Origin of the sequence: Marinobacter fonticola (assembly GCF_008122265.1) — a bacterium.
GTDB lineage: Bacteria > Pseudomonadota > Gammaproteobacteria > Pseudomonadales > Oleiphilaceae > Marinobacter_A > Marinobacter_A fonticola.
Map to the genome: position 1 here is coordinate 2,010,522 of NZ_CP043042.1, position 230,686 is coordinate 2,241,207.

The 230,686-nt window shown below is 56.5% G+C and carries 195 protein-coding genes, 4 tRNA genes, 6 pseudogenes and 1 riboswitch (2 of these 206 only partly in view); of the genes and pseudogenes, 101 read left to right on the forward strand and 104 right to left on the reverse strand.

From position 1 onward, the window contains the following. The 12 genes from trpA to cysG form a co-directional block, all read left to right on the forward strand. Positions 1-297, forward strand: partial view of a tryptophan synthase subunit alpha gene (gene trpA, locus FXO11_RS08910; protein ID WP_148862651.1) — the 3' portion only. Its footprint begins 516 nt before the window's first position; 297 of the gene's 813 nt are visible here — the last part of the coding sequence; its start codon lies beyond the left edge, outside the window; its stop codon occupies positions 295-297. A gap of 42 nt (positions 298-339) precedes the next feature. After that, positions 340-1,278, forward strand: coding sequence for an acetyl-CoA carboxylase, carboxyltransferase subunit beta (accD, locus tag FXO11_RS08915; protein WP_148862652.1), 939 nt, complete (start codon positions 340-342; stop codon positions 1,276-1,278). Continuing rightward, a complete protein-coding gene (folC, locus tag FXO11_RS08920; protein WP_148862653.1) occupies positions 1,262-2,533 on the forward strand; it encodes a bifunctional tetrahydrofolate synthase/dihydrofolate synthase in 1,272 nt (423 codons plus the stop codon). Before accD ends, folC begins: the two co-directional genes overlap by 17 nt. A 113-nt stretch (positions 2,534-2,646) precedes the next feature. After that, complete coding sequence (locus tag FXO11_RS08925) at positions 2,647-3,336, forward strand: SPOR domain-containing protein (RefSeq protein WP_148862654.1); 690 nt, start codon at positions 2,647-2,649, stop codon at positions 3,334-3,336. 158 nt (positions 3,337-3,494) lie between these two features. Beyond that, on the forward strand, positions 3,495-4,073 hold the full coding sequence (locus FXO11_RS08930; protein ID WP_148862655.1) for a CvpA family protein: 579 nt from the start codon (positions 3,495-3,497) through the stop codon (positions 4,071-4,073). 286 nt (positions 4,074-4,359) lie between these two features. Further along, positions 4,360-5,883 (forward strand): amidophosphoribosyltransferase, encoded by a 1,524-nt coding sequence (gene purF, locus FXO11_RS08935; protein WP_148862656.1) that lies wholly within the window; start codon positions 4,360-4,362, stop codon positions 5,881-5,883. Between the two features lie 18 nt (positions 5,884-5,901). Continuing rightward, positions 5,902-7,125 (forward strand): O-succinylhomoserine sulfhydrylase, encoded by a 1,224-nt coding sequence (locus FXO11_RS08940; protein WP_148862657.1) that lies wholly within the window; start codon positions 5,902-5,904, stop codon positions 7,123-7,125. 67 nt (positions 7,126-7,192) lie between these two features. Next, positions 7,193-9,787, forward strand: coding sequence for a DNA translocase FtsK (locus tag FXO11_RS20555; RefSeq protein ID WP_148864856.1), 2,595 nt, complete (start codon positions 7,193-7,195; stop codon positions 9,785-9,787). A 15-nt stretch (positions 9,788-9,802) separates the two neighbouring features. Further along, a complete protein-coding gene (gene lolA / locus FXO11_RS08950; protein ID WP_148862658.1) occupies positions 9,803-10,444 on the forward strand; it encodes an outer membrane lipoprotein chaperone LolA in 642 nt (213 codons plus the stop codon). After that, the gene (locus tag FXO11_RS08955) at positions 10,444-11,814 is read left to right on the forward strand and encodes a replication-associated recombination protein A (RefSeq protein ID WP_148862659.1); all 1,371 of its coding nucleotides are present in this window, start codon (positions 10,444-10,446) and stop codon (positions 11,812-11,814) included. Before lolA ends, FXO11_RS08955 begins: the two co-directional genes overlap by 1 nt. A gap of 170 nt (positions 11,815-11,984) precedes the next feature. After that, complete coding sequence (gene serS / locus FXO11_RS08960) at positions 11,985-13,262, forward strand: serine--tRNA ligase (protein WP_148862660.1); 1,278 nt, start codon at positions 11,985-11,987, stop codon at positions 13,260-13,262. Positions 13,263-13,300: 38 nt separating this feature from the next. Continuing rightward, on the forward strand, positions 13,301-14,683 hold the full coding sequence (gene cysG, locus FXO11_RS08965) for a siroheme synthase CysG (RefSeq protein ID WP_148862661.1): 1,383 nt from the start codon (positions 13,301-13,303) through the stop codon (positions 14,681-14,683). 101 nt (positions 14,684-14,784) lie between these two features. Here the strand turns inward: cysG and FXO11_RS08970 are convergent, their stop codons facing one another. Continuing rightward, positions 14,785-15,864, reverse strand: a complete 1,080-nt coding sequence (locus tag FXO11_RS08970) for a 3-deoxy-7-phosphoheptulonate synthase (RefSeq protein WP_148862662.1) — start codon at positions 15,862-15,864, stop codon at positions 14,785-14,787. Positions 15,865-16,218: 354 nt separating this feature from the next. On the opposite strand from FXO11_RS08970, the gene FXO11_RS08975 reads away from it, so the two are divergent. Next, positions 16,219-18,042, forward strand: coding sequence for a DUF1631 family protein (locus tag FXO11_RS08975; protein ID WP_148862663.1), 1,824 nt, complete (start codon positions 16,219-16,221; stop codon positions 18,040-18,042). Next, positions 18,039-18,443, forward strand: coding sequence for a PilZ domain-containing protein (locus tag FXO11_RS08980; protein WP_148862664.1), 405 nt, complete (start codon positions 18,039-18,041; stop codon positions 18,441-18,443). The genes FXO11_RS08975 and FXO11_RS08980 overlap by 4 nt, the downstream gene beginning before the upstream one ends. A gap of 97 nt (positions 18,444-18,540) precedes the next feature. Here the strand turns inward: FXO11_RS08980 and FXO11_RS08985 are convergent, their stop codons facing one another. The 8 genes from FXO11_RS08985 to gloB all read right to left on the reverse strand — a co-directional run bounded on the left by FXO11_RS08985 (position 18,541) and on the right by gloB (position 28,865). Then, positions 18,541-19,578, reverse strand: a complete 1,038-nt coding sequence (locus FXO11_RS08985) for an alpha/beta fold hydrolase (protein WP_148862665.1) — start codon at positions 19,576-19,578, stop codon at positions 18,541-18,543. A 123-nt stretch (positions 19,579-19,701) separates the two neighbouring features. Further along, positions 19,702-20,487: an enoyl-ACP reductase FabI gene (locus FXO11_RS08990; RefSeq protein ID WP_148862666.1), complete on the reverse strand. Its 786-nt coding sequence runs from the start codon at positions 20,485-20,487 to the stop codon at positions 19,702-19,704. A 101-nt stretch (positions 20,488-20,588) separates the two neighbouring features. Further along, the gene (locus tag FXO11_RS08995) at positions 20,589-22,205 is read right to left on the reverse strand and encodes an ABC transporter ATP-binding protein (RefSeq protein ID WP_148862667.1); all 1,617 of its coding nucleotides are present in this window, start codon (positions 22,203-22,205) and stop codon (positions 20,589-20,591) included. 1 nt (position 22,206) lies between these two features. Next, complete coding sequence (locus FXO11_RS09000) at positions 22,207-23,235, reverse strand: ABC transporter permease (protein WP_148862668.1); 1,029 nt, start codon at positions 23,233-23,235, stop codon at positions 22,207-22,209. 2 nt (positions 23,236-23,237) lie between these two features. Further along, complete coding sequence (locus FXO11_RS09005) at positions 23,238-24,314, reverse strand: microcin C ABC transporter permease YejB (protein WP_148862669.1); 1,077 nt, start codon at positions 24,312-24,314, stop codon at positions 23,238-23,240. Positions 24,315-24,345: 31 nt separating this feature from the next. Next, positions 24,346-26,136 (reverse strand): extracellular solute-binding protein, encoded by a 1,791-nt coding sequence (locus FXO11_RS09010; protein ID WP_148862670.1) that lies wholly within the window; start codon positions 26,134-26,136, stop codon positions 24,346-24,348. Between the two features lie 53 nt (positions 26,137-26,189). After that, complete coding sequence (locus FXO11_RS09015) at positions 26,190-27,917, reverse strand: lytic transglycosylase (protein ID WP_148862671.1); 1,728 nt, start codon at positions 27,915-27,917, stop codon at positions 26,190-26,192. A 150-nt stretch (positions 27,918-28,067) separates the two neighbouring features. Beyond that, the gene (gloB, locus tag FXO11_RS09020; protein ID WP_148862672.1) at positions 28,068-28,865 is read right to left on the reverse strand and encodes a hydroxyacylglutathione hydrolase; all 798 of its coding nucleotides are present in this window, start codon (positions 28,863-28,865) and stop codon (positions 28,068-28,070) included. Positions 28,866-28,975: 110 nt separating this feature from the next. Here gloB and FXO11_RS09025 point away from each other — a divergent pair, with 110 nt between their 5' ends. From FXO11_RS09025 to FXO11_RS09045, 5 genes are all read left to right on the forward strand, one after another. After that, positions 28,976-29,776: a class I SAM-dependent methyltransferase gene (locus FXO11_RS09025; protein WP_148862673.1), complete on the forward strand. Its 801-nt coding sequence runs from the start codon at positions 28,976-28,978 to the stop codon at positions 29,774-29,776. A gap of 5 nt (positions 29,777-29,781) precedes the next feature. Continuing rightward, positions 29,782-30,228, forward strand: a complete 447-nt coding sequence (rnhA, locus tag FXO11_RS09030) for a ribonuclease HI (RefSeq protein WP_148862674.1) — start codon at positions 29,782-29,784, stop codon at positions 30,226-30,228. A 36-nt stretch (positions 30,229-30,264) separates the two neighbouring features. Further along, positions 30,265-30,990, forward strand: coding sequence for a DNA polymerase III subunit epsilon (gene dnaQ, locus FXO11_RS09035; protein WP_148862675.1), 726 nt, complete (start codon positions 30,265-30,267; stop codon positions 30,988-30,990). A 323-nt stretch (positions 30,991-31,313) separates the two neighbouring features. Further along, positions 31,314-33,020: a chemotaxis protein gene (locus FXO11_RS09040; RefSeq protein WP_148862676.1), complete on the forward strand. Its 1,707-nt coding sequence runs from the start codon at positions 31,314-31,316 to the stop codon at positions 33,018-33,020. Positions 33,021-33,183: 163 nt separating this feature from the next. Beyond that, positions 33,184-33,840: a multidrug transporter gene (locus tag FXO11_RS09045; RefSeq protein WP_148862677.1), complete on the forward strand. Its 657-nt coding sequence runs from the start codon at positions 33,184-33,186 to the stop codon at positions 33,838-33,840. 90 nt (positions 33,841-33,930) lie between these two features. On the opposite strand, the gene FXO11_RS09050 is transcribed toward FXO11_RS09045, so the two are convergent. After that, positions 33,931-34,245: an SCP2 sterol-binding domain-containing protein gene (locus tag FXO11_RS09050; RefSeq protein WP_148862678.1), complete on the reverse strand. Its 315-nt coding sequence runs from the start codon at positions 34,243-34,245 to the stop codon at positions 33,931-33,933. A gap of 479 nt (positions 34,246-34,724) precedes the next feature. Between FXO11_RS09050 and sohB the strand changes: the two genes are divergently transcribed. Continuing rightward, positions 34,725-35,786, forward strand: a complete 1,062-nt coding sequence (gene sohB / locus FXO11_RS09055; protein ID WP_148862679.1) for a protease SohB — start codon at positions 34,725-34,727, stop codon at positions 35,784-35,786. Between the two features lie 63 nt (positions 35,787-35,849). Further along, the gene (locus FXO11_RS09060) at positions 35,850-36,839 is read left to right on the forward strand and encodes a YhdH/YhfP family quinone oxidoreductase (RefSeq protein WP_148862680.1); all 990 of its coding nucleotides are present in this window, start codon (positions 35,850-35,852) and stop codon (positions 36,837-36,839) included. 122 nt (positions 36,840-36,961) lie between these two features. On the opposite strand, the gene FXO11_RS09065 is transcribed toward FXO11_RS09060, so the two are convergent. After that, positions 36,962-37,471 carry a DUF934 domain-containing protein gene (locus FXO11_RS09065; RefSeq protein ID WP_148862681.1) on the reverse strand — a complete coding sequence of 170 codons (510 nt, stop codon included), beginning with the start codon at positions 37,469-37,471 and terminating at the stop codon, positions 36,962-36,964. Continuing rightward, entirely contained in the window at positions 37,464-39,116 is a 1,653-nt protein-coding gene (locus FXO11_RS09070) for a nitrite/sulfite reductase (protein ID WP_148862682.1), read from the reverse strand. Before FXO11_RS09070 ends, FXO11_RS09065 begins: the two co-directional genes overlap by 8 nt. Positions 39,117-39,574: 458 nt before the next feature. Between FXO11_RS09070 and FXO11_RS09075 the strand changes: the two genes are divergently transcribed. Continuing rightward, positions 39,575-40,198 (forward strand): LysE family translocator, encoded by a 624-nt coding sequence (locus tag FXO11_RS09075; protein WP_148862683.1) that lies wholly within the window; start codon positions 39,575-39,577, stop codon positions 40,196-40,198. 36 nt (positions 40,199-40,234) lie between these two features. Here the strand turns inward: FXO11_RS09075 and FXO11_RS09080 are convergent, their stop codons facing one another. Together FXO11_RS09080 and metH are read right to left on the reverse strand one after the other, a co-directional pair. Further along, entirely contained in the window at positions 40,235-40,477 is a 243-nt protein-coding gene (locus FXO11_RS09080) for a DUF2970 domain-containing protein (RefSeq protein ID WP_148862684.1), read from the reverse strand. Positions 40,478-40,538: 61 nt separating this feature from the next. After that, on the reverse strand, positions 40,539-44,234 hold the full coding sequence (metH, locus tag FXO11_RS09085; protein WP_148862685.1) for a methionine synthase: 3,696 nt from the start codon (positions 44,232-44,234) through the stop codon (positions 40,539-40,541). Between the two features lie 214 nt (positions 44,235-44,448). On the opposite strand from metH, the gene nfuA reads away from it, so the two are divergent. The 3 genes from nfuA (at position 44,449) to FXO11_RS09100 (ending at position 47,006) form a co-directional block, all read left to right on the forward strand. Continuing rightward, the gene (nfuA, locus tag FXO11_RS09090; protein WP_148862686.1) at positions 44,449-45,036 is read left to right on the forward strand and encodes a Fe-S biogenesis protein NfuA; all 588 of its coding nucleotides are present in this window, start codon (positions 44,449-44,451) and stop codon (positions 45,034-45,036) included. A 334-nt stretch (positions 45,037-45,370) separates the two neighbouring features. After that, on the forward strand, positions 45,371-46,576 hold the full coding sequence (locus FXO11_RS09095; RefSeq protein WP_148862687.1) for a DUF445 domain-containing protein: 1,206 nt from the start codon (positions 45,371-45,373) through the stop codon (positions 46,574-46,576). A 70-nt stretch (positions 46,577-46,646) separates the two neighbouring features. Then, a complete protein-coding gene (locus tag FXO11_RS09100) occupies positions 46,647-47,006 on the forward strand; it encodes a hypothetical protein (RefSeq protein ID WP_148862688.1) in 360 nt (119 codons plus the stop codon). Here the strand turns inward: FXO11_RS09100 and FXO11_RS09105 are convergent. The 6 genes from FXO11_RS09105 to FXO11_RS09130 all read right to left on the reverse strand — a co-directional run bounded on the left by FXO11_RS09105 (position 46,974) and on the right by FXO11_RS09130 (position 50,247). Beyond that, positions 46,974-48,038, reverse strand: coding sequence for a glycosyl transferase family protein (locus FXO11_RS09105; RefSeq protein WP_148862689.1), 1,065 nt, complete (start codon positions 48,036-48,038; stop codon positions 46,974-46,976). The genes FXO11_RS09100 and FXO11_RS09105 overlap by 33 nt on opposite strands. A 9-nt stretch (positions 48,039-48,047) precedes the next feature. Beyond that, positions 48,048-48,362, reverse strand: a complete 315-nt coding sequence (locus tag FXO11_RS09110; protein ID WP_227546095.1) for a TusE/DsrC/DsvC family sulfur relay protein — start codon at positions 48,360-48,362, stop codon at positions 48,048-48,050. A gap of 11 nt (positions 48,363-48,373) precedes the next feature. Next, positions 48,374-48,658 carry a sulfurtransferase complex subunit TusB gene (gene tusB, locus FXO11_RS09115; RefSeq protein WP_148862691.1) on the reverse strand — a complete coding sequence of 95 codons (285 nt, stop codon included), beginning with the start codon at positions 48,656-48,658 and terminating at the stop codon, positions 48,374-48,376. Continuing rightward, a complete protein-coding gene (tusC, locus tag FXO11_RS09120; protein ID WP_148862692.1) occupies positions 48,658-49,011 on the reverse strand; it encodes a sulfurtransferase complex subunit TusC in 354 nt (117 codons plus the stop codon). Before tusC ends, tusB begins: the two co-directional genes overlap by 1 nt. 17 nt (positions 49,012-49,028) lie before the next feature. Continuing rightward, a complete protein-coding gene (gene tusD, locus FXO11_RS09125; RefSeq protein ID WP_148862693.1) occupies positions 49,029-49,442 on the reverse strand; it encodes a sulfurtransferase complex subunit TusD in 414 nt (137 codons plus the stop codon). Between the two features lie 79 nt (positions 49,443-49,521). After that, entirely contained in the window at positions 49,522-50,247 is a 726-nt protein-coding gene (locus tag FXO11_RS09130) for a Bax inhibitor-1/YccA family protein (RefSeq protein WP_148864857.1), read from the reverse strand. Positions 50,248-50,513: 266 nt separating this feature from the next. Between FXO11_RS09130 and FXO11_RS09135 the strand changes: the two genes are divergently transcribed. Continuing rightward, positions 50,514-50,604 (forward strand) — tRNA-Ser (locus FXO11_RS09135). Between the two features lie 175 nt (positions 50,605-50,779). On the opposite strand, the gene cobS is transcribed toward FXO11_RS09135, so the two are convergent. After that, the gene (gene cobS, locus FXO11_RS09140) at positions 50,780-51,550 is read right to left on the reverse strand and encodes an adenosylcobinamide-GDP ribazoletransferase (protein ID WP_227546097.1); all 771 of its coding nucleotides are present in this window, start codon (positions 51,548-51,550) and stop codon (positions 50,780-50,782) included. Positions 51,551-51,697: 147 nt separating this feature from the next. Here cobS and cobU point away from each other — a divergent pair, with 147 nt between their 5' ends. Further along, entirely contained in the window at positions 51,698-52,222 is a 525-nt protein-coding gene (gene cobU, locus FXO11_RS09145; RefSeq protein WP_148862695.1) for a bifunctional adenosylcobinamide kinase/adenosylcobinamide-phosphate guanylyltransferase, read from the forward strand. Positions 52,223-52,236: 14 nt separating this feature from the next. On the opposite strand, the gene FXO11_RS09150 is transcribed toward cobU, so the two are convergent. Both FXO11_RS09150 and cobT read right to left on the reverse strand, forming a co-directional pair. Then, a complete protein-coding gene (locus FXO11_RS09150; protein WP_148862696.1) occupies positions 52,237-52,857 on the reverse strand; it encodes a histidine phosphatase family protein in 621 nt (206 codons plus the stop codon). Continuing rightward, a complete protein-coding gene (gene cobT / locus FXO11_RS09155) occupies positions 52,854-53,924 on the reverse strand; it encodes a nicotinate-nucleotide--dimethylbenzimidazole phosphoribosyltransferase (protein WP_148862697.1) in 1,071 nt (356 codons plus the stop codon). The genes FXO11_RS09150 and cobT overlap by 4 nt, the downstream gene beginning before the upstream one ends. A 229-nt stretch (positions 53,925-54,153) precedes the next feature. On the opposite strand from cobT, the gene cbiB reads away from it, so the two are divergent. The 16 genes and pseudogenes from cbiB (at position 54,154) to cobJ (ending at position 71,600) form a co-directional block, all read left to right on the forward strand. Further along, positions 54,154-55,068, forward strand: a complete 915-nt coding sequence (cbiB, locus tag FXO11_RS09160) for an adenosylcobinamide-phosphate synthase CbiB (protein ID WP_148864858.1) — start codon at positions 54,154-54,156, stop codon at positions 55,066-55,068. A gap of 8 nt (positions 55,069-55,076) precedes the next feature. Then, a complete protein-coding gene (gene cobD, locus FXO11_RS09165; RefSeq protein WP_148862698.1) occupies positions 55,077-56,114 on the forward strand; it encodes a threonine-phosphate decarboxylase CobD in 1,038 nt (345 codons plus the stop codon). 15 nt (positions 56,115-56,129) lie between these two features. Further along, complete coding sequence (locus FXO11_RS09170) at positions 56,130-57,614, forward strand: cobyric acid synthase (protein ID WP_148862699.1); 1,485 nt, start codon at positions 56,130-56,132, stop codon at positions 57,612-57,614. Continuing rightward, positions 57,611-58,312, forward strand: coding sequence for a 5,6-dimethylbenzimidazole synthase (gene bluB / locus FXO11_RS09175; protein WP_148862700.1), 702 nt, complete (start codon positions 57,611-57,613; stop codon positions 58,310-58,312). The genes FXO11_RS09170 and bluB overlap by 4 nt, the downstream gene beginning before the upstream one ends. 38 nt (positions 58,313-58,350) lie before the next feature. Continuing rightward, positions 58,351-58,563: riboswitch (cobalamin riboswitch) on the forward strand. Positions 58,564-58,597: 34 nt separating this feature from the next. Beyond that, entirely contained in the window at positions 58,598-58,789 is a 192-nt protein-coding gene (locus FXO11_RS09180) for a CbtB domain-containing protein (protein WP_148862701.1), read from the forward strand. Positions 58,790-58,882: 93 nt separating this feature from the next. Beyond that, positions 58,883-59,710 carry a CbtA family protein gene (locus FXO11_RS09185; RefSeq protein ID WP_148862702.1) on the forward strand — a complete coding sequence of 276 codons (828 nt, stop codon included), beginning with the start codon at positions 58,883-58,885 and terminating at the stop codon, positions 59,708-59,710. Next, positions 59,694-60,734 (forward strand): annotated as a pseudogene (locus tag FXO11_RS20425) (ATP-binding protein); the annotation flags it as partial. The gene FXO11_RS09185 and the pseudogene FXO11_RS20425, both read left to right, overlap by 17 nt. Before the next feature lie 261 nt (positions 60,735-60,995). Continuing rightward, a pseudogene (locus FXO11_RS20430) lies at positions 60,996-61,406 on the forward strand (magnesium chelatase); the annotation flags it as partial. Further along, the gene (gene cobO / locus FXO11_RS09195) at positions 61,403-61,996 is read left to right on the forward strand and encodes a cob(I)yrinic acid a,c-diamide adenosyltransferase (RefSeq protein WP_148862704.1); all 594 of its coding nucleotides are present in this window, start codon (positions 61,403-61,405) and stop codon (positions 61,994-61,996) included. The pseudogene FXO11_RS20430 and the gene cobO, both read left to right, overlap by 4 nt. Further along, positions 61,996-63,378, forward strand: a complete 1,383-nt coding sequence (locus FXO11_RS09200; protein WP_148862705.1) for a cobyrinate a,c-diamide synthase — start codon at positions 61,996-61,998, stop codon at positions 63,376-63,378. Before cobO ends, FXO11_RS09200 begins: the two co-directional genes overlap by 1 nt. A 2-nt stretch (positions 63,379-63,380) precedes the next feature. Continuing rightward, complete coding sequence (gene cobW, locus FXO11_RS09205; protein ID WP_148862706.1) at positions 63,381-64,478, forward strand: cobalamin biosynthesis protein CobW; 1,098 nt, start codon at positions 63,381-63,383, stop codon at positions 64,476-64,478. Next, positions 64,478-68,377 (forward strand): cobaltochelatase subunit CobN, encoded by a 3,900-nt coding sequence (gene cobN, locus FXO11_RS09210; RefSeq protein ID WP_148862707.1) that lies wholly within the window; start codon positions 64,478-64,480, stop codon positions 68,375-68,377. The genes cobW and cobN overlap by 1 nt, the downstream gene beginning before the upstream one ends. Then, positions 68,331-69,503 (forward strand): hypothetical protein, encoded by a 1,173-nt coding sequence (locus FXO11_RS09215; RefSeq protein WP_227546098.1) that lies wholly within the window; start codon positions 68,331-68,333, stop codon positions 69,501-69,503. Before cobN ends, FXO11_RS09215 begins: the two co-directional genes overlap by 47 nt. After that, positions 69,503-70,132 (forward strand): precorrin-8X methylmutase, encoded by a 630-nt coding sequence (locus FXO11_RS09220; RefSeq protein WP_148862708.1) that lies wholly within the window; start codon positions 69,503-69,505, stop codon positions 70,130-70,132. The genes FXO11_RS09215 and FXO11_RS09220 overlap by 1 nt, the downstream gene beginning before the upstream one ends. Beyond that, positions 70,129-70,854: a precorrin-2 C(20)-methyltransferase gene (locus FXO11_RS09225; RefSeq protein ID WP_148862709.1), complete on the forward strand. Its 726-nt coding sequence runs from the start codon at positions 70,129-70,131 to the stop codon at positions 70,852-70,854. The genes FXO11_RS09220 and FXO11_RS09225 overlap by 4 nt, the downstream gene beginning before the upstream one ends. After that, positions 70,851-71,600 (forward strand): precorrin-3B C(17)-methyltransferase, encoded by a 750-nt coding sequence (cobJ, locus tag FXO11_RS09230; protein WP_148862710.1) that lies wholly within the window; start codon positions 70,851-70,853, stop codon positions 71,598-71,600. The genes FXO11_RS09225 and cobJ overlap by 4 nt, the downstream gene beginning before the upstream one ends. On the opposite strand, the gene FXO11_RS09235 is transcribed toward cobJ, so the two are convergent. Beyond that, on the reverse strand, positions 71,576-72,322 hold the full coding sequence (locus tag FXO11_RS09235) for a cobalt-precorrin-6A reductase (RefSeq protein ID WP_148862711.1): 747 nt from the start codon (positions 72,320-72,322) through the stop codon (positions 71,576-71,578). The genes cobJ and FXO11_RS09235 overlap by 25 nt on opposite strands. On the opposite strand from FXO11_RS09235, the gene cbiE reads away from it, so the two are divergent. From cbiE to cobF, 4 genes are read left to right on the forward strand one after another with little or no spacing between them, the layout of a single operon-like run. After that, a complete protein-coding gene (cbiE, locus tag FXO11_RS09240; protein WP_202980312.1) occupies positions 72,321-73,532 on the forward strand; it encodes a precorrin-6y C5,15-methyltransferase (decarboxylating) subunit CbiE in 1,212 nt (403 codons plus the stop codon). The genes FXO11_RS09235 and cbiE overlap by 2 nt on opposite strands. Then, positions 73,529-73,894: a cobalamin biosynthesis protein gene (locus tag FXO11_RS09245; protein ID WP_148862712.1), complete on the forward strand. Its 366-nt coding sequence runs from the start codon at positions 73,529-73,531 to the stop codon at positions 73,892-73,894. The genes cbiE and FXO11_RS09245 overlap by 4 nt, the downstream gene beginning before the upstream one ends. Then, the gene (cobM, locus tag FXO11_RS09250) at positions 73,891-74,685 is read left to right on the forward strand and encodes a precorrin-4 C(11)-methyltransferase (protein WP_148862713.1); all 795 of its coding nucleotides are present in this window, start codon (positions 73,891-73,893) and stop codon (positions 74,683-74,685) included. The genes FXO11_RS09245 and cobM overlap by 4 nt, the downstream gene beginning before the upstream one ends. After that, positions 74,682-75,443, forward strand: coding sequence for a precorrin-6A synthase (deacetylating) (cobF, locus tag FXO11_RS09255; protein ID WP_148862714.1), 762 nt, complete (start codon positions 74,682-74,684; stop codon positions 75,441-75,443). Before cobM ends, cobF begins: the two co-directional genes overlap by 4 nt. Positions 75,444-75,553: 110 nt before the next feature. Here the strand turns inward: cobF and FXO11_RS09260 are convergent, their stop codons facing one another. Both FXO11_RS09260 and FXO11_RS09265 read right to left on the reverse strand, forming a co-directional pair. Continuing rightward, positions 75,554-75,877, reverse strand: a complete 324-nt coding sequence (locus FXO11_RS09260) for a branched-chain amino acid transporter permease (RefSeq protein WP_148862715.1) — start codon at positions 75,875-75,877, stop codon at positions 75,554-75,556. Continuing rightward, on the reverse strand, positions 75,870-76,538 hold the full coding sequence (locus FXO11_RS09265; protein WP_148864861.1) for an AzlC family ABC transporter permease: 669 nt from the start codon (positions 76,536-76,538) through the stop codon (positions 75,870-75,872). The genes FXO11_RS09260 and FXO11_RS09265 overlap by 8 nt, the downstream gene beginning before the upstream one ends. A 222-nt stretch (positions 76,539-76,760) precedes the next feature. On the opposite strand from FXO11_RS09265, the gene FXO11_RS09270 reads away from it, so the two are divergent. The 6 genes from FXO11_RS09270 (at position 76,761) to FXO11_RS09295 (ending at position 80,587) form a co-directional block, all read left to right on the forward strand. Continuing rightward, the gene (locus tag FXO11_RS09270) at positions 76,761-77,012 is read left to right on the forward strand and encodes a hypothetical protein (RefSeq protein WP_148862716.1); all 252 of its coding nucleotides are present in this window, start codon (positions 76,761-76,763) and stop codon (positions 77,010-77,012) included. Between the two features lie 141 nt (positions 77,013-77,153). After that, complete coding sequence (gene uvrY, locus FXO11_RS09275; RefSeq protein ID WP_148862717.1) at positions 77,154-77,813, forward strand: UvrY/SirA/GacA family response regulator transcription factor; 660 nt, start codon at positions 77,154-77,156, stop codon at positions 77,811-77,813. Next, positions 77,797-79,647: an excinuclease ABC subunit UvrC gene (uvrC, locus tag FXO11_RS09280; RefSeq protein WP_148862718.1), complete on the forward strand. Its 1,851-nt coding sequence runs from the start codon at positions 77,797-77,799 to the stop codon at positions 79,645-79,647. The genes uvrY and uvrC overlap by 17 nt, the downstream gene beginning before the upstream one ends. A gap of 6 nt (positions 79,648-79,653) precedes the next feature. Beyond that, positions 79,654-80,211 (forward strand): CDP-diacylglycerol--glycerol-3-phosphate 3-phosphatidyltransferase, encoded by a 558-nt coding sequence (pgsA, locus tag FXO11_RS09285; protein WP_148862719.1) that lies wholly within the window; start codon positions 79,654-79,656, stop codon positions 80,209-80,211. Between the two features lie 139 nt (positions 80,212-80,350). Further along, positions 80,351-80,425, forward strand: a tRNA-Gly gene (locus FXO11_RS09290). A gap of 88 nt (positions 80,426-80,513) precedes the next feature. Further along, positions 80,514-80,587 (forward strand) — tRNA-Cys (locus FXO11_RS09295). 124 nt (positions 80,588-80,711) lie between these two features. Here the strand turns inward: FXO11_RS09295 and FXO11_RS09300 are convergent. The 9 genes from FXO11_RS09300 to FXO11_RS09340 form a co-directional block, all read right to left on the reverse strand. Further along, positions 80,712-80,933, reverse strand: a complete 222-nt coding sequence (locus FXO11_RS09300; RefSeq protein ID WP_148862720.1) for a type II toxin-antitoxin system RelE/ParE family toxin — start codon at positions 80,931-80,933, stop codon at positions 80,712-80,714. Next, positions 80,933-81,157: an addiction module protein gene (locus FXO11_RS09305; protein WP_148862721.1), complete on the reverse strand. Its 225-nt coding sequence runs from the start codon at positions 81,155-81,157 to the stop codon at positions 80,933-80,935. Before FXO11_RS09305 ends, FXO11_RS09300 begins: the two co-directional genes overlap by 1 nt. 62 nt (positions 81,158-81,219) lie before the next feature. Then, on the reverse strand, positions 81,220-81,489 hold the full coding sequence (locus FXO11_RS09310) for a type II toxin-antitoxin system Phd/YefM family antitoxin (RefSeq protein WP_319945911.1): 270 nt from the start codon (positions 81,487-81,489) through the stop codon (positions 81,220-81,222). Positions 81,490-81,565: 76 nt separating this feature from the next. After that, the gene (gene phnE / locus FXO11_RS09315; protein ID WP_148862723.1) at positions 81,566-82,366 is read right to left on the reverse strand and encodes a phosphonate ABC transporter, permease protein PhnE; all 801 of its coding nucleotides are present in this window, start codon (positions 82,364-82,366) and stop codon (positions 81,566-81,568) included. Then, positions 82,363-83,181 carry a phosphonate ABC transporter, permease protein PhnE gene (gene phnE / locus FXO11_RS09320; RefSeq protein ID WP_148862724.1) on the reverse strand — a complete coding sequence of 273 codons (819 nt, stop codon included), beginning with the start codon at positions 83,179-83,181 and terminating at the stop codon, positions 82,363-82,365. Before phnE (FXO11_RS09320) ends, phnE (FXO11_RS09315) begins: the two co-directional genes overlap by 4 nt. Continuing rightward, positions 83,178-83,969, reverse strand: a complete 792-nt coding sequence (gene phnC, locus FXO11_RS09325; RefSeq protein ID WP_148862725.1) for a phosphonate ABC transporter ATP-binding protein — start codon at positions 83,967-83,969, stop codon at positions 83,178-83,180. The genes phnE (FXO11_RS09320) and phnC overlap by 4 nt, the downstream gene beginning before the upstream one ends. A 79-nt stretch (positions 83,970-84,048) precedes the next feature. Beyond that, positions 84,049-85,050 (reverse strand): phosphate/phosphite/phosphonate ABC transporter substrate-binding protein, encoded by a 1,002-nt coding sequence (gene phnD, locus FXO11_RS09330; protein ID WP_148862726.1) that lies wholly within the window; start codon positions 85,048-85,050, stop codon positions 84,049-84,051. 440 nt (positions 85,051-85,490) lie between these two features. Continuing rightward, complete coding sequence (locus FXO11_RS09335) at positions 85,491-85,643, reverse strand: entericidin A/B family lipoprotein (RefSeq protein ID WP_148862727.1); 153 nt, start codon at positions 85,641-85,643, stop codon at positions 85,491-85,493. A 113-nt stretch (positions 85,644-85,756) separates the two neighbouring features. Then, on the reverse strand, positions 85,757-85,933 hold the full coding sequence (locus tag FXO11_RS09340; protein WP_148862728.1) for a DUF1328 domain-containing protein: 177 nt from the start codon (positions 85,931-85,933) through the stop codon (positions 85,757-85,759). Positions 85,934-86,458: 525 nt separating this feature from the next. On the opposite strand from FXO11_RS09340, the gene recC reads away from it, so the two are divergent. From recC to recD, 3 genes are read left to right on the forward strand one after another with little or no spacing between them, the layout of a single operon-like run. Continuing rightward, positions 86,459-89,950 (forward strand): exodeoxyribonuclease V subunit gamma, encoded by a 3,492-nt coding sequence (gene recC, locus FXO11_RS09345; protein WP_148862729.1) that lies wholly within the window; start codon positions 86,459-86,461, stop codon positions 89,948-89,950. Between the two features lie 20 nt (positions 89,951-89,970). Next, positions 89,971-93,705, forward strand: coding sequence for an exodeoxyribonuclease V subunit beta (gene recB / locus FXO11_RS09350; RefSeq protein ID WP_148862730.1), 3,735 nt, complete (start codon positions 89,971-89,973; stop codon positions 93,703-93,705). Continuing rightward, positions 93,702-95,888 carry an exodeoxyribonuclease V subunit alpha gene (recD, locus tag FXO11_RS09355; protein WP_148862731.1) on the forward strand — a complete coding sequence of 729 codons (2,187 nt, stop codon included), beginning with the start codon at positions 93,702-93,704 and terminating at the stop codon, positions 95,886-95,888. The genes recB and recD overlap by 4 nt, the downstream gene beginning before the upstream one ends. A gap of 56 nt (positions 95,889-95,944) precedes the next feature. Here the strand turns inward: recD and FXO11_RS09360 are convergent, their stop codons facing one another. The 3 genes from FXO11_RS09360 to FXO11_RS09370 form a co-directional block, all read right to left on the reverse strand. Continuing rightward, entirely contained in the window at positions 95,945-96,790 is an 846-nt protein-coding gene (locus FXO11_RS09360) for an ion transporter (protein ID WP_148862732.1), read from the reverse strand. 80 nt (positions 96,791-96,870) lie between these two features. Continuing rightward, the gene (locus tag FXO11_RS09365; RefSeq protein ID WP_148862733.1) at positions 96,871-97,314 is read right to left on the reverse strand and encodes a hypothetical protein; all 444 of its coding nucleotides are present in this window, start codon (positions 97,312-97,314) and stop codon (positions 96,871-96,873) included. Positions 97,315-97,332: 18 nt separating this feature from the next. After that, entirely contained in the window at positions 97,333-97,677 is a 345-nt protein-coding gene (locus tag FXO11_RS09370; RefSeq protein WP_148862734.1) for a hypothetical protein, read from the reverse strand. A gap of 177 nt (positions 97,678-97,854) precedes the next feature. Here FXO11_RS09370 and FXO11_RS09375 point away from each other — a divergent pair, with 177 nt between their 5' ends. The 3 genes from FXO11_RS09375 to FXO11_RS09385 all read left to right on the forward strand — a co-directional run bounded on the left by FXO11_RS09375 (position 97,855) and on the right by FXO11_RS09385 (position 100,403). Further along, on the forward strand, positions 97,855-98,640 hold the full coding sequence (locus FXO11_RS09375) for an SDR family NAD(P)-dependent oxidoreductase (protein WP_227546100.1): 786 nt from the start codon (positions 97,855-97,857) through the stop codon (positions 98,638-98,640). Between the two features lie 37 nt (positions 98,641-98,677). Further along, positions 98,678-99,085, forward strand: a complete 408-nt coding sequence (locus tag FXO11_RS09380) for a hypothetical protein (RefSeq protein WP_148862735.1) — start codon at positions 98,678-98,680, stop codon at positions 99,083-99,085. Between the two features lie 76 nt (positions 99,086-99,161). Next, the gene (locus tag FXO11_RS09385) at positions 99,162-100,403 is read left to right on the forward strand and encodes a saccharopine dehydrogenase family protein (RefSeq protein ID WP_148862736.1); all 1,242 of its coding nucleotides are present in this window, start codon (positions 99,162-99,164) and stop codon (positions 100,401-100,403) included. Positions 100,404-100,429: 26 nt separating this feature from the next. On the opposite strand, the gene cydC is transcribed toward FXO11_RS09385, so the two are convergent. The 4 genes from cydC to FXO11_RS09405 all read right to left on the reverse strand — a co-directional run bounded on the left by cydC (position 100,430) and on the right by FXO11_RS09405 (position 106,352). Beyond that, complete coding sequence (cydC, locus tag FXO11_RS09390; RefSeq protein ID WP_148862737.1) at positions 100,430-102,073, reverse strand: thiol reductant ABC exporter subunit CydC; 1,644 nt, start codon at positions 102,071-102,073, stop codon at positions 100,430-100,432. Further along, a complete protein-coding gene (cydD, locus tag FXO11_RS09395) occupies positions 102,066-103,772 on the reverse strand; it encodes a thiol reductant ABC exporter subunit CydD (protein WP_168203147.1) in 1,707 nt (568 codons plus the stop codon). Before cydD ends, cydC begins: the two co-directional genes overlap by 8 nt. Positions 103,773-103,848: 76 nt before the next feature. Beyond that, positions 103,849-104,850 carry a cytochrome d ubiquinol oxidase subunit II gene (cydB, locus tag FXO11_RS09400; protein ID WP_148862739.1) on the reverse strand — a complete coding sequence of 334 codons (1,002 nt, stop codon included), beginning with the start codon at positions 104,848-104,850 and terminating at the stop codon, positions 103,849-103,851. Positions 104,851-104,852: 2 nt separating this feature from the next. Continuing rightward, positions 104,853-106,352 (reverse strand): cytochrome ubiquinol oxidase subunit I, encoded by a 1,500-nt coding sequence (locus FXO11_RS09405; RefSeq protein WP_148862740.1) that lies wholly within the window; start codon positions 106,350-106,352, stop codon positions 104,853-104,855. Positions 106,353-106,646: 294 nt separating this feature from the next. On the opposite strand from FXO11_RS09405, the gene FXO11_RS09410 reads away from it, so the two are divergent. From FXO11_RS09410 to FXO11_RS09460, 10 genes and pseudogenes are all read left to right on the forward strand, one after another. Continuing rightward, the gene (locus FXO11_RS09410; RefSeq protein ID WP_148862741.1) at positions 106,647-107,270 is read left to right on the forward strand and encodes a class I SAM-dependent methyltransferase; all 624 of its coding nucleotides are present in this window, start codon (positions 106,647-106,649) and stop codon (positions 107,268-107,270) included. A 119-nt stretch (positions 107,271-107,389) separates the two neighbouring features. Further along, positions 107,390-107,476: transfer RNA gene (locus tag FXO11_RS09415), tRNA-Leu, on the forward strand. A 422-nt stretch (positions 107,477-107,898) separates the two neighbouring features. Then, positions 107,899-109,602 carry an ATP-dependent nuclease gene (locus tag FXO11_RS09420; protein WP_148862742.1) on the forward strand — a complete coding sequence of 568 codons (1,704 nt, stop codon included), beginning with the start codon at positions 107,899-107,901 and terminating at the stop codon, positions 109,600-109,602. Further along, positions 109,599-111,221 (forward strand): UvrD-helicase domain-containing protein, encoded by a 1,623-nt coding sequence (locus tag FXO11_RS09425; protein WP_148862743.1) that lies wholly within the window; start codon positions 109,599-109,601, stop codon positions 111,219-111,221. Before FXO11_RS09420 ends, FXO11_RS09425 begins: the two co-directional genes overlap by 4 nt. 477 nt (positions 111,222-111,698) lie before the next feature. Then, the gene (locus FXO11_RS09430) at positions 111,699-111,998 is read left to right on the forward strand and encodes a type VI secretion system PAAR protein (protein ID WP_148862744.1); all 300 of its coding nucleotides are present in this window, start codon (positions 111,699-111,701) and stop codon (positions 111,996-111,998) included. A 311-nt stretch (positions 111,999-112,309) separates the two neighbouring features. Continuing rightward, positions 112,310-113,842: a type VI secretion system PAAR protein gene (locus FXO11_RS09435; RefSeq protein WP_148862745.1), complete on the forward strand. Its 1,533-nt coding sequence runs from the start codon at positions 112,310-112,312 to the stop codon at positions 113,840-113,842. Next, positions 113,823-114,239: a hypothetical protein gene (locus FXO11_RS09440; protein WP_148862746.1), complete on the forward strand. Its 417-nt coding sequence runs from the start codon at positions 113,823-113,825 to the stop codon at positions 114,237-114,239. The genes FXO11_RS09435 and FXO11_RS09440 overlap by 20 nt, the downstream gene beginning before the upstream one ends. Before the next feature lie 148 nt (positions 114,240-114,387). Next, complete coding sequence (locus tag FXO11_RS09445; RefSeq protein ID WP_148862747.1) at positions 114,388-115,398, forward strand: hypothetical protein; 1,011 nt, start codon at positions 114,388-114,390, stop codon at positions 115,396-115,398. A gap of 270 nt (positions 115,399-115,668) precedes the next feature. Beyond that, entirely contained in the window at positions 115,669-116,100 is a 432-nt protein-coding gene (locus tag FXO11_RS09450; protein WP_148862748.1) for a hypothetical protein, read from the forward strand. A 131-nt stretch (positions 116,101-116,231) separates the two neighbouring features. Continuing rightward, positions 116,232-117,208, forward strand: a pseudogene (locus FXO11_RS09460) (IS3 family transposase); the annotation flags it as partial. A gap of 173 nt (positions 117,209-117,381) precedes the next feature. Here the strand turns inward: FXO11_RS09460 and FXO11_RS09465 are convergent. Then, positions 117,382-118,953 (reverse strand): IS1182 family transposase, encoded by a 1,572-nt coding sequence (locus FXO11_RS09465; protein ID WP_148862751.1) that lies wholly within the window; start codon positions 118,951-118,953, stop codon positions 117,382-117,384. A gap of 61 nt (positions 118,954-119,014) precedes the next feature. On the opposite strand from FXO11_RS09465, the pseudogene FXO11_RS09470 reads away from it, so the two are divergent. Then, positions 119,015-119,242: pseudogene (locus tag FXO11_RS09470) on the forward strand (integrase core domain-containing protein); the annotation flags it as partial. Positions 119,243-119,365: 123 nt separating this feature from the next. On the opposite strand, the gene FXO11_RS09475 reads toward FXO11_RS09470, so the two are convergent. The 3 genes from FXO11_RS09475 to FXO11_RS09485 form a co-directional block, all read right to left on the reverse strand. Beyond that, positions 119,366-119,881, reverse strand: coding sequence for a hypothetical protein (locus FXO11_RS09475; RefSeq protein WP_148862753.1), 516 nt, complete (start codon positions 119,879-119,881; stop codon positions 119,366-119,368). Next, positions 119,878-120,204: a hypothetical protein gene (locus tag FXO11_RS09480; protein WP_148862754.1), complete on the reverse strand. Its 327-nt coding sequence runs from the start codon at positions 120,202-120,204 to the stop codon at positions 119,878-119,880. The genes FXO11_RS09475 and FXO11_RS09480 overlap by 4 nt, the downstream gene beginning before the upstream one ends. 255 nt (positions 120,205-120,459) lie before the next feature. Next, positions 120,460-120,933, reverse strand: a complete 474-nt coding sequence (locus FXO11_RS09485) for a GatB/YqeY domain-containing protein (RefSeq protein ID WP_148862755.1) — start codon at positions 120,931-120,933, stop codon at positions 120,460-120,462. Positions 120,934-121,758: 825 nt separating this feature from the next. On the opposite strand from FXO11_RS09485, the gene FXO11_RS09490 reads away from it, so the two are divergent. The 3 genes from FXO11_RS09490 to FXO11_RS09500 all read left to right on the forward strand — a co-directional run bounded on the left by FXO11_RS09490 (position 121,759) and on the right by FXO11_RS09500 (position 123,785). Then, on the forward strand, positions 121,759-122,943 hold the full coding sequence (locus FXO11_RS09490) for a zinc-dependent alcohol dehydrogenase (RefSeq protein WP_148862756.1): 1,185 nt from the start codon (positions 121,759-121,761) through the stop codon (positions 122,941-122,943). 289 nt (positions 122,944-123,232) lie between these two features. Beyond that, the gene (locus FXO11_RS09495) at positions 123,233-123,442 is read left to right on the forward strand and encodes a hypothetical protein (protein ID WP_148862757.1); all 210 of its coding nucleotides are present in this window, start codon (positions 123,233-123,235) and stop codon (positions 123,440-123,442) included. A 133-nt stretch (positions 123,443-123,575) separates the two neighbouring features. Beyond that, positions 123,576-123,785 carry a hypothetical protein gene (locus FXO11_RS09500; protein ID WP_148862758.1) on the forward strand — a complete coding sequence of 70 codons (210 nt, stop codon included), beginning with the start codon at positions 123,576-123,578 and terminating at the stop codon, positions 123,783-123,785. Between the two features lie 235 nt (positions 123,786-124,020). Here the strand turns inward: FXO11_RS09500 and FXO11_RS09505 are convergent, their stop codons facing one another. After that, complete coding sequence (locus tag FXO11_RS09505) at positions 124,021-124,716, reverse strand: SRPBCC family protein (protein ID WP_148862759.1); 696 nt, start codon at positions 124,714-124,716, stop codon at positions 124,021-124,023. Between the two features lie 455 nt (positions 124,717-125,171). On the opposite strand from FXO11_RS09505, the gene FXO11_RS09510 reads away from it, so the two are divergent. Beyond that, positions 125,172-125,387, forward strand: a complete 216-nt coding sequence (locus tag FXO11_RS09510) for a hypothetical protein (protein WP_148862760.1) — start codon at positions 125,172-125,174, stop codon at positions 125,385-125,387. A 1-nt stretch (position 125,388) separates the two neighbouring features. Here FXO11_RS09510 and FXO11_RS09515 read toward each other — a convergent pair whose 3' ends face one another. The 3 genes from FXO11_RS09515 to FXO11_RS09525 are packed head-to-tail and all read right to left on the reverse strand — an operon-like array spanning position 125,389 to position 127,592. After that, positions 125,389-125,904, reverse strand: a complete 516-nt coding sequence (locus FXO11_RS09515; protein WP_148862761.1) for a DUF192 domain-containing protein — start codon at positions 125,902-125,904, stop codon at positions 125,389-125,391. A gap of 3 nt (positions 125,905-125,907) precedes the next feature. After that, positions 125,908-126,669 (reverse strand): ABC transporter permease, encoded by a 762-nt coding sequence (locus tag FXO11_RS09520; RefSeq protein WP_148862762.1) that lies wholly within the window; start codon positions 126,667-126,669, stop codon positions 125,908-125,910. Then, on the reverse strand, positions 126,669-127,592 hold the full coding sequence (locus tag FXO11_RS09525) for an ABC transporter ATP-binding protein (RefSeq protein WP_148862763.1): 924 nt from the start codon (positions 127,590-127,592) through the stop codon (positions 126,669-126,671). Before FXO11_RS09525 ends, FXO11_RS09520 begins: the two co-directional genes overlap by 1 nt. A gap of 339 nt (positions 127,593-127,931) precedes the next feature. Here FXO11_RS09525 and FXO11_RS09530 point away from each other — a divergent pair, with 339 nt between their 5' ends. The 5 genes from FXO11_RS09530 to FXO11_RS09550 all read left to right on the forward strand — a co-directional run bounded on the left by FXO11_RS09530 (position 127,932) and on the right by FXO11_RS09550 (position 130,654). Further along, positions 127,932-128,336: an MbcA/ParS/Xre antitoxin family protein gene (locus tag FXO11_RS09530; RefSeq protein ID WP_148862764.1), complete on the forward strand. Its 405-nt coding sequence runs from the start codon at positions 127,932-127,934 to the stop codon at positions 128,334-128,336. Continuing rightward, the gene (locus FXO11_RS09535; RefSeq protein WP_148862765.1) at positions 128,337-129,029 is read left to right on the forward strand and encodes an RES family NAD+ phosphorylase; all 693 of its coding nucleotides are present in this window, start codon (positions 128,337-128,339) and stop codon (positions 129,027-129,029) included. A gap of 220 nt (positions 129,030-129,249) precedes the next feature. Beyond that, positions 129,250-129,630, forward strand: coding sequence for a PilZ domain-containing protein (locus tag FXO11_RS09540; protein WP_148862766.1), 381 nt, complete (start codon positions 129,250-129,252; stop codon positions 129,628-129,630). Positions 129,631-129,698: 68 nt separating this feature from the next. Continuing rightward, on the forward strand, positions 129,699-130,196 hold the full coding sequence (locus tag FXO11_RS09545; RefSeq protein ID WP_148862767.1) for a hypothetical protein: 498 nt from the start codon (positions 129,699-129,701) through the stop codon (positions 130,194-130,196). A 128-nt stretch (positions 130,197-130,324) separates the two neighbouring features. Beyond that, the gene (locus FXO11_RS09550) at positions 130,325-130,654 is read left to right on the forward strand and encodes a hypothetical protein (RefSeq protein ID WP_227546101.1); all 330 of its coding nucleotides are present in this window, start codon (positions 130,325-130,327) and stop codon (positions 130,652-130,654) included. 54 nt (positions 130,655-130,708) lie between these two features. Here the strand turns inward: FXO11_RS09550 and FXO11_RS09555 are convergent, their stop codons facing one another. From FXO11_RS09555 to FXO11_RS09585, 7 genes are all read right to left on the reverse strand, one after another. Then, positions 130,709-131,308, reverse strand: coding sequence for a hypothetical protein (locus FXO11_RS09555; protein WP_148862768.1), 600 nt, complete (start codon positions 131,306-131,308; stop codon positions 130,709-130,711). A gap of 116 nt (positions 131,309-131,424) precedes the next feature. Further along, a complete protein-coding gene (locus tag FXO11_RS09560) occupies positions 131,425-132,900 on the reverse strand; it encodes a PhnE/PtxC family ABC transporter permease (RefSeq protein WP_148862769.1) in 1,476 nt (491 codons plus the stop codon). 10 nt (positions 132,901-132,910) lie between these two features. Beyond that, a complete protein-coding gene (locus FXO11_RS09565) occupies positions 132,911-133,561 on the reverse strand; it encodes a phosphonate ABC transporter ATP-binding protein (RefSeq protein ID WP_148862770.1) in 651 nt (216 codons plus the stop codon). Continuing rightward, a complete protein-coding gene (locus FXO11_RS09570) occupies positions 133,561-134,418 on the reverse strand; it encodes a putative selenate ABC transporter substrate-binding protein (protein ID WP_148862771.1) in 858 nt (285 codons plus the stop codon). The genes FXO11_RS09565 and FXO11_RS09570 overlap by 1 nt, the downstream gene beginning before the upstream one ends. Before the next feature lie 322 nt (positions 134,419-134,740). After that, positions 134,741-135,481, reverse strand: coding sequence for a helix-hairpin-helix domain-containing protein (locus FXO11_RS20560; protein ID WP_148862772.1), 741 nt, complete (start codon positions 135,479-135,481; stop codon positions 134,741-134,743). 195 nt (positions 135,482-135,676) lie between these two features. Next, complete coding sequence (locus tag FXO11_RS09580; protein ID WP_148862773.1) at positions 135,677-136,063, reverse strand: hypothetical protein; 387 nt, start codon at positions 136,061-136,063, stop codon at positions 135,677-135,679. 361 nt (positions 136,064-136,424) lie between these two features. Beyond that, positions 136,425-137,954, reverse strand: coding sequence for a GNAT family N-acetyltransferase (locus tag FXO11_RS09585; RefSeq protein WP_148862774.1), 1,530 nt, complete (start codon positions 137,952-137,954; stop codon positions 136,425-136,427). Between the two features lie 229 nt (positions 137,955-138,183). Between FXO11_RS09585 and FXO11_RS09590 the strand changes: the two genes are divergently transcribed. Together FXO11_RS09590 and FXO11_RS09595 are read left to right on the forward strand one after the other, a co-directional pair. After that, positions 138,184-140,073 carry a methyl-accepting chemotaxis protein gene (locus FXO11_RS09590; protein WP_148862775.1) on the forward strand — a complete coding sequence of 630 codons (1,890 nt, stop codon included), beginning with the start codon at positions 138,184-138,186 and terminating at the stop codon, positions 140,071-140,073. A gap of 151 nt (positions 140,074-140,224) precedes the next feature. Beyond that, entirely contained in the window at positions 140,225-140,785 is a 561-nt protein-coding gene (locus FXO11_RS09595; protein ID WP_148862776.1) for a DUF4442 domain-containing protein, read from the forward strand. A 92-nt stretch (positions 140,786-140,877) separates the two neighbouring features. Here the strand turns inward: FXO11_RS09595 and recQ are convergent, their stop codons facing one another. Beyond that, positions 140,878-142,743: a DNA helicase RecQ gene (recQ, locus tag FXO11_RS09600; protein ID WP_148862777.1), complete on the reverse strand. Its 1,866-nt coding sequence runs from the start codon at positions 142,741-142,743 to the stop codon at positions 140,878-140,880. Between the two features lie 217 nt (positions 142,744-142,960). Between recQ and FXO11_RS09605 the strand changes: the two genes are divergently transcribed. The 4 genes from FXO11_RS09605 to FXO11_RS09620 all read left to right on the forward strand — a co-directional run bounded on the left by FXO11_RS09605 (position 142,961) and on the right by FXO11_RS09620 (position 145,847). Continuing rightward, a complete protein-coding gene (locus tag FXO11_RS09605) occupies positions 142,961-144,154 on the forward strand; it encodes a lysophospholipid acyltransferase family protein (protein WP_148862778.1) in 1,194 nt (397 codons plus the stop codon). A 113-nt stretch (positions 144,155-144,267) separates the two neighbouring features. Beyond that, positions 144,268-144,909: an acyl carrier protein phosphodiesterase gene (locus FXO11_RS09610; protein WP_148862779.1), complete on the forward strand. Its 642-nt coding sequence runs from the start codon at positions 144,268-144,270 to the stop codon at positions 144,907-144,909. A 57-nt stretch (positions 144,910-144,966) separates the two neighbouring features. Next, the gene (locus FXO11_RS09615) at positions 144,967-145,632 is read left to right on the forward strand and encodes an alpha/beta hydrolase (protein ID WP_202980313.1); all 666 of its coding nucleotides are present in this window, start codon (positions 144,967-144,969) and stop codon (positions 145,630-145,632) included. A gap of 20 nt (positions 145,633-145,652) precedes the next feature. Further along, positions 145,653-145,847: a hypothetical protein gene (locus tag FXO11_RS09620; protein WP_148862781.1), complete on the forward strand. Its 195-nt coding sequence runs from the start codon at positions 145,653-145,655 to the stop codon at positions 145,845-145,847. On the opposite strand, the gene FXO11_RS09625 is transcribed toward FXO11_RS09620, so the two are convergent. From FXO11_RS09625 to FXO11_RS09640, 4 genes are all read right to left on the reverse strand, one after another. Further along, positions 145,800-147,242 carry a TrkH family potassium uptake protein gene (locus FXO11_RS09625; protein WP_227546102.1) on the reverse strand — a complete coding sequence of 481 codons (1,443 nt, stop codon included), beginning with the start codon at positions 147,240-147,242 and terminating at the stop codon, positions 145,800-145,802. The genes FXO11_RS09620 and FXO11_RS09625 overlap by 48 nt on opposite strands. A gap of 130 nt (positions 147,243-147,372) precedes the next feature. Continuing rightward, a complete protein-coding gene (locus FXO11_RS09630; RefSeq protein WP_148862782.1) occupies positions 147,373-147,906 on the reverse strand; it encodes a hypothetical protein in 534 nt (177 codons plus the stop codon). Between the two features lie 147 nt (positions 147,907-148,053). Further along, complete coding sequence (locus FXO11_RS09635) at positions 148,054-148,923, reverse strand: diacylglycerol/lipid kinase family protein (RefSeq protein WP_148862783.1); 870 nt, start codon at positions 148,921-148,923, stop codon at positions 148,054-148,056. 166 nt (positions 148,924-149,089) lie between these two features. Further along, positions 149,090-150,127, reverse strand: coding sequence for an adenosine deaminase (locus tag FXO11_RS09640; RefSeq protein ID WP_202980314.1), 1,038 nt, complete (start codon positions 150,125-150,127; stop codon positions 149,090-149,092). A 283-nt stretch (positions 150,128-150,410) separates the two neighbouring features. On the opposite strand from FXO11_RS09640, the gene FXO11_RS09645 reads away from it, so the two are divergent. Both FXO11_RS09645 and FXO11_RS09650 read left to right on the forward strand, forming a co-directional pair. Next, positions 150,411-152,033: a M28 family metallopeptidase gene (locus FXO11_RS09645; RefSeq protein ID WP_148862784.1), complete on the forward strand. Its 1,623-nt coding sequence runs from the start codon at positions 150,411-150,413 to the stop codon at positions 152,031-152,033. Between the two features lie 422 nt (positions 152,034-152,455). Continuing rightward, entirely contained in the window at positions 152,456-153,268 is an 813-nt protein-coding gene (locus FXO11_RS09650; RefSeq protein ID WP_148862785.1) for a hypothetical protein, read from the forward strand. A gap of 52 nt (positions 153,269-153,320) precedes the next feature. Here FXO11_RS09650 and FXO11_RS09655 read toward each other — a convergent pair whose 3' ends face one another. Beyond that, a complete protein-coding gene (locus tag FXO11_RS09655; protein ID WP_148862786.1) occupies positions 153,321-154,385 on the reverse strand; it encodes a DUF2914 domain-containing protein in 1,065 nt (354 codons plus the stop codon). Positions 154,386-154,750: 365 nt separating this feature from the next. Between FXO11_RS09655 and FXO11_RS09660 the strand changes: the two genes are divergently transcribed. The 6 genes from FXO11_RS09660 (at position 154,751) to FXO11_RS09685 (ending at position 162,373) form a co-directional block, all read left to right on the forward strand. Beyond that, positions 154,751-155,122 carry a DUF7673 family protein gene (locus FXO11_RS09660; protein ID WP_148862787.1) on the forward strand — a complete coding sequence of 124 codons (372 nt, stop codon included), beginning with the start codon at positions 154,751-154,753 and terminating at the stop codon, positions 155,120-155,122. 741 nt (positions 155,123-155,863) lie between these two features. Then, positions 155,864-156,391: a hypothetical protein gene (locus tag FXO11_RS09665; protein WP_148862788.1), complete on the forward strand. Its 528-nt coding sequence runs from the start codon at positions 155,864-155,866 to the stop codon at positions 156,389-156,391. Beyond that, positions 156,361-158,358 carry a LuxR C-terminal-related transcriptional regulator gene (locus FXO11_RS20265; protein ID WP_168203149.1) on the forward strand — a complete coding sequence of 666 codons (1,998 nt, stop codon included), beginning with the start codon at positions 156,361-156,363 and terminating at the stop codon, positions 158,356-158,358. Before FXO11_RS09665 ends, FXO11_RS20265 begins: the two co-directional genes overlap by 31 nt. A gap of 147 nt (positions 158,359-158,505) precedes the next feature. Next, the gene (locus tag FXO11_RS09675; RefSeq protein ID WP_148862789.1) at positions 158,506-160,908 is read left to right on the forward strand and encodes an arylsulfatase; all 2,403 of its coding nucleotides are present in this window, start codon (positions 158,506-158,508) and stop codon (positions 160,906-160,908) included. A 30-nt stretch (positions 160,909-160,938) separates the two neighbouring features. After that, the gene (locus FXO11_RS09680) at positions 160,939-161,205 is read left to right on the forward strand and encodes a hypothetical protein (RefSeq protein WP_148862790.1); all 267 of its coding nucleotides are present in this window, start codon (positions 160,939-160,941) and stop codon (positions 161,203-161,205) included. A 235-nt stretch (positions 161,206-161,440) separates the two neighbouring features. Beyond that, entirely contained in the window at positions 161,441-162,373 is a 933-nt protein-coding gene (locus tag FXO11_RS09685) for a TonB-dependent receptor (protein ID WP_148862791.1), read from the forward strand. A 237-nt stretch (positions 162,374-162,610) separates the two neighbouring features. On the opposite strand, the gene FXO11_RS09690 is transcribed toward FXO11_RS09685, so the two are convergent. The 3 genes and pseudogenes from FXO11_RS09690 to FXO11_RS09700 form a co-directional block, all read right to left on the reverse strand. After that, positions 162,611-164,320, reverse strand: a complete 1,710-nt coding sequence (locus FXO11_RS09690) for a protein adenylyltransferase SelO (protein ID WP_148862792.1) — start codon at positions 164,318-164,320, stop codon at positions 162,611-162,613. Positions 164,321-164,372: 52 nt separating this feature from the next. Beyond that, a complete protein-coding gene (locus FXO11_RS09695) occupies positions 164,373-164,783 on the reverse strand; it encodes an ACT domain-containing protein (RefSeq protein WP_148862793.1) in 411 nt (136 codons plus the stop codon). A 100-nt stretch (positions 164,784-164,883) separates the two neighbouring features. Continuing rightward, positions 164,884-165,051 (reverse strand): annotated as a pseudogene (locus FXO11_RS09700) (integrase core domain-containing protein); the annotation flags it as partial. 49 nt (positions 165,052-165,100) lie between these two features. On the opposite strand from FXO11_RS09700, the gene FXO11_RS09705 reads away from it, so the two are divergent. Beyond that, entirely contained in the window at positions 165,101-165,754 is a 654-nt protein-coding gene (locus FXO11_RS09705) for a hypothetical protein (protein WP_148862794.1), read from the forward strand. A gap of 74 nt (positions 165,755-165,828) precedes the next feature. Here FXO11_RS09705 and FXO11_RS09710 read toward each other — a convergent pair whose 3' ends face one another. From FXO11_RS09710 to FXO11_RS09735, 6 genes are all read right to left on the reverse strand, one after another. Further along, positions 165,829-167,292: a malate:quinone oxidoreductase gene (locus tag FXO11_RS09710; protein ID WP_148862795.1), complete on the reverse strand. Its 1,464-nt coding sequence runs from the start codon at positions 167,290-167,292 to the stop codon at positions 165,829-165,831. A gap of 118 nt (positions 167,293-167,410) precedes the next feature. Then, positions 167,411-168,556, reverse strand: coding sequence for a zinc-binding dehydrogenase (locus FXO11_RS09715; protein ID WP_148864867.1), 1,146 nt, complete (start codon positions 168,554-168,556; stop codon positions 167,411-167,413). Between the two features lie 147 nt (positions 168,557-168,703). Then, on the reverse strand, positions 168,704-170,869 hold the full coding sequence (locus tag FXO11_RS09720) for a CHASE domain-containing protein (RefSeq protein WP_148862796.1): 2,166 nt from the start codon (positions 170,867-170,869) through the stop codon (positions 168,704-168,706). A gap of 189 nt (positions 170,870-171,058) precedes the next feature. Further along, positions 171,059-172,492 (reverse strand): sigma-54-dependent transcriptional regulator, encoded by a 1,434-nt coding sequence (locus tag FXO11_RS09725; protein ID WP_148862797.1) that lies wholly within the window; start codon positions 172,490-172,492, stop codon positions 171,059-171,061. A gap of 24 nt (positions 172,493-172,516) precedes the next feature. Beyond that, a complete protein-coding gene (locus FXO11_RS09730; protein WP_148862798.1) occupies positions 172,517-175,906 on the reverse strand; it encodes an ATP-binding protein in 3,390 nt (1,129 codons plus the stop codon). A gap of 9 nt (positions 175,907-175,915) precedes the next feature. Next, positions 175,916-176,773, reverse strand: a complete 858-nt coding sequence (locus FXO11_RS09735) for a phosphate/phosphite/phosphonate ABC transporter substrate-binding protein (RefSeq protein ID WP_148862799.1) — start codon at positions 176,771-176,773, stop codon at positions 175,916-175,918. Between the two features lie 336 nt (positions 176,774-177,109). Here FXO11_RS09735 and FXO11_RS09740 point away from each other — a divergent pair, with 336 nt between their 5' ends. Next, positions 177,110-179,245 (forward strand): putative bifunctional diguanylate cyclase/phosphodiesterase, encoded by a 2,136-nt coding sequence (locus FXO11_RS09740; protein WP_148862800.1) that lies wholly within the window; start codon positions 177,110-177,112, stop codon positions 179,243-179,245. Between the two features lie 490 nt (positions 179,246-179,735). Here the strand turns inward: FXO11_RS09740 and FXO11_RS09745 are convergent, their stop codons facing one another. The 16 genes from FXO11_RS09745 to FXO11_RS09820 form a co-directional block, all read right to left on the reverse strand. Continuing rightward, positions 179,736-180,878, reverse strand: a complete 1,143-nt coding sequence (locus FXO11_RS09745; protein WP_148862801.1) for a type II secretion system protein — start codon at positions 180,876-180,878, stop codon at positions 179,736-179,738. A gap of 29 nt (positions 180,879-180,907) precedes the next feature. Beyond that, positions 180,908-181,744 carry a type II secretion system F family protein gene (locus tag FXO11_RS09750; RefSeq protein ID WP_148862802.1) on the reverse strand — a complete coding sequence of 279 codons (837 nt, stop codon included), beginning with the start codon at positions 181,742-181,744 and terminating at the stop codon, positions 180,908-180,910. Continuing rightward, a complete protein-coding gene (locus FXO11_RS09755) occupies positions 181,738-182,619 on the reverse strand; it encodes a type II secretion system F family protein (protein ID WP_148862803.1) in 882 nt (293 codons plus the stop codon). The genes FXO11_RS09750 and FXO11_RS09755 overlap by 7 nt, the downstream gene beginning before the upstream one ends. Continuing rightward, positions 182,616-183,869, reverse strand: a complete 1,254-nt coding sequence (locus FXO11_RS09760; RefSeq protein ID WP_168203150.1) for a CpaF family protein — start codon at positions 183,867-183,869, stop codon at positions 182,616-182,618. Before FXO11_RS09760 ends, FXO11_RS09755 begins: the two co-directional genes overlap by 4 nt. 65 nt (positions 183,870-183,934) lie before the next feature. Then, complete coding sequence (locus tag FXO11_RS09765) at positions 183,935-184,675, reverse strand: tetratricopeptide repeat protein (RefSeq protein ID WP_148862805.1); 741 nt, start codon at positions 184,673-184,675, stop codon at positions 183,935-183,937. Continuing rightward, positions 184,672-186,627, reverse strand: coding sequence for a pilus assembly protein N-terminal domain-containing protein (locus FXO11_RS09770; RefSeq protein ID WP_148862806.1), 1,956 nt, complete (start codon positions 186,625-186,627; stop codon positions 184,672-184,674). The genes FXO11_RS09765 and FXO11_RS09770 overlap by 4 nt, the downstream gene beginning before the upstream one ends. Continuing rightward, positions 186,624-187,400: an OmpA family protein gene (locus FXO11_RS09775; protein ID WP_148862807.1), complete on the reverse strand. Its 777-nt coding sequence runs from the start codon at positions 187,398-187,400 to the stop codon at positions 186,624-186,626. The genes FXO11_RS09770 and FXO11_RS09775 overlap by 4 nt, the downstream gene beginning before the upstream one ends. A 282-nt stretch (positions 187,401-187,682) precedes the next feature. Then, positions 187,683-188,453 carry a hypothetical protein gene (locus tag FXO11_RS09780; RefSeq protein WP_148862808.1) on the reverse strand — a complete coding sequence of 257 codons (771 nt, stop codon included), beginning with the start codon at positions 188,451-188,453 and terminating at the stop codon, positions 187,683-187,685. A 60-nt stretch (positions 188,454-188,513) separates the two neighbouring features. Next, a complete protein-coding gene (locus FXO11_RS09785) occupies positions 188,514-188,894 on the reverse strand; it encodes a hypothetical protein (RefSeq protein ID WP_148862809.1) in 381 nt (126 codons plus the stop codon). 263 nt (positions 188,895-189,157) lie between these two features. After that, a complete protein-coding gene (locus FXO11_RS09790) occupies positions 189,158-191,074 on the reverse strand; it encodes a hybrid sensor histidine kinase/response regulator (RefSeq protein ID WP_264766202.1) in 1,917 nt (638 codons plus the stop codon). A 103-nt stretch (positions 191,075-191,177) separates the two neighbouring features. Beyond that, a protein-coding gene (locus FXO11_RS09795; protein ID WP_148861248.1) for an IS3 family transposase occupies positions 191,178-192,265 on the reverse strand; the annotation gives its coding sequence in 2 pieces (ribosomal slippage) (positions 191,178-192,004 and positions 192,004-192,265; 1,089 coding nt in all). A gap of 50 nt (positions 192,266-192,315) precedes the next feature. Further along, entirely contained in the window at positions 192,316-193,908 is a 1,593-nt protein-coding gene (locus FXO11_RS09800) for a PAS domain S-box protein (RefSeq protein WP_148862811.1), read from the reverse strand. 137 nt (positions 193,909-194,045) lie between these two features. Further along, complete coding sequence (locus FXO11_RS09805) at positions 194,046-195,191, reverse strand: HlyD family efflux transporter periplasmic adaptor subunit (RefSeq protein WP_148862812.1); 1,146 nt, start codon at positions 195,189-195,191, stop codon at positions 194,046-194,048. A 5-nt stretch (positions 195,192-195,196) separates the two neighbouring features. After that, positions 195,197-197,314, reverse strand: a complete 2,118-nt coding sequence (locus FXO11_RS09810; RefSeq protein ID WP_148862813.1) for a type I secretion system permease/ATPase — start codon at positions 197,312-197,314, stop codon at positions 195,197-195,199. Next, entirely contained in the window at positions 197,311-198,603 is a 1,293-nt protein-coding gene (locus FXO11_RS09815) for a TolC family protein (RefSeq protein ID WP_148862814.1), read from the reverse strand. The genes FXO11_RS09810 and FXO11_RS09815 overlap by 4 nt, the downstream gene beginning before the upstream one ends. Positions 198,604-198,610: 7 nt before the next feature. Then, the gene (locus FXO11_RS09820; protein ID WP_168203151.1) at positions 198,611-204,682 is read right to left on the reverse strand and encodes an Ig-like domain-containing protein; all 6,072 of its coding nucleotides are present in this window, start codon (positions 204,680-204,682) and stop codon (positions 198,611-198,613) included. Between the two features lie 351 nt (positions 204,683-205,033). Between FXO11_RS09820 and selD the strand changes: the two genes are divergently transcribed. After that, the gene (gene selD, locus FXO11_RS09825) at positions 205,034-207,304 is read left to right on the forward strand and encodes a selenide, water dikinase SelD (protein ID WP_148862816.1); all 2,271 of its coding nucleotides are present in this window, start codon (positions 205,034-205,036) and stop codon (positions 207,302-207,304) included. Here the strand turns inward: selD and senB are convergent. The 13 genes from senB to FXO11_RS09890 all read right to left on the reverse strand — a co-directional run bounded on the left by senB (position 207,291) and on the right by FXO11_RS09890 (position 220,314). Beyond that, entirely contained in the window at positions 207,291-208,256 is a 966-nt protein-coding gene (senB, locus tag FXO11_RS09830) for a selenoneine biosynthesis selenosugar synthase SenB (protein ID WP_148862817.1), read from the reverse strand. The genes selD and senB overlap by 14 nt on opposite strands. 19 nt (positions 208,257-208,275) lie before the next feature. After that, the gene (locus FXO11_RS09835) at positions 208,276-209,034 is read right to left on the reverse strand and encodes a putative 4-mercaptohistidine N1-methyltransferase (RefSeq protein WP_148862818.1); all 759 of its coding nucleotides are present in this window, start codon (positions 209,032-209,034) and stop codon (positions 208,276-208,278) included. Beyond that, a complete protein-coding gene (senA, locus tag FXO11_RS09840; RefSeq protein ID WP_148862819.1) occupies positions 209,031-210,392 on the reverse strand; it encodes a selenoneine synthase SenA in 1,362 nt (453 codons plus the stop codon). Before senA ends, FXO11_RS09835 begins: the two co-directional genes overlap by 4 nt. A gap of 223 nt (positions 210,393-210,615) precedes the next feature. Further along, the gene (locus FXO11_RS09845) at positions 210,616-211,299 is read right to left on the reverse strand and encodes a TetR/AcrR family transcriptional regulator (protein ID WP_148862820.1); all 684 of its coding nucleotides are present in this window, start codon (positions 211,297-211,299) and stop codon (positions 210,616-210,618) included. 46 nt (positions 211,300-211,345) lie between these two features. Then, complete coding sequence (locus tag FXO11_RS09850) at positions 211,346-212,050, reverse strand: ABC transporter ATP-binding protein (RefSeq protein WP_148862821.1); 705 nt, start codon at positions 212,048-212,050, stop codon at positions 211,346-211,348. Then, a complete protein-coding gene (locus FXO11_RS09855; RefSeq protein WP_148862822.1) occupies positions 212,047-212,832 on the reverse strand; it encodes an ABC transporter ATP-binding protein in 786 nt (261 codons plus the stop codon). The genes FXO11_RS09850 and FXO11_RS09855 overlap by 4 nt, the downstream gene beginning before the upstream one ends. After that, positions 212,829-213,776: a branched-chain amino acid ABC transporter permease gene (locus tag FXO11_RS09860; protein WP_148862823.1), complete on the reverse strand. Its 948-nt coding sequence runs from the start codon at positions 213,774-213,776 to the stop codon at positions 212,829-212,831. Before FXO11_RS09860 ends, FXO11_RS09855 begins: the two co-directional genes overlap by 4 nt. Then, positions 213,773-214,642: a branched-chain amino acid ABC transporter permease gene (locus tag FXO11_RS09865; protein WP_148862824.1), complete on the reverse strand. Its 870-nt coding sequence runs from the start codon at positions 214,640-214,642 to the stop codon at positions 213,773-213,775. The genes FXO11_RS09860 and FXO11_RS09865 overlap by 4 nt, the downstream gene beginning before the upstream one ends. A gap of 76 nt (positions 214,643-214,718) precedes the next feature. Next, a complete protein-coding gene (locus FXO11_RS09870) occupies positions 214,719-215,942 on the reverse strand; it encodes an ABC transporter substrate-binding protein (protein ID WP_148862825.1) in 1,224 nt (407 codons plus the stop codon). Between the two features lie 128 nt (positions 215,943-216,070). Further along, positions 216,071-217,681: an AMP-binding protein gene (locus FXO11_RS09875; RefSeq protein ID WP_148862826.1), complete on the reverse strand. Its 1,611-nt coding sequence runs from the start codon at positions 217,679-217,681 to the stop codon at positions 216,071-216,073. A gap of 34 nt (positions 217,682-217,715) precedes the next feature. Continuing rightward, positions 217,716-218,087, reverse strand: coding sequence for a DUF6285 domain-containing protein (locus FXO11_RS09880; RefSeq protein ID WP_148862827.1), 372 nt, complete (start codon positions 218,085-218,087; stop codon positions 217,716-217,718). After that, a complete protein-coding gene (locus FXO11_RS09885; RefSeq protein WP_148862828.1) occupies positions 218,084-219,109 on the reverse strand; it encodes a phosphotransferase family protein in 1,026 nt (341 codons plus the stop codon). Before FXO11_RS09885 ends, FXO11_RS09880 begins: the two co-directional genes overlap by 4 nt. Continuing rightward, entirely contained in the window at positions 219,109-220,314 is a 1,206-nt protein-coding gene (locus tag FXO11_RS09890; RefSeq protein ID WP_148862829.1) for an acyl-CoA dehydrogenase family protein, read from the reverse strand. Before FXO11_RS09890 ends, FXO11_RS09885 begins: the two co-directional genes overlap by 1 nt. Positions 220,315-220,883: 569 nt before the next feature. On the opposite strand from FXO11_RS09890, the gene FXO11_RS09895 reads away from it, so the two are divergent. Beyond that, on the forward strand, positions 220,884-222,563 hold the full coding sequence (locus tag FXO11_RS09895) for a GMC oxidoreductase (protein WP_148862830.1): 1,680 nt from the start codon (positions 220,884-220,886) through the stop codon (positions 222,561-222,563). A gap of 7 nt (positions 222,564-222,570) precedes the next feature. On the opposite strand, the pseudogene FXO11_RS09900 reads toward FXO11_RS09895, so the two are convergent. The 3 genes and pseudogenes from FXO11_RS09900 to FXO11_RS09910 all read right to left on the reverse strand — a co-directional run. After that, positions 222,571-222,840, reverse strand: a pseudogene (locus tag FXO11_RS09900) (transposase); the annotation flags it as partial. Positions 222,841-223,336: 496 nt separating this feature from the next. Beyond that, positions 223,337-224,722, reverse strand: a complete 1,386-nt coding sequence (locus tag FXO11_RS09905; RefSeq protein ID WP_148862831.1) for a DUF5666 domain-containing protein — start codon at positions 224,720-224,722, stop codon at positions 223,337-223,339. A 416-nt stretch (positions 224,723-225,138) separates the two neighbouring features. Beyond that, positions 225,139-226,056, reverse strand: coding sequence for a LysR family transcriptional regulator (locus tag FXO11_RS09910; RefSeq protein WP_148862832.1), 918 nt, complete (start codon positions 226,054-226,056; stop codon positions 225,139-225,141). Positions 226,057-226,167: 111 nt separating this feature from the next. On the opposite strand from FXO11_RS09910, the gene FXO11_RS09915 reads away from it, so the two are divergent. The 4 genes from FXO11_RS09915 to FXO11_RS09930 form a co-directional block, all read left to right on the forward strand. Continuing rightward, entirely contained in the window at positions 226,168-227,631 is a 1,464-nt protein-coding gene (locus tag FXO11_RS09915; RefSeq protein ID WP_264766203.1) for an NAD-dependent succinate-semialdehyde dehydrogenase, read from the forward strand. Between the two features lie 27 nt (positions 227,632-227,658). Next, complete coding sequence (gene gabT, locus FXO11_RS09920; protein ID WP_148862833.1) at positions 227,659-228,936, forward strand: 4-aminobutyrate--2-oxoglutarate transaminase; 1,278 nt, start codon at positions 227,659-227,661, stop codon at positions 228,934-228,936. Between the two features lie 271 nt (positions 228,937-229,207). After that, complete coding sequence (locus FXO11_RS09925; RefSeq protein ID WP_148862834.1) at positions 229,208-230,491, forward strand: NAD(P)/FAD-dependent oxidoreductase; 1,284 nt, start codon at positions 229,208-229,210, stop codon at positions 230,489-230,491. Positions 230,492-230,614: 123 nt separating this feature from the next. Next, positions 230,615-230,686, forward strand: partial view of a Na+/H+ antiporter NhaC family protein gene (locus tag FXO11_RS09930; RefSeq protein ID WP_227546104.1) — the 5' portion only. 1,251 nt of this gene lie beyond the right edge of the window; the window shows 72 of its 1,323 coding nt (coding positions 1-72); the start codon lies at positions 230,615-230,617; its stop codon lies off the right edge, out of view.

Consider the following 230,686-nt stretch of genomic DNA (forward strand, 5'->3'; position numbering starts at 1 on the left):
TACGTCTACTATGTTTCATTCAAGGGTGTGACCGGCGCAGCGCGCATCGATGTCGACGACGTCGCCGAGAACGTGAAACGCATTCATTCCCTGACGGCCCTGCCGGTGGGCGTTGGTTTTGGCATTCGCGATGCGGAAACCGCCGCTGCGGTCGGCCGGGTATCCGATGGTGTAATTGTGGGCAGCGTTCTGGTCGATACAATTGCCAAAAATCAGGAGGATATCGAAGCGCTAAAAGCGGCGCTCGCCAAACTCCTGCGGCCGATGCGCGAAGCCTTGGACGAACTGGCCTCCTGACGTCCAACCGCGCCAGTAGACACATATGAATAGGATGACAGCATGAGTAACTGGCTGGATAAGATCATGCCGAGCATGATTCGCTCGGATTCCAAGCAGAGAACCAGCGTACCCGAGGGATTGTGGAAAAAGTGCCCTAAATGTGGCGGCTTCCTCTATAAGCCAGAGCTGGACAAGAACCTCGATGTCTGCCCGAAGTGCTCCCACCACTTACGGGTTACAGCGCGTCGTCGTCTCGATATTTTTCTCGACGCCGATGGCCGAGAGGAAATTGCGAATGACCTGGAGCCCTGGGACCGCCTGAAGTTCAAGGACAGCAAGCGATACAAAGACCGGCTGTCGCAGAATCAGAAGGCGACCGGAGAGAAGGACGCGCTGGTCGTAATGCGGGGGCGTACCCTGGATCTGCCGCTCGTGGCCTGCGCGTTCGAATTCAACTTCCTGGGCGGCTCCATGGGGCAGGTCGTGGGCGAGAAGTTCGTGCGCGCTGCCAATGTCGCCCTGGAGGAACGTATTCCGTTGGTTTGCTTTTCCGCCAGTGGCGGCGCCCGGATGCAGGAGGCTATTCTTTCGTTGATGCAGATGGCCAAAACGGCAGCGGCGCTGGAGCGCATGAAGCAAGCGGGCGTACCCTTTATCTCGGTGCTTACGGATCCGGTTTTCGGCGGTGTGTCCGCCAGTTTGGCGATGTTGGGCGACCTGAATATCGCCGAGCCTTATGCGCTAATCGGCTTCGCCGGTCCGCGTGTCATTGAGCAAACCGTGCGTGAAAAGCTGCCGGAAGGTTTCCAGCGTAGCGAGTTCCTGCTGGAGCACGGCGCCATCGACATGATTGTTCACAGGCACGATATGCGTTTCCGCATTGTCTCCCAGTTGGCCAAGTTCACTGGTCAGGACGCGCCGGCGCCGGAAGCGGCCATCGTGCTCGATTCCGAGGGCGAGGAAGAAGAAGCTCAAGCCCCCGATGCTACAGGCGCCTGAAACCGGAGCCACTGTCGATCAGTGGCTCGATTATCTTGAAGCGCTCCACCCGAAAGAGATCGACCTCGGACTCGATCGCGTGCTTATGGTACTGCGTCGGCTTTTTCCGAGGCATCCGGGGGCTCGAATCGTCACTGTCGGTGGTACCAACGGCAAGGGAACGACCGTAGCGGCGCTGGAGCAGCTTCTGCTGGCCAGTGATCGCGCTGTTGGCGCTTATACGTCTCCTCACCTTCAGCACTACAACGAGCGCATTCGTATCAACGGTGTGGATGTATCCGACAATGAGTTGGTTGCGGCTTTCGAAGCCGTAGAACATGCGCGAAAGTCGGTGAGCCTGACTTATTTCGAGTTTGGCACCCTAGCCGCTTTCGTGCTGTTCGACCGGGCGGGATTGGATGACTGGCTCCTTGAGGTCGGCCTGGGTGGACGGCTGGATGCCGTTAATGTACTGGATGCTGACCTGGCCATCATCACGTCTGTCGATCTGGACCATACGGCTTGGTTGGGTGAAGACCGTGACACCATTGGCTACGAAAAAGCGGGAATTCTCCGTCACGGCCAGAAAGCAGTCTACGGTGATTTGGAGCCGCCGCGTTCGGTACTTCAACAAATAGCCGCCCAGGGCGTTGATTGCTACCGGTTGGGCGAGCAGTATCGCCTGGTTGAAGGCGAGCAGGGCAGCCGCGTGGTAACCGATGCCGGGGGCCATTGGGCGTTCCGTTTGCCGGACAACGGCTTACCTGAACACAGTTTGGCGGCGGCCGTGCAAGCGTTTCGGTTGCTCCAGCCTGATGAGGCCGACTCGCGTATAGAACACACATTGACGCGGGTGCGGGTACCCGGGCGCTTTGAGCAAGTGGCCGACGCGCCCCGAATCATTATCGACGTGGGTCATAATCCGCATGCCGCTCAATGGTTGCGGCAACGTGTCGAAGCACTCGGGGTCGAGGGCCGCATAAAAGCGGTTTACGCATGTCTGGAGGACAAGGATTCCGGTGGCGTGCTGCGAGCGATGGCGCCGGTGGTGGACGACTGGTATCTCGCACCGCTGAGCGTGCCTCGTGGGTTGGATCGCGATAGCTTGCATCGGCGGGCCCAGGACGTATCGTCCGTTGCCGAGACCATGGTCATGGCGACGAGCGTAGCCGCGGCTTTGGCTCAAGCCCGTGCCGACGCCGATCCAAAAGATTGTATTCTGGTTTTCGGCTCGTTTTTTACGGTCTCGGAAGCGAGAAGCTCGCTTAATTGCTAGATACCCAACGCATTCTTAAAGTTCATTCATTGTGACTATGGGGCTTTGAGTTCCATAGCCGCTGACGTTAGTATCCGGTCAGAATCTCCCCCCAACGCAGAGGACAGTTTCCTGTGGATGGATTGAAACAGCGTATTGTTGGCGCCCTCGTGCTGATTTCACTCGCCGTCATCTTTGTTCCGATGTTGTTCGACGAACCGCATACCGAGCGTTCCACTCGCACCATCGAGTTGCCCGAAGAACCTGCTTTCCCATCCGTTGACGTCCCTGAGCCCGCTGATCAGCCGGCTCCGGTGGAAGAGCCACCCTCTTTTACGATGGAAGAACAGCCTGTAGCTGAACCCCCGCAAACCCTCAGTGAGCCGCAGCAAGCGCCAGCGGTTAACACGGAGTCGCGCGAGCCGGTGGCGGAACCGCAACCTAAACCTGCTCCGAAACCCGAACGCACCGCGGCTACACCCGAGCCGGCGCCAAAGCCCGCATCGGCGGCCAATCAGCCAAGGGTCACCGAGAGCCAGCCTGGTGGTTCAGAGGGTGACAACCCCGAGTATGCACGGGCCCTTGAGGGCGCCTGGCTGGTTCAGCTGGGAAGCTTCGGCAACGCCGACAATGCTCTCCGGCTGCGCAACAAGGTCCGCGAAAAGGGCTATGCGGCGTACACGCAAAGTATCGAACGCGGCGATATGACGCTGACTCGCGTGTTTTCCGGTCCTTTTGTCAGCGAGAACGAGGCGCTCTCTGCCAAGTCCCGGCTGGATAAGTCGTTTTCCCTGAACAGCTTGGTGATGGAAGGCGATCAGTAGCCCGCCCGCTTCCCATACCTGAGCTGCAGGGTGCCCCTATCGGTCCTGAGATGCGTAGATTGGTTCGATAGACGTGTAGTGGTTTTGTTCTGCAAGGTTTGGCGCGACCCTGTTTCCTGATAGAATTCGCGCTTCCGAATTTCCTTGTTGGGTCGACCATGAACGCGCTGATCTGGATTGACTGGGTCATCATTACCCTTATTGCTGTTTCGACCCTGATCAGCCTGAAGCGTGGGTTCGTCAGGGAGGCGCTTTCCCTGGTCACCTGGATCGGCGCCTTCATTATCGCGCGCGCTTTCCATCCGCAAATGCAATCCCTGCTCGAGAGTACGGTCGAGACCCCGCTGGTGCGTTTGATTGCTGCGTTTGCGATCCTGTTTTTTGGTACCCTCATCGTCGGCGCCGTCATCAATAATATGATTGGCCAATTGGTTAAGGCGACGGGCCTGTCCGCAACCGATCGTGTGTTGGGAATGGGCTTCGGCTTGTTGAGGGGCCTATTGGTGGTGATTGTCGCCATCGCATTTGTGCGTTATACGCCATTGTCCCAGGATACCTGGTGGCAGAAATCGGTGATGATTAGTCGCCTGGCGGTTGTCGAGCAGTGGTCCCGGCGCATGCTGGGCGACGAATTCGAGCGTTTTCTCGGCCCGGCGGACGCTGACTCAGCGACAGCGGGCCAGCTGCAGCCTCAGTCTGCAGTGGACGGCGTCAAGCTATCTGTACTGGAGAAGTAAATGGAACCTCTGATCAAGTCTATTGGCGATTCTGCACGCCTTGAGGGCCTTCCTGCTCTCATTTATCAGAACAGCGCGAATCGCTGGGAATGGCCCATGCCATCGCCAAGATTCGCAACGCCGTCCAGGAAGGCCCTCAAGGCTTGCCCGTAGGGGATCGTCCTGAAAGCCGGATTCCGCGTTGCGCCTTCTTGAAAGGCAACCAGCCTTCCTGCGAAGCCGCGCCTTGATTCCGGCTTTCAGGACGATCCAGAATCGCCAATAGACTTGATCAGAGGTTCCCTACATGTGTGGCATTGTCGGTATCGTAAGTACCTCAAACGTCAACCAGACGCTTTATGATGCGTTGACGGTCCTTCAACACCGGGGGCAGGATGCGGCCGGCATTGTAACTTTCCAGGATGAGCGCTTTAACCTGCGCAAAGATAATGGCTTGGTGCGGGATGTTTTTCGCACTCGCCACATGCGGCGTCTGGCAGGAAACGTGGGCATTGGCCATGTGCGCTATCCAACGGCCGGCAGTGCCAGTTCGGCTGAAGCGCAGCCGTTCTACGTGAATAGCCCTTACGGGATTACGCTGGCCCACAACGGCAATCTCACCAATGCCGATGAGCTCAGTCGAGACTTGTTCCGTACCGATCTGCGCCATATCAATACCAATTCCGACTCGGAAGTCCTGCTCAACGTGTTTGCCCACGAGTTGCAGAAGCTGGGCAAGTTGACACCGACCAAAGAAGAGATCTTTGCGGCGGTCAGTGCGGTCCATGCGCGTTGTCGCGGTGCTTATGCGGCGATTGCGATGATCACCGGCTACGGCATCGTCGGATTCCGCGATCCCAACGGTATCCGTCCGGCCTGTTATGGCGTACGCGAGACCGGCGCTGGGAAGGAATACATGATTGCGTCTGAAAGCGTGGCGTTGAGTGCTGCCGGTTTCAAACTGGTGCGGGATATCGCGCCGGGCGAGGCGGTCTACATTGAAACCGATGGCACGCTCTATACTCAGCAATGTGCGCCCAATCCACACCTGATCCCGTGTATTTTCGAGCACGTCTACTTTGCGCGACCGGATACCATCTTGGACAAGGTCTCCGTCTACAAGGCTCGCCTGCGTATGGGCGAAACGCTGGCCGATAAAGTGTTGCGGGAGTGTCCGGAGCACGATATCGACGTGGTCATGCCGATCCCGGATACTAGCCGTACATCGGCCATGCAGATGGCCCACCGGCTAGGGGTTAAATTCCGCGAAGGTTTTATCAAGAATCGTTATATCGGCCGGACGTTTATTATGCCGGGCCAAAAAATGCGCAAGAAGTCCGTGCGACAGAAACTGAACCCCATAGATCTGGAGTTCAAGGATAAAAATGTGATGCTCGTGGACGACTCCATTGTGCGCGGCACCACATGCGAGGAAATTGTGCAGATGGCTCGGGATGCCGGCGCGCGCAAAGTGTATTTTGCCTCGGCGGCGCCCCCGGTGCGTTATCCCAACGTTTATGGTATCGATATGCCCGCGGCCCGCGAGTTGATTGCCCATGGACGCACCGTTCAGGAAATTCAGGAGCTGATCGGGGCGGACTGGCTGATCTACCAGGATCTCGAAGATCTCATTACCTGCGTCAGTGACGTAAACCCGGAGATCGAAGCCTGGGAATGCTCCGTGTTCGATGGCAACTACATCACCGGCGACATCGATGCGACCTATCTGGCTAATCTGGAAGATCAGCGTAGCGAGAGCGGGAAGGCAAAGAAGAATCCCGGGATGTCCACGGACAATGGCATCATTGATCTGCATAATGACGAAGACTGAACGACAGGGCGGTAGCTGATGACCAAGATACGCGACGAGCACGTACGTATTCCCGAGTCTGATCTCGAAGGCGTGTCAGTCGATACACTGGCCGTGAGGGCAGGGCAGGTTCGTACCGAGCAGCTCGAACACAGTGATGCGATTTTCCCGACCTCCAGCTTCGTTTATGGCAGTGCCGCCCAGGCCGCGGCGCGGTTTAGTGGCGATGAGCCGGGCAATATCTATTCCCGTTTCACTAACCCCACGGTGCAGGCGTTCGAGGCACGGATTGCAGCCATGGAAGGTGGTGAGCGGGCGGTAGCGACCGCGTCCGGCATGGCGGCGATTCTTAGTACCTGTATGGCGCTGTTGCAAAGCGGCGACCATGTGGTCTGTTCCCGCGGCGTGTTCGGCACCACCAACGTGCTGTTTCAGAAGTATCTGGCCCGCTTCGGCGTCGACACCACCTTTGTGGGGCTCACCGATATCGACGCTTGGTCCGCTGCGATCCGGCCTGAAACCAAGCTGCTGTTCCTGGAGACGCCGTCTAACCCCCTTTGCGAGGTTGCGGATTTGCAGGCGCTGGCTGATCTGGCGCACCGCAACGATGCCTTATTCGTGGTGGACAACTGCTTTTGCACGCCGGTGCTTCAGCGCCCGTTTGAGCTGGGCGCGGATATTGTCATCCATTCCGCCACCAAATATCTGGATGGTCAGGGCCGCTGCATTGGCGGCGTAGTGATCGGGCCGGACAAACTGATGGAAGAGGTATATGGCTTCCTTCGCTCTGCGGGCCCGACACTGAGTCCATTCAATGCCTGGGTCTTCCTCAAGGGGCTGGAAACCTTACCAATCCGTATGCGAGCCCATTGTGCGAGTGCGCTAGAGTTGGCCCAGTGGCTGGAGCAGCACCCGTCGATCGAGAAGGTGTTCTACGCCGGGCTGGCGACTCATCCGCAGCATGCTCTGGCTAAGCGTCAACAGAAAGGTTTCGGTGGCGTCGTATCGTTCCAGGTGAACGGTGGTCGCGAAGCTGCCTGGCAAGTCATCGATGCAACACAAATCATCTCAATCACGGCAAACCTGGGGGATGTGAAAAGTACCATCACCCATCCGGCAACCACCACGCACGGCCGTCTTTCGCCAGAAGACAAGGAGCAGGCCGGTATTACGGAAAATCTGATTCGTGTATCAGTGGGACTTGAGGATATCGAGGATCTCAAGGCCGATTTATCCCGTGGGTTAGACGCACTGAGGCGGTAATAACCACGCGCTGAGGCGACAACAACCGAAAGGGGAAGCCTGCTCCGAGATGAGCCGTAGCCAGTCAATGTCCGAACGTAAGAAAGCTAATAAAGAAACTCAGCTGACAGAGAAGCAGCAGCGCTTCCGCAACTTGTTGGCCCAGGGTGGTCGTGAGGGCGCGCTCATTGCACTTGTGGCCCTGTGTATTTACCTGATGATGGCGTTGGTAACCTTTAGTCCAGCCGATCCAGGGTGGGTCAGCGTCAGCCATGGAGAGCAGGTCACCAATTACGCGGGCAGAACCGGTGCCTGGATTGCGAGTTTGCTCACCGAATTCTTTGGCCTGATGGGCTTCCTGTTTCCCGCCATGGTGGGATTCTATGCTTTTTTGCTGGTCAAGCACCGCAACGATCCGCTTGATCTTCATTGGCCGCTATTCGCCCTCCGTTTCGGCGGTTTCTTACTAATTTTGTTAAGTTCAACCAGCCTGTTGTCGATGTATTCCATCATGGGTCTGGATTCCAGTGCCGGCGGGGTGCTTGGCAGGGAAGTCTCCCAAGCCATGGTCGGTGCCTTCAATCTGCCTGCTGCGACGCTGCTATTGGTGGCCATCTTCCTGTTTGCCTTGACAGTTTTTATTGGACTGTCGTGGTTTCGTCTAATGGATATGCTAGGCAGCAGTACCTTGCAGCTGGCAGATTGGGTCAAAACCCAGTTTGATACGCGCGACGATGCCGGTGACCAGCCAAAAGCAGCGAAGCCAGAAGCTAAAGCACCCCCTGAGCCGCGCCGTGAACCCCCTGTCGTGAGTGAGAGGGCGCTTGGGGAAGATAAGCCTTCCTTGCTGACGCGTGTCAAAGGCCTTTTTCGGCGCACAGGGTCGCCGGATTTCGTGGCCGAACCCCTGCCGGCGCGTATCGAACCGAGTGTCGATGGCCTGGCTAACACCCAACATTTCGACACCCCCATCGATGGTGGATTTTCGGCAACGGAATCGGTTCACCGGCCAGCTGCGAAGCCCGAGAATAAGTCCGAGAGTAAGCCGGTAACTAAGCCCCAGAATACTGAGCCGGATACGCGTTCAGTGCGCATTTCGCCATTTAAACGCAAGGAAGAAGCGTCCAAGGCATCCGATAAGGATCGCCAGCCCTCGTTGTTCGACGATATCGATAGTCCGATTCCGCCTCTGACCTTGCTCGATCCACCGGATCCCAACAAAAAGAAGGGCTATTCCAAAGAGTCCCTGGAGCACATGTCGCAGTTGCTCGAGGAGAAACTGTCGGACTTCGGTGTCAGCGTCGAGGTCGTCGAGGTGAATCCCGGTCCGGTTATCACCCGGTTCGAGATCAAGCCTGCGCCCGGGGTTAAGGTCAGTCGTATCTCGAATCTAGCGAAGGACTTGGCGCGGTCACTGGCCGTGATCAGCGTGCGGGTTGTTGAAGTAATACCGGGCAAATCGGTGGTCGGTATCGAAATTCCCAACGAAGAACGGGAGATGGTGCGTCTGCGCGAAGTCCTCTCGTCGAAAACCTACGAAGAATCGTCTTCGCCGTTGACCCTGGCCCTGGGGAACGATATCGGCGGGAACCCGATGACGGCCAACTTGGCCAAGATGCCGCACCTGTTGGTGGCGGGGACGACCGGTTCCGGTAAGTCGGTGGGCGTCAACGCCATGATTCTGAGCATGTTGCTCAAAGCCACCCCGGACGAAGTGCGTTTCATTATGGTGGATCCCAAGATGCTTGAGCTCAGCATCTACGACGGGATCCCGCATTTGCTGGCACCGGTCGTGACGGACATGAAAGAGGCGGCCAACGGTTTGCGTTGGTGCGTGGCGGAAATGGAGCGTCGCTACCGCCTGATGGCGGCTCTCGGTGTACGTAACTTGGCGGGTTACAACCGCAAGGTCAAAGAGGCCGCTGAAGCCGGAGAACCCATCCTGGACCCGATTTGGAAGCCGGACGAGTATCTGAACAATGACGAGCAGGCTCGGCCAGAACTGGAAGCACTACCGTTTATCGTAGTCGTCATCGACGAATTCGCCGATATGATGATGATCGTCGGCAAAAAGGTGGAAGAGCTGATTGCACGGATCGCTCAGAAGGCGAGGGCGGCCGGCATCCACTTGATTCTGGCGACCCAGCGTCCCTCCGTCGACGTTATCACCGGTCTGATCAAAGCGAACATTCCCACGCGTATGTCGTTCTCGGTCCAGTCTAAAATCGACTCGCGTACCGTTCTCGACCAGGGCGGGGCGGAACAGCTTCTGGGTCACGGCGACATGCTGTATTTGCCGCCCGGCTCCGGCCTGCCGGTGCGTGTGCATGGCGCCTTCGTCGACGACGATGAGGTCCATCGTATCGTTAAAGCCTGGAAGGAACGTGGCGAGCCCATCTATGTCGACGATGTATTGAGTGGCGCCGAAGGCGAGAGCCTGCCCGGCGTCCCAAGCCTGTCCGAAGGCGGCGGCGATAGCGAGGGCGACGCCCTCTATGACGAAGCGGTGGCGTTCGTTACCGAAGGTCGCCGGGTATCGATTTCCTCGGTACAGCGTAAATTCAAGATTGGCTATAACCGGGCGGCCAATCTAGTCGAGGCGATGGAAGCCTCCGGCGTGGTCAGCCCGGCCGGCAACAACGGCGCCCGCGAAGTCTTGGCGCCACCCCCCCCGCGAGATTAGGAGTTGTCTGTGCGCATGAACAAGATTCTGAGCCGTTTTATCGGCGTGATAGCGTTGTCCTTTGCTCTGGCTTCGATGTCCTGGGCGGATACCGCTGCAACTCAGGCGTTGGCCGAGAAGCTTAAGCAATATCGCAGCTACCAGGCGGAATTCATTCAGGTGGTCGTCGATGGCTCGGGTAGCAAAGTGCAGGAATCCCGCGGGCAACTGAAGGCCAAGCGACCGGGCATGTTCTTTTGGAAATCGGAAAGCCCGTTTGCCCAAATCATCGTTGCCGATGGAGAGAAAGTCGAAGTCTATGACCCCGACCTAGAGCAGGTCACCGTCAAGCCGATGGATGAGCAGATGACCTCGACACCGGCGTTATTGCTCAGCGGTCAGGTCGATCACCTTGAAGAGGCTTATCGGGTGACGCGTCCGGACGGTGCTTCTATGGGTGAGGAATTCATTCTTGAACCGAAGAATCCGGACTCGCTGTTCCTGTCGCTGCGGTTACGTTTCCGCGATGGCGTATTGTCGGAAATGCGGCTGCGGGATTCTCTGGATCAGGTCAGTGTACTTAGTTTCCAAAGCGTGAAAGTCAACGAGCCGGTAGCGTCTGACGTGTTTGACATTGACTACCCGGACTCGGTGGACGTCATCACGAGCGGCCAGTAATGCAGAGCGGCCTGTTCGAAGAAGCCCGGGGCTTCCAACCCCTTGCCGCGCGGATGCGGCCGCTCACCTTGGCGCACTATGCCGGCCAGCAACACCTGGTTGGTCCCGGCAAGCCATTGCGCAGGGCGGTTGAGGACGGGCAACTGCACTCGATGATTCTCTGGGGGCCGCCGGGTGTCGGCAAAACCACGTTCGCCAAGCTCCTCGCCGACACCGCAGAGATTACATTCGAAAGCCTCTCCGCCGTTCTCAGCGGGGTTAAGGATATCCGGGAAGCGGTCGAGCGGGCTCGCCATCGAAAGCAGGTTGAAGGGCGGGACACCCTGCTGTTTGTCGACGAGGTCCACCGCTTCAACAAGAGCCAGCAAGACGCCTTCCTGCCCCATATCGAAGATGGCACTGTTATTTTTGTCGGCGCCACCACCGAGAACCCTTCCTTTGAGCTCAACAGTGCATTGCTATCTCGCACGCGAGTCTATGTGCTCAAGCACTTGCAACCGGATGAGCTTATCGGGTTGCTGCGGCGCGCCCTGGAGAGTGAGAGCGGTCTGAATGGCCAGCTTCGGGTGCCTGATCACTTGTTGGAAATGATCGCAGCGGCCGCCGATGGGGATGCCCGGCGCGCCCTGAATATCCTTGAGGTCGCATCCGATTTGGCCGAACCGGGTGCTGATGATGTGGCCGAATTGACCGAACAGGTGCTCGAGCAGGTCATGCAGTCCAGCCTGCGCCGCTTCGATAAAGGGGGCGACGTCTTTTACGACCAGATTTCCGCGTTGCACAAATCGGTAAGAGGCTCGGATCCGGATGGCTCCCTGTACTGGATGTGCCGCATGCTCGACGGCGGTTGCGACCCGGTTTATGTCGCACGCCGGCTGGTACGGATCGCCAGCGAAGATATCGGCAATGCTGATCCCCGAGCCCTCCGCCTGACCCTGGATGCCTGGGATACGCAGGAGCGTCTGGGCTCTCCGGAAGGCGAGCTGGCGTTGGCCCAGGCCGTCACCTATCTCGCCCTGGCGCCCAAAAGCAACGCCGTATACAACGCCTACAACCAGTGTATGGCCGATATCCGCAAACAGCCGGATTACGAGGTGCCGGTGCATCTGCGTAATGCACCGACATCGCTGCTCAAATCCATGGGCCACGGCAAGGAGTACCGTTACGCTCACGATGAGCCGGATGCTTTCGCCGCCGGTGAAGCCTATTTACCGGAAGCCCTTTCTAACGTACGTTATTACCGGCCAGTGCCGCGGGGCTTGGAGATCAAGCTGGGTGAGAAGCGGGACTGGCTCGACGCTCGCAACGAGGCGAGCAGCGACAAGCGTTACCCCTCCGACACGACGTCGTCTGGAAAACCTTTCTCCTGATGCCCGCCGGCCCGGCGCAGATTGGCTGTGCTGGTGGTACCTAAAAATCCTGACGGTATACTATGCGCAACGTTAGCGTCCTGTAGATCGGGTTGAGTCCGCAATCGGACCGTCCCCGGTAGGCATGGAAGCAGGCCGCATCCTATTCACCAGAAGTTAACAGGACGATCATGCTCGATCCCAAACGTGTTCGGAACCAGACTGACGATATTGCCCGCCGCCTTGCTGTGCGCAACTACACCTTCGACGTGGATGCTTTCCAAGCCATGGAATCCCGTCGCCGGTCACTCCAAGTCAGGACAGAAGAACTTCAGAGCGAGCAGAACAAACGGTCGAAGGCAATCGGCAAGGCCAAGGCTGCCGGTGAAGATATCCAGCCGCTTATGGATGCTGTTGAGGATCTAAAGCGCCAGCGAGGCGATGCAGAGGCCGAACTGCGGACGCTTCAGGAAGAGCTGAATGCGTTCCTCTCAGGAATACCGAATATTCCGGACGAAAGCGTGCCCGAAGGCAGGGACGAGGACGACAATGTCGAGCTACGGTGCTGGGGAACGCCGCCGGCATTCGATTTCGAGCCGAAGGACCATGTGGATCTGGGTCAAGACGTGGCCGGCCTGGACTTTGAAACCGCCGGGCGGTTGGCGCAATCCCGCTTCGCTGTCATGCGCGGACCGGTTGCCCGCCTGCATCGGGCGCTGGCGCAGTTTATGATCGACACCCATGCGGATGAGCATGGCTACACCGAAACGTATCTGCCGTATCTGGTCAATGCCAACACGCTTTACGGAACCGGTCAGTTGCCGAAATTCGAAGAAGACCTGTTCAAGATGGAAGGCGAACATCCGCTTTACCTGATCCCGACAGCAGAGGTACCGGCGACCAATCTGGTAAGCGACAGCATCCTCAAGACCGAGGAATTGCCTATACGTATGGTCTGCCATACGCCGTGCTTTCGTAGCGAAGCGGGCTCTTACGGCCGCGACACTCGGGGGATGATCCGTCAGCATCAGTTCGACAAGGTGGAGATGGTTCACATCGTACGCCCGGACGATTCCGAGGCCGCACTGGAAGAACTGACTTCCCATGCCGAGGCCATTCTGCAGAAGTTGAATTTGCCATACCGTGTGGTCGCGCTTTGCGGCGGCGACATCGGTTTCTCGGCCGCAAAAACCTACGATCTGGAAGTCTGGTTGCCGGGACAGGGCAAATACCGGGAAATCTCATCCTGCAGCAATACCCACGATTTCCAGGCCCGGCGTATGCAGGCGCGCTGGCGCAACCCGGAAACCGGTAAGCCGGAGTTCGTGCATACGCTGAACGGGTCCGGTCTGGCTGTGGGCCGGGCGCTGGTCGCCGTGATGGAAAACTATCAGCAGGCGGACGGCAGCATCCGCGTGCCTGAAGTCCTGCAGCCCTACATGGGCGGCGTTGACGTTATCACGCCCTGACCCGCAGTGGTTGGGGGAAGGGCCAGAAGGAGTTTGCTTTGACCCTCACGGTTTCCCTGAGAATTGATCATCCTGTTGTCGGCTGTATCGGTAGCGGCCCGCGCTTGTTGGCTAAGGCGCGGGCATGCGCCGAGCAGGGCGCGCGCATTGTTTGGCTCGGTCACGACGACCTGCCGAACGAAGCCCCCGCATCGAGTGTTCTTTCGACGCTACCTGAGCCTGGCAATTCGTTGCTGCGCGTTGATTACGGACTGTTGTTGATCGACACCGGCGTTGCCGAAGATGACACAGCCTGGATTGCGCGCGTCGAAGAGGGCGTGCCGGTATGGTCCCCAGCGGATCACCCAAGCGCACGCGTTCAGTTTCCCGCGACGCTCCAGCGCGGCCCGCTGCGGATAACCGTCGATACCGGCGGCCGTTGGCCGACGGTGGCAAGCTGGTTGCGACAGAAGCTGGATACGTTGCTGCCGGAGGGGTTGGGGGATTTGCTGCAGCAAATGATTCACAAGGGCGACCTGTCCGAACGTTTGACCACTCCCCACCAGCGTCGCAGTTTCTGGTATCGGCTGTTGGACGGCAACCTGGTGGCCCGGGCCCACCAGATGCCGAAAGCGGAACTGTCCGATGCACTGGAAAGTTCGATTCGTAAGGCCGCCTCAGGAACCGTAAAAGGGGAGGTCTTTCTGGTTGGGGCCGGACCGGGGGATCCCGACCTGTTAACGCTTAAAGCGTTACGCATCATCGCTCAAGCCGATGTGGTGTTGTATGACCGGCTGGTCTCCCGGGATATCCTTGCCCGGGTGCGTGCCGACGCCGAGATGATTCATGTCGGCAAACAGCGATCGAAACATACGCTGGCTCAGGACCAGATCAACCAGAGGCTGGTCGAGTTCGCCCAGGAAGGACGCACGGTCGTGCGCCTAAAAGGCGGTGATCCTTTCATCTTTGGTCGCGGTGGGGAAGAGATTGAAACCCTTGCCGAGGCGGGTGTGGCTTTTCAAGTGGTGCCGGGCATCACGGCAGCCTCGGGATGCGCGGCCTATGCCGGTATCCCGTTGACCCACCGAGACTATGCCCAATCCGTACGGTTTGTAACAGGCCACCTCAAGAACGACACCTGCGACCTGCCGTGGAAGGATTTCGTCCAGAACAATCAAACCCTGGTGTTCTATATGGGCCTTGTGGGCTTGCCGGTTATCGCCCGCGAATTGATTGCGCACGGCATGCCTGCGGATATGCCGGTGGCGCTGGTGTCCAAGGGTACGACGCCCGAACAGGTGGTGGTGACAGGCCGGATCGATTCCATTGTCGAGAATGTCGAGGCCAGCGAAGTAAAAGCGCCCACGTTGATTATTATTGGTGAGGTGGTCAAGCTGCGGGAGAAACTGGATTGGCTCGGGCAGTCGGTATCGTTGAATTGATGCTCAGCATGGTAGGTTGGGCTGACGCAGGAAGCCCAACGTAATGATTGGCGGTCGGGGTAGGTTGGGCTTCGCAAGCTCAGCCCAACCTACCGTCCTGCTTAACTACTGCCGACCCGCCCGGGAAGCACATCTTTCAGCTTGTCGTGCATTTCGCGTAGGGCTTTTTCGGTCGTGGGCCAGTCGATGCAGGCGTCCGTCACTGAAACGCCGTACTTCAGATCGGCCAGATTCTCCGGAATGGACTGGCTGCCCCAGTTCAGGTGACTCTCGACCATCAGGCCAAGTATGGACTGATTGCCTTCGACGATCTGATGCGCTACATCCTGCATGACCAACGGCTGAATTCCTGGATCCTTGTTGGAGTTGGCATGACTGCAATCGACCATCAGGGCCTTGCGCAGTCCGGCCTTTTCCAGCTCTTGCTCGCACAGTGCGACGCTGACCGAGTCGTAGTTGGGCTTGCCGCCGCCACCGCGCAACACTACGTGGCCATAAGAGTTGCCGCGGGTACGGATGATCGACACCTGACCTTTCTGGTCGATACCCAGGAAACTGTGGGGATGAGAGACAGACTTCATGGCGTTGATGGCCACGTCGAGGCTACCGTCAGTGCCGTTCTTGAAGCCGATGGCCATGGAAAGGCCGCTACTCATCTCACGGTGGGTCTGGGATTCCGTTGTCCGGGCGCCGATGGCGGACCAGGAAATGGTGTCCTGCAGATACTGGGGCGAAATGGGGTCCAGCGCTTCGGTAGCGGCCGGTAGACCGAGATCGGCAATATCCAGCAGCAGTCGGCGGCCGATATGAAGACCCTGTTCGATGTCGAAGGAATCGTTCAGGTGCGGATCGTTGATCAGGCCCTTCCAACCGATTGTCGTCCGAGGCTTCTCGAAATAGACCCGCATGACGATGTACAGCGTATCGCTGAGTTCATCGGCAAGCTGTTTCAGCTTGTGGGCGTACTCGTGCGCCGCCTCGACGTCATGAATAGAGCAAGGGCCGACAACGACGAAAATCCGGTGGTCTTTGCCGTCGAGGATATTGTTGATGGTTTCCCGGCCAGCGGCCACGGTTTCCGCAGCTTTGCCGAGAAGCGGCATCTCCTCTTTTAAGGCTTCCGGTGTGATCAGCGGCTCCTGGCTGGCCACGTTGATATTCTCGATCTGTTTGTCAGACATGTCGTTGACTTCTCCAGAAACAGCAGTTCACAGCACAGATTAACGTCGTGTGTTGCATTGTGGCAGGTGGTTGCTAACCTCTCAGCGGCGATTCAGGTTGCGCTCTGCCATCGACTGCTGACACATTGTTACCGTGTTACATAAAGGGGCAGTTATACTGCGATATAAGCGCGCCCAATGCAATTGATCCGAAAGGTGGTACAGCATTGTTTTGGCCTATTCCGATAATAAGTCTGCTGGACGACCTCTTTGCTGCTCGCTGCAATGGCCAGCTTTGTTTCCATCGGCTGTCGCGTCGTCAACGAGCGTTCATGCTCACCGTTTGGCAGCCGCCATACAGGACACGTCATTTCCATGGTTCACATAGGGACCACATCGGCGGGCGACGCCCAGCCCAACCTGGATATCATTCAGGCTATTCTCAAGGGCATTCGGGTGCCGGACCTGCCTTATCCCGTTACCCGGCCGAGTGACGAGGCGGTGTCGGACTGGGTTCCCTTGTTACATACCTGTTGGCAAGATCAGCGTGACGAGCGCGTCGTCGGCGTGCTGGGCACCGACACGCTGACTTGGTCCGTGCGCCAGGTCAATGCGGCCTATCTTGCCGACCGAATCATGGATGTCTTCCTGCAAAAGTCCGGTCTTCATAGTACTCTGGTCAAACGCACGGCCCGTTTGCGCTTTCTGCTCGCCTGGCAGATTCATGAACATGGCGCCGAAGCGTTGGGCGGGGCCAACAGCGTGCATAATTGGATCGATAGCCTGCATACCCTCAGGGGCTGGAGCGACTCCGGTGGCCGGGCGGCACGTCAACTGATGAGCTGGCTTGACACCTTGGTTCAGGTTGTCGACCAGTGTTTTGTCGATCGCAACCTGCAACCTTTCGAACGTTTTGCCGAGGATTGGCGTAAAGAGCAGGAACAGAAAGACGGCCGTATTGACCGTCTCAGGCAGCGGCTGCTGGAAACCGAACAGGGGGCCGCACGGCAACGTACTGCAGATAAGGTTGCCCGAGCTTTGGTCGGGCGAGCGCTCGGCAAACGGGAGCTGCCTCCCGCAGTCACCACGTTCATCGATACTTATTGGCTGCCCTTGTTGCGTCAAGCGGTCTGGGCCGAGGGGATGGGCAGCGATAATGCACGCCATGCGGCGAAACTGCTGGAGTGGATGATCTGGGTCTCCGACCCTAAGCTCTCCGATCAAGATCGGGACAAGCTCTATCACGTGGGAGAACAGTTGGGAGACAAGATCGGCGAGGTCTGGTCCCGTGTCAACAAAGAAGCCCTCCCCGAAAGCGCTCTGCAGGGCATCGAGGTGACCATGGTCGCCCGCTTGCGCGGCACCCCGGTGGATCTCGAACCGGTGAAAGGCTATAGCTATGACTCCGCTTGGCTTGACGCGAATACAGTGCCTGACAGCGAGATTCAGGCCTACCAAGGGCATTGGTTTGTGGAAGGAGAGGGGCAGCAGGAGCAGCGCCTTTATTTCTTTGCGCTTCTCTCGGATTCCAACGAGGTGCTCTGGACCAACGGAGAAGGCGTTAAGCTGGGACTGATGGATTGGATCGAATTTCGCACCGCATCGGACGAAGGCAGGCTCCGTAGTCTCCCGGAGCTCAATCACTTTGCAGACGTGGTCAGCGAAACGGTAAAGGCCATGGAGCACGTGTTGCGCTCCCAGATCGTGAAGCGGCGCGAAGCCCGGGAAAAGGCCGAAGCACAAGCCGCGAAAGTGCGTGCTGAGCGAGAAGCCGCTGAGAAGCGCCGTCAGGAAGAAGAGCAGCGCCGCGAAGCGGAGGCAGCCGAAGCGCGGGCCGCGGAGGAAGCAGCCGTTCGGGCTCAGGAAGTGGCCGAGCAGCAGCGTCTCGAGAAAGAGCGGTTGGCCGTTGCCCGCGCCCAAGTGGATGGCCTTAAGCTAGGTAGCTGGATTGCCGTGTCGGCCGATACGCCGGAGAACGGCGAGTCCGCCGAAGCGCGTAAACTGAAACTGGCCGTTCGTCTAAACGCGACCGGCAAACTGATTTTTGTCGACCGCTTGGGCTTGAACCGGACGGAAATGACTGTTGATAGCCTTATCGAGGCCATCGTTAAGGGCGAGGCCCGCGTGATGAGCAGCGAGGCCGAATTCGAGGATACGCTTTCGCGTGTGGTTGGACGAATCAGGGTGGGTCGATCATGACGGCCAACGATTATAGTTTTGGCAATGGACCGGAAACGGAAAGGGAGCAGCGTCGTGAGTTTCGGCTAACCGGCCGGGTCACGGTCGAACTGGAGCTGGAGTCTCCGGACCCGGAAGAGTCCGGGCAACCTCATGTTCTCACCTGTTATACGTCGGACTTGTCCGCTACGGGCATCCGGGTTGTGGCGAGGGAGCCGGCAACCGAAGGAGCCATTATTCCGGCCTACATCGAGCTCGAGCGTGCGGGTGAAAAAGCAGCCTACACCCTGATGGTCGAAGTGGTTTGGTGCCGGGCGCAAGACGACGGCTTGTGGCAGGTCGGCTTGCGGGTACTCGAGTCGGATGACACGGCCGTGCTGGAATGGCTGGAAACCATGGCGCAGGCTTTGGAAGACGATTAGCCGGTATTCCACGTAGCGTTACCTATAACGCGTAGCTGTCCTCGCAACACCACGCGCAGCTGTCCTCGTAACACCACGCGCAGCTGTCCTCGTAACACTAGTCGGCCTGCGCAATACCGTCTTTTTGCGCCGGAGCGTTGTCGGGAAAGGCCGCCAGACCCTTAGCGAGGAAGCGCCTCACGTCCTTGAGCGAGTCTTCCGGCACCTCTTCCATCGGTATATGCCCCACACCTTCATAGGTAACCAGGCGAGCGTTACCTATGTCATTGAGCCAGCGCGTCGCCAGCTCCACGGGCACCCAGCTGTCGTCTTCACCCCAAAGTAACAGTGTCGGCGCATTGATTCGAAAAAAGGGTAACGGGGCTTCGTTCTGGGCGCGTTCGTCTACAATTTCCAGGGTTTTCATGTAAATCGGCTTGGCTCCGGGGCGCTGGGACATATGCACGTAGCGATAAACGTCCTTATCGTGCATGCGGCGCGGATCGCCGTAGGCGTTGCGTAGGGACAGCGTCACGATGACAGGTGGCTGGACGTAGTTACCAAGGAAGTTCATGGGAAAAGCCGTGCCCAAGTCCAACAGCCAGGGCGTTTCTTGCGGGTAACCGAAAGGATTCAGGAGGATCAGCCGGTCCACTCGGTTCCCGTACTGGGCTGCGTAGCGGGCAGCGACGAAGCCACCCAGCGAATTGCCCGCGAGGGTGAAGTTCTCCAGATCCAGGCGTTCGACAAACTTGGCGAACGTATTGACGATGCTGTCTTCGTCGAAGTCTTCGGGGTTTTCCGGACCGCCGGTCATGCCGAAACCGGGCATATCCAGGGTAATGACGCGGTGCGAACGACTCAGCTCGGCGACCCAGCTATCCCAGGTTTGCAAGGATGAAAATATGCCATGCAGCAGGATAATCGTATCGCCCTGGCCTTGATCGCGGTAGTGGATGCGATAGCCATTAACCGTCATGAACGTTGATTCGTCATTGATATAGCGTTCTTCCAGGTAGGGCATCGGAATATCGGCAAAGCCAGTGGCATTGGCCAAGGATGGGCTGGCTTTCATGGCGGAGCCGATACTCGAGCAGCCCGACAACGCGGTGACGGCGAGAAAGGCGAGAGCGAGGAAACGAAACGTCGAACGCATGGGGTGAACTCCTGTCGGAACGTTCCGAGATTACTCAACTTTACAAACCGGAACAGTGACGAAGTTCGATAAAAAGGCAGGGAGCCTCCAGGTGCGGGGCTCCCTTCGGTATCGGAAAGGCGTCTATTCTTCCAGGGCGCCCATACCCGTGATGTTGAATCCGGCATCGACATAGAGGATTTCGCCGGTAATCCCACTGGCCATGTCCGAGCACAGGAAGGCTGCGGTATTGCCCACTTCTTCTTTGGTCACGTTGCGCTTGAGCGGGGCGCGATTGGCGTTCTCGGAGAGCATTTTGCGAAAGCTCTTGATGCCGGACGCGGCCAATGTCTTGATCGGACCTGCGGAAATACCGTTGACCCGAATACCGTCGGGCCCCAAACCGGAAGCCATATAACGTACGTTGGCTTCCAGGGAGGCCTTGGCCAGCCCCATGACGTTGTAGTTGGGCAGTACGCGCTCGGCGCCCAGGTAGGTTAATGTCAGCAGGGAGCCGTTATCGTTCAGCATGCCGCGTGCGCCTTTGGCCAGCGCGACAAAACTGTAAGAGCTGATATCGTGGGCGGTCTTGAAGCCTTCGCGGGTGGTGACGTCCACATAGTTGCCGTTCAACTCGTGGCCGGGGGCAAACCCGACAGCGTGGACGATAATATCGACCTTGTCCCAGTGCTTGCCCAGTTCCTTGAATACCTCGTCAATTTCCTCGTCGCTGGCGACGTCGCAAGGGAAGGTCAGTTCGCTACCCCATTCTTTGGCGAAACCCACGACCCGGGATTTGAGCTTTTCGTTCTGGTAGGTAAATGCCAGCTCAGCGCCTTGCTGATGGAAAACCTCGGCAATACCGTGCGCAATAGAATGTTTGCTGGCAACCCCGACGATCAGGGCCCTTTTTCCTTTGAGAATTCCCATGAATGATCTCCTGATTCACGTGTAGGACGCATTTTCACCGATCGGCGTACGTCGGATAAGTCGCTATTCGTCTAACGTTGGGCTTATGAGCGTGAGCGACTTCAAGACACCGGGCCGACTGAGTCGTCCGGTTTACCCTGGTAAAAGAACGCTGCGTCAAGCAGTTGCCGTGTGTAGTCTGCCTGGGGCGAACCGAGTACCTGCTCTGCGTCGCCATACTCCACCACCTTTCCCGACTTGAGCACAAGCACCCGGTGACTCAATGCGCGCACGACGGAAAGGTCATGACTGATAAAAAGATAGCTCAGTCCATAGCGTTGCTGTAGCGAGCGCAGCAACTCGATGACCTGCTTTTGTACGGTCCGGTCCAAAGCGGACGTAGGCTCGTCCAGCACAATCAGCTTCGGATGCAGTACCAGAGCCCGGGCGATGGCGATGCGCTGCCGCTGACCGCCGGAAAACTCGTGTGGATAGCGGTGTCGCGTTTCCGGATCGAGGCCGACATCCTTTAAGGCCTGAATGATCATGGCCTCATGGCGTTCCTTTTCGTCCTGGAAGTGAACGTTCAAACCCTCGCCGATGATTTCACCCACGGACATGCGTGGGCTCAGGCTGCCATAAGGATCTTGAAAAACGATCTGAAGATGTCGGCGTAAGGGTTTGAATTGTTTCTGACTTAGGTGACCTATCGTGCGGTCCTCAAAGCGAATATCGCCGTCACACCGGGTCAGCTTCAGCAGAGCCATACCCAAGGTCGTCTTGCCGCTGCCGCTCTCGCCGACGATACCCAGGGTTTCCCCCGTGCGCAGAGAAAGCCCGACGTCATTAACCGCGTGCAGGAACGTCTTGGGTCGTCCCAGGAAATCTTTGGTGACGGGGAAACGTACATTGACCTTCTCCATCGTTAGCAGCGGGGTTGCGTCGCCGGCGATCGATGGCGGAGCGTCGCCAGGATCCGCATTCAGCAACATGCGGGTGTAAGCCTGGCTGGGATTGTTGAAGACATCTTCCGTCGGACCGGCTTCCATCACGCGCCCGTGTTGCATGACCACGACATCGTCGGCGTAATGGCGAACAATCGACAAGTCATGGGTGATCAACAGCACGGCCATGCCCATTTTCGTCTGAAGGTCACGCAGCAGCTCCAGTACTTGACGCTGGACCGTGACATCTAACGCGGTGGTGGGTTCATCGGCAATCAGCAGATCCGGTTCGTTGGCCAGCGCCATGGCGATCATCACGCGCTGCTTTTGACCGCCGGAGAGTTGGTGCGGGTAATAACTCAAGCGTTGCTCGGGATCGGGAATACCGACCAGATCCAGCAGTTCCAACGTGCGACTGCGCGCCCGGTTGGGACGCATACCTTGATGCAGGGCCAGGGTCTCGCTGATCTGTTTTTCCACGGTATGGAGCGGGTTCAGGGACGTCATCGGTTCCTGAAAGATCATGCTGATGCGCTTGCCGCGGATCTGGCGCAGCCGCTGTGGCTTGGCTTTCAGCAGATTTTCGCCTTCCAGATGAATTTCGCCGGCCGGGTAGCTGGCATGGCGATCGTCCAACAGCCGAAGAATCGACAGAGCCGTCACGGACTTGCCTGAGCCGCTTTCGCCGACCAGTGCGAGTGTTCGGCCAACGGGTACCGAAAAGCTGACGTCGTCGACCACCTTCTTGCCGTGAAACGCAATCGACAAATGACGGACATCGAGAAAGTCGGCCATATCAGTTCTTCCTCGGGTCGAAGGCATCGCGTACCGCTTCACCGATGAACACGAGAAGCGTCAGCATGATCGCGAGGGTGATAAAGGCGGAGATACCCAGCCAGGGAGCGTGCAGGTTAGCTTTGCCCTGAGCAATAAGCTCCCCCAGGGACGGCGAGCCCGGCGGCAGCCCGAAGCCCAGGAAGTCCAGCGATGTAAGGCCGGTAATGGCGCCGGTCAAAATAAACGGTACGAAGGTAATGGTGGCCACCATGGCATTGGGCAGCATATGGCGAAACATGATCGTGCGATTATCCAGGCCCAACGCCCGGGCAGCCCGTACATACTCGAAATTGCGCGCCCTCAGGAACTCGGCTCGAACCACATCCACCAGTCCCATCCAACTGAACAGCAGCATGATACCGAGCAGCCACCAGAAGCTGGGCTGAACGATACTGGATAGAATGATCAACAGATAGAGCACTGGCAAACCCGACCAGATTTCGACGAAGCGCTGGCCAATCAGGTCGACCTTGCCGCCATAGAAACCCTGCAGAGCGCCGACGATCACCCCGACGATGCAGCTGAAAAAGGTCAGCGTCAGGGCAAACAACACCGATATACGGAAGCCGTAGATCAGCCGGGCCACAACATCCCGGCCTTGGTCATCGGTACCCAGCCAGTTCACCGAAGAGGGCGGCGCGGGCGAGGGCACCTTCAGGTTGTAGTTGATCGTATCGTAGCTGAAGCGAATCGGCGGCCAGAGCATCCAGCCGTTGGCCTTGATTTCATCCGCGATGAAGGGATCCCGGTAGTCGGCCTCGGTGGGCAGGAAGCCCCCGAAGGTTTCCTCGTTAACCTGCTCGACGATGGGGAAATAGAGGTCGTCCTGATAGCTGACGACCAAGGGTTTGTCGTTGGCAACCACTTCGGCAAAAAGTGTCACGAAGAAAAGGACCAGAAACAGCCAAAGTGAATAAAACCCGCGCCGGTTGTTGCGGAAATTATGCAGACGACGGCGTTGGATGGGCGAGAGCTCGAAGGACGCCATGCTCAGCCCTCCCTGCTTTCAAAGTCGATACGCGGGTCCACCAGTACGTAGGTGAGGTCGCTGATGAGCTTCAACACCAGGCCCATAAGCGTAAATATATAGAGCGTTCCGAAGATCACCGGATAGTCCCGGTTGAGCGCCGCTTCGAAGCCCAGCAACCCGAGGCCATCGAGTGAGAAGATCACCTCGATCAGTAGCGAACCGGTAAAGAATAGGGCGACGAGCAACCCCGGCAGGCTGGCGATGACAATCAGCATAGCGTTGCGGAACACATGGCCATAGAGGATACGGCGCTCCTCCAGACCTTTGGCGCGCGCGGTCACCACGTATTGCTTACCGATTTCATCCAGGAAGGAATTTTTTGTCAGCAAGGTCAGGGTAGCAAAACCGCCAATTACGTTGGCCGTAACCGGTAGCGCCAGATGCCAGAAATAATCGCCGATTTTCTGGTACCAAGTCAGTTCTTCAAAGTTCGGTGAAGTAAGACCTCTCAACGGGAACCAGTCCCAGTAACTGCCGCCGGCGAATAGCACAATGAGTAGAATAGCGAAAAGAAATCCGGGGATGGCATAGCCGACAATAATGACCGAGCTGGACCAGACGTCGAATCGTGTCCCGTCGGTGACCGCCTTCTTGATGCCCAGAGGTATTGAGATCAGATAGATAATGAGCGTCGACCAGAGCCCCAGCGAAATGGAAACGGGCAGCTTGTCGATGATCAGCTCGATGACCGTGCGGTCTCTGTAGAAACTCTCGCCGAAATCGAACGTGGCGTAGTCACCCAGCATCTTGAAGAAGCGCTCATGGGGTGGCTTATCGAAGCCGTAGAGTTGCTCCATTTCTTTCAGCAGTTCCGGCGGAAGTCCTTTGGCGCCTCGGGTTTGACCGCCTTCGCTGACCTCGGCGCCACCGCCGCCGGTGGCGCGGGCCAGGCTGCTGCCGCCCATGCCTTCCATTTCCGCGATCAGCTGTTCGACAGGGCCGCCGGGAGCCGCCTGCACAATCAGGAAATTGAGCAGCATAATGCCGATCAGAGTGGGGATAATCAGCAACAGTCGTCTGAGGATGTAGACACCCATCAGTCAGCAGTTCCTTCTCTGAAAGCGGTTGTCAGGGTTTGACCCACCAGCGGGACAGGTCGATGCCGGATTTGGGTGTTGCTTCCGGCCGTGCGAGATGGTGCCAGTACGCAATGCGATCGACAGCCAGGTGCCACTGAGGCACAACGTAGTGGCCCCACAACAGCACGCGATCGAGGGCGCGGGTGCGGGTGACCAGCGATTCCCGGTCTGGCGCCTGAATGATTTTGGCGACAAGCTCGTCGACAACCGGGTCGCTCACGCCGATGTAATTCCGGGAGCCGGCCGTACCGGCATTTGACGAGTGCCAGTAGTCCCGCTGCTCGTTGCCGGGCGAGTCGGACTGGGCCAGCCCGAGTACCACCATATCGAATTCGAAGTTACGTACACGCTGGACGTATTGATTGGTGTCGATCAGGCGCACCTCGACGTCGATACCCAGTTTCCCGAGGTTTTGCTTATAGGGCAGTACGACGCGTTCGAAGCTTTTTTGGCGAAGCAGAATCTCAAAGCGCAATGGTTTGCCACTGGCTGTTTCGACCATCTTGCCGTTCTTTATCGCGTAACCTGCTTGCTGGAAAATTTTCATGGCCGAGCGCAAATTATCGCGCAGGCTGCTTCCACCGGTGGTGGAGGGCGGCTGGTATTCCTGATTGAACACTTCCGGAGGCAGCTGGTCACGGTAGGGCTCAAGCAACGCCAGTTCGTCGCCTTCGGGAAGCCCGCCGGACGCCAGATCGCTGTTCTCGAAGTAACTGTCTGTGCGGGTGTATTGACCGTAGAACAGGTTTTCGTTGGCCCAGTCGAAATCAAACCCGTAGGCCAGCGCCTCGCGAACCTTGCGGTTGTCAAACGGATGTTTGCTCGAGTTCATGATAAACGCCTGCATACCGACCGGACGACCATGGTGCACGGCTTCTTTGATGATGCGCTCTTCTTTTAGAGCGTCGGAAGCGTAGGCTGTTGCCCAATTTTTGGCAGAAGACTCAAGGCGGAAGTCGTAAATGCCGGCCTTGAACGCTTCCAGTGCAACAGTATCGTCGGAGTAGTAATCGTAGCGCACGGTATCGACGTTATGCCGGCCAACGTTGACGGGAAGGTCTTTCCCCCAATAGTCGGTATTCCGCTTATATGTGACGGAACGGCCGGCCTCGAATCGATCGATCTGATAGGGGCCACTGCTGACCGGGATCGTCAGCCCGGACTCTTCGAAGTCGTTCTTTTCCCAGTAGTGTTGGGGCAGGATCGGCATTTGGCCCAGAATCAGCGGCAACTCCCGGTTCTGAGTCTCGCCAAAATCGAAACGCACGCGCCGCTCGCCTTCAACCGTCACACTCTTCACTTCCGAATAATAGTTGCGGTAGAAAGGGTGCCCCTTTTCCGTCAGCACGTTGAACGTATACGCCACGTCGTCCGCCGTAATCGGTTCGCCATCGGAAAAACGGGCTTCCGGACGGATATTGAATATGACGTAAGAGCGGTCTTCCGGCGTTTCCAGCGACTCAGCAATCAGGCCGTACATGGTAAACGGCTCGTCAGCGGAGGCGGTCAGGAGACTGTCGTAGGTATAGGTCTCGATGCCGGCAGCGGCCACGCCTTTCAGCAGGAACGGATTAAGAGAGTCGTAGCCATTGGCAACCACGCCTTGGCGTAAGGTTCCACCCTTGGGGGCGTCAGGATTGACGTAATCGAAATGCTCGAAGGCGGGACCGTACTTCGGATCCCCGTGCATGGCCAGGCCGTGGACGGCTTCGGTAGCCTGGAGGGACGAGGCCAATAGCAACACTAGGAGGGTGATGACGGTCTGAGAAAATCGGATCATGAACTCCGCTCTTTTTCTGGTGGCTGACCGTCACATCCATATTGTGTGTGCGATCAGGGGCTTCGGCGAATATCGACGTAGAGTACCAGACTTTGTCCAGGCTGGAGATAATTGTTGATATCCAGGCTGTTCCAGCTCGCGATATCCCTCACATTGACGTTAAAACGACCCGCAATACGCGCCAGGGAATCACCCTTGCGTACTCGGTAACCGACTTTCCGCACCATGTCGGAGGAGGCCCGGCTACTGGCTTTGGCCAGCTGTTGAGTACCGGCATCTTTAGACCAGATGACCAGCTTGGTGCCCGGCATCAGCGGATCGCCCGGGGCCATGCCGTTCCATTTGGCCAGCTGGCGAACGCCGACCTTGTGGTCCCTGGCGATGTCCCAGAACGTATCTCCCCTTTGAACGAGATGCTCGATGCGAGTTCCATCGCTGCGCCGGCCGGTGGCGGCCTGTTTGTCCTTAAGGCGTTCGCCGGCACTCAGGGCATAAGCCGTGGTGCCCCTGGCGGACGTGGGAATCAATAGGCGCTGATCGACCCGGATCAGGTTGGAGCGCATGTGATTGACTTGTTTGATGACGTCCGGCGTGGTGCCGAATTGACGGGCGATTTTGATCAAGCTGTCGCCGCTACGCACTTTGTAGTTCTTCCACGACACGCGCATGTCCGGATCAAGCGATGCCAGGCCCTGGCGGAATTTTTCGGCGTTCTTTACCGGCACCAGCAGACGATGCGGACCATCGGGCGAGGTGGCCCAGCGGTTGTAGGCCGGATTCAGCAGGTAGACTTCTTCGATGTCGACGCCCGCCAGTTCAGCGGCCTGGGCCAAGTCGATTTGAGAGCCGGTATCGACAACGTCGAAGTAGGGCTCGTCCGGAATCGGGGGCAGGGTAATACCGTAGGCTTCCGGGTTCTGGATGATCTTGGCGATGGCGATCAGCTTGGGGACATACTCGCGGGTTTCCCGCGGTAGGTCGAGTGACCAGTAGTCGGTCGGTAGGCTGCGGGCTTCGTTGCGGCGGATGGCACGGCCCACGGTCCCTGCGCCACTGTTGTAGGAGGCGAGGCCCAGCAGGTAGTTGCCGTCGAAACGGCTGCTCAAGGCGTCGAGGTATGCCAGCGCACCATCGGTAGCCGACATGACGTCGCGGCGTTGATCATGCCACCAGCTCTGATTGAGATCGTAGACTCGGCCGGTAGAGGGAATAAACTGCCATAGCCCGGCTGCACGGCCATGAGAATAGGCAAACGGATCGAACGCGCTTTCCACCACCGGGAGCAGGGCGAATTCGCCCGGCAGGTCACGCTCCTCCACCTCCGTAACGATGTAGTAAAGGTAGCGGCGAGCCCGCTTCGCCACTCGGTCGATGTAACGTGGATGGCTGGCATACCAGTTCAGCTGTTGCTCAATGCGTTCGTTGCTCAGCGTCAAGTCGAGGCCGAATTGCTCCCGTAGACGGCTCCATAGATCGTGCGCGACTTCATCTGCTTCAACGGTTTCTTCTGTGGGCTGCTCGAGACGCTCCCTGGCCCGGGCGGCCTGGGACTTGAGGGACGGTTCGATGGCGTCGTCAAGGACGGTGGTGTCGTCGGAGGGGGTCTCACCTTCAATGGCGGCTTTCAGTTCGTCGTCGCCGGCCGCAATAGAGACGCGTTCCGATTCGAGGAGTTCCCCTTCGCTGAGAGAACCGTTCTCCTCGTTCTGCCCGGAAAATGTCTGGCAACCGGCGAGCAGAATCGAGAGAAGAAGGGCAGATATCAGTCTTGCCAATGTCATAAACCGTCCGATATGTCCTGAGCTGCTGAGTGTGGGGCAGCGTGGCTTGGCGCTGCAACCCGCAGCAAAACTTCGCCGGATTCTATGGGAAGCCATTTTAGGGGGTCAAGAAAGCGTTTGTTACGTCCCGTATAGTTCAGAACGTAATAATTAGAATGTGTCTTTCGCGCGCCTTACTTGCGCAAAAACGCGGTCCTCGCCACTGAACTCGCCGTCCACGTCAACGCCGCGCTTGCCAACGGCCTGGGCCACCGCATCGTCGTCCCAGCGCAGGAACGGATTGAGCGCAAGCTCCTCTTCAAGCGTTGTCGGCAGGGTGGGTTCGCCGTTCTCGCGTTTCTGCTTACAGGCCGCCTCGAAGGCTTCGAGCCCATCGTCGTCGGGCAACAGGTCGCGGGAAAAGCGCAGGTTGGCCAGCGTATACTCGTGGGCACAATAAACCCGGGTATTGGGCGGCAGGCCGCGCAGTTTGGCCAGGGACTGACGCATCTGGACCGGAGTACCTTCGAACAGGCGCCCGCACCCGCAGGCAAAGAGCGTGTCGCCGCAAAACAGGGCCGGCGCGTCGTCGGTCACGTTCTGCTCGGAAATATAAGCGATGTGGTCAAGCGTATGTCCGGGCACTTCAAGTACGCTAAAGGTGATGTGCTGCCAGGTGACCGTATCGCCCTCTAGCAAAGGCTTGCTGATGCCATCGAAGGGAGAGTCCTTGGGGCCGTATATCTCTTTTGGGCGATACTTGCGCTCCAGGTCGGCTACGCCACCGACGTGATCGGGATGATGATGAGTGATCAGGATCACATCGAGTGTCAGGCCGTTTTCCGTAAGAAAGCGCTCGACCGGCTCTGACTGCCCGGGGTCGACGATGGCGGCAAGGTTGGTGTCGTGATCGATCAGGCACCAAATATAGTTGTCACTGAATGCGGGTATGGGAACGATAGAAAACATAATCACCGGCTGCGGTCAGCGAATGTAGACTGTTATCATAAAGGATTGCACGGGGCGGCCCAAGTTTCCGCGTATTCGTTCACCGTGATACTCGCTCTCAGAGGGAAGTCATGGCCAAATCCGGCACCATTAACTACAGTTCGCAGCGAGATGCCTTTGAAGGGTGGTTTCAGACGCCCCTTGGCCGGGCTTTGCTGGCGGATCAACGTGCGCAGATCGATGCGCAGCTCGCCAGGCATAGCGGCGCTCATCAACTACTGATTTCCGTGAGTCACCGCCTGCCACTGGCCAGGTCGACGGATTTCAGTATGCGCATGATGACGACGCCTCATTGGACGAGCCATCTTCCCGACGGTTTGGTGGTGTGCAACCCGGAGGAGCTGCCGTTTCCCAGCGAATCGGTCGATCTGGTTGTCATGCACCATACCCATGATTTTTCGGAGCGGCCGCATCAAGTGGTCAGGGAGGCTGCGCGCATTCTTCGCAGCTCAGGGCATTTGGTGATTATCGGCTTCAACCCTTTTAGCCTCTGGGGATTGCGTAAACTCATGGCCCGCCGGCAACAGCCGCCCTGGAGCGGTCGCTTTGCCACCGCCAACCGGCTGGAAGACTGGCTCAGTTTGCTCGAGTTTGAAATCGAAGCGTCGTCCAGCCACTTCTTTCGCCCGCCGCTAAAAGGCCAGCACGCACTTGACCGGCTGATTTCTCTGGAGAAATTTGGCCGCAGGTTGCATCTTCCCGCAGGCGCCTATTACTGTATCCGCGCCGAAAAGAGAGTGCTGGGCCGCACGACCAACCGCATCCGTTGGCGCAAGCCAAAGCCGGTTTCGATGCCCGTTGCCGGTGCCATGGGATCCTCGAGCGCGGCTCGCCGTGCCGCCGAGGACTCGCCTTCCAGATATCAGGATTAAGGGTTATGACAAAACGCGTTGTGCTTTACACCGATGGCGCCTGTAAAGGCAATCCGGGGCCCGGTGGTTGGGGTGCGGTGTTGAGCTACGGTGACGCCGAGCGGGAACTTCACGGGGGCGAACGGGAAACGACCAACAATAGAATGGAACTTATGGCTGCGATTCAGGGCCTGAAGGCGCTCAAGCGCTCCTGTCAGGTCGATGTCTACACGGACTCCCAGTACGTCCGCAAGGGCATTAGCGAGTGGATGCATAACTGGAAAAAGAATGGTTGGAAAACGGCCGCCAAGAAACCTGTGAAGAATGCCGACCTTTGGATGGCACTGGATGAGGAAGTCCGACGCCATGAGATTAACTGGCATTGGGTCAAAGGCCATGCCGGCGTACCCGGCAACGAGCGTGCGGACGCGCTGGCTAATAAGGGAGTTGAAGAACTCTCTGCATCTGCCTGATATTAAAGTATTAAAGAAGTAATTCCGGAGCGGACTATGCGACAAATTGTGCTCGACACCGAGACCACGGGTATTGACCCGGAACAGGGACACCGCATTATCGAAATTGGCTGTGTGGAGTTGATGGAGCGGCAGCTCACCGGTCGTCATTACCACGTCTACATCAACCCCGAGCGTGAGGTCGAGGCCGAGGCGATCCAGATCCACGGCATCACCAACGACTTCCTGGCAGATAAGCCGCTGTTCCGGGATATCGCGACCGAATTCTTTGAGTTCATCAAGGGTGCTGAGCTGGTCATTCACAACGCAGCGTTCGACGTGGGTTTCATGGACCACGAATTCCGCAAGCTGGGTACTGGCTGGAAGGTCGCAGAGCATTGCGGTGTGGTGGACTCATTGGCCATTGCCCGTAAGAGGCACCCTGGCCAGAAGAATAATCTCGACGCCCTGTGTAAGCGCTATGGTGTAGACAACAGCAACCGTGAGCTCCACGGCGCTTTGCTCGACGCCGAGATCCTTGCCGATGTCTTCCTCCTGCTAACCGGTGGGCAAACCGCCTTCTCATTGGATGCCGGCGCTGCGGATAGCGGTGACGCGGACGGTCGTATTCGCCGGCTATCGGCCGAGCGCCCTAAAACGCGGGTTATCCGCGCCAGCGATGAAGAAGTCCAGGCTCACGCCGAATTCCTCAAGGTCGTCGGTAAAGCCAGTGGCGAAGCGCTTTGGAACAAGCTGGAACCCGCGCCCCAAGCGGCCGAGTAAGTACCCGGTAATGCGTTGTAAAGAGCGGATAAATAAGTACACACAGCCGTTCTTGAGGTGCTTCAAATTTGTGTTATAAGTAGAGGTTAGTTCGACAATTTTCGGAACACGGCCGGCGCATAAGAACCTTCAATAACCGAAGTTTGACCGGCATTCTCGGTAAATGCCTCTGATAGCCGTCCCGGGATGGGACGCGCTTTTGCGCGTTAGCCAGCGTTTTAACGATAGCCACAGGTGGTGCCGGTCAGCCGGTCAGAGTCGTCATCTGAAAGCTCGGCAGGGGAAGCGGTGCTCTCCGCATTTTCTATGGGAAGCGTCATTATATGGTTCAATCGTCTTTAGCGACGAAGTCTCAGTCGTTTGATCTGGTCAAAAATGAAATCGAGCAGACCATCAAACACGCTGAGGCCAGCCTCGAGCGCTTTCAGGAAAACCGGGAGAGTGGAGAAGACCTGCAGAATTGCGTTGATTTCCTCAATCAGCTTCGCGGTATTTTCGTTCTGGTTGAACTGAGGGGAGGCACGCTGCTGTGCCAGGAAGCTGTCGCTGTCGCCAACGACGTGCCCGTCGGCGCGAATGACGATAAGAACCACCTGCTTACCGCGTTGAGCGGCGCTTTGTTTATTCTGCGGCGCTATGTCGAATACTATCAGCAGCAACGCGCCGACCACCCTGAACTGCTTCTGCCTATCACCAATGACTTGCGTGTTGCTCGGGGCGAGAAACCTTATCCCGAATCCTGCTTTTTCGAGATCGATTCGCGCAAAAGACCGAATTTTTGCGGCAACCTAGGCCTGAACCCACTCGGTGGCAACGAATCCGATTTCGAAATTCATGCCCGGCGTATGCGCCTGATGTACCAGATTGGCCTACTGGGCGTACTGCGTGAGCGCAATGAGCGAGTCAGCCACAAACTGCTCGCGAGAGCTTCCAAAGGTTTTGCGCGGCTTTGCGATGGTGCGCCGATGGGCCAGCTCTGGTGCCTAATGGGTATCGTTGCCGATACCATGCAGGACCGCGCCATGGGCTTTGGTAAGTCACGCAAGCGCCTACTGATGCGTATCGAGAAGTACACCCGGGAAATTGTTTATATCGGCAAAGTGGCGATTAACAAGGACGCGCCGGACTCGCTGTTCAAAGAGTTGGTCTACATTCTGTACCGTAGCGGCTCAGCCAACCCGGAAGTTTCGCAGATCCTGCAGGCTTACAACATAGTGCCGACGGAGTTCCCGGAAAATATTCTGGAATCCCATCGCAAGCGTCTTTATGGGCCGGGCACGGACGTGCTCAAGTCGTTGTCCACGGCGTTGCAAGAGGAGCTGAACCAGCTCAAAGACAAGGTCGATATCATCGAGCGTGGCATTGAGCCGGACCTCAACGAGCTATCCTCCATCGCTCACTCCCTGGAACAGCTTGCCAATACGTTGTCCGTGCTGGACCTGAACAAGCTGGCGGCTCTGGCCCGGAAGGAAGCCGCGCAATTGCGTAACTGGCATGCCGATAACCGGTTGCCGGGCGATGAAGAGCTTTACGATCTGGCCAACGCCGTGCTTAGTATCGAAGATGCTGCCATGCAAATGGTGACACGCGGTATTACCAGCGAAACCGATGCGCTGGCTATTGTCGAAGCTAATCGCGAAGAGTCTACCTATCTGAACGAAGCGCATATTGTGGTCGCCGACGAGGCCCGGGCAGCCTTGACGCTCGCAAAGCGCGCAATTACGGCGTTTATCGAATCGGATTACGACAAGCTGCACCTTGCTAATTTGCCAGCGACCCTACGCAGTATATGGGGTGGTTTCATGATGCTTGAAGATCGGGAGGGCGCGCAGGTGTTGGGGCGCGTCGCCGACGCGATTCAGAGCCGGTTGTTGGATGCGCGAGAGGCACCCCCGGCGACCGTGCTTGAGGCGCTGGCCGACGCGCTAACGTCGTTGGAATACTATATCGAAAGCATAGGGACCCGCGACGAACGCAATCAGGATCTGCTGAAATTGGCGGAGTCCTCATTGGCGGATGTCGGGCTTTAATTTCCTGTTCCGGGCTTATCCGCTGAGCCCCAGGCGTTAATCGACGGCTTCTTAACTTCGGCCGGGGTTGTGCCTTTATAGGTAAAGGCACGCGCTTTGCTCAAGCGATTCGGGAGTTATTCCGAGGCTTCCTGATAACAAAGAACCTAAAAGAGAGTTCCCTATGTCCCAGGACATTGCCCTCGTTGCGCTGGCTGCAGTCGGTGTCGTGCTTGCCTTGTTTGGACTCGCCTTTTTTATCCGGCCCCGATGGTTCTTTAGCTGGCTGAAAGGCACACTCGCTCTTTTCCTTATCGGCGCCGGGGCCTATGTCGCGTTGCTCGCCCTCGACCTACGCCATTATCAATCTCTCGACAGTATGCAGACGATTGCCACAATCGGCGTCTCCAAAACCGGCCCCCAGGCCTGGCGAGTGCGTTTGGAACGCACTGAGCAGCCACCGCTGGAGGTCGTGATTCGGGGTGACCAATGGCAGGTCGATGCGCGGATCATAAGGCTGGCAGGGCCGCTAAATTGGCTGGGAGTCAAGCCGGCCTATCGCCTTGAGCGCCTCAGCGGCCGTTACGTGAGTCTGGAGCAGGAGCGCTCGGGCCAACGCACGGTCCATCCTTTAGGTGAGGAGTCCTGGTTCGATACTTGGGTGCTCGACCAGAGTTTCGGCCTACCTTTTGTGGAAGCGGTCTATGGCAATGCGACGTTCATGCCCCTGAGAGACGGCGCCATCTTCGATGTGCGACTGTCCAGCACTGGGCTGGTAGCGTTGCCGGGCAACGAACAGGCCCGTGAAGCGATGGAAGAGTGGTTCCCGCAAGCGGGTTGAGAAGATCGGATTGAGGGTATAAGGAAGGTGTATAACGCTGGGCGTCGACGCGAGCCGCGTTCAATATGCGGCCCGCGAAAAGCCTCGGCCTTAGCCCATATTGAACAACTCGCCCAGCTTGGTTGCCAACATCATGTCGCCTTCGGCGCGCAGCTGGCCAGCCATGAAAGCCTGCATACCGTCGGTTTCGCCGGAGACGATACCCTGAAGGGTTTCGGAATTCATGATCAGAGTCACGGACGGATCATCGTGGGCGCCTTCATTCAACTTGCAGGTGCCGTCCTTGATGACCAAATGGTAGGTTTTGTCGTCTTCGATATCGAACTGGTAAACCAGATCCATGCCTGCGGCTGCGTCTGGATTGAAGTTCTGTTCCATTTTTTCGAAAATCTGTTGTACAGACATTATTCTTTCCTTTTTCTCGTGAGCGTCTAAAAGCGTATTGCCGAGATAGTGCCGGGAGCCGGCGGCAGTCGAATTACGGCGAAACCAGATCGACTTTAGGGGTAGGTCCAAACGCTGTCAAGCTTGATCGAACGCTTGTTTGAAAGTGATCAAGCAAAAGTATCTTCCAATTGTAGCCAAGTCGAAAATCGCCTCTAACGAACTTCGGGATGAGGCCCATCGAACCGCATCAAGCCGTTGTTCAGTACCCTTTCTTCTTTAGCCCGTTTTTAAGGGAGCCTCCGAAAGCCTGAAGCGATCCAGGAGTTATTCGGGGCCTCTTTGGGCGCGTTCGGCGATGCACTTGGGGAAATTTGCCCAATGGTCCTCGTGTGTGCCTGTAGCACTCGGTTACAATCGACCGGTTTAATCGTTATGCGCCGCTTAACCGTAAACGAAAGGTTCGCGGCGAAACTCTATCAGGCAAGTGGAGAGCGGATTTGGAATTTCTCACGGATTTTGGATTGTTCCTCGCCAAAACGGTTACGTTGGTTGTGGCCTTTCTCGTCGTGGTCACCGCCGTGGTTTCCGCCGCGCAGCGTAAACACGACAGCGAGGACATGGACGGCGAGCTTCATCTCAAGCGACTGAACGAGGGCTACAAGCGGCTGAAGGAAAACATTCACCAGAAGATGCTGGGCGAGTCCGACCGTAAGGCCTGGCTCAAGGCGCGCAAGAAAGAAAAGAAAGCCGACGCCAAGGCGCACAAGAAAGCGAAGTCCGAGGGCGAGGAAGAGAAGCCTAGCCCGCGCGTTTTCGTGATCGACTTCAATGGAGATATCAAGGCGAGCGATAACGACTCGCTACGCAAATCCATCACCGCAGTACTCAGCGTCGCTGAACCGGGTCGCGATGAGATCGTCGTGCGCCTCGAGAGTGGTGGAGGTCTGGTCCACGCCTATGGTCTGGCCGCCGCTCAGCTCGATCGCATTCGCAGCAAGGGCGTAACGTTAACGGCCTGTGTGGATAAGGTGGCCGCCAGTGGGGGTTATATGATGGCGTGCGTGGCGGACCGCATCGTGGCTTCGCCATTTGCGATCCTTGGCTCTATCGGCGTCGTGGCGCAGTTACCCAACTTTCATCGACTGCTGAAGAAGAACGATGTGGACTTTGAGGTATTGACGGCGGGCGAGCACAAGCGGACCCTGACTATCTTTGGCGAAAACACCGATAAAGGCCGGCAGAAATTCCTTGAGGATCTGGAGGACACGCACGGTCTGTTCAAGGAATATGTAAGCGAACGCCGGCCCTCGGTCGACATGACGCAAGTGGCCAACGGTGATATCTGGTTTGGCCGCCGTGCCTTGGACGTTCATCTCATTGACGAGCTGAAGACATCCGATGAGTATCTGATTGAGGCATGTGATCGGGCCGAGGTTGTCACCGTCAACTTCCGACGCAAGCGTACATTGCCGGAGAAGCTTGGTCTGGCCGCCAGTACCGCGCTTGAGCAGAGTATTTGGCGTGTTCTGAGCATACTGCGCAATCGCAACATCCAATAAGGGGCTGCTTCGGCGCTCCGGCATGAGATTCTAACATCCGATAACGCGATAGAAGGATTCGAGATGACCACCTATACAGCCTGGCGAGTACATGAAAAGGACGGCGAATACGTCGGTAGCACTGAGTCGGTGGATGCTGCAGATTTGCCGGATGGCGACATTCTTATCCGCGTCACTCATTCCTCGCTGAACTACAAGGACGCGCTATCGGCGTCGGGTAATAAGGGGGTTACCCGAAACTTTCCGCACACACCGGGTATCGATGCTGGCGGCGAAGTTGTCGAGAGCAACACGGACCAATTCACGGTTGGCCAGCCGGTCATTGTCACCGGTTACGATCTCGGCATGAACACCGATGGTGGGTTCGGGGAGTATATTCGTGTGCCGGCCAATTGGGTTGTCGCCATGCCGAAGGGCTGGGATGCTCATAAAGCCATGGTATATGGCACAGCCGGACTCACGGCGGGCTTGTGCGTGAACAAGCTACTGAAAATGGGCGCCAAGCCTGAGCAGGGTCCGGTTGTCGTTACCGGGGCGAGCGGTGCGGTCGGCACGGTCGCCGTTGAAATCCTGTCCGGACTTGGCTTCGAGGTTACTGCGGTCAGTGGCAAATCAGGACAGGCCGAGCATCTTCGCCAATTAGGCGCAAAAGAGTTGCTGGGTCGCGATAGTCTCGATCCGGAAAAGAAGCCGCTGCTTAAACCAAAGTTCGCTAACGCGGTGGATACCGTGGGTGGCGGACCGTTGGCAGAGCTGTTGAAGCAGATCATGCCCGGTGGTTCAGTGGCCTGTTGTGGGCTGGTGGCCGGCATAGAGGTGCCAACGACGGTTGTTCCCTTCATTCTGCGCGGAGTCAACTTGCTGGGCGTGGATTCGGTTGAGATTCCGTTGGCCGATAAGCGCGCGATCTGGGAAAAGCTGTCGGGGGAGTGGGCGTGTACCGTTGCTGAGAATTCGGCAAAGACCATTGGCAAGCCGGATTTGGACGATGCGCTTCAGGCTTTCCTGAAAGGGGCCTCAGCCGGGAAAGTGGTGTTGGATCATTCCATTTGACCGCCTTATGCGCTATCTAGGCTAACAACGGCCGATAGCCAAAAGTTATCAAAAAGCCAAAAAAAAGACGGCCTGCGAGCCGTCTTTTTTATAGCCTGTATCCCATCTGACATTCTGAACGATCAGGATGTCTCGGCTGCACGCCGACGGAACAGCGGCTCCTTGTCATCCACCGCAGCCTGATAGGTGTTGCTGAAGAAATTCAGGCAATGCTCGGCTTGGCTGATATCCTTGTCGGGGCGCAGGGCATAGGCATCGAAGCCACAGCGCTTCATGTAGAACAGCTGATCCAGCAGGACGTCGCCAACGGCACGCAGTTCGCCCTTGTAGCCATAACGCTCGCGCAGTAAGCGCCCGATGCTGTAGCCGCGGCCGTCGGTGAACTTGGGGAAGTTAACGGCGATCACCGGCAGGTCGTCGAGCACATCGGCGAAGGCTTCGGGCTCTTCATGGCTATCGAACCAGATGCCGATGTCGTTACGGCCGGCATACCGATCGCGATTTTCTTTCCATACCGTGGCTGGAAGCAAAGCCGGACCTTCCGGCAGCGCCAGCTCCTGACCTTCTTCCGGTGCGGATACCAACGTCCACTCATCGTCATGGACGCCGTCGTGGCGAATCAAATCAGGCATATACACGCTCCTTAAAAGGATCGATACCGATGCGTCGATAGGTGTCCAGGAAAGTTTCTTCCTCGGTCCGGTTGTCGACGAAAACATCGATGATCTTCTCGATAACCTGGGGCATGTCTTCTCTCGCGAAGGAGGGGCCCAGAATCTTACCCAGTGACGCATCCCGCTGGGACGAACCGCCCAGTGAAATCTGATAGAACTCTTGGCCTTTCTTGTCCACGCCGAGTACACCGATGTTGCCTACGTGATGGTGGCCACAGGCGTTCATACAGCCGGAAATGTTCAGGTCGATATCGCCCAAGTCGTAAACGTAATCCATATCGTCGAAACGCGTCTGGATCGCCTCGGCTACCGGAATGGACTTGGCATTGGCCAGGGCGCAGTAGTCGCCACCCGGGCAGCAGATAATATCGGTCAGCGTACCCAGATTGGCCGTAGCAAAGCCCATCGGTCGCATGGTTTGCCACAGCTCGAACAGCTGATCCTGGCGCACGTCTGCCAGTACAACATTCTGCTGGTGGGTGACGCGCAGTTCACCGAAGCTGTACTGCTCGGTTAGATCGGCGAGCTGCTCAAGCTGACGATCACTAACGTCGCCGGGCGGAACCCCGGTTTTCTTCAGGGTAAGCGTGGCGATACAGTAGCCCGGTTTCTTGTGCTTGCTGACGTTGCGCTTGACCCAGCTATCGAAAGCTTTGCTCTCAGCGCGTTGAGTCTGAAGACCATCCGGATTGTCATCAAGCGACTGGTAATCCGGCTCGGTGAAGAAACGCTTCACGTTATCGACGGCTTCGCGGGTAAGGCGCGTCGGAGAGTCTTTGATATGCGCCCACTCAGCTTCGACCTTTTCGGCGAAGACATCCGGGGTCATCGCTTTGACCAGAATCTTGATTCGCGCCTTAAATTTGTTGTCGCGGCGACCGTACCGGTTATACACCCTCAGAATCGCTTCCAGGTAGGTCAGCAGGTCCAGCTCCGGTAAAAATTCGCGGATTACCGGGCCAACGACCGGCGTGCGGCCCAGCCCACCGCCAACGTAGACGCGGAAACCGAACTCGCCCGCCTCGTTGTTCACCAATTCCAGGCCGATATCGTGAACCTGCACCGCGGCGCGGTCAGTGCCTTCCGATGCGTTGACCGCGATCTTGAACTTCCGCGGCAGGAACGCGAATTCCGGGTGATAGGTCGACCATTGACGGATCAGTTCGCAGTAAGGGCGTGGATCAGTGAGCTCTTCTGTCTGGACGCCGGCGAACTGGTCGGTTGTGGTATTACGAATGCAGTTGCCGCTGGTTTGGTTGGCGTGCATTTCGACTTCAGCCAGTTCGGCCAAAATGTCAGGCACGTCCGCAACAGCCGGCCAGTTAAACTGAACGTTTTGACGCGTGGTGAAGTGCGCATAGCCCTTGTCGTAGTCGCGGCTTATGCGGGCCAGGCGGCGGAGCTGGTTTGCGCGTAGCATGCCATAGGGAATGGCGATGCGAAGCATAGGCGCAAGGCGCTGCACATAAAGGCCGTTCTGCAAACGCAACGGCAAGAACTCGTCTTCGGCGAGTTCACCGGCGAGGGCACGATCCGTCTGATGCCGGAACTGCGCCACGCGCTCATTCAGGATCTGGCGATCGTATTCGTCGTAAACGTACATAAACCTGTTCCTGGGGACACTAATCCAATTTGGCGGTTAAGATATCAGCTTTGCCTTATGCACAAAATGATTATTTCTAAATATGCTAATAGCGTATTGGACTTAAAACATGGTGGAAGAGAAGCCTTTTCAAACATAGGCTTATATAAGTTTGTTGACCTGACAGAAGCCCGCTACTTCGGGATGAATGAGACGGTGAACGGACTCTGGGCTAAACGCCCCCAACCATGAGTTCCATGATAACAAAAAGTATTGGTGCGAGGAGTGTGAGCATGAGCAAAAAGTCTACCTACACCGACAGCCAAGTCGACGCCGTTGCTGCCGTTGTGCTGATCTTTCTGGCCGTAGGCGCCGCTGTTTTTTGGGTGAGTGGCCTTTAGCAAACCTACGTTAGCGTCATTGTAGCTTCGAGATCTCGGACTACCCCAACACTATCGGTCATCGGACATGGATGAGTTATGACTATTGAAACATGGATGGCCTTTATATCTGTCGTTTTCATATTTGCCATTATTCCTGGGCCCACAGTTATCTTAGTGGTCGGGCAGGCGATCAGTCACGGCAAAGCATCGGTAGCCCCATTGGTTACGGGGGTCCTACTTGGTGACTTGGTCGCGATGACGTTATCCCTCATAGGTTTAGGGGCGGTATTAGCGACTTCGGCGACATTATTCCTGGCGCTCAAGTGGCTTGGCGTCGGGTATTTATTTTATTTGGGTGTGAAGGCTTGGCGCGAGGAACCTAGGCCTAATTCGCCGTTGTTAGAGGAAACCTATACCTCCAAAGTCGGCATGTTCAAGTCCTCGTTTCTCGTGACGGCATTAAATCCCAAAGACATCATCTTTTTCGTGGCTTTTCTACCCCAGTTTGTCAGCACGGAATCGTCGGTCGTTCCTCAACTACTGATATTGATGACCACATTCCTGGGCGTGGTGTCGCTCACGATTACATCGTTTGCGGTTTTTGCGGGCTCCATCAGGCATAAGATTCAGAGTATTCAGGCACGGAAGAGGCTGAATAAGTTGGGAGGGGGAGCCTTAGTCGGCGCAGCTGCTTTCGCGTCAACGATGCAGCGTAGCTAATGCCGTGCTCGAATGGAGTCGCGTATAACGTCGGGTTCAGGAATGGGAGCTGATAACCCATTGAACGACTAGCGCCACGATCACGACGAATCCCAGCACAAAAACAATCCCGGCAACGATATAGGTCGCCGGGCTTCCGCTGCTGAAATCTTCCTCCCGGCGCCGGTTGGATTGAACGCCAAAGGCGCCAGCCAAGATGCTTTGTACGATCTTGAAGAAACCCGGCCGTTTGGCGCGTTCCGTTGGTTCTGACGGTTTGTGACGCTCCGGTTCGCTCATGCTTCGCCTCGATATATTTCCGGCGCCAGGCTCCCTAGCTGCCTTGGCAATCCTGCCAAGACTACTCGGCCGGATCGTAAGCCAGACTCGGGGCCAGCCAGCGCTCTGCTTCCGCTTTGGTTATACCTTTACGTCTAGCGTAGTCCTCTACCTGGTCACGTCCAATTTTACCTACGGAAAAATACTTGGCGTCCGGGTGGGCAAAATACCAGCCGGAAACAGCCGCCGCCGGAAACATCGCAAAGTGCTCGGTGAGATGCATGTCCGCGTTCGCCGGCGCGTCCAGCAACTCGAACAGCGCTTCTTTCTCGGTATGGTCCGGACAGGCTGGATAGCCCGGCGCAGGACGAATGCCGCGATAGCGCTCCTTGATAAGTGCCACGTTATCGAGGGTTTCGTCGGGATCGTACCCCCAGAACTCCTTGCGTACCCGCTCGTGCATGCGTTCAGCTAAAGCTTCTGCAAAGCGATCCGCCAACGCCTTAACCATGATGGCGTTGTAGTCGTCGTTGTTGTTCTTGAATTCATTAGAAAATTCTTCGGCACCGATACCGGCCGTTACCGCAAAGCCTCCCACGTAGTCGCAATCGCCGTTCTCGTCGACCAGATAGTCGGAGAGGGCGAGCATCGGCTTGCCCGGAGATTTTTCGTCCTGCTGACGCAGGTGGTGCAGGGTGGTTAGCACCTCGGTACGGCTTTCGTCTGTGAATACGAGGATGTCGTCGCCCTTGCGATTGGCTGGCCAAAAGCCAATGACGGCTTTGGCTGTGAGGCGCTTTTCCTCAAGGATACGTTTGAGGATGGCTTGGCCGTCCTCGAACAGTGAGCGTGCGGCTTCGCCACGTTTGGGGTCGTCAAAAATCGCCGGGTACTTGCCGGACATATCCCAGGAAATAAAGAAGGGCGTCCAGTCGATGTAGTCGACCAGTTCACTCAGATCATAGTCTTCGAACGTGCGCAGTCCGGTGAAAGTCGGGCGGATAGGTCGGTAATCGTCGAAGTTTATTCCGGTATCCCGGTTTCGCGCCTCGGACAGGTCGACCAGCTTGGTACGCTCGCCTCTGTTTTTGCGACGTTCCCGAATGGTGTCGTATTCGTCACGGGTCTTACTGACCAGCTTCTCTTTTGCCGTCTTGCTCAGCAATTGAGATGCGATGTTGACGCAACGGGACGCATCGGAAACGTAGAGCGCCAGGTCGTTTTTGTACTGGGGCTCGATCTTCACTGCCGTGTGTGCCTTGGAGGTTGTGGCACCGCCGATCATCAAAGGAACCTGGAAATCGAGACGCTGCATTTCACGGGCGACATGCACCATCTCGTCGAGAGACGGGGTAATCAGCCCGCTCAGACCGATGATATCCACGTTCTCTTTCCTGGCGGTGTCGAGAATCTTCTCGCAGGGCACCATGACGCCGAGGTCGATGACCTCGTAATTGTTGCACTGCAGCACTACGCCAACGATGTTTTTGCCGATGTCGTGGACATCGCCTTTCACCGTCGCCATGAGGATTTTGCCTTTGGCTTGCTGGCCCTCACTCTTTTCCGCTTCGATAAACGGAATCAGGTGCGCCACGGCCTGCTTCATGACTCGGGCGCTCTTGACCACCTGGGGCAGGAACATCTTGCCGTCACCGAACAGGTCACCAACGACGTTCATGCCGTCCATTAATGGGCCTTCGATGACCTCGATGGGGTGTTCGGCGTTCTGGCGACAGGCCTCGGTGTCTTCAATAATGTAGGTTGTGACGCCCTTGACCAGGGCGTGTTGCAGGCGCTTTTCCACCGGCCATTCGCGCCAGGCAAGGTCTTCCTCGCGAGATTTACCGACCTCGCCACGATAGCGCTCAGCCGCTTCGAGTAAGCGATCGGTGCCGTCATCGCGGCGATTTAGAACGACGTCGGTGACCAGTTCGCGCAGCTCCGCATCGATTTCGTCGTAGACCACCAATTGGCCGGGATTGACGATCCCCATATTCATGCCGGCTTTTACGGCGTGATAGAGAAAGACCGAGTGGATGGCTTCGCGGACCACGTCATTGCCGCGGAAGGAGAAGGAGACGTTGCTCACGCCACCGGAAATCGATGCGTGGGGTAGGTTCTCGCGAATCCAGCGGGTGGCGTTGATGAAATCGACCGCGTAGTTGTTGTGTTCCTCGATACCGGTGGCGATGGCAAAAATATTGGGATCGAAGATGATATCCGCCGGGTTAAAGCCGATGCCCACCAGCGTGTCATAGGAGCGCTTACAGATCTGGGTCTTACGCTCGAACGTGTCCGCCTGGCCTTGCTCATCGAAGGCCATAACGACAACCGCGGCGCCATAGCGCATGCAGCTGCGGGCGCGGGACAGGAATTCCTCTTCGCCTTCCTTGAGGCTGATGGAGTTCACCACCGCCTTGCCCTGGATACAGCGCAGGCCGGCTTCGATGACTTCCCACTTGGAGGAGTCGATCATAATCGGAACACGGGCGATATCCGGCTCGGAGCCCACGAGGTTGAGGAATTTCACCATCACCTCGCGGGATTCCAGCATCCCTTCGTCCATGTTGATATCGATAATTTGGGCGCCGTTCTCCACCTGATCCCGGGCGACACTCAGGGCCTCTTCGTACTGCTCTTCCTTGATCAGGCGCAGGAAGCGTTTGGAGCCGGTAACGTTGGTACGCTCGCCCACGTTGATGAACAGGGACGTCGCGTCACCGGTAAACGGTTCCAGGCCGGACAAGCGCAAGGCGGGCTCGATATCGGGAAGCTGACGCGGCGGATACTTGCTGACGGCGTTGGCCACTGCTTCAATGTGATCGGGGCGTGAACCGCAGCAGCCGCCGATAATATTGAGGAAACCATCTTTCGCGAAGCCCTCGATGATCTCGGCCATTTCCTCCGGCGTCTGGTCGTATTCGCCAAACTCATTGGGAAGGCCGGCGTTCGGGTGTGCACTGACATAGGCTTCGGCGCGATTGGAGAGATCTTCCACATAGGGGCGCAGCGCATCGGCGCCCAGGGCGCAGTTAAGGCCAACCGAGAGCGGTTTGGCGTGGGCAACGGAATTCCAGAAGGCTTCGGTCGTCTGGCCAGAGAGCGTGCGGCCCGAGGCATCGGTGATTGTCCCGGAAATCATGATCGGCAAGGCAAAACCGGCATCTTCGAAATACTGCTGGGTGGCGTAGATGGCGGCCTTGGCATTCAGCGTGTCGAAGATGGTTTCAATCAGGATCAGGTCGGAGCCGCCATCGGCCAGACCTTTGACGGCTTCGTAGTAGTTCTCGTAGAGGGTCTGGAAGTCAATGTTGCGATAGCCGGGATTGTTGACGTCCGGCGAAATGGAAGCCGTACGCGAGGTCGGTCCAACGGCGCCGGCCACGAACCGGGGCTTGTCCGGGTTGCGCCGGGAGAATTCGTCGGCAATCTGCCGCGCCAGGCGTGCGCCTTCCAGGTTCAACTCGTAGGCCAGCGAGTCCATCCCGTAGTCGCTCTGGGATAGCTGGGTGGAATTGAAGGTATTGGTCTCGATGATATCTGCGCCGGCATCCAGGTAATCCGCGTGGATGTTGCGGAGAAGGGCGGGCTGAGTCAGGTTCAGCAGGTCGTTGTTGCCTTGAACATCACGGTCGTAATCCTTGAATCGATCGCCGCGGAAGGCCTCTTCGTCCAGTTTGAGGTTCTGGATCATGGTGCCCATACCGCCATCGAGGATAATAATGCGCTGCTTTAGGGCTTCGTGCAGTTGGTGCAGACGGGTCTGGCGATCGTTCATAAGGACTTATCCGGGTTGCATTGATCTCATCGGGGCGCGGAATCATAGCAAAAATGCGCCTTTGCGTCGTCCGCGTGCTTGTAATTAGCGTGATCGATGTCATATCCATGGGCCGGACCGAGGAGGGTGATAAAAGACCGAGTAAAATACTAGGTCTTTAATGTTGCTCCGACGTGGCTTAAAATAGGCTCAAATTCTCAATTAGGTTAGAGAAATGGCATTGGTTACGGTTACTGATTCCGCACGCGACTATCTTGCGCAACTGATTGAAAAGCAGGACGTGGAAGGCATGGGCGTCCGCATCTTTGTGACCCAGCCAGGGACGAAGCATGCAGAGACGTGTCTGGCCTATTGTCCGCCCAATGAAATTGTGCCGACCGATGAGAAAGTCGATCTGGAGAGGTTCACGCTTTATCTGGATCACACCTCCGTACCCTTTTTGGAAGAGGCGTACGTCGATTACTCGACCGATCGCATGGGTGGCCAGTTAACGATAAAGGCCCCCAACGCCAAGGTGCCGAACATTGACGAGAATGCGCCCCTGCCGGATCGCATCAATTATATTCTGGCTTCGGAAATCAACCCGGGCCTTGCGGCGCACGGGGGTGAGGTGTCACTGGTCGAGGTGGCTGAAGAATCCGTCGCCGTACTTCGCTTCGGTGGTGGCTGCCAGGGCTGCAGTGCCGTGAGTCTCACGCTAAAACAAGGTGTAGAGAGCACGTTGACCGAGCGCATCCCCGAATTGACGGGCGTGCGTGACGTGACCGACCACACCTATACGGAGAATGCTTACTACCAGTAATCGGGTGTAAATCCTTCCTATCCGGCCCGCCACGACCGCATCGGCGAAGTGGCGGGCCCGCTCCACGTTTCCTTTAATTAAGTCCAGAGGACTATAGACATCCAGTCCAGAGGACTACAGGTATCAAGGTCAGAGGACTACAGGTATCAAGGTCAGAGGACTACAGGTATCAAGGCCAGAGGACATTACAGGCGATTTCGCCTCGGCTGGACGGCCAATGTCGTATGGTCTTAGCTCCAGCATTATGCGATCCATAATAAAGTGGCGGGGAAGACTTCCCGGCCAATGATGTATTGTTATGGCTCGGCATGCCGAATTTCTGACTGGGGTATCAATGTTCAGCGACACAGCGCTGTGGTCCATTCCGCTGATGGCGGCCTTCGTGGGTTGGTTTACCAACTGGCTGGCGATCCAGATGTCTTTCTACCCGGTACATTTTATCGGCGTCGGCTCATGGTTGGGCTGGCAAGGTGTTATCCCCCGCAAATCCGAGAAAATGGCGCATATCTGCATCGATCGCACGCTGAAGCAGTTTGGCGACCTCAGCTTGGTGTATGAGAAGCTCGACCCCGAACGCATCGTTCATCAGGTTGTTTCCCAGGTGACGCCCCGGCTGGATGAATACATCGACGAGATCATGTACGACGTTCAGCCCGTGCTCTGGGACAATATGCCCAATTTCCTGCGTAACCGTATCTACCACTGGGCTCGGGAACAATTGCCCCGCCGGATCGAGTCGCTGGTGGAGGATTTCGGAGACGATCTCAGCGAAATAGTTGATCTCAAGGCGCTGCTTAGTCGTGAGCTCAATGATCATCCTGACCTGATGAACCGGATATTCCAGCAAGCCGGGTCGGTGGAGCTGCGCTCAGTGATTAACAAGGGCGCTATCATCGGCGGGCTGCTTGGCGCGGCAATTCTGCCCGTATGGCTCAGCTTTCCATACCCCTGGCTACTGCCGGTAACCGGCTTTTTTGTCGGGTTCCTCACCAACTGGATAGCCATCAACCTGATTTTTCGTCCGCTCAATCCACGGCGCATCCTGGGCTGGAATGTTCAGGGTCTTTTCCTGCGTCGCCAGGCCGAGATCAGTGAAGTTTGGAGCAAGCTGGTTGCCGAGGAGTTGCTGACGGTGGGTAAAGTGGCGGATGCCATGATCCACGGGGAAGAGGGTGCTCGCACCCGGGCTATCATCCAGAAACATCTTCGGCCCTTGCTGGATCAATCTATCCTGATGAAGTTGGGCGCCCAGGTTAGTGTCGGGATGAGCGGCTATACGGAAATCAAGAAAGCCATGAACGAGAAAGCGGTTCTCGCGACCGGGCATGTCTTCTGTGACCCGGATTTCAACCGGGAGCGAGCGCCGATTGTCGCCGGTGTTCTAGCTCAGCAGATGAAGGCCTTGGCGCCAGCAGAGTTCCAAGACATCCTACGGCCGGCGTTTAAAGAAGAGGAGCTGCATCTCATGGTGGTGGGCGGCCTGTTTGGCGCTGTCGCCGGTGCCGCTCAATTAGGTTTCCTTTACTACTGGCCGCTGTAACACTCATTAGCGGCAGTCCTTCGGCAGGCAAGGGCTGTTAACAGAAAACGACTTCAAACAGGGAGTTCCCATGGCATTCTGGCAGGAACTGCTGCTTCAGCTAATGGCGACCGCCGTGACCGTGCTGGTTGTGCTGGCGATTTTTCACCGCTGGATCATCAAGCCTTATATCGATGCAAAGGTGGAGGCGCTGAACAGAACCAGCGAACAGGTTGAGGAGCGCGTGATACGGGGCGTACGCGAGGGCGTCAGACAAAGCATTGTCGACCTTCCCGAGAGTACGCTAAAAGAATCCACTCGCACCTTTCTGCGTTTCGGCACCGATCTGATGGAAAACGGCCTAAGCAGCTTTCTCGGAACGTACGACGATCCTCACCGTCGCCACACGAGCAATGATTCAGGCGCTGGGCCGCGTGACCGGGGCCGCTGATCCGAAGCGCGTACGGTCTCTCTGTTGCCAGAGTGTAGCGGCCATTTTCAGGGCATCTTCCTGACTGGCTGCCCGGCCCGCCTCGTGAAGTGCAAAGGCGGCCGTGGAAATCACCGCGGCCTCGCCGTATTCGTCCGCCCGCTCGCCGTGCCAAACGGCTAGCATATCCTTGGTATCGATCTGCTCGGGCTTCACATGGCGCTGGGGGAAGAGGGCGCTCCAGCTCTCTTCCTCGGTGACGAATCCTGCAGTATCCCGCCGGGACCGAAAGACCTTCATGGCGTTATCCGGGTTGCGTTCGATCTCGCCACCTTCTCCGCGAATCACGGCCACCCGCTCGTACTGCAGCAGTTCACCGGCGCCCTGATGAAGGCCGGCATACGGTGGATGGAAAATGCCTTGGAGCACCACCGGAGCCGATAAGGGATTTATAAGGCGCGACAATGAATGGACAGGCGAGCGCAGGCCTAAGATGGGGCGCAGCTCAATCATTTGGGCCAAGCGTGGGGCGATATCCCGCAGGTGCATGTACGCGAGGTTGGATGTATCCAACTGCTTGGCGGCCATCTCCCAATCTTGGGCTACCGGCAGACCGAAAGCGTCCATCACCGATGTCAGATAAATCCGTTCCGGCGTATGTCCCTCAGCGCCATGGATGAAAACGCGCAAACCGGCATCGGCTAGCAGCAACAAGGAGAAGAAAAACCAGGGCGCATGGCGGCGTTTGCCGGCGTAGGACGACCAGTCGACATCGATGGCCAGGTCCGCGGGTGCTTGGGCTTGATCGCGAACGGCATCGACAAAGCCCGCTAATTCTTCGGCCGACTCTTCCTTGACGCGCATGAGCATCAAAAAAGCGCCCAGCTGTACGTCTTCAACGTCGCCAGCCAGGATCATACCCATGGCGTGGCGGGCTTCTTCTCGGTTGAGCGACCGCGAACCCCGCTTGCCGCGCCCGAGAATGCGCACATAGGGCGCAAATGGATGTTCGCCGGGCTTGGTTTCCGGCAAGGCTGACGTTTTGCCTGACATAGTAGGGACCTAGAGACAGTTGGTCGGGCGCGGAAGACCGGCAATGCGGCACGCGACTTTCACGGCGCTGGTTCCCGGGAAGAGCTGCATCAAATAAATGCTATTGCCTTTTTCGTCGCCAAATTCTTGCTTAACAGCCTTAACGAAGAAGCGGGCGGCTGGCGGTGCCATCTCATGCTCGGCATAGAAATCCCGCAGCATATGGATGACTTCCCAATGGGCTTCGGTCAGCGCGATATCCGACTCGGAGGCGATCTGCTCGGCAACCGCCGGCGACCAGAGCATGGGGTCCTTCAGGAACCCCTCATTGTTACGGGAGGGCATGACCGACGGCATTACCAGCACACTACCTTTTCAGATTCTGTGGTCAAGGTGACAAACTCGGGATAGTTGACGCAGGCCCACCCGTTTTCTACGGCAAAATCCTTTAATCCACGGGCTTCAAGATCTTCCGTCAGAACATACGTTTCGATGTCCGTGGGCCAGCCAACAGCATTATCGGCTATGGCAACGACGGCATTTTCAATCAGCAAGAGGGCGTCGCCGCTGGTGAGATCCGCAAGACATGCCTCGGATCGTGGCTCGCCGGGTGCTTTGTTCAATATGTGCAAGCAGCGCATTATAGGCGCACCACGTCAGTGAATTGATTCTCGACCTCTCGAATCGAACCTATCGTGCTGATCTCAAGCGACGGCTCGCTCTGGGCCAGTTTGAAACGGTCGAGACTTGCCTGGTCGGCGTAAAGGGCCTCGATGCCGAAAAGCGACGCGGCAGAGAGATTGCGCGAGACGGTTTTCTGCTCGATAGCTGCCGGTTGCTGCTGGTCTCTTAGCCATTGCACGCCTGCACCGGTAAAGAGCAAAGCGACCGGCTGATCGAAAGCGGCTGCGGAGAAGGCCATGTCGAGGGCTTCGCGACCGCTCCAGTCACCGTAAGGCGCACGGTCGATGACGAATAGATATCGGCGCGTCATATCGGTGGCTCCCAATATCAGTGACTCCCATTGAAATATAGCGTTCGTGAGCTGGATTGGCTGGATTCAAGCCACTCTCCAAGGCCAGCAATGTTGTAGGGCTCAGAGACATTGAATGCTTCGCGCTCATAGCGCTTGGCTTCGGTCGCGTCGAGTAAACCGCGTCGCAACGCAGAAGCCACGCAGCAGGTGGCGGAGATCTGCCTGCTGCTCAGGAATTCGCGCCATTGGGCCGGCCAGTCAGCCTCGTCGCTGGGCGGGCAGGCGAGATTCGAGGCCAGATGCACGCCATCCCCATAGAGAAATACATGGTGGATCCGATGGCCGGCGTCCAGCGCCGCCTTGGCAAAATGAAGTGCGGTCTGCGGCGCCTGACTTGCGTACGGCGCACCGGTAATCACCAGTGTGAACGACTGGGCAGGTTTTTTCATGTCGGTCAGAATACTGTTGCTACGGGGATTAAAAAACCCCGGACATGCCGGGGTTTTAGGGTAGCTACTTCACGGCCTGTCAGTCGTCGCCACCAAAGGCGCCCAGCAGGTGAAGCAGGCTGACGAACAGGTTGTAAATGCTCAGATACAGCCCTGTAGTCGCCATGATGTAGTTGGTTTCGCCACCGTTAACGATGCGGCTGGTGTCATACAGAATGAAGCCAGACATCAGTAGAACGATGGCCGCGCTGATCGCCAGGCTGAACGCGCTGACATCCACGCCGAATAGGCCAGCCACGAGAGAGCCAACTGCGGCAATCACAACCACCAGCAGGCCAGCCATCAGCATGCCGCCCATGAAGCTGAAATCCTTCTTGGTGGTCAGTACATAACCTGACAGCCCCAGGAAGACGACCGCGGTTCCACCCAGTGCCTGCATGACGATCGCGCCGCCATTAGCCATGGCCAGGTAGTGGTTAAGAATGGGACCCAGCGACAGGCCCAGTAGGCCGGTGAAGGCAAAGACGACACCGATGCCTGCTGAACTGTTAGCCGTGCGCGGCAGCACCAGCCAAACCAAGGCCAGTGCGCCAAGGCTGCACATGAGGCTGACGCCTCGGCCCATCTCGATTGTCATGGATACGCCCGCCATAACAGCACTGAATAGTAGTGTCATGGCCAGCAATGTGTAAGTGTTTCGCAGTACGCGATGAGCGTCTGCACTAATGCCCGTTGTATGTCCCGCCTGGCTGGCTGCATAGGCGCCGCCCTGGCTGTTACGAACATCGAAACGTCTGTCGTCCATCATAATCTCCGGTTCAGATGATAGAACTATAGTTAGAGCTTACACTCATGATAAGGCCAAACGTGCAAGTTTCAACGTCTTATCTCGTTATTTTTACGGTTTCTTTGCGAGCTTTGACTGGTACCCGAGCTTTAGGTTCAGGGTTGTTTATGAAATTCAGGAAAGCTTTACCGAAGCGTTGACAGAACAATCGATTCCGGTATCATGCTCCCCGCTGTCGAACGGCAGCTTCGCAATTTTTTGCGACTTTCGCAGTTTGCGATCACGGTGGGCTGGCAGAGTGGCTGAATGCAGCGGTCTTGAAAACCGCCGAAGGTTAGTAGCCTTCCCGGGGTTCGAATCCCTGGCCCACCGCCATTTTCTCTTTCCCTTCAGTTGGTTGGCTGTCTATAAGCTGACTTCATAGGATTCCAGTCCTAGTCGTTAGCACCTCAATTAGTAGCCTTTCAATTAATAGCAGCTTCCGTAACTAGTAGCACCTAATTCTCTAGTCGTGTCCAGCCCTATACGGGTAAGCATCCAAATTGCCTGATTAAGCCAGTCCCACCAATACTATCAGCTCCGAAAGTACGACACAGGCACCCAACGTATCGCCGGTGTAGCCCCCTAGCTGTGTTTTGAGATAACCGCCCCAAAGACACGCGACGCCGAATGTCGCGATCACACTTGTGAGAAAAAGGTCTGGATCCCACCCGGCGGCAGCAATAACGACGACAAATGCAGTGAAGAGTATCGCCAGCAACAGCCGCTGAGTGGGAAAGCCGCTTGCGACAGGTTTGGTTTTACTGGTGTCGGGAGCGGTTATGTAGGGTAAGAACCGCATCAATAACAACGGTGTCAGTCTCGACACGCAAGGCGCAACCATCAGTGCCAGCCAGGTCAGGCGAGAATCGATCAGCAATGCCGCTTTTAAGGCAAGGGCCATGACCAACGCAATCGTGCCGTAGGCGCCGATGCGGCTATCCTTCATGATGCGGAGCTTGTCGTCCAGGGTGTAGCCACCGCCGAGCGCGTCCACGCTGTCCGCCAACCCGTCTTCGTGAAAGGCGCCGGTGAGCCAGAGATGAAGGACCATCACCAGGAGAACGGATACCAGTGGGCTGAAGGTGTAGGTGAGGAGGACGTAAGCCCCCGCGTAGATCAGCCCGAGCAGCAGGCCGACCAATGGAAAGTACATGCTACAGTTGTTCATCAACCGCTGGGAATAATCGATTTTGATCAGCATGGGGATGCGGGTCAGAAAGCTGATCGCCAGCCAGAACGTTTGCCATTCTTCCTGAATTCTAGATCTGCCGTCGCTCACAGCCACCCCTTTTAATCGATGCAAAGACCGCATTCTAAAGCCAATGGCGTTATTTAACAGGCAAAGCTGATATCGTTGCTCTCCAGCTCTTAGCGCAAGCGGCCAATAGTACAAGCGGCCAACAAACTGGTAGTGATGGAGTAAGCGATGGGTGAGAAGACGCTGGTCATTGGCGGGATACGTTCTGGCAAAACGGCTTTGGCAGAAAAGACGGCCGCCGATTCCGGCCTGTTCGTCGTCTATGTCGCGACTGCGACAGCCGGTGACGAGGAAATGGCCAGACGGATCGCGCGTCACCGTTCTTTGCGACCTTCGGACTGGGGCCTGGTAGAGGAGCCGATAGCGCTTGCAGGCGTGTTCGATAAGTATGCAAACGCTGAACGTCCGCCATGCCTGTTAATCGATTGCATGAGCTTGTGGCTGAGCAATCTGCTGTTTGCAGGCAACGAGGTATTTCAAACTGAGCGGAACGCCTTCCTGACGTCGCTCCAGCGCTATCTGGGTGCGGTGATCGTTGTCAGCAATGAGGTCGGCCTGGGGACCGTCGCTATGGATCCCCTGACACGCCAGTTTTGCGATGAGCTGGGATTACTCAATCAGGACTTGGGCCAGCAGTGTAATCGCGTTCTCATGAGTGTCGCCGGGCTGCCATTGACGTTAAAAGACGAGTAACAGTGTTCCGTTTGTCATTCGCCGGCGGGCAGCGGCGTGTGACTCAGCAGCGCATAGAATGTGCCATGCGGCGTACGATCCACGCGTATTCTGCTGCGGCAGGCAAAAGGGACTGCAAAACCCGCGAACGACCGTTCCAATGGAATGCCCAACACTTCAGCCAAGATCATCCGGATGATGCCGCCGTGACAGACGAGCAGGATTTTCTGCCCGTCATGCTTTTGCAGAATTTCTGACCAACTCTCGATCACTCGCTTGTGGAAGATACCCAAGGCCTCGCCGCCCGGTGGGGTATGGTCTACGGGATTGGCCCAGAAGTTCTTCAAGTGGTCGCCGTAGGCCTCAGCGACCGCGGCGCTCGTTTTGCCTTCCCATTCTCCAAAGCTGACTTCGCGGATGCCTTCTTCAATGGTCAGCGGCAGATTACGTTCGGCTGCGAGCTTCTCGGCAAATTCGCGGCAGCGTCTGAGCGGGGAGGCGATCACAGCATCCCACTGATTTTCCCCGCGCGTGGCCTGTGCCATGTGGTGCCAGCCCAAGTCGCTCAAAGGATCGTCCAGCGTCCCGCGAAACTTGGGGCCACCTTCCGGTTCGCCATGGCGGATTAGGTCGATAAGGGTGTGCTGCTGATTCATGGTTTAACTCCCATCAATGAACCGTCACTGACACCAGCGTCGGCAAAGCTGGCCATCTGGTTATGCAGAGCGCAGGCCTGTCGTAACAGGGGAACGGCGACGGCTGCACCGCTGGCCTCGCCGAGGCGCATGCTGAGATCGAGGAGAGGGGTGGCGTCGAGCGCTTCCAAAACGCGTTGGTGACCGCGCTCCGCAGAGCGGTGGCCAAAGTGCAGCCAATGAATCAGCTCAGGCTGCTGGCGCACCGCTATCAGGGCCGCAACGGTCGCTATGAAACCGTCCACAAGCACGGGAATGCGCCGGGACGCCGCGCCAAGGTAAGCGCCGGCCATTGCGGCAATCTCAAAGCCCCCCAAGGAGGACAAAACCTGCTCCGGATGACGGTCAGGGCCGTGGCGGGTGAGGGCGCGTTCCACCACGCGCGCCTTATGGGATACGCCCTCCGGCGCCAGTCCGGTGCCGGCCCCGACAAGCTCGGCGGCCGATGCATCCAGCAAGGCACAAGCCAGCGCTGCGGCGGTGGTCGTGTTGCCGATACCCATGTCACCGGCAATGTATAGCTCGGCGCCAGCATTGGCAGCGCGCTGTGCGGCTTGGTCGCCAGTGTTGAGCGCTTTTGCGAGTTGCTCGGGAGGCATTGCAGGTTCTGCCGCCAGGTTAGCAGTGCACGGTGCGATACGTGCGTCGATTACGCCGGATAAATGGGCGGGTAAATCGCCAACGGTGCCCAAATTGATCACCTCCAATTCGGCACCGAGTTGTTTGGCCAGTACGCTGATAGCGGCGCCTCCGGCTGCGAAATTGGCGATCATCTGGGCGGTAACCGCCTGGGGGAAGGCCGATATCCCTTCTTCACAGACCCCATGATCCGCGGCAAAGATGTTGATATGAACGCGATCGACGGCCGGCGCGTCACGTCCCTGCTGGCCGCACAAGGCAATCGCAACCTGTTCAAGCCGGCCCAAGGATCCAGGCGGCTTGGTCAGGATGCTTTGCCGGGCGCTGGCCCGTTCGATCATCGTCGCGTCAGGTTGGGGTAAAGGTGTGGTCCAACTGGCCGGTAGCATTAGGGTCGAGTCCTGGCGGATAAGCGGGCGAACGATGGTCTAATTCGGCCGGGGCGGTGTCAAGGGAGAGGGCGTCCAATCAAATGGGGTCAAGGCAGCGGGACCCAAGGCAAAAGGTGTCAAGGTTGAAGCTGTCCAGTAGACTGTGCGGCCTGTCGGGCGTATGCCCTGGATCAATCTTGGCTGAATTCGGTTGAGATGGAGACGCATTCGAGGTGGAAAAGCATTGATCGAAACGGCCGTTATCTGCCTGATCGCTGTATTGCTGGACCATGCGTTGGGCGAACCCCGTCGCTGGCACCCGGTGGTGGGCTTCGGCAATCTCGCAGCCCGTATTGAGCAGAGACTTAACCACCCACCGAGGCTGATGGCGAAGGGGATACTCGGGCTCTGCCTACTCACCGTTCCCTTCCTGACAATTGCGTGGTTGGCTATCCAGGGATTGCCCGATGTCTTGGTGTGGTTAGCGGAAGCGATCGTGCTTTGGTCGGCGATTTCTTTACGCGGGCTGGCCGAACATGGACGGGCTGTTGCGTCGCCCCTGGCCTCGGCTGACCTGGACGGCGCGCGGGAGGCTGTTGGCAGGATTGTCAGCCGGAACCCTTCAACGCTTTCCGATACCGAGGTCGCCACCGCCGCGACGGAATCCATGCTGGAAAATGGGGCCGATGCGGTTTTCGCAAGCCTGTTTTGGTTTGTTGTCGCCGGTCTTCCCGGCGTGCTATTGCATCGTATGGTTAATACGCTGGATGCCATGTGGGGCTATCGCAACGCGCGTTTCCTGTACTTTGGCCGCTTCGCCGCCCGGCTGGACGATGTTATGGGGTGGATTCCGGCCAGACTGACTGCCGCCACCTATGCGCTGGCGGGAAAGACAGCGTTGGCCTGGCGGTGCTGGCAAGCCCAGGGCCACCAATGGGAGAGTCCCAATGCCGGTCCCGTGATGGCGGCGGGTGCCGGTGCTCTGGGCGTTACTCTGGGTGGCCCGGCACCGTACAGCGAAGGCATGCGCCAACGGCCCGTGCTTGGCGAAGGGCCAGTAGCGACGCCGGTTTCGATTAACGCCGCGATCAAGCTGGTCTACAAGGGTGTTAGCTTGTGGTTGCTACTGCTTTTCATCATGGCTTTGCTTAGTGTGCTTTAGGAGATGCAATGGATTCCGGTCAACCTCTACACCACGGTGGACGGTTAGGCGAAGCAGCCCGGCAATGGGACATTCCGCGTGAGAAATGGCTCGATCTATCCACCGGGATCAACCCGGTAGGTTGGCCGGTCCCGACGATTCCCGATTCCATCTGGCAACGCTTGCCGGAAGACGACGACGGCCTCGTTGACACCGTACGGGCATGGTGCGACACCCCGCCCACAGCCGGATGTTTACCCGTCGCGGGGAGCCAGGCCGCCATACAAACCTTGCCACGGTTGCGAAAGCCTTGCCGGGTTGGGGTACCGTATCCAGCTTACGAAGAACATGCGCGTTGCTGGTCGCAGGCCGGCCATACCGTAGTTTCCATTGACCCGTTAACGGCAAGCGAGGAAGAGGACTGGCTGGAAGGGTTGGATGTGTTGGTTTGGATCAACCCCAATAATCCCACCGGTCGCCAGTGGGCACGCTCGCAACTACTGGGCTGGCACGAGCGGCTGCAGGCCCGGGGAGGGTGGCTCGTGGTCGACGAGGCTTTTCTGTTGCCCGATGATCGCGATGATAGCTTGACGCCGGTAAGTGATCGTCCTGGCTTGCTGGTCCTCAAATCCCTGGGCAAATTCTTTGGACTCGCCGGTGTCCGCGCCGGAGCGGTGCTGGGCGATAGCACTGTTACGACACGGCTTGCGGTTGAGCTTGGCCCCTGGTCTATCAGCCATCCTGCACGGTTCCTGATGAAGCAGGCCCTGGCAGATACCGCTTGGCAGACGAAGACTTGCGCGCGACTCCGTCGCGATGCGGCACGCCTCGACGCGCTCCTCCAAGCATTCGGAACGTCCGTCTCAGGAACGGCCTTGTTCCGTTACGTGGCTTTCGACGGCGCACATGCGGTGGCCGACCATCTGGCGCAGCAGGGTATTCTGGTTCGTCGGTTTTCCAATCCCGCTGCGTTACGCTTTGGTCTACCCGGCGACGAACCACAATGGCTGCGGTTGGAAGCCGCTTTGGCCCATGTTCCATGCCCACAAACGTCCTCATCACGCTAAAGAAAGATACGCCACATGACCACATTGATGATCCAGGGCACTACGTCCGATGCCGGTAAAAGCACCGTGGTGGCGGCCTTATGCCGCTGGCTGGCGCGCCAGGGTGTCTCGGTGGCGCCGTTCAAACCGCAGAATATGGCCCTGAACAGCGCCGTTACCGTTGATGGCGGCGAGATAGGGCGGTCCACGGCTTTGCAGGCGCTGGCCTGTGGTCTGGAACCCCACAGCGATATGAATCCTGTCTTGCTCAAACCCCAGAGTGACCGAGGCGCGCAGGTGATTCTTTGTGGCCGCGTTCACGGCAATATGGATGCGCTGGATTACCACGCCTTCAAAGCCGAAGCATCGAAATCGGTGATGGCCGCGTGGCAGTCACTGAGCCAACGCTATGACGTGATCATCGCCGAAGGCGCCGGGAGCCCGGCGGAAATCAACCTTCGCGCCAATGACATCGCCAATATGGGCTTTGCCGAAGCAGCCGATTGCCCGGTGTTGCTGGTGGGCGATATTGATCGCGGCGGTGTCTTCGCTCAGTTGGTGGGCACGCTGGAGCTGGTGTCGCCCAGCGAGCGCGACCGCATTGCAGGGTTTGTGATCAACCGGTTTCGCGGAGATCCGGCGCTACTGGAATCCGGGCTGCGCTGGCTGGAAGATCGAACGCATAAGCCCGTCGTCGGCGTGATGTCCTACCTCCAGGGGCTCTTGCTTGATGCCGAGGACAGTGTGGGTTTGACCGGGGTCAATGGCAAAGGGGGTCTCCGGATCGTCGTGCCATGCCTGCCGCGCATCAGCAACCACAACGACTTTGATCCTTTGCGGCTGCATCCAAATGTGGAGCTTTTGTTCGTTGCCGTAGGGCGTGACATTCCACCTGCGGACGTGATTATCCTGCCGGGCAGCAAGAACACGCGGCACGACCTGGAATGGCTCAAAGCCCAAGGCTGGCCTGCCGCGATTCAGCGCCATCTTCGATACGGCGGTCATGTTTTCGGTATTTGCGGCGGTTTCCAGATGCTGGGGGATACGGTCGCGGACCCGGACGGCCTGGAAAGCGCCCCGGGGGCGACGAAAGGATTGGCGCTGCTGTCGATGACAACCCGGATGGTCGCGGGCAAGCAGCTACGGAATGTGCAAGGGATGCTTCATTTGGATAATCGTGGCGTTGAAATGACCGGTTACGAAATGCACAACGGCGTTACCACCGGTTCCGCACTCCAGCGGCCGCTGATCGACCTGAATGGACGGGCCGATGGCGCGATCAGCGAAGATGGGCAGGTGATGGGCACCTACGTCCATGGGATTTTCGACCGGCCCGACGCGTGCAGCGCGCTGTTGACCGCCTGGGGCTTGAAAAACGCCGAATCGGTTGCGGTCGATTACCCGCAACACCGGCAAACCCAGCTGGATCGACTGGCCGACCATATCGAGCAAACACTGGATACAGCTTGGCTCCGTCGCGTACTGGGTCTGGAGGATAGGGTGGGTAGGACGAACACATGAGCAACGACAATCGGAATGCGTTCACCGAGCAGGAGAAACAAGGCCTGTATCGAGCCATCCACGAGCGCCGGGACGTCCGCTCCCAGTTCCTGCCGGATCCGATTCCGGCGGAGGTTCTGGCCCGGCTTCTGGAGGCCGCTCACCACGCGCCATCGGTGGGTTTCATGCAGCCCTGGGACTTCCTGGTGATCGACAGCGTGGAGGTGCGGCGCAGGGTACTCGGGATCTTCGAGCGGGAAAACGAACGGGCAGCGCAGAACTACCCGGGAGAGCGCGGTGAAACCTACCGTAGCCTCAAGCTTCAGGGCATCGTTGAAAGCCCCATGAACCTCTGTATCACCTGCGACCGAAGCCGTGGCGGTCCGAATGTGCTTGGGCGCAACACCATCGTGGAAACGGACCTGTTCAGCACGTGCCTGGCGGTGCAGAACCTGTGGCTTGCGGCCCGGGCGGAGGGCATCGGTGTGGGCTGGGTGAGCATTCTCGATCAACACGAACTGGCGCAGGTTCTGGAGCTTCCGCAAGACGTGTACCCGTTAGCCTACCTGTGTATGGGATACGTCAGCGAGTTCCTCGCCCAGCCAGAACTGCAGGCCAAAGGCTGGCGGAGCCGGCTACCTTTGAGCGAGCTGGTTCATCGCAATGTCTGGGGCAAGGCCCTGGAGCCGGGCGACGGCTTGGCGCCCTTGATCAAATAACATCGACAGCGTTGCTACCCTTCAATCAATGGATTAGGATGGCTTCGTTACGGACAGGTGCCCCTGAAGTCCAGGGGATAATCGGGAAGTATGGTGTGGCCTTAAGGCCGATTCCATCGCTGCCCCCGCATCGGTAATAAAGGCGTAGTCTGCGGATACCACTGGCGCAAGCCGGGAAGGTGTAGACGATGATTCAGCCCAGCGCTGAATCCCCTTTGAGCCCGAAGACCGGCCTGTTATTTCGTTCAATCCGATAACGGTGCGGCGGGCACCGAGGAGCAAAACATGTCTGTCATCAGTTCTCCCTCAAGCGAGCGGGCTTCCGTCTCGTCCTCCAAAGTTTCTTCCCTGGCCCCGCACGGCGCAGTGCTGCTATTCGGCGTTGTGATCCTGTTTGCAGTGGGCTTTTTGCCGATGAACGTGGCCCACAATGCGGCTCACGATACCCGGCATGGCTTCGTGTTTCCCTGCCACTAAAGTATTGATCGACTGACCATCGGGCCATGGCGCGTGTTGAATGCGCAATGGCGGTTGTCGCGGTTCCAATACACCGTATTCGGAGGGAAACCAATGTTCCGTTCCTTGATTCTCAGTGCCTGTTTAATTGGCGTTGCCCTGGGTCTGATCGTCACCGCCGTTCAGGCAGTCGGCGTTACCCCCATCCTGCTCGATGCAGAACAGTATGAGGTCGTCGAAGCATCTGCGCCCGACGCCGGCACTCATGGCGAGCAACCTGATCATCACCAGGCTGACTACCAGCATCACAGCCACCAGCATGACGACCATCAGCGCCACGAGAGCGCCACCGGTCACCACCATGGTGGCGACGATTGGGCACCCGCCGACGGCGCCGAACGCACCTTCTACACGGCGCTATCCAATATATTCGCCGGCATAGGCTTTGCGGCCGTAATGCTGGTGGTTATGGCGCAATTGCGCGAGCGGGGCAAGCTGGCCCTGACGCCCACGCGCGGTCTTTTGCTTGGGGGCCTTGGCTACCTGGCCGTCTTCGTGGCGCCATCGATCGGCCTGCCGCCGGAAATACCGGGAACCGCCGCCGCGCCGCTCGAAGCGCGTCAGCTTTGGTGGGCGTTTACGGTATCAATGGTGTTGGCCGGGTTTGCCCTGCTGTTCCTGGCGCGGGGTTGGATAAAGCTGGTAGGCGTGCCATGCCTCGTACTGCCTTATCTGGTGGTGCCCGCACACCCGGACGGTCCATTGTTCTCTCATCCGGACCCGGAAGCCGTTGCCGCGTTAAACGAGCTGCACCATGAATTCATCTGGGCATCCGGCATGACCAATTTGGTGTTCTGGCTAATGGCGGGTCTATTCTGCGTGCTGGCGTTGAAGCGCCTCTACGATGCATCTCCGGAGCAACGTGATGAAGTTGCAGCCTGAGTTTCCGTTTGCAGCCATTGTCGGGCTCGAATCGCTCAAGACAGCGCTGGTGCTGAACGCCATCAATCCGCGTATCGGCGGCGTCCTGATTTCCGGCCCGCGCGGCAGCGCCAAATCAACGCTGGCGCGGGGACTGGCCGACGTCCTCCCGGCTAGCAGTCAGGGTCAACGTCCACCCTTCGTCAATATGCCTCTGGGAACGAGTGAAGACAGGCTCGTGGGGAGCCTGAACCTGCAGCAGGTGCTGTCTGAACAGGAAGCCGTTTTCCAACCGGGATTGCTGGCCAACGCCGATGGTGGCGTGCTCTATGTCGACGAAGTCAACCTGTTGCCGGACAGCCTGGTGGACTTGCTGCTCGATGCCGCCGCCCGCGGGGTCAACGTGGTGGAGCGGGACGGGCTGAGCCATACCCACCCAGCCCGTTTCAGCTTGATTGGCACCATGAACCCGGACGAAGGCGAATTGCGCCCCCAGTTATTGGACCGTTTCGGCCTTTGTGTCGAGTTGGGTAAAACCATGCCGGCGTCCGAGCGCATCGCAGTGGTTCAGCAACGTGAGGCGTTTGAGCGGGATCCTCAGGGCTTCTGCGCCGACTACGACGAACGGCAGCGGGCGCTGACCGACCAAATCAGCGTCGCCGAAGCAGCGCTTTCGACGATATCGACCGCCCCATGGGTCTACGAGCATATTGCAACCGGGTGTGCGGCAGCCCAGGTTGAAGGCCTGCGGGCAGACGTGACCTGGCACCGTGCCGCTCAAGCCCATGCTGCCTGGCGGCAAGCGACAACCGTTGAGTTGGAAGACCTGGATGCCGTCGGGGAATGGGTGCTCGCTCATCGCCGGATGACACCTCCAGAACCACCGCAGAATTCGTCTCCGCCTGGAACTACGCCGCCGTCGGGAAACAGGAACCCGTCGGCCGAGGCCGGTGGCACGGGCTCAAGCGAATCCGCTCAAGGGCAGTGGGGTGCCATGCCACCGGCCAGCGAACGCAGCCAGCCGGTTGTGATGCCGTCAACGCCCGCTTTACAGCGTAATCCGGGGGAAGAGGCCGCTCAGGGCCGGACGCAGAGCCGTCGCAAAGGGCGCCAGTCCGGACGTCGCAGCCTTTGTGGCCTGTCCAGCAAGCCCGACTGGTTCGCCACGCTGGTTGCCAACCACGGGCGCTGGCCATGGCAGCAGCTAAAATTCCAGAAGGCGCGTGCGGGCCAGCCGATGCTGCATCTGGTATTGCTGGATACGTCAGGGTCGACCCTGGGTCGTCAGCTGTTCGGGCGTGCAAAAGGGCTGGTCCAGAATCTGGCGCGAAGGGCCTACGGTAGCCGCGACCAGATGGCGGTCATGGGATTCGGTAACGACCGCGTAACCAACATTCTGCCGCGTCGACGCGCGCCCAAGGACATGTTGACCCAACTGGATGCACTTCCCGGTGGCGGCGGTACCCCGTTGCGGGACGCGCTCATCAAGGCCAGTCGCGTCATTCGCCAATGGCAGCGCCGGGAGCCCGGCCTGAAGATCCGCACCTATCTCATCACCGACGGACGCATTCGCCATTCCGTAACCGACGTACCGCCTCTGGGAGACTGCATCGTGATCGATGCGGAACAGGGCGCGGTCAAGCGGGGACGCGCGAGCGTCATCGCACAACAGCTGGGCGCGGCCTACCGGACGCTACCCGCCATGGAGGCATCGTGAACGATAGCGCCCATCGAAACCGCATGCAGAAAAAGAAGGACGTGGTCGACGAACGCATCGCGAAAGCGTCCGAAGAGCGGGGCGTACTGATCCTGCTGAAGGGCAACGGTAAAGGCAAGAGCAGCTCGGCTTTCGGCACGCTCGCCCGTTCACTGGGGCATGGTTACCGTTGTGCGGTTATCCAGTTCATCAAAGGTCGTCGGGAAACCGGCGAATATCGGTTCTTCCGCGAACACCCGGCGCTGGATTGGCACATCATGGGCCATGGCTTCACCTGGGAAACCCAGGACCGGGAGAAAGACATCGAAGCCGCCCAGGCCGCCTGGGCCATAGCGGAAGGCCTGCTCAAGGACCCGCGCTACCAACTGATCGTGTTCGACGAAATGAGTTACATGCTCAAGTACGGCTATCTGGAACCGGAGCCTATCGTCGAGGCGCTGCAGCAGCGCCCGCATCACCAGAACGTGATCATTACCGGCCGCACCATGGCCCAGCCGCTGCAGGCCCTCGCCGATACCATCAGTACCGTGCAGGACGAACGCCATGCCTTCCGCGGTGGCGTTAAGGCCCAGGCGGGGATCGAGTTCTGATGGAGGGTTCAGCGACCAACCCGAGCACCAACCCAGGCCAAGCCCTTTGTCCGGCGGTGTTTATTGCGGCGCCGGCATCGGGACAGGGAAAAACGACCGTTACCGCAGCCCTGGCCCGTCTGTTGCGCAATCAGGGCAAGATCGTGCGGGTGTTCAAGACCGGTCCGGATTATCTGGACCCATTGGTTCTGGCCCAGGCTTCCGGCCAGCCGGTGGATCAGCTTGACCTGTGGATGGCTGGCGAAGCCTATTGCCGTCAGCGTCTGTTCGAAGCGGCGAGGGACGCGGACCTGATCATCGTCGAAGGCGCCATGGGGCTCTTCGACGGCGAACCGTCCAGCGCCGACCTGGCCGCGCGCTTCAACCTGCCCATGGTGATCGTGATGGACGTCAAGGGCATGGCGCAGACGGCTGCCGCACTGGTCACCGGTATGGCCAATTTCCGGGATGACGTCACCATCGCTGGCCTGATTGCCAACGCCTGCGCCTCCCAGCGCCACCGTGAACTGATTGAATCCGCGCTGCCCGATACTCTGCCGCTGCTGGCAACCCTGCCCAGAGATCCGGAGCTGGCCCTGCCGGAACGGCATTTGGGGCTGGTTCAGGCCGATGAAATCCGGGATGAATTAGAAGGGCGTTTCGAAGCCGGGGCACGAGTACTGCAAACCGCTGGCCTGGCCGAGAAACTGATGCAGTTACCACCGGTGACGTTCCTGGCGCCAGTCAATGAGACGACAAAACCGCCCAGGGCTCTTGATGGCGTCACCATCGGTGTTGCGCGGGATGCGGCCTTCAGTTTTATCTATCAGGCCAATCTGGACCTGTTGCAGACGATGGGTGCGGATCTGCGGTTTTTCTCTCCCGTCTACGATAGCGAGCTTCCCGCGTGTGAAGCCCTCTGGCTGCCCGGCGGCTATCCCGAACTTTACGGGTCTCAATTAGCGGCCAACCACCCGATGAAAGCGGCAATCCAGACATTCTTCGCAGCGGATAACCCCATACTGGCTGAATGCGGCGGACTGCTGTATTGCCTCGAGACCCTGACGGATTACGACGGCCAGACCCACGAAATGCTGGGGCTGCTGTCCGGGCAGGGCGCCATGAGAGGCCGGCGCGGCTGCCAGGGTATGCAGACCGCCCATCTGCCCGAAGGTCCCATTCGTGGCCATGCGCATCACCGCTCGGTCAGCCAGGGCACGCCGGACCCTATCGCCTACGGACAGCGCCAGCGGCATCCCGCGCCGGGCGAGGCTATCTTTCGTGAACGGCGTCTGACGGCGTCCTATCTCCACCTGTATTTCCCCAATAATCCCGCGGCCGTGGCCAAGCTATTTGTGAAAGAGCCCGCCGGGGCCGAGCGCCAACCGATTCAAGGAGCCTGACGATGCAACTGAAAAAGATACCCGCCACGGTGGTCACCGGCTTCCTGGGAAGTGGCAAAACCACACTGCTGGCCAGCATCCTGCGCCAGGTCACCGGCAAGCGCATTGCTGTGATCGTCAATGAATTCGGCGAGCAGGATATTGACTCGGACGTGCTGCGCAGCTGTTCCCTGGGGTGCGAGGAAGACACACCGGTCAAAGGCGAGGAAAGCGGCATCTACGAGCTGGCCAATGGCTGTATCTGCTGCACGGTTGAGGAAGAGTTCCTGCCGGTCATGAAGAAGCTGGTCGAGCGTCGCGATCAGATCGATCACATCCTGATCGAGACCAGCGGCCTGGCGCTGCCCAAGCCCTTGGTGCAGGCCTTCAACTGGCCGGACGTACGCCAGCACTGCACGGTCGATGCGATTATCACCGTGGTGGATGGCCCCGCCGTCGCCGCTGGACGCTACGCGGCGGATGTCGACAAGGTCGAAGCCCAGCGTCGGGCGGATGAAAACCTGGATCACGATCCCAGCCTGAAAGAACTGCTGGACGATCAACTGGGCGCGGCCGACCTGGTCATCGTCAGTAAGACCGACCTTCTGAGCGATGACGAGCGCAAGCGGGTTGAAGACGTGGTGCAGCAGCGCGTGCCGGCGTCGGTCAAGACGCTGTTTATCGACAAGCAGACTCTCGCCGAGGATACGGCTCAGTTGGAAGCCCTGATGGGCATCGCCGCCGCCAGCGAGAACACCATCGACGGGATCGACAATCACCACGACCGCTACCATGCCGAGGGCGCTCATCACGATCACGCCCATGACCATTTCGATTCCTGCGTGATTACGCTGGGCGAAGTCGACGGCGAGCGGCTCGCCACCACCCTGAAACAGCTCCTCAAGGACTACCAGATCTATCGCGCCAAGGGTTTCGCGGCGCTGCCGGGCAAGCCGATGCGTCAGGTTGTCCAGGCCGTCGGCCAGCGGCTCGATACGCATTTCGACCGGCTCTGGGGTAAAGAAGAGCAACGCCAGACGCAACTGGTCGTTATCGGCAAGGGGTTCGATGCCGCGAAGCTCAAGGATGCCCTGACCGCTGCGCAAACCACGGCGGCCTGATGCATCTGTTCGCGGCCAAACCCGGAGGCTTTGTCGACGACGAAGGCATTGTCGATCTGCAGCAGACCCCGGGCGATATCGTGATCCTCTCCGCCGCCGACAGCAGCCTGTCGGCCCTGTCGCAGGCGGTGGAACGGATGGATGACGGCTATCCCTCGGTACGGTTGGCGAACTGGATGAACCTGGTCAAGCCGGCAGCTTACGATCTCTACGAAGACCGGGTGCTGGACGACGCTCGGCTGGTGATCGTGTCGCTCATGGGCGGCACGTCCTATTGGCAATACGGCTACGAGCGTTTGCTGGCATGGGCATTGACATCGAGATCGACATCGGAGGCACGTCAGCTCATTGTTGTCCCCGGCTGCGATGCCCGTGACGACGAGCTGCTTAAGGCATCGACGGTGCCGTTCGATACGGCATGGCGTGTCTGGCGCTACCTGCGAGAGGGTGGTGCCGACAATGCCGAACAGTGCCTGCGGTTCGTGGGTGACCAGTGCCTTGAACGAGCTGATAAATGGCGCGAGCCAAGAGCCATTCCCGATGCCTTGCTATACGCACCCGCGGCAGCCACCGGCGGTCGCGAAATAACCCTGACTGAATGGCGGGCCAGCCAGACGCCGGATCGCCCCGTATGCCTGGTGGCCTTCTATCGCAGTCACCTGCAGGGCGCCAATACCCAGGTCATCGACGGGTTGGTGCAAGCCTTGAAGGGCAAGGGACTGAACCCATTGCCCGTCGCCGTGGCTTCCCTCAAAGAAGAGGCTTGCCTGGCGTACGTCAATCACCTGATCGATCAGACCGGTGCGATGCTGGTGGTTAATACTACCGGCTTCTCCGTCAATCGTGGCCCGGAGGATATTGACGCGCTAACGGGTACCGAAGCCGACGGCCTGTTTATCGGTCGTCCGGTCGTGCTACAGGCCATGCTATCCAGTAGCACAGAGGATGACTGGGAAGCCCAGACCGGGGGGTTGCGCAGCCGCGATGTGGCAATGCAAGTGGTCCTACCGGAGATGGATGGGCGGATCATTACCCGGGCAATTGGCTTCAAGGCGGAAGATCACTACAGCGAACGTTGCCAGTTGTCGGTGATCCGTCATGTGCTTCAGCCGGAGCGTGCAGTCTTCGTGGCCGAGCTGGCCCGGCGTTTCTGCGTGTTGCGCACCAAACCGAATGCCGATAAACGCCTGGCGCTTATCCTCGCCAATTATCCAAATAGGGACGGCCGCATCGGTAACGGTGTCGGTCTGGATACGCCGGCCTCCACGGTCAAGATTCTCAACGCCCTCCGAGCTGCCGGCTACCCGGTGCAGGATCTACCCGAAAACGGCGACGAACTGATTCAGGCCCTGCAGGGAGCCGTCACCAATGCTCACGGCAGCCTGGCCCAGCGGCCTTGCTGGCAAAGTATTTCGGTTGATGATTATCTTGCGTGGTTTCAAACGCTGCCGTTGTCTGCCCAACAAGCCATCTGGGCACGCTGGGGGCCTCCGCAGCAGGACCCCAAGTGCCGCTCCGGACGACTGATGATTGCGGGTATCCGTTTGGGCGAAACCTTTGTCGGTATCCAGCCCGAGCGGGATTTTATCGACGATCCTACCCAGAGCTATCACGATACCGATCTGGTGCCGCCCCACAGCTATCTGGCTTTTTATGTCTGGCTCCGTGAACACTACGGGGTCGATGCGGTCATTCATGTCGGCAAGCACGGCAACCTGGAATGGCTGCCGGGTAAGAGCACGGCGTTGTCCGCCCATTGCTGGCCGGATATTACCCTGGGCCCGCTGCCGCACTTCTATCCGTTTATCGTCAACGATCCGGGTGAGGGCGCCCAGGCCAAGCGACGCTCACAGGCCGTTATCGTCGACCACCTGATGCCGCCCATGGCCCGCGCCGAACTCTACGGCGCCATGGCAGAACTGGAATCCCTAACGGACGAGTACTACCAGGCACTGGGGATGGATCCGCGCCGGGAAGATCTGCTACGCAAGACGATCCTTGGTCACCTGCGCCAGACGGGCATCGATCGGGAGTTGAGTCACGCCACGGAGCCTTCCCAGTGTGGCGATGAAATGCTGCCCAAGTATGACGATGAAACGCTGCTGAACGATCTGGATACCTACCTCTGCGACATCAAGGAAGCCCAGATACGCCATGGTCTCCATATTCTTGGCACATTGCCGGATAGCGAAAAACTCACCAGTACGCTAGTCGCGCTACTGCGCCTGCCACGGGGCAGCGAGGTGGCGTATCGGGGCATCTTGCATAATCTGGTGGACGATCTGGTCCTTTCGCCGGACGGGGTATTTGATCCGCTGGCCGCCAATGCCGGGATTTGGCAAGGGCCGCGCCCAGAGGTGCTGAAGCAGCTCAGCGACGCGGCCTGGCGCACCGGGGCCGACACCCGAGAGCGCCTTGAGTTGCTCGCTCACCAGATCGTCGGCGATTTTGTTGTGGACGGCCAGCCACTGGACGAGCTTGCGGAGAATTACCCGTCAACCGCAAAACTCTGCGGTTACGCCCGGGACAGGGTGCTGGCGGCGATGAGCCGTGGCGCCGACATGGAAATCCAGTCGCTGCTAGACGGGCTCAGTGGCTACTTTGTCCCGCCGGGCCCCAGTGGCGCGCCGAGCCGGGGTCGTCTGGATACGCTGCCCACGGGGCGTAACTTTTTCACCGTCGATAATCGGGCCATTCCGTCGTCTGCGGCCTGGCAGCTGGGCGAGAAATCCGCCCAATCGTTCATTGAGCGTTACCTGCAGGATAATGGCGATTTCCCGCGCCGGCTGGGCCTGTCCATCTGGGGTACAGCCACCATGCGCACCGGCGGCGACGATATCGCCCAGGCACTGGCGCTAATGGGCGTGAAGCCGATCTGGTCGCTGGGCTCGCAACGGGTAATCGATGTCGAAGTGATTCCCACCATGCTGCTGCAGCGCCCCCGGGTCGACGTAACGCTACGGGTGTCGGGGTTTTTCCGTGACGCTTTCCCGAATGTCATCCGGCTGTTCGACGCTGCTGTCCAGGCGGTTGCCCGCTATGAGGAGCCGGGCGAGGACAACGTGATCCGCGATCAGATCCGCGCCCGTCAGGGGGAGCTTGAGTCCCAGGGATTCGGCCAGCTCGACGCCTTTCGTCAGGCCAGTTACCGCGTCTTCGGCAGCAAGCCCGGGAATTATGGCACCGGCCTCAATCGCCTGATCGACGGCCGTCATTGGGAGACCCCGGACGACCTGGCGGAAGCCTACATTGGCGCGGGCGCCTACGCCTACGGTCAGGCGTCGGAAACCGGTGTCGAGGCGCGAGCGGATTTCGAGTACCAACTTTCCGGGTTGCAAGCGGTACTGCAGAACCAGGATAACCGCGAGCATGACATTCTCGACTCCAACACCTATTACGCATTCCAGGGCGGCATGGCGAATGCCACCCGCAGTCTCAGCGGCGCATCGCCGTCGATCTACCATGCGGACCACGCCAATCCGGCGCAGCCCCGTATTCGCACCCTCAAGGAAGAGCTGAACCGGGTGATCCGCTCCCGGGTGCTGAATCCGAAGTGGATCGAGGCCATGCGCGAGCATGGCTATAAAGGCGGGTTCGAGATGGCGGCGACCGTCGACTACCTGTTCGCCTACGACGCGACCACCGATCTGGTGGCCGATTACCAGTACGCTCAAGTCACCGACGCACTGGTATTCGATCCACGGAACCAGCAATTCCTGCGCGAGCATAACGCCTCGGCGTTGGAAGAAATGGCAGAGCGGCTGCTCGAAGCCGTGCAGCGTGGCCTCTGGCGCGAGCCCGGAGACCATGCCGAAGCGCTTCAGGACCTGCTGCTGGCGTTGGACGAAGCCAATGAAGTGGCCGCAAGCGATGCAGGAGCTGTCAGCCATGGTCGCTAGAGCGCTGGTCAAGGGGTGGTGTCCGGGTGCCTGGCGCCCCATGCCGTCCGGTGACGGTTTGCTGGTGCGGGTCAGGCCCAACCACGCTGCGCTGGACCGGGAACAGGTTCTGGCACTCTGTGAGGCTGCGGAAACCTACGGCAACGGCATCATCCAGTTAACCAACCGCGCAAACCTGCAACTGCGCGGCGTGGCCGACAACGACTGGGCACCGCTGATGGACGCGCTGCTGGAAGCCCGTCTCGTCGATACCGATCCTGCTCTTGAAGGGCGTCGCAATATGCTGCTCGCTCCGGATTGGCAGGCCGGTGACGATACCGATCAACTGGCTCAACAGTTGCGCGAACGCTTGGCGGAGCTGCCGGAGCTACCCCCAAAAATGGGCTTCGCTATCGATGCTGGCAACGCGCCCGTCCTGGCAGAAGACTCGGCGGATTTCCGGGTCGAGCGGACGACTGGCGGTCAATTGCTGGTTCGCGCCGATGGCCGTGCCATGGGAACGGCTGTCGGATCCGGGCCACAAGCAATCGATCTGATGATCGACCTGGCTCACTGGTTCGTGGGGTCCGGCGGCGCTAATTCGGGCCGGATGCGGCAGCATAGAGAACCGCTGCCGGACTGGGCGCCTGCGACAGCGGTTCCGGCGGCTGGCCGTTCCATCTTGCCTCTGGGCCAACACCTGATGGGCGCCGTTTATGGACTGACGTTCGGTCAGGTTGACGCGGCAGCGCTGCGTGCCGTGGTTGCGACAGCGACGGTCACTGGCATTCGCGTAACGCCCTGGCGGCGGCTCCTCGTCGAAGGCGGGAAAATCCGTCGAGTTCCGGGTCTACTTGCCGACAGCAACGCGCCGCAGCTGGACACCGATGCTTGTCCCGGTGCGCCTTATTGCGAGCAGGCGTCGGTCGCAACGCGGGACCTGGCGGGCAAACTCAGCGGTCGCGTAGCAGGGCGCCTGCATGTTTCCGGCTGTACCAAGGGCTGCGCCCGGCGCCAAGCCGCCGATGTGTGCGTGGTCGGCGAGGGTGGCCGCTATCAGCTTGTTTTTCGCGGTCGTGCGGATGGGACACCGGATGTTGCCGATTTGACCGAATCTCAAGTTTTAACCTATTTCGGAGTGAATTGATGCCTCACGTCTATGAAACGGACGGACCGGCGATTTACCGGGAGTCGTTTTCCATTATCCGGCGTGAAGCCGCGCTCGAGCGCTTTTCACCCGACGAAGAGCCGGTGGCGGTGCGCATGATCCACGCCGCCGGGATGGTCGAGCTGGCCGCCCACATTCTGTTTCGCGACGATGTCGTTGTGACGGCCCGTTCGGCCTTGGAGCAGGGCGCGCCGATTCTCTGCGATGCGCGCATGATCTCGGAAGGGATCACCCGCGCCCGGCTGCCCGCAGGCAATCGCATCGTTTGCACGCTTTGGGATGAGGGCGTGCCGGACCTTGCCCGGGAGATGGGCAATACCCGTTCAGCCGCTGCCGTCGAACTCTGGCATCCGCATTTGGAGGGCGCGGTTGTGGCTATCGGTAATGCCCCGACGGCGCTGTTTCATCTACTGAACATGCTGGAAGATCCAGGCTGCCCGCGTCCCGCCGCGATTATCGGCTGCCCGGTCGGTTTCGTCGGCGCCGCCGAATCTAAAGAAGCGCTCTGGGAAAAAGAAGTGGCGCCCTGCTGCATCGTACGTGGGCGCCTCGGCGGCAGTGCCGTTACCGTCGCCGCAGTCAACGCAATCGCGGATCGAAAAGAATGAAGATGGGAAGAATTTACGGGGTGGGCCTAGGACCGGGCGCCCAGGATCTGATGAGTGTGCGGGCAGACCGGTTGATCCGCGACACGCGTCATGTTGCCTATTTTCGCAAAAAAGGCAGGACCGGCCATGCGCGGGGCATCGTCGAGGGCATGCTGGCGGATACGGCAGTCGAACTGCCGATGGAATATCCGGTCACCACGGAAATTCCTGTCAGCGATCCCCGTTACAACGAACTGTTGGCAGCGTTCTATGAAGCCAGCATCAGGCGTCTAGTCGAAATTGCGCAATCCGGGGAAGACGTTGTGGTGCTTTGCGAGGGCGATCCGTTTTTCTACGGTTCCTTCATGCATTTGTACACCCGGTTGAACGGACGGGTGGCAGTTTCCGTGGTTCCCGGAATCACGGGCATGTCCGCCGCCTGGACGGCTACGGGCAGGCCGGTGACCTGGGGCGACGATGTCATGACGGTGCTCATGGGCACCTTACCGGAGGCGGATTTGGCGGAGCGCATCGCCAGGACCGACGCCTTGGTGGTGATGAAGATCGGGCGCAATCTGGACAAGGTTCGCCGGGCACTGGAGCAGACTGGTCGCACCGACGAGGCTTGGCTGATCGAATACGCCGCCATGGCGGAAGAGCGGGTTGTCCCGTTCCGGGAGGCGGGCGAGACCGTACCTTATTTTTCGATCCTGCTTATTCATGGTAACGGGAGACGACCGTGAGCGGATCATTGGTTATAGCTGGCCTGGGGCCGGGCGACGAGGCTTTGGTGACACCGGAGGTCAGCCAGGTGCTGGCTGAGGCAACCGATATTGTCGGCTACACACCCTACGTCGAACGCGTTCCAGCGCGAGACGGCTTGGCCCGTCACAGTTCCGACAACCGTCAGGAAATCGAGCGGGCGGCCCATGCTTTGGAAATGGCAGCGGCAGGCCGAAAGGTGGTGGTTGTGTCATCGGGCGATCCGGGGGTGTTCGCCATGGCGGCGGCGATTTTCGAGGCGCTGGAATCGGGCGATTCTGCCTGGCGTCAGCTCGATATCCGGGTGTTGCCGGGCATTTCTGCCATGCTGGCGGCCAGCGCCCGTGTGGGTGCGCCGCTCGGACACGACTTCTGTTGCATCAACCTCTCGGACAACCTCAAGCCCTGGCCGTTGATCGAGAAACGACTGCGCCTGGCGGCTGAAGCGGATTTTGCCATGGCGTTCTATAATCCGCGCTCGAAGGCCCGGCCCGAAGGCTTTGCCAAGGCACTGAACAGCCTGCGTGATGCTTGCGGACCGGAGCGGGTCATCGTGTTCGCCCGCGCTGTATCCACTCCGGAGGCGTCGGTACGGGTTACCACGCTGGGGGATGCCCAGCCGGAGATGGCGGATATGCGGACACTGGTTATCGTAGGTTCCAGCCTGACCCGCGTCATCGAGCGCGACGGAGAGCCGTTCGTCTACACACCTAGATCCGCGCCGTGATCCAGCCAATGCAGTATCGCGCCGACATCGTGGACTTCGTGGCGTTCCGGCAACACCGGACGGTCGATCATCAGCACGGGCAACCCAAGCTGGCGAGCGGCAGTGAGTTTTGCCGCGGCCCCTTCGCCACCGGCGTTTTTGCACACGACGCGATCGATGCAATGTTCACGCAGCAAGGCCAGATCGCCGGCCACCGTGAATGGGCCTCGGTCGATGGTGACCGTGTAGTCGGGCAGGGGCAGAGGCGCATCCGGCTCGTCGACAAGCCGCAAGAGATAGTGATGCTGAGGCTGTGCCTGAAAGGCGTCCAGATGCATACGCCCGATAGCCAGCATGATTCGTTGGCCCGGGCCGGTCAACGAACTAACGGCTTTATCGATACCGCTGACAGGGTGCCAGCGGTCGCCGGGGACCGGTTGCCAGGGCGGTCGGGAGAGGGCGACGAGAGGCGTTCCCGTTCTCTCGGCCGCGAGCACCGCATGCCTGCTCATCTGCTCGGCAAAGGGATGGGTCGCGTCGACGATATGGGTGATAGCGCTATTTGCAAGGTAGGCGGCCAGGCCGTCGACGCCGCCGAAACCGCCCACACGCACCGGAACCGGTTGGCTTTTAGGGCTTGCGACACGGCCAGCGTAGCTAAAAATGGCGGGAATGGTGCGGGTCGCCAGGGCCTGCGCCAGTGCGCTGGCTTCGGTGGTGCCGCCCAGAATCAGGACTTTCATGATGGCTGACGTAGAGTACGCTCCCTGGCTGACTATCGTGGGCTGGGGGGAGAGTGGCATAAGCGGTCTCACTCCGGCAAGCAAAGACGCGCTGGAACAGGCGGAGATTGTCTTCGGCGCGAAGCGTCACCTGCAGTGGCTGCCTAAGATTGGTGGCGACATCCGCGAATGGCCGGTGCCGTTTGCCGAAGGTATTCCCTTGCTGCTGGCGGAACGGGGACGTCGTGTGGTGATGCTGGTCTCCGGGGATCCGTTCTGGTTTGGCGCGGGTACGGTACTGGCCCGCGAGCTTTCCTCCGACGAGTGGCAGGCACTCCCGGCAGCGTCCACATTCAGTCTGGCTGCGGCCCGTCTGGGCTGGGGACTGGAACGCACCCCGTGTCTCGGCTTGCATGCCGCGCCGCTAACGCGAATTCGCCCCTACCTCCAACCGGGTCGCCGGCTGCTGGTGCTGCTGCGTGACGGTGAAGCTGTGACTGAGCTGGTTGAGTTGCTCAACGCATACGGTTTCGGACGGTCGACGTTGCATATCCTCGAAGCCCTTGGGGGCGAACGGGAACGGATACGCTTCGTTGGGTCGGACGGCGCTCCGCCCGCCGATATACAGCACCCTGTCGCAGTAGGGCTTGAGGTATCCGGAAAAGGGCCGGCCATCCCGCTCACACCGGGCTTGCCGGATGATTTTTTTGAACACGACGGCCAGATCACCAAACAGCGGATTCGGGCGATGACCGTGTCCGCACTGGCCCCACGCGCCGGTGAGCGGCTGTGGGATATCGGCACCGGATCGGGCTCCGTGGCTATCGAGTGGCTGCTTAGACACCCGGATAACCAGGCTATCGGCTTCGAACGCTCAGGAGAAAGGGCGGCTCGAGCGACACGCAATGCGCGGGCCTTGGGCGTGGATTGGCTGCAGGTGGTCGAAGGCGCCGTTCCCGGTGCGCTGGAAAACCAGCCCTTGCCGGATGCGGTGTTCATTGGGGGCGGGTTGACGTCCGAGTTGCTCCAAGCGCTTTGGCAATACCTGCCAGAAGGTGTGCGCATTGTCGCGAATGCCGTGACCCTGGAATCCGAAGCCATACTGGCCCAGTGGCATGACTCGAAAGGCGGCGACCTTTGCCGTATCGAACTGGCGGAAGCGACGCCCATTGGCCGCCGTCGTGGCTGGAGTGCCAGTTATCCCATCGTCCAGTGGCGGGTAACCCGATGAAAATGGCCGGCTTCGGTTATCGCCGGGCGGCAAGCTTGGCCTCCCTGGCTGATGCTCTGGATTTGGCCATCCAAGCTTATGGCAATGTCGACTGTTTGGCGGCCAGTGCCGCAAAATCAGCGTGCGTAAAGGCATTGGGAAAGCATCGAAATCTGCCGGTGGAGATGGTCGACGAATCCGCGCTCTCGTCCGTCACCACCTTGACCCAATCCCAGGCCAGCCTGCGGGAAAAAGGCATCGGCAGTGTCGCCGAAGCTACGGCGTTGGCGGCGGCCGGGAGGGGCGCGCAATTGCTGGGGCCCCGAGTGATCTCGGCAGATCGGATGGCGACCTGTGCCGTGGCTGAAGGAAACGCGATATGACCGTACATTTCATTGGCGCCGGACCTGGCGCACCGGACCTGTTGACGCTGCGAGGCCGAGACCTGATTGCCGCGTGCCCGGTGTGTCTCTATGCGGGCTCCCTGGTGCCGGAAGAGGTGCTGACGCATTGTCCTGAAAATGCGCGAGTGATTAACACGGCGCCGCTTGCCCTGGATGACATCATCGGAGAGGTTCGCCGTGCCCATGCCGAGGGCAAGGATGTTGCCCGGCTGCACTCCGGCGACCTGTCGGTCTGGTCGGCGATGGGCGAACAGCTGAGGCGACTGCGGGAACTGACGATTCCGTACACCATCACGCCGGGTGTCCCATCTTTCGCCGCTGCGGCGGCCAGCCTGGGTAACGAGCTGACGTTGCCGGGTGTCGCCCAGTCGGTGGTCCTGACCCGCACGCCGGGTCGGGCTAGCGCCATGCCGGTCGACGAAACGCTGGCGAACTTTGCGCGTACCGGCGCCACCCTGGCGATTCATCTATCCATCCATAACCTGGCACAGGTCGTCGCGGATCTGATGCCGTTTTATGGGCAGGATTGCCCGGTAGCGGTTGTCTGGCGAGCCAGCTGGCCCGATGAACGCGTGGTGCGCGGTTGCCTAGCCGATATCGAGTCTGCCGTTGACGATGGCATGAACCGAACAGCGCTGATTCTCGTCGGACCGGCGCTGGCCTCAGCCGATTTTCAGGACAGTCGCCTTTACTCTTTTGATTACGACCGCCGCTTCAGGCCCCAATCCGCCGCATCGCCATTCGCGGACACATCCGGGGAAGACGCATGATCGAGCTGTCATTGATCGGCATCGGTACCGGCAATCCGGATCATGTGACCCTGGCTGCCGTCCGGTCGCTGAACACCGCTGACCTGATTCTGCTACCGCGCAAAGGAGAATCGAAATCGGATCTGGTGGATCTGCGGCGACTGCTTTGCCGGTCGTTGCTTGAGCCGGGCAGTGCCGCCCGAATTGTCGAGTTCGATCTACCCAGCCGGGATGAGAAGAAAGACTATCTGGATGCGGTGGATGAATGGCATCGTGCTATTTCCAGAGTCTGGATAGAGCTGATTAAGCGTTATTTGCCCGAAGGCGGTCGCGCTGCATTAATGATCTGGGGCGATCCATCGCTGTATGACAGCAGCCTGCGTATTGCCGGGCGTGTAGAAGAGTCCGGTATGGCAGTGGCGGTGAAGGTGGTACCGGGCATTACCAGCTTACAGGTCCTGACGGCTGAGCATCGCATCCCTCTGAACACCCTGGCCGAACCAGTGCAGATTACGACGGGCCGGTGTTTACGCGAACGCGGCTGGCCTGACGGCGTGAGCGCGGTTGCTGTCATGCTGGATAGCGGCGGTGCTTTCGAAGCGCTCGTGCCTGCAGACATCTACATCTGGTGGGGCGCCTACCTGGGTATGGACAAGCAATGCCTGATCGACGGTTGGCTCGGTGATGTCGGTGACTCGATCAGGCAGCGGCGCTCTGAGCTGCGTCGGCAGCATGGCTGGATTATGGATATCTACCTGTTGAAACGCGGGGCCCTTTGAACGACGCCTAACAATTCGACGTCGGATTTGCCGTGTCCAACAGTCTGTAAGGCCGGGCAGCGCAAGGTAGGACGAATTGGACTGCTGCCGGAGACGAGGCGGCCCTCCCATTAAACCTGCTGAATAGCCATGTAACACGCTGTCCCCGCAATAATCGAAAGCAAGGCATTTCGCCGCCATAGATGAAGTGCAATCACGACTAAGCTCGGCACCAACGCATCCGCTCCAAAGATCGGTGCGCTCCAGTGCCCGGATCGCAGCAGAAAAATGACCACCAACAGGGACATAACCGCCGCCGGCAAATACCGCCCGAGATGCTGGACCAGCGGATGGTCACTGTGGCGCGACAGAAACACGAAGGGAATCGCCCGGGTCGCGAATGTGGCGGCGGTGGCAACGACGGTGAACGCCAGGAGGTAAGTCATACTATCCATGTGGCTGCTCCAGTTCTGCGTTACCACGCTTATGGAAACGGTAGCTCAGCAGCAGGGTTACCGTCGCCAGAATGACCGCACCAATCAGTTGCTGATCCGCCGGGAGAACCGCAAGGCAAAGGCCCGCTGCGGCTGCGCCGATCCATATTGGCAACGACTGGCCCAGCACCTTGTATTGCTCGATGGTCAGTACGATAAACAGAGCCACCAGCGCGAACTCGATGCCGGTGCTGTCGAATGTCACCGCACGGCCCAGCCACGCACCGAGGGTAGAGCCGATCACCCAGTACGCCTGGTTGAAGAGCGTTATGCGAAAGTCATTCTGTTGCTCCTGGGCACGCTCCTCGGTGCGGGCGCGACTGGTCAGCAGGGAATAGGTCTCGTCAGTGAGGCCAAAAATCAGGTAGAGCTTACGCCAGCCCGCCCCGCGAAAGCGGCCCAATAGCGATAGCCCGTAGAATAGGTGGCGGGCATTGAGCACGAACATCGCGATAAACACTTCCACCAGCCCGGCGTTGGCGGCGAGGAGACCGACGGCCAGAAGCTGAGCGGCACCGGCAAACACAGTGATCGACATCAAGGTAGCGCCCCACCAGGGGTACTCCAGTTGCGTTACGAACAACACCCCAAAGGCCATGCCCAGCGGCAGATAGCCGAACATGATGGGTAGCGTCAATCGGACAACGGAACGGTTGTTCAAGCCAGTCTCCAGGAAAATCGGCAAAGCCCGGCATAATAGAGCAACAAACCTTGCCGGGTAAGGTACAGTGCGTCGCTGTACAGATGAACTGTACTGATGAACTGCACTGGCGAGCTGTACTAATGAACGCTACTGATGAACCGCACTGGTGGAGGAAAGCAGCCAGGTGAAGGAGGACATTGGATGAATGACGAGACCGAAAATCAGCCCCAGCCCGACCCTCGCCAGGAGCCGTTCGTGGTGGATAAGGGACTGCTGACCGAAGACCAGCTCGAGGGGTTGGTTGAGGAATATTGCACCCGTTATCACGGGGTGAACGACACCGAATCGCCCATGAACGAAAAGAGCCGGGTGATGACCGCAGTCAACAACGGTGACCTTGTAGTCTGGTTCAACCCCGTGGAAAACAGCGCGGGACTTGGGCCGAAGGCATGATTTTCGTTTGCGTTTATTTACCGAAAACGGGTACCCCGGTAGCATCTTAGACGCTACAATCCCTACTTGTTTCAGCGTCAGGCATGGATGTCGAAGCGCTGCTCTCCAGTTTTACCATCTTAATTGAGTGCGGGGTGGATTTTGATCAGGGTGCTGGTTGTTGACGACCACGAGCTGGTTCGATCAGGCATCACACGGATGCTGACTGACAATACGGACATTGAAGTTATCGGACAGGCCGCTTCCGGTGAGGACGCTGTAGAGTTTATTCGCTCTGACGCGCCGGATATTGTGCTGATGGATATTCGCATGCCGGGAATCGGCGGACTCGAAGCCACCCGCCGCATTTTGCGCATCGATGATTCCATCCGTGTCATCGTCGTCACCGCTTGCGCTGACGACCCCTATCCCACACGGGTCATGCAAGCCGGCGCTTCCGCCTATATCACCAAAAGCGCGGACATCAAGGAAATGGTTCGGGCCATTCGTATGGCTCACTCCGGCCAGCGCTACATCAGCCCCGAAATCGCCCAGAAGATGGCCCTTAAGCAGCTCGGCGGCGACAGCGGGGAAGACGATAAGCTGTCGATCTTCGACAAGCTCTCGGAGCGCGAACTGCAGATCGCCATGATGGTGGTCGATTGCCAGAAAGTTCAGGACATCTCGGACAAGCTCTGTCTCAGCCCAAAAACGGTCAACAGCTACCGTTACCGCATTTTTGAAAAGCTGGACATTTCCAGCGACGTCGAGCTTGCCCTGATGGCCGTCAGACTCGGGTTGCTTGATGCCGACAAAGTCTGAACAGACGACCGAATTCGATAGCAAAACCTTCTTAAAAAGGCTCACCGAACGACCCGGCGTCTACCGGATGCTGGACGCGAGCGGTGACGTTCTGTACGTGGGTAAGGCGCGGAACCTCAAAAATCGCGTCAGCAGCTATTTCCGCAAGAGCGGCTTGTCCCCCAAGACCGAAGCCTTGGTCAGCCGCATCAACCAGGTGGAAGTGACGATAACCGGCAGCGAGACCGAAGCGCTCCTGCTGGAACAGAATCTGATCAAATCCCTGCGCCCGCCGTACAACATCCTGCTGCGGGACGATAAATCCTATCCCTACATCTATCTTTCCGGTCACGACAAATACCCGTCGCTGATCTTCCGCCGTGGGCGTACGCGCAAAGGTAAAGGGACGTGGTTCGGACCTTTTCCGAGCTCTGGGGCGGTTCGGGAAAGTCTTAATGTATTACAGAAGATTTTCCGCATAAGGAATTGTAGTGACAGCTTTTTCAACAACCGAACACGGCCTTGCCTGCAGTACCAGATCAATCGTTGCACCGCTCCCTGCGTAGACTACGTCACGCCAGAGGAATACGCAGACGATATTCGCCACGCCACAATGTTCCTCGAGGGCAAGAACCCGGCCATCCTCGACGATTTGATGACATCCATGGAGCAGGCCAGTCAAGCTCTGGAGTTCGAGAAAGCAGCCGCTTACCGCGACCAAATCAATCACCTTCGCCACGTCCAGGAACAGCAGTCCATTGAGGCCAGTGGCGGTGATGCCGATGTGGTGGGCCTCGCCCAAGAAGCCGGCGTGGTCTGTGTCGTTGTTATCCTGGTGCGTGGCGGCAGGGTGCTGGGCACTAAGGACTATTTCCCACGATTCTCTATCGAGCAATCGGAAAGTGAACTTCTCAGCGCCTTTCTCGGCCAGTTCTATTTCGGTGGCGATACTCAGCGAGAGCACCCCCGGGAAGTGCTGGTGCCGGTAGAGGCGGATGAGCAGGAGGTGCTTTCCGCCGCGTTGTCCGAGGCGGCCGGTCGCGAAGTGCGGATCCGCAAGAATGTTCGTGGTGAACGTCGGCGGTGGGTCGAACTGGCGACGACCAACGCCAGGCAGACGTTGATGACGCATATCGCCAGTAAGGAAACCGTCTACCGCCGTTTGCTGGCGCTGCGCGATCTCTTGGAGCTTAAGGAAACGCCAAGCAGGATGGAGTGCTTCGATATCAGTCACAGCCACGGCGAGAATACCGTCGCATCCTGTGTGGTGTTCGATGACAATGGCCCGGTAAAAAGCGACTACCGTCTTTACAACATCGAGGGCGTGACAGCGGGCGATGATTATGGTGCCATGCGCCAGGTCTTAACCCGTCGTTACACACGCTTGAAGAATGGCGAAGGCAAACGGCCGGATCTTGTTTTTATCGATGGGGGCAAGGGGCAGCTTAACGTGGCCCGGGATGTGTTCGAATCTCTGGGAATCAGCGATATCACGTTGATCGGCGTAGCAAAGGGCGTGACGCGCAAGGCGGGCATGGAACAACTGATCGATGCCTTGACCGACGCTGTATTCCGGGTACCCTCTGATTCTCCGGCATTACACCTGATTCAGCATATTCGTGACGAATCGCACCGGTTTGCCATTACGGGCCACCGAGCCCGGCGCGACAAGAAACGTCGCCAATCCACGCTCGAGGGTATCGAAGGTGTCGGCGCCAAACGCCGGCGTGAACTGATACGCTATTTCGGTGGCATCCAGGAAATCAGAAAGGCGGGCGTGGATGAGATGGTCAAGGTCAAGGGCATCAGCCGCAGCCTGGCAGAATCCATATACGCCGCACTTCACAACGAGTAGGGCAGAATGAATTTACCCAATATACTGACGGTATCCCGAATCGCCATGATTCCGGTGTTTGTCGTCGTTTTCTATCTGCCGTATGAATGGCGATTCCTGGTGAGTGCTGCAATTTTTGCCCTGGCAGCGGCCACAGACTGGCTTGACGGGTATCTGGCTCGCAAGCTCGACCAAGGTACGCCATTTGGCGCTTTTCTCGATCCCGTCGCCGACAAGCTAATGGTGGCCGTGGCGCTGACTCTGCTGATCGAAGAACATCACAGTATGATTCTCACCGTGCCGGCGACGATCATCATCGGACGCGAAATCGTCATATCCGCGCTCCGTGAGTGGATGGCCGAGATGGGCAAGCGCGCCAGCGTAGCCGTGTCTTACGTCGGGAAAATAAAGACGACGGCGCAGATGGTTTCTATCATCATGCTACTCGCTTTTCCGTTGAGTACGCCGGGCGCCATTGTTGGCGAAATCCTGCTGTATATGGCAGCGATCCTGACACTGTGGTCCATGTTCATGTATTTGAAAGCAGCCTGGCCGGACCTTTTCCCGAAAGAGAAGGGTTTGTGAGTCCTGATTAAAGAATAATCAACGGCTTAGGCAAACATCGAAGTTTCAAAAAAGGGTTGACACCCCGGCGTGATCCATTAATATATGCGCCACTTCAGCGCTGACAAGCTTAAAGCCAAGTTGGTGTTGATGACCTTAAGCGGGAATAGCTCAGTGGTAGAGCACAACCTTGCCAAGGTTGGGGTCGCGAGTTCGAATCTCGTTTCCCGCTCCAATTTCTCTCCGGTACCGCCGGGTGGAAATAACAATCCAAGTCTCTCAATGCCTCCTGAGAGCAAAAGCCCGTTTCAAAGGCTTTCCCCGGCGCGGTGGCAGAGTGGTTATGCAGCGGACTGCAACTCCGTGTACGCCGGTTCGATTCCGACCCGCGCCTCCAATTTTTCCTCGCTTTTTCAATGAGTTAATTTTTCCCGATAAGGGCAGCCTGGTGGCTATTGTCGCCAAGCCCAGTAGCCCGGTTCGCGATGAAGGCTCATAACTGCGAGTATAAGAATGCTGTCCTATTGCTCGACGTAGAGAACTCCGTAGGGAAAACGTTTGACGAGGGAGCGTCTAATCGGCTTGCGAATATAGCTCCAAGCCTGAGGGAATTTAACCGCTCTAATTATGGCTTTTTCGACTTCTTCGGCGAGACCCATGCCGAGACCAGGTTGGATAGATTCGTAATAATCGGTTGCTTCGTTCAGTTCCGCTTCCGCTGCGGGGTGAAACGTGTAGTCCATTATTTGTTCAACCTGCTCCGAATTCTACTAAAAACTTGCTTACCTGGTACGGGGGTTACCTGTCCAGATTCCAGTTCTGCCAATCGATTTTCTGCAACCGCTGCCCATTGCTCATCAATGGCGCTTTCAGTAGGGTTCAGGCTTCTTAACAGCGACTCTACAACGAGGGCGCGCCCCTCGACTGGCAGTGCGTTGGCTTCATCAATTAATTCCTGAATGCGCATTACACGGGCTCCGCAGGTAGTAATGGGCGATGTTTGTTCCACGTATCTTAACCTTTGGGGAATTAATTTTCTCCCTGTTCCGCCTGAGCAGAACTTTCCCGGGAGGGTGGCAGTGAGACCCTGAGCTCCGACCGGTTTGGAAACCTGATTCTTTCCGGCAGGACAGCGGTCAGACGCGCAGCAGGCTTGCCGTGGCGAAGAATAACGATCTCGTCGCCTTCAGCTACAGCGTCTAAAAGATTTGAGAGCTTTTCCCGAGCTTCCCGAACGTCGACTGTTCGCATGATTTTTTTCCGTGCGTGTATACAAATACCGTACTTCACAGGAAGCATAAGCTGGCAATTAAACTCCGCTGGGAGTCTTCGTTTTCAAATCGCTGAGTCAAATATTTTCCCGCTCAAAACCGATCTAAATAACTTTTCTACGCAGCCATGCGGCAACGGCTTCGCCAACGATGACCAGCACGATGATGGCAATCAACACAGTGGCGACCGTGCGCCAGTCGAGCGTATCGATAGCACCTTGCAGAATCACGCCGATACCTCCGGCCCCGACCAGCCCGAGTACCGTGGACTCGCGGAGATTGATATCCCAGCGCAGCACGCTGACGGCGAAGAAGGTTGGGATCACCTGCGGCACGATGGCGTACAGCACGACCTTGGCATGTGATGCGCCCGTGGCTTTCAGCGCCTCGACCGGGCGTTGGTCTATTTCCTCGATAGCCTCGCCGATCAGCTTGCCGAGAAAGCCCAGCGAGCGAAACATGACGGCAATGATGCCTGCCAGTACGCCCGGCCCGAAGATTGCCACGAACAATAACGCCCAGATCAGCGTATTCACCGAGCGACTGGAGACCAGAATGAACCGGCCAAGCCATAGCGTCGCGCGGTTGGGTGTCGTGTTTTGGGCGGATATGTAGGCGATAGGCAACGACACGATGACTGCGATGAGTGTGGCGATGGTGGCGATGTTCAGGGTCTCGATGAGCGCCCAGATGATCGCGCTTATGCTCGAGATATCAGGCGGCATCATCCGCGTGAATAGATCGCCTATTTGCGCAGGTGCGTCCCATACCCAAGGCCATATGATGTTAATGGTGGAAAGCGACCAGCTTACCGCCAGTACGACGACTAGCAGAATGGCCAGGCGTGTCCAGCGTTGACGACTGGTATAGCGCGACCAGGCGCGATCAGCGACGGATGGGTTCACCAGATATTCCTCCGGATGCGGCCACTGATCCCCTCGACGATCAGAATGACCGCGATAATCACCAAAGTGATGGCAAGCGCGAAATCGTAATCATAGCGGCCGAAAGCGTTCATCAATGTCGCGCCGATACCGCCCGCACCAACAATCCCAACTACCGCCGAGGCACGTAGATTACTATCCAGCTGGTACATGGCGAGTCCGATCTGGCGTGGCATGATCTGCGGCAACACCGCGAACTGCAGAACCGCGATATAGCGTGTACCACTACTGCGTAGTGCTTCCACCTGCCCCCAATCGATCTCCTCGATACGTTCCGCGAGCATTTTGGCGACGAAGCCGATGGAGTAGATGGTTAACGTCAGGATGCCGGCGATTGGACCAAAGCCGACGGCTTTGACAAACAGGATCGCTACGATCACCGGATGGAAACTGCGCGCGGTAATGATCAAGCCGCGGCCCAATAGATAAATCGGCATGGCCGCGATATTGCGCGCCGCCATAAAGGCAATGGGCACACTCAGCGCGAGTCCCAGTAACGTTGCTAGAATCGCGATCTTAAAGCTCTCCAAGAGCCCCTCGATCAGCAGCTCGCTACGTTCGAAACTAGGCGGAAAAGAGCCTGAGAAGATGCGCTGAGCCCGTGATATACCTTCCTGGATTCGCGCCCAGTCAAAGGGCAGGGTGTATAGCGCCCAAACGGCATAGACGACGCAGCCGATCAGCAACCCCCAGCGCAGAAACGGGTTGGTAATAAACGGTGGCTTGTGCCAGGTGCGGATTGGGGTCTTAGAGGATGCTGGCGTCTCGCCGGTCATTGGGTCACCGCTCGTGTGAAGGCGGCGCCGGTGTTCCCGGGCTCCTCGGATGGAATTCCGCTATACACAGCATCCATGGCGTCGTCGTTCAGGTCGCTGGGCTTGCCGTCGAAAATCAGCCGGCCAAAGCGCATGCCGACGATGCGGCGCGTGAACTCCTTGGCTTCGCTGACATTATGGATGTTGATGAGCACCGGCAGCTTGAGTTCATCAGCCAGGTTCTGCAGCAGTTCCATGATCTGCCTTGAGCTGACCGGATCGAGCGATGCGGTGGGCTCGTCAGCGAGCAGAATATCCGGGTTCTGCATCAAGGCTCGCACCACACCGACACGTTGGCGCTCGCCACCCGAGAGTTCGTCGGCACGTTTATTGGCATACTTGGCAATACCGACGCGCTCCATCAAATGGAACGCACGCTCGATATCCTCGGCGGGGTAACGACGCAGCGCGGCACGCCAGTAGGGAACGTAGCCCAGCCGGCCGCACTGTACGTTTTCCATGACCGTGAGACGATCGACCAGATTGAAACCCTGAAAGATCATGCCGATACGGCGTCGCGATTTACGCAATTCATCGCGCTTGAGGGTGGTGAGTTCCTGTCCGTTCAGTTCGATACTGCCCGATGTTGGCTCTACCAAACGGTTGATGCAGCGTAGCAATGTACTCTTGCCGGCTCCCGAGGCACCGATTATCGACACAAGAGATTCGTCTGGAACCTCGAGGTTGAGATCCTTGAGCACCGGTTCGCCGTTACCGTAGCGCTTGATCAGATGGCTTATGCGCAACATGGAAGGTCTATCTCCTCGGGCAACTACCGCCCCTGCCAGCGGCTTTTTCTATTGCAGGCAGGGGCAGGTCAGGGACGTCTTATTTGATGTTTTCTTTGGTGTAAGTGACGCCGTTGGCCTCTTGTATGTCCCGGATGACTTCCCAGTCTTCCTTATAGGTGATCGGGACGAATTTCGTGACCCCGGAGAACTCCTTGCCCAGCGCGGTGCCTTCCAGCTCGAAGGTCATGAATGCCTCTTCAATCTTATCGGCGAGTTTCGGGTCCAGGTTGTGGGCGTATGTGTAGGAGGTGGTCGGAAAGGACTTCGATTCGTAGACGATCTTGAGGTTGCTGGGGTCGATGACGCCGCGATCGATCATACGGTCGACGACTTCCGAGGCGACTGGCGCGGCGTCGTAATCGCCAGCGGCCACGCCGAGGATCGACTGGTCGTGCGAGCCGGAGTAAACGACTTCGTAATCCTCGTCCGGCACGATGCCCTCTTTCGGAAATAGAGCCCGAGGTGCCTGATTGCCGGAGTTGGAGGTCGGCGAGGTATGTGCGACGCGCTTGCCTTTCAAATCCTCGATGCTATCGATGCCGCTGTCTTTTTGGGTATAGAGTTGCAGCTTGTAGCCGAAAGAGCCATCGTCCGTACCCATGATGGCGAAGGGTACCGCGCCGGCCAGGTTGACGGCGAATGGCGTGGGCCCGGTCGAGAAGCCGGCGATGTGAAGGCGTCCGCTGCGCATGGCTTCGATCTGCGCGGCATTCGACTGCACGGCGAAGAAACGCACGTCCTTACCGGTGACCTCCTCCACGTGTTCAATGAACGGCGCCCAGATATCCCCGTAGATCGATGGATCGGTGACAGGCGTATAGGCGAACACCAAGGTGTCCGGACTGACCACCTTGTCCGGGTCGGTCGGCGTATCGGCGACGAGGTCGCCATTCTTGTCGCAGTAACCCGGGGACAGGGCGCCGTTGTCGTTGCATTCAGCGGCGCTGGCCACGGCCACCGGCATTAACGTAGCAACGAGTAGCGCGCTCAATGTCAATTGTAGAGGGCGGTTGAACAGATGGTCTTTGGAAACCGGCATGATAGTCACTCCTTCCATTCGCCTGATTGTAGTTGTTGTCGAATTGGGGTGGGTTCTCAATGAGATTAAGCACTAAAGTCGATTTTCACAACAACGCTGGCGGCCATGGACCACTTGATCGACCATGGACAGGATATGAGGCCGCTCTCTGCACTGCGGTCCCGGCAGTGATCGAAGCGTTCTGTGAGGCGGGTTTTGCGTATTGAAGGGGTGGCTAGTTGGGCAACTTCAAACTAGCCGGCTTTTCGAGCATCGATTCCAGAGAAAGCTCCAGCACCGACAAGCGTTTCACCTTCGCTGATGAATGCACTAGAAGTATGGGAAACAGGCATAACGTGGTAGGACAACGAGAAAGTCTGCGTCGACTCCTGGCTCGGGAATGACAACGTTGAGGCGGAGTCCCCAAAGCCAGGAGTCAAATCATAGAGGCGAAGCATCAATCAATCTTCAGCTTCCTCCTCCATGTTTTCACCTGCTTGCTCAACGTCCTCGCCGACACCTTCCATCGTGTTACAGCCTGCGAGGCTGCCGCCTAGAAACAGAACGAGAAAGAATGAGCGAAGCGCGAGTTTTACCTTATGCTCGAAAGACATGGTTACCTCCTGAGTCTTCTCTACTAATCACGCAGGAAGCATCCGTGCTTCCTTGACCCGAACGAACATCCTTTTCGGGCGACGGGGAGTGGGAAGAATCCAGCCGGTTCCGGCTAGACCTTGGGTCCTTTGCCTTTCATGGCATTGGCAATTAACGAGATCACCAGCAGGACGAGAAAAATAAAGAACAGAATTTTGGCGAAACCGGCGGCTGTACCTGCGATACCCCCGAAGCCCAGCACACCAGCAATGATCGCGACAACTAAACAGACTAGCGCCCAATACAGCATATAGACATCCTCCTTCTCTTTGTGTCGTTTCGCACGATGTCGAGATTTGACCGCGGCTGACACTGTTTCCATGTGTTTATGTTAATTTTTTGCTTTGCTGCCCCTTAAAAATTGCACAGGTCTGCGAAAGCAGCAATGACCTGAGTGAATCGAAATGCACCAAAGAACGGTTAACCTGTTGATAATAAATAGTTTAATTGATTTATTATGGTTTATTCAGGTTCAGTTAATTTCTGGTTTTCAACCGGTTCCGGCGAGGAGCTAAGGAGCCTCTGAAAAAGTTCAGGCTGTGGATGAAGCGCAAGGCGCACGGAGCGCAAGATGCGAAACATACCTTGCTGGTAGGCGAGTTTCTGACCGGGCTTGCGCACAAGCACCGCGCAACGCAGTGATTCGCCGCAGAATGGTCTTTTTCAGAGGCTCCCTAAGACATTGCCGCACAGGCCCGGTATCATTCCCGCCAGTACAAAGGCGCTGATTACGCATACCGACTTTTAGAGAGTGGATATGACAGCAGGGGACAGGATGCAGGTACCCACCGGGTTCCAAGTCGTTCATGCCAACAAACTGGAAGATCTGCGCGCGGTTACGGTCGAAATCATCCGCAAATTCCCGCTTGCCCCTTTGGAAAATGACGTTTTCCTAGTCCACTCCAACGGTATTGCCCAATGGCTCAAGCTGGCACTGGCCCGCGATGACGACGATCCGGAGCTGGCCGGCAACGGCATCGCGGCGGCCATGCAGTTTTCACTGCCGTCGCGATTTCTCTGGCAGGTTTACCGCACGGTGCTGGGTGAAGATCAGGTTCCTCAACAGTCGCCTTTTGATAAAAACCGGATGACCTGGCGCCTGATGCGTCTTATTCCTGAGATTGCCGAAGAACCCGAGTTCGAGCCTCTCGCCCGCTTTCTTACCGGGAGCCAGCAAGAACGCCGGCGCTATCAGTTGGCGGAGCGGGTCGCTGACCTTTTCGACCAGTATCAGGTCTACCGGGCGGACTGGCTGGAGGACTGGTCCGAAGGCGATGATGTCATTCGCATCCGAGCCGGAGAGCACAAGCCGGTGCCCGGCGAGCAGCGTTGGCAGCCGGCTCTCTGGCGACGGCTGATTGCCGATATCGAGGGTAGCGGCGCCAACACGAGCCGTGCTGAGGTCCATACCCGTTTCCTCGATGCGATGCGTTCGAAGGGAGCTAGCGAACGTCCACGGGACCTCCCCAGGAGGATTATCGTCTTCGGCCTGTCCTCGCTGCCCCAGCAAACGCTTGATGTGCTGAGCAGCCTCGGCCAGTGCTGCCAGGTTATCCTCTGCGTTCATAATCCCAGCCAGTATCACTGGGCAGATATCATCGAAGATCGGGATCTGCTGCGTGCGGAGCGCCGCCGCCGGGACCGCAAACCCGGCATGCCAGTCACACTGAACGACCACAATCAGCATCTCCATGCTCACCCTCTGCTCGCCGCCTGGGGCAAACAAGGGCGGGATTACATCCGGTTGCTGGATAGCTACGACGCGCCGGAACTCTATGCTCACTGGCTGGACCGGGTCGATCTGTTTCGCGAGAGCGAGAAGCCAAACCTGCTTGGCAGTATCCAGAACGACATCCTCGATCTGAATCCCGTTCTGGAGAGTGCGCGAGAAAAAACATCCGAGGATGCGGCGGACCGATCGCTGGTCTTTCACTGTACCCATGGCCCGTTGCGCGAAGTGGAAGTCCTGCACGATCAGTTACTGGCGGCCTTCAGCGAAGACGAAACGCTCAAACCCCAAGACATCATTGTCATGGTGCCCGATATCAACGCGTACTCGCCGCACATCGAGGCGGTTTTCGGGCAGCTCGATCCCTCAGACGACCGCTATATTCCCTATACCATTTCCGACCAGGGCCAGCGGCATCAGGTGCCCGTACTGGTGGCACTCGAAGCGTTGCTGTCACTGCCGGAATCGCGTCTGGCGGTGAGCGACGTTCTGGACCTTCTGGATGTTGCACCGCTGCGCCAGCGGTTTGCACTGGCCGAAGACGATCTACCCCAGCTTCACGACTGGATTCGTGGCGCTAACATCCGCTGGGGCCTGGATGACGGGCACCGGGCATCGCTTGACCTGCCGGAGGGCTTGTTTCGCAATACCTGGCTATTCGGTTTGCGCCGAATGTTACTGGGTTATGCCACGGGAGACGGCGCAGCCTGGCAGGCTATCGAGCCCTTTGCCGAAGTGGGCGGACTGGAAAGCCGTCTTGCCGGCCAGCTCGACAGTTTTGTCGAACGTCTTCAATCGTATTGGGAGAAACTCAGTCAGCCGCGCACGCCGTCAGTGTGGGCAGACATACTCAATCAGCTGCTCCGGGATTTCTTTGTCGAGCCGGAAGGCGAAGACGTGCTCCTGTTCAGTCAGCTTGAGGCGGCCGTCGAACAGTGGCTGGATGCCTGCGAGGAAGCCGAACTTGAAGACGAACTGCCGCTGCATATCGTGCGCGATGTACTGCTCGAACAACTGGATCAGGGCGGGCTGAGCCAGCGTTTTCTGGCGGGCAAGGTGAACTTTGCCACGCTGCTGCCGATGCGCGCGATTCCGTTTCGCCGGGTCTGTCTGTTAGGCATGAACGATGGCGATTACCCGCGCACCCAACCGCCGATGGATTTCGACCTGATGGCCCGGGATTATCGCCCCGGAGACCGGTCCCGGCGGGAGGATGATCGCTTTCTTTTTCTCGAGGCGTTTCTCTCTGCCCGGGATCAGTTCTACATCAGCTGGGTAGGGCGCAGTATTCACGATAACTCCGAGCGGCCGCCGTCGGTGCTGGTGGCGCAGCTTCGCGATCATATCGATGCTATTCGGGTTACCGATGGCCGCGAAAAGAGACTCTCTGCAGTGTTGACGACGTCGCATCCGCTCCAGCCTTTCAGCATGGCTTATTTCCCGGCTCAGGCTGACGGTGGGCCCCTGTTTACCTACGCCCGGGAGTGGCGTTCGGCGCTGGATGCCCGCGAGCTGGAGCAGGCGACACCGGGCCTGAAGCTTGACGGTCCGCCAGCCGAAGTCTTCGATCAGCCCCTTTCCCTGGGCCAGCTGATTCAGTTCCTGCGTAAACCGGTGGATGTCTTCTTTCAACAGCGTCTGGGAGTCTATTTCGAGCTGGACACCGCAGAAAGCGAAGATGAGGAGCCGATTGTCCTGGATGGCCTCGAACGCTGGAAACTGACCGATAGGCTGGTGCAGGACGTCGTACGGCAGGAAACCGATGGCGAACATTTGCTGGACCACCTCACTAACGCTGCCCAGAGGGCAGTGGGCCGGGGCGAACTGGCGTTGGCGGAAGGCCTCGCCGAGCTACAGATTCGTCAGGCGATAGCCCCGCTACCGGAGCTCTATACGCGTTACCAGGCGCTAGTAACGAACTACCCGGACACCGAGTCCCTGCGCCCCCTGCGGATCGAGGTTCCGGTGGACGCGAACACGCTGAGGCTCGAAGACTGGGTGCGGGATTTGCGCCACAGCGCCGAAGGCTCGTCGGCCCAAATCCACCTCAGCAGTAGCAACCTGACCAGCCCGGACCGGCGCTATCGCTGGCACCAGTTGCTGCGGCCCTGGGTTCACCATTTGGCGGCAAACGCGGTGGCGTCGCCGGTGACCAGCTATGTGTTGAGCCAAGCCGGCGACGTGACGCTCAATCCCGTCAGTACCGAAACGGCGAGGGCGCAACTGGAATCCTTGGTAGCCGCCTGGATCGAAGCGCTGCAGGAACCGTTGCCGGTAGCTCCAAAGACGGCGTTCGCCTGGCTAAATGCTGAATCCAAAGGTCCGGAACAGATGGAAAAGGCCGCTCGCGGCGCCTACGAATCGCAGTTTATGTCCCAAGGAGAGTGTGAGGAGAGCGCCTACCTGCAGCGGGTGTATCCCGATTTCGATAGTCTCTGGCAGGCTGGCGCCTTTGCGCTATTCGCTGACCGCTTTTACCGCCCGCTTCGAGACAACGTCCATGGCGACAAGAAGACCAACGCGAACGGGGCTGTCTGAATGACGGAAACCAGGAACAAATGACCGAAAACAGCGATAACCGTCTCGACCCGATGACCTTTCCGCTGCATGGCAGCCGGCTGATCGAAGCCAGCGCCGGCACCGGGAAGACGTTCACCATTGCATTGCTCTATGTTCGGGCAATCCTTGGTCACGCCCCGATCGCCGAAATCGGTCGCGGGCTGACGCCCCGGGATATCCTGGTAGTGACGTTTACCGAAGCCGCCACCAAAGAACTGCGCGACCGCATACGAGCCCGCCTGGCAGAGGCGGCACAGCTCTTTCGGATCGACCCAGACTCCGTTACCGCGGAGCACCGGGCGGTTGAGTCCGATCCGCTCAAGCGCCTGCGCAATGAGTGTGACGACGCCCTTTGGGCCTCCAATGCCCGCTTGCTGGAACTGGCCGCCGAGTCCATGGACGAGGCCTCCGCGCACACCATACATAGCTGGTGTTATCGCATGTTGCGGGAGCACGCCTTCGATAGTGGCGGCTTATTTCACCAAACCCTGGAAACCGATCAGTCGGATCTGATGGCGGAAGTCGTACGGGATTACTGGCGTACCTTTGTCAATCCGCTCTCGGTGGATGCGGTAGAAACCTACCTCCAGATACTGCGTTCCCCCGACGACCTTCAGTCGGCCATTCGTCCGCTGCTCGGAAGCCCCGAAGCGATGGATCAAGCCGATCAGGCCGATCCGGCGGCGCTGATTGAACCGGCGATGGCTGAGCGGGCCGCCTTGTTTGGACGTCTGCGGCCACGTATTGCCGAAGGGGTTGCGGATTTTCGCGAACGCTTCGAGCAAGCCAAGGCGGCGAAGGCGGTTAATGGCCGCATGATGCGGGCAGACTGGCTGGAAGGGTGGTTCACCGGACTGCTTGATTGGTCCGCCACTGAGGGCGTCACGCTGCCCAGGGTAAGCGACAAGGTGTGGCAGCGCCTTTCCGTAGCAGGCGTGATTGAGGCCTGGAAACAGGGCGAGCCGCCTGTCGAAGCACCCTTGGTACAGGTCGTCGAGGCGCTGGCGCTAGAGCGCGATAAAGAGATCCCGCGGGAAGCCCTGATCCGCCATGCCGCCCAGTGGGCTCGCCAGCGGCTGGAACTGGAAAAGCAACGCCGGGCCGAGATGGGCTTCGACGACCTGCTGACCCGGCTCGACCAAGCCCTTCAGGGCGCGGGCGGGGCGCGGTTGGCCGCAACCATCCGCGACCAGTTTCCGCTCGCGCTGATCGATGAATTCCAGGACACCGATCCGATCCAGTATCGGATTTTCGATGCGATCTATCGCGTTGCCGATAACGTCCCCGATACCGGCTTTTTTATGATTGGCGATCCCAAGCAGGCCATCTACGCGTTCCGGGGCGCGGACATTCACACCTACCTTAAGGCCCGCAAGGCCACCGAAGGCCGGCATTATACGCTTGCCCGCAACTTCCGTTCGGCCAAACGCATGGTCGAGGCCAGCAACCAGATTTTCCGGCACGGCGATCAGACCCATTCCCGCGGCGCTTTCCTGTTTCGTTCTGCCAATGGCGACAACCCGCTGCCGTTCCATGCCGTGGACGCACAGGGTCGTCGGGAGACCTTTGTCGCAGGAGGGGAGGCTCTACCGGCCCTCAATCTTTGGTACAGCGAAGACGCAGGGAACAAGGGCGATATCACGGCTGAAACCGCTGGCGCCTGCGCGAGCGAAATCGTCCGCCTTCTGAACCTGGGGCGTGATCGAATGGCGGGATTCCAGCAAGAAGACGGCGTCCTCGATCCGCTACGGGCCGGGGATATTGCGGTGTTGGTCAATACAGGACGGGAGGCAGACGCGATTCGCGCAGCGCTGTCGGAACGCCAGGTTAAAAGCGTCTACCTGTCCGATCGAGCTTCGGTGCTCGATACCGCCGAGGCCGCTGACGTATTGCTGTGGCTCGAAGCCTGTGCGGAACCTGAGCGCGAGCGTCCGGTTCGTGCGGCGCTGGCGACGGCAACCTTCGATCTGAGTTGGCGTGAGCTGGACCGGCTGCGCCAGGATGAACTGGCCTGGGAGGCGGAAATCGAACGCTTCCGCAGTTTTGCCCGTATCTGGCACGAAAAAGGCGTGTTGGCGATGATCCGCCGTATGCTGACGGAATTCGAGGTCCCGGCCCGCTTGCTCAGCCAGCCCCATGGCGAACGCCGCCTGACGGATGTGCTGCATATCGCTGAACTGTTGCAGCAGGCGAGTCAGCAGGTCGACGGCGAGCAGGCGCTGATTCGCCATTTTGCCGAGATGATCGCCGAGCCAGGCGCCGACGCGGAAACCCGGCAAGTGCGCCTGGAGAGCGATGCCGACTTGGTGCAGGTTGTCACGGTGCATAAATCGAAAGGGTTGGAATATCCGCTGGTTTTCCTGCCGTTCGCCTCCACCGCCAGGCCGGTGAATCCGGTCAACCCACCGGTTCGCTGGCACGACGATGACGGCGCTATCAAACTCAGCTTTAAACCCGATGCGGATATTCTCGCCGCCGCCGACGAAGAAAGACTGGGCGAGGATATCCGTAAGCTTTACGTCGCGCTGACCCGCGCCCGTTATGCCACCTGGGTGGGCGCGCCGTTCCTCAAGAAGGAAACGCCGGTGAGCGCCTTAGCGACCCTGTGCGCCTACAACGAAGAGCAGGGTTGGCCGGCGAGTCTGGCCGGGTTGCGTGGTAGCTGTGAGGCCATCGGCGTCAACGAACAGCCGGCGCCTAGCGCTGATATTTATCGTCCACCGGTGCCTGCCGCACCGGGTCCGGCGCGGATTCCCCGGCGCCAGCCGGGAGAAAACTGGTGGATCGCCAGCTACTCCGCGATCCGCTATGAGCAGCCGCAGGCTGCAGTGCAAACGCTACTCGAAACCCGTGGAATGCCCATTCCCCGGGAGCCCGAAAGCCCCGATGCAGAGCGTCTGGCGGAGGAGCGGGACACGTCCGTCGCCAGCGTTCGCCCGCTGCGGAATCCAAGTCCCTACGAACGGCGCATCCACCGTTTCTATCGTGGCGCCGGCCCGGGTACGTTTCTGCACGGCATCCTGGAGTGGGCGGCGGAGTCCGGTTTCGCGGAGGTTGCCGCGGACCCAACCGATCTCAACACCCTGCTGGCCCGCCGGTGCGGTATCCGCGGCTGGGATGCCTGGGCAGCGCCGTTGGCCAATTGGCTAGTGGACCTGATTCAGACTGACTTGCCGTTACCGGTTCAGCCTGATGGCAGTCAGTCGTCGCTTAAACTGATCTCGGAACCGAAGATCGTGCCGGAGATGGAGTTCTGGTTTGCCAGCCGGACGCTCGATGTCAGGCAGCTCGATGGATTGGTGCAAGAGCATACCCTGGGGGGGCGTAGCCGGCCGGTCGCATCGCCGTTGCACCTGAACGGCATGCTCAAGGGCTTCATCGATCTGGTGTTCGAGCATGAGGGCCGGTTTTACGTGGCGGACTACAAGTCCAACTATATCGGTCCGGACGATGCGGATTACCATGAAAAGGCGCTGGAGGACGTCGTCGCCGAGCACCGCTATGACCTCCAGTACTGCCTGTACCTGCTGGCGTTGCATCGACTGCTTAAGTCACGGCTTCCGGACTACGACTACGACGCGCATGTCGGTGGCGCGGTGTACCTGTTCCTGCGCGGCAATGGCGCGCCTACTCGCGGCGTTTTTTGCGATCGGCCTCCACGCGTGCTGATTGAACACATGGACCGGCTCTTTCGTGGCCTACCGCTGACCGAGAGCGAGGAGGCGTCGGTATGACCCGGGATCGCATGCAACAAAGCTTCGAGTTCGAAGCTTCGCCCCTGCAAACGGCGGAAGCGGTCATCGATATTCTGCGGGTATGGGTCGAGATGGAATGGCTGCGGGCCTTGGACCTGTCTCTGGTCCGGCTCTTAAAATTAGAAGCGGAGAAGACGGGCCAGCCGGCCGCCCCGTTGTTGCTGATGGCCATCGCCCTGGTCTCTCATCAATTAGGCCGGGGCCACGTGTGCCTTGATCTGGCGTCCTTGAATCGCAAAGGTTACGACGCGCTGCTATCGCTGCCGCCCGAGAACGAAGAGGCACCGGAACACCGTTTGCTGCCTTCGGAGGTATTGCTGGGCGTGGCCGAACGGGAGTGGGATGAAGCCCTATCCAATCCAGTGTTGGTGGCCGATGCTGCCGACCCGTCTGCCCCTGAAAACCTCCCGCTGGTACGAGACGGCTTACGCCTCTACCTACGGCGTTACTGGCGCTATGAGCAGACCATCGCAAACCAGATTGAACGGCGCCTGCAAAGACCGTCGGCCATTCAGGACGCCCATTCGGCCGACGCCCAGCACCTGAAGCTGGCGCTGGATCGTCTTTTTGGTTCGGTTCATGCCAACGCTAATACGGATTGGCAGCGCGTGGCCTGCGCCAATGCTGCAAGGCAGGGGTTCAGCGTCATTACAGGCGGCCCCGGTACGGGCAAGACCACCACCGTCGTTCGCCTGTTAGCCGCACTGCAGCACGTGGCGATGAACCGCCAGGATGATGCGCGGCAACTGATTATCCGTTTGGCGGCACCGACGGGTAAGGCTGCCGCCCGCCTCAACGAATCGATTGCCGGTGCGGTAGGCAGCTTGAAGCTGGACGCTTTCGGCGACCGTGAAGCGCTACGTCAGGCGATACTCACCGACGTAACCACGCTGCATCGCCTGATGGGCAGTATTCCCGGCTCTCGTCAGTTCCGGCATAACCGCAACAACCCGCTGCTGCTGGACGTGCTCGTGGTAGACGAGGCGTCCATGGTGGACGTGGAAATGATGGCCCAGGTGCTCGATGCACTGCCCGAGAATGCCCAGCTTGTCCTGCTGGGTGATAAAGACCAGCTCGCCTCCGTGGACGCCGGTGCCGTGCTGGGCGACTTATGTCAACGGGCAGCAGAAGGACGGTACCAAGCGCAAACCATCGCCTGGCTGGAAGCGATTTCCGGCTGCCGGATCGACCGCCAATTCGCCGATGACGAAGGGACGACACTGGATCAGAGCATCACGCTGCTGCGTCACAGCTATCGCTTCGATGCCCAGAGCGGGATTGGGCAACTGGCGCAGGCTGTGAATCAGGCCGGTACGGCGCATCAGACGCTGTCTCCCGAGGCCGTGTCAGCGCTGTTCGAGGCCGGTTATACGGATATCTCGCGGTTGCTGCTGCCGCCGAGAGATGCCGATACCGCCATCAGTCGACACTGCATTGACGGCGGCGCCCGGCAATTCCCGGGTGCCGGGGAAGGACGGCATATTGGTGTAAAAACTATCGAACCGCCAGTAGGTTACGCCCATTATCTCGAAACTATGAACGCCAACGAACCCACGGTTGGCGCCAGCCAGGATGCGCTGGACCAGTGGGCTCGGCAGGTGCTCAAGGCCCACAACCAATTTCAGGTGCTTTGTGCCCTTCGCAAAGGCCCGTTCGGTGTTGCAGGTCTGAACCAAAGTATTGCCCACGCCCTTCACACGCGTCGCCTGATTCAGGCCACTGAGGGTTGGTACGCCGGTCGGCCGGTGTTGGTGACCCGTAACGATTACAGCGTTGGTTTGATGAACGGCGATATCGGCATTGCCTTGGCGATTCCGATGGCAGCGGATGATGGGCAAGGTACCCGCCAGATGTTGCGCGTGGCCTTCCCGGCCAACGACGGCAGCGGGCGTATCAAATGGGTGTTGCCCAGCCGCCTGCATGCGGTGGAGACCGTCTACGCCATGACCGTGCATAAATCCCAGGGTTCGGAATTTATTCATACCTGCCTGGTCTTGCCGGATCGGATCAATCCGGTGCTCACCCGGGAACTGGTCTACACCGGCATAACCCGGGCCCGGCACTGGTTCAGCCTGCTGTTGCCGGATGAATCGGTGTTCCGGGAGGCTGTTGGACGGGGTGTAACGCGCACGTCAGGATTGCGGGCGGCTTTGGAAAAGTAACGTCGGCGAAAGTCGGCGTTGCATCAAGTAACGCGGGGCCCTGGCGGGGCCCAACCTTACCGCTGATCCTCATCCCGTGCCGGCAGCCGTTTGTTAAGCAGCTCCGTTAACCCATGCAACTGTTGCTGTACGTCATCCAGTTTACGCGCCATATCGTCTCGCTCCTGATGAGCTTGCTCGGCTTGGCGGCTGTTCTGTTCTTCGCTCATCACTTCCAGAATTACGCCGATCATCATGTTCAGGAATACGAACGCGGTGAGGAAGATGAAGGTCACGTAGTACACCCAGCTCAAGGGATAGACCGTCATGGTCTCGTACATGACGTCCGTCCAGTCCTCGAAGGTCGCTACGCGGAAGAGCGTCAGCATGGCGACCGCCACGTCGCCCCACAAATCGTCGTTGATGCGGGTGAAGAACATCGAACCCATAGCGGCGTAGATGTAGAAGATGATGAACATCAGTAGCGCGATATAGCCCATGCGCGGAATGGCTTTGAGCAGGGAATTGATCAGAAAACGCAGTTCCGGCACGACCGAAACCAGACGTAAGACGCGAAACACACGCAGCAAGCGGCCCAGTAACACCGCATCGGAGTTGTCCAGGGGGATGAGACTGCCGATCACCACGATCGTGTCGAACAGGTTCCAGCCGTCCAGCAGGAAGCGCTTCTTATCCGGAAACACCGCGAATCGAAACAAAATTTCCAGCAAGAAGAAAACAGTGATAGCCCCGTCGAGGAATAGCAGCGTCTGCTCCAGAATCGGCGGCAAGTCGTAAGTTTTTGCGCCGATTGCCAGGGCTGACAGAATGATGATCGTGATGACGGTAGTCTGGAACACCTTGCTCGACTCAATGCGACGCAGGCGTCCCAGGACGGAACGGACATCCGCGGAATACGGCATGACGGGCAAACTCCGGAAAAACAGGGGAGGGTGGATTCTAGGAACTTCCGGCCCTTAGGAGAAGTAAAACCTTAGAGACGCTAGCCATCTTTGCCTCCGCCGCTACGGCGTTTGCGGTTCAAGCCGATGATGGCATTGGCCAGCGCATGGATCTGCCGGTTGGCGATACGGATCGAGCGGTACATGTTGCGCGTCGCGTCATCGTGCAGTTCCCGGGCACGCATATTGTTTTCCCGCAGCCGTTCATTGCGGCTCAGCCGGTCGATTGCGCCAAATGTGGTGGTCGTAACCACACGATGGACGATTTCGACCGCACTGGTGCCGTTCTCGACGGAGGCCTGCAGGAGCTTGCGTCTATTATCGGCCTCGATGAACTCGAACTGTTGTTTGCGCTCACGGTCCTCGACGATGACCAGCGCGCGGTAGAGCAGGCCCAGCCGATGTTGCTGGCGGCGCATTTCGATTCCCGCCCAGCCAAGAGTGGCGGTGCTCAGCGCGACAAGTAGCAGAAGAATCCAGTCCATGTTCGGCAGCCTCGTATGCTAACGGTATTCGACCTTCATTTCGGCTTCTACTCCGCGCTCGGCCAACTCCGCGCCCACTTCCCGCATCACTTGCTGATAAACCCGCCGGCAAACCATGTTGGGCAGGTGGTCGGCAACGATCCGGGCCGAGCGGGACTCTCGCTTAGCCACACCCATCGGGTCCAGCACCCGTATGGTTAGCACCATGTAGGGATCGGACTGGGGCTCGCTGACGTCGCCGCCCAGCTTTTGCAATCGCTCTAGCGCGTCATTCAGACTAGCGCTCTGGCGGCGGAGCCGGAGCAAGAGCAGGCCAGAACCGGCCAGTAGACCGATGACACACACGGTAAGAAACGCCGTCACGTGTAGACTCCCGTAAATGGCTTAATTTCCCGGCTTAACCTGCTCGTGACAGGGACAATCTGTTCGTGACAGGGTAAGAATGACATAGTCTGATACAGAGCCTTCGCAATTCGATTGGCCGAGCTGCCGCTGGATACGGGAGACGGCCGAAAGTGACAGCCCCACTCAAAGGACAACATGATGAGCAAAAGAACGGCCCTGATTACCGGCGCGTCGGCCGGTATTGGACAACGCTTTGCCCACCGCCTGGCCCGGGAAGGCTATAATCTGATCCTCGTCGCCCGCCGCCGGAAACGACTGGAAGCCCTGGCTGATAAGCTGACCGAACAGTACGGCGTTGACGTGCGTCTACTGGTCGAAGATTTGGCCGATGCCCAGGCACCTGCACGCATCGTCGACCAGGTCCGGAATTGGGGCCTGCATATCGATTTCCTGGTCAACAACGCCGGCTTCGCAGCCAAGACCAGCCTGGTCAACAGCGATTGGGCCGATCTAAACCGGGAAATACAGGTTATGATCACGGCGTTGACGGAGCTGATGATCCATTTCGGTAAGCAGATGGTACCTAGAGGGTACGGCCATATCGTTAATGTATCCTCATTGGCGGCTTTCGCGCCGACGCCCGCCGGGATGCTCTACACCGGTATCAAAAGCTATGTGCTGAATGCGTCCGAGAGCGCGGATATGGAGTTCAAGCGCTCCGGGGTGCATGTCACCGCGCTTTGTCCGGGTTTTACCTACACTGAATTCCACGACGTGCAAGGTACCCGGGAAAAGGTCAGCAAGTTGCCGTCCATTTTCTGGCAAGACGCGGATGCTGTCGTCGAGGCCGGTTACCGCGCGGTTCTAACCGGTCAGCCCGTATGTGTGCCAGGAACGTTCAACAAGTCCATGGGCGCGCTATCGAGACTCCTTCCGGAGTCCTTGCGGTATCGCTTGGGTAGCCGTGGACGTATCTACTAATACCGGGTTAAGACGTAAGCCCATCAAAGGAGTGAGTATGATCTGGATAAAAGCATTTGTCGCCGGTGTATTGGCCACCCTGATTTTCCACCAGGGGGTATTCGGCTTGTTCCATATGATCGGTCTGGTTCCAGCCGAGCCCTACAACATCAGCCCGGTGCCTCCTTTCGGCGTTCCGGCGGTGCTGTCGCTGGCTTTCTTCGGCGGACTCTGGGGACCGCCCATTTGGGCGCTGATCCGCGGACTGTCACCGCTTCTTCATTGGATTATGGCATTCGTTCTTGGTGCCATCGGTCCCACGGTTGTTGCCATGCTGGTGGTCTTTCCGCTCAAAGGATTGGATGTGAGTGCCCAGACGTGGATCGGCGGGCTGATCCTTAATGGTTGCTGGGGGCTGGGACTGGCGGTGTTCATGAAGTTGATGGTCGTCAGGAAAAACTCGTAAATTACGCCAATAAAAAATCGTTTTAAACCAAAAAAATAAATGCGATTTTTAAACTATTTTGTCAAAGGATCAGAGGATGAACGACAAACAGTTCGATATTGTTGTCTTTGGAGCAACGAGCTTTGTAGGGCAGATTCTCTGCCGTTATCTGCTGGAGCGTTATGGCGTTGGCCGTGAAGTGACGTGGGCTATCGCGGGCCGTTCCGAGGCCAAACTGGTCAATCTCAAGACGGATCTGGGCCAAGGCGCAGCGGACCTCGATATCGTTATTGCCGACGCCAGCAACGAACCTTCCCTCAAGGCCATGTGCCAGCAGACCCGCGTGGTGATTTCCACGGTCGGACCTTACGCCCTATACGGCGAGCCGCTGGTCAAAACGGCCGTATCCGAGGGCATCGATTATTGCGACCTGACCGGCGAGGTGCAGTGGATCAACAAGATGATCCAGCGCTACGAGGCGCAAGCCAAAATTACCGGCGCCCGGATCGTCCATTGCTGCGGCTTTGACTCGATCCCTTCGGACATGGGCGTTTATTTTCTGCAGCAACAGGCCAAGCACCAGTTCGGTACCGCGTGTCCCACGGTGAAGATGCGAGTGAAGGCAGCAAAAGGGGAGTTCTCGGGCGGCACCGTGGCAAGCATTATGAACGTAGCCAAGGAGGCGGGCTCCGATCCGAAATTGCGTAAGGAACTGGCCAATCCGTATTCGCTATGTCCGCCGGATTTTCGTCCTACCCGCCGCCAGCACAACGTGAAGTCCGCCGAGTTCGACGAGGATTACGGCGCATGGACGGCGCCTTTCGTTATGGGGGCTATCAATACCCGTATCGTCCATCGGTCCAACGCACTGCAGGGTGCGGCCTACGGACAGGAATTCGGCTATGACGAGGCAATGCTGACCGGAAAAGGCCTGAAGGGCCGGGCAGCGGCGCTGGGAATCGCCGGCGCTATGGGCGGTTTCTTCGTTGCCAGTGCTATCAAGCCGAGCCGTTGGGCATTGGAGAAATTCGTGTTGCCCAAACCGGGCGAGGGCCCCAGCCACAAAGCCCAGGAACAGGGGTTCTTCGACCTGCGCTTCGTGGGCATGTCCCCCAAGGGCGAATTGATTCGCGCCAAAGTCACCGGTGACCGCGACCCCGGCTATGGCTCGACCGGTAAGATGCTGGGAGAAGCGGCCATGTGCCTGGCCTTCGACATCGACAAGACCGAGCGCCAGCCCGGCGGCTTCTGGACACCGGCTTCACTGTTCGGCCAAAAAGCCATCGATCGCCTCATTGCCAACGCCGGTCTGCGCTTCGAACTGCTGGAAATCCGCTGAGTGTCGAAGGGGCGCCTGAGGGCACACTAGCCCAGGCGAATCACGCGATGTACATGCGGCAGAGCGGTTTCGTCGTGGGCTAGGGCAAGTACGGTTTTGCCACTGAGTTCGGTCGCCAACGAAGCAGATATCCGTTCGGCGGTCTCTCGGTCGAGGCCGGTAAACGGCTCATCGAGGATCACGATTGGCGTCTTCAGTAGCAGGGTGCGGGCCAGGGCAATGCGCCTTGCCTCGCCACCCGACAGCTGGCGGCCAGCCTCGCCCACCCAGGTCATCAACCCCAGCGGCCACCGATCCACGGCCCTGGCCATCTGAACCACTTCCAGCGCGTGCCAGATCTCGCCGGCGGTGACGTTCCCACGCGCCATCATCAAGTTGTCCAGCAAGGTCCCGTTGAACAGGTGCGTGCGTTGGGTCAGGTAGGCGATGCCTCGCAGGGCGCCTGCGCCATTGGCAGGCCACCAGGTATGGCCATGACAGATCAGCTCGCCTGAATCCGGTGTCACCAGGCCAGCAGCCAGATCGCCCAGGGTCGATTTGCCGCTGCCCGAAACACCGATAACCCCCACTTGGTCACCGGGTGCCAGCCGCAAGGTGAAGCGATCAACCACCGGTGACCCGTAGCCGAAACTCACGTCTTGCCATTGCAATGCGCCGGGGCGCGGCCAATCGTCGATTGGCGTCCGCTCAGGCATTTCGTGCCGCGTTTCGTTGTTCAGGCGATGCGCGGACGCGACGGTGCCGCCATAGTCGGCAAACGCCTGAGGCAGGTTGATGAACACTTCTCCCAAACCCAGCAGGGCCATCGCAATAAGCACGGTCACCGGGCCACTAACCGTCCCTGAGCCAACCGCGGCCAAGCCGAAAACCAGCGCGACCAGCATCGCACCCTGCAAGCTCCATGTGATCAGCCCCTGGGCCCACGCAACCGAACGCTCTGTTGCGAGCTGAGGTTCCATCATCGCCAGGTCGTCCGCCATGAGCCGGGCGCTGCAATCGCCTATCAGACCAGCGGCACGTAGCTCGGCCTGGCCTTCCAGTGTCTCGATGACGCGCCCGCGAATCGCCTCCAACGCCTCCACACGGTGAGCCGTGCGGCGAATATTGGATCGGGCCAGTCCCCAGGTGATCGACACCAGCAACGCGAGAAAGAGACCTAGTAGGACGAGGGCCAACTCAACGCTGACCAGCAACGCCAATGCCGACACCATCAACGAGATCACGAGAGCGACACCGAGGGGGGCCAGCAGACGCAGGTAAAGGTTATCCAGCGCGTCGACATCCTGTACCAGCCGGCTGAGCCGGTCGGACGCGCGTGCTTGGGCACGCTCCTGGGGCAGTTGGCGGGCTAGGGTGGTGAAGAGTGTCACCCGGAGGTCGGCCAAGAGCCGTAGCACTGTATCGTGGTTGAAAACGCGCTCTACATAGCGGGCAACGGCGCGGGACAAGGCGAAAAAGCGAATGCCGCCGCCGGGCGTGTAGATATTCAATGTCGCATTGATGCCCTGGGCGAGGAGCACGCCGGTAACCGCAGACGCGGTCAGGAACCAGCCAGACAGTCCCAGCAGGCCCACGGCCGATAAAACCGTCAGCAGAATCAGGCCGCCACCTATAGCCAATCGCCGCTTACGCTGCAGGATCAGCCGTAACCAGGGAAGAAGCTCACGCATCGCCCAGCCTCCCGCCTTCAAGCGTATAAACCTTATCGGCCATGGCCAGCAGCGCTGGATGATGACTCGCCATGATCAGGGTACGGCGACCCTCTGCCAGCCGTTTGAGGGTATCGATGATCTGTTGTTCGCTCTCGACATCCAGACCGGCCGTGGGCTCGTCCAGCAGCACCAGGGGATAGTCCGCCAGAAACACCCGCGCCAGGGCGAGACGGCGACCCTGGCCGCCGGAGAGACCTGCCCCGGATTCGGAGATCGAAGCCTCAAGGCCATCCTCGCGCGCCTCGAGGACGTGCAGCAGGCCAGCTTTGGTCATGGCTTCGCGCAGTTGGTCATCCGTGGCATTCGGCGCCACCAGACGTAAGTTATCGGCCCAGCTACCCTGCAGGATAAATGGCGATTGGCCCAGCCAGCCGAATGGTTGCTTACCGGGCGCTTCGCCAAAGAGGGCGATATCGCCGCTGTCGGGCGAGATAAAGCCGCCAATCAAGTGAAGTACTGTGGATTTGCCGCACCCCGACGGGCCTTTGATACCCACAACCTGCCCATGGGGAACGGAAAGGGACACGCCTTCCAATAAGTTTGGACGATGGTCAAACCCGAACGCGACGTTGTGAAGCTGAACGCCCAAGTCGAGATTATGCCTGCTCTCGCCTTGAGGCCGGGGTTGCGTGCGGAGGGGTGTATCCAGCCGGTCAAGGATACATTGCGCCGCACCCAGGGCGGCAGCCCGGTCATGATAGTGCTGGGATAGCAAACGCAACGGCTGGAAGAATTCAGGGGCCAGCAACAGGATGAACAACCCTGTAAACAGCGTGAGTTCCGCTGCGCCGCCGAAGTTGATATAGCCCAGCAGACCGAAGCCAATGTAGATAGCGATAACGGCAATCGCGACCGAGGCGAAAAACTCCAGCACCGCCGACGACAGGAAGGCCACACGCAAGGTTTTCATGTTGATGCGCCGGTACTGATCGGTGGCCTGGCGGACGTCGCCGGTGGCCCGGCGCGTCTGGCCGAGCAGCTGTAACGTGGTCAGGCCCCGCAAGCGATCGAGAAAATGCCCGGAGAGCCGGCCCAGCGTCTCGAAGTGCTGCTGGTTAAGCTTCTCGGCGCCCATGCCCACAAGAGACATGAAGAGTGGAATCAACGGCGCAGATATAAACAGAAATCCAGCGGCAATCCAGTCCAGCGGGAACACCACCAGCAGAATCAGAATCGGGACGATCACCGACAGCATCATCTGCGGCAGGAAACGGGCGAAATAGCCATGCAGCGCTTCCACTTGTTCGAGCCATTCGCTGGCCAGGGTGGCCGGACTCACATCGGATAGACCGACCGGGCCAGCTTTGCGCCAATGGCTGATCAGATCCTGGCGGACCCGCTGCCGAATACGGTGGCTGGAAGCGGCTGCCGAACGATCGCGCACGACCTGAAACCCGCCGCGCAGCAGGATAGCGATTACGATGCCAGCAATAACCGGCGCGAGATCGGAGAGCGCCGTTTCGTGGATCACCACACGATCCACCAGCCAAGCGGTGAGGCCCAGTTGAACGATCATCGCGACTGCGCTGGCGACACCGCCGATCACTGCCAGGCGGACTTGAGGGGCGGCATCCCGGGACAGCGATTTAAGCCACACGCGAAGGCGCTTGCGTCGTTCCCGGTCCGGGTCGGGATTGGACTCGCTTTCGCTATCCATTTGACTATCGATTTCACTATCGATGCCATTCCGCCCGGGGTCGGCCGGGCGGGGTGCATCGGTTTGGGCTCCTGGCTCAGTGATAGCCGGCACCGGCTTTCACTTTGCCGCGGAAGACCCAGTAGGTCCAGGCGGTGTACGCCAGCACGATGGGGATCACGAACAGCAGGCCCAGCAGGAGAAACAGCTGCGACTCGTAGGCTGAGGCTGCGTCGTACAGCGTGTAGTTCGGCGGCACCACATAAGGCCAGCGGCTGGCCAGCAGGCCCAGGTAACTGAAGATGAACAGGCCCATGGTGGAAACGAAGGGCAGTCCTTCCTGGCGTTTGCCCACGGACTTGTAGATCTGCCAGGCACAGAACAGCGCCAGCGCGGGGAAGATCCAGATGACTTTCAAGGCGGAAAACCAGCGGTCCCGTACGAGCTCGTCCACGAACGGCGTCCAGACGCTAACCAGCGCAAACACGACCAGCACCGCGAGCAGCAACGGACGGGTGATCTTATACGCCCAATCCTGGATATAACCCTCGGTCTTCAGGATTAGCCAGGTACTGCCCAGCAGCGCATAGCCTGCCATCAGTCCGAAGCCCGTCAACACGGTGAACGGCGTCAGCCAATCAAGCGCGCCGCCCACGTAGCGCATATCGGCGGTTTCGAAACCCTGCACATAGGCGCCCGCCACAGCACCCTGAGCGAACGAAGCCACCATTGATCCGCCCGCAAAGGCCCAGTTCCACAGATAGCGTGAGGTATTTGCCTTAAAGCGGAACTCGAACGCTACACCCCGGAAAATCAGCCCGGCCAAAAGTAGAAATACACCGATATACATTGCCGGCAGGAGGATCGAGTACACCAGCGGAAAAGCCGCCAGTAGCCCCGCGCCACCCAGCACCAGCCAGGTTTCGTTGCCATCCCATACAGGCGCGACGGAATTCATCATCACATCACGGGCTTCTTCCTTGGGGGCGAAGGGGAAAAGGATACCCACGCCCAGGTCGAAGCCATCCATCAGCACATACATGATGACGCCGAAGCCGATAATCACAGCCCAGATTAGGGTTAAATCGAATGGTTGCATGATTACTGGCCTCCCTTTTTGGAAGAAGTTGATCCTGAAGAGCCGGAAGAAGACGAGCCCTTGGGCGGCAAGCCTGCCGGTGTCAGCTCCATATCCCTGTCGATGCCCGGATAAGGCTCGTATTCGAACGACACGTGGGCTGCCGAAAACGGACGCATCGGACGGTCATGGTCCTCGTTGATCGCATCGTCGCCTTCCAGCCCGACTTGCAGCACACGGAACAGGTAATAGACGCCGGCGGTAAACACTAGGGCGTAGACAATGATGTACCCGATCAGCGTGAACAGAGCCATGCCGCCGGTCAGCGATGGCGTTACCGATTCGGCGTGGTTCATCACGCCGTAGACCAGCCAGGGCGCGCGCCCGGTTTCGGTGACGAACCAGCCGGTCAGCACCGCGAGGAAGGGCGCGATACTCATGACTCGAAGCGCTTGCAGATACCACCGGGTGGTATAAATCCGCCCGCCGCGACGAAGGACAAGGCCGGTAATGGCCGTCAGGATCATCAACATGCCCATGCCCACCATGACACGGAAACTCCAGAAAACGATGCCTACCGGCGGCTGCTCCTCTGGAGACACTTCCTTGAGGCCGGGCACGACGCCGTCCCACTCATGGGTCAGAATCAGGCTGGCCAAGCTGGGAATACCGATCTCGAAGTGATTGGTCTGATTTTCCTGGTCGGGAATCGCGAACAGCAGCAGGGGCACGTTGGACTGCGTTTCCCAATTGGCTTCCATCGCAGCCACCTTGGTCGGCTGGTGCTCTAGCGTATTCAAGCCGTGGAAATCGCCGATCACCGCCTGGGTGGGCGCCAGGATAAGGATCAGCCAAAGGCACATGGAAAGCGCCTTCCGGTTGACCTCGACCGCCCGGCCGAGCAGCAAGTACCAGGCGCTGACCCCCGCCACGACGAAGCTACCGGTCAGGAAGGATGCGACGACCATGTGAGCGAAACGGAAAGGGAAGGACGGATTGAAAATCGCCTCGGACCAGGACAGCACATGGAATATGCCGTCCCGCAGCTCTACACCGGCAGGTGTGTGCATCCAGCTATTCGCCGCCAGTATCCAGAATGACGAGATGAATGTCCCCGTGGCCACCATAATCGCCGACATCAGGTGCACCCCCTTGGGGACCTTGTCGCGCCCGAACAGCAATACCCCAAGGAACGCAGCCTCGAGGAAGAAGGCGGTCACCACTTCATAGCTCAGCATGGGGCCGAGGAAGTTGGCCGAGGCCCTGGAAAAATTGCTCCAGTTCGTCCCGAATTGGAAAGACATGACAATACCGGAAACCACGCCCATCCCGAAAACAACGGCGAAGACCTTAGTCCAGAAGGCCGACAGCTTCTCCCAAAGGGGGTTGTTCGTGCGGAAGGCCAGCCCCTCGAGAACGGCGATATAGGAGGCCAAACCAATGGTAAACACCGGAAAAATAGCGTGAAAGGAGACGACAAAGGCGAATTGGATGCGTGATAGGAGAATGGGATCTAGATCCACAGGGACCTCCGGTAAGTGACAATAATGGCAGAGCCAGGCATGGCTACAGCTGCCGCTCAAACGTATACGGTTAAATGAATGCCATTTGAGATCTTGTTTTTACCGGCATCTTGGCGTGGCGCATAAAGGCCTTTTCGCACCCTTAGCGACACTCTATGCTCAGACCATGGGTCGAGCATATAGGCCTGATGATTCAAATCAAAACGGTTGAAACCGAAGGCCGACGAGAGAACCCATAGCGGGAGCCTCTGAATAGGTCTGAACCCATAATAGTGTGATTAAAGGGGCTATCCAATGTCATTTTACGATGATCGCATCCTACCGCACCTGATCGACCTGTCATGCACCATCGGCCCCATCATGAAACTCCGCCAGAAGCTCGTGCCTATGGCTACTGGCGAAGTGCTCGAGGTAGGCATGGGGTCTGGCGTCAATCTCCAGTACTACAATCCGGACAAGGTCAGTCTCGTTTGGGGCCTGGAACCCTCTGAAGGCATGCGCCGCAAGGCAGCCAGCAACGTGGCCAGATCGCCAGTCGAGGTTCGCTGGCTGGACCTGCCCGGCGAGCGCATTCCTCTGGACGACGACAGCATCGACACCATCCTGCTGACGTACACCCTATGCACGATCCCCGACTGGCACTTGGCCCTGAAGCAAATGCGCCGCGTCCTAAAGCCCGGCGGCAAGCTCCTGTTCTGCGAACACGGCCGCGCGCCGGAGCCGGGCATCCGCAAATGGCAAGATCGCATAACTCCCGTATGGAAGAAGGTCGCTGGCGGCTGCCACCTGAACCGGCCCATTGGCAAGCTCATCGAGGAATCGGGCTTCGAGATCGAAACCCTGGAGAATCTATACCTCGACAACGCACCGAAGGTCGCCGGATACATCTACCACGGCGTCGCGGTAAAGCCGGTTTAGGGGAGGGTGATTGCGGCCGGAAACACGGAATCTGGTCGAAGAATAATCAATTTATGCGACAAGATTGCGATCCCGCACAGCTACTTATACAATCCCCGCTCCTTCCAGCACTCCCCAATGCCCGGGTGGTGAAATAGGTAGACACTGGAGACTTAAAATCTCTTGACCGTTAGGTCGTGCCGGTTCGAGTCCGGCCCCGGGCACCAAAAAAAAACAATGAGTTACGAAAACGCTTAAAAATCACTAAGGCTTTCCTTTTCCATTGTAGACATTATGTAGACATTTAACGCTTCGCCAGAGTGTTCGAGTGTCTGACTTCTATCATTACGAAGTTGCGACCGACCCATAAGCCGATTGGCCCTTCGTACACGAAATTCTCGCTACCACGATCCCACCTTAAACGCAGGGCTACAGCCCCTTTTCATAAGCGCAATCGCGTTTCGTTGTTTCCTATCGGTTAATGGGATAACGTATGTTTTAATTGAATTTTTTTGACCATTTCCTGATGTAGGATCTCGGCACGCCCAGCAAGCTAAGACTACTGTTCAAGATTTTTAGATAGCGCGACGCTAACAAATTTACTAAAAATACTAAGCGTAAGTATTTTGAAACTATTAAGGACGATAAGTTGAAGGTTTCATCGTTAATCTTGAAAGGTTTTAGAAATTTCAAGGACTGCTCAGTCAACTTTAATGCTAGCACCTTATTGATTGGCGCTAACGATGTTGGTAAGAGCAACATGCTTTATGCGCTACGTATTCTTCTGGATAAGAGTTTGTCAGACTCCGATATAGAGCCGTCGGAACTTGATTTTCACATAGGTGAGGCCGGCATCTCGCAAAAACTCGAAATTTCAATAATATTTGAAGATATAAAAGAAGATGCCGTTCTATCGATATTGAAAGGCAGTGTTAGCGATGATGGAAAGGCAATATTTAAATATGCTGCCAATCGGTCCGACCTAAGCCATCAGATTTTTGTCGGGAGCTCATTCGAAGACCTTCAGGAAGTGTCTGGCCGATACTACCTAAAGTATATTAATCTTAAATACATTCAGTCTCAAAGAGATCTAGAGCAATATATTAGAAAAGAAAAAAAACAACTATTAAAAATTTCCCAACAGGCATTAAGTGAGGCTCAACTAAAAGATGACGAAGATCTTTTAGCAGCTATTGGTAACGATCTTCGTGATCTAAACAATAAGATTTCTAATCTAGAATATGTAGGTTCTGCAACAAAAGATGTAAATGACGAGTTAAAAAAGCTTGCTCATCACCATGCGAACTATGAGGTTCAACTGGATACTGGCGCCATTGGTGTCAACGATTTTATCGACAAACTAAAACTAGGCGCCGTTACTAATGGCTCGAACGTAATGCTGGGAGGCGACGGCAGGAACAACCAAATTCTTTTAGCTATTTGGAAAGCAAAAAGTGTAATTGAGCACGATATTGACCATGAGGTAGTGTTTTATGTAATCGAAGAACCGGAAGCTCATTTGCATCCGCACCAGCAAAGAAAACTCGCAAGTTATCTTATCGAAGAACTGCCCGGTCAAACAATCATATCATCCCACTCGCCACAAATCGCAGTTAACTTTAAACCTGACTCTATCATCAGGATCTTACAGAAAAACGGGGTTTCCTCGGCAGCAAGCGATGGGTGCTCCGATTGTATTGCGGATGGTTGGGAGGATATGAGCTACCGTATGAGCATCCTGCCAGCAGAAGCCTTTTTTTCCAATGGAGTATTCTTAGTCGAAGGCCCCTCCGAAGTTCTTTTCTATCACGAACTCGCTAGGCAATTACACATTGATCTTGATTATGAAAATCTTTCAATTCTCTCGGTTGATGGCATCGCATTTTCAGTCTACGTTGGGATACTAGATGCTCTAGAGATTCCTTGGGCTTCACGAACAGACAATGATATTTCAAAGGTTCCCCGTCACGAAAAATGGCAATATGCTGGCATTAATCGCTGCCTAAAAATGGCTGATCTTGATCCGATGGAACACAGCGATAAATTTATTGGTGCGAGGGAAACTATCGCTAATGGCCTCTGGCAACAAATAGCAGATAAAGTAAATCCTAAAGGTATTTTCCTATCGAAAGTAGATTTGGAGTCAGACCTTGTCGGCGAGCTACCAGAACCTATCCTAGAGGCTCTGAATAAAGAAGACGAATCTACTGCAGTTGAATATCTCCAAAAGGAAAAAGCTCTTCGTATGCGAAGTCTGTTAAAGGAGATTAGGACAAGGCTAAGTGACTTAGAATCGGGAGAGCTCGCAAAACCTCTTAAGAAGCTGGCTGAGAAAAGCAGGGCCGCCTTATGAGTATGTTTAGGCCAACTCCAGAACAAAAAAGCGCGATCGATTACGATTACACCATGGTTATCACTGCTTGTCCAGGAAGCGGAAAGACAGCTGTGATGAAGGAGAAAATTCGGAAAATCACCCCTAATCTTCCTAGCCATAAAGGGGTTATAGCAATCACCTTTACGAAAAAGGCGAGCCAAGAGTTAAAGCACCGATGCAATGAGAATGCCCATGACACTAAGCAAAGCTTTTTCGGAACAATTGATAGTTTTTGCGTTAAAGAGTTGATAATGCCCTTTCTTTCTAGGTTATGGGGTGGAAAACCTGCTGACTGCACAATAGTAAAAAGGTTGGAAAGCCCTTATTCGCATTTTATTAAAGAAGAGTATCGGTCGCCAACGGCTACTGACATTGTCAATGATGATGGGTTTAGGAGAATATATGAAGCTGGTGTGTTATGGATGAATTCTTTTGCTGCCTTAGCGCTACTGATTTTAAATAGCTCGGAATCCGCTAGGAGGTACGTCAAGGCTCGATACTCCCACGTTTTTATAGATGAATATCAAGATTCCTCCTTAGCCCAACACGAACTTTTTATTAAACTTTTAGATCTAGGTCTCGTTGGCGCTGCTGTTGGCGATATTTCGCAATCGATTTATGAATTTAGAGGTGGAAATCCCGCTTTGTTGAGGGCGCTAGTTGATGATACTGATAGATTTAAACACTTTGAGATAACAATTAATCATCGCTGCCATCCATCTATAATAAATTACGCTTCCAGAGTTCTAGATTCTGATTTTAGACTAATTGATTCTGATGAAATTCGTGTTTTCAGAAGAGTGGTAAAGGGGAGCTTGAAGGATGCTGGGAGCGTTATATCAGGATGGCTTTCGGATTGGTTAAATAAGGGCAGTTGGGGTATAGAAAAGGCATCAGATGTTGCGATATTAGCAAAGCGAGAAAATTCGTTAAAGTTGTTGATGCAAGGGCTGGATCTCGATTATCGGGTCTATTTTGATAGCCCGCTCGATGCGATTGGCACCGAGTGTTCTGCTTTATATTCTAGGCTACTTGCATTCAAGTTTGGGGCGATTCCGACTGTTCAAGATTTAATAGACGATCAATTCGAGTTTGTTGGTCAAAAGGGAGTGTCAATTCCTGCTCTAAGGAAAAAAATAATTGGCCTGCGAGCAATTGAGGATGTTGATCGAATCCTTACAGAATTTAATGATTTAAGTGTGTTGCTAGACATGGAGTCCGACGAACGTATAAAGGATGCCGTGCGCGATATCTTAGCGAACGAAACGATTAGAAAACAGTTTATGGCAGTAGATGATAACGAATTACAGGTAATGACGCTGCACAAATCGAAGGGATTGGAATTCAAGCTCGTATTTCATTTTGATCTTGAGGAGTGGTCGTTCCCCTTCAGACAGTTTGTTCAAGGTGATTGGGACAACCCTGTTTATCCTAACTTAAGTCAAGATGAGAATTTGCACTACGTTGGTATAACTCGTGCAGAAAATTTTTGCTGTCTCATTCGAGTCACCTTGAGACAGAATGCACAAGGGAACTTCGTACAATCTCAGCCATCTTACTTTTTAAGTCTGCCCCAACTAGAAGGTTTTTATTCCTAAATATACACGATTCAAGTGAAGCACGTTTCGTTTAAAATAAAGCGATATTTTGCCTGCCGCATTTATCCTCGACTTCGTGGTAAATTAAGGTTGGCGGAGCGTACAGTTATTGACAGAACTCCAAGGTGGCGGGTGAATCTCACCATTCAGTTTCTCCCAGGCATAGGCGGTCGGGCAATGCGGCGATTTCCAGTGATGAGGGTCGGATCGATTTAATTTTGACCAATTCGGCATAGTCACTCGTTTCGACCAGCATCCAAATTCCTACCGAGTGATGAGGGTCAGATCGATTTAATTTTAACCAACTTGGAATCAATTGTAGCCCTGCGACTAGCCGCTAGCGTTGACGGAATTACTTGTGTTTTTTCTTGCTAGGACCGCTGACGGAGTTCCGCTACAATCCCGGAACGGAGCAACGGACAGCTCTACCGGCGCGACCAGAAGTGCAAAACCGCAAGGAAGAAACAGGAGGCCAGGATGGCTGGAAGAAAGATCGTATTGCTTGGTGATCTGGGTACGGATCACGAAGGTTTCCCACCGACACCTGTTATTTTAGGTTCCCCCGATGTGCTTATGGATGGCAAGCCGGTTGCCCGTGTTGGCGATCCGTTAGCGATGCACTCGAAACCTAAACACCCGCCGCACCCGCGAGCCATCGCTGCCGGCGAACCGTCTGTTTTGATCAACGGTATCCCTGTAGCTGTCACAGGCAGCGCGATTACATGCGGTGGCGTCACCATCGGTAGTGGCAGAGTGATGAGGGTCAGATCGATTTAATTTTGACCAATTCGGCATGGCCACTCGTTTCGACCAGAATCCAAATCCCTACCAGCCAACCCACTGGCTCAGCCACACAAATGGAATTTAGTTCAAAGGTGTCAGGGCGAATATTTTTCGTTAATTCCGGCCCGCGTCTTGTAGTGGCAGGCGCTGACGCAATTGCTGGTATTTTTGATCTGCTAGGATCACAGACTAAGTTTCGCTACAATCTCGGAACGGGAGCAACGGACAGCTCTACCGGCTATACGTAGACGTAAATAGCGCGCGACCAGAAGTGCGAAACCGCAAGGAAGAAATAGGAGGCCAGGATGGCTGGAAGGAAAATCGTATTGCTTGGTGATCTAGGCACGGATCACGAAGGTTTCCCACCGACGCCTGTGATTTCAGGTTCCCCCGATGTTCTTATGGATGGCAAACCGGTAGCCCGTGTGGGCGACCCGTTAGCGATGCACTCGAAACCCAAGCATTCACCGCACCCGCGAGCAATCGCCGATGGTGAACCGTCAGTTTTGATCAACGGTATCCCAGTAGCCGTAACGGGAAGCGCTATTACATGCGGCGGCGTCACCATCGGTAGTGGCAGCGGCGTCGCCGGCGGCGGTGCATCAGGAGGACCGTCAGGCACTTCAGGTGTTGTAACCAGTGCGGTAGCCTCTTCACCTGCACCTGCAAAGGTGGCAGCAAATACAACTGCTGCAGGGACAAGCGCCGCCTCTGGTCCTGCTACGTCATCTGCACCTTCCCCTGCGGTTTTACCCAACGCCTATTCTCAGACGCGCCCGCATAGTGAAGCCGACCCTTCTCAGACAACGCAGTCACAAGCCCGATCAGAAGACGCAAGTAAAAATCCTTCGAAGGAACTATCGGAGCCTGGCTTTCACGTCGTCAGGGAGCCGATGGGTAAAATCGAGCTTTTGCGGACACTGTACGGCGACGCTTCTGCCAAACCTGAGCATTTTGATCGGCTCAACCCACAGTTAGGCAGCCGCGTGCTTCCCGGTGAAATGATCGTTCTGGGCGACCCCAATGCACACGAGTGCACTAGTGAGGAAGCGCGCCTCATGGACGTAGCCGCAAGCGTCAACCAGGAAATCCACGAGCTCACCGAAGCTGAGGCTCGGTTCCTGTCGGATAACTACGCCTTTCTCGAATTCATGGTCTCGTCCGGCTCTGCGGGGATGGGGGCGGGAGCTTTTGCGATCAGTCAGCAGCTCAATAGTATTAAGGCTTCGCTCACAGAGTTGGAGGAGCTTCATCGGCGTACTTACACCCGATATGGCCAGCTGAACCACGAAGCCTTTTATAGCGAACGCCGCAGCATTTTCCGGAAACTGGATTTCGCCCTGGGCAAAGTCGCGCGAAGTGGTCTTTCGCTTGACGGTGACGCCAGCCTCAAGCGCGCCCTGGGTTTGTCTTCCAAGAGTCTCGTTCACCATTGGAAATCAGCTGGTGTAGGCGATATCCCAGGTTATAGCACGCACTTCAGCAAGCTGGCCCGAGCCGCAAAGTGGAGCAGTCGGATGGGGTATGCAGGCATTGGTTTAGGATTCGCTGGCGCGACCTTGGCGGTAAAGCAAGCTTGCACCTTTGGCTCGGATGAGGACTGTAAGAGAGCGTACTTTAACGAATTTGGGCGCTTCGGAGGAAGTACGTTTGGTGGTTGGGTTGGTGGTGCCGGGGGAGTATACGTATGTATCGCATTAGCTGGTGCTACCGGCGTTGGCGGGGTGGCATGCGCGTTGATTGTGGGCGGCTCCGCATCCGTCGGTGGTGGCAAATTAGGTGGTGACGCCGGTCAATATGTTGGTGGGGACATTATTCATGAACTCATTGTTGAGTAATGAAATGCTCACGGTTGTTCTCGGAGTAACGAGTTTTACTGGGATGGTCGTGGGGTTGGTTGCTGGAGTGATTATTTTGACTGTGGGCTTTCGGAAGGTTGTGGAGGTCGAGAAGCTGGTCGCGCCAAATGGCAGTGAGATAGATAAGATGGCCCGGCTGGTGGGGGATCATTTTGTTGGCCGAATGATCAGAAGTATCGCCTTAACCTCTTTTTTGATGCATCGCGAGTTTCCCGGATGGGGTGTGGAGCGGGCTGCAAAATGGGGAAATGTGGAGGCTGAGGTGCCATCGAGGCTAAGAAAGTGGGTTCTTTTTCCTCAATGCCTATTCATTGTGTGTGGGCTTCTGTTCTTTCTCTGCGCTGGATTAGCAAAATGGCTTGATACAGGAGCTTGAGTTAGTTGATGGCTGCTTTCAAACGATCTGAAAGGTAACGGATGTCAGAGCGCACATTTCTATTTTTAGTTAAGTAGAATGAGGAGAGGGGGTGAAAAAGTTTCTTAAAAATGGCGCTATGGTAGCTAGCTAGCTTGGCTTATATTATTTGCTGGTTTTTACGTTTAAGGAAGGAATTCCTTTCCCTTTAGATATGTCTGTCTTACCTACAGTGTTGATAGCGCTAGGTATGCTTTGCATATTATTTACCTGTGTGGCTATTCTATATTCAATAATTTCTTTTATCGTGATTTTTGATCCTGCTGAAATTGGTTATGATAATCTGTTTTTTGCACGGCCTAGCTGGCTTGAGTCAAAGGTAGTGGCAAGTGTTTTGAATTTTTTAATATTTTTCTCTTTTACGCCTGTTTTGCTGTTTTCTTTAATTTATTTTGAGTATGAGCATGCTGGCGCAATAGCGCTAATTTCAATGTTTACAGTTCCGGTATTGTTTGTATATTACGCTTTTACGCCAAACAAAAGTGTAAAAGAAGAAAGATTTAGGGTGTTTGGAACGCTTGTTTTCTGGAAGTCAGTAATTACGTTCTTCTACATAAATTTGTTTGCATTTCTATCAGTAGTGGTTTATTTCAAATACTTAGAGTTCGGGCTAAAATTTGAATCTGATATGCAGTATCTGATAGCTTTCCTCGTGTTTTTTGCTTTTAGCTATTTTGTGTTGCTGCCTCCAAAAAAGAAAAATAACTTTCAGAAAAATGCTGAAGTTTACACTAAGAAAAAGTTTTCGTCGGAAATTTTGAAAATCCCAGCTTTTTATGTGTATTCTTTCTCTCTATTACTCACACTGATTCCGAGCATTTCATACAGTACTGCATCTGTGTCATTTCAGTTCTTGAATGTTGGTGGAGGGATCGAACGATCTTACTATTTTTCAAAGCGATCTAAAGTAACTGTTCCGCCAGATTTAATTGAAAGTTGTGTAGATGATGACTATTGTCGAACAAAGGTGGTTAGTGTGGTGTTTGATATTGGTGGGGTTCTTTATGTAAGAGCGTCTCTTCAAGAGGAGGGCGGCGCTCTGATATCGTTGCCGAAATCTAATCTATATATGATTAGTGGCCAGCAGAAACAAGATGGTAAGTTTGAAGGCGTCAAGTAAAAACTGCAAGCGAAAGGTGAAAGTGATGAGGGGCGGATCGATTTAATTTTGATCAATTCGGCATAGCCGCTCGTTTCGACGAGAATCCAAAGCTCTACGAGCCAGCGGCCTGGCTCAGCAACACAAAAGGAATTTAGTTCAAAGGTGTCAGGGCGAATATTTTTTTGTCAATTTTAGCCCGCTCCTAGTAGTGGCAGGCGCTGACGCAATTGCTCGTATTTTTGACCTGCTAGGATCACCGTACCGCTTCCGTTGGGGATAGGGAACTGGGTGGAACTGCTGGCCAAAAATTTGGCGAAAAGATATATGAATTCACTGCTGAATAACGAAACCTTTTTGGCCGGCGTAGCCGTCACAGGCTTCGTGTGTATGTTCACCGCGCTAATTGCTATTGGGCTCTCGTTAACGATAGGTTTTCGGAAGTGTGTGGAAATAGAAAAGTTGGCGGGAGCGCCAGGTAAAGAGATGCGTACCATGGCTCGAGTGTATGGAGACCACGTGGTTGGGCGAACGGTAAGAGGTGCAGTGGTGGGTTCGTTTCTAATTTATCGTCGTTTTCCTGGATGGGGCGCGCGGCGAGCCGCGAAATTGGGAGATATCGAGGTTGATATTCCTGCGAGGCTGGAAAGGTGGGTAATTATCCCCCAGGCAATAGGATTTTCCGCAACGGCTCTGGGCATATTGCTTAGTCAGCTACTGTAAGCTGGGCAGTGCCTAAAGAGCTTCGACTCAACAGTGGATGGTAACGGCAAGGCATAACTGTAGTGGCACAGTGAATCTGGCCACCTGATTTTGAGTGTATGATCACTCACAGAGTAAATCAGGTGGATAGGATGACGAAGACGAGAAATTTCAGTCCGGAATTCCGTTTGGAAGCGGCCCAGCTGGTGGTTGACCAGGGCTACACGGTGAAAGCGGCCTGCAATGCCATGGGCGTCGGTAAATCCACCATGGAGTATTGGGTGCGCAGGCTCCGAGCCGAGCGGTCAGGCAAGGCCCCGCAAAAAGGTGAGGCGCTGACCCCGGAACAGCGTGAGATTCAGGAGCTGAAACGCAAGCTGCGGCGGGTGGAGGAAGAGAAGGAAATATTAAAAAAGGCTACCGCTCTCTTGATGTCGGACTCCCTGAGCAATTCTCGATAATCGAGCGACTTGAAGAGAGTTATGCAGTGCAGCATCTGTGTCAGGTGTTTGGGGTGCATCGCAGTAGCTACCGCGCTTGGCGTGATCGGGATAGAAGGCCCTGTGAGTCTGAGCAGATGCTGCTGGATCAGGTTATTGAGGCGCATGAGGCCAGTAACGGTTCTGCCGGCGCTCGCAGCATTGCCAGGATAGTCACGCAGGCTGGAACGCCGCTGAGCCGTTACCGTGCCAGTAGACGGATGAAACAGTTGGGGCTGGTGAGCACGCAGCCGCCAAGCCACGCCTACAAGAAGGCTGCTCAGCCGCACCTGGATATCCCGAATCGTCTTAACCGGGCGTTCGATGTCGGGGCGCCCAATCAGGTTTGGACCGGCGATATTACCTATATCTGGACAGGGGCGCGCTGGGCTTATCTGGCGGTAGTCATCGATTTGTTCTCCCGTAAACCGGTCGGCTGGGCACTGTCCTTGTCGCCCAATACGGAGCTGGTGAAAAAGGCGTTGACGATTGCCTACGAATCGCGCGGAGAGCCATCGGAACTCCTGTTTCATTCGGACCAAGGGTGCCAGTACACCAGTCTGGGATTCCGACAGCTACTCTGGCGATATCAGATCAAGCAGAGCCTCAGCCGCCGAGGGAATTGCTGGGATAACGAGGCTGTAGAAAAACCCAATTCTGAGTCGTTTCCACCCGCCTTTTCAGTTGTTCTTTTGTTCGCCCGCCATGGGCGGATGATTTGTTTTTATGGGCGGCAATAGCCGATCAACCCCAGCTTTCGCCGCTGCGTCAGTTATAGCGCATTCAGCGGCGCTCTAGCATGGTTTCCCTGCCCGCCCCTCGGTCAGGCCGCCAACTGCCCATAATTGGCCAGCTTCTCGATGTTATGAACCAAGCAGTAAAGCTGCCACTGGCCCTGCACCTTACGCTTACCCCGCAGACTGAAGCGGTTCAGCCGTTTGGTGGTGCCGATATTGCCGAACACCGGCTCCACCACCGACATTCGATGGCTGTAAATCTCCTTGCCTCGCGGACTGTCCACGCGGTGTTTCATCCAGTCCGTGTAGTTCGGCAGGCGCTTGGTCTCGAGCGTGAAGGAGACTTGCCGGCCTTTACCTTTCCGGTCGTTGGCCGCCTCCGGATTCTGCATGCACTGGTGTTTCTTCGGGCAATGTCGGCACTGCAGTAAACGGCCCTGGAAGTAGGCTCGGCTCTGGCCGTTCTGGTCGAGCTTGGTGCCGTGGTATCGCAGGGATTCGCCTGCGGGGCAGATACAGGTGAGGTTCACCGGGTCGAACTGGAATGCGCTGGCCGGGATGGTGTTCTTCCACCCTGTGGCAGGCAGGTCTTGGTGGCGCTTGCCGTACTTGTCTTTCTGGTTCTGGAACTTCGGATCCCGGCTACGGAACTTGTTGTCCGGGATATAGCCGTTGATCTGGCGTTCGTGCAGGTACTGCATGTTGGCTTCGTTGGCGAAGCCGGTGTCGGCGGTAACGATGGTGCCTTGCTGGTAGATGTTTTTGGCGATGCCCAGCTTTCGGAAGCGGGCCTCCACCTGTTCCAGAACCGGTTGCAGGGTGTGGTGCTCCTGGCCTTCGCCGAAGGCTTGAGCATCGATGACGATCTGGTGCTTCTTGTCCACCGTAGCTACGCCGTTATAGCCCTGGATGGTGCCCTTGCCGGTGGTCATCTTGGCGCTTTCGTTATCGGTCAGGTTGCTCTTCACTTCCTTGCTTCGCTTCCCCCGGCCCATCCTTGGGCGGTTCGTCTTTAGGAAGCGGTCCACTTTGGTCATGGCTTCATCCAGCGAGAGAATGGTCTTGGCCCGGCGGATGTCCCGGTCCAGTTCGGCTTCGGTCTCCGCCTCGTCCCGCGCGTAGTGTTCCCGCAGGTGATGGCGGACCAGGCGTCGTAATTTATCCCGCTTCTGGCTCAGTTCCTTGAAGGTGCCGGACCACTCTTTGCTGGCGTTGGAGGACATCTTGCACCCGTCGATGGCGAAGAGTTCGTTGCCCAACAGGCCCTGTTCGTGACACACCAGCAGTACCTGCTCGAACAGGTCTTCGATCTCATCGGCATGGCCGCTGACGAACTTCGCCAGCGTAGTGAAGTGCGGCACCGTATCGCAGGACAGGGCCTTGAAGATGATGTTGGTCTCGCAGCACCACTGCATCTCGCGGCTGGAGGTGATGCCCTTGGAATAGGCGAACAGGATGATCTTCAGCAGGATAGCGGGATCGTAGGCTAACCGTCCGGTGTCTTCGTTGCGGTACTTGGGGTGGAACACCGACAGGTCCAGCTTGTGTTCGATCAGGTAGTGCACTGCATGTTCGAAGGTGCCGGGCTGGAGCTGTTCGCGGTAGTTGACGACGACCATGGCGTCCTGGTCGTAGTTGTAGTGCTTGAAGCGGGGCATGGGTGACGGGTCCTTGTCGGCCTGCGATGACTCGATGCTACCAGAGCTCGATTGGCGATTCTGGGACTTTTTCTACAGCCTCAACGCCCCGACAGAGCGCTTCTTCAGGAGCTTGAAAACGGAATGGGTACCGGAAACCGGGTATCGGTGCTTTGCCTCGGCGAAGCAGTCAATAACGGACTATATGATTGGCTATTACAGCGCGCTTCGGCCGCATAAGCATAACGACGGACTGCCGCCTAATGTGGCAGAGCAGGCCTATTGGAAAACTCAAAAGACGGTGGCCTAAATCACTTGACCACTACATAACCGTGGTACCGTTCCTCGAGCCAAGAGACGAAAACGGAACGGATTCATCAATACAATGTGTTCTTAAGGTTTGACGGGCTTAGATCTCGCTATTAGTTTGTTGCTATAAGTATTGAGCTAATGCCTTTTTGAAATCAGATTTCTTGAGAAAGTCAGACTCCATTTTTCTGATAGTGCCATCGTCCGTCACAAAAAATATAAATGACGATCTATGGTCCCTACTTATAAAGTAATAAAATTCCTGATCGGTGCCGGTCCATGCTCCTGTTTCCCTATCCCTTGAAAATACTTGATTAAATGTTTTGATTTCGTTGGGGCAGTCGCTATCGCTTGCGTCGTTGCTCAAAGACTTTCGGAAAAACTCGGTTGGCTCGCAATTGCCTGTCCTCAAATCTCGGTCAGTCGTATAGCCGATGTATTTGCCGGGATCCTTACTGTATTCAAAGACGAGAATATTGGATTCGCCGCCCAAGGATCCAACAATTAGCGGGTCTGGCGGTAGTCTAAAAGTTAAGCCCGAGTAAATGACCTTTATATATTTTGATTCCGCATCAGCCTCTATCGACGCGCAACCTGAGAAAAACAATACCGAGGCGGCACAGAAAAGCGCTCTAATCATCGCCCAAGTCCCATCAGTGCTCTTTCGATTTTTAGTTTGAAGTTAACGGCTACTCGACCACGACACATTTCATAAATTTGGGTGTCGCCAGATGCTATGCGGGCACCAATCTTGGCCACCTGCTTAACAATATAACTGATGCCGGGGAGACCATAGGTTGGGCGAGGGACTAAATCTATAGAGGCAGAACATGCTTGGGATTCATCGAGAGCGTCATAGGCAACAGCCGCGACATCCTCGTTGATCATATCGGCGCGGGCCTTGCCAGGACCCCAGAAATAATTAACAACTACAGCGATATGCTCTCTTTCACTTGAATCCATACAAATCCCTTTGACTGAATCTGGCGAGATGATCTACGCGTACTTCCTGCACGCGCTTCAGAAGACTATCGCAGCACCTGTGGTTAGACAAGCACCGGTCACGAGAAAAGAAACTAATGGAAGCCGGAAGGAACTATTTATAAGTGTTTAGGTTTGTTGGCCGGGCGAGTGAAGTTTAAAGGTGTCAGCAGTGATGAGGGAAGCATTGCCCGGCAGGCCGCAGCCGGGCAATGATGTTCGTGAGCTGGAGAAGGCCTACTCTGGCTCTTCGTCCTCGGTGGCCAGTGCCGCCCGGACCTTATCGCTGACATGGCTCATATCTACGCGCCCGAGTACCTGGGGGCGCAGTTTGCCAATAACGCTGCCCATGTCTTTCATATCCTCGGCGCCGGTTGTCTCGATGGCCTGGCGAATCATGCCGTCGAGCTCATCCTCTGTCAGTGCGGCAGGCATGAATTCCTGGATGACGACCATTTCAGCCCTTTCCTTGTCCGCTAGTTCTTCACGGCAAGCATCTTCGTACTGACTGATGGAGTCACGCCGCTGCTTGAGCATTTTGTCCAATACTTTGAGTACGTCGTTGTCGTCGAGTTCGCGACGCTCATCGATTTCGATTTGTTTGATCGCAGACTGGACCATGCGCAGGGTGCCGAGCCGTATCTTATCCTTGCTACGCATCGCGTCCTTGACGGAATCGCTGATGTGCTCCTTGAGCGATGTATCAGCCATATGCAACCTCCATGATTGTCGTTGAGTAGGTCTAATACCATTGCAGATAAGCTCGTTGCCGCGCAAGCGCCCAGGTTAGTTTAACGGGTAACGCGTGTAGCTAGAACGGACTACTCGCTGAGCGTGAGACCGGTCAAAATTTGAAAAGCGAAGCTAGCTAACCCGCTTAAGCCAGGGACGGTTGCGAAGAGCTCCGGGAGTTGTCTTGGAGTTCTTCGGTACCTTTTGCATTCAATAACCCTTCAACCTTGCTGGCAAACTGCCTGAGGGAACGAGGAACCATATTTGCGCGAGCTTGATTGTCGCGTCGCAATAACGGAAAGCCTTCACCATATTCGCCTTGCACGCGCAGGATACGGATTCGATCAGCACCATGTACTGGCTGTGCCGTCTCGCGCAGTCTGTAGCGGCATTCGGGTGTAGGCGGTAGTTCATGCCTTTGCCGCGCTGAGCCATTGGAGGGGCGACTTCGGCATGCAGACGCGTGCGCGATGTACTTTCAACGTTACCTAAGCTCCTGATAGGAATTAAGCAGGTTGAAAGAGGATAGGGCGCTTATAAAACGAGCGTCAGTTTGGGTGATGTAGGCAGACGTTACTGAAGGTGATCGACAAATGCACAATACTCGTTCGAGCAGGACGCTCCGGTTTTTTAAGCCTGCCTGTCAAATTTACAGATCGCTTACCTTTTTTACCGATTTTCCGCCATTCATGTACTAAAGCTCAGCTTAGACCCCTGTTTTGTATGGTCTCAAAGGCTGGCCCAGTCATTGCTTGTAGCTTTTCTCCAAGAGGACAAGCAATTCAAAGGAACAGGAGCGCAGATATGAAGGCCGTTGTTTTTCACGATATTGGCGATATTCGCCTGGACGATGTGGCGGAGCCGAGCCTGCAGGAGTCCACAGACGCCATTGTTCGTATTACCACCAGCGCAATTTGCGGAACCGACCTTCACTTTATTCGCGGTACCGTCCCGGGCATGCGTCCGGGAACCATCCTCGGTCATGAGGCGGTGGGGGTTATCGAAGAAGTTGGTCAGAATGTGCGTAATTTCAGGCCGGGTGATCGCGTGGTGATTCCGTCCACGATCGCCTGTGGTTACTGTAGTTATTGCCGCTCCGGATACTACGCCCAATGTGACAACATCAACCCCCACGGTAAGCAGGGCGGCACTTCGTTCTACGGTGGCCCCGAACCGACCGGCGCCTTCGATGGCCTTCAAGCCGAAAAGGCACGCATACCTTTTGCAGCGGTGAACCTCTTCAAGTTGCCGGACGAGGTCACAGACGATCAGGCCATCCTGCTATCGGATATTTTTCCGACGGCTTATTTCGGCGCCGAGCTTGCCGACATCAAACCGGGACACAGCGTAGCCGTATTTGGCTGCGGTCCGGTTGGTATCTTTGCCATTATCTCCGCTCAGATGATGGATGCAGGTCGAGTTTTCGCGATTGACGACCGTCCTGACCGCTTGGACGCAGCACGGGATCAGGGCGCCGAGATCGTCAACTTCTCGGAAGAAAATCCGGTGGACAAGATTCGCGAGCTGACAGGCGGAATCGGTGTTGATTGCGCTATTGATGCCGTCGGGGTGGATGCAGAGTGTCCGCACGGACAGTCCGCAGAAGATTTTACCCGAGAGCGAGATCAGGTGGCGCCCGAGCAGCGCCCACAAGATGATCTCTGGAAGCCGGGTAGGGCGCCGTCACAATCCTTGCGCTGGGCTACAGAGGCGTTGGCTAAGGCCGGGACGCTCTCAATTATTGGCGTTTACCCGCCAACGGATACGACGTTTCCAATCGGCTTGGCGATGAATCGTAATCTCACTGTCCGGATGGGTAACTGCAACCATCGCAAGTACATCCCCCGGTTAATCGAGTACGTCAAGTCAGGTTCGGTGGATATCACGCAGGTACTTAAGCAGGAGGAGCCTATGCATGCCGTGTTGGATGCCTACGGCGAGTTCGATACCCGTCAGCCTGGGTGGTTAAAGGTATCCGTCAAACCCTGATATCCGTTACGCCCCCTTAAAACGCCTCCCCAGGAAGAGTGGACGTCTCTTGCCCCGGATATACCGCCGGGGCTTTTTTTTGAGGCCGCTCGCCAGACGAATTGATGACGAACAATGGGATCTCAGTGCAGCTCCCGACCATTTAGGAAAGGCGTTATCAGCGTGCATTTAGTGAAATATTGGACACCTTAACATTGGTTAGTTCACCGACTTACTTCAAGCACTAGGCTGGAAATAAGAGAGGAATAATCGCCTCTTTTATTTGCGTCACCCACTCGGAGGAAACCAAATGGCTGACTATCCCGTTAAAGACAAGAATTACGACCTCATCAGCACCTTATACCATGCCGCACATGGGCTTCAGAATACCAAACACTACGCTAAGGACGCGGAAAGTGAAGGCGATACCGAAGCCGCCGAATTTTTTAAAGAGGTTCAGCAGAGTTATCAGGAACTGAGCGATAAGGCGAAGGCACTGGTTAAAAATCGCCTTGAGTGATTATTGATGGGCATGAAGTAGGGCGTTCCCCGGGAAGTCGGTGGTTCGCCCTTCTCCCCGCGTTTGACGACGAAAGCGAGACTGACGATAGGGCTTGTTGGTTTGCTTGACTAGCCGAAGGAAACGGAGCGCCATGAAGAAAAAGTTTTTTGTTACTGTAGCTTTTTTCAATGCTGCAGGACGTTATGACCAAGTAGATATAGAGATAGATGGTGGATTCGAAGATCGAGCCCTCTCGACCGCCTTAGACCAGGTCCGTCGTGAACAGGCTGGCGCAAAAATATACCGGCCCGGTTGTTTTGTTGTAACTGAGCAGGAAGCGCAGAGTTACCACTCTAATTAACGACCATGAACGGGAAGGCGAATATTATATGTATGGGTGGAGCTTATTAATTATTTCCTGGTGGATTTAATATTCAGAAGGGGCGTCAATTGAAGAAAAGCCCAAACCAAAAAGGCCGGGGCTTGGCTCGGGCACAAGTCCTTACGATAAAACAAGATTCGAGACGGTTTCTACGCAGATATCATCAGTACCGTGTCAGCATACCGCCCCTCATGTCTTCCTTCTTGAAGGATGTCTAAGATTGGCTAGTAGGAATCTCTCCGGTCTCGAGGTAAGTTTTCAGCTGAAGAAGATTTTCGGTCAAGACCGAGTTCTCGATCCCCTCCAGGAAATGCCCGACGGCTGAACCTGCGACACCGCCAAGTGGCTCGAAATTGAGATTGACGATCAGGTTGGTGCCGCTTCCTGCGTCTTGGTGGAAGGCCACGTTACCCCAGTTGTCAATGTCCGACCCATTCAGCGAGCGCCAAATCAAACGCTTGCCGGGTTCATCCTCAACGACTTCGGAGAACCATTCCACGGAGGTGCCGAGTGGGCCTTTCGCGACCCAGTGGGTGTATCCGGTGTCGGTGGCCTTGATATCGTCGACAAAGCTCATGACTTCAGGAAGACGCACGAAGTCTTTCCAGAAGGCGTAGACGTCTTCGGGCGGACGGTTAATGTTGACTGAGCTTTCCAGATGTACCGTGCGATTTTGTCGTCCAGCCAAAGAGGCCTTTCTGGCGGTAACGGCATGCTGCTTCGCCGAATCCGAGAATATCGCGATACCGATACCGGCAAGTAGGCTGCCGAGCAGTCCGCCGCGCCGGCACCCTATGAAGGCCGTAAGGGTGCCACCGAGCATGGCTGCACATCTGATCACCTGTTGAGGGGATGCGCCTTGTCGGCCAGCGGACATGCGTACGGGTAATTTCCTTGCTGGATTTTTCATACGACCTCCTTGTAGAGACGAACATGCTTATTGCCATCATGCGCTTGTCTCGAAGGTGTTTACATATCCCAGGTTAACGATTCAGGCCGATAGTCGGCGAATAGGCGCGGTCAAGCTCGCTTGTATAAAAGGCGGCGTATTTTTTATTGTTATTTATCAATACTTTGTCGATAATATGAATTCGGCATTGCCAAGCCAAAGTAGAATAGGTGACAGAAAAATCAGGCGCGGGCAGGTGTCTTGAATGAGAACTAAACCTGCGCTACCGGGTGTTATTTCCTATATAACGCATTAAAGTTAAGAAATATCCAAACATTTGAAATTGCAGTGAGCCGCCTCAGTGCTAGCCTATGGCGCTTCAAAGTCCTGGGGGTGATTTTCGTGTACTCATACGGGCTAGGTCGTTAACGAATACAGGTTCGCAGGTACAGTCGATGGTGAAAGGAGCGACAGCAATGGCCGTAGAAGAAGAAAGTTGGAGCGTGGATCTGTCTGGGCAGTCGGCCCGGCACACGTCCGGCTTTTCACTCCGCTTTAACGGAGATCCCCATAGTTCGAATTTCGAGTGCATTCCCCAGAAAACCTCAGCGGCGTTGCCCGCAGCAAAAATCGTGTCGTTGATTCGTGAAGGCTGCGAAGCCTACCGCGCCAACTTCCCGAAGAATGCCTGATTCAGTTCGGCGGTAGTTCGCACTTCTGGTTTTTGTCCAGCCGCATGATGTGGTCGTTGGTGCCGATGTTCCGCTGCTGAAAGAAGCCCTGGGGCATTTCCAGAGCGTGCTGGTGGTCGACGCCAGCTTTGTAGCTCGGACATTGGCTGGCCTCTTCCGATTCGCAAGGCCGCATCTCGCGAATGGCGCGAATCTCGCCATCTTTGCTGAGATAGGCAATATCCAGTGGTATTAACGTGCGGTACATCCAGAAAGTCGCATCCGGCGAGCGTGGCCTGTCGTAGACGAAAAGCATGCCCTGGTTATCGCCAAGCGTCTCGCGTCCCATAAGGCCTTTGCGCCGCTGCTCCGAGGTCTGTGCTAGCTCGGCAACGATAGGGTAGACGTTGGTGTCAGTCTTGGCGCAGAGGTTGACGGTATCCAGCGGCGCCACGTTTTCACCGGTGGCCCGGCAGGCGGCAAGTCCCATCAGCAACCCGGCCAATGCCAGCGAATAGATCCGTGTTTGCGCCCTCATCCTCTAGCTCCGCAATCTGTAGCCGGTTTTGAAGATATAGCCGATGGCCAGGATGCATAGCAATAGGAAGAAAAAGGTCATGCCAGCGCTGACCACCACATTGACGTCCGAGATTCCGAAAAAGGCCCAGCGAAAGCCGCTGATGAGGTAAACCACCGGGTTGAACAGGGTGATGGTTTGCCATATCGGTGGCAGCATGTCGATGGAGTAGAAGGTGCCCCCGAGAAAGACCAGCGGCGTGACGATCATCAGCGGCACGATCTGAAGTTTTTCGAACGAGTCCGCCCAGATACCAATGATGAAGCCCAGCATGCTGAAGGTGATCGAGGTCAGTACTAGAAAGAAAAACATCCAGAACGGATGGTCGACACTGTAATCCACGAACAAACGGGCCGTGAGCAAGATGATAGTGCCCAAGATGACCGACTTGGTGGCGGCGGCCCCTACGTAGCCCAATACGACCTCGACGTAGGACACCGGCGCTGAAAGCACTTCGTATATCGTGCCGGAAAACTTGGGCATGTAGATGCCAAAGGACGCGTTGGAGATGCTCTGCATCAGCAGCGAAAGCATAACCAGACCGGGAATGATGAAGGCGCCATAAGACACGCCGTCGATATCGCCCATGCGCGATCCGATTGCCGAGCCGAAGACGACGAAGTAGAGGGAGGTTGAAATCACCGGTGAGGCTACGCTCTGCATCAGGGTGCGCCACATCCGGGCCATTTCGAACTTATAGATTGCGCGAATACCGTGGATGTTCATTATTTCGCCTTCACCAGGTTAACGAAGATGTCTTCCAGGGAGCTTTCCCGGGTACGCAGATCTTTGAAGTCGATGCCTTGTTCGGAAAGCCGGCGCAGCAACGTTGCGATACCGGTATGCTCTCGTTGGGCGTCGAAGGTGTACACCAATTCGCTGCCGTCGTCGGACAGCTCCAGATCCGGGTCGATCAGGCCGTCGGGTAAGGCTTCCAGTGGGTTTTGCAGATGTAGCCGCAATTCTTTCTTGCCCAGCTTGCGCATCAGCGCATTTTTTTCCTCCACCAGGATCAGCTCTCCCTGGCTGATGACCCCGATGCGATCAGCCATCTCTTCCGCTTCTTCAATGTAGTGGGTGGTCAGGATAATCGTGACGCCGCTTTCCCGAAGCTTGCGCACCATCTCCCACATATCCCGCCGCAACTCCACATCCACCCCGGCGGTGGGTTCGTCGAGAAACAGGATCTGCGGTTCGTGGGATAGGGCCTTGGCAATCATCACCCGGCGTTTCATGCCACCGGAGAGTGCCATGATCATGGCATCCTTTTTGTCCCACAGGGACAGGTCGCGCAGGATCTTCTCGATGTGCTCCGGTTTCGGGCCTTTGCCGAACAGGCCGCGGCTGAAGCTGACGGTATCCCAAACGGTTTCGAAGGCATCGGTACTGAGTTCTTGCGGCACCAGACCAATCTTCGCGCGGGCCGCCCGGTACTCGGTGACGATGTCGTGCCCGTCAGCCAGAACGGTACCGCTGGTGTGATTGACGATGCCGCAAATGATGCTGATTAGCGTCGTTTTACCCGCGCCGTTAGGGCCGAGCAGCGCAAAGATCTCGCCCCGGCGGATCTCCAGGTTGATGTCCTTGAGGGCCCGGTGGCCAGAGGCATAGGTCTTGTTGACGTTCCTGACAGAGATATCCGGATGCACGTGCGCTCCTGTCTGGCAGAGATCGGACCAAGAGAGCCTGATCCTTTATTGGGTTGAAAGAAGCGAAATCTAAAAGGGATCGACATCCAAGGACGTGGACCGGCGCTTCCTAAAAGCAGGCGGGCATTTTATACGATTCTGCGCCGGTAGGGGATGCTTTGCTAAATTTATCCGCTAATTCATAGGGATAACCCATGACCGGGGTCATGTCTGAAACCCCGGCCATCTGGAGGATTGGGCAAACCCTCTGCATGTGCACATATGTACTAATTATCTTTAAATGTACAATTGAGGTCATTGAAGGTAAGCTTTCAGTCAGGCCATCGAGGAGGGCGCCGCATGACCCAAACCAACGCGACCACCGCACAAGACCTTCATCACGAAGAGCGCCGAGGGCAGGTGGCCCTCAAAGCTTTCTTCAATATCACGGCAGAGTGGGACTGTTCCCAGGCGGACCGGCAGAAATTGCTGGGCGAGATTGCCCGCTCGACGCTCAATAATTACGCAAAGCTACCGGCTCAGCGCCTGAACCGGGACTTGATGGAGCGCATCAGCTACATCATGGGGATCTACAAGGCTTTGCAAATTCTCTATCCGTCCCGGGAGCTGGCCGCGCGCTGGGTCCATGCGCCGAATAGTGCCTTGCCGTTCAACGGCGTCTCCGCCATCGAATTCATGAAGCGCGGCAGCATCCTCCATCTGGCTGAAACCCGTCGCTACCTGGATGCGCAGCGAGGCTGGTGAATGGTGGACTATCCGAAACCGCAAAAAACGGTGCCACAGTGGGAGGCCCACCGCATCGTGCCTTCCCACTTTCCGCCGATTGATGTATTCGAATCGGTCGTGTCCCAGGAGGAGTTCGAGATTGCGGCGGAAATCGAAGGCCTGACCAATGACCGGCTGCGGGACTTGACGGGGGATATTGAGCGCGTCCCGTTTGAAGATCGTGTTTTCGGTGCCGGATCCACACCGTTGATGGCGGCTTTTACCCACTTGGGCGCAGCCAGCCGATTTACCAACGGAGACTACGGCGTGTATTACGCCGCGAGTACGCTGGAAACCGCTATCCGGGAGACGGTGTTTCACCGGGAACGCTTTCTCCGCGCGACCCAGGACCCGCCCATGGAACTCACCATGCGCTGCTATATCAGCCGGGTGGTTCTGCCGGTCGACGATCTTCGACCTGCTATCTATGACGCTTTGCACAACTCCGACCCCGCACACTACCCTATCAGCCAACGCTACGCGGCCGAACGTCGTCAGGCGAGTAGCCACGGCCTCTTGTATCGCAGCGTACGCCATCCAAAAGGCGAGTGCATCGCCGCTTTTCGTCCAAGAACCATGGGGTTGCCGTGGCAGGGTCCCCACCTGAGATATGTCTGGAACGGCGAATCCATTACCGATACTTTTCGCATCACGCGCCATCGATCGCTTTAGGCGTGGCGGTCCGGCTGCAATCGGTTCGGATTCGAGACGATTGGGAAAATTTCGTTAAATCGATTAATTTCTGCCCAGAATTACGCCTATTAGGCTATTTTCGCCAAAAAACTGTCTCTCTTGTAAGATAAATTGTGACTGAAAACCGGGTTTGGCGGGTCTGGTTTGCTAAAGTCCCAAAAACTAACGGTTCCAGATATCCTCTTGAACGGAGTACATCATGCGCGAACGCCGCCGCAGAGAACGCTTACCTTTTATTCAAATGGACGCCCGCGTTAAGGTCGGCAGAGGCTTCTTTTCCAATCACTGGACTGAAGTCCAGGTGAACGATTTCTCCAAGCTCGGTATGGCGATTGTCAGCGACCATGAGTTCAAGGAAGGCGAAAAGCTTCAATTCAGCCTGCGCCTGAACACGGAGGTCGGAGATATTACCGTCGAACGGGCTGAAGCGTTGGTGCGCAATTCGCGAGTCGGTGACGACGGCACGATTTATGGGCTTGAGTTTCCCGGCAACCAAAAAACCAGTATCGGCGAATCCTTGGGGCGGATCGAGAGTGTGCTGACCCGGTACAAGGCGGTGTCCGAGCGTATCCGTTCCTGACGAGGACTATAGCGTCACCGAGCCGTTTACCGGACAATGCCCGCTTTAATGATGAGGAGAGATAAGCCTTGTTGCGGGGTCTGATTGTCGTTAGTTGTATCGTAGGACTTGTGGGCGCGCTGGTATTTGGACCGCGTTATCTATCCTTGAATGGCACATCGACTGAAAACACGGTGGAAACCTGCGACCTGGACAGCAAGAGCTGCCGATGGGGTGAGGGCGACGCCTCCTGGGTCCTTGAGCTTGAACGGACGGGGCCCGAGGCGACAGATCCGCTTCGCTTAAATCTCGACCTGCCCGCAGGTGCGACAGAAGGTGCGCGGATGGTCGCTTTGCTGGAGGGACGGTCCATGTACATGGGGCAGTATCCAGTGGTGTTGACCCCGGCGCCCGCGACGTCGCAGGAGGGCACCGGAACATCCCGGTCCCGCCTACGGGCTGAGTTCCAGGCACCCCTGTGTACGGTGGACCGGGAGGACATGGCCTGGAAGATCACCCTGCAGCGTGGAACGGAAGCCGTGAGTATGCCGGTGATTCCTACATTTCAGACAGTTCCCGCTTCCTAACCCGTTTTTCGAGCACACCACCGCAAGAGCAGCTTTATTCCGGTAACGTGATCCCTGTCATCGACCCGGTAGCGATGCATATCACTGTCGTTAAATCGTCGTGATAAACTGCTGCGGAAATGAGTTTCATGGAAGACAGTATGAACTACGCGGATAGCGTCCATCAGGTGCTGGTGCGCAAGATTAACAAGGCCGAACAGGATCTGATGCAACTCAAACTGGATTATTGCCGTTTCATATTCGGCTTGACCCATCGCAGTTTGGTCAACGTCCGGGGCAAGGTCTGGCAGGTGCAGTCCGTCGATGTCGATAGCATGACCCGAGAGGATGATGGCGGCTTTTGCCGCCCAGTCGTCATGGGCGTTCTGGCGGGGGCTCCGGCAGGAACCAATCCGGTTGCGTTGGGCAATCAGTGGGTCATCGTCACCGAAAGGCCAGAGCGGCGTTCGACGAATTAATCACAAACGGCTTCCCCGACCCTCGACAACACGGCTCGCCCACCAAATGGCCCGCTAGATCAGCGCGTTGGCCGTCAAAGAAGCGTACAGCGACTGATTATCCGGCACGAATCGATGCGCCTGCCAGTGTTCAGCGCCTTCAAGGCCGTTACGGTAACAATGCAGCGTGCTGCTGCTTTCGGTCAGGGTCGCCAGAATCTGGTGAACCGACATGTTCCCCAAGTCCAGCGCGTGCTGAATCACTTTAACGGCCGAATCCGTGATTTTCTCCCGATCTTGGCCTGCGCTAAACGTAAGCCCGTAAGCGGCGCCATAGAAATAAGCCGCCGCCAGCACCTTGAGCGAGCGGTCGGCCCCCTGCAGTTCCAGCCCATGACGGCGTGCATCTGTCTGCTGGAGGCTGGCGAGAATATGCAGTTGAGTGACGATATCGGCGGGATGAAGGCGGCTATGGCGAGTTGCAACACGTTGGTAGGCGTCGCGGGTGGCCGCTGCAGCCTCAAGTGACCCATGAACGCCGGAGGGCGGGCCCACTGGAATCCGGGGCGCGGCCGTCACTTGGTGAAAGCGGGACAGCGTGGCGATCCGGTAGGCTAATATACCCAGCAGCACAGCCAGACCGATTTCAACTGCTCCCACGATGAATCCCGTCATAGGTGTCCCTGATCGATTCGGTATTTCAGAAAGCGCGCACGCGGTACCAATACCCGGTCACAAAATGTTAGCGCTTAAAAACGGGACAGTTCGTGAAGGAGCGCAAGGATTGCACATCAATAATCCTCGCAGGTTTGCGACACCTTAAGTTTCAGCCCCGCCCGGACACGGCGGGAAATCATATCGATCACGATGTTCAGCAGTGCCGTTATCAGAATCAGGATCATGGCGCGGTCAAACTGGATGTTCTGGATCGCGCTGTCGACGTAGAAGCCGAGGGTATAGATTCCAAGAATGCCGAGAATGGCGGTTTCCCGCATGATGATTTCCCAGCGATAGAAAAGGAACGCCAGAAAGGGACTATAAAGCCGGGGCACCAGTTCGTAGGTATAGCGGTTTACGCCTCGAGGCGCATCCGGGCGCAGTTCGATCTGACTGCTTCGCCGGCCAATCAGATAGCCGATGATGCCACCGTTATGCAGCGCCAAAGCAACCACCGCGGGCAGCATGGACGGCCCCCAGAGTTGCAGCAGGATATAGGCGAGCACGTATTCCGGTGTCGAGCGTGCGACTACCAGCAAGACATGGCCGACGGTGCGCCGTGTGGGACCGCCGAAATGCTGCGAAATCAACGGGAAAGCGATAAGCGTGACGATGCCGGTAAGCACTAGCGCAATCTGAGTCAGCACCAGTGTGTTCCAGATACCCGGCAACGCTTCATTCAGGGCCAGGTCAGATAGCCAGCTCAGGAGTCCAGACCAGCCCTCGTTGTTGCGAATGGGCGAGGGTACGATGTCCTGGGTAAAAAATCTGACGACATTCCCCCAAACGATGGGCAGGCCATCGCCGAGGAAGAAGGGCGCTGCTACCAGATAGGCAGGGATCAGCTTGGGTCTGGCCCACAGGCGCATGGTGGCGATCAATAGATAAAACAGCAGCAACAGGGCACCGACTTCCGAGTAAAAACCCTGAGCAAAGGAGGATTCGAGATAGTAGCCCAGCGTGGGCAGCCCGACAAAGCCCAGCACGGCGCTGGAACGTAGCCCGCATTCGAGACGGTACGAGGTGTAGGTCACCAGCTGCGGCAGTGCATCCGGAATCCGTGCATAAAGAAAGGCGGACAACGTCTGCGAACCGACCGGTAAAACCCGCTCCGGTGTGGGATCCACTTCGTCGAGGATTTCCGAATAGACCTTGGCAAAGATGCCGGCATAGGGTATAGCGATGGCAAGTACACCGGTTAACGGGTGAAAGCCAAAAAATTGCAAGAAAATCAGCGCCCAAAATAACTCGTGAATGGCACGGATAAAGGCAGAAAACATACGCACGATGCGCCAGCGGAAGGCCAGCGCCAGCAGGAACCCGGATACGCTGCCCAGGGCGACACCGGTGAAGGCGAAGGCCAGGGTTCGCAGCAGGGCGATGCCGATACCCTCCAGGGAGAGGAAATCCGGTGTGACGACGCCCAGGAACAGCGCGGCCAGATCCTTCCAGGGGTTGACGGTGGTGATCGCCAGATCTGCCGCAAACAGGCAAAGGACTGCGATGCCTATAAAACAGAGAGTGATTCGGACCGAGGGCGAGAAAAACATGCAGGCGCGTCTAATAAAGGGGCAAAAGATCAGCGGGCGACAGGCGCTGAGTGGGCTCGTCCAAGGCGATCTGGCCATCCTGGATACCGACGATCCGGTCGCAATAGCGCAACGCCAGGTCAATATCGTGCAACGCGATAACGCCTGTCGAATAGGCTTCGGACACAAGACCCATCACGACGTGAGCCATTGGGCCATCGAGTGCAGAGACGGGTTCGTCTGCTAATAGGATGGCGGCTTGCTGGTAGAGCGCCCGGGCCACGGCCGTACGTTGCTTCTGGCCGCCGGACAGAGCCTCTACCGGTTGGCGCAGTTTATCGGCCATGCCCAGGCGTTCCAGCAATGGGCGAATTTCTTCCAGTTCACGGCGACGCGGGGCGACCAGGTTGACCAGGTTATACCAGCGAGAATAGGACGCCAGTCGCCCCATGTAGACGTTATGGAAGACCGACAGGGTTTGCACCAGACCCTGTTCCTGCGGCACCAGCGCGGCCCGGTCTTTGACCTGATCGTATAGCAGGTTAAGCAGGGTGGACTTCCCGGCACCGCTGCGTCCTACCAGGGCGATATGCTCGCCCGGGCGGATATCCAGCGATATGGGGCCCAGAACCTGATGACCGCCATAGGCGGCCGTCAGGTTACGCAGGTGCACAGCATCCATTACTCGATGATTCCGATCTTCTCCGCGGTTTCGCGGATTGAGGTGTAATCATCGTTGCTGGCAGGAATAAAGGCTGAGCGCGGAAACGTTTTGAGCAGTTCCGGATCATCCATGTTGATCAACGCCTGCTGAACCTTGCTCTTGAATCCGTCACCGAAGCGCTCGTTGACATCGCCCCGAATCGTCCACTGGTAATCCTGGTAGGGCGGCGTCTCCCAGATGATGCTGACGGCGTCGGTGTCCACCGTGCCGGCTTCGACTTCGCTTTCCCATACAGCATAGTTCACCGCGCCGACTTCATAAGTGCCGGCTTCCACCAGGCGGATCGTACGGGAGTGGTTCCCACTGAAGCCGACCCGGCTGAAAACCTCTTCCGGCGCGGCATCGAAGGTTTCGCGAATATAGTACTCAGGCATTAGGCGGCCAGAGGTGGAACCCTTGGAGCCGAAGGTAAAGGTCTTGTCCTTAACGGCTTTGGGCAGCTCTTCGGACGACTCGATGCCGGCGCTCTTGTGGGCGATGAAGTATGTGACGAATTCCGTGTCCTCTTCGCCCTGAGCAATGGCTTCGGAGCCGGGAACCAGTGCGCGGGCTTGCACGCCGGACAGCCCGCCGAACCACGCCAATTGAACCTGGTTGTTGCGGAAAGCGGAAATAGCCGCTGCGTAGCTTTTGACCGGCACATAGCGAACGTCGACGTCGAGCTGTTCAGAAAGGTAATCCGCAACGCTCTGGAAACGTTCCTTCAGTTTGGTTTCGTCGGCATCTGGAATGGCGGTAAACACGAAGGTCTCCGCCATGACCGGCGAAGCCAGTGCCAATGAGAGCAGTAGGGCACGTTTAAGCTGTTTCAGCATTCGATAGCACTCCTTGTCTGTATTCCGGGTCTATAGCGCCCGGGTTTGTAGTTCCCCGTTCAGAGGTTACCCGATTTATCCCGGCCGACATATCCCGGCGTTGGTGGGGTAACAGCGTAAGCAAGGACGCCACCGGGAACGCCAGCTAGGTGTCTAGGCGAAGAGGAGGGCCGGGGTAATGGGGGATTCCGGGCGCCACGTATCATACGCAGTGCAGAGGGGAACGAGAACCAGGCGTTGCTTTAAGTCGCTTTATGCGAGGTAGGCGACCGTGACCCGTTGGGCCGCCCCCCGAAGGACGGCCCTGGGTCGATAGGGTCGATCAGGACAGCAATTTCTTGGCTTCAGTGGACCAGGTTTCATAGCCCTTCATATTGGAGAAGTCTTTCATTTTCTCTTTTTCTTCGGCTGTTGGGTTGGCAATCTGCTTGATCGACGTAATGCCCATTGCCTTCATCTTTGTAGCTGTTGCCGGACCGATGCCCTTGACCTTGGTTAGATCATTCTCGTTGACCGTCTTGGGTTTTGCCGCTGTTGTCGGGGCTTTCTGGGCTGCAGGTGTCTTGGTAGCAGGGGATTTGGTAGCAGGTGTCTTGGATGCTGGCTTCTTGGCGGCGGGCTTTTGCGTGGTGGCTTTTTTGGCCGTGCTTTTGGCGGTGCTCTTAGCGGAATCCGCCGATTTTGCCGCTTTCGTCGCAACAGACTTGGCTTTCGGAGGGGCGGCCTTGGATGCTGCGGTGCTTGCCTGCCGGGCCGTTTCTTTAGCTTCCTTCTCGATGTCTTTGCTTGCTAAGCCGACACGTTCAAAAATGGCGTGTTGAAGTTCGTGAAACTCTTTCATGCGACGATCAAGCTCTTCATTGAAGCGCTTGAGTTCCCGCTCACGCAGTTTCTCAACTTCCTCAAGCAGCTTCCGAATCGGCTCCTGAACCTGACTTTGCAAGGAGTCAAACTGCTTAAATGCATCGTTGATCAGCTTTTCCAGCTGGCTGGAGGTCTTATCGAACTCTTTGTTGACCTTCTTTACCAGTTTATCGACGCCTGCTTTTTCTTTCTTTGCCATGGTTCATTCCCCGTCTCTAGGTTATTCAAACTTGATGCAGCTGATGTCCAGCGTCATTACTAGGGCAGCGAATGACCTGGAAAAGACACCAGGAAAGCGGACAAAAAAGGCGGTACGACTTGAGGTTCCTTTTCCGAGTTCGGCATATCCATGCGTCTTGTTGGGTTTTGTTCCTTGCGTTCAGAGGTTCCTGAATCAGGCCATCTGTGTCGCTCCGGAGCCCGGTTGGCCACGTCGTGAGCGAAGGCTTTGCTTACGGCTAAGAACGTCTTGAATACGGCTCAACTTGCCACTCACGTCCGCCGAGGGAGGCCCTGAAAAATCAATGGAATAGAAGAAGTTGCTACAGTGTTTTTTTACTTCGACGACCAGGCCCTGAAGACCTTCAGCCTGGATGTTTTCAAACGGCATTTTCATGATGAGATCGAACTGGAGTGTATCGCCGGGCTCGAAAACCTTGTCGGTCTTGAGGATGCAACCATATTGATCCAAACCGAACACACGGAATTCAACGGTCTCTTTCCTGAACAAACTGCGCTTGAGACGAAAGCGAGCCGTCAGGTCGGGAAGGGGCTGTGTCACTGCAAGATCCATTCGATCCATGGGCGTAAACCGTGTTCACGGTAAGCTGTAAAACGGGTTTGAAAATATGTTGGCTTTAAGTTGGGAATCGTTGTCGGGATCCTAAATGCCAACTTAAGGCTATATTTTCAGCAATAGTGCTCAAACTGTAGCCAGATTAAGACAAGATCGCAATCTGATCAGTTCACTACATTAAACATTTCGAAACGTTGTTCACGTTTCTACCCCTTCAAGTCTAACCCGTGTCGTTTAGAGTCAGAAGCAGGCGCTTGGTAAGCGTTTGTGACAATGTGTGCCCTGTATTAGAGAACTTGCCGCCCTTACCTCAAGTGTTTTCCTAGCGGGCAGAGCGGCAAGGCGGCTATTTCTCCGCGTTCATTTTCACCGCATACATGTCGGTTCGGCGATCCTTGATGTTCGTGACCGATCCTTCGTCGCGTACCAGGGTCAGCTTCGACAAGTCCATATCCGAGAACATGATCATTTCGGTGTTCGGTGTGGTTTCGGCCATGACCGCATCGTGCGGGAAGGCGAAATCGGACGGTGAAAAGACGGACGATTGGGCGTACTGCACGTCCAGGTTTTCCACCTTCGGCAGGTTGCCGACACTACCGGTGATGACAACATAGCACTCGTTCTCGATGGCACGGGCCTGGGCACAATGTCTCACCCGGAGGTAGCCGTTCTTGGTATCGGTCCAAAACGGGACGCAGATAATATCCACACCTTGACTGGCGGCGATGCGGCCCAACTCAGGGAATTCGATGTCGTAGCAGATCATGATGGCCACGCGACCGGCGTCGGTCTCGAATACTTCGAAATGGTTTCCGCCCTCGATCACCCAGTCGCGCCGCTCGTGCGGCGTAATGTGGATTTTGCGTTGCTCGTCCACACGGCCGTCGCGGTGGCACAGATAGGACACGTTGTAGAGCCGGTCGTTATCCAGCAGCGGCATCGAGCCGGTGACGATATTGATGTTGTAACTCACCGCCATTTCGGACATCTCGTCCCGGAATTGCTTGGTGAAGCCGGCCAGGAAACGGATGGCGCGCGTTTGGTCGAGCTGGTCGGTCAGGCCCATCAACGGCGCATTGAAGAATTCCGGAAAGAGGGCGAAATCGCTCTTGTAGTCCGACAGGGCATCGACAAAGTATTCCACCTGCTTAAGCACTTCCTCCACGGAGGTGAACTCACGCATTTGCCATTGCACGGCGCCCATACGAACCTGTGTTTTTCGGGTCTTGAGCACCGGCACCGGCGGTGTATAAAGAATGTTATTCCACTCGAGGAGTGTGGCATATCCCATTGATTTCTGGTCTTCCGGGAGATACTTGTGCATGAGCCGGGTGACCTGGAAATCATTGGAAAGCTGGAACGTCAGGATCGGATCGTAGATCTCCTTGCGATCCACGCGCTCAATGTACTCCGCCGGCGTGAACTGGTCGGAAAACTTGTGGTAGTTCGGAATACGTCCACCGGCCAGGATCGCCCGATAATTGCGGGAGCGGCACAGCTCCTTGCGCGCCTCGTACAGGCGCCGGCCCAGGCGATACCCTCGGAAATCCGGATGAATGAATACGTCGAGGCCATACATGGCGTCGCCGTCGGTGTTATGCCGGACGCGCTCGTTTTTGAGAATCAGATCGTCGTAGGTATGGGGGTTGCTGAAGCGCTCGTAGTTGACCAATACCGTCAATGCCACGGCAATCAGCTCGCCACTGTCTTCGATACAGATTTGCCCATCCGGAAACCGCTGCACCAATTCCTTGATCGTATCTTCCGGCCAGGCGCCCCCGATGTCGTCATAGATTCGGTCCATGAGCGATTTGAGCTGCGGGTAATCCTCATCGGTGAGGTTGCGGAGATTGAGGTGCAGTTCTTCGTGAGCCATTCAACGTCTCCCGGGGGCGGAAAAATCAAGATGCGAATCAACGACGAGCATAACAGATCGAAACAGAGCCCATTAAAGTTATCGGGTATTGTGCCGATGCTTAAACCAGATGCGCGTGCAATCAGCCACGCAACAGAATGTATATGCAGACCATGGAGGGTCGCTTTTGACCCAATTCTTTAATGGCGGTTCCGCGCCAGATTTCAAGATCGCATAAAGAGGCTCTTCCATGAGTAAACTGTCTTTCGGCCAGAAACTGTTAACCGCAGTGGCCGTTCTCTTGATCGCCGTCATCAGCATATACGCTGTCATGGGGGACCGGCGACTGGTTAGCACCACGGATACGTATGTTCAGGCGTTGGTGAACGATTCAGTGGCGCAAAGCACAGCGAGTATCGCCGAATGGCTGAACAGCCATCTTTCGATGACAGAAGGCGTTGCAGCGGCTTTGGCCCAGGTCAAGGCACAGCCCGCTGCCCGGGCGATCCTGCAATCGGCAACCCTGGGCGGTGGCTTCACCGATGTTTACGTTGGACGCTCCGACGGCTTTATGCTGTTGCAAACCGAAGAGAGCGAGGCGACGTTGCCGGACGACTACGATCCCCGCACGCGTCCCTGGTACAGGTTGGGCATGAGTGCCAATAAGCCGACCTATACCGAGCCATACCTGGATGCCGGAACCCAGGCCATGATTATCACCTCCGTGGCGCCGGTTAAGTCAGGCACCTACAGAGGCGTCGCGGGCGCGGATATCACGCTGGAGACAATCGACCGCCTATTGTCAGCCGTTACCCTCGCCGACACTGGGTATGCGTCGCTGATAAACGCCCAGGGCGTCATCCTATACCATCCGGAAGGCAAGCTGATTGGCAAGAACATCAAGTCTTTAATTGGCGAAGCGCCGAAACTTAACGGCAGTTCGAACCTCTATCATTTCAAAAACGCAGACTGGCGGGTGAGCTTCCACGAGATCGAAGACGCCCGTGGGGTGAAATGGTATCTCGGTGCTTTCGCCAATGACGCGCTGATCATGGCCCCCGTACAAGAAGCCCGGGTCACAGGCTCGATCATTGCCGTTATCGGCATCGTGCTGACGCTAATTATCCTTCATTTTGGCGTGCGGGCATTGATGACGCCGGTCCGCACCTTGCGAGATGCCATGCAAGATATCGCCAGTGGCGATGCCGATCTGACCCAGCGTTTGAGTATCGAGAGCAAAGACGAATTCGGCCAGACCGCATCGAGCTTCAATGCCTTCATTGGCAATGTTCAGGCGGTGGTGCGCGACGTACAACGCGGGGCCATCGAATTGAGCGACGCCGTCGGCTCACTGAAGCAAACGGCTGGCGCCAGCCGTAACAGCGTCGAAGGCCAGCAGACGGAAATCGACATGGTGGCCACGGCCATCAACGAGATGTCAGCCGCAGCCAACGAGATTGCGCAAAGTGCCCAGCAGACAGCCGATGCCTCTAATACTGCCGATCACGACGCCAAGGCGACACAGGACACCGTCAAGGCGTCCCGGGATGCGGTCGAGCGGCTCGCCGCTGAAATCGGTTCCGCTGCCGAAGTTATCGAGCGTCTCGGTAAGGACGTCAGCCAGATCAATACCATTCTTGAGGTCATCCAGGATGTTGCGGAGCAGACCAATCTGTTGGCGCTGAACGCCGCTATCGAGGCCGCCCGGGCGGGCGATGCCGGGCGCGGGTTCGCGGTGGTCGCCGACGAAGTGCGTAATCTGGCGCGTCGTACCCACGACAGCACCGAGGAAATCAACGCCATGATCGAGCGCCTGCAGAAGGGTGCCGACAACGCCGTGCGCGTGATGCAGGAATCCCGTGCGGTATCGAATGTCAGCATGGAAAAGGCCCAGGACGCGATGGATTCGCTCAACCGGATTGCCGATGCCATTACCTCCATCAGCAACATGACCACGCAAATTGCGACGGCGTCGGAAGAACAGACCTCGGTAACCGAGGAACTGAATGCATCCATCACCCGCATAGCGGACCAGGGTCAGGAAGCCGCCGCGGCAGCCACGGAGAACGATGTCTACAGCGGCAAGATCGACGACATCGGTCGCTCACTCCACAACAACGTGGAGCGTTTCAAGGTCTGATGCTAAACCGGATTCAGTTGGGTGCGGCCGCCTGCTCACCCAACTGAATGCGCACTTTCGACTCTCCCACATCTTAATTTATGCTAAAAACGGTATCCTGCGCTTCAATTTGTGGACCTCCCTCGAAATACCTTCAGGAAAGGACAATCCGATGGCTTTAAGAGATCAATTGATAGGCCTGACCAGCGACTGGTTGTCGCGCCTCGATCCGGATGCCGGATTGGAGCGACCTTTGAATTGGCTCCAGCGTCAGGGCGGCTGCCGGCTGGTAAATCGCTTTGTGGGTAAAGCCATTCCGTTTGCGCCCCGCAACCGGTTCCGGGTGGAAGACGTCAGGCCCGGGTACGTCAGGGCCAGGATCGCTATCAAGGGCAACCGCAACCATTTCGGTAGCCTTTATGCCGGAGCCTACTTCCTCGTTGCCGAGATTCCTGGCGGCGTGCTGACCCTTTTTGACCTCGGCCCCAATTACATCCCGATCCTGAAAGAGATGTCTCTGCAGTTTCTGCAGCCTTCAGATTCCGATGTCACGATAGAACTCAGGCTCTCGGAGGATACGCGACGGACGATCAAAGTGGAGGCCGATACCACAGGGCGGGCGGCATTTACGCTTGAGGGCGAGCTGAAGGACGTAAAAGGTAATCTCGTCGCGCGGTCCGTGGCCCATTACAGGGTGCGTAAAAAAGGCTTCGAGGCGCCGTCGGGTCCGTAGCGGGCTCGTACGGAAGCCGTGCAATGTAGCCGCCGCTTTTTGGCGTGGGAAACGCCCGCCAGGGTCTTGACATCTATAGGCAGGCCTGCGGCCTACTCGAAAGCTGAAGCATTCTCTACATCAATCGTGGCGATCACCTCAAGAAAGGCCTGACCATAGCGGTCGAGCTTGGCGGCGCCGACACCGTTGATCTCGCCCATCTCTTCCAGAGTTTTAGGCCGGCGCTCCAGCATTTCCAGTAGCGTGGTGTCGTGGAAGATCACGTAGGGCGGCACGCCTTGTTCGTCAGCCAGCGCCTTGCGCCGGGCGCGCAGGCTGTCCCATGCGGGCTGATCTTCAATCACCAGTGTGCGCTTGACTGACGCGGAGCCTTTCGGCTTGCGTTTGGTTTCAGGGTCACGCCTCAACCACACCGTATCCTCGCCTTTCAGCAGTGGCCGGCAGGTTTCGGTCAAACTCAGGGCGCCGTAGCCCTCCGCATCCGCCTGCAGGTAACCGCCCGCTACTAATTGGCGGAAGACACTTTTCCATTGCTGGGTCGATAGATCCTGGCCGATGCCGAAGGTACTGACCTTATCGTGACCCTGGCTGCGGATACGTTCGTTGTCCGCCCCGCGCAATACGTCGATCAAATAGGTCACACCATAACGCTGGCCCGTGCGGAACACACAAGACAGGGCTTTCTGTACGGCGACAGTGCCGTCCCAGGTTTGCGGCGGTTCAATACAGGTATCGCAATTGCCGCAGGGCTGCTCCAGTTCGTCGCCGAAATAGCGCAGTAGCGATTGGCGCCGGCACGAGGTGACTTCACACAGGCCCAGCATTGCATCCAGCTTCTGGCGCTCGACGCGCTTGAAATGATCGTTGCCAGGTGACGCCTCCAGCATCTGGCGCAGCTTGATGACGTCCTGCAAGCCATAGACCATCCAGGCATTGGACGGCGCACCGTCACGACCGGCGCGGCCGGTTTCCTGATAGTAGGCTTCGATGCTTTTGGGAAGGTCGAGATGGGCGACAAAGCGTACATCGGGTTTATCGATGCCCATGCCGAAGGCAATCGTGGCCACGATAATTACGCCGTCTTCCCTCAGGAAGCGTTCTTGATGGGCGGCGCGGATGTCAGCCGGCAGGCCGGCGTGATAGGGCAGAGCCATGTAGCCCTTGCCGCTCAGCATCTTGGCCGTGGCTTCTACCTTATTGCGCGACAGGCAGTACACAATGCCGCAATCGCTTTGGTGTTCTTCTTTAATAAACGCCAATAACTGTTTGTTAGCGTTATCTTTCTGCGCGATTCTATATTGAATGTTCGGACGATCGAAGCTACTGACGAAATGGCCTGCGGACTGCAGATGCAGCCGCTCCGCGATCTCTTTACGCGTGCGTTCGTCAGCCGTCGCGGTGAGCGCAATGCGCGGGACCTGGGAAAATTCCCGCTCCAGTATATCCAGTCCCAGGTAATCCTCGCGGAAGTCATGCCCCCACTGGGACACACAATGCGCCTCATCGATGGCAAACAGCGATAGTGGCGCCTGGTGTAGCAGTTGTTGCATTCGCGGCTGAAGCAGACGCTCCGGAGCGCAGTAAAGTAAATCCAGCTCGCCACGAACCAGGGCATTCTCGATGTCGCGCGCTTCTTCGGGCCAAAGCGTGGAGTTGAGAAAAGCGGCCCGCACACCCAACTGATTCAAGGCAGTGACCTGGTCCTGCATCAACGCAATCAGTGGGGAGATCACCAGGCCCACGCCGGGCCTTACAATGGCCGGCACCTGATAACACAGCGATTTACCCCCGCCGGTCGGCATCAGCACGAGGGCATCGTTGCCACTGATTAGCGCATCCACCACCTCGCCCTGCAGTGGGCGAAAATCGTCGAAGCCGAACACCTGATGCAGCACGTCCAGCGCCCGAGTCTTGAGGCTTTGGAAATCAGTGGCGGGCGGGGTAGCCGTGAGGGTCATAAAACCAAACCGGGGGAGCGAGTGAATTCAGCAGGCAAGGATAACAGAGAGAGCCTGGCCGCTGAACAAAGCGGTTGCCTAAACCGCTGTAGGCTTTCGCTGACGGCGTAGCCAGGTAGAATGTCGCCTGATTTCCAGGCGCGCTACAATAACGACTTGCGCGTTATACTGCGCCCTAAGTTCGCCGCCCAATAAAAATGAGCCTTATAAGGACACTATGCAGGATTTTGATTCAATTCGGCCCTACCGGGACAACGAGACCCGCGGCGTGTTGGACCGTTTGGGCAACGACCGGGAATTTCTGGAGCTGATCGGGCGTTTCAAGGCGCCCACGTTGACGCGGCTCACGCCCGCCATCACCCGGTTCTGGATCAGCCGCTGGCTGCAAAAGGAATTTGGCGATGCCGACACCATCGACGCGTTGCAGGCCCGGCTCTATCATTTCGTGGATCAGTTGGTGCACAAAACCACCACGCGGGTGACGGTTTCGGGACTCGACGGATTGGATCGCAACAAAGCCTACTTGTTTCTTTCGAACCACCGCGACATCGTGTTTGATCCGATGGTCGTTAACTACTTGCTGGTGGCCAACGGTTTTCGTACCGCCCGCATCGCGATTGGCGACAATCTCTTGCAAAACCGGTTGTTCGCGGAGCTGATGCGGTTGAACAAGAGCTTCGTGGTCAAGCGGAGTATGTCCAGCCCACGGGAGATGCGGGACACGTACCAGACGCTGTCGGCTTTTATCCACCATTCCATCGACGAAAACCAGAGCGTCTGGATAGCCCAGCGGGAAGGGCGGGCCAAGGACGGGCTGGATATTACCGATCCGGCGATCATCAAGATGTTCTACATGAGTCAGAAGAAAACCGGACTTAGCTTCGCCGAGTCGATGAACAACCTCAACATCGTGCCGGTATCGATTGCCTACGAGTATGACCCTTGCGATATACCCAAAGCGCGGGAGCTGGAAGCCCGGGCACGTACTGGCAGCTACCAGAAGCATGCCGACGAGGACACCGACCAGATAATGCAGGGACTGACCGGCTACAAGGGCCATGTTCACGTGCATTTCGGGGAGCCGATTAGCCATGCGCCAGATATGGCCAAAGACTTGGCTGCGCAGATCGACGCGGACATGCATCGCCATTATCACCTGCATGCGTCCAACTTGATCGCCCATGATATGAGCCAAGTTCACCAGCTTAGCCGCCAGACGGAACCACAAACACCGGAAACCGTCGAAACCGCTGAAGCCTATACGCCGGCGGATCTGGCCGCGGCCAAAGCCGAGCTTGAGCGCCGCCTGTCCCGCACCAGCGAGTCGTTCAAGCCCTTTCTGCTGGCCATGTATGCAAATCCGGTGTCCAGTATGCTCAAAGCCTCCGTATCGGCTACCTCCGAGGGCTGACACGGCAGCCGGCCTAACAATGCCTCCGGCCCGTAACGACGGTGTAAGGTGACAATGTATGGGTCCGGTATGTTTAGGTCCGCAACCTATAAAGCCGACAAAAGGCAACGCCGATGAACCATTTGGCTCACCTGTTCCTTGCCCAGCCCACAGTGCAGTCGCGAGTGGGCAATCTGCTGGGCGATTTCGCTCGCGGGGTAAAGTCGGATACGCTTCCCGTGGCGATCAAGCGCGGCTTGCAGAATCACTGGGCGGTTGACAGCTACACGGATCAGCACCCGGAGGTTCGCGCTTCAAAGACGCTGTTTTCTTCGCGCCGACGGCGATTTGCCGGTATTGCTCTGGATGTGCTCTACGATCATTTTCTCATTGCCCACTGGGCGGATTTTACCGACCGTCACCGTCATGCGTTTGTCGACGAGGTTTACGCCGATCTTGAGCGGGGCCAGGCGCTGATGCCGCAACCCATGGCCAAGGTCGTTGATCGAATGATCCGCCATGACTGGTTTTCCGCCTATGCCGACCTGACGCAGATCGGATTCGCACTGGACCGTATCGCCGAGCGTATCCGGTTCCGAAACGATTTTGAGGGTGCGATCGAAGAGATTGAAGCCCATTACGATGAGCTGGAAGGTCGTTTCCTGCACTTTTTCCCGGATCTGATCGATCATGTTCGGAGCCGGGCCATCGAACTGCCTGAGAACGGGCTATCGGGTGAGTCTTGGCATTGGATTCGTTACAATCCAGAGCAATAGTCGTTCAAGACATCCTCTTGATTCGATCCCTCGATACAACCCCTTAGAGAGGTGCGTGTGACCACACTCAGCTATATCGAACTGGAAACCCGTCCCGATCCGGACGCTGCTGTCATCTGGCTCCACGGTCTGGGCGCCAGCGGGCACGACTTCGAACCTATCGTGCCCGAGCTGCGCCTGCCGAAGGAGGCTGGCATACGATTTATTTTTCCCCACGCACCGACGTTGCCTGTCACGATTAACGGCGGGATGCACATGCCAGCCTGGTATGACATCAAGGCGATGGATATCGATCGCACGGTGGACGAAGAGCAGTTATTGCAATCCGCGGAGGCCATCGGTGAGTTGATCGAACAGGAGATCAAGCGCGGCATCGATAGCAAGCGCATCATCGTCGCCGGGTTTTCACAGGGTGGGGCGGTGGCCTATCAAGTTGGCCTGAGCTACCCCCAACCGTTGGCGGGTATACTGGGGCTTTCGACCTATTTCGCAACGTCCAAGTCTATTCAAGTTTCCGAACAGAACCGTGAAGTACCGATCCGGATTTACCACGGCACCCATGACCCCATCGTTCCGGAGAGTCTCGGGCGCCAGAGCTACCTCAATATGCAGAACTTAGGCTACAACGTGAGCTATGAAACCTATCCCATGGATCACAGCGTTTGCCTCGAAGAGATACTGGACATCGGCAAGTTCATCACAGAAAACCTGAAGCTCGCCTAACGCCCATGACGCGCCGCGACATGATTATTCGCATAGCGCTGATCGCGGTGTTGATTATTGCGGTGTCGGCGCTGGCGAAGGGCTTGCTGTTTACGACAGCGTTGGCGCCGGACGACTCCGGGCGTCAGCGCATCGAACAGCAGGGCACGCAAGGATGCGAAAGCCTGTCAGCTACGCCAGAATGCCGGCGAGAAGAGGATAATCACGCTCAGTAGTTCCAGTCGCCCAAGTATCATCCCGATGCTCAGTATCCATTTAGCCGGGTCGGGCAACGGCGCGAAATTGCCGGCCGGTCCAATGACCGGACCTAGCCCGGGGCCTACGTTCGTCAATGCGGTGATCGAACCGGTCAAGCTGGTAATCAGGTCGACACCCAGAAGCGATAGCAACAACGTCATCACCGCCATGGTCACCAGGAAAACGAACACGTAGGCAATCATCGACGCAATGATTTCGTCGCTGACCGGGCGTCCGTTGAAATTACGGGTCTGTACTGCCCGCGGGTGCAATAACCGCCGAAACTGCTCGCGCAGGACCATGAACGACAGCTGGAAGCGAAAGATTTTCATACCGCCGCTGGTCGAACCCGAGCACCCGCCCACAAACGTCAGAAAGAAAAAGGCCGCGCTGGTGAAGGGGCCCCAAATCAGATAATCCTCCGATGCATAACCGGTGGTCGTGACAATCGATGTAACGTTGAACAGTGCGGTGGCGAACAGCTCAAAAGGATGCTCGCCGTGGTTCAGCAGCCGGTAAACCGTCATGATCAACGCCGAGACGAGCAGCAACGCAATGAAGGTACGCACCTGCTGATCACGAATCAGCACCCCATGCTGCCCATGTAACTCGCGCACGAACAGAAAAAACGGCATAGCGCCAACAGCCATAAACAGGGATGAAATTAACAGGATGGACAAACTGTTGAATTGCCCCATAGAACTGTCCGACGTGGAGTAGCCACCGGTGGCAATCGTGGTGAATGCATGGTTGATAGCGTTGAACAGGTCCATTCCGGCAAGCCAGTAGCAAAGACCACAGCTCACCGTAAACGCACAGTAAACGAACAGCAGGCCCCGGCTCAGGCTTTTCATGCGAGGCAGGGCTTTCTCTGTCCATTCCGAGGATTCGGTTGTGAACAACCGCATCCCGCCAATGCCCAGGAACGGCAGTACAGCCACGAACATACCGATGATACCGATGCCGCCGATCCACTGGATTATCGAACGCCAAAGCAGGATATCCGGAGCCATGGCATCCAATCCGCTGAGTACCGTGGAGCCCGTGGTCGTAATGCCCGAGAAGCTCTCGAAAATGGCGTCCGTCGCCGATAGATGGAGATTGCTCAGATACAGCGGGAGCGCACAAAGCAGGGAAATGATTACCCAACTGCTGACGGTCAGCAGAAACATATAGCGTGGCTGTAAGCGATGGGACGCGCTGCGAGTCAGCCACAGGCCGGAAACGCCCAGCAGGAACACGCCAATGGCGGTGTCACTGAAAGCTGATGAATTCGGCGCGCTGGGTAAAAAAATGGGCGGTAACGTCATAAAAATGCTGAGCAGAACCAGCATGACGCTAACGATAAAAGTGACTGGCGCAAGGTTCTTCATTCAGGGCGGCATCTTCCGGAGGTGACTCGCCAGAGCAGGGGCGCTTACAGATTGCCCGTACCGCATAAAAAAACGCGACCTATTGGGCCGCGCCCCAGCTCCCATCTTTGTGTTCCGATTCAACATCGACCTACATCTGTAGTTGCCGCGTTTCCTCGAGTAAGGCCTCGGCTTCTTGGGGATAGACGGTAAAAGCCAGCGAGTCCTCAACCCGGGCCGACCCGATCACCATGGTGACCGGTTCAGGCTGAGCGGCGATGTATTCGACCATGGCTTCGTCGATACCGGCTACGCCCAGCTCCGAATACGTGCAGCCGTAGTCCGTGCAGGTCATATCGGAACGTTGCCAAATCAGGGGTAATGCTGCCGGCTCGCCATCGAAATCAAAGCGGACCTGATCCCACCGTTTCCAACTATCCTTGTTGACTGCGAGGTGCAACTCATAGAACTTGAGGCCGGTTTGCTTGCTGATCTTGGCTTCGAAGTAGTAATCGGTGGGGGCCGGGTAGCCCATGAAGGGTTCGGCGAAGAGTTCGGAGGAGACTTCGATATGGTCATTGAGTTCGTCGGTCTCGCCTTTGGTCGTTATGCCGCTAACATTGGCACAACCCGCGACAAAAACGGTAGCGAGAGTGGCGAGGGTAACTCTAAGTGCGCGTTCCATGGTCTGTTTTCTCCAAGGTCTCCAGCAGTGCGAGAATTATACGCATAATAGGTCGTGCCAGACGACAGCGACGACATCGAGTAAATCGTGTTAGTGCGCCTGTTAACGCTCAGTTCGTAAATGAGCGAAACTGAACATTACTGGTCGTCAGGTATTAACGACTTCCTTGCAGATCACGCGCAAACACCCCGGTTTACACACCACATCCAGCGGCGTTTTGCCGGCGATTTCACCGTCCGCGGTGACCGTCTTGGGACGGTGTGTCCGGATTTTGCACCAGCTACTTTTCAGTTGCACGACAGTACTGGCGCGCTCCGGCTTTCGTCCCATCATGCGCACGACAAGATACGTGAGGAGAAGGCGGATGATGGATCTTGGCCGTACAGCGATAATATCGAGCTGACCATCGTTAGCGGAAGCCTCGGGAATTTCGTTGCCGCCGCCGAAAAAGGCCCCGGTGGCCACGGCGATCGTGAGCCAGCGACCTGAAACCTCGCTCTGTTCACACTCGATGGTTGCCCGGAAACCGCGCTGAACCATCACCTTGCGCAACAACATCACGCCGTAGCTGAAACGCCCGAAAAGCCGTTTGGTTTGCCCTGAAGATTCCCGTACCGGCCAAGTGCCTAAACCGATATGCGCGACGTTGAGAAAAACCTGATCATTGAACTGAGCGACATCGAGCCATTCGGTGGCACCGCTGGCGACCAATTGGCAAAGGTCTTTGGGGTTTTCGGGGAGGCCGAGATTACGGGCAAAATCATTGGCGGTTCCGGAGGGCAGAATCCCCAGCGTCGCGCCGGTATCCAGGCATAGCCGGGCAGCACAGTTCACCGAACCGTCGCCGCCGGCCGCGAGTACATGATCGTCTCGGGTGACCTCTCTCATCCAATCCTGGTTGTCTAGGTCGCAATCTCTCCACCGGGTAATGCCGACATCTTCCAGGTGCGATGTCCAGAAATCGCGGTTCCTGCTGTTAGTGCCCGCTTTGGGGTTTGCCATCAACCAGATCGTCATGAAACTCGGACTCTTACATGGGGTGTAAAAGGCGCCCGGTGGAGGCGCCTCATCCGTCGCTTTATAAAACAGAGCGCAGTGGTAATCCAGCCCCTGACGGAGATGTAATCCGCTGAACGATCAGCAAGAGTGGGTGACTGTTGGCGACGGCTGGCGCGAGGCGGCATCACGCGTTCAGCGAACCACTCTGGAAGCGTTGCCAAACCTCATCCACCTTACCCAGCGCACGGTGCTTGTCCGGGGCGTCGAGCCAACTACCTTCGAAACTGTTTCGCGCGAGTTGGTAGACCTGCTCGGGCTGAATCGGGAGGTTCTCGATGATGGCGCGAAAATTGTCGTTCACGTAGCCGCCGAAGTACGCCGGATCGTCGGAATTGATCGTCACATGAAGCCCTTTGTCCATCATGGTCAGCAGAGGGTGTTTCTTCATGTCATCGATCACACAGAGGCGATAGTTTGAAAGTGGGCAGACGGTGAGTGTCAGACCACGCTCGGCGATCAGCGCAGTCAGTGCGGCATCCTCCAATGCCCGGTTGCCGTGATCGATACGGTCGATCTGGAGCCCATCGATGGCCTGCCAGACGTACTCGGGCGGGCCTTCTTCGCCCGCATGGGCGGTAATGCGAAGCCCCAGGTCGCGGCAGCGCTTGAAGATGCGCTCGAACTTCTCCGGCGGATGGCCTTTCTCGGACGAATCCAGACCGACGCCATCAATACGGTCAAGGTAAGGCATAGCGAGTTCAAGCGCTTCAAAGGCACTGGCTTCGCTGAGGTGGCGGAGGAAGGACATAATCAGACGGAAACTGATGCCGAGCCTGTCCCGGCCGTCGCAAAGGGCGCGATAGATGCCGTTGAACTGAACGTCGAAAGAGACGTTTCGTTCGAGGTGGGCCTGGGGATCGAAGAAGACCTCGGTATGAGTAACGTTATCCTGGCGGCAGTGTTCCAGGTAAGACCAGGTCAAATCGTAGAAATCCTGCTCGGTCAGCAGCACCGACATACCGGCGTAATAGAGATCGAGGAATTCCTGCAGGCCGCCGAATTGGTAGGCTTGACGAAGCTCGTCTTCGTTATCGTAGGGCAAATCCACGCCATTGCGGCGGGCAAGGGCGAACATCAATTCCGGCTCGAGACTCCCCTCAAGATGCATATGGAGTTCGGCTTTGGGAAGTTGTTCTGAAAGGGTCTGGATAGACAGCGTCATACCTCGTCCTTGAACTGTTATGGTCGGAAAATTTTATCACAGGGCCCCGTTCCCGTCGCGTAAGGGCTGAGACTGTTATGTCTTAAAATACGCCATGGAAATTTTTTGTACCCCGCCGTAAACCACGTCTAGTATTTTTTCGAGCACCGAGGGATGCAGTGGTGCCAGCGCGGCAGGACGGCCTGGTTTCTGTTTACTTACGAAACAGGGCACTGGTTTATTTTCGAAACAAGACACCGGCGCTGACTGCCATAATAAATCTCCGAGGATTGGAGCAACAATAATGAGAACGGCAAGAACAACCGCAACCCTGGGACTAGGGTCACTCCTATTCGCACTATCCGCTCAGGCCAATTCCGGCCAATCCACTAGCGAGCTACTCAACGAGTTCTGGAGCCCGGATCGCGTCGGCTTTTTCGAATGCCGCATCGGTATTCTAAATAGCACGCCTTTCGGTCTGCCACGCTGTATGCAGGCTGAAAATATCGGGTATCACCTGGAGATGTTTTACAACATCGCCCAGGCCAACGACGGCAACCGTGCCGCCGGCCTGCCGGGTTACGATGCGTCGGTGGACTACATACAGTCAACGCTGGAAAGCGCGGGCTACGACGTCAGCATTCAGCCTTTTCCATTTACGGCGTTCTACCCGGTAGCGGAAGGTATGCTGGCAGCGACAAGCCCAACATCCGAAAGCTATGTCTGGGAGGAGGACTTCACCTACCTGTCCCAAACCGAGCCAGGGGAAGTGACGGCACCGGTGGCGGCGGTCGATCTGGAGCTGGGGCCCGACAATGCGTCCACCAGCGGCTGCGAGCCTGAAGATTTTGCTGACTTCCCGGCCGGCTCGATCGCGCTGGTTCAGCGGGGCGCCTGTAGTTTCGGCATAAAGGCCGAAAACGCAGCAGCAGCCGGCGCCGTGGGGGTGATCATCTTCAACCAGGGCAACACCGAGGACCGCACGGGATTGACCAACGCGACGTTGGGCGAAGCCTACTCCGGCGGCGTCCCCGTGTTTTTTGCGACCTATGATAATGGCGTAGCCTGGGCGCAGACCGAGGGTCTGGAACTCAACATGGTCGCCAACGTCGTGCGGGAGCAGACTCAAACCTATAACGTGGTGGCGGAAACCCGTAAGGGCGACCCGGATAACGTCGTGATGACCGGCGCCCACCTGGATTCCGTGTTCACCGGGGCCGGTATCAACGACAACGCGTCCGGCAGCGCCGCCTTGCTAGAGCTGGCATTGCAGATGAAACGGGCCCATCCGAAGAACAAGGTCCGTTTTGCCTGGTGGGGTGCGGAAGAGGCCGGTCTGGTGGGCTCGACCTACTACGTGAACAACTTGTCGGATGAAGAGAAGGCCAAAATCAAGGTCTATCTCAACTACGACATGGTGGCCTCACCCAACTTCGGCTACTTCATCTACGACGGCGATGGCTCCGACTTCGGTTTAGAAGGACCTCCGGGTTCGGCTGCCACCGAACGGCTGTTCGAGAAGTACTTCGAACTGCGCGCCCTACCGTACGAAGGCACCGAGATCAGCTTCCGTTCCGATTACGCCCAGTTCTTTACCGATGGCATCGCTTTTGGCGGACTGTTTACCGGCGCGGAAGTGGAGAAAACTCCCGAGCAGGCTGAGAAATTCGGTGGAGAAGCGGGTGTAGCATTCGATCCCTGCTACCACTCCGAGTGTGACGACATCACCAACTACGACGCCGAAGCGCTGGAAATCAACGCCGACGCGATGGCGTTCGTGACCAGTTGGCTGTCGCTCTCGACCCGCTTGATTGACCAGGAGATCGAGGCCGCCGAGGAACCGGACACCGGTGCCCGGATGCTCAATGCCCAGTCCATGCACCAGAAATACGACATCACTCATTGGGGTAAAGACTGGATCAAATAGCCTGTATCCCACTTGATCGACACAGGGCTGCCCTTCGGGTGGCCCTTTTTTTGAGCGGGTTATTGGAGAGAGCTATCGGAGAGGATTATTGAAACGGAACGGGTCAATTCATCTCTTAAAACGCTAAAATGAAGCGTCCGCGGGTATGACGAGCGCAGGAGAATTAACTTCGGTCGTTAACTGGGGTATGGTATTTTGATACGTTGTAAAAATTTAACAATAATTTAATTTCGGCCCCAAGGCCTGCCATTAGCCGCCTGCGCTCGGTTATGGCACCATTGTTTGGATACGTGTCTTGAAACATCTATGTGCATTGATGCTACGGTTCACGCTGGCGAAATAAAAGCTTATCACTCATAAAAAGATGAATGCTGACTCGGCATCAACTAGTAGTAGTCCATCTTAGTATCAAGGATCGAACAATGACGAAGTTATCCTATTGCCTTGCGTTTTCGCTTCCCGCTTTTCTGATCGGCTGCGGTGGCGGCGGTGGTGGTAGCAGTGACGATGGTGGCAGCGGCGGTGGCGGTAGTGCCAGCACCGAAGCTTGCCGCTCGATCGACGAGCTCTCCGGCGTAGCGAAAGCCACTGGGCGCTATAAAGGCGCATTGACCATGAATGGCGTTGACTACAATAACGCCTATGCGTTTGTCGGCCCGGATGGCAAGTTCAGGCTTATCGCGGGCAGTGACGACACGAGCCAAACCAGCTATATCGCCGGACAATTTGAAGGTGACGCGAGTAATCTGGCTGATTCGGATGCCACCGCTTATTTTGTAAACGGTAACGATGCTTCTAACGAAACCGCCAATGTAGCGGGCAATTTCGAAGCGAAAACCCAGCTCGTTCTCAATAGCGCAGACTCCCTCGCGATAGATGCGGACCTGAAGTACGTAGCGCCTCCGTCTGGCCATTGCATGGAAAGCGGCAGATTTGCCAATACCTATTCCGATACTGACAACGGCGGCGTCACCTCGTTAAACATCGACTCCGCAGGGGATGTAACGGGCACCACAATCCGTGAATGCGTGGTCAGTGGCCGAGTGGATAGCTACAACGTTGAAGGCGGTCTTTTCTTTGCGAACCTGGACCTAGCCAACTGTAACGCAGAAGGATTTAATGGACCTTACCAAGCCATTGGCGGTTTTGTTTTCGATCCAAGCGGTACCGGTCAGCTTGTAGACATGATCATCGAGAACGATGAGTTCGCCTTGTATAGCCGTCTGAATAAGTAATCTATTTCTTCAGACGGAGAGCCCGGCAAACCCTGTTTGCCGGGCTTTTTTCTTATTTAGACACGGAGAAGGTGCCGTATCCAAGGCTGGCTCCTTCGTCTGTCACCGCTTCAACCCGCCAATCCCCCAGCATGTTCCGATTGATGTACTTGCCGCTGGATGCCCGCATCTGGTCAAGGTAAGCGTCGATATCCACCCGGGCAACGCGCTCCCCATTCAGGTACCAATCGTGATAAACGGTCTGGCCTTTCAATCCTTGCAGCTCGTTGAAGAAGTACACCCGGATAACCTCCTCTGAGCCGAGTTGGAGCTGGGCGGGTAGGGCGGCCGTCGGTTCCTTGTCCCGCAGTTCCAGGGTGAGCTGGACGCGTTGCAGATGTTCCGACGCGATTTCCAGGTTAGCGCTTCCACTGTCTGTAGCGTCAGCGGTCTGCGGCTGTGGATCGTCTGTAGGCATTGGGCGATCAGCAGGATCTTCTATCACAGAGCCCGGTGGCGTGAACTCTGTTTCGGCTGAGAGCTCTGACTCCGCTGAGGGCTCTGATTCGGCTGAGAGCTCTGATTCGGCTGAGAGCTCTGATTTCGCTGAAGGCTCTGATTCCGCTGAAGGCTCTGACGGGCTCGATGCCACCACGGCATTTTCGTCAGCTTGATTGGAAATACTTGGTTCACTGGCGTCTTCCGGGGTTGCCTCGGAGGCCGAGCCTGCCTGTTGGGCGATAGTCGTTTGCGGCTCCGGCTCGGCACTGCCGGAAGCCGATTCGGTCGGTTGAGCCGATTCTGGTTGCTGAGTGGCGTCGCCCATAGCCGATGGCGTGGAGGCGCTCTCCCCAGCGTCTGAGCTCGTTTCCCCTGGCTGAGTCCGTTGAATCGTGCCACTGACTGCTTCGCTAGCGTCCGGTTCCGGCGATGACTCCCCTACGGGCTGCTCCATACCATCGGGGGATCCAGAAGAGGCCGACAAGAACCAGAGCACGATGAAGGCGATCAGCACCACACTCACCAGAGCGCCTAAAATACGCCCCCAGTGATACACCACGGTTTCCTCGACTCTAGGCTCGGCTTTACGTGTCGAAGTACGCATTTTGAGTCGGTAGGCGGTATTGGAATCTTTCATGGGTAATAGTCGTCCGTGAAGCTGCGGATGTAACCGCGCTATGGTAGTGCTGGATTAACTTGAGGTATAGGTCGCGGACTGCGATAGGCGTTCCGAAGCCTTATTAGAGTTAAGTTTTTGACAGGGTAAAAGACATGGCCCCCCTGAAGAAATTTTGGGGTCGCGTTTTGCTTATAAGTAAATCATATACTTAGCGGCCCGTTAGTTGATTGTGAGCTTTGCAACCTATGTTAATTAGGTAGGTATGTGTTTTATGTGAACATGAACATTCCGTAGCCAAGTATTCCTGCATTAGGCCTTAAGTGGGCTTATGGAGCTTGACCAAACGCAGTTTGTCATTAGCTCGTGTCGCAAGGACTGTGATTATGGAAACGGAAGCCTCAACCGCAATTCGCGGTCAGATTTCGGAAGCTGAAATCATTTGCGCCGAACTGAGCGTGACGGTTGGAGAGTACCATCAGGCACTCGAAACGCTGTGGTCACACGCCATTAATGAGGGCGGTGAACGCCGACCTGCCTCCCTGGTGCTTTTAGGCGCCTATGATCCCCCGAACTGGGCGATCACGTTCAGCGATCTAGCATCGCTCGATTATAAACTCCTCAAGGCCGCAATGGTTGTGCTGCGGGGCCGCCTGGTACTAGGCATCGAGCCTCACACAATGATCAAAAATGGTCCCAGCCGTTTGCGCCAACTCATGGAAGAGGTGTTCCCATGCTACTTGCAAGCCAATCAGTAAGATCGGGAAGTACGTTTGTAAAACAGTTCCTCTCAGTTATTTGGCTCCTCATGGTTTGGCTAGGAGCCCAGGCCGCACTCAACACGCTCTCCGGTAGCTATACGGAGACAGGCGTCGATTCCGGCAAACAGCAGGTGGAGATGCACAGCCTGTCGTATTTTCAGCAACCTTGCGAATCCTGCGAGGGACTTGTTGCCGGTCGTATCTCTTCAGATGCATTCTTGCGCCGCAGCCTATAGAAGGCCGACGCAGAGCGGGCAGGGGCGAGTCGTCCCCTGTGCTGCTCTTTTACTTTCCCTTTCATTTGCTCATTTCGTTCTTGAGTCTGCTCCGCAATTTATCGGCTAAACTCTCCTATTAAGGGGCTGGTCGCGTTTCTCTCTTTGCTTCTGCTTTGTTCAAAACTGCTCCCAGACCGGCCGGTGATCACTTATTGTGTCCCTCGAGATTTACCGCGACGCTCATGATCGTCCACGCCTGCCGTAACGCCACGAACCCAATGAAGAACACGGAGTCTCTGGACGCGCCAGGGTGAAAAGGGGAAGGCCAATGGTGCAGTACACGCCAATACTTAAAACGAAGTTGTACTGCCCGAAACCGTCATTGGGCCTGGTTGTACGTGACCGCCTTCATCGGCAGCTCGATCAGTCGCGGCACTATCCGCTGACGTTAATCTCGGCGCCACCCGGCTACGGAAAGACAATCCTGGCATCCAGCTGGGCCCGTGAGCAGGAGGCGCCTGTGGCCTGGCTCATCCTCGACGCGTCGGAGAGCAGCCTGGAACAATTCATGGGTTATCTGGTTGCGGCTCTCGATAACGTACGACGAGACGGCTTTAAAGCAACGGCTGCCGTTCTGGCGACGGCTGAATTACCAGCCATTGGCCATATCGCTCGGCTTTTAGCGAACGACATTGACGCATTGGATGACGACCTGGTGCTCATCCTGGACGATTACCACCTCGTGGCGCATGGTTCCGTCGTGCACGAGTTGATTGACCGGCTACTCAACTGCCCGCCGCCAAACCTGCACATCATCCTCCTCACCCGGCGGGACCCTCCACTTACCCTGAAAAAGTACCGGGCAAACAATAGTTGCCTGGAACTCCGCATGGCTGATTTGCGATTCCGCATTGAGGAGACCCGCGACCTATTAAAGGCTTCTCTCGCGCGCGAGCTGAGTCCAACGGCTGTATCCAACGTGCAGAATGTGCTAGAGGGGTGGGGGCAGGCATACGTATGGTCACGCTGGCGGCTAGACAGCCGTTGACCGGAGACGGTTATCTGCAGCATCTGGCGGGGCACGTCCAGCAAGTTCAGGAATACATGTTCGAGGAAGTCATCAAAGGACTGCAACCAGATACGCTCCACTACTTGCTGTGTTCCGCCTTGCCCCAGCGGTTCTCCGCGGCGCTACTGGATGCGATGGCACTGACAAAGCCGGGATTGGCGGGGGTTATTTGTGGCGAGGCATTTGTCCGCTTCGCTGAGCACAATAATATGTTTACGCTCTGTCTCGACGCTGAGGGGGAGTGGTATCGCTACCACAATCTGTTCAGGGAGTTGCTGGTGCAGCGGGCACACCGCACTTTTTCAGCAGAGAGTCGGCGAAACATCGTGGGTGAAGCCGCCGCATGGCTCGAAGCGGTTGGGGAGATTGACGATGCCATCCGGATACTCCTTGAGCACGACGACAGCGATCAAGCCGCTCATATTATCGATCGGCACCGCAACGCTGCGCTCGATGCGGACCATTGGCTGGTCCTGCAAAGCTGGTTGCAAAAATTCTCCCCCTCACAGACAGACCGGTCCCCGGTGCTCTTGCTGACGAAGGCGTCGCTGGCAACGTTCAACCTGGATCTATACTTGCTCGGAGCGCTGGTGCAGCAATTGGACGCCCACCAGTCAGCCGGCAACCTGTCGGATGAGCAACTGGCCGAACTGAGCTTTTTCCGGGCTTTGCCGCTGTTCTGGAGTGGTGACATCGCAGCGGCGAGGGTGTGTCTGGAGAGGGCCGCGAGGCCACCCCTGCGCTTTGGCCAACTGGCAGGAGAGCTTTACATCTATCTTTCGATGTCCCTCACCATGACGGGCGATCAGCCCTTGGCCCTTAAGGCACTTTCAGAAGCCGATGAGCAGAATGCCGGCAGACGAAACATCTTTCTCACGCGCCTCGTGGCCGCAAAAAGTTTCGTGGGGTATGTCGCGTTGCAGTCGCCCGAATCACTTGCCCAGGCCGAATATCTGGCTGCGTTGACGGCGATCGATGTACCGAGTCAACACGCTAGGGGGTGGGGGCATTACATGCGTACCCTGAACCTGTTGAATACCGGGCGACTGGATACGGCCCGCCAGGCTGCGAATGAGGCGTTGAGATGGTCCGACTATCTCGAAAAACGTGTGCAGATCGACTTGTTCCTGGTGTTGGGCATATGCCATTGCCGACTGGGACATGACGCCGGCGTCAGCGAAGCCCTTGTGGAACTGGAAACCTTGATGGAAGCGTCGCCAAACCCTGAGCTAAGGGTGACAGCGCTATCGGCCCGGGTACGTCTGATCCTTTTGCGCGGAAACGTCCGGGCCGCGCAAACACAGGCGCTGGAGCTACCGCAAACACCGATGGCGGGTACGCTGGCATTCTGGTTGGAAGAACCTTGCTTAACCTCCGCAAAAGTCCAACTGGCGATGGGCAACGAAGAGCTTGCCCAGTGGGTCCTGCCGCTACTGGATAGCTTGTACCGACAGGCCTGCGTTCAGCATTTAAAGCCATGGCAAGTTGAGATTCGTCTCATGCAAGCCGTAGCCGAGTATCTTCTGGGCCGGTTGGATGCTGCGCAACAGTTATTGCGAGGCGCCGTCGAATTGGCACACCCTCATCACTGGATAGGGCCGTTCGCAGAGCTGGCCGGAGGCATTCCGCGGCCACTGGTGGATGCTTTGCAGAGAGATGAGCACCGGGCGTTCGTACTGGAGGCGCTTGCGAGTCGTGGGTCAATGGTTGTGGAGCCGGGCAGGATGGGGCCTGATCAGTTCACCAATCGCGAGCTGGATGTTCTCCAGCTACTGGCCGCGCGCCGACGCAACAAAGAGATAGCCACGACCTTGTTTATCTCGGCGAACACGGTGAACTTCCATCTAAAACACATCTACCAGAAGCTGGACGTCACTGGAAGACGCCAGGCGGTGGTTCGCGCGACAGCGTTGGGCCTCTTGTCGCCTTACTCTCTGTCCAAATAAATACTCTCGCCCAGCCAATTACTACTCATTTACTACCCAATCAGCATCCTCCTTCCTTCCTGTTTTTTTGTCATTCTTATCCGGTCCAGCCCAAAGCTTAGGGGAAGGTACGAATCAACTCTCAGGTGATACGCAAGGAGGCAAACAATGCGGTCACAATATCAAGGCATCGCGGCGCTGAGTCGGGGACTAGGAACCTGTAAAATACTTGCCGCAGCGGCGCTGATCGGCCTTCCATGCGTGGTGTCAGGTCAAGCCAGTCCATTGGAGAACCCGCAGCTGGATCGTTCGGTTCTGCCAATCGCCGAGCCCATCCCTCCGACCTATACCGAGCTGGACGTGCGCAACACGCAGCCGCCTCCACGGTTTGAAGTCAAGGCCCCGGAGCGCGCGCCCAATGTCATCATCGTCCTGATCGACGACCTTGGCTTTGGCGCCACATCGACGTTCGGCGGCCCTATCCCGACACCGACACTCGACAATCTCGCCAGTACCGGCCTGCGATACAACAACTTCCACACCACAGCGCTGTGCTCGCCGACGCGCGTTGCCCTTAAAAGCGGGCGAAATCACCATACCGCCAACGCGGGTTCCATCATGGAGACCTCCACCGCTTACCCGGGCAACACGGGCGCGATTCCCAACCGCGTCGCCCCGCTTGCGGAAATGCTGCGCCTCAACGGCTACAGCACGGGGGCCTTTGGCAAGTGGCACGAAACAGCAGCCTGGGAGACCAGCGTTTCAGGTCCGTTCGACCGTTGGCCCATTCACCAGGGGTTCGACAAATTCTATGGCTTCATTGGCGGCGAAACGGATCAATGGTCGCCCCTGATTTTTGACGGCGTCAGACGAATAGACCCGCCCCGTACCGAGGGTTACCACTTCACTCAGGATATGACCGATCAGGCTATTAACTGGATGAAGGCGCAACAGTCGCTCACGCCGGATAAACCCTTCTTCATGTACTTCGCCACCGGCGCCGTGCACGCACCGCACCACGTTCCGAAGGAATGGATCGCTAAATTCCACGGCAAGTTTGATGCAGGCTGGGATGCGGTTCGCCAGGCAAGTTACGAGCGGCAGATGAAGGCGGGCATCGTCCCGGAGAACACCAAATTGCCGCCGCGTCCTGACGATATCAAAGCATGGGACACCCTCTCCAAAGGCGAGAAGACGATCTTCAAGCGTCAGGCAGAGACCTTTGCCGGTTTTGTCGCCCACACCGATCACCATGTTGGCCGGCTGATCGGCGCTGTTGAGGACATCGGCGAGACGAACAATACGCTGATCTTCTATATCGCCGGCGACAACGGCACCAGTGCCGAGGGCGGTATGGTGGGCATGTTCAACGAAATGACGTACTTTAACGGCGTGCAGGAAAAGGTCGAAGATCTTCTACCGTTGGTCGACAAGTGGGGTAGTCCGGAAACCTTCCCCCATATGGCGGCCGGCTGGGCAGTGGCATTTGACTCACCGTTCCGCTGGACCAAGCAGGTCGCATCCGATTTCGGTGGCACCCGTAACGGCATGGTTGTGCACTGGCCTGACGGCATCAAGCAGACGGGCGGGCTACGTGCGCAGTTCAGCCATGTGATCGACATTGCGCCGACTGTACTTGAAGCCGCCACGCTGCCCGAGCCCAAGGTGGTTAACGGCACACCGCAGGTCCCAATCGAGGGCACCAGCCTGCTGTACACCTTCAACGATGCTGACGCTCCGGAGCGCCACACCACCCAATACTTTGAAATGTTTGGCAATCGCGCCATCTACCGGGACGGCTGGTTCGCCCGGACCATTCATCGCGCGCCGTGGGAAACGGCAAAGCTCTCGCCGCTGGCTGAGGATCAGTGGGACCTCTACAACCTGCGTGAGGACTTCAGCCTCGCGAACAACCTGGCGAAAGCCGAGTCCGACAAGCTTGAGCAGATGAAGGCGCTGTTCATGGTCGAGGCTGCCAAGTACCACGTCCTACCAATAGATGACCGCACGATAGCGCGGACGAACCCGTCGATTGCCGGTAGGCCTGACCTGATGGGTGATCGCACCTCGATCACCTTGTACGAAGGCATGGAGGGAATGCTGGAAAACACGTTCATCAATGTGAAGAATCGTTCCAAGACGGTAACTGCTGAGATCGAAATTCCCGAGGGTGGAGCGTCGGGCGCATTGCTCGTGCAGGGCAGCCGTTACGGTGGCTGGTCGTTGCATATACGCGACGGCAAGCCGGCCTACGAATACAACTTCCTGGGCCTGGAACGCTATGTGATTGAAAGTCCCGAGTCATTGCCGCCCGGTAAGGCAACGGTCGTGCTGGATTTCAACTACGACGGCGGCGGTCTCGGTAAAGGAGGCGACGCCATACTCCGGGTCAACGGCAGCCAGGTTGCCCAGGGAAGAATCGAGCGCACACAGCCGAACATCTTCTCCGCAGACGAAACAGCCGACGTTGGCCTCGACAACCAGACCCCGGTCGCGCAGGGCATCGGTTACGGCCCGGATGAGACCAGATTCACCGGCAAAATCCACGAGATCGTTGTCGCTGTGGAGTAGGGGGGGCCGCCCGGAAGCCAGGAGAATCGTATGACGACACCACTCCATCCAACTGACGAGCCCCCATTGCGGTTTGATGGGGGTGGCTTCTACAGAATCGTGGTTCAAGGGGGAATTCCGGAAGACTGGATGGATCGCCTGAATGGAATGGATGTTGTCACCAGTGATGACGCCCCGCAATACAAGACATATGTATTGCAAGGAAGGGTAAGAGATCAAACAGAGTTGAACGGCCTACTGGAAACGCTATACCGGCTGCAGGTCGTTATTATTAGTGTTGATCAGCAGAAAACGTAAGAAAAATCACACTGGCTCAGGTTATCGGGAGACTCATCCTGAGAACAAGGCTAAGCTAGAAGTGGTGGTGGGCTCTATGCCTTTCTCGGTTATCAGATGCCAGCGGTTGTGGGTGATCTGGAGATTTCCAGCCCATACTCGATCTTCACTTCCAATGGTGATTGATCAGGGAAGAACGTGTGGCGCAGATTGCGCCCCGCGTCATCTGACGGACCTCCGAGAGGAGATCATGGTTATGAAGAAGCCTGCCCGCACAATTCTGCGCCCACTAATGAAGGGCCATACTTGCCGAGCGCTAAAAAAGGGGAGAGTGAACAGCTTTACACCCGCAGCGCCGCAGGGAAACGCCCTGTTTTTTACACTCATCGTCCTGATGTTATGCCTGCCACCCGAAAAAGCGTATGGATTGGGCGAGGAGACGTTAACCTTGAGCGTAGGCGGCTCGATATCGGAGTTCGACTCGGACATCAGTGTTGATGGTAAAACCAGAAACAATAACGCCAGTGTAGATATCGAAAATGACCTGGGTCAGGAAGAAGACGTTAATTTTCTCGCGTTGAGGGCTGTTTGGCGGATCGGGAAGCGACACCGCTTGAGCGTGGAATACAGTCCATTCTCCCGAGAAAGCAGTACTGACCTGGATCGAGACTTTGAATTTGAGGATACCGTCATTAATGCTGGGGCCAGTATTTCGACAGATACCGATTTCCATATCTACGACGTCAATTACATTTACAGCCTGTACAAAACACAAAATATAGAGGTTGGCGCCTCGGCGGGCGTCTATTGGATGGATTTAGCTTTCGATATAAAAGCTAGCGGGCAAATTAGTGACTCACAGGGGAATACCCAGTTTGAAAATGACTACCGGAACGGCATCAGCAGCGATATGCCGCTGCCTTTAGTCGGCGTTTATTTTGACTACGAGTTCGCGCAGCGATGGCAACTTCGTACCGCCGGCCGATATTTCAATGCGAACATCGATGACTACGATGGAAACATCACCAGCTTATTCGTCGGCGTTGAATACAATGTTTGGAAATCGCTGTCGCTAGGCGTTTCAGCAACGCATTTTGCCTTGGATGTGGGCGCTGATAAGGACAACTTCAAAGGTGAATTCGAATGGAGCTACTCAGGAGCGCAGCTTTATTTTAAAGCTCAATTCTGAAAGGCGAATCGGGTATGAGCGCTGACACCAATGTGCGCTTGCAGAGAGTCGGAAGGTGGGCAGACGCTCCACAAAGAAAGGTCAATCGACACCGTAGGAGCGCGCATCTGGCGATTGGTCCTGCGCGTAAGGGTGGCTTTCCAGAGTGTGGTTTGTTGAAGGCTGTGTGATGCGGCTTTCGTTCACATACTGTATTTAACATAATATACATTATGCGCAGTATTATATAGCTGCCCGTCACGACGAGCAGCTGTAATGCGAAGATCCTCCAACCTCAAAGAGCTCCAGCGGCTTCAGTCTATAGTATTTCTTCTCTACGGCCTCCGATTGCTCGGTGTATGGCTGCGTCATCACGTCCTGCAGTTCTCGCAGCAAAGCGTAGTTACCCGCTGCTGCTTGCTGATAAGCAGGCATAACGAACCACTCTCTCAAACTGTATTTTGGGTTAACGAGCTTCATCTGACTGGAAACGTCTTCATGAGAGCGGGCTTGGATTAGCGATTTCCACTTTCCCAGCCACGCTGACCACCGGTTATCCATGCCGTCAGGATCGGCGGCACAAGCCCGGCCCGTGTAGAAGCTCTTCTTGAGTGGCTCAATGTCGTCGGGCAACGATGAGAGTTCCCGGAAGAACATGGTGTAATCAACGGGCGTTTGCATCATCAGCGTTGCCAGCTCGCGGAACAAAGCCGCGTCAAACGCGTCGAGTCCGAGTTTGGCCGCCCACATCTTCTCCATTTGGGCCTGCATCACCTTTGGGAAATCACTTTGAATCTCCTCCAACTGTCGCAGACAGTCTGGATGCCCTGTCAACAAAGGCCGAACCGCCGAACAGAACGAGTGGAAATTGCGTTCCGCCGCCGCCGGCTGGTTAAGGAATGAGAAGTGTTGTCCGCCACCGGTCCATGGTTGGTACTGCGGATCAAACACATCACAGAATCCGAAGGGTCCATAGTCGAGCGTAAAGCCACCCGCCGCACAGTTGTCGCTGTTGAAGTTACCTTGGCAGTAGCCAACACGGATCCAGTTGGCCACAAGCGACGTCAGTCGGTTGCGGAACTCATATGCAAGCGACACCACTTTTTCTGCAGTGGCCAGTGACCGGTCGATAACGTCATCGTACTCGCGATCGATCAGGTGCAAGACGATCTTCTCGAGCTCCTCCATCGCATGCGGATGCTCCTGTTTGCGGGCACGACGACTAAAGAGTTCGAGCTGGCCTACCCGAATAAACGACGGTGCAACACGCGTCGAGATGGCCACTGGTTCGGATACAAGAATATCGGGATCTATCGAGCGTGAGCCCTCCGAATACCAAGGACGCCTGACGGTCTCGGTTTTCGAGACGTACAGACTCAGAGACCGTGATGTGGGCACACCGAGCGCGTGCATATGCTCCTGGGCCAGAAACTCCCGCACACTGGACCGCAGAACGGCCCGGCCGTCTGCGCCGCGGCAGTAGGGCGTACGCCCTGCCCCTTTCAACTGCATTTCCCAGCGCTGGCCGTTGACGACGGCTTCCAGCACCGAAATAGCGCGACCGTCGCCGTAGCCATTGCCGGTCTGGAACGGGCATTGCTGGTAGAACTCGTTGCCGTAAATCGAAAGGGCGTAGCCACTCGCCCACCCGACCTTGCGCAGAGGCTCAGGAACTTGCGACAAGTCTCCAGAGAACATGCGGACGAAGTCGCCGGACTGCGCCATGCTGTCGGCGAAACCCAGTTCGTGAAACAGGTTTTTCCCATGGGCGACGTATTCGGGATTTTCGATTGGCGTGGGTTTGACCGGAACATAGTGGCCCGAGAAGATTTGTCTTGGCGCGTGATCAACTCCGTTTGTTTTCCCCTCAGGATCGCAGTTGAGCGTGTCCATAAGTGAATAGTCTGCCAACGTTGCGAGATCTTCGAGGGTCGCGACAGTAGTAGGCGTTTCAAGGTGACGTCGCATTATCAAAGGGACTCCTCTGGCGTTGGTTTGGTTATGAGCAACATTGTGACATTTAACCGCTCGGCTGGCTGGCAAGCTCCTTCAGTGCCTGCATGGCCTCATCTATCCTATCGCTGGGTACAAACATATGGTCGTGATAAAACCCCGCGACGACGTTGGTGGTAATGCCCCGTTCGGCCAGCAGGCTCGTTACCACGGATGTGAGACCAAGCGCTTCAAGACTGGAGTGGCCCTCGAGGGTGATGCGACGAAAGACTCTGTAATAGTCCAGGCCCTCGGCTTTGGCCTGCTCTAGAGGAATTACCAGGGTAAGACCTTCCAATTCGGCAATACTGACAATGGGTTTGAGCTTTTCCAACTCACCATACGTTGCTTTAGCCACTGTGCAATACACATAGGACGTCGAATCCAGTGTTGGCGAGAGCTGTTTGATCAAATCCTGGAGGAACTGTGTTCGCATCATCTCTAACTGTCCTTCAGCCGAATGTTATTGTGGTTAAAATGAAAACTTAGCACTTTCTGTGGTTCTCCATCGCAAAATATATGGCCGGCACTTACTTCGAACTGATTTCCTCGCCGGCGTGCGCAAGAACCCGAAACCAGTGTTCATTCAAGCACTCATCCCGGAATTTTCCGTTAAAGCTCTCGATGCAACCATTCTGCATCGGCTTTCCGGGCTGAATGAGCTTCAGTTTAATCCCATGGCGGTAGGCCCATTGATCAAGAGCTCTGGCCCTTCGTGCGCCTGCAGGCGCTTTCATCCCTTCCAGAGTTCTTAACATGGATGTACAAGCATATCTCCTGTTCCTGCAGAATCACCGCTCCGACTTGAGGCGCATTGCTCGCGCATCCGATAACGCGAGCTCGATTGCAGATGTTCAGAATGAGATCTGGATTACCGCGGACGAGTTGGCTTCGAAGCGCGGGCATGAGACGGACTTTAGCTGCTACGAGCACCAACAACAGATTCTGGCGTGGACATACCAGCGATTAGTTAAATACTGCGACACCACGCTTCGCTGGGCAGCGCCTTTTGATTCCCGGGATTCTTCTCGTGACAAACCGGGCTTATCAGAAATTCTGACGCATGGTATCGAAGAAGATCCAGCCGAATTACTGGCGAACATGGAAAATGAGTCTCCTGAACAACAGGAGCTCGAGTCTGGCCACGCCTCGCTCAGTCATGCCTGGCTGGTGTTGTTAGGCATCTGTGACAACCGGATGGCGTTAGTCGCTCGATACCTCAAGATTTCTTTATCGCACAGCTACCGTTGTTACAACCGTGTATTGCATATAAGCCGGAGCCAAGACTACCTTCCTTTAACGACTATTGGACATGGAGAGTTCGTCCCGCGCCCGTGGCGGCGGTTTCAGTATTACCGGGAACCGGAGCAGCTCATTTTTGACTTCGATGAAACACTGGATCTGCAGTAATTCCGCCTTCCTGAGACGACGCCGATGCCCGGTAATGGAATGCTCAAACTGGCATCTGCAGACGCCAGTCGACCTTATTCCGCCCCGGATTCGGCTATCCCCAACCGCCTGTTGGCCTCATCCCGAACCTCTCGGTAACGCTCGGGATCGTTGATCAACGTTTCCAAATCATCCTCGGGAAACATCTCTTTCAACTTTTTCCTGGCGTCCTCTTTCGCGAAAACGCCCGGCAATAACTGCTCCAGAGCGCGCAATATCACTTCGGGCGAAACCGACGCGCCTGGGGACGCCCCGAGCAACGTGCCATAGGTTTTGTCCCTCGATACGAGGATTTCCGTGCCCATCTGCAAATCCCCGTCTTTGATGATCTGCACGCGCTGGCCGGCATGAATCGGTTTCCAATCGAACTTTCTGCTCATGCCCGGAGCGAAGCTCTCAAGCTCGTCAAACATGGTCTTTTCACCTTTAAACGTCTCGGAAACCAGATATTTCACCAGCGGGAAATGCTCCAGGGCGACGTTTAGCAGGCTGGGAATATCGTGCAGGCGCATCGAACTGAGGTAGTCGAAAAAGCTGCGCCCTTTCTCAAGGAGTGGTTTGAAGGAGGCGAATGGACCGAATAGCAAGTAGTGCTGCCCGTTCGCTACCCGCAAGTCCAGGTGCGGCACGGACATGGGAGGCGCGCCGACTTTTGCCTTGCCGTAGGTTTTGGCCCGGTAATGTTCGGCCTGCTCCGGGCTGATGGGTGCCTGCAGGAATCGTCCGCCGACAGGGAAGCCGGTAAATCGGCTACGGAACGGCAAGTGGCTTTTCTTCAGGATTGGGAAAGCACCCCCACCCGCGCCTACGAACAGAACGTCGGCCTTATGCCGAACCGAACCCCCTTTGCCCTCGGTTTCGACAAGCCAGCTTCCAGCCGGGCTCCGGTGTACGCGCTTTACATGGGTGCCGTACTCGATATTTACGCCGAGTTCCTGCGTGGCATACGCGGCCATTTGCTCCGTCAGAGCACCGAAATTGACATCCGTACCGGTTTCAATGACGGTCGCCGCCATTTTCTCGTGGCGGGGGCGCTCCTCCATCAGATATGGAATCCAGCTCTTGATCTCGTCGAAATCCTCCGAGAAACGCATCTGCTCGAAAAAATGGTGGGCCGACATTTCCTTGAATCGCAATCGCAGTTCTTCTATTGCCGATTCAGAAACAATGGTGCAGTGCTTGGTGCGGCTGATGAACGTTTTCGGGTCTTTGATCGCGCCTGTTTCGATCAGGTAAGCCCAGAATTGTTTGGCAACGTTGAATTGGGCGTGGATCTTGAGGGCTTTTTCAACCGAAATGACCTCTTCATCCACTGGGGTATAGTTCAGTTCGCAGTTGGCTTCATGCCCGGTTCCCGCATTGTTGAAGACCTGTGAGTTACTGGCCCCGGGGCCATCCAGCCGTTCCAGAATGGTGACATTCAAATCGGGCGCCAGCTCCTTCGCCAAAGTGGCAAAAGTGGTTCCCATAATCCCTGCGCCAATGATGATCACGTTCATAACGTCGATTCGCCTGTCTCAATTTTTTGGTTTCGGAGCTGTAAGCCTGACGTGTCCGGCCTGCCTCGCCGTAGAATCCGCACAACCTGAAATCGCAAGGAGGACGGCATGCACGGGATCAAGAATCCAATCCGAATCGTTGGCCGTGCTCAGCCCATTCCGAATCCGGCACGATCACGATCTTGCCCAGGTATCCGCTGCCGCGATTGACGAAATAACGCTCCGCTTCGTGCAGGTCCGATAACTTGAATGCAGCATGAAGCACCGGCTTGAGTTGGCCGCCGCGGATCCAGTCCACCAGCTGTTCTGCTTCTTCCCGGGTGCCGTGAGACACACCGAATATCTGGACCTGATAAAGGTAGATTCGCGTCCACATGATTTCCGAGAGATTGCCGGCACTGGCACCTGCGATGCTGAGTCTCGGATAGTCACTGCGCGAATTCATGTCGAAGATCATGGCATCGATAAATGGATTGGTCATTTCGCCGCCGGCCAGATCCATGACAGCGTCAAACGGTGCCCCGCCCGTTATCGCTTTGACCCGCTCCTCGAATTGATCCATATCGGAGCGGTCGAGTACGGCTTCGGCGCCTAGCTCTTTAAGGGCCTCGGCTTTGCTTTGCTGGCTCAACGCATACGGTATGGCCCCCACAATACGGCAGAGCTGGATCAGCGCGGTCCCAACGCCTCCGCTGGCCCCGGTAACCAGTACGCGCTCACCCGCTTTGATACGTGCGGATGTCATCATGTGGTAGGCCGTTTGATAGGAGCACATGCCCATGGCCGCCAATTCCGCATCGGCCAGGTCTGAATTGGGCACATGGTGGAACTGATCGGAAGGCACGGCGATGTATTCGGCGTAGCCGCCGTCGGCACCGTGACCGAAGTAATCCGGCGTCAGGTTAATATCCCGGCGCTCATCGGCGTAGATATTGAAATCCAGCAGACCCCGCTCGCCAATGCGGGCGTCATCCACGCCCTCGCCTACGGAAACGACCTGGCCCGCCACGTCGGCACCCTGAATGCGCGGAAACGTCAGCGTTGGCTCTCCGCCCATGGCAAAGGAGGTGACATCGCCTTTATCTTTGGTCGGATACAGGCCCTCGCGCGCCTTTCTATCCGTATTGTTTTTGGCGGTCGCCGTAACTTTCACCAAAACCTCGCCTAGCTTGGGTTTAGGTGTAGGGAAATCATCTCGATAGACCAGTTTGTCCACGTCGCCGTGGCCGGACAGCACCATCGCTTTCATCGTTTGCGGAATCACGCGTTCGTTCATATCGGGCACCAGAATTTGCTGTCATGGGTGGTGACATCTCGTTACTGGAAACCATATCAAACCTTCGAAGCATTCGCATATTAGGAGGCCCGGACACGTTCCCGGACCTTTATGTAAAAACTAGCGGCACGTCTGCTAACTTGTAGCTGTATTTGGCATACCGAATATTTCCTTTTCGATGGGCGTTGCCTCGAAGAGAGTGAAGGTGGCCTTTATTCCAGTAGCTCTGCCACCTTCTCGAATCGTTTCCACATGGGCATGAAGTTCCATCGCGCACGCCCTTAAAAGAGCAATGCGAATACCAGCTAATCCGTAAAGTGTAGAGTTTTCATTATAGCCCTCTACGGATTCCAGGATGGTCTCAACATAATTGTCGGGTAAAAACTTACCCTCTGTCTTCACGCCTACACTCACCTGCACCTCTGATTCACGTTTCTCTTTATCTAGGTTGAGCTTTAGATTACTTCCTCGAGATAGGGTCGCAGCAACCGTTACCATATATTCGATGAGAGCATGAACTTGCGATTCATTACCGTAAACGAGCTCAGACGGATTGCTGTCTTTTTCCAAAATTAACTGTGCGGTTCCACTGCCTTCGTGGTGATGGTCGTTTCTCTTTTTTGAGATCGTCTCAATGAGACCGTCCAAGCTGAATATCTGAGATTGCGCGGGTGCTGAGACCGAATGATATTCCGACAGCTGTCGCCCATCCTCACAAAATGCCAAGGCTTTATGGAGTGCTCGCCGAAGCCCGAAACTATTCAGGTAATGAGGAGCTGCCTCATTCGATTCTGGATACTCTTTAGTATGGTGGACAGCTTGAGCGCAGTCCTTTAATTGATGCTCTACATTTTCAAATAACCAACTGAAAAGCTGAGCGAAGTTACTGCGATCCCGTTTCATGGATTGGAACTTTTGTTTACTCTGCCGATAACTCCGATGCAAATCGGTCACATCAATCTGAATAAGAGCGAAGTTTCCCATACGGGTGCGATGTTGAATTGTCCTTAAAACCCGTCCACCGGCGAGAACTTCATCAAACCACGGCTTTTCATCTCTGTATTGATCCAATCTATTCGTTAACATCGAAATTGCTTCTATACGATCGGGCTCTCCGCCCTCGAAGTGAAACATTCCACCATCGATGGCATTTCTAAAAATATCTTTCGCCCTCGCGCCAACTTGAATCGTATAACTGGCACCTTCGGCGTAGATTTGCTCGTAGCGGCTATTGAATGTGACCAGATTATCTTTACTATCAAATACCGCCAGCGCAGCAGGCATTGACTCGATACTATCCTTGAAACGCTCCTCTAACTTTTCAAGAGCCTTCTTTTCGTCCCTTAATTCATATCGAAGCAGAAGATAGGATTTAAGCCACAGGAAAAAACCTAAGCTTAACAGGCATGTTGCCGCGAAATACGCTGCCTTTGCCAGCCAGTTAACTTCGGACAGGTTGACCCACCCCTGCGAAGGTATGATGGCAAGCTGCCACGTGCCGCCGGGTAATGACACGTCCAGTGTGGCCGGGTTACTGGCAAATATTTCCGGCTGTCCGTAGATTTGTTCGCCTTCGCTGCCAAAACCGTCTTTGCCGCGTAAACCGATTTCAAACCCCCGCAAATCCGGGATGGAAGACGTTGTACTGGCGATAAGCGAAGACCAGTCGATCAGAATGCTTGCAAAACCCCAGAAATTTCCGGTGTTTGAAGATGATGTCTCCTGTTGGGTAAAAATGGGATAACGACCAATGAGTGCAACGCCCCCTTGCTTTAAGGTTACAGGTCCGGCGATCCATAGACGCCGCTCATCAATCGCTCTTTGCGCGGCTGCTCTTCTTGCCGGATCTGCCAGCAAATCATGGCCAATGGCGGCCTTATTGCGCTCATAAGGCCAAACATGACTAACGACAGCATCTTCGGCTAATTGCAAACTAATGATGTGCTCATCCTCACCGCCTAGTGCTGCGGCAAGCTGCTGAAAAACGGCCTGGTCGTTCTCTTGACCTAGCAGCGGTATAGCGGCAAGGCCTTTTACCCGATAAAGGTCCTTGTTGAGATAGGCCTCAAGTTCCGCTTTAAACAAGCCCAAGTGGCTATGTGCACGGCGTAATTCTTCTATTCGCTGGAATTCTGCATCTCGATGAAAGTATAAAGTTCCTGCGCCCAGCAACGTGGTAACCAATAGCAACGAGGAAAAAAATGCAATCCGTGATGACTGGTTGATTCTTCCACTACTTCTTCGATTGAGTTCGTCATGGCGTGTCAATAGCCGATTGACGCCCTGTCGGATGCGTTTCATAAGGGTGCCCTAGCTGTGGTCTAACTTTGATAGAGCAATTCCCAGGCCAAATGAAAAGCAGTGATTTTTATATTTTATTTCAAATGGTTATATTTCGGTGTGAGTCAGGGCGTTGAGTTCGTCCGGTCATTCTTTAATTTGAACGCGTTTTACTCCGCAAATTGCGTTGCAAATCGCAAATACGAAAGTTTAGGACCAACCCGACGCTTGCCAACTTTGGCGTTTTCGATAGAGTGTCGAAGCGCTAACCTCGAGCAATGCTGCAGCTCGTGGAACATTACCTCCACAGATATCGATTGCACGCTCGATAATTTTCTTTTCTTCCAGCCATAGCGGGCGTATGGACTCCTGAGTATCTGAGTCCCGCCGCTGCCCCTGCTGTTCATCCTGCGAGGTGCTATCTTCCGGCTGGATTGAAGACCTCAGGCTCCGGTCTATCCGACCGTTCAGGTAATCGGGGACCAAGTCCGGTGTAACTGTGCTGGAATTGCCCATTACGACCATATTAAGAATGGTATTTTCAAGCTCTCTGACGTTACCAGGCCAAGGATAATTCATGATCATTCGTTCCACTTCTGGATGGAAACCGTCAACGGTTTTACCGTTTTTTGTGGCCTGGGTAGCGAGCATCTGGCGGGCAATGAGGCGGATGTCTTCCCCTCGTTCTCTTAACGGCGGCAGACGTAACGGAATGACATGAAGTCGATAATATAAGTCTTCGCGGAAACGTCCCGCTTTCACTTCCGCTAGTGGATCACGGTTGGTGGCGCAGACAAACCGTATATCTACTTTCTTCGTTACGCTAGAACCTACGCGTTGAAATGTACCGGTCTGGATAAATCGTAGGAGTTTGCTTTGGAGATCAAGGTCCATTTCGCATAGCTCGTCGAGGAACAAAGTACCTCCATCGGCCATGGAGGCTGCACCCTCACGTTCCGACGACGCGCCCGTAAAAGCACCTTTGACATGGCCGAAAATCTCGCTTTCCATTAGATCTTTAGGAATAGCTGCGCAGTTAATCGTAACGAACGGCCCGCTGTTGCGGTTGCTACGCCGATGAATGGCTTCAGCACAGAGCTCTTTACCGGTGCCGCTTTCGCCAGTAATGAAGATACTGGCTTGGCTTGGACCAGCCGTTTCGATAATCCGGTAGACACTTTGCATTACTGGCGAGGCACCGATCAGCCCTTCAAACCGATCCCGTTCCAGCTGCTTCTGGTATTCATCAACCATGTCGGCCAAGTGGTGCTGGCGAAGAACGTTTTGCACAGTGACCAGTAGACGATTGGATTCAATGGGCTTCGAAAGAAAATCAGATGCCCCTAGCCGCATCGCCTCTATGGCGGTTTCTGCGGAGTCACTGGCGGTGGCGACAATCGTTGACAGCGAATTTTTGTCTTTAACAATGGCTTTCAGAATATCAAAACCATGAATGTCAGGTAGCGTCAGGTCCAGAACAAGCAAATCATACTGCTGACTACGGAGCGCGCTGAGCCCTTCTTTACCCAGGCCGACCAGGGTAACGTCGTAGCCCGCATTGATCAGATATTCCCGATAGAGCAAACCCAGAAGTTCGCTGTCCTCTATAACCAGAATCCTGGCTTTAACGTCTGTTGCCGTCATTGTTGGTAACCTCACCGTACCCATTTAGTCTACGTTGCCAAATTGGGATCCATAGACCTTTAGCGTCTTATGCGTTACCTCTTCCAATTCAGGAATTAGATTCGCCACCTTTTCTTTATCCATGCGTTTGCAGCTCTGCTCGATTTCCTTACAGAGACTGGCAAGATAGACTGCCCCGAATGTGGATGCGTTGCTTTTTATGGTATGAGCTTCATCCTCGACCCGATGACAGTCTCCACGCGCGAAAGCGTCAAGTAATTCGTTGAGTCGGCGTTCAACCTCCCTGATGAACACTTGGACCATGCGGTCAACAACTGACTCTGAAGTTTCAGTTATCAATCGGTCAACAATCGTGGCGTCCATCAACGATAACGTTGTTTTTTCCATGCGCCCTGTCTCTCCTGCACTAGCGAGCTGCTGCTCAATCGCTGCGGTCAATTCATCAATCTGGAAAGGCTTACCGATAAAAGCATCCATCCCTACGCGTTTGCAGCGTACCTCATCCTCTTTAGTGGCGTTGGCGGTTAGAGCAATGATCGGGATAGACGCATAATCAGCGCCGCTTTGTCTGATACGGCGTGTAGCTTCGAGCCCATCCATGATGGGCATTCTTAGATCCATCAGGACCAGGTCAAAAGCCTGTTGGTCGAGTGCTTCGAGAACTTCATTGCCATTATTGGCAACCCAAATCCGGTAGCCTCTCTTTTCAAGCATCGTTGTGGCAACCAACTGATTGGCCTGGCTATCTTCTGCAAGAAGAATATGTACATCGCCCCCGCTCGCTTCGGGATAGCATTCGCCAAAATCTGTTTGTTCGATAATTTGTTGAGGGGGCTGCGGGGTGTCGTCGAGACAAATCAACTCCCTCAGCCGTGAGTAATGAACTGGTTTAATTAATACGCTATCCGCACGAAGGCGTTGCTCCGTAGGTATGCTTGAGAACGTTTTCTTGTCCACGAGCAGCACAATGCGGTCGTAATCAGAAGCTGAATTCGTCTTTTTTGATGTATCCATCAACTGAATGTCATCCACAAACAACCAGGTTTTTTCATATTGTTTTTGGATAGCCATGTCGGAGGACATCTCAACGTTAAAACCTAAACTGCTGAGTTGCGTTCGTAAAGCTGTCTGAAATACAGCGTTTCTGGAGAGAACCACAGCGTTGAGCTCCGTTTCGAGGGGAAGCCTATCCTGAACCGAGCAAGCCATGGGAATGTCAAACGTAAAGCGGCTCCCCTGATCGACCACACTATCCAGCCTAAACCGCCCCCCCATTCGTTCGACCAGTTCCTTGCAAATCGCTAACCCGAGGCCACTTCCGCCATGAAGTGTCGCGTCGGTGCTATCTACCTGGGTGAAAGCATCAAAAATTGTATCCCGCTTGTTCCTCGGAATGCCGATTCCGGTGTCTTCGACACTAAACTCGATTCGGTAACCGTCTTCAATCGTCTCTGCCAGTTTGGCAGTCAAGGTTACGCCGCCTCGATCAGTGAATTTAAGTGCGTTGTCGACGAGGTTAGCCAATACCTGGCGAAGGCGAACCGAATCGCCGAAACATTGCATATCCACATTGGGGTCAGCGACAAGGCATAAGGCGACCTGGGTTTGATCTACATGCAGCGACTTAATATCGAGGACACTTTCTAGCACATCGATTACGTTAAACCGCTCGGTGTTGAGCTCAAGTGTTCCTGACTCTATTCGGGCAAAATCAAGGATATTGTTCACGAGCGAGAGGAGCACGTTGGATGATTGTTTAGCCGACTCAGCAAAGACCACTTGCTGCGGGTTCAGGTCAGTGCTCATCAAGAGGTCGACACACCCCATCGTTGCATTAAGAGGCGACCGGATTTCGTGGGTTACGTGAGACAGGAAGTTGGACTTGGCAAAATTGGCCTTTTCTGCCGCCTCTTTAGCTTCCAGCAGACTCAGCTCCGTCAGCTGCTGCTCACGTAGATCCCGGAGCAGAAGGGTCGTGTACTCTTTGTTGGTCCAACGAAAGTGTGATGTCCGGTAGCTCACAGGGATATGGCTCCCATCCGCTCCGGTCAGAGTAAGCAGCTTGATACCCGACGCCTGTCCACGTTCGTTAGCGCCATTTTGGCTCTGTGCAGGTAATTCAAATGCCTGTTCCGAGAAGGCGGTCTTAAGCGTTGTATCCACATGCTGGTCAACAAGCGCTCCGCGGGTACGGCCCAGCATGACCTCAGCGCTGGGATTGGCGTCGACGATGATGCCGTGTTCATCCAACACAAGAATGCTGTCGAGACTAGCCACTGTAATAGCTTTGTGAAGAAGCTCCCGTCGCTGGATCTCGGAATGGGTCGACAGTTCTGTTGTCAGATCTTTGAAAGCCAGGACTAGATACCGACCAGAAGGTCTGGCAATGCTTGCAGCAGATAGGTCGACCCACACAGATGAACCGGCGGCTCCAAGCTGGAGTTTTCCGAGGTTCTGACGGGTTCCCAGCTTATGGTCGATGACTTGCTGCAGAACCCGTAGAGCGTCATGCCATTGGCTATCTAAAGTGAATATCGAGGCTAGTGGCCTGCCGAGCATCTCACCTGCGGAAAACTTGAGGGTGCGCGCTGCAGCTTCATTTATATCCTGAACAGACATTTGTTCGTCAACAAGAATAATGCCGTCAGTCACTGTATTTAGAAGCAACTCCAGGCTGGCTTCACGCTCTTTCAGAGCGTTGACTGCCTCGGAAGTTGCCTCGAAAGCGGAGTCTCGGTCTTTTTCGCGAAGCTCAACCATTGCCGCCATTCTATTGAATGCGTGGGCGACATCATGAAACTCACTGGCTTTGGGAAAATAAAGCTGTTTGCGCGACAGGCCGCTAGCCATGGTGTCCAACTGTTCGCGAAACTTTTTCAGATCTCGAATAAGGTATCGGCCCAGAAACCAAGAAAGTATGCCTACGAGAAGCACTTCGATGGCAGCTATGAAGATCAGTTTACTGCGGGCGTCACTGACCATGGCCGTGGCTTTGGCTGTTGAAATACCGGTCTCCAGCCGTCCAACGGCAAAACTGTCGACATAAATGAGCTTATGCACATCGAAAATGCCGTCATCGACATCCGTGAAGGATGAATCTGGACTTCTGACATCATCATTGTTTCGAACAATGCCGTATTCAATCAGTACCCGAGTCTCGTCTGAGATGCGCAAGTAAAGACTGTCGTTTTTTTCCATGTAATGCCGAGCAATGGCCTCCAGGCTAGCAATATCAGATGATAGCACCGCGTCACGTACCAACAAGGCGAGCTCCGCTGCATGCGACTCCACACTCTGAACGAAGGCTTGACGGCTCGTGTTTTCGAGAAAGTTGACGCTGGTAGCAACCAGACCAATCAGAACAAGTGATTCGACGAGGGCGATTGCTATAATGATTTTTAAGCGGTAAGGCATAGCATCTGCTCAAAGGTCGAGGTAGTGGTGGAGATTCCCTTCCAGCAAAGACCAATCAAGTGCGCGAAGCACATCAAATTCACTATCAGCAACAGTCCGGAATGCCGGAATGTTGAGCGCTTTAAGCAGCGTCCTGCCTTCATCCGTTTCGACTAGATCCACGAGCGCGCTGGTAATACTCTCCCGATCCTTTTCGGGGAGGCTGTCCAACGCTGCGATCGGGTGGGAGATATACGCATCAGAACGCCACAGCACCTTTAACTGATCACGCACTTCCGGCCCCATAGTGTTCCACGTTCTTTCCACTCCGCCGCCCGCAGCATAAAGTCCCCGATGGACGCCCAAGTACACAGAATCGTGGCTTTTTACATATTGAGGGATAATATGCACCCCCCTCTCGCTCAGCTCACGCCGCACCAGCATCGAGGCAGCAAAGGCGGCCGGTGATGGAAAAGCGACTTTATGTCCGTTAAGCGCCAGCAACGAATCGACATCACTATCACGTCTAGCCACCAGGATACCTTTAAGCCCACCCGTTTTTCGGACAACTAAAGCGGTGTAATCTGCGTCAGTGCTAAAGATGGCGTAGTGGTACGGATTCATGTAGGCAAAGTCGTACTCGCGATTCGAAAGTGCCTTCTCAAATGCTGGTATTGAGGGAGCCGTCTTGAAGACAAGTCTGATACCGGTTGTTTGCTTAACCTCCTCTAAGAGCGGCCTCCAAAGTGAAAACAGCTTTGCTGCCGGCTGCTGCGGAACGACACCAAAGGTATATTCTGCTGATAAAGCAAATCCGCACTTTGCTAAGAGAAGAAGGAACAAGCCATAGGCTAAAATTGATCTATTGAACTTTATCGGTACGCCCATGACTTTTTCCGGTTTCGATTTCCCGTTTGCTAAGCAACATGAAGGCCAACCCAAAAAAGATTAGATATTCAAACGGTTATAACTAAGTCGCTCATTTTTTGGGAGCGCCATTTGCAATATGCAATGTCTCTCCAGAATCCGGTTGCAATTTGCGAAGCATTTCGCAACGAACAAGAATTAACCCCCTGCCCTATGGCTGGTTAAATAGCGCACTCGCTATATGCTTAATGGATTTTTTAAATTTGTGGCACGTATATCGCTAAGGTAACGGTCATAGTAGTGGTGGTTGCAATACCAACCGGCCCAAAACCATAAGCGCGCCAACGAGGAAACGGGATGAAGCCTGATACGACATCGCCACTCTTCCACATTGTCGGTAAAGATTCAGGCAGCTTGCAGGAGGAGTCTCTGAAGCTACTGGTCATCGACGATGACGAGTTAAGTCGTGCACACCTAAAGGTGGTGTTATCGACACAGTCTATGAACGTTTACGAGTCGGCGAGTGGGGAAGACGGGTTACGGCAGATACAGGAGGCCGATTTTGACCTTATCCTTCTAGATGTGCGAATGCCGTATATGGACGGTTTCGAAGTATGTCAGGCTATCCGCCGAAGGCAAGTGGGCTCGGATTTGCCTATCGTAATGCTGACCGGTAGCGACGAGGTTGAGTCCATTACCAAGGCTCTCGATGCTGGCGCTAATGACTTCATAACAAAGCCGTTCCGTACCTCTCTGCTGGCCAAAAGGGTCAGGCACATTGTTTCAGCGCACCGCAATCAACTGCAGTTGGAGCAACAACGCGCCGAGCAACTTGCGTTGATCGATGCGTTACCAGATGCCATTTGTCGCTTTGATGCCGGCGGCTATCTCTTGGGTGCTAAGTTAGGCGCCAATGTGCCTAAAGCTCTGAACCAGGGTTTCAGGCAAGGCGCGAGTTTCATTGACTTGTTCGGACCGGTTGATGGAGCCATCGTCGAGCAGGCGTTTCTTGAAGCAATCGATCTTGGACAGGCTATTACCGATATCCATCTGCAAGATACCCAGGAATGTTTTCTGGAAATCAGATTTGCGAAGACCCCCTCTGACGAGATGCTGTGTATTATGCGAGATAATACCCAGCGTGAGCTTCAGAAGCGGAGAATCGAAGCCCTCTCCCTAACGGACCTGGTAACCGGTTTGCCCAACAGGGCGTACCTCATACAGCTGCTGCAGCTGCATGCTGATCTGCGCGCGGGCGAGCCCCAGGTATTGGTCAAAGTGTGTTTCGACTCGATTGACTCCGTGGCCGATACGATAGGTGGAAAAGTTACAGAGCATGCTCAGAGGATGATTGGTAACAAGTTATCGATGGTAGCTGACGCGTACTCTTCCCGGGACTCCAACCGCGTTGGGAAGAATTTATCTCCAGCGATTGCTGCTTGCACGGGCATTGGGGAATTCTGGCTTATGGTTACATCCCCCAATAATCGTGCCTTTTTCGATGGTCTAATTGACGCACTTTTTCTGGAATTTGAGCCGGTTCTAGAAGTTCAACAATACGCATTAAATGTTACGCCACGGGTAGGATTGACTGAATTTGTGGCTGGCGAATTACCTGTCGAGGCCTTGATACAGCAGGCAGCCTTGGCTGCAAAATCATATGGTTCAACATCCGATCGGCGGCTTGGATACTATCATCCGGAGCTTGAGCGTAAAGCCCGTCGGGCGATCGCCATCGAGACAGCGTTACGCGCTGCTATCGACAAACAACAGCTTTCCATGATGTTTCAGCCGAAGATATGCGCCCTAACCCACCGGATTTGCGGCGCGGAAGCACTAGTGCGTTGGAATTCGGAAGAATACGGTGCTGTTTCACCTGCCGACTTCATACCCATTGCTGAAGAAACAGGCCTGATACTTCCTCTTGGCGAGTTCGTGCTCCAGTCGGTTAGTCGGCAAATCAGCCGATGGAAAGAGATGGGTTACAATATTGTCCCGATTGCCATTAACGTTTCCGGTCATCAATTTAACCAGCATTGCTTCAGCGAAAAACTGCTTTCGATTCTAGAGACAAATAATATTAGTCCAGCTGATATCGAGTTGGAGATTACAGAAAGTGTTTTTATGGATCCTCAGAGCAACGCAATAGCGCTGCTCGAACGTTTTCGCAGGCAAGGCATTCGTATAGCCCTAGACGATTTCGGGACCGGCTTCGCATCCTTGAGCATGCTCAAGAGCTTGCCTCTTGACGTACTGAAGATCGATCGCTCATTTGTCTCCGACATCACCGACGAGAACCAGTCATATGGTCTGATAGACGCTATCTTGACGCTGGGTAAGGCTCAGAATCTCACGGTAGTTGCGGAAGGGGTCGAAACCGACGAGCAGTTGCGCTACCTACGTGATGGGGGTTGCCAAATAATCCAGGGTTTTCTCACCGGTAAACCGTGCTCCGCAGAATCATTGGCAGAGAATTTTCTTGATCGATGCTAGTACACTATCTGGTTAATTCACTGACTTACTGCGAGCTTCTGCAGGCATGGTGGTTCCATATCAAAGAGCAGCAACGCAGATCCAAAGCCTTCAGAAGCTCGCCCCGAGGGACGTCCTGAGAATCTAGCTAGCGGCGTTGCGGCGACTCGATGTCGAACCGCCGGAGCGCCGGCCGCCACCCCATCATCACCGCGCCCTGCTACCCAGATTCTCAAAGTCTCATTAAGTCAGCGAATTAACCAAGCAGTGCACTAGTGACACAGTCTCAACGCCAGCCTATGCCTGACGCCTCATACCTATAAAGAGCGTTTTACGCAGGTGCAGGATGAGGTAGTTTACCGAACCGGTGCAATCCAAAACTCAGCGCAACGAATAGAGAGGCCACCGCATTTGATGGCCTTTTTAAAAGTGTTCCTTCCTGAAATATGATGTCAGCCACTGGCTAAAAGTATGAATAGCGTTACCACCGCCTGAAAGCACACCCAGTGCTTCAGAACACCGTCCCTTCACCGGGCGCCGGCGGGACTGATGTCCAGCTTTCCGCGTCGCCTCGCCCCGGCAAGCTGACCCAGAAAGGAGGCGAAAAACCTTCCAGTATGTTTTTATCCGGGCTAACCGGGCCAGGTACGGCTAAGGCTGCTTTGAGCTGAATGGAGGCCGAACAGTTTATATCGCCTTGAAAAGGCGCTAACAATTCGTTAACAGCCTGTTGAATCAGTGGAAAAGAACCCAGATCAAGCGAGTCAATGAGTCGCTGAAGCACAATGTAAACTGTAGCATTCACCAGGTTATCGCCTTCCAGTTTCATGGCTTCTGGGCAACACAAGGTCCCGATTTCTACAGCCGGGATCTGTTGGCCGCTAGGCAATAGCAAAGCGTTAACGGAGGAAGCTGTAGAACTAAGTAGCGTATCGATTGCCGGAAGGTAATTGGCGAGCACATCTCCCTGCTCACTATAGCTTCCGGGGCACTCGCAAGGTTCCAACGTATTAATCAGGCAACCCGTGAACGCAGGTACAGTAGACTTATCTTCGAGGTTCACGGTCTCGCAGGGGTCCCCTACAACTATTTTTTGCGATACCCAGCGCGAACCTATTTTGCTTGGTGGAACTGGACACGCCTGTGGACTCTCGCTAAAAAGTGCGCCAGGCAAACCATTTTCACCAGCACCGACCGCATAGTTGGCCATGCCTTGGAGCGCGTTGAAATAGCTTACATTTCCCGAACCGAACTGGCCGTCGACACCAATGCTATCGGTAGTTTCGTCACTGATCGTTTTGATGCATGGCGTACCCGTGCAATTGGCCCCGCTGTAATAAATAGCCTCCCTTGAGGTAAAGCGATCATCGCGAATTGCGATTAAGGTCCTACTTGGACTCACCTTACTTTGGTCCATAAGGAATATTCGCGGAGCATCATGCTCATCGAAATCAACCGCTTTTCCGAGGACGGTACCTGCTGCGTCAACAACAATGGCTTCCTGATTCTGTTTCATCACATAATGCTTGACCAGTGCGTCCCGAATGGCCACAAGTCCAACGAGAGATCCCAGCACCAGAATCGTAATGATCAAGACCAATTCAAGGGTAATCACAAAGCCACGCTGACGACTATTAGGGCTCATGCGTTTCATAGAGATGTTCTCTGGCTTATGGGGAACGTTCAAGACAGGTTTTGCAGGAGTTGAAATATTTCCATCATCTTGATTGCTGCGGGGAATAGGACAATTACGCCAAACATCGGGAGTCCGACCAGAACCATCGCAAACAACATCAGAATGCTTTTCTGACTCATTAATTTCCGATTTAACTCGTGTTGTTGCTCCCTCAGGACATAACCCTGACGCGATAGTATCCCTGCGATAGGTGCCCCTGCCTGATGCCCTATCTCCAAAACCGCCGCCAGACGCTCCAATTCCCTTACCCCGGTACGGTTGAACAGTCTTTGAAAAGCAAGAGTGAAAGATTCACCGGCTTGGAGTTCGTACACCACGACCTTAATTTCCTGTGCGAGCGGGTGACGAATATCGAACCCAAAGCGGCCCGCCTGTTCAAACGCCATTACGACGGAAGCCCCCGATCGCAGATAGGCATTCATGAGATCAACAAAGAAACTGAGAGCACCCTGGATCTTCCGATTGCGGTTTTGGGCGCGTTGCCAAAGGTAAAAATCGAAAGAAAACAGAGCAGAGACGGAACTGGGAATCGTGAGCCAGAGTGGAGTCGAAGGTCTGACCTCCAGCATCAGTAGCGGCGCCAGCACGGCCAACGATAATTTTAGCGGCCAGTAGGCGACTGCCAGTTCACGAGGGGCAATGCCTGCGCGCCTGATCAGCGTTGATGGATAAAGCCACGAAGGAAGGGCCGAGCGCGACCAACCAGAATCGATACGCAAAGCCTCTTCGGGTTTAAGTTCCGACCGGCTGAGCAGGTAAACCAGTACGAGTCCGAGAGTTGCGACAATACCTAGTACTACGTCCAACAGCCATGAACTCACCATGTTGGTTTCCTCAGGATACGCCTCATCCACATAAATCCCGTAACTTGGCAAAGAATGGCCGCATAGACGACAGCAGGCCCCTGGGGGTGTGCTGTGAGCGGGGCGAGCCACTCGGGCTCTCTCCAAGTAAAAAACGGAATTAGCACATACGGTAAGCCCGCTGAAAACAGCAAGGCATATTTTGCCCCGGAGAGCTGCCCCCGCATTTGGATGAAGGTTGTGCGTCGTTGACGCAGCGCGGAACCCAGCGCTTCCAGGAGCGATTCGAAGTTGGCGCCATCGTGCCACCGCGATATCAGGGTCATCACAAACAGTCGGGTACCGGCGGTCCGATACAGGCGCAATAGAGGTCGAGTGGCATTATCGATGCTATCGCCCAGCTTCAACCGGGTCACAATTTCAAGTAATGGCTCACGGACATACCGCGGTGAACCCTTGGCCGCAGTCTCAATCGACTGTCGCGTGCTTGCGCCGCTTGCGGTAAGCGCTATTACCAGATCGATGACGTCTACAAGTGCAGCTTCGAAGCGCTGGCCTCGCCAACCGATCAGATCACGAATGAGAACGCCAGCTGCAGGAAGAACGCTTAGGCCAGCGATGGCTGCAAGACCCGTCCGGTCCGGGAACAATGTCTGAAAAACCAGGGTTACAGTCGTCGCAATAAGCAGCAGACCGGCGAAAAATAGCAGCGGATCAAGATTGATGTTCAAAACCCGAAGCGCTTGCCTGACTGCATTAGGCTTAGGGAGTGCAGCACGATTTAAGTCTATAACAGCCTCTTCTTTCGCTGTTCCTTCAAAAAAATGTCGATAGAGAAAGCGTGCTGAATAGATGAACACAACGCCGGCTAGGAGAAGTATGATGATTTCGCTCATGAGGGCATCTCCGCAACCTCCCAGATGAGGCGCAAGGACCTGGGCGGCTCGATGCCTTTTGCCCTGATGGTTTCCAAAAATAGCGGTCTAATCCCGCAGTCTGTATGTGTAGAGCGGCTTATTGGCGCAGTTCCCGATACATGCAGCTCTCGATTTATCGAAAGCGCCGTTTTTCTCAGACGGAAAAGTTCAACCACTTCAATACATCCAGGGGCGTCGTGCAGCTCACAGATGCTGGTTATGCGACGCGTTCCATCGCTCAATCGGGCTACCTGAATAATAAGTTGAACGGCGGATTCGATCATGTCCCGGATCGCCTCCCGTGGGGCGCGACTGTTCGAGAGCAATGCCAGGGTCTCCATGCGCTTTAATGCTTGGTGTGGATTATTGGCATGGATTGTCGTCAGGCTGCCATCATGCCCTACGGTCATAGCCTGCAGCATGTCGAATACCTCCTCGCCGCGAACCTCCCCCACGATAATGCGATCCGCTCGCATTCTTAGTGCCTGTCTTACTAGCATGCGCAGATCGAAGCGCCCTCTCCCCTCTCCGTTACCCTGCTTGGCTTCCAGCGTTACGACATGACGGTTTCGCAGCGCCAGCTCTGCCGATTCTTCGACGGTAACAATCCGTTCGTTAGAGGGAATGAACTCCGACACTGCATTCAGCAACGTTGTTTTGCCGGCTCCGGCACCACCGGCGATAACGATGTTAAGTCCGCCCTGGACTGCGAAAATCAATAGATCGGCCATCTCCCGAGACAGCATTCCTGATTGGATAAGGTCTTCCAGTGAAGAATGGGATTCGCGAAAACATCGAATGCTGACAAGTGTTCCGGCAGGACTGAGCGGAGGAATCACAACATGCATTCGGCTGCCGTCGGGAAGACGGGCATCGACGGCGGGCGTGGCCGAATCCAGATGTTTTCCCTGCGCGGCAATATAGCGGTCGACGAATCGTCGCAAGTGTGATTCGTCGTCGAAGTGCAGTTGGGTAAGTTCCAGTTTGCCGGATCGGTCCACCCAGATAGACTGGGCGCCGTTTACGAGAATATCCGTAATACTGGGGTCCGACATGAGCTCCGTCAGCGGGCCCATGCCGATGACATCATTTTTAATTTGGAGGCATAGGGTACTGATCTCTTGCGGCGACAAACTCAGGCCCGTAGTCGCCTGTATACCGTCGAGCAGACATTCCAAACGCGCCGTAAGGAGAGATGATCGCTCCGGCGCTAGCGGATCGGCTTCCATAGAAGCAATAAGTCGCTGGTGAAGGTGCCGCCGCAGCTGTTTCTGGGTATCAGTATCTATGACGCTCATAGCCGCCCCTCCAAAAACAGCCCCAAGTCATGACACACAGGGTCATGTTCCAAGGCGATGAGACGCCCATGAGGTGCGACAAATTCAGGTTTCAGACTGAAGGCCGTCACGTACTGCTCACAGGCGGCCGGCGCATTCCCGGCGGTCTCAAACATCAGCCCCCGGTGATAAGCCACGCGCCAGGGGGGCGCCCCAAGCCGTTCGGCCAAGGCTAACGCCCGGAACGCTTGGCTCGGTTCCTGATCGGCGAAATGGGTCGCGGCCATAATTTCGTGCAGTGAGGGATGCATGGGATTCTGACGTATTTGACTCTCCAGCAGCGACCTTGCCCGCCTGCTATTGCCTTCCTCAAGCGCAATGCGTGCCCTTAGGATGGCCGCCTCAGGGCGAGGGCGCTCGTTGACGAGAATCTGGTCCAGCAGAAAGCCAGCTTGTTCCCTTTTTCCTGCGTGGTAGCTCAACAGTGCTGCGGCGAACTTCACGCGTTCATTGGCCGGGAACGTGCTGTAGAGTTGTGAAAGCCGCCGAAGCAGACCCTCGCAATCCGCCCAGTCACTTTGATGGGAAGCTTCGTTATGGCATGACTCGCCAGCTGTTCGCATCATTTCGTAACGAGCGAGTATGCGGTCGACCTCCCGGTTAGGGTCTGTGACTTTCGCGGTATAGTGAGATGGATTGGAGGAGCATCCCATCAACGTGAAAGTCAGAACCAGCAGCAGAGCGATGCTAAGTTTCATGGGTACTCTCCCGAGTGGCGATCGTCACCGATCAGTGCCTGATTCGCGAGATTGAATGTTGACGGAAATGCCCATCTATGGATCTGGCCATTGGGCTCGCGGACCAGCGTCGGCGTTACTACGATGACCAACTCTCGGTCCTGCTCACTGTCCGATGTGGCTTCTGCCAAGCGCCCAAACAGGGGAACGCGATGTAAGCCCGGAGTGTGGGAGCTTTGGCCGGATTGTTCGCTGTAGATCAACCCACCCAGAATAAGTGGCTGCCCATCCTTGAGCCGGGTCGTGGTTCTTATGCTGCGGCTGTTGAAGGCTGTCGAGTTGAGATCAGTTCCTGTGCTATCACTGATCTGCTGCGTCAACAGTGTGTCGGGCGCCGAGATCGTAGGATTAACATCAAGCGTAATTCGATCTGATTCGTCCACCATGGCTCTGACACTCAATTCGACGCCGAATGACTTGAATGTCGTACCGCTGAAGACGCCTGAGGTATTTTGTGCAACCTCGTCGCCGGATTTTAAGCCTGTTGGCGCGAACGCTGTGGGGATCGGCACTTCGCCACCTACTGAAAAAACGGCTGACTCACCAGCAAGAACCGTCAACGTAGGCCGAGAGAGCGTTCGGGCGATCCCCTCCTGTTCCATCAGGGAGAACAGCAAGTCGAACGCCGCATCGCTACCCCCCACCTGGAGGTTGTTGGTTAGCGTGCCGCCGAGAATCTGAAGTGCGTTCTCAACCATAAAACTGTTGACCGGCATTGAAGAGAGGCCACCCAGGGTAAAAAGGCCATCGGTAGCATACTCATCCGTCACCAGAGAAAAGTCCGGTCGCCAACGGAACATTCGGGATCGATTAATTTCGTGGATCTCGACAGACACCCTGATCTGCGGCAGGTCCCTCACGCGGATAATAGAAAGGAGCCGCCCTCCGCCAACTGTGACCAACTTGGATCGGGCTATATTTGAGCGGATGTCGTTATCTTTAAGGCTTGGAGAACCCGTACCCGAAGTGGAGCCCAGCAATCCGCCACTTTTCGCCGAACGGCGTTCAGCGAGCAGCCCGCCGGATTCGTCGGTCATCGCGATAACCGTACCGGCTCCATCACGATTCCCCAGGAAGAGCTTAGATGCCACGTTCAGAATTCTGGTCAGGGTGACCTGGTCACGCACGTCGCCTTCGAGAATCAACGTATCCAGCTCGTCGTCTGCCAGATCACCACGGATAATCCTACGAATCCTGACCTTCTCTCCGCCCATGGGTTGGATTGCTCCCAGGATTTTTTCCTCCGTTGTAGCGGGGAGTTGGTCGACCCGGATCAGGTTAATCACTGCTATTCGGCCTTCGTCCAGGTTGCGAGCGTTAAGCCGGAAAGCATCTCCCACGGCCTGTTGCGCCCGGGTTAGCAAATGTAAGGGATTAGTATTTCCAACGTCGTTTGTGCCACGTCGTCCAGAGTTTACTGTCGAGGACGATTTGCCATGAGCTCCAAGGTAGTGTCTGGCCGCCACTTCTGCGGCCAGCTTGTAGTCAACAGTCGGTACTTGTCCCCGTAAGACCAAGGCTGGACGGTCCGGAGCGAGCTCAAGGTTCACCTCCGGATGAATATCCTGAAGCGCTTCGCGAAGCACCGAAAGATCTTCGGTTACACTGAAAAGAAATGTTTCGCTGTCGCCATCGGTGTACCAGACTATTAATGTTGTTCGCCCTACGTTTTTTGCTAGAAGAAGAAGCTCGCGCCCATCGAGAACCTCGACTTCGAGTGTGTTCTCCTGGCCTACGGCGACACGTTTCAGCTCGCTATCAAAAGCAAGTCTCGAGTGGGTCCATTGGATAAGCTCTCGGTGATCAGCCGAGCGGCGTCCTGTAGAGTCCTCGACATACACCAGCCCAGCGTAGCCGTGCGAGCTCAACAGAAGACAAAGTGTCATTACCAACCTCAATTTTGTTGAGTTCATGACTGACTTCCCCTGTTAGCTGACGAAATCTGTGTGCCGATCAAGCGTTTCCCCCACGCCTCGCCATCAATGGTTACCAGCGCTGGCTGGCACTGTTCGACAGGTGCTGCGGTATCTGATTCATCAATGTAGGTGACGAGTTCGATACGCCGATTGGCCTGTCGTAACGGACTGGTTGATGCCAAGCTGCTCGGAACGAATTCACCCATGCCCAGTGACCGAATGTGTTCAACCGGGACGCCGAGCGTTACCAAATGGGCCGCGGTGTTAGCGGCTCTGCGTTCAGACAATCTCTGATTCATCGGTTGGGAGCCGTCCGCGCTAGTGTGCCCAACAACGAGTATGCGAGGGGCGAACGCATTATCTAGCCAATGTGAGGCGAACCTTCTGAGTTCGTCTTTCTGTTCCTGCGTCAGTTCAGCTTTTCCCTGCTCGAATCTTGTCCGAGTCAGGAAACGGCGGTAGGTGCCGAGATAGCCTGCGGCCGTCTCCACGTTGTTCCAACCGGCCGGGTGGGTATGGTCGGAACCGGATGAAGGCTCTGCATGTGGACGCAGTGTGTAGAACTCGAGAACGCAGCCGTCATCAATAAACTGTGCTCTTGTTCCTCCCTGCGTGTTCCGCTGCTGCCGGGGCTCGAGGTCATGGGTATGAATGCCTGACGTCGCGATCGCATGGAACGAAGTGGCCTCATGGGAATAGGACTGGCTGGCCTCGTGAGTGCTTACACAGCCTGTCGCTAAAAGGGTCAATAGTGGGAAGATCAATCGCATCTGTTATCTCCACGCCCAATCAGTTGGATATTTTTTTGCTCTGTTCGTCTCCTCTCTGGCAGTTGCAGAAGGCATACCAACTTTAAAAAAATAATAAGTACTTAAAAAACAGTACCATACGAAAATTGTTTAACCGGGGTGCTTTAGGAGGGGAAAGATGCGTTGCAAACTGCAAATCAAAACAGGATTTTCTGGGTTCCGGTCATTACATCAAAAGGCGGAAGCCTAAGAGCTTCCGCAAACAGTAGGGGGTTAAGGCGATGAGCAGGTACTCACCAAGCTTCAGGTGGTGGGAATCGCGACTGGAATCAGACGACGCTGAACGCCGGTCATTACCTCAACATGGCGTTGCGTGGGACGTGGGTCTATCGTGGCGCGTTGACCGGAACTTCCGGCAATGGCACCGTGCAGAACAATAGATACTGACTCTTGGTGGTGAATACTGGCTAATGGATAGACATATTGAGGAGCCACCGCTACCACCAGCGACGCTTTACCACTGCCCCCGGTGTGTCCGGTAGACATCGCCAATCCAAGGAATCCGCGCGCTCCCGGTTGAGTTGATGTCTTTCCGTCAGCGAGCACTCCTATCAGCTGCACGTCTTTAGCGACAGCCCGAACAGCCCCTTGCGAATTCGTAGCAATGACGTCGAACGAATCGCCGTTACGTAACTGACTATGGGGGATAGAGCCTAGGTGGGGTTTCATAGTATAGAGAACCTTGCCTTCGGGTACTTGCTGGGCCAACCACGATCGCACAGGACGTTTGAGCTCGTTGGGCCGGATGACCTCCCCGCTCTTCTTCGAGCGATCAAGCTTTTTGCCGACAATAAGCCTCGCGTCGTCTATTCCTGATACCTCACGGTTGACGCGTACTTTTTTTAGCATTTCGGGTGCTACGCTGGTCCCTGCGGGCCAGCTACCGTTAATACCGTATACTTCATGAGTGGTGTGCTTCTCAAACTGGCGTGCGCCGAGAAAGCTTGCCAGTACGCCGGAGATCAGGAACATACTGATGGCGGCGGTTGTACTCCCGTTAAGCTTGCGTTTCATCGTCCACCCCCAATAATTCTAAAACCGACGCGACCCACCGGGCCGCGCCTCAGGTCGTGCTTACGGTGCCGTGATAGTGCCGGCGTTGGATGATGAGCTGCTGCCGAGGCTCGCTGCCGTTGCCGCACCTTCTAGCGGAGTGGCTGCTACAAAACTGAATTCAACATCGTCCCCGGCCAGACTGTCGGTAGCGTCTCCATAGACGGAACCTTCAACGGCTGCGGTTTTCTCGCCGTTGACGATCCCGTTGAAGGCATAAGTCTGATCCAGATGCCCAATGGCTTCGGCAACATCCTCCATCTCAGCGGTAAGTGCATCGCGCATCGTAACCATGCCTGCCACTAACCCGATCACCATCACTGTGGATAACAGCACCAGCTCGGTGGTCAGAACGAAGCCCGCTTGTTTTTTTCCGATCTCGGTTTGCTTAATTGTTTTCATGGCATCTACCTCAAAATGTGGACTACTTTCCAAGAAGTGCGTAACCCGTGTCGCACATTCGAGGTCCTTCATTACGCGTGCCACATTTTTTAAATGACTTTATTTATAGCGACTTACTGATCTCCAGGCTAATGCCCGACTGGTAGACAGGAATGGATTTGAGCGGAATGTTGCAAAACGCAAAGCAGTTTGAATGCTATTTTCAAATATTTTTAACTAATAATTTGTTAAGCAAAGAAAAATACGCACACACTGAACTATTGCTAGCCTGGATAAAGCTTACTCAACTGTTCAGCAAGCTCTGCGTATTCATTTCTAACTGCCCGAAAGAGTGAATCTAACCGAGGGCTTTCCGCTTCGCTACTTTCACTCTCCAGAGCTTGTAACCAATACACCAGACGCGCACCACCGATTTGCGCAGCTTCACCTTTGAGGGTATGGCTCGCATGCCGGATACCTCTGTCATCGCCTTTTTGTACGTCATGAGCAAGTTGCTCCATTCGGGCCTCGCTCGTTTGGAGAAAGACCTGACATACCCGGTCAATCAGCGCCTGGTTATGCATCATACGTGTGGAGAGGTCACTGTAATCCAGGACAGGAAGTTCGTAGGACCCAGTCGACGATTTCGATTTTGTTGTTGAGGTTCCGGGATATTTATCAGAGCGACTCTGCTTTCGGTGAACCACAAGCCAATTGAGAAGTTTGTCCGTTATCGCTGCAACGTCAATCGGTTTGGTAATGTAGTCACTCATTCCGACGCTGAGACATCTTTCACGTTCTCCGGACATTGCGCTGGCAGTCATCGCAATAATAGGCGTATCGCGGTGGCTCTCGCCTGCCTCGCCACGACGTATACGCCGTGTCGCTTCGTAGCCGTCCATCTCGGGCATCTGGCAGTCCATTAGAATGCATTCGACAGGATCGGTATGAGCAGCTTTTTTCAATACTTCCAAGGCTATGCGGCCGTTGGTGGCAAACATAACATCAAGCTCAAGTGGCATTAATATGCCATGGGCCACTTCAAGGTTGATACTGCTATCGTCAACGATCATTATTCGTCCACCCTTCGCCGACGAGGCGTTTTCAAGGGCCATCCTTTCTAACTGCGAAGGCAGTCCAGCGAAAACAGAGTTGGGAACCTCAGGAGAATCCTTCTGCATAAATAGACTTGAATGTTTGAGCGGCTTGTCCACAATCTGCATGCAAGCGGCCAGTTGTCTTGGCTCCGACTCAAACAGCGTTTTGAGCACCAAGGTACGAACCGTCTGTTCCGAGTCGATGGCCAATCGATCCAGTTGGCCAACCAGATTGCCTAGCAGCGCATGGTTCCGATCAATAACAATAAGTTGGGGCAACCGTTCGGGAGTGAGTTCGTCCAGAACCCGTTGGCCGCCGGCCAATGCACCGGTTTCGTTCCAGAGTTTGGCGCCCATGCTGACCAGCAGTTTTTCGGTGGTTTCTCTCACGATGTCGTCATCGATCATTACCGCCGCAATGGTTTCCGCTAACGCACAAGCCACGAATTGCTGCCGCTCGATACTCTTCGTGTCGGCGGCTAGTCGAATACTGAAGTAAAAGTCGGAGCCACCAAGCCCGCTGGGCCGAAAGTCGATTCGTCCCCCCATAAGCGAGCAGAGTTCACGGCAGATGGATAGCCCCAGTCCCGTGCCGCCATAATCGCTAGCGATGCTGCTACTGGCCTGCGAAAACGCCTGAAAGATGCGTTCGCGGTAATCCTCACTGATTCCGATACCACTATCCATAACATTGCAGGAAAGTATCGTCAGGCCCTTGCTCGGCGCATGGGTTCTTGCCTTGACGACGATGTGTCCGGAATCCGTGAACTTGACAGCGTTGGACAGGAGATTATTGAAGATTTGCGTCAGGCGGTTCGGGTCGCCAATGACGTCATCGTGTTGAATGCCGCTGGTGTCGACGACGAACTCGAGGCCTTTTTGCTGAGCCCGCACCGCTTGTGAGCCCACAATACTCTCGATCAGCTCAGTTAAAGCGAAGCTGACGGTCTCAAACTCAAGCTTACCGGCTTCGATTTTGGACAGATCCAGTATGTCGTTGATGAGCGACGCCAGCGTATTGGTGCTGGACTCGGTAATGTCGAGGTATTTTTGCTGAGTGGGTGTAAGGGGTTCGCGTTTGATGAGATTAATCGTTCCCATCATGCCGTTTAAAGGCGTCCGCATTTCGTGGCTTACGGTGGAAATGAACGAACTCTTCAGTTCGCTCGGTAATCCCCCCGTTTTTAGCGGGGTTCAAAAGTAGACCTCAGGCCGTCATGGCCAACTTCTGTTGAGGGGTTATCCCTCCGAGTCCCATATTCGGGCGCTCGTTATTGTAGTGCCAGAGCCAGCGCGTGGCGTAATCCTGAACGGCTTCGGTGCTATTAAACAGATACTGCGCCAGCCAGTCGTAACGCACGGTTCGATTGTAGCGTTCGATGTAGGCATTCTGCTGGGGTTTTCCCGGTTGGATAAACGCCAGCTTGATGTTCTGCTTCTCCGCCCATGCAACCAGTTTGCCGCTGATGTACTCGGGACCATTGTCACAGCGAATCGAGCGCGGTTTCCCGCGCCACTCGATGATCTGCTCAAGTGATCGGATAACACGCTCCGCCGGCAACGAGAAGTCGACCTCAATACCGAGCCCTTCGCGGTTGAAGTCATCGATGACGTTCAGCAACCGGTAACTGCGACCGTCGCTAAGCTGGTCATGCATGAAGTCCATGGACCAACTGTCGTTGATGACTTCCGGTACAGCTAACGGCTCCGGTTTCTCTCGGACCAGACGCTTCTTGGGCTTGATCCGCAGATTCAGCTCCAGCTCCCGATAAATTCGATAGACCCGTTTGTGATTCCAGGCAAAGCCTTTCACGTTGCGCAGATGCAGGAAGCACAGACCAAAGCCCCAGTTCCGCTGGTTGTGGGTCAACCGGACCAACCAGTCCGCAATCTCGGCATTCTCGCTGCTGAGCTTGGCCTGATAGCGGTAGCAGGTTTCGCTGATACTGAATATCGAACAAGCCAGGCGAATACTGACGCGCTTCTCATTAACGGCTTTCTGCGCCATCTCCCGACGACGAGACGGCTTCACCACTTTTTTTCGATGGCTTCCTTGAGGATGTCCGATTTGAGCCGTTCCTCGGCGTACATTTTCTTGAGCCGACGATTCTCGTCCTCCAACTCCTTCAATCGGGCCATCATGGACGCATCCATACCACCGAACTTAGCGCGCCATTTGTAGAAGCTGGCACTGCTCATGCCGTGCTCACGACAAAGCTCTGGAACCGGAACACCGTTCTCGGCCTGCTTCAAAATCGACAGGATTTGGCTGTCGGAAAAACGTGACTTCTTCATGCAGAATCTCCCTGCGGGTAGCTTACGGAAAATTCTACTTTTGAGCACCGCTAGTTTTCGGGGGGATTACCGCTCGACTTGATCGCTTCCTGGCGAGCCACTTCCAATTCCCGAGTCCGCACGGCCACCTGCTGTTCCAGGCTTTCGTTGACGCGCCGAACCTTTTCCTCGGACGCCTTCTGATCGCCGATATCCCGGATGAGTGCCGCTGCCCCGAGGATTTGGCCGGCATCGGACTGAATAGGCGAGAGGTTAAGCGAGACATCCAGTTGGTTGCCGTCACGCCGGGTTGCCAACAGCTCCTGCGCTTTCAGCGAGACGCCACCGCCGATAGCCGACAGGTTGCTTGTTAAAGTCTCTTCTTGAAAAAGGTTCAGATCGAAAATCGATTTCCCTGCAACATACTGCTCCGAATAGCCGAACATTGTTTGTGCCGAATCGTTCCAGCTCGTGATTCGGCCCTTCAGGTCCATGCCAATAATGGCATCCGTCGAGCCGTTCACGATGGCTGCAAATCCGGATTTGGCTTCTGCAATAGCCAAGTTGCTTTTCATGCGCAGATGATATGAGAGGAGGATAATCAGCAGGATAATTACAATGATGGACGCGAAGCCGTATGTGGCTATTCGCCTTTCTACCATCGTTTCCTGCAGGGTTGCGGCAGAAACGACCGTGATGACGGTTAGATAGCCATCGATAGGGTCGCCTGAAGTGATGACTTTGGTTTTGTAATAATAGACTTCGTCCCCAGACTGACTCTCGACGGCCACCCCAAAGGTCTTGGACTTATCTCCTTTGATTTCGTATAACGTTTGCCAGGTCAGCTCGGGAGTGAGATCCGCGGTAAACCGGTACCCTTCGTTGATGTGTTCGATGATGTGACCTTGGCTATCGGCAACAATGGCCACTTGGCCTTTATCGGCATTCTGGCGTACCTCTTCCAGAATTGGCTTGGCGTTAATGTTTAGAATGAAGAAGCCAAAACGATTGTCGTCATCGCTAAAAATCGGTCCCGCCACGCGCACGGTTGGACGATAGGGAAACTCGATCTCACCAAATTCCCGGTTAAGGGTAATGCTGGAAATATAAAGCTCACGAGGTTCAAGATTGATGGCGGGTTCGAAATATTCCGTTCTTGCTTTTCGTTGGAGGCTTTCCCGGGAAACAATATCAATTTTCCCGCTTAACCTATCGACCCTTAAGAGCTCCCTACCTTGAGGTCCTGCTCCGATAATCCGCGCCTGGTCGATATCCCCGTGGTTCTGTAAAAGGGAGACAAAAACAGTTTCCAGCAATCCAGCCCATTCCTCGTAGGAAGTACCATAGACAGGGTCTATACCGTCATTCTGCGACGCGCGGGCAAGGCCTCGTACAGCCGGGGCGTCCAGCAAAAAATGGACATCCTTGGAGTATTCCGTGAGATGTTGTGCAACGATGTTCTTGTTGAGTCGGGTGGTCGTCTCAAGCCGTGCGCGAAGATCGCTCAATACCTCATCACCGAGCCGGGACTCGAACACGAGCGCAAGCACTCCGGTCACCGCAAGGAGAAGCACGAGCGCCGAGGGTAAGAAATAGCGCAATGCATGTTTCCTTACGTAATCTTTGACTCGGGGTCGCGGATTATCGAATCGTTCCTTGATCATGCTTACTACTTCTCAAGCCGTTAGTTCATTTGCCTCTCAACGAAATGCCCTCTACGAGAGATAACCAGCCATCGGCTACTTTCAGTCTAAACCAGTATCCGCTCTCCTGCCCGGGCAATAGTCAAGAATGTCTCACTCTAGTTGAGCCGTGCTTTAAGTACCGGGTTCAGTAGGTAGCTTAGAACACTTCGTTTACCATTGAGTATTTCAACATCTGCGACCATTCCTGGCTTCAGTGGTAGCGCTCCTGAGGCGCTTTGCAGACTTTCCGCCTCAGTAGCCACAATCACCTCGTAGAATAACTCCTTGCCTCTCGGCGTCTCTTCCTCCATAGCGTCCGCGCTGATTTTCAGGACCTCACCGTCCAACGCTCCGTATAGGGTGTAGTCATAAGCTGTCAGCTTTACGATGGCGCGCATGCCTGGGGCGAGAAAGGCAACATCTTGTGGTTTGATTCGGGTTTCCACCAGGAGGTGGTCATCTGTCGGGATGATATCGAGGATAATTTCACCGGGCTGGATAACGCCACCCTGCGTCGTGACTGCGATATTGTTCACTTCGCCCCTGACCGGCGACACGATTTCTGTCCGTCGAAGCTGGTCTTGGCGCTGCAACAATACCTGTTCCAAACGAGCCAACTCACCCTTCTTTTTCGCGAGTTCGGTATAAGATTCCTGGGAATATGCCCGTGACAGATCGAGGATGTCGCCTTTGAGGCTCGCGACTTCCTTTTGTACTCCGATATATTCCATCTCGCTTACGGCTTTTTTTTCCACCAGAGGCTGAAGTAACGCCAATTGTTTCTCGGCCAGTCGCTGCTGGTTCTTCAATGTATGAATTTTTTCATTCAGCTTGTCTCGCCGAGCCTCGAAGAGATCCCGTTCCGCGCCTTTCAAAGCCTCTGACAGATCGGTCTCTGGGGGGAAGCTAATGTTTTCGGCGCCCATGACCTCGGCGTCGAGGCGCGCAATCGAAGCCTGCAAATGCCGGATCTGTTCACGTGTTTCAAGGAACGATGAGCGAAAACGGGTATCCCGGAGTTTGACCAACAATTCCCCCGGTTCGACCCGATCGCCTTCGCGAACGTACAAGCGTTCGACTATCCCGCCCTCCAGGCTCTGAATATGCTGTAGGCGGCCGGAGGGAATGATGCGCCCCTCCCCTCGTGTCACCTCATCCAACTCAGCCCAGGACGCCCAAGTGACGAATGAGGCCAGTACGATTAGGCATAACCACAAAAGAGCACGTGAGCGACGTGGCGCTGTATCGAATATGGAAACCATACCGATTAACCTCCCGGCCCTACAGCGGCGGGCGTTTGTGCGCCAGGATCAATGCGTTGCTTGGGACCATCCATGACGACGCTACCCATCTGCATAACCAGCACGCGCTCAACCAGATCGAGCATTGAGCGTTTGTGCGTAGCCATGATGAGCGTACGTCCCTTGGACCACGTTTGCAGGGTAGCAATAACGCGTGCCTCGGTACGTTGATCGAGGGCTGAGGTCGGCTCATCGAGCAGAACTATCGCCGGGTCCTGGGCAAGGATGCGGGCAAGACCGACCAACTGTCGCTGGCCGCCGGAGAGTGATCGGTTGTTCTGGATGACAGTGTCGAGCCCAAGCGGCAGTGCCTTGATGAAATCGCCCAAACCTATCGATTGGGCGATGCCGAGGAGTTCATTGTCGTGTTTGATGCGTCTGGCCGGGTCGAGATTGTCCCTGAGAGGACCATTAAAGAGCATTACGTCTTGCGGCAGAAAGGCGATCTGCTCAGACCGATCGACAGGATCGATGTGGTCGAGGTTGGTACTGTCGACCAGGATCTGTCCGGACACTGGGGAGATAAGCCCCGACAGCAGCCGCAGAACTGACGATTTACCGGCGCCGCTCGCTCCCAGAATCCCGATGTGCTCGCCTTGCACGATGTCCAGGCGGCTGACGGCTACCCCAGCTGAGGCCTCAGGGGTGGGTTTCCACTGAATGTCCTCCAGCCGGATATTCCCATCGATAGCATTGCGTTCAACGAACTGTCGACCAACGGGTCGCTCCGTTGGAGCTTCCATTAGCTTGTCCAAGCTCCTCAGGCCTGCTTTAACATGTTGCCAGCGCGCCAGTATGCCGCCGACTTGACTCAAGGGCGCAATCGTTCGGGATACGAGAATGGTACACGCGACCAGGCCGCCGACGCTTAAGTGTCCGCCATCTATAAGATAGGCCCCAGCAATTACGACCCCGACGTATGTCATCTGCTGCACGACTGTCGACCATTGGGAAAGTATGTGGGTCAGGCGGCGCAACCGGTAGCTGGTTTCGCAAAGCGTGTCGTGGAGTTCCCGCCAGAGGCGCTCCAGTCGATCTTCGCCCCCTGCCGCTTTAACGGACTCCAACCCCTCAAACGCTTCCAGAAGCAAGCTATTCTTGAACGCGCTTTCCTGCAGACCCTCGCCCGCCAAGCGTGATAGCAATGGCTGTATCAAGATGCCCGGCAATATGAGGAGAACCACAGCGGCAGCCGGCACCCAAACGATACTTCCACCCAGTACTGCAATAACCAGAAGAAACAGGACTACAAATGGCAGGTCACTCACTATCGCAGCTGAAGTGGTCGTGAAAAACTCTCGAATCGACTCAAACTCCCGGATTTGAGTCGCCATGATGCCTGCCGCCGCCGGGCGATGAGATAGGCGAAGGTTAACGGACTGAGCAAAGAGTGTTCTACCAAGTTGTCGGTCAAGCCGCTTCCCCGCATGCTCCAAAAGGTTCATGCGAACGACCCTTATGGTCGCTTCCAGGACGATCGCCACAACCACACCAGTGGCCAGTACCCAAAGCGTGTCGAAGGCAGCCGTAGGTATGACTCGGTCATACACCTGCATCGCAAACAGCGCGATAGCGATAGCCAGCGCATTGGCGACTAACGCTGCTACGCCGACTTCAGCAAAAATCGACCAACAGGAACGAAGTTGTCCCCAAAACCAGTGAGTACCATGATTTTGGCTATAGTCGCCGATCCAGCGCCTGGAGCGCTCCTGAGGGGTTGCCGCTACTACGGTTCCGGTAAAACCGGCGCCAAACTCCTCATGGGATAAAGTGATCTCGCCACCACCAGTTTCCGGTAGGGCTACGACACAGCTTCGTTCGTTCCAGCCCGTCAGCAAACGCCAATGTTGATTCTGGAATTGAACAAGCACAGGAAGGCCACTCGGGCAAAAGTCCTGCTTGGAAAACTGAAGCACTCGTGCATTGAAGCCGCACCGGCGCATAAGGCTTTCAATGTCGTCAGAACCATCACCGCCGGCTATGCCAGCTCTTTCAAAGCGTGCGAGGGACACTGGGGCGCCTAGATGCCGGGTCATCAGCGCCAGTGCTTCAAGGGTCGGTGCGTAGGGCCTGGTCGCTGTCATCTTGCTGTTTCCATACTCGGTGAAATGCCGAACACATCACCTCTGATCATGGGCACGAGCATCCCCAGATCTGCAGCCACCTGGACGGACAGTCGAGCCTGTTCAATCGTGATCTCAATCGATGAAAATACGGCCTCTACACGCTCGTTTTCTGCGCCTACCAGATCAACCACATCTCGACGTCCGATCAGGAATTGGTCAAAGTATAAATCGATGGTCTCTTCAGCAGAGGCTAGCTGTTCGGCAAGGGATGGCTTTCGGTTGTCCAGAATCTTGGCGAGGGTGCGTGCTGATTTGACTTCACGAAGCAGTTGCTCTCGCACCGTTGCTATTTCCTGTTCGGCCGCCTCTAGGCCATAACCCGCTGCACGGGGTCGCCGGAAAGCGCTAAGCCCCTGAAAAAATGGAGTCTCGATTCGCAAAGCTATTCGGTTATCCGAACGAGGACCACGCCGGTCTTCAATCCGCTCGGCGATGGCATCCACGCTTAAACGAGGTAGGTTTTCAGAGCGCGCTACTTCGACATTCGCAGCCGCAGAGGCTTTCTCAAGCTTGGCCTGTTTCAACATCGGAGAATGTCTCACCCACTGGGCCACGGCTCGATTGGGCGCCCGAACAAGCCAGGCCGTAGGCAACTCAGCGGCTACCAAACCGTCATTCCTTAGAGCCAAGCCCGTCCGCTGTTCAAGCAGTACCTTGGCATCTTCCTGCTCCCCTCTGATGATGACACGCTCCTCCTCGGCGCGGGCGAGCGCTAATTCGGCACGAGTCAACTCAACCCGGTCAGCTACGACGCCGACGCGCTCACGCGTCAGTTGAACCAATCGATCCAGTCGTGAAATCTGCTCCTCCACGGCCTGCAGACGACGGTTAGAACTCATCCAATCGAGATAATACGTGGCGATATCGAGTGCGAGCCGTTGCCGGGCCATGACTATTTCGATCGACTGTGTGTCCCTCTGGGCACGGGCACGATCGACTCGATGACCTGTTACGCCCCAGTCATAGAGTGTTTGTGATGCCCTTAGTTCGTAACGGGTTGCGCTTTCACCGCTGGATAGCTCAGCAGAGCCTTGCAGCCCCGGATACCAAGCATCCCGCTCGATGTCGATATCGATGTTCCGCTCTTCCAGGCGAGCCTGCTCGGTTCTCAGTTCCGGAGAACGAGCAAGTCCATGCTCGACCGCGCCTTCCAGCGAGACGGCTTGTAGCGCGGTCGCCGAAAAGGCGGCAAATAGTACGAGTAGCCTTGAAATCACGAAGGTCGCCAAGCGACAGAGACGTTCCATGTTTCCCTCACATGACCACTTCAACGTCTGTTTCGACCATCATCGTCGCTGAGCCAAACGCGTAAATGTCATAGATCGCGCCGCTCATTTCGACACTGCTTTCTTCCAAGGTAGCACCTGTGAGCACGAGTGCATCTCCGTTGTCACCCATAATCTGGATTTCGTCATGGGTATCGGTCAGGGCTTCAATCAGGTCTTCGGTCAGCGACAACGTGGTTCCAGCGTCACCCTTCACCAAATTGATGCGCTCGATGTTGGAGATACTGCCGGTCGCAGGGTTTAACAGATCCAGGTTTATGCCTTCATCCAACTGCAGCGTGTCAAAGCCTTCACCGCCATCAACTGAGACGAAGTTGGCATCGTTAATGACAAGGTAGTCGTCCCCCGACCCGCCGGACAAAATATCCGCGCCAGCACCGGCAATCAGAATGTCTCCCCCCGCCCCGCCGCTTAACCAGTCATTCCCTGCCCCGCCCCGGATGAGATCGTTGCCGTCGTCCCCAGAAAGCACATCGTTACCATCGAAACCGTAGATCCGGTCGTCGGTGACGGTTCCAGCAACCGTGTTATCCCCGCTATCGGCCTCAATTAGATCGCCGGAGACATTAAGCAAGCTAACGCCAATCAAGTCGCCCACCGAGGAAGATGCGCTGGCATTCAGGTCGTCTGTTGCAGTGATTGTCGTTGCGTTGAGTACTTCGACTTGCGCAATGTTGCTTAGCAGCCCGATATCCTGATCAAAGGTCACTGAAGCAAGGAATTCGTTGATCTCGACGTTATCGAGATTCCCACCGTCTGCGGCGGTTACGGTCAGCTTTGATGAGGGCAGCACCAATCCCAGTAAGCCGGGATCGTTAACGGCCTCAACCTGAAGCCCCAACTCGTCGGCGATCGCCTGGGAATAGGTCAGTGTCGGCGAACTGCCAAGGCCACCAAGGTCAATGTCAACAAGGGGGGTATAATCGATCGTCACGACCTGCAAATTGCCATCGCGATCTGATGCATTCAGCCCCTGACGGGAAAAATCGATTAAGTTAAGGCTTGAGACCCCAGCGAGGCCCAGGAGTGCGCCGTCACCTTGCTGGACATCCGGTGCGACGTTGCTCGTGGGCGCCGGTGCTTCCAGGCCGGACTGATCGAAGCGGATATCGACGTGCTGCGTGTCGCCGTCGCCGTCCGCAATCGTGATCCCCAGGTCGGTATAGCCGCCGGTGAAAACCGTGGAACTGGTGGCCTGATCGACAATCAGCTGACCACTTGCGAGCAAGCCATCAATAATGTCGCTATCGGTGGTTGATCCATTGACCAGATCGATCTCGTTGAACACAATCTGTTGGTCTGCCAACGCCCCATCGTAACCACCCGCAAAGTTGCCCGTACTGCTGATGTGTAGGGTCGTATCAATACCGTCGTATTCAAAATGAAGGTAGTTCGACAGATTCCCGGGGTGAGTGCCTACGGCACCCTCGCCTTGCAGCAAATCGGCGAGGTCGATGACGTCGCCTCCGGCTGAAAGCGGGTCAGCGCCGAAGTCCTGTACAGTATCTACCGTCGGCGTGCCGGGCGCACTTTCGTCGTCCGCTTCCCAGCGAAACACGTCGGAACCGGCGTCTCCCGTTAGCTGATCGGCGCCTGCGCCCCCAATCAGAATGTCGTTGCCGTCGCCACCCTGCAGCCTGTCATCACCCGTTCCCCCGCGTAGGATGTCGTTACCGGTACCACCGTTTAATGTATCGTTACCGCCATGGCCGTAGAGCCGATCGCCTTTACTGACTTGGCCGTCGCCGCTCAAGGTATTGTCGGCACTATCCCCTTCCTGGATGGTCGATGCAGGCGATGTATCGATCAGGTTAAGGTTGAGTAGGTTCACGTCCAGCAATCCGCTGCTGCTTTCGGACCCAGAGGCTCCCATGACATCGGTTGCAGACAAGGTCACGGTAGATGTGAGCCCAGCGCTGACCAGGCCCGGGTCGAAGGTAACCGTTCCGAGCAGCTCGTTGACCTTCAGCAGATCCAGTACGCCGCCATCGTTCGCGGAGAAAGAAATAGACGCCGTCGAAACAAGTAATCCGGCGTTGGTCGTTGTTATAACGTCGATGCCCAACTCTTGAGCCAGTGTACTGGATGCCGCAAATGACAAACCGGTGGTCAGGCCAACAGCCTCATACGACAACGACACAGAGTCCAAGTTATTGTCCCCGTCAAAAACACCGGCAGGCTGGTCTTCGCTCAGGTCGATAAGCCCCAGTACGTCACCGCCCAATAAACCAGGATTGAAACCTGAATCACCGGAAACAACCGGCGCCTCGTTGATCGTGTTTGTCACGCCGGAAACGCCCGAGGCGGTGTAACTGAATTCGGCATTCAGCATATCGACGACGACCGTTTCTCCAAAGACGGTGTCTATGGTCAGTTCGTGTGCGTAATCATCGTAGCTATAGTTAGTCACGGTATGGGACGACCCGCTCGGCGGGGCGACCGAGTTTGAAGCGTTGTCGTAAGTAAAATTCAAACCACCCAGTTGGACCTGCGTTACTGAGCCATCATCCCCGCCATAGGAGCCGCCGGCGCCCAGCGCATCGCCAACAATAGTGTCAGGCAGTGAACTCCCGACGCTAAAGAAAAGGTTATTGGCCTCGACTACTGGCATGTCGTCGATGACCGATACGGAAAGTGTTCCTGACGTTGTGTTCGTCCCATCGGTCGCACTCACGCCGATGTCCAGATTCAGGTGGTCGGCGTTGTTGGCTACCGGATGATCCAGAGCCTGGCTTAGGGTAACCGTATAGTTTCCATCGGTATCAACGTTAATCCGTACCGCCTCGCCGACAGACGTGCTTCCCACGAGCACGCCGGTGCCTTCACCACTCCAACTGATAGTCTCGCCTTTAACGGAGAAGGTTTCCGCCGGCGCACTTAAGGATACTGAGACCGGGTCACCATCGGGATCGCCGAGTCCGACCCGTCCGGCAACCGTTGCAGGTCCTGCTGAAAGATCAGGCTCTGCAATACTGGCCGTCTCTTGCTCGACATAGACATTGGCAATCCGAATGGTCGTGCTATTGCCGCCAGACGGACCCGGATTACCCGCCGCGTCAGTTTGACGTACCTGTACTTGCCCGGGACCATATTCTCCGCTACCAAGCATCAGATGATCACCGGTGCCTGCTGTCCAGGCGCTTCCGCCGTCCACGCTGTATTCCCAGGAAGCACCGGATTCAATGCCGCTGATCTGCATTTCTCCATTACTGCTGATCCCATCGCCGCTATCCGCTCCGGTATCTTCCATCAGCGCCAAGGTCGGTGCTACAGGAGCGGTAACATCGATAACGACAGCCGTCGTAGGTGACGGTGAACTCTCGTTACCGGCCTGATCCGTGTAGGTGACGTTCAAGTCATAGCGGCCGTCTGCCAGGGGGGCGTCAGGTGTGATTGACCAAGTTCCGTCCGGTCCGACGCTGATTGCGCCCAGCGCTTCGCCGGTATTGGCATCGTATAGCGTGACAACATGGTCTATGGGCGCATCCGCGCCTACAAAAGTCGGGGTCGTATCGGCGGTGATACCATCTCCTTCAACCGCGGTATCCGAAGTCGACGCAAGACTCGGCGCTGAGGCGGGGCCCGTAGCAGACACCGTATCGATAACCAGAGAAACTGCAGGAGAATGGGTGCTCTCGTTACCTGCGGCATCCGAATAACTCACGGTCAGGTTGTGAGTGCCTTCGGCCAGGGGAGCATCTGGCGTAACCGACCAGGTGCTGTCCGGCTGAACCATTGCCACCCCGATAACGGTCTCCCCATCGCCGTGGTAGAGCCTCACAGTCTCACCCGGCGTGCCACCCGAGCCTGTCAGCGTAGGCACCGTATCACTTGTTATGGCATCGCCTTTGATGCCGGAATCCGAATAGTCATCCAGAACGGGCGCGGAAACGGCGGCATTGGGAGCGATTGAATCGATAGTGATCGTTGTCATCGCTGACAGATCACTCTCATTGCCCGCATTATCCGAGTAGCTGACACGGAAACCATAGCTGCCGTTAGCCAGCGGGCTTTCCGGCGTTACGGACCAACGACCGTCCGCTTCAACGACCGCACTGCCCAGGACGCTTGTTCCATCACCGTTGTAGAGTGTAACGCTGTCGCCTGGTACTGCCCCAGATCCGGTAAGCGCCGGCGCGTGATCGCTCGTAATGTTGTCGTTTTCAATCCCGGAATCGGACGCCGGCGCCAGTATGGGTGCCGATGCCGGTGTTCCTGGTGCTGTCGTGTCTACCCTTACCGACGTCGCCGGCGACAAGGCGCTTTCGTTACCCGCCGCATCGGTGTAGCTCACGCTCAGGTCATAACTTCCGTCAGCCAGTGCCGCATCCGGGGAGACGGACCAGGAGCCATCAGCAGAAACGATCGCGGACCCGAGTATCGTAATACCACCAGTGTCGTACAGGATGACGGTGTCGTTCGGCGTCGCTCCGGCCCCGATGAACGTGGGCGTGGTGTCGCTGGTCATCCCATCCCCAGGGGAGCCCGTATCTGAAGCAGTGTCCAATGTTGGCGATGCTAAGGGGTCAGCGGGGGGAGTCGTATCTACAATAATCGATACCGTAGCTGTCAGCTCACTCTCATTACCCGCAGGGTCCGTGTAGGTTACGCCCAGGCTGTAGGATCCGTCGCCAAGAGGAGAATCCGGTGAAACCGACCAGGTTCCGTCCGCCTGTACAACGCCGGTTCCCAACGACGACAAGCTATCGGTATCGTACAGCGTTACCGTGTCGCCGCTGGCAGCACCTTCCCCTCTCAGAACAGGTGTTGTTTCGCGAGTGATTCCGTCGCCGAGTGTTGAAGAATCGGAGTCAGTGTCCAGCGCGGGCCCAGGAGAGGCGTTAGTGGGGGCCGAAGTATCTATCATCAGGCTCTGGATTGGAGACAGTGCACTCTCGTTGCCTGCAACGTCGGTAAAACTAATAGCGAGCTCATGGGGGCCATCAGTCAGGGGAATATCACATGTCACCGACCAGGTCCCATCGGCCGCTACCGGCACGCTTGCCAGGACAGTACCATCGGCGGCATAAAGAGTAACCGTATCGTTCGGATTCGCTCCGGCTCCTACGAACGTGGGTGTTGAGTCGTTCGTCATGCCGTCATTAGTAGCTCCTGGGTCGGAAGTGGCGACAAGCGTAGGCGCTGCGCTGGCTGGTTCCGGACAGGTTGAATCGATGGTTAGGGTGAAGGTTTCATGGGTAGGGCGAGCTTCGCCCGAATCATCGACGAAGCCGATAAAAAGGTCGTAAATTCCATCCTGAAGCGCTTCGTAAGGCGTTACCATCCATTCGCCATCGGCATCCACAGCTCCACGACCTAAGACACTAACGGCATCAGGTCCATATAGAACGACAGTATCGCCGACCATGCCTGAGGAACCTACGATGGTCGGCGTGGAATCCGAAGTAATGCGATCGCCGGAAATGCCGGAATCAGACGAAGAAGCGACACGAGGCAGCACATCGGTATTGTCCCCCTCATCGGAAGGTGTTTCTACGGGAACATTGATAAAGACGTCACCAGCAACGGCCTCTTCCTTATCTTTACCTGGATCTCCGCTGCTTGAACTGGAGCCCCCGCCCCCGCCGGCCAACGTAGCACCGGCACCCACGACCAGAAGACCGGCGCCAGCCCAAAGACCATAAGCGACGCCATCGGAAGCGGCGGCCGTTAGCGAGATGATGGCTGAACCATCCGCTCCCACAGGGATAAAATCCATGGGAACGAATCCCGAGCTTTGGGATGGATAGACCGACGTTTCCCAGAGCATTCCGCCATCGTCAGACAAAAACTGAACTTCGTTTGCCTCGTCGAGGTAAAAGTCTTCAATGATGATCTCGTCGCCATCGATGGTGATAATCAGGTCGTCACCATTCTTCAACGCGGTTTCCACCTGCTCAGGATGAGCATGGAGCCGGACGATTCCTGGATCGTTGAGAGACACCGATTGGCCCGAATGAACCTCACCTTTATCGATTTGGTCATCAATAAATACAGACTTTTCGAAGCGGATACCCATGGCAAATACCTTTGCGGACATAACAGAGTTTCCGCATATTGGGCATAATACATGCCAATTTAGTATGGCCATTAAAGCCTGTTAATTCTTCAGGTTAACGTTTAATAACAACAAGTAACCTTGTAATATCAGGTGAAATTTTCAACTTGCTTTGCAATATGCAAAGCAAGTTGCAATAGATGACTTGACGTTCAACTTCACCACACAGACCGTTTTAATTTTCGGTACTATACTAATGGCGCTTAGCGGCTATTTGCGAACCACTCGATTTACAATAGTCAGTCCCAAATTGCTTTGTGTCGTTTCCTGAAAATTCGAGTTCCTCTCGGTCGAGATCGGCCAACATTTCAATAACCCTTTCAAGAAGATTCCATGCAGCAAAACGGCCAACCCATTCTTCGCGACATCGTGCTCATAGGCGGCGGCCACAGTCATGTTGGCGTATTACGCAGGTTTGCCATGCGGCCCGTACCGGGCGTGCGGCTTACACTGATCAGCGCTGATACCCATGCGCCCTACTCCGGCATGCTCCCCGGTTACGTAGCAGGGCATTACAGTTACGACGACATGCATATCGACCTCCGGCGACTGGCGGAATTTGCCGGAGCGCGTTTTATCAGCGATGCAGCGATTGGTCTGGATCGCGAGGCCCAGCAGGTACGCTGCACATCTCGTCCGCCGGTGGCCTACGACTATCTCTCGATCAACATCGGCGCCACGCCGCAGGTCACCGAAGTACCGGGCGCCCTTGAGATGACGACACCGGTCAAGCCTATCAGCCGTTTCAACGCACGCTGGTTGTCCCTGCTGGATCGGATCGAGCATCATCGCGGCCCGTTACGCATCGCCGTTGTGGGTGGCGGAGCCGGTGGTGTCGAGTTGCTGCTGGCGATGCAATACCGTCTTGAGCACGAATTGCGTGCCCTGGGTCTGGATGCTTCGAGGCTCGAATACCATCTGTTCACCGCCGGCGCACAGCTTTTGCCCACCCATTCCAGCAACGTACAGCGGAGGTTTGAACGGGTATTGCACGCACGCGGTGTCCAGCTGCACCAAGAGAGCCGCATCACCTCGGTTGAAAAGCATAAATTGGTCTGCGCCGATGGCCAGCAATTTCCTGCGGATGAAATTCTCTGGGTCACGGGGGCAGGCGGTGCGCCCTGGCTTGCCGAAACCGGGCTGGAGCTGGACGAAAGCGGCTTTATCAAGGTTGGCGACACGCTACAAACGATCAGCGACGAGCGGATTTTCGCCGCTGGAGATATTGCCAGTATGGTCAATCACCCCCGGGAAAAAGCGGGCGTCATGGCCGTTCGACAGGGTCCTCCCCTGGCTGCTAATTTGCGCCGGGCGGTCACCGGCAAACCGCTGCGTAACTTCCGCCCGCAAAGGCATTGGCTGGCACTGATCAGCACCGGCGATCGCCATGCCGTGGCGTCACGCGGTGCGACGGGTTTCGAGGGTGACTGGGTCTGGCGCTGGAAAGACTGGATCGACCGGCGCTTCATGCGTAAGTTCAACGATCTGCCGGCGATGAACAGCGAGCCGGAGAAAACCGAACATCCCCAGGTCGCCCTGCAAGGCGACGAAGCCGCCCAGGCGATTTCGGCGATTGCCATGCGTTGCGGCGGTTGCGGGGCCAAGGTGGGCGCTTCGGTACTGAGTCGCGCCATCGGGCGTCTGAACACCATCCAGCGCGACGATGTACTCTTGGGCCTGCACGATCCCGACGACGCAGCCGTTATGCGCATTCCGGCCGACAAGGCGCTGGTTCACAGCGTGGATTTCTTCCGTGCCTTTATCGACGATCCGTACCTATTCGGGCGAATCGCTGCCGTTCACAGCCTCAGCGATCTCTTCGCTATGGGTGCGGAGGCGCAGACCGCGACGGCCATCGCTACGGTGCCGCCGGGCCTTGAATCGAAGGTGGAGGAAACCGTTTTTCAAATGATGTCCGGCGCTGTCGACGCGCTCAACGAAGCCGGGTGCGCCCTGGTGGGCGGCCACACCGGTGAAGGCCGGGAACTGGCACTCGGCTTCGCCGTCAACGGCTTGATCGATCCGGAGACGGTGCTCAAGAAAGGCGGTATGCGTCCGGGCGATGTCCTGATTCTGACCAAGCCATTGGGGACAGGCACCCTTTTCGCGGCGCATGCCCAGCTCAAGACCGACGGTCGCTGGATCGATGCGGCTCTGACCTCCATGGCCCAGTCCAACCAGAAGGCCGCGGAGTGTTTACGCCTGCACGGCGCCACTGCCTGTACCGACGTCACCGGCTTCGGCCTGATTGGTCATCTGGTGGAAATGACCCGTCCTTCGGGGGTGGATGCCCAGATCGAACTGGATCGTCTACCGCTTCTGCCGGGCGCCGAGGAAACTGTTGCAGCCGGCATTCTCAGTTCGCTACAACCCGCCAACGTGCGCTTGCGCCGGGCGATCAGCAATCAGGAAGAGGCGATCCGGCATCCGCGCTATCCCCTGGCGTTCGACCCGCAAACGTCCGGGGGTCTAGTAGCCAGCGTACCCGCCGAGCGCGCCGAAGATGCGGTGGCAGCCTTGATCGACTTGGGCTATGCACAAACGGCGATCATCGGCCAGGTCCTGCCGGAAGGCGACGCCGTCGGACCCATCAGCCTGGTGTGATGCAACGCTCGATCGCCTGCTGCAGAGAGGCCCGTTCGGCGTCCGGCGTGAACAACGGCGCCCTCGCCCGGCAGAGATTACGCAGCTGCTGGAAAAAGGAGGCGTCGTTTTCCAGCCGAATTAAAAGCTGTTGTAACGCCACTGTGTCGCCAACCGGGAAATATCCCGGATAATCCCCACCCAGCAGACCTACGTTGCCCGGTATGCGTGACGCCAGCACGGGCAACCCCGCCACGCAGGCCTCGGAAACCACGTTGGCGCCGCCCTCCGAAATGGAGCTGATCACCATGGCGTCGCAGCGCGCCATCAGCGTCCAGACTGCATCCCGATCCAGGTTGCCCAACCAGTGATAGCGGGGATTGCGGGCGGTCTCCTCTTCAGCCTGTTGCGCCCACGCATCGGAGTGTGCGCTGCCGGCATGGACCACATGAAGACGCGAATCGTCAGGTAGATCCCGAACCGCATGAGGCAATCGGAACGGGTCCTTTTCCTCACGCAGATGGCCAATCTGGCAGATTTCGAACTTATCGCTCTCCGACTCCGTCTTAAACAAAGGGGCGAGCGCCGATTGTAGGACGACCTGAAGCTTATCGCCGAAGGCTGGATCAATGTCATCGGCCACCCGTTCGTGCAGTCCGATGAGCCCATCGGCAAGCTGCATGGACCGATGCGTCACTTCGGGATCCGATTGCTGATAGCGATAGATATCGGTGCCGGTCAACGCCACGATCAACGGCGAGTCCGGAAAAATCGCCCGATAACGATGGATGGCCTCTGCGGATTTCCAGGCATGCAAAGCGATCATCAGGTCGGCCGGTTCGCCCTGATAATAATCGCTGATAGCCACTTCATGACCCAGCGAGCCCAAAAGCCCGGCCCAGCGTTCGGCGGTGGCATGGTTCCCACCGCCGATGTTTATCGTGCCCTTGGGGGTGATGAGGCGGATCAGCATGGCGACATTCCGCTCATCCTCACACGGCCTCGTCTACCTTAACCCGCCGCCAAACTGAGGCCTGCGCCAGGGTATGCTGGTACTTGCGGCTGGTTTCGCGAATCACGAAAGGTAGATCCCGTGGCGGCAACGGCTGAACAAAGTGCGGTTCGAGATGCCGACGAAGGCCATCAAGTACCCGTACCGACCTGCCTTCCTCTGTAAAGCCGCCGATCCAGTTCGACCTTGGCGTGTACTCGGCCAGAAGCGTATACGGCGAAGTAATCACCAGCACGCCTCCGGGACGGACCAGATCGGACATCCGCGCGAGGAAGGCGGCGGGATCCTCCAGGCGGTCAATCAGGTTGCCCGCGAAAACTAGGTCAAAATGGCCCAGCGCCGGGTCCACCTGACTCGCATCACCCGGCACGAAACGCACCCGCTTGCGTGCATCGGCCAAGCCCAATTGATTCAGATCCACCTGGCGATCAACCGTCAGATCCCCCTCATCCGGAACACGATAGTCTTTGGCACCCTGCTCTGCGAGCTTCGAGGCTGCCTCGATAAAGCGCTCGGATAAATCCACACCAATGACCTCGGCAAAGCCCCGCGCCAGCTCGAAGCTGCTTCGGCCCACCGCGCAGCCAAGATCCAGCGCCCTTTCCCTGGCGCCATTACCCGAGGCGGCAATGGCCAGTTCGGCGCAGGCGCGGGGATAATTGGGCACCCCGAAGTGCTCAGGGCCGTAATGGAAGTCCAAGTACTGGGCCAGCAACTCATCGGTTTCGTAGGGATTCATGAATCAGGTTTGCTCCGGCTATCGATGGCACACGTACGGAAACCCACAAACACATCGTGCCGTTGCGGAAGGTAGGCTTGACGATAGGTGCCGCGAATCAGCAGCGACGAGGTGGCGCAGGAACCGCCCCGCGTCGTCTTGTGATCGCCAAATTGCAGTGTGGACATAAACGGGTACACATCTACCGCAAAACCGTCGTAAGGCAGAAACTGGTCGCTGGTCCACTCCCACAACGTGCCCACCATCTGGCGGCAGCCGAACGGGCTTTCACCTTCAGGTAGCGCGTTTACCGGCTGACTGGCCAAGCCGGTCCCGTTCATATCCACCCGGCCCGGGTCCATCTCGTTGCCCCAGGGGAACCGGCGGAAAGGCACATCCGGACAATTGCCCAGCGCAGCGACTTCCCATTCAACTTCCGTGGGCAGGCGCCGGTTGGCCCAGCGGCAGTAGGCCTCAGCTTCCCAGTAAGTAACGTGCTTGACCGGGAAGTCCGGACGCAGCGGACGCCATTTATCGAAATGGCGTTCTTCCCAGCCTTTGGTCCCACGGCGCCAGTAATAAGGATGCGCCGGCTTGCCATAGCGCGGCGATTCCGCACTGCCGAAGGCGAGGTCCATTTCCGTATCCAGCCATTTGCGGCCGCCCTGACTCCAGAACTCCCGCCGCTGGTAGCCGCGGTCCTCGACGAAGGCCAAAAACTCTTTATTGCTGACCAGGGTCCGCGAGATGCTGAACCCCGGCACCTCAACATCGAAGCCAGGTTTTTCGTTATCGAAGGCAAAGTCCTGCCGGGCATAGTCCGTGGACTGTCCCGGCATGCCGATGCGATAACGTCCGCCAGGAATGGCCACGTCGCCAAGTGCTTGCGCGTCCACTGGCGTCTCTTCCAGCGTTTCCCGTGCGCTAGGTGGCGGTGGGAAGCCTTCAGTCTGACGGCACCAGATCATGGACTCGACGTGCATGTTCTGGTGGAAAATGGAGTACTTGGTTAGATAGTGCGCCTGGTTGGTTAGAGGCCCGTCCTGAATACGCTGGCGCATGGCTTGGTAGATGGTATCGAAGTATTGCAGGGTGTCCGCCTTGGCGGGAAATAGTTCCGGATTCCAGCGATCCTCGTGATCCAGGTGGAAAGAATCCCAGATCTCGTCCATCGAGGGATCGTAGGACGGCTCGCCGTCAAGCGGCTTGCGCACGAAGGTTTCGTAAAAAAACGCGCAATGGCCAGCTTCCCAGAGTGGCGGATTAACGCCGGGATGGTAGGGAACCTGCAACTGCTCGGCATTCAGGGATTCAATCAATGCCAGCGTACGACGCTGGGTCTCATCCAAGGCCTGAAGCAAATCTGCTCTATCGTTCATGTTTCCCCCGTCTGGTTGGCGTAGGGTCTGCATTCCACTGAGGAAAGCTGAGTCCGATTGTACGCTATTCTGCCAGCCAAACCGATGCGTTAGTCTTTTCGACCATTAGACCTTTCTACGAAAAACTGTAGTCAATACGGTAACTTGAGGGTAATCGGTGAACCATAGCTGCCAACTATACAGCTTATTGCCGGGAGAGTTCTGCGCAGCTTGCTCTCGCCACCTAACATAGGTAACTCTCCACTACATCGAGCAGGAACACCGCATACTGGTCCACCGAGACGTCCTGATCCCGGTACTTTCGTCTTTTCAGGTACCAGTCCTGCAGCAGCGCCTTGATCATCGATGACACCAGCCTAGCGTGTCGCTGGTTGTAGGCACCAGCCGCAATGCCCTCGTTGATCACCCCGAGAAAAATTTCCTCGATCTCCAACTCGATCGCAACCGCGTCGCGCCTTTCCGGTGCCGGCAGACTCTTGGCTTCCATGTAGGAAAAGTAGAACCACGCGCGCATAAGCTCGCTCAGGTACAGATGCGCTTTGATCGCGGCAAAAAGTCGCTGGCGAACGTCCTTCACTTCCTCCGTGTAATGTTGCAACGTCCTGCGCGTGATGATGAAGCCGTGACTCTGGATCAGATGGATCAGATCGTCCTTGTTGCGAATGTAGGCATACAAGCCGCCCATACTGATGCCGGAATCGGCGCACAGATCCCGCAGGGTCATCGCGTGGAAGCCCTTTGAGTTGGCCAGCCGCAGTGTGGAATCAATAATTCGTGTGAGATTTTTTACCGCGGTGGTTTCCTTCTTGATGCTGATCCTGTCCTTGTTCTGGCGATAGACCTCACGAATGACATCTTCCTTGGACAAACTGAGCTCGTTGCGAAATTCTTCATAATTTTCAATCATAACGACGACGCGGCCTCCTTACTGCAGCGTGAGAGTATACGTTATCTCAGGCCACCGAGAGGAATCGCTCCTGACTTTCCTTGTCTGCCTTCAAATCCCCACTGTCTGCGGAATGGACCACTTGACCCTTTTCCAGAATGTATGCGCGTCGGGCGTGTGTCAGCGCGAAATGGACGCTTTGGTCGGTAAACAGTATCGTTGTCGTGTGGCTCAGATCATCGATGAGTTCACCGATCTGCTGCACGATCACCGGCGCCAGGCCTTCGTTGGGCTCATCCAGCAGTAGCAGTTTGGGTTGGATCATCAACGAGCGCGCCACGGCCAGCATCTGTTGCTGACCGCCGGAAAGCGTCGCGCCGTCCTGATCTGACCGCTCTCCCAGCATTTCATACTTCTTTAGGATGCCATCGACGGTCCAGCGCGCTGCGCTTCCCTTGCGCTGGTATTCCGCGACCTCGAGGTTGTCGCGAACGGTGAGCCCCGGAAATATCCGGCGATCCTCTGGGACATAGCCGATGCCCGCACGGGCGATCCGGTGAGGCGCCCGGCCGTGGATGGGTTTGTCCTCGAAAAAGATCTCACCATGGCGCGGCGGTGTGAGGCCCATAATACTCTTGAGCGTGGTGCTTTTTCCCGCGCCGTTACGGCCGAGCAGGCACACGGTTTCGCCAGCCTCAAGCTGAATGGAGAGTCCTTGCAAGGCCTTACTCTCGCCATAGAACGCCTGGATGTCTCTCACTTCGAGGATCATGCGTTCACCCCTTTTGTTGGCTCATCCTCATCTTCGTCACCTAGATAGGCCCGGCGCACCTCCGGATGATTCCTGACTTCCTCAGGCTTACCGGCAAACAGCTTTTCGCCGCGGTGCATCACCAGAATCCGATCAGCGAGATCAAAAACGACGCCCATATCGTGCTCAGTGATCAGGAAGGTGTAATGCCCGCCCTCCGCCAGCTTTTTCACCAGTTTGGTGGTGCGTCGGGTTTCTTCGGGAGTCATGCCCGCTGTCGGCTCATCCAACAGCACCAGTTTCGGTCTCGTGGCCAGTACCATAGAGATCTCGAGCAGGCGTTTATCGCCATAGCTGATGACTTCAGCGCGCCGGTCTTTTAGCTCCGCGATCCCCAAGCGTTCAAGATAAGACAATGCTTCGTTCTGAATTTCCGTGTTGCGGCTTGCGATATTGAACAGTTTGCGGCTATGACCGTGGTACGCCGACAAGACCACCTCGACGTTCTCCTGCACTGTCATATCCGGGAAGATATTGTTGATCTGAAACGACCGTGACACCCCCATTCGACTGATCCGGTGTGGAGGCATCCCCGTGATGTCTTTGTCCTCCAGAATGATTTTGCCCCTGCTGGGCTGCATTCGTCCTGACACCATATTGTAAAACGTGGTTTTGCCGGCACCGTTGGGCCCGATTATGGCCACGGTTTCTTGCGGCATGACGTCCATGTTGATATCGGACACCGCCGTGTTGCCGCCGAAGCGTTTGGTAAGGTTTTCGATGGTCAGGATCGGGTTCGTCATTTCTTTATCTCCAGCCACCAGTCCAGGACAGTGCCTAACAGGCCTTTGCGGAAAAAGACCACCATCAACGCGAGGATAATGCCCAATACAAGCATCCAGGATTCGGTATAGCTGGTAATCACGGTTTCAAGCAGTACAAACAGCGCCGAGCCAACAAAGGGACCCAGGAAGTAACCGGTACCTCCCAAAATGGACATCAGCACCGGTTCGGCAGACATGGACCAATGCAGAAGTTCTGGACTGGCAACACGGAGGAAAGGCGCAATCAGGCCGCCGGCCAGGCCAGCGAAGGTTCCGCCGATGACAAATGCCGCCAGTCGATAGCTACGCACGTTCAAACCGGCAAACGATACCCGCTCCGGGTTCTGCCTGATCGCCTTGAGAACCATGCCGAAGGAGCTTCTGCAGATGATATAAAGCACTACGGCGGCGATGCCGACGATCGCGAGGACCACGTGATAGTAGACCGATGGATTGCCCAGGGTCAGATCGAGCCCCAAGCCAAAATCCTTGAGGATAAAACCCGCCAGCCCATCGCTGCCGTTGGTAACCGAGCGCCATTGATAGGCAATGGCGAACACCATCATACCGAAGGCCAGTGTGAGCATTGCGAAGTAGACTTCGTTCAGGCGTACACTGAGAAAACCAATAATCAGCGCTAGCACTGCAGAGACGCCCATGGAGACCAACAGGCACGCCAGAAACGGCCACTCCAGGTGGATCAATACCAGCGCGGTGGCATAGGACCCGATGCCAAAGAAGGCCGCGTGGCCGAAGCTCAGCATCCCGGTGTAGCCGAAGATAACGTTAAAGCTGGCGGCGAACAGGCCCAGAATCAAAATCTCGGTGGCGATAAAAATGAAGAAATAAGAGGCCACCCAAGGCACCGCGACAAGCGCGACAATAACAAGTGCCAAAAGCACCATGAGGATCTTTGTCTTCATGCGTGAGCTCCCTTCCCCATCAGTCCGTTTGGCTTGAATAACAGCACCAGGGCCATCCCCAGGAATGGCAGGAGTAGATTGACTTCCGGTAGGTAGCGTCCGCCAAATCCATGAATGAAACCCAGGATAAGTGCGCCGATCAATGCCCCCGGGAAGCTTCCCAAGCCGCCGATCACAACGACAATGAACGACTCGATGATGATCTTGTCGCCCATGCCGGGATCGAGCGCACGCATTGGTGCAGCGACCACGCCTCCTATGGCAGCCAGCCAAGCCCCAAAGGCGAACACGCCGGTTACCACGAGACGGGTGTTGATGCACAGGGCTTCCGCCATATCCCGATCCAGCGCGGCCGCCCGCATAGTCCGACCAATCCGGGTGCGGTTGAACAGATACCAAAGCCCAGCGAGCATCAACAGGCCAACGACGATAACGAACAGGCTGTAGGTAGACACGGGACTGCCCAGCAACTCCACGGACCCGGCCAGCAAATCCGGTGGCTGGACGACATGGATACCGCTGCCCCAGATCATCCGCACGCTCTCATTGATGATCAGCAGGATCGCGAATGTCAGCAACAGGCTATCCGCCACATCACGGGAGTAAATAAAGCGCAGGAGCACCCGGTCAAGAACGACCGCGATGATTGCGACACCTAAGGGCGCCAGCAGCAGCGCCACCCAAAACGGCATACCTGCCAAGTTGATCAGGGTGAATGCCAGGTAAGCACCGAGCATATAGAGTGCGCCGTGGGCGAAATTGATGATATTGAGGACGCCGAAGACGATATTCAGGCCCACTGCGATGATGAACAGCAATAGCCCGATGTCCAGGCTATTGAGCAACGCCGGTCCAATGCCAGCCATGGATAACCTCACGCGGTTGGGGCTGTTAGTGTGGCGCCCGGTCAGGACGCCACGGCAAGCCTGTGTATGATCGTTGTTAGAGCTTGCAGCCCGTTTCTTCGACGGATCGTGCGACTTTCTCGCCGTCGAAGATGCGCAGGTTTGTCAGCGTCCGGATACCATGCTCCGGATGCATCGGACCGGAGATGCCCCAGTTCGGGCTGACCATGGCCTGATGGTCCTCCTCGCGGAAAGTCACTTTACCGTTAGGCGCATCCAGGCTCATTCCGCTGAGGGCTTTGGCGACAGCGGGGCCATCGGCACTACGGGCAGCTTCCATCGCTTTCTTGTAGGCATAGATCGCGGCATAGGCGCCCTCGGCGTTATAGCTCGGCGCGCTGCCGTAGGCATCCATGTAAGCTTTAACGAAGCGCGTGTTAACCTCGTTGTCGTAGGCGTCATACCAGTAGCGTGTCGACAGGTGAACCCCTTCCGGCATCTGGTCGCCTAGGGCGGTAAGCACTTCGGTCGCCGCGCCGACGGTAAACATCAACTCCATATCTTTATCGAAGAACCCGCGGTTTTGGGCCTGGCGCACGAAATTGACCAGATCCCCTCCCCAGACAGAAATGAGAACGCCTTCGGCACCGGAATTCATGACGCGATCAATGAACGGCGTGAAGTCCTCAGCGCCAAAACGGGGAAAGTTGGTTTCAGACATTAGCTGAGCGTCAGGTTTGAGCTCTTTGAGGTAATTGCCAAAGTATTCCCATGACTGGTGCCCGAATGCATAGTCCGGCCCGATGGTGGTCCAGTGGGTGGCGTCGGTTTCCGCAGCGACCATAGCCGCTGCTTTCATATTCTGAGCGACGTTAACGCTGATCCGGTAGGTGAACGGATTACACAGATCTCCCGTGACATCCGGTGTTGCGGCATGAGTGATAATTAGCGGTTTTTGCAATTCCGGCATGGTTGGCACCATTCCCTGGGCGACGCCGGAACTGTCAAGGCCAACCAGGGCATCGACCTCCTCGGAATAAACCAGCTTCCGCGCGGCCTGGATCGCCACGGACGCTTTGCCCTGGCTGTCCTCGTACAGCATTTCCACCTGGCGACCCAAGATGCCGCCGGAGGCGTTGATCTCCTCCACGGCAAGGTTGATGCCTCGTTGGGCGAACTCGCCGTACGTCGATGCACTACCGGAAAGAATATAGATGCCGCCGATTTTGATGAGCTCTTCTGCGTAGCTGGTATTGGCCGCCCCTAGAGTGATTGCGGCGGCCGTGGATAGCAGCAGATTTTTGATCTTCGCTTTTTTCATGATGTTGCTCCTGTGTTCTTGTCATTATTGTCACTGGAACTGCCAGGCCTGTTTCGGCCTCCAATCATCGTTTGGGTGGTTCTTGTGAGCTGGCGCTATTGACCTCCTTCATGCAGAAACGCCTACCTTTAACGGGAAAGCGAATCCCTGAGAATGTTCTTGCGGACTTTACCCGTTGCCGTCTTCGGCAACTCGCCCATCACGACCCTGCGTGGTGCCTTGAAGTGCGCCATCTGATCGCGGCAGAATGCAATGATGTCCTCTTCAGTCAGGTGCTCGCCCTCGATCGGAGAGATGAATGCACAGGGGACCTCGCCCCATTTCTCATCTGCCATGGAAACCACTGCAGCCTCGGACACCTTAGGATGGCGATAAAGCACCTCTTCGACTTCCAGGCTGGAAATATTCTCGCCGCCGGAAATGATCACGTCCTTCGCACGATCACGAATTTCCACGTAGTGGTCCGGATGCATAACGGCCAGGTCGCCGGTGTGGAACCAGCCGCCGGCAAACGCCTTGTCTGTAGCCTCGGGATTCTTCAGATAACCCTTCATTAGAGTGTTGCCTCGCAGGCAAATCTCACCCAGGGTCTGTCCATCTGCCGGGACGGGCGCTCCCGAGGCCATATCCAACACCTGCACTTCATTCACACCGTGGGTGGCAACGCCCTGACGGGCCATCTTTTGCGCCCGCTGCTCCAAGGGCAGCGCTTGCCAGTCAGCCTGCGGTACGCAGAGTGTCGACGGGCCGTAGGTTTCCGTAAGGCCGTAGAGATGGGTAATCCGAAAACCGATTTGTTCCGCCTTGCTAATCACCGTGCTCGGCGGCGCTGCGCCCCCGAGTGCGAAATGGGCCGGTTTCGAGAGGGTCAGCCCTTCTCGCCCTAGATCCTGGAGCAACAGATTCATAACCACGGGTGCGCCACACATATGCGTCACACCGTGACGTTCAATACGGTGGTAGATGTCCAGAGTATCGACTTCACGCAAGCAAACGTGCGTGCCGCCGACGGCCGTAATGGCCCAGGTGTAGGCCCAGCCGTTGCAATGGAACATCGGCAGCGTCCACAGGTAGACGGTGTCAGCGGTCATATCGAAAACCATGGCGTTGGTCATGGCGGACAGGAAGGCACCACGATGGTGATAAACCACGCCCTTCGGGTTGCCCGTAGTGCCGGAGGTATAGCTTAGCGTGATGGCATCCCATTCATCGTCCGGAGCCAACCAGCCAGCATCGGGATCGCCCTCGGCCAGCAGGGACTCATAGCCGACATCGGCAAGGCCGTTCGAGGGGCCTGCCTTGCGTTCGATGGCCACCAATAGCGGCGTCGCCTCAAAATCGGCAATCGCCGCCCGGACTTCATTCTCCCATTGGGTGTCGTAGAACAGGGCGCGAGCTTCGCCATGGGAAAGGATGAACGACAGTGAGGCTGCATCGAGACGAATATTGATGGCGTTGAGGACCGCGCCGGCCATGGGTATCGAGTAATGGGACTCCAGCATCTCGTGGCTGTTCGGGCAGACGATCGCGACGGTGTCCCCTGCTCCGATTCCCCGGCCGCGCAGTGCCTCTCCCATCTGACAGCAACGCCGGTAGAGTGCCTCGTAAGTCAGCGTCACGTCATCGTCGATGACCGCCTCTTTGCCGGGATAGACTTGCGCCGACCGCTGCAGCAGATTCAACGGTGTGAGAGGTGCATGGTTTCCGACGCGCTTGTTCAGGCTTTTGTATTTATTCATCTGCGCTTCCACCTGTTGTTCCGGATGAGCTTAGTTAACGCCCCTTATCCAGATAAGCGGGGTTGTTGATTCGCAGCTGGGCCTCAGTGAGCGCCCTGAGAACACCCTGCAAACCGACGTCGTCGACAGCCAGCTCGCGCTCGCGAATCGCGCGGGCCAGATCCTCCTCTCCGTGTCCTGGCGAGCTGGCCAGCGAGCGCGTTTCGAGGAATGCGGATAGTATGGTGTCCGCTTGGCCGTACTGACCGTTTTGTTGTTGCTCCAGCTCACGAACTGCCATGCCGAGAGCATTAGCGGCCATCAAGGCGTCGTAGCGCAGGTCGCCCTTGAGTTGGGGCACGAGGTTTTCAAGTAAAACCCGGCGGGATTCAGCCAGAATAGTGTGCGTGTCGGGCGGGTTGATCATGACCTTCCCTCCAGTTCCTGGATCTGATTCAGTAAATCGAACTCCATTTGTGCAACCATCCGACCGGTCAGTGCCAGCTCCAACGACTGTTGCTCGCCTGTCAGATGCCGGCGCATCTGCTGCAAGGCAATCATGGACCAACGAACCAGCGCCATAACCTCCCAGTAGTCAACAACGGCCGGATCGATTTCGATGCCGCTAACGGACTGATAGCCCTTTAAAAGGTCGTCTCTGTCGCCTATGCCGCCCACTTCTCTCTCATCGGCGCCAAAACGCCAGCTTCGGGAACAAAGCCAGCCCAGGTCTTCGCAAGGATCGCTCCAGGCGGCGAATTCCCAGTCCAGAATCCCCGTCAGCGCCTCTCCGTCCATCATGTAGTTGCCGGTGCGGAAGTCGCAGTGGCACAACACGGTCAGACCGGGCTTGGGCGCGCGATTTTCCAACCAGTTCAGCGCCCATTCCAGAACCGGATGCGGTTCACCGATGGCTGCCAGATAACGCCGGTAGAGTGCTACGCGGCTCTTCGCAGGATCGCCCCCAGCAGGAAGAGGCAGGAATGAAAGTTGTTCTATCGGCGGACGTAGGCTGTGCAAACGGGCTAACTCGGAGCCAAATCGGCTGACGATTCGCTGACGTTGATCAGCGCTGAAGTCCGCCTTGACCAGCGTCTTGGGCGAAGCGCTGCCGTTAGCCCTGCTCATGACATAGAACACTCCTCCGCTGACGTCGGTGTCTTCGCATAACCACAGAGGCTCAGGCGTTGTAACTCCAGCTTCATGGGCAGCTTTGAGGACGTGAAATTCTTCGGGACGTGTCAGGCTTTCGGGCACACCGGAAGGCGCATCCTGTCGCACCACGACGGCCTGGCGTCCCGGTCGGCTGCCGCCTTTCAATTCAAGGGTAAGGCCGAAATTGTCCTGAATGGCGCCGCCGGACAGCTTCTCGAAAGCCAGCACCTCGGCATTGGCTGCCTTGGTCTGCTGTACGATGAAGCGGGTAAAGGCCTCTGCCAAATCGGACATCAGGGAGCCACCCCCCAGTGCCAAAAGTCGGCGCGCTCGGATAGGAGTGTTTTTGAGAAGACCATTTTGTGGACTTCCGAGGCGCCATCCACTAGGCGTGCCTGGCGGGCGTAGCGATAGATCCACTCCAGTGGCGTATCTTTGGAATAGCCTCGGGCTCCGCACAACTGGATGGCCGTATCCACGGCTTTGTGCAGTGTGTCAGCCACCGCAACCTTCGCCATCGAGACCTCTTTCCGGGCGAAGTCACCCTGATCCAGTTTCCAGGCGGCGTGCATGGTCAGCAATCGGCCAACCTGAATATCCATCGCCGCTTCGCCCAGCAACCACTGAACGCCTTCGCGTTCGGCCAGGGGACGGCCAAAGGATTCGCGGCGGCCGACATACTCCGTAGCAACTTCCAGCGAGCGGCGGGCCAGGCCCAGCCAGCGCATACAGTGTGTCAGCCTTGCGGTACCGAGCCGGATCTGGGTTAGCTTGAGCCCGTCCCCTACATCCATCAAACGGTTTTCGTCGGGGATCTCCAGGCCATTGAATTCGAGTTCGCAGTGTCCACCATGTTCTTCGGGACCCATGATGGGAATACGCCTGACAATCTCCCAACCGGGATCATCACGATGGAACATAAAGGCGGACAGGCCTTTACGACTATCATCGGATGTCCGCGCAATCAGGATAAAGTGGGACGCTTCACCGGCGCCGGTAATGTAGTGCTTATGGCCGTGAATCACCCAGCGATCACCTTGGCGTTTCGCCGTGGTCAGCATCATACCCGGGTCGGATCCGCAGCCGGGAGGCGGCTCCGTCATCACGAAGGAAGAACGTACGCGCCCATCGATAATCGGCATGAGCCAGCGCGCCTGCTGCTCTGCGGTGGCCACTTTGGCGAGGACGGTCATATTGCCATCGTCCGGTGCGGCCGCGTTGAAAACAACGGGTCCAAAAATGGATCGGTTCATCTCTTCGTAGCACGCTGCCATACCAGAGATATCCAGCCCCTGCCCTCCCAGGTTCTCGGGGATCTGAAGACACCACAACCCCTGCTTCCGCGCCTTGGAACGCATCTTTTCAAGGGGGTCGGGGGCGATATTCTCATGCTCGTCATATGACCCTGGCTCACGCTCCAACGGCAGCAACTCGCCTTCCACGAAGGCTCTGATGCGCTGGCGGTAGGACTCGTTTCTGGCACTCAGGCTGAAATCCATACTCTGTTCCTTGGAAAAATTTGAAGGCAACCCTCGTCCACCACCAGAGCGCTGCCCGTCATGTCGGGGGAAAGCCCGTACACCAGACGCGAACCCGGCTTTTCCCTCGAGCCCCGGCGACGAGCGGAATTGATTGGCGCTGGTCTTGTTGAAATTGTTCAGTAATCGATCTATAAAACTAAAAATAAAACGAGCGCTCGAAATATACAAGTAAAGATCGAAAAATACATGACGGGTTGAGCGCGGTGGAGAAATAGGTAAATGAGTGAACGAACCACCTGCCTATTTGCAATTGAGGCTCGCTGCGCAGCTTTTCCGATCTCGACCTACACTTTGCGTTGTTAAAGCCAGCCACCCAGTTTGTGCAGGTGTGAGCCGTGGTTCCTGAGAAGAGCTGGGGAGGTGGTCAATCATCTTATCGAGCGTTGGCCTCGTTTAACCTTCAGTTGGGGTTCTTTTCCGCGCATGATTGGACGTGCTCGGCTACGACATCCCGCGCCTAATACCTATACGGAAGCAGCACCCATAGAAAAGCAGTATCCAAACAAAAACAAAAACGGTGAGAAATCATGGAACAGTACGACTACGATTTCGTCATTATCGGTTCCGGCTTTGGCGGCAGCGTCAGCGCATACCGGTTAAGCGAGAAAGGCTACCGGGTATTGGTGATCGAACAGGGCCGGCGCTGGACACCGGAGAACCTGCCCCGAAAGAATTGGAAATTCTGGGATTACCTTTGGCGCCCCGCCCTCGGGTTGCGTGGATTCCTGAGTCTGCGGCTGTTCCGGCATGTGATGATTCTACACGGCAATGCCGTGGGTGGCGGTTCGATCACCTATGCCCAAACCTTATTGGTACCGCCGGATTCGGTCTGGCGCGAGGGCAATTGGTCCGGACTGGAGGACTGGGAACACACCATGCCCGAGCACTATGCCAAGGCCAAACGCATGCTCGGGGTGACCGAGAATCGGAGACCCGGCCCCGCCGACGAGAAGCTCCGGGAGATGGCCCGTGTCGCCGGTGTTGAAGATAGCTTCTACTACACCGATGTCGGTGTGTTTTTCGGCGACGACGATGACGCGCCAGGCACTGGGTACCCAGACCCTTTCTTCGGTGGCGAAGGCCCGGCGCGAAAATCCTGTATAGGCTGCGGCGGTTGCATGGTGGGCTGTCGCTACGGCGCTAAAAATACCCTCGACCAGAATTACCTCTACCTGGCCGAACGCCGGGGCGCCGAGGTGCGCGCGGAAACCCAAGTCGTGGACGTCAAACCCCTCGGGCAGACCGACGGCGCGGATGGCTACGAAATTACTACGGTGCCAACCTTTGCCAGAGGCAAGAAATCCCGGGATCGTATTACGGCCCGCAGCGTGGTGTTCTCTGCTTCTTCGCTGGGAACCCAGAGCCTGCTGTTCCACCTGCGCGACAACGGCTCCCTGCCCAATATTTCCGACGACCTGGGAAAGCGGGTGCGCACCAACTCCGAATCCATCCTCGGCGTGCGCTATCCCGGCTGTAAAGAGGATCTGTCCAAGGGCATCGCAATCGGCTCGGGCATCCACATCGACCCGCACACCCATATCGAGGCGGTGCGGTATCCGGATGGCTCCAACTTATTGAGCAGCCTGCTCACAGTGTTAACGGGCGGCCGTCCCGGACCAGTGAGGATGCTGCATTGGCTGGCCGCAGTGGCCAAGCTGCTGGTTAAGCGCCCGGTCGCCGGGTTTCGCAGTCTGCTGCCCTGGCGATTCTCCCGTGAAACGGTGATCTTCCTGGTGATGCAGACCATTGAAGGACATATCGACATGCGCTGGACGCGACCCTGGTACTGGCCGTTTTCCAAGACGCTGACCAGCCACGGCAATCCCATTCCGAGCTTTATTCCCGAAGCGAATGCGTTTACCGAAAAGGCCGCCCGGGCGACGGGCGGTGTCGGCTTGAGTTCCTTCTCGGAGATTGCCTTTAACGTACCGATGACCGCTCACTGTATGGGCGGCTGCGCGATGTCCGACACTCCGGCGACCGGCGTCATCGACGGCCAGAATCGGGTGTTCAATTACCAGAACCTGTATGTCATCGACGGCTCGATGCTGTCGGCCAACCTGGGCGTCAATCCCAGCCTGACGATAACCGCTCTGGCCGAACGGGCGATGAGCTTCATCCCAGCCAAAAAGCCCCAGCCGTTGCAGACAGAAACCCAGACAGTGGCGGCTGTCGCGGCGAAGGGAGAATCCGGGGCCATTACATAAATTGATTGGAACGGCGTGGATACGCCGCGGCTTTTTCTAAGATATCCCGCTCTTCCGCTGCCCGCTTCAGCTCCTTCTGGAGCCTTCAAATCTCCGCTTGAGCATCCGACAGCTCGCGATGCTCACGAGAATCTGGACCAAATTTCTTGATCCAGGCGTACAGGTTGTGGGTTGTGATATCGAGCCGTTTAGCCACGTCGGCAACCGAGTGACCACGGTCTAACACCTGCTTGACGGCTTCAATCTTGAATTCTTCGGGATAGCGCTTCGCGCTCATCTGAACACCTCTCTTGCAGTCAGTTTATCTAACTGAAAGGTATCTAGGAAACTGATGGCGACTCACAGGCCCACAATTATTCTGAGCGATGAGACCATATTGGCGGAAGGTGTATGGGGGGGCATAAGACTGGCTTTACGCCCGCCGATCTAACTGGGCAAGTTCCACTGGGGCGAAACCTGTCGCTGAAAGCGTTTCCATCTAGCCGAAGAACAACTGGCAGCCTTGGCAACGACTGGGCACCGATGGCGTCATCTCGGGCTGTAACCACAAGTCGGTGATCGAGAACGTACTAGAATAGTGGATCGCGGAGCTCGGCTGCCTTTTGAATACTACCCCGAATGTCAGCCTTCAAAAGGCAGACAAGCGTCTTGAGCTGTGTCAGATAACGGAGTTTACTACGACGACCAATCCTCATCAGCGTACTGGAGAGGATCTACTCCAACCTATCTATTATTTGCGAGGGCTGCTTAAGCAGCCCTCAGCGTGGTTTTGGTTAATCCTCCTGTTCGACTGAGTCAGCCTGGAGTACGCCATCTGCCGTTAGTTTACCTTCGGCTTCTACTAGTTCTCCCTGTTGTGGGAAAGGGCCCTCGAAGCTAGTATTGGTATCAGTGGTTACAGTAATGCCGATGATCTTAAAGTTTGGCTCGGCGCTTTCCTCGACCGGGCCTTGGAGACTTGCAGTTGATTCTTCTTCGATGTCACGGCGCTCAATCGATGTAGCGACCAAAGAGCCATCAGTAGCCTGGTAGGCATCTACCTCGACCCACTGGCCAGAGAGCAGCTTTTCCAGGTTCAGGAATTTGTCATTAAACGAGCTTTCGTCTTTAAAGAAAGTTCGGTCATTGACCTTGAACTCGCGGCCGAGCAGGCTGATGCTATTGGCACTGACTGCATCCAGTGAGGCCTCCACTTCGATCTGACTCTCTTGCTCGAACGAAACCTCTTCAGCGACCAGAACGCCGCTGGCGTCGACCTGGCCTTCTACCTCGATGCGTACGTCATTGGCAAGGCCGATGGCCGAACCGCCATCAAATTCGGTGCCAGCATCGACCCGCACTGCTTGGCCGTTGACCGCGAAGCCATCGGAGCTAAAGTCGGTGATGATGCCTGAGATCTCAAGCTCTTCGCCTTCTTCGACATCCACACCTTCCTCTTCAGCTTCGATCTTCTCAGCGATAAGAACACCGTTTTGCAAAGGCTGACTGGTCTTGACCTCCACGAAGAGCCCCTCAGCGAGCGCAGCAATATCGTCAAGCACTGCGCCGGTGTAGCTCACCGTCAATCCGCCCAGGAGGAAAGTTTCTGCGGCAGTATCAAGACCAGAAATGCGGCCTTTGGTTTCGAAATCAGTACTGTCGCTCTTCTCGACAAGGCTTGCACGGATGTTGCCAGTGCTGTCGAAGAAACCGCTCACCTCGACCACTGTGTCGGCGATTAGGGTATCAAAGGTAATGCCATCGAAAACCGTATCAGCACTGACAATGACTGTTTGCCCAAGCACCACAAACTGCTTGTTAGTCGGATCAACGCTGCTGACTGGCCCTTCGAGATCATCATCGAAACTGAGACTGACCGCCGTTCCGGTGCCATCGCCGTTGGACTGGCCTTTAACGCGGACGATCATGCCGACTTTGAGGTCGGCTTCCGTGATACTGACGCCGTCAGAAGTTACGCTAGCCCCCTCAACGTCGTAGTGCACGCCGTTGACGATAACTGAGCCGAAGCCGCTGATGCGCCCCATGGTGGTCTTGTTTGTGGTCGTCGAGCTACTGTCAGTGCTGCTGTCAGTGCTTCCATCGCTGCCACCACCACCGCCACAGGCAGAGAGGAGTGTGCCGAGCACTGCGACGCTCAGCAGCGTCTTGGAAAACGTCATAAGGAATCTCCTTGGGTCTAGGGACGGCAACGCCGTAAAATCACCTATAATTACCACCCAATCCTGCAGCCTGTCTTACATGATTCTGTGGTTAATTGTGTATGCATGTAGCAAACTGTTACCTACCGACTCTCAGCCTCAGCCCACGGTTTCGAACTCACGGAAAGTTGCGGTACGGCCATCAGGACTTTTTTGTACACCACGCATTTACGGCAAATTCACGCCGGAGATGTAAGTGGGCTTTATCCCGGCAAACAGCAACTGGCTCAAGGGTGGCTGCGCGATGTCCGACTCCCCGGCGACAGTGGCGGCTGTCGCTACGAAGTGGGAATCCAGGAGCCGTTGCAGAAATTCGCTGGAACGGCTCGGAAAGGCGACCGGTATGAACGGGTGTCGCTACGAAGCAGAACTCGAGTTTAATTGCCGGCCAGCAAAGCCATAAATAGATCCCTCGCCCGGTTCGCCCGGCCATGGGCTCTGGTGATGGCCGTGACCTCAAGGGCGTAATGCTTGGTGTCCGGGATCAGAGCCCGCAAATCCCCCGCTTCGACTTGACGTTCCACGTAGCTTTCCGGCATAAAACCGATATAGGCGCCCGAGAGGATCATCGCCAGCCGCGCTTCGTAAAAGTAAGAGATGGCAGCTTTGTTCATGTCAGCCAGTTGCGCGCCCACGTCCGGGCTGGTGTGGATACCAGCGTGAACAACCTTGCTGCGTAGCACCTGATCACGTAGCTCGGCGGACTGTTTCGCCCCAAACAGGGGATGTGAGCGGCTGCAGTAGAGGTGACACGGGTCCACATATAACGTGCTGTACTTGAGGCCCGACAGCTGGCGATGGTAGGGAATCAAGCCGATGTCCGCTTCGCCGTTCAAAATCATGCGCTCAATATCGTTGAGAGCTTTTACATCGAGCAGCACGTTGACGTCCGGTGCCGCCCGGGTGAACTGGGCGATCGCTTCTGGCAGGCGCGACTGAGGATCCATACAAATGGCGTCGCTGGCAATTACGCGCAGTTCCCCGGTCAGCGACACGTGCAGTGCGTTGACCCCGGAGCGGAAGCTTTCCAGCGCCGAGAATAGCGCCTTCATCAACTCGTAGACTTCGACGCCCTCACCCGTCAGCGAGAAACCGCCCCGCCCTCGCCAGCACAGCTTCAGGTCCAGCCGGTCCTCCAGGTTGGCAATATGGTTGCTGATGGTGGACCGGCCAATGCTCAGTTCGCTCTCCGCCGCCGAGAACCCGCCACATTCCACCACCGCTTCAAACACTTTGAGCAGCCGAATCTCGTAATCGCCAACCTGACCAAGCGTGACCTTCAGGTCTTTCTTCATTGTTTTATCGCTCTCAACGTAAAGGTGTAAACATCCTCATTTATCATACATTAGAGCCCCATTACCATCGTCCCTGAGCAAATACCCCTTACCCCTCTGGTGGACGATGCTATGACGCTGAAACTGGATCACCCCGGTCTGTTCCGGGAACAGGCTTACATAAACGGACAATGGGTGGCCGCCGCCAAAGGCCATACCTTTCCGGTCTTCAATCCCAGTACCGGCGGTAAAGTCGCTGCAGTCCCGGACTTGGATGCCGACGACACACTCGCTGCCATCGACGCCGCCGAGACCGCGCTCAAGCCCTGGCAGGCGCTAACTGCCAAGCAGCGTGCTGCGTACCTACGCCAGTGGTTTGACCTGATTTTGGCAAATCAGGACGACCTCGCCCGAATCATGACCACCGAACAGGGCAAGCCGTTGGCCGAAGCGCGGGGCGAAGTTGCCTATGGCGCGTCCTTCGTCGAATGGTTTGCGGAGGAAGCGAAGCGCAGTTACGGCGACGTGATCCCCGCCCACGGCACCGACAAGCGTTTGGTGACGATCAGGCAGCCTGTTGGCGTTGTCGCAGCCATCACGCCCTGGAACTTTCCCATTGCCATGATTACCCGCAAGGTGGCGCCGGCGCTGGCAGCCGGTTGTACCGTAGTGATCAAGCCTGGCGAAGACACTCCCCTGAGCGCTCTCGCTCTGGCAGAGCTGGCCCATCGGGCAGGTATTCCTGCCGGCGTGATCAATGTCGTTCCCACGCTGCAAGCGCCGGAGGTTGGGCGTGTACTTTGCGCGGATAGTCGCGTGCGCAAGCTGTCGTTCACCGGTTCGACACCCGTGGGCAAGCTATTGATGCGCCAATGTGCAGACACGGTGAAGAAAGTCTCCCTCGAACTGGGCGGTAACGCGCCCTTCATCGTGTTCGACGACGCGGATGTGGATGCAGCCGTTGCCGGTCTGATGGCCTCCAAATTCCGTAACGCCGGACAAACCTGTGTGTGCACCAACCGTGTTCTGGTTCAGGACAGCATTCACGATGTCTTTGTGGACAAGCTCAATGCGGCAGTCCGCGAACTGAAAGCGGGCGACGGTTTCGGTGAAGGCGTGAGCATCGGCCCGCTGATCAATGATAAGGCGGTAAACAAGGTGCGTGACCTGGTCGACGACGCCCTAACCAGCGGCGCGCAGATTTGCCACCAAAATGTCGGTATGCCGGACAATCCCCACTTCTATCCGCCGACCGTGGTGACCGGCGTAACACCCGCCATGCGCATCGCCCAAGAGGAAATCTTCGGGCCCGTAGCCACCGTCTTTCGCTTTACTGACGAAGCTGAAGCAGTGGCCCTGGCGAACGACACCCCGTTTGGTCTGGCCGCTTACTTCTACAGCCGCGACATCGGCCGGGTCTGGCGCGTGGCGGAAGCTCTGGAGTACGGCATGGTCGGCATCAACGAAGGGTTGATCTCTACCGAGGTGGCGCCGTTCGGTGGCATCAAGGAATCCGGCCTCGGCCGTGAAGGCTCACGCTACGGCATCGATGACTTTGTCGAAATCAAATACCTCTGTATGGGCGGCATTCACTGAGCCCCGACGATCAAAGGAGAACCCGCTATGTCCAATCAATCCCTTCACGACCGCCGTGCCCAAGCCATGGCTCAAGGCCAGGGGGCGCTTCACCCGATCTATGTGGATAAGGCACGCAACGCTGAAATCTGGGATATCGAAGGTGCGCGCTATATCGATTTCGGCGCCGGAATCGCAGTGAACAACACCGGCCATAATCATCCTGTCGTCCAGGCTGCCGTGCAGGATCAAATAGAACGTTTCAGCCATACCTGCCTGATGGTCACACCCTACGAATCCGCCGTGGCATTGGCCGAAAAGCTGAACCTGGCCGCGCCGGGCGACACGCCCAAGAAGAGCCTGTTCGTCACCACCGGTGCCGAAGCGGTGGAGAACTGTGTCAAGATTGCACGCTCCTTTACCGGACGCTCCGGCGTGATTGCATTCAAGGGGGGCTTCCACGGTCGCACTAACCTGACCATGGGCCTGACCGGCAAGATCAAACCCTACAAGGCCGGCTTCGGTCCGTTCCCAGGAGAGATCTACCATGCGCCCTACCCGAACGCCTACCATGGGGTGTCGGAGGCCGACTCGCTGGCGGCACTGGACGACCTGTTTACCTGCGATATCGAGCCGGGTCGTGTGGCGGCCATCATCATCGAGCCGGTCCAAGGTGAAGGCGGTTTCTATGCCGCGCCGCCGGCCTTTGTACAGGCGCTGCGGCGCTTGTGTGATCAGCATGGCATCCTGCTGATCGCCGATGAAATCCAGACCGGGTTCGCCCGCACCGGCCGACTGTTCGCCACCGAATATTCCGGCATCGAACCGGACCTGATGACCATGGCCAAGGGGATCGCCGGGGGCTTTCCGATTTCTGCGGTGGTGGGCAAGGCACATATTATGGATCATCCGGGTCCCGGCGCTTTGGGCGGCACCTATGGCGGCTCGCCCCTCGGTTGCGCTGCGGCACTGGCCGTGCTGGATGTCATTGAAGCAGAGAACCTGTGCGAGCGCGCCCAACAGGTCGGCGAACACATGGTCAGTCGCCTGAAGCGGCTACAGACCCGGTTCCCGCAACGCATTGGCGAGGTCCGTAACCTGGGCGCCATGATTGCCATGGAGTTGGTGGTGGACGGCGATGCCAACAAACCCGATGCGGAGCTGACCAAAGCGCTGATCGACGAGGCCCGCCACCACGGACTCATTCTGCTGTCCTGCGGCATTCGCGGTAATGTCGTCCGCTTCCTGCCGGCCCTGACCATCAGCGACGAACTCATCGCCGAGGGCATGGACCGTCTTGATGAGGCCTTTGCCGCTCTAAGCTGATACCGATAGTCCGGCGCTTTGGCGCCGGCGTCTTTACTCTTTGGCGCTCCCCTTCCTGCCACTGCCCTTAACTCATTATTCGATCGCGCGCCCCCGGGTTCAGCCGTGTACTCGTAGCCGTCCCACGCTATTGAGCCTCGCTCCAAAAAATATACCCCGAGGGGTATATCACGGGATTGTCACTTCTCCGTAACGTTATAGCCAAGCCAACACTGAACCGGTAACGAACGATAAGCCGGTCAAGATATAACGATGTTTCGGGAGCAACACCGTGCTAACAACGTCCCACACCAATTCCTATTACGCGGCATCGGCGAACGACAAGACCATTCGCCCGACCCTGAAGGGGCATGTGACGGCGGATATCTGCATCGTCGGCGCCGGGTTTACCGGCATGTCCACGGCCCTTCATATGGCCGAGAAGGGCTACAAGGTGGTTGTGCTCGAGGGCAGCCGTATCGGCTTCGGCGCATCCGGCCGTAACGGCGGGCAGATCGTCAACAGCTATAGCCGCGATATTGACTTCATCGAACGGCACTACGGCGAGAAAGTGGGCGCCGAGATGGGCCAGATGGCCTTTGAGGGCGGCCGTATTATCCGTCGCTTTGTCCAGCAATACGGTATCCAGTGCGATCTGAAGGATGGCGGCCTATTCGCGGCCTGCAACGGCAAACAGTTCGATGAGCTGGTGGCCAAGAAAAACCTCTGGGAAGCCCACGGCCATCAGCAGCTGGAGCTACTCGACAAACAGGCCATCCAGCAATACGTCGGCTCCGAGCGCTACACCGGCGGCCTGCTCGACCACAGCGGCGGCCATTTCCATCCGCTGAATCTGGTATTGGGCGAAGCGGCGGCGGTTGAATCCCTGGGTGGCGTCATCTACGAGAACTCGCCGGCGCTACGCATCCGGGAAGGCGACAAGGCGGTGGTTCACACCGGGGACGGCTGCGTGGAGGCCGATTACGTACTTGTCGCCGGCAATGCCTACCTCAATGGCCTGCTGCCGAAGCTCGAGTCCAAGGCGATGCCCTGCGGCACCCAGATCATCACCACCGAGCCACTTCCGGAGGAGGTCCAGCGCCGGCTGCTGCCCAGGGACAATTGCGTCGAGGACTGCAATTACCTCCTCGACTATTTCCGCCTGTCCGGCGATGGCCGGCTGATCTACGGCGGCGGCGTGACCTACGGCGCCCGGGAGCCGGAAAAGGTGGAAGCCCTGATCGTGCCCAAGTTGCTCAAGACCTTTCCGGAGCTGAAAGGCGTAAAGGTGGATTACGCCTGGACCGGCAACTTCCTGTTGACGCTGATGCGCCTGCCCCAGTTTGGCCGTATCGGCGGCAACGTCTATTACGCGCAAGGTTATAGCGGCCACGGCATCACCTGCACCCACTTGGCGGGCAAGGTGATCAGCGACGCTATCCAGGGCCAGGCAGAGCGCTTCGATATCTTTTCGAACCTGCCCCAGTACCCGTTCCCCGGCGGCCGGATGTTCCGCATTCCGCTCACCGCCATGGGGGCCTGGTACTACAACCTGCGCGACCAACTCGGCATTTGATTTCTTCCGCTGAAAACAAGAATAGCGTCGTTTAATAGCGACCCGGCGAAATCACAATGCCCCGCATGCCGCGGTGACGGCTCTCACTGCGGTTCAATAAAAATTCAAGAGACGGGTAACAAGATGACTGATGACACGTTGCACACAGAGAGCAGCGCCACGCCCATGGGCCGTGGCCTGAAAGATGACCCCGGC

Bases quoted from the DNA above. Each gene is read 5' to 3' on its own strand.
- accD (WP_148862652.1), top strand. From the start codon at position 340: ATGAGTAACTGGCTGGATAAGATCATGCCGAGCATGATTCGCTCGGAT.
- folC (WP_148862653.1), top strand. From the start codon at position 1,262: ATGCTACAGGCGCCTGAAACCGGAGCCACTGTCGATCAGTGGCTCGAT.
- FXO11_RS08930 (WP_148862655.1), top strand. From the start codon at position 3,495: ATGAACGCGCTGATCTGGATTGACTGGGTCATCATTACCCTTATTGCT.
- purF (WP_148862656.1), top strand. From the start codon at position 4,360: ATGTGTGGCATTGTCGGTATCGTAAGTACCTCAAACGTCAACCAGACG.
- FXO11_RS08940 (WP_148862657.1), top strand. From the start codon at position 5,902: ATGACCAAGATACGCGACGAGCACGTACGTATTCCCGAGTCTGATCTC.
- FXO11_RS20555 (WP_148864856.1), top strand. From the start codon at position 7,193: ATGTCCGAACGTAAGAAAGCTAATAAAGAAACTCAGCTGACAGAGAAG.
- lolA (WP_148862658.1), top strand. From the start codon at position 9,803: ATGAACAAGATTCTGAGCCGTTTTATCGGCGTGATAGCGTTGTCCTTT.
- FXO11_RS08955 (WP_148862659.1), top strand. From the start codon at position 10,444: ATGCAGAGCGGCCTGTTCGAAGAAGCCCGGGGCTTCCAACCCCTTGCC.
- serS (WP_148862660.1), top strand. From the start codon at position 11,985: ATGCTCGATCCCAAACGTGTTCGGAACCAGACTGACGATATTGCCCGC.
- FXO11_RS08970 (WP_148862662.1), bottom strand. From the start codon at position 15,864: ATGTCTGACAAACAGATCGAGAATATCAACGTGGCCAGCCAGGAGCCG.
- FXO11_RS08975 (WP_148862663.1), top strand. From the start codon at position 16,219: ATGGTTCACATAGGGACCACATCGGCGGGCGACGCCCAGCCCAACCTG.
- FXO11_RS08980 (WP_148862664.1), top strand. From the start codon at position 18,039: ATGACGGCCAACGATTATAGTTTTGGCAATGGACCGGAAACGGAAAGG.
- FXO11_RS08985 (WP_148862665.1), bottom strand. From the start codon at position 19,578: ATGCGTTCGACGTTTCGTTTCCTCGCTCTCGCCTTTCTCGCCGTCACC.
- FXO11_RS08990 (WP_148862666.1), bottom strand. From the start codon at position 20,487: ATGGGAATTCTCAAAGGAAAAAGGGCCCTGATCGTCGGGGTTGCCAGC.
- FXO11_RS08995 (WP_148862667.1), bottom strand. From the start codon at position 22,205: ATGGCCGACTTTCTCGATGTCCGTCATTTGTCGATTGCGTTTCACGGC.
- FXO11_RS09000 (WP_148862668.1), bottom strand. From the start codon at position 23,235: ATGGCGTCCTTCGAGCTCTCGCCCATCCAACGCCGTCGTCTGCATAAT.
- FXO11_RS09005 (WP_148862669.1), bottom strand. From the start codon at position 24,314: ATGGGTGTCTACATCCTCAGACGACTGTTGCTGATTATCCCCACTCTG.
- FXO11_RS09010 (WP_148862670.1), bottom strand. From the start codon at position 26,136: ATGATCCGATTTTCTCAGACCGTCATCACCCTCCTAGTGTTGCTATTG.
- FXO11_RS09015 (WP_148862671.1), bottom strand. From the start codon at position 27,917: ATGACATTGGCAAGACTGATATCTGCCCTTCTTCTCTCGATTCTGCTC.
- gloB (WP_148862672.1), bottom strand. From the start codon at position 28,865: ATGTTTTCTATCGTTCCCATACCCGCATTCAGTGACAACTATATTTGG.
- FXO11_RS09025 (WP_148862673.1), top strand. From the start codon at position 28,976: ATGGCCAAATCCGGCACCATTAACTACAGTTCGCAGCGAGATGCCTTT.
- rnhA (WP_148862674.1), top strand. From the start codon at position 29,782: ATGACAAAACGCGTTGTGCTTTACACCGATGGCGCCTGTAAAGGCAAT.
- dnaQ (WP_148862675.1), top strand. From the start codon at position 30,265: ATGCGACAAATTGTGCTCGACACCGAGACCACGGGTATTGACCCGGAA.
- FXO11_RS09040 (WP_148862676.1), top strand. From the start codon at position 31,314: ATGGTTCAATCGTCTTTAGCGACGAAGTCTCAGTCGTTTGATCTGGTC.
- FXO11_RS09045 (WP_148862677.1), top strand. From the start codon at position 33,184: ATGTCCCAGGACATTGCCCTCGTTGCGCTGGCTGCAGTCGGTGTCGTG.
- FXO11_RS09050 (WP_148862678.1), bottom strand. From the start codon at position 34,245: ATGTCTGTACAACAGATTTTCGAAAAAATGGAACAGAACTTCAATCCA.
- FXO11_RS09060 (WP_148862680.1), top strand. From the start codon at position 35,850: ATGACCACCTATACAGCCTGGCGAGTACATGAAAAGGACGGCGAATAC.
- FXO11_RS09065 (WP_148862681.1), bottom strand. From the start codon at position 37,471: ATGCCTGATTTGATTCGCCACGACGGCGTCCATGACGATGAGTGGACG.
- FXO11_RS09070 (WP_148862682.1), bottom strand. From the start codon at position 39,116: ATGTACGTTTACGACGAATACGATCGCCAGATCCTGAATGAGCGCGTG.
- FXO11_RS09075 (WP_148862683.1), top strand. From the start codon at position 39,575: ATGACTATTGAAACATGGATGGCCTTTATATCTGTCGTTTTCATATTT.
- FXO11_RS09080 (WP_148862684.1), bottom strand. From the start codon at position 40,477: ATGAGCGAACCGGAGCGTCACAAACCGTCAGAACCAACGGAACGCGCC.
- metH (WP_148862685.1), bottom strand. From the start codon at position 44,234: ATGAACGATCGCCAGACCCGTCTGCACCAACTGCACGAAGCCCTAAAG.
- nfuA (WP_148862686.1), top strand. From the start codon at position 44,449: ATGGCATTGGTTACGGTTACTGATTCCGCACGCGACTATCTTGCGCAA.
- FXO11_RS09095 (WP_148862687.1), top strand. From the start codon at position 45,371: ATGTTCAGCGACACAGCGCTGTGGTCCATTCCGCTGATGGCGGCCTTC.
- FXO11_RS09100 (WP_148862688.1), top strand. From the start codon at position 46,647: ATGGCATTCTGGCAGGAACTGCTGCTTCAGCTAATGGCGACCGCCGTG.
- FXO11_RS09105 (WP_148862689.1), bottom strand. From the start codon at position 48,038: ATGTCAGGCAAAACGTCAGCCTTGCCGGAAACCAAGCCCGGCGAACAT.
- FXO11_RS09110 (WP_227546095.1), bottom strand. From the start codon at position 48,362: ATGCCCTCCCGTAACAATGAGGGGTTCCTGAAGGACCCCATGCTCTGG.
- tusB (WP_148862691.1), bottom strand. From the start codon at position 48,658: ATGCGCTGCTTGCACATATTGAACAAAGCACCCGGCGAGCCACGATCC.
- tusC (WP_148862692.1), bottom strand. From the start codon at position 49,011: ATGACGCGCCGATATCTATTCGTCATCGACCGTGCGCCTTACGGTGAC.
- tusD (WP_148862693.1), bottom strand. From the start codon at position 49,442: ATGAAAAAACCTGCCCAGTCGTTCACACTGGTGATTACCGGTGCGCCG.
- FXO11_RS09130 (WP_148864857.1), bottom strand. From the start codon at position 50,247: ATGGACGACAGACGTTTCGATGTTCGTAACAGCCAGGGCGGCGCCTAT.
- cobU (WP_148862695.1), top strand. From the start codon at position 51,698: ATGGGTGAGAAGACGCTGGTCATTGGCGGGATACGTTCTGGCAAAACG.
- FXO11_RS09150 (WP_148862696.1), bottom strand. From the start codon at position 52,857: ATGAATCAGCAGCACACCCTTATCGACCTAATCCGCCATGGCGAACCG.
- cobT (WP_148862697.1), bottom strand. From the start codon at position 53,924: ATGCTACCGGCCAGTTGGACCACACCTTTACCCCAACCTGACGCGACG.
- cobD (WP_148862698.1), top strand. From the start codon at position 55,077: ATGGATTCCGGTCAACCTCTACACCACGGTGGACGGTTAGGCGAAGCA.
- FXO11_RS09170 (WP_148862699.1), top strand. From the start codon at position 56,130: ATGACCACATTGATGATCCAGGGCACTACGTCCGATGCCGGTAAAAGC.
- bluB (WP_148862700.1), top strand. From the start codon at position 57,611: ATGAGCAACGACAATCGGAATGCGTTCACCGAGCAGGAGAAACAAGGC.
- FXO11_RS09180 (WP_148862701.1), top strand. From the start codon at position 58,598: ATGTCTGTCATCAGTTCTCCCTCAAGCGAGCGGGCTTCCGTCTCGTCC.
- FXO11_RS09185 (WP_148862702.1), top strand. From the start codon at position 58,883: ATGTTCCGTTCCTTGATTCTCAGTGCCTGTTTAATTGGCGTTGCCCTG.
- FXO11_RS09200 (WP_148862705.1), top strand. From the start codon at position 61,996: ATGGAGGGTTCAGCGACCAACCCGAGCACCAACCCAGGCCAAGCCCTT.
- cobW (WP_148862706.1), top strand. From the start codon at position 63,381: ATGCAACTGAAAAAGATACCCGCCACGGTGGTCACCGGCTTCCTGGGA.
- cobN (WP_148862707.1), top strand. From the start codon at position 64,478: ATGCATCTGTTCGCGGCCAAACCCGGAGGCTTTGTCGACGACGAAGGC.
- FXO11_RS09215 (WP_227546098.1), top strand. From the start codon at position 68,331: ATGAAGTGGCCGCAAGCGATGCAGGAGCTGTCAGCCATGGTCGCTAGA.
- FXO11_RS09220 (WP_148862708.1), top strand. From the start codon at position 69,503: ATGCCTCACGTCTATGAAACGGACGGACCGGCGATTTACCGGGAGTCG.
- FXO11_RS09225 (WP_148862709.1), top strand. From the start codon at position 70,129: ATGAAGATGGGAAGAATTTACGGGGTGGGCCTAGGACCGGGCGCCCAG.
- cbiE (WP_202980312.1), top strand. From the start codon at position 72,321: ATGATGGCTGACGTAGAGTACGCTCCCTGGCTGACTATCGTGGGCTGG.
- FXO11_RS09235 (WP_148862711.1), bottom strand. From the start codon at position 72,322: ATGAAAGTCCTGATTCTGGGCGGCACCACCGAAGCCAGCGCACTGGCG.
- FXO11_RS09245 (WP_148862712.1), top strand. From the start codon at position 73,529: ATGAAAATGGCCGGCTTCGGTTATCGCCGGGCGGCAAGCTTGGCCTCC.
- cobM (WP_148862713.1), top strand. From the start codon at position 73,891: ATGACCGTACATTTCATTGGCGCCGGACCTGGCGCACCGGACCTGTTG.
- cobF (WP_148862714.1), top strand. From the start codon at position 74,682: ATGATCGAGCTGTCATTGATCGGCATCGGTACCGGCAATCCGGATCAT.
- FXO11_RS09260 (WP_148862715.1), bottom strand. From the start codon at position 75,877: ATGGATAGTATGACTTACCTCCTGGCGTTCACCGTCGTTGCCACCGCC.
- FXO11_RS09265 (WP_148864861.1), bottom strand. From the start codon at position 76,538: ATGTTCGGCTATCTGCCGCTGGGCATGGCCTTTGGGGTGTTGTTCGTA.
- FXO11_RS09270 (WP_148862716.1), top strand. From the start codon at position 76,761: ATGAATGACGAGACCGAAAATCAGCCCCAGCCCGACCCTCGCCAGGAG.
- uvrC (WP_148862718.1), top strand. From the start codon at position 77,797: ATGCCGACAAAGTCTGAACAGACGACCGAATTCGATAGCAAAACCTTC.
- pgsA (WP_148862719.1), top strand. From the start codon at position 79,654: ATGAATTTACCCAATATACTGACGGTATCCCGAATCGCCATGATTCCG.
- FXO11_RS09300 (WP_148862720.1), bottom strand. From the start codon at position 80,933: ATGGACTACACGTTTCACCCCGCAGCGGAAGCGGAACTGAACGAAGCA.
- FXO11_RS09305 (WP_148862721.1), bottom strand. From the start codon at position 81,157: ATGCGCATTCAGGAATTAATTGATGAAGCCAACGCACTGCCAGTCGAG.
- FXO11_RS09310 (WP_319945911.1), bottom strand. From the start codon at position 81,489: ATGCTTCCTGTGAAGTACGGTATTTGTATACACGCACGGAAAAAAATC.
- phnE (WP_148862724.1), bottom strand. From the start codon at position 83,181: ATGACCGGCGAGACGCCAGCATCCTCTAAGACCCCAATCCGCACCTGG.
- phnC (WP_148862725.1), bottom strand. From the start codon at position 83,969: ATGTTGCGCATAAGCCATCTGATCAAGCGCTACGGTAACGGCGAACCG.
- phnD (WP_148862726.1), bottom strand. From the start codon at position 85,050: ATGCCGGTTTCCAAAGACCATCTGTTCAACCGCCCTCTACAATTGACA.
- FXO11_RS09335 (WP_148862727.1), bottom strand. From the start codon at position 85,643: ATGTCTTTCGAGCATAAGGTAAAACTCGCGCTTCGCTCATTCTTTCTC.
- FXO11_RS09340 (WP_148862728.1), bottom strand. From the start codon at position 85,933: ATGCTGTATTGGGCGCTAGTCTGTTTAGTTGTCGCGATCATTGCTGGT.
- recC (WP_148862729.1), top strand. From the start codon at position 86,459: ATGCAGGTACCCACCGGGTTCCAAGTCGTTCATGCCAACAAACTGGAA.
- recB (WP_148862730.1), top strand. From the start codon at position 89,971: ATGACCGAAAACAGCGATAACCGTCTCGACCCGATGACCTTTCCGCTG.
- recD (WP_148862731.1), top strand. From the start codon at position 93,702: ATGACCCGGGATCGCATGCAACAAAGCTTCGAGTTCGAAGCTTCGCCC.
- FXO11_RS09360 (WP_148862732.1), bottom strand. From the start codon at position 96,790: ATGCCGTATTCCGCGGATGTCCGTTCCGTCCTGGGACGCCTGCGTCGC.
- FXO11_RS09365 (WP_148862733.1), bottom strand. From the start codon at position 97,314: ATGGACTGGATTCTTCTGCTACTTGTCGCGCTGAGCACCGCCACTCTT.
- FXO11_RS09375 (WP_227546100.1), top strand. From the start codon at position 97,855: ATGATGAGCAAAAGAACGGCCCTGATTACCGGCGCGTCGGCCGGTATT.
- FXO11_RS09380 (WP_148862735.1), top strand. From the start codon at position 98,678: ATGATCTGGATAAAAGCATTTGTCGCCGGTGTATTGGCCACCCTGATT.
- FXO11_RS09385 (WP_148862736.1), top strand. From the start codon at position 99,162: ATGAACGACAAACAGTTCGATATTGTTGTCTTTGGAGCAACGAGCTTT.
- cydC (WP_148862737.1), bottom strand. From the start codon at position 102,073: ATGCGTGAGCTTCTTCCCTGGTTACGGCTGATCCTGCAGCGTAAGCGG.
- cydD (WP_168203147.1), bottom strand. From the start codon at position 103,772: ATGGATAGCGAAAGCGAGTCCAATCCCGACCCGGACCGGGAACGACGC.
- cydB (WP_148862739.1), bottom strand. From the start codon at position 104,850: ATGCAACCATTCGATTTAACCCTAATCTGGGCTGTGATTATCGGCTTC.
- FXO11_RS09410 (WP_148862741.1), top strand. From the start codon at position 106,647: ATGTCATTTTACGATGATCGCATCCTACCGCACCTGATCGACCTGTCA.
- FXO11_RS09425 (WP_148862743.1), top strand. From the start codon at position 109,599: ATGAGTATGTTTAGGCCAACTCCAGAACAAAAAAGCGCGATCGATTAC.
- FXO11_RS09430 (WP_148862744.1), top strand. From the start codon at position 111,699: ATGGCTGGAAGAAAGATCGTATTGCTTGGTGATCTGGGTACGGATCAC.
- FXO11_RS09435 (WP_148862745.1), top strand. From the start codon at position 112,310: ATGGCTGGAAGGAAAATCGTATTGCTTGGTGATCTAGGCACGGATCAC.
- FXO11_RS09440 (WP_148862746.1), top strand. From the start codon at position 113,823: ATGAACTCATTGTTGAGTAATGAAATGCTCACGGTTGTTCTCGGAGTA.
- FXO11_RS09465 (WP_148862751.1), bottom strand. From the start codon at position 118,953: ATGCCCCGCTTCAAGCACTACAACTACGACCAGGACGCCATGGTCGTC.
- FXO11_RS09475 (WP_148862753.1), bottom strand. From the start codon at position 119,881: ATGATTAGAGCGCTTTTCTGTGCCGCCTCGGTATTGTTTTTCTCAGGT.
- FXO11_RS09480 (WP_148862754.1), bottom strand. From the start codon at position 120,204: ATGGATTCAAGTGAAAGAGAGCATATCGCTGTAGTTGTTAATTATTTC.
- FXO11_RS09485 (WP_148862755.1), bottom strand. From the start codon at position 120,933: ATGGCTGATACATCGCTCAAGGAGCACATCAGCGATTCCGTCAAGGAC.
- FXO11_RS09490 (WP_148862756.1), top strand. From the start codon at position 121,759: ATGAAGGCCGTTGTTTTTCACGATATTGGCGATATTCGCCTGGACGAT.
- FXO11_RS09495 (WP_148862757.1), top strand. From the start codon at position 123,233: ATGGCTGACTATCCCGTTAAAGACAAGAATTACGACCTCATCAGCACC.
- FXO11_RS09500 (WP_148862758.1), top strand. From the start codon at position 123,576: ATGAAGAAAAAGTTTTTTGTTACTGTAGCTTTTTTCAATGCTGCAGGA.
- FXO11_RS09505 (WP_148862759.1), bottom strand. From the start codon at position 124,716: ATGAAAAATCCAGCAAGGAAATTACCCGTACGCATGTCCGCTGGCCGA.
- FXO11_RS09510 (WP_148862760.1), top strand. From the start codon at position 125,172: ATGGCCGTAGAAGAAGAAAGTTGGAGCGTGGATCTGTCTGGGCAGTCG.
- FXO11_RS09515 (WP_148862761.1), bottom strand. From the start codon at position 125,904: ATGAGGGCGCAAACACGGATCTATTCGCTGGCATTGGCCGGGTTGCTG.
- FXO11_RS09520 (WP_148862762.1), bottom strand. From the start codon at position 126,669: ATGAACATCCACGGTATTCGCGCAATCTATAAGTTCGAAATGGCCCGG.
- FXO11_RS09530 (WP_148862764.1), top strand. From the start codon at position 127,932: ATGACCCAAACCAACGCGACCACCGCACAAGACCTTCATCACGAAGAG.
- FXO11_RS09535 (WP_148862765.1), top strand. From the start codon at position 128,337: ATGGTGGACTATCCGAAACCGCAAAAAACGGTGCCACAGTGGGAGGCC.
- FXO11_RS09540 (WP_148862766.1), top strand. From the start codon at position 129,250: ATGCGCGAACGCCGCCGCAGAGAACGCTTACCTTTTATTCAAATGGAC.
- FXO11_RS09550 (WP_227546101.1), top strand. From the start codon at position 130,325: ATGGAAGACAGTATGAACTACGCGGATAGCGTCCATCAGGTGCTGGTG.
- FXO11_RS09555 (WP_148862768.1), bottom strand. From the start codon at position 131,308: ATGACGGGATTCATCGTGGGAGCAGTTGAAATCGGTCTGGCTGTGCTG.
- FXO11_RS09560 (WP_148862769.1), bottom strand. From the start codon at position 132,900: ATGTTTTTCTCGCCCTCGGTCCGAATCACTCTCTGTTTTATAGGCATC.
- FXO11_RS09565 (WP_148862770.1), bottom strand. From the start codon at position 133,561: ATGGATGCTGTGCACCTGCGTAACCTGACGGCCGCCTATGGCGGTCAT.
- FXO11_RS09570 (WP_148862771.1), bottom strand. From the start codon at position 134,418: ATGCTGAAACAGCTTAAACGTGCCCTACTGCTCTCATTGGCACTGGCT.
- FXO11_RS20560 (WP_148862772.1), bottom strand. From the start codon at position 135,481: ATGGCAAAGAAAGAAAAAGCAGGCGTCGATAAACTGGTAAAGAAGGTC.
- FXO11_RS09585 (WP_148862774.1), bottom strand. From the start codon at position 137,954: ATGGCTCACGAAGAACTGCACCTCAATCTCCGCAACCTCACCGATGAG.
- FXO11_RS09590 (WP_148862775.1), top strand. From the start codon at position 138,184: ATGAGTAAACTGTCTTTCGGCCAGAAACTGTTAACCGCAGTGGCCGTT.
- FXO11_RS09595 (WP_148862776.1), top strand. From the start codon at position 140,225: ATGGCTTTAAGAGATCAATTGATAGGCCTGACCAGCGACTGGTTGTCG.
- recQ (WP_148862777.1), bottom strand. From the start codon at position 142,743: ATGACCCTCACGGCTACCCCGCCCGCCACTGATTTCCAAAGCCTCAAG.
- FXO11_RS09605 (WP_148862778.1), top strand. From the start codon at position 142,961: ATGCAGGATTTTGATTCAATTCGGCCCTACCGGGACAACGAGACCCGC.
- FXO11_RS09610 (WP_148862779.1), top strand. From the start codon at position 144,268: ATGAACCATTTGGCTCACCTGTTCCTTGCCCAGCCCACAGTGCAGTCG.
- FXO11_RS09620 (WP_148862781.1), top strand. From the start codon at position 145,653: ATGATTATTCGCATAGCGCTGATCGCGGTGTTGATTATTGCGGTGTCG.
- FXO11_RS09625 (WP_227546102.1), bottom strand. From the start codon at position 147,242: ATGAAGAACCTTGCGCCAGTCACTTTTATCGTTAGCGTCATGCTGGTT.
- FXO11_RS09630 (WP_148862782.1), bottom strand. From the start codon at position 147,906: ATGGAACGCGCACTTAGAGTTACCCTCGCCACTCTCGCTACCGTTTTT.
- FXO11_RS09635 (WP_148862783.1), bottom strand. From the start codon at position 148,923: ATGACGATCTGGTTGATGGCAAACCCCAAAGCGGGCACTAACAGCAGG.
- FXO11_RS09640 (WP_202980314.1), bottom strand. From the start codon at position 150,127: ATGACGCTGTCTATCCAGACCCTTTCAGAACAACTTCCCAAAGCCGAA.
- FXO11_RS09645 (WP_148862784.1), top strand. From the start codon at position 150,411: ATGAGAACGGCAAGAACAACCGCAACCCTGGGACTAGGGTCACTCCTA.
- FXO11_RS09650 (WP_148862785.1), top strand. From the start codon at position 152,456: ATGACGAAGTTATCCTATTGCCTTGCGTTTTCGCTTCCCGCTTTTCTG.
- FXO11_RS09655 (WP_148862786.1), bottom strand. From the start codon at position 154,385: ATGAAAGATTCCAATACCGCCTACCGACTCAAAATGCGTACTTCGACA.
- FXO11_RS09660 (WP_148862787.1), top strand. From the start codon at position 154,751: ATGGAAACGGAAGCCTCAACCGCAATTCGCGGTCAGATTTCGGAAGCT.
- FXO11_RS20265 (WP_168203149.1), top strand. From the start codon at position 156,361: ATGGTCACGCTGGCGGCTAGACAGCCGTTGACCGGAGACGGTTATCTG.
- FXO11_RS09675 (WP_148862789.1), top strand. From the start codon at position 158,506: ATGCGGTCACAATATCAAGGCATCGCGGCGCTGAGTCGGGGACTAGGA.
- FXO11_RS09680 (WP_148862790.1), top strand. From the start codon at position 160,939: ATGACGACACCACTCCATCCAACTGACGAGCCCCCATTGCGGTTTGAT.
- FXO11_RS09685 (WP_148862791.1), top strand. From the start codon at position 161,441: ATGAAGAAGCCTGCCCGCACAATTCTGCGCCCACTAATGAAGGGCCAT.
- FXO11_RS09690 (WP_148862792.1), bottom strand. From the start codon at position 164,320: ATGCGACGTCACCTTGAAACGCCTACTACTGTCGCGACCCTCGAAGAT.
- FXO11_RS09695 (WP_148862793.1), bottom strand. From the start codon at position 164,783: ATGATGCGAACACAGTTCCTCCAGGATTTGATCAAACAGCTCTCGCCA.
- FXO11_RS09705 (WP_148862794.1), top strand. From the start codon at position 165,101: ATGGATGTACAAGCATATCTCCTGTTCCTGCAGAATCACCGCTCCGAC.
- FXO11_RS09710 (WP_148862795.1), bottom strand. From the start codon at position 167,292: ATGAACGTGATCATCATTGGCGCAGGGATTATGGGAACCACTTTTGCC.
- FXO11_RS09720 (WP_148862796.1), bottom strand. From the start codon at position 170,869: ATGAAACGCATCCGACAGGGCGTCAATCGGCTATTGACACGCCATGAC.
- FXO11_RS09725 (WP_148862797.1), bottom strand. From the start codon at position 172,492: ATGACGGCAACAGACGTTAAAGCCAGGATTCTGGTTATAGAGGACAGC.
- FXO11_RS09730 (WP_148862798.1), bottom strand. From the start codon at position 175,906: ATGCCTTACCGCTTAAAAATCATTATAGCAATCGCCCTCGTCGAATCA.
- FXO11_RS09735 (WP_148862799.1), bottom strand. From the start codon at position 176,773: ATGGGCGTACCGATAAAGTTCAATAGATCAATTTTAGCCTATGGCTTG.
- FXO11_RS09740 (WP_148862800.1), top strand. From the start codon at position 177,110: ATGAAGCCTGATACGACATCGCCACTCTTCCACATTGTCGGTAAAGAT.
- FXO11_RS09745 (WP_148862801.1), bottom strand. From the start codon at position 180,878: ATGAAACGCATGAGCCCTAATAGTCGTCAGCGTGGCTTTGTGATTACC.
- FXO11_RS09750 (WP_148862802.1), bottom strand. From the start codon at position 181,744: ATGGTGAGTTCATGGCTGTTGGACGTAGTACTAGGTATTGTCGCAACT.
- FXO11_RS09755 (WP_148862803.1), bottom strand. From the start codon at position 182,619: ATGAGCGAAATCATCATACTTCTCCTAGCCGGCGTTGTGTTCATCTAT.
- FXO11_RS09760 (WP_168203150.1), bottom strand. From the start codon at position 183,869: ATGGAAGCCGATCCGCTAGCGCCGGAGCGATCATCTCTCCTTACGGCG.
- FXO11_RS09765 (WP_148862805.1), bottom strand. From the start codon at position 184,675: ATGAAACTTAGCATCGCTCTGCTGCTGGTTCTGACTTTCACGTTGATG.
- FXO11_RS09770 (WP_148862806.1), bottom strand. From the start codon at position 186,627: ATGAACTCAACAAAATTGAGGTTGGTAATGACACTTTGTCTTCTGTTG.
- FXO11_RS09775 (WP_148862807.1), bottom strand. From the start codon at position 187,400: ATGCGATTGATCTTCCCACTATTGACCCTTTTAGCGACAGGCTGTGTA.
- FXO11_RS09780 (WP_148862808.1), bottom strand. From the start codon at position 188,453: ATGAAACGCAAGCTTAACGGGAGTACAACCGCCGCCATCAGTATGTTC.
- FXO11_RS09785 (WP_148862809.1), bottom strand. From the start codon at position 188,894: ATGAAAACAATTAAGCAAACCGAGATCGGAAAAAAACAAGCGGGCTTC.
- FXO11_RS09790 (WP_264766202.1), bottom strand. From the start codon at position 191,074: ATGATGGGAACGATTAATCTCATCAAACGCGAACCCCTTACACCCACT.
- FXO11_RS09800 (WP_148862811.1), bottom strand. From the start codon at position 193,908: ATGATCAAGGAACGATTCGATAATCCGCGACCCCGAGTCAAAGATTAC.
- FXO11_RS09805 (WP_148862812.1), bottom strand. From the start codon at position 195,191: ATGGTTTCCATATTCGATACAGCGCCACGTCGCTCACGTGCTCTTTTG.
- FXO11_RS09810 (WP_148862813.1), bottom strand. From the start codon at position 197,314: ATGACAGCGACCAGGCCCTACGCACCGACCCTTGAAGCACTGGCGCTG.
- FXO11_RS09815 (WP_148862814.1), bottom strand. From the start codon at position 198,603: ATGGAACGTCTCTGTCGCTTGGCGACCTTCGTGATTTCAAGGCTACTC.
- FXO11_RS09820 (WP_168203151.1), bottom strand. From the start codon at position 204,682: ATGTCCGCAAAGGTATTTGCCATGGGTATCCGCTTCGAAAAGTCTGTA.
- selD (WP_148862816.1), top strand. From the start codon at position 205,034: ATGCAGCAAAACGGCCAACCCATTCTTCGCGACATCGTGCTCATAGGC.
- senB (WP_148862817.1), bottom strand. From the start codon at position 208,256: ATGCTGATCCGCCTCATCACCCCCAAGGGCACGATAAACATCGGCGGT.
- FXO11_RS09835 (WP_148862818.1), bottom strand. From the start codon at position 209,034: ATGAATCCCTACGAAACCGATGAGTTGCTGGCCCAGTACTTGGACTTC.
- senA (WP_148862819.1), bottom strand. From the start codon at position 210,392: ATGAACGATAGAGCAGATTTGCTTCAGGCCTTGGATGAGACCCAGCGT.
- FXO11_RS09845 (WP_148862820.1), bottom strand. From the start codon at position 211,299: ATGATTGAAAATTATGAAGAATTTCGCAACGAGCTCAGTTTGTCCAAG.
- FXO11_RS09850 (WP_148862821.1), bottom strand. From the start codon at position 212,050: ATGATCCTCGAAGTGAGAGACATCCAGGCGTTCTATGGCGAGAGTAAG.
- FXO11_RS09855 (WP_148862822.1), bottom strand. From the start codon at position 212,832: ATGACGAACCCGATCCTGACCATCGAAAACCTTACCAAACGCTTCGGC.
- FXO11_RS09860 (WP_148862823.1), bottom strand. From the start codon at position 213,776: ATGAAGACAAAGATCCTCATGGTGCTTTTGGCACTTGTTATTGTCGCG.
- FXO11_RS09865 (WP_148862824.1), bottom strand. From the start codon at position 214,642: ATGGCTGGCATTGGACCGGCGTTGCTCAATAGCCTGGACATCGGGCTA.
- FXO11_RS09870 (WP_148862825.1), bottom strand. From the start codon at position 215,942: ATGAAAAAAGCGAAGATCAAAAATCTGCTGCTATCCACGGCCGCCGCA.
- FXO11_RS09875 (WP_148862826.1), bottom strand. From the start codon at position 217,681: ATGAATAAATACAAAAGCCTGAACAAGCGCGTCGGAAACCATGCACCT.
- FXO11_RS09880 (WP_148862827.1), bottom strand. From the start codon at position 218,087: ATGATCAACCCGCCCGACACGCACACTATTCTGGCTGAATCCCGCCGG.
- FXO11_RS09885 (WP_148862828.1), bottom strand. From the start codon at position 219,109: ATGTCCGATTTGGCAGAGGCCTTTACCCGCTTCATCGTACAGCAGACC.
- FXO11_RS09890 (WP_148862829.1), bottom strand. From the start codon at position 220,314: ATGGATTTCAGCCTGAGTGCCAGAAACGAGTCCTACCGCCAGCGCATC.
- FXO11_RS09895 (WP_148862830.1), top strand. From the start codon at position 220,884: ATGGAACAGTACGACTACGATTTCGTCATTATCGGTTCCGGCTTTGGC.
- FXO11_RS09905 (WP_148862831.1), bottom strand. From the start codon at position 224,722: ATGACGTTTTCCAAGACGCTGCTGAGCGTCGCAGTGCTCGGCACACTC.
- FXO11_RS09910 (WP_148862832.1), bottom strand. From the start codon at position 226,056: ATGAAGAAAGACCTGAAGGTCACGCTTGGTCAGGTTGGCGATTACGAG.
- FXO11_RS09915 (WP_264766203.1), top strand. From the start codon at position 226,168: ATGACGCTGAAACTGGATCACCCCGGTCTGTTCCGGGAACAGGCTTAC.
- gabT (WP_148862833.1), top strand. From the start codon at position 227,659: ATGTCCAATCAATCCCTTCACGACCGCCGTGCCCAAGCCATGGCTCAA.